The following is a 190,897-nucleotide window of genomic DNA, read 5'->3' as shown; positions in this document are numbered from 1 at the left end:
AATTTTAACAATTCACAGACCAATGGAGACGCCTGCAAGTCGTCTCTACGAAATGGTATTTTTATTATTTGTGAATATTTTAATGATAGAATTTTAGAGACTATTCCGTCTCTACACAGGCAATAATCCCCCTCCAAAACCTCCATAATTGTTGAAAACATTTTCCCTCATTTTATGGAACTATTCAGCCCTAAATTGCCTTTACCCATTATAGACCATGCTGTGGGTCTCAACTGTTTTCTTCCTAACATTCATTACGAATTAGTCATTTAAAAACGCTCTTGTAAGCGCTCATTGTCCCTAAAAAATACAATTAAAAAGGCTTTGGCCTTTAAAAGACATTACAGCCGTCTGCCATGCAGCTATCTGTGATAAGAATGTTCAATTTTATTTTTTTACTTAAATCCACATGACAATTAAAATGGAGGAAGAAGCAAGACCGGACACAACCCCGGTAAATGAGGTACAGGTGAAATCTGAAATCACCTTGGCCATGATTCAGGCAGAGGCAAAGGCCACGCTTGATGCACTCGAATCGAGTGCCGGAACCACCACCGGACTACTCAAACACAACACCGCCAACTACTGGATTGACAAGGCTAAAAAACAGCCGCGTCCACGGTATTTATTCGATGAGTTCTGGATTGAAGGTGAGATTTGTATTTTGTATGCTGATACCAATGTGGGCAAGTCGATTTTAGCTGTGCAGATTGGCGACAGCATTAGCAAGGGCATGGCTACTGACGGATTCAGGATGACGGCAGAGAAACAAAAGATTTTGTATTTCGATTTTGAGCTATCAGAAAAACAATTTGAAGAGCGTTATTCTGTTGATTTTCAGGAACATTATCAGTTCGATGATAATTTTATCCGGGTTGAAATAGACCCCGATGCAAGGATTCCTGATAACCAGACTTTTGAAGATTTTCTGGCTGATTCGATAGAAAAACTCATTAGTGATTCAGGTATTAAAATCCTGATTATTGATAACCTGACGTATCTGCGGAATGAAACCGAAAAGGCAGCCAGTGCCGCCCCGTTGATGCAACACCTCAATAACCTGAAAAAACGATACGGGTTGTCGTTATTGATACTGGCGCATACACCCAAGCGAGACCCTACCAGACCCATCACCCGAAATGATGCACAGGGAAGCAGCAGGCTGATGCAATTTACTGATGCGGCTTTTGCCATTGGACAAAGCCAGAAAGACAAGAATCTGCGCTATCTTAAACAGGTGAAAATACGGATTGCCCGGTTAGCCTATGATGGCGAAAATGTGGCTATTTGCCAGATAAACAAACCCAGTAATTTTGTAAGATTTGAATTGCTGGCATTTGAGCGGGAAAAAGACCATTTAAAGGAGATTACCGACCAAGACCGTGAACAGCGGATAGCAGATGCTTTAACCTTAAAAAAACAGGGGTTAAGCAATTGCCAGATTGCCAGTCAATTAGGTGTTACGGAAGGCTCTGTGAGAAAATGGCTAAAAAAACACAGTAATTAACCACAACACCTCGTACCAATCGTACAGGTCGTACTTAATGTTATTTACTTTGGTACGTACGAACGAATCAGGCTCAAGCAGCGATGTTTTTATCTTTTTTACTCCTATATATATTCTGATACTTATATATAGTCAGCGATAAGTAGATTAGATAGACACTCGTTCGTACGTACTAAAGTAAGTACGACCTGTACGATTGGTACGGATTTCACACAACCCAATGAATCATTTCAGATATACCTTAGAACCTTACAAGGGCATGAAAACACGCCATACCTGCCCCGGTTGCCAACACAAAAAGTGTTTTACACGTTACATTGAAACCCAAACAGGCGAGTATCTCGACTACCACGTAGGCCGATGCAGCCGTGAGGTGAAATGCGGGTATCATTATACACCCAAAGATTATTTTCAGGACAATCCCCGAGTGGATACTCCCCGAGTGGATACTCCCCGAGTGGATACTCCTAAATTATCTGTTTGCACCTTGCCTCCAAAGCCCCCTGTTGTCTCATTCATTCCGCAGGATATTTTTATGGCAAGCCTGAAACAGTATGAAAATAATCACCTGATTAGCTTTCTGACCAATCATTTTGGCAAGGTTATCACGCTTGCACTCATGGTGCGGTATTTTGTCGGTACCTCAAAGCATTGGCCGGGTGCTACGGTTTTCTGGCAGATAGACCTACTCGGCGGTATCCGAACAGGTAAAATTATGCTCTATAACCCTGCCAACGGCAAGCGGGTAAAAGAACCCTACAAGCACATCAACTGGGTGCATAGTGTATTAGGGCTTAAAGATTTCCATCTGGAACAATGCCTTTTCGGAGAACATCTGTTAAGTGTATCAGATGCGCCGGTTGCCCTTGTGGAGAGTGAAAAAACAGCCTTGATTGCAAGCGTATATCTACCGCAGTTTATCTGGCTGGCCGTAGGTAGCCTCAGTAATCTGACAGCCAACAAGTGTAAAGTCTTAAAGGGCAGAAAAGTAGTGCTTTTCCCCGACCTGAATGCCTACGACAAATGGATAGCCAAAGCCCGTGAACTACCCCCGTCTATCAAGGTAAGAGTTTCAGATTTTCTTGAACAACACGCCACCCCCGAAGACCGTGCCAAAGGTCTTGACATAGCCGATTATCTGATTTTGGTGGAGGGAATAATTAACAAATAATTATTCCGATTTGTAGAGACGTATTGCAATACGTCTCCAAAGGTCTGTGAATATCAACAAATATTTTATGAGGTTCAAAATCTACCTTCCAAAATAAATTCAATTGATTGGACAGACCCATGAGACGTATTGCAATACGTCTCTACAAATTGCAACTAATTCAATCAAAAAAACCTCTCATGAACACACGAGAGGCTTTCTAACAATCAGATATATCAGGAAGAACCATTAGTTCTTTCCTATCACTTCATCATTATATACTACAAATTGATTTAATACTTCTTTGATTTTTTTACGATTGGTTACTGAATCGTTTTTCTCTTTTTCGATAGCCGTGAAATATTCGCTCAACATTTTACTTCTCACAAATTGTTTGATAGTAATGTTTTTGTGCTGGTCAAATACCTGCGCCCATTCAGCACGCACATCAGCCCAGAAAGGAGCGTGTTCTGCCCACCATTTTTTGGTTACTTCACAAGCCTTCTCATCGCTTAGTTTTTTATAATCATTGATACCTTTTTCTTGTACAATCAATAAATCAGTACCCTCTTTTCTCAGGATTTTGTCGTTATCCTGCTCGTGTAAATAACCTGCATCTGTTACATAGATTCTGTTACCACGTTTCAATACGTTATAGTCTTTTCTTTTGGTGTACTCACGACGTGGAAGCGGAGCATCTACTTTGCTTTCCCATAGGTGTTTACCATTGGCGTGCGACCATTGGGCAAAGCCTTCATAACGTGGCGCATCGTCTACTTCATACACTTTTTGTGTCCAGCCTTTTTTCACAGCACCTTTTTCAAACTGGCTGTATTTCCAAACACCTTCTTTGTAGAAACTCAACAAATTCGGGTCTTCATAAGTCCAGTCTTCACGCCAGTGTTTTACCACCATTGTATCACCAATAGCTAACAAGTGCTGAATCACAATTTTGTCTTTCGATTCTTCTACCACAAATACATATTCAGTTCCTTTGGCGTGGTATTGGTCTTTGAGTTTATACTCTTTATTTGGTGTGAAAGTTTCGGCATAGTCAAACTTTACTTCATGACAGCCGCATTGTCCTTTAATAGCAGTAATATCTGCCGATTTCTGCGCAAATGCACCAAAGCTGGCCAATAAGAGAATAACTGTTTTTTTCATTTCTGTATTAATTTTTGATATTGATTTATGGATATTGAGTGATTGAGGGAATTGTCGAATGTCGAACGGTTCGCCGTTACGATGCAGATTGTCGAATTTAATTAATTTTTTCAATCGACAATCCGAAATCGAAAATCGACAATAATTTACTTCACCTCAATAGTAGTTTCAGTATGATAACGGATTGACTCATAAGGTTTATCTTTATAAGTTCCTGGTGTTTTATCAATCCATTCGGCTTCTATCAGATAAATACCTTTCACATTAGGCACAAAAGACGTACGGCCTCTTTCGCTGGTAACTTTTACTTTCTCCCATCCATCAGGGCTGATAATGGTTAGTTTTGCTTTATCAGCCGGGACATTGTTTTTAAAAGCGTTCAGATTAATTCCGTTGTCAGATTCAGTAGCGATAATATCCAAATAATTATTTGGTTTAGTCGCAGCAGTAGCTTTGCCAACCATATAGTTGGTACGTAGGTACTGCATGGGTCTTACAATACCTAAGTTATGTTTTGCCCAATCCTGCACTTCTCGGGTTTCGTTTACACCCAACACCTGATAATTCCCTTCGGTTTTAGGGGTGAATGTTCCTTCCCAATGAGTTTCGGTTTGCACAGTCGGCACATCCGTACGGTTACCGGCTTCGTCAACTACAAAGATTTTTATTTCATTCATTTTATCTAAAAACTTGCCTTTCATTCTTCCCTGGTTGTTGTATTCACCATAGAAAATCTGAATTTTGGCAGGCTCCCCTACTTTACCTGAGCCTTTTACTTCAAGCCAGTAGCCATGTGCTTCCGACAAAAAAGGCATCAGCATTAAGGCTAATAAGATGATTGTATTTTTCATAAAGTGTATTGTTAAAAGTGTATTTGCGACTAAGAGTATTTAGGTCTGAAAACCTGTGAATTGGAAGTAGCAGGCTTGGCAACTACTCTGGCTCTTTTCTTTCTCCTGCCCCACCAGATATAAACCCCCGTAATGGGCAATGAAGCGGCTATCAGACTGGCAAAAAAGGCTAATAGCTTACCTGCAAAACCAAAGATGGCCCCAACATGAATATCATAATTCATGCGCATAATTTTATCGGCAGTCGATAAGTCTGTCAAACGGCCATAAGTGCTGGTTACCGATACTTCTTTTAAAGTATATTGGTCAAAGTAGCGATAATCATGTTTCCAGTACACATCTGTATCGGTAGTAGTAGCTGTTACAATGGTTGATTTGTCTGTTTCAGGCGGATGAACCTCAATCGTTTTAGCACCCGGTGTTTCGGCAATCATCTTTTTCCAGATTAAGTCAATAGCAGGTGTCTTATCTGCGATTAAACTGGCCGATGGTTTACCTGATTCAGGTTCATAATAAATCTTCTCTTCCTTTCCACCCGAAAGTGTATAGTAATACGCTTTTGAGAACCATTGAAAACCCCATACCAACCCTGTTACGGCAATAATAATAACTACCCAGGTCATATAGAAGCCTAAAACATTGTGCAGGTCATAATTCACTCTACGCCATTGGGCATTCCACTTAATAGAGAATCTTTGTTTGGCAGCCGCTTTGTTTTTAGGCCACCAGAGTATTAATCCGCTAATCATCAGGAATACAAAAATCAGCGTAGCAGACGCTACCACAGGCTGACCGATTTTGTCAGGCAACCAGAGATAAAAATGTCCGTCAAGAATAAAGCGGAAGAAATCTTCATCCATATTCTTGGCTTTCAGTACCTCTCCGGTATAAGGATTTACATAAACCAGGTAATAATAGGTAGGTTCGTAATGATAGATGGTTGCTATGGCAGCTCTGCCCGGTCTTTCGTAAGTAACACTATGAACAACCTTGTTGGGTACTGCTTTTTCAACAATAGATTGAATGGTTGAAGGGGGTAACATCGGCTTGTTCTGAACCTCTACATAGCGATAAGACTGAACTAAGTCCTGAATTTCGACCTGAAAGGCATAGATGCACCCGGTAATACTTACAATAAATACCACCAGCCCGGATGCAAGGCCGAGCCAGAGGTGTATTTTACCAATAATCTTTTTAAAAGTCATTCCTCTTAAAATTTGTAATTAACTGATAGACGTAAATTTCTTTTGGCTTCTGTCTGGTAGTAAAAGAACTGGCTCCACTCATAATAACCACCCATGTATAAGTAGGCATTGGTCAGGTTATTCACATTAAGGGCTACTGCAAATTTGTTAGCCTGGTAAGAAACAGCCCCATCCATTCTGAAATAATTTGGTAAACCTTGTTTAGTACCATCAAACACATACCACGACGAACGACCTGCCTGATACTGACCTCCTAACGAGATACCAAAGCCTTGTAAAGCGCCATTGGTTGCTTTGTAGCTCAACCACGCATTAGCCACGTTTTTAGAAGTCCCCGGTATCTGTACACCTACTTTTTTCTCGTCGGTATCTTTGGTTACTTTACCATCAGTATAAGCGTAGTTCAAGGTTAAATCTAACCCATGAATGATTTGTCCACGTAAGTCAAACTCAATACCTTTTACCTGTGTTTGTCCTAACTGAATTGAAAAGAACTGGTTGTTAGGGTCGCTTGTGAGTACATTATTTTTAGTAATGTTGTAAGCAGAAACCGAAGTTGACCAAAGCCCACCTAACCATTCACGTTTAATACCAATCTCTTTGTTATCACCAGTAATAGGGTCAAATGCTTTACCTTTAGCATCGGCTCCTGCCTGTGGCACAAATGCCTGGTCGAATACGGCATATACACTCGTATTTTTGTTGATTGAGTAACTTAAACCTACACGTGGAGTAAATTTCTCAGCTTTAACAAAGCCAGAATAAGGGTCACTGTTCTGTGCTGTGGTGAAACGTCCGGCAAGAGTCAGTCTTAGTTTATCCTGCATGAAACGTAATTCGTCTTGTGCATAAAGAGCAGCATAACTTTGTGCATAATACACACCTCTCTGGCGTAGGCTCAGGCTACGGTCATATTCAGGAAATGCCGAAGAAGGAACAGTACCATAAACAGGGTTGTAGATATTGAAGCCGTTAGGGCCAGAGAAACCACCACCCTGATTCCAGTCATGGTAGAAATCTTTTTGTCCCATATCAAGACCTGCTAAAATACGGTGGTTAACAAAACCTGTTTTAGCATCACCATTGACGAAGAACTGACCAACTTTGGTAATGCCCATTACGTCCCAGATAGAAGCACCTCTGTAAAGTGTATCGCCATTGGCAGAGAAACCTGATGGCCATAACGATTGACCTTGCTGACTGTATTTCATATAAGCCAATTGTCCGGTCAGTTTCCAGTTGGTATTAAGGCTATGCGCTAATGTCAGGAAGAAAGTATTATCGTTGATATTCGATGGGTCCATGTTAGGCTCGGCCGTAGTAAAGTTTACGGGTAAATCGCCCATACCTTTTTTAGAGAACGCATAATTTGAACCAATCACCGACATCTGGTTAAACTGATAAGTGTATTCGGCAGTTAATGAAGTATTAGGCGTAAACTGGAATTTCACTACAGGTGCTACCGAAATTCTGTTATTGAATTCATAATCACGGTGAGAGCCTTTGGTTTGACCCATCAGGTTCAGGCGATACAATATTTTACCATCTTGTGTCAGTTTACCATCAAAATCAAGGGTCGAACGGTAAGTGTTAAAACTACCTACGGTCATGGTTGCCTCACCTTTGGTTAAGCCTGTAGGTTTTTTGGTTACAATGTTATAAAAGCCACTTGGTTCGCCATTGGCCAACATAAATCCTGCCGGACCTTTCACAAACTCAATACGCTCTACCATGCTCATGTCTTCAACCAAAGGCCCCCAGGTAGATTGTACGTTCATTCCATTTCTGAAACCTGCAATCTGTGAACCTCTCATATTGATTTGTGCATAAATATCCCAGTGTTCTACACGGGTAGCACCACTTACATTTCGGGTAACACCTTCCAGCATATCAAATATCTGTTGGTCCTGAATCACCTGTTTGGTAATCACCTGAATATTTTGTGGAACTTCCAACAGTGGCGTTTTCAGACGAAGAGAGATAGATGGGTAGTCAGTAACATATTTACTTGGGTTAGCTACTACAGCCACTTCCTGCAACTGATTGGCACTTACCTCCATTTCAAAATCAAGGGTTACTGTTTCATCTCCACTGATAGTAAATTTTTTATTTTCTGCTTTTAATCCTACAAAACTTGCCTGTGCTGTATAATCTCCTGGTTTTAAGTTAGCAATCTGATAATTTCCGTCAATGTCGGCGGTTACTCCTTTATTGGTTCCTTTAATAATTACATTGACAAATTCGGCTGGTTTGCCATCGTTAGTGGTAATCTTGCCTTTCAGGGTACCGTTTTGGGCAAACACCCATAGGCTGCTCATGCCTAATAGTACTGTAAAAATCGACTTCATTGTAAGGTGTTTTGGTTTACTCATTATTCAAAAAAATTTCTCGTGGTTTGATTGTGCTGCAAATGTATATGTTATTTAGACTAATTAAAAATAAAATGGGAAAATTATTTGGATTAATTCTAAATAAGCCTTTACCTTTGTACCACACTACCGGAAACAAGTTGGGTTAAAGCCGGATTCAAATAAAAAAACAGACCCCTGCATAGGGAATTTCTGGAAGGAGGTATAATGAAAGATATACATTACGAAAAAGCAGTGGCTAAGTTTCTGATTTTCCTGGAGGAAAAAGGGCTACGAAAAACCACTGAACGTATGATGATGCTTGAAGAGATTTATTCTCGACATGACCATTTTGATGCAGAAGACCTCTACAAAACTATGGTTGATAAAAAGCAGTATGTGAGCCGGGCTACTATCTATAATAACCTTGAAGTATTGCTTGAATGTGGATTGATACGGAAAAATCAGTTTGGCAATAATGTAACCAAATATGAAAAAGCTGCCAATTTTCGTCAACACGACCACCTGATTTGTCTTGATTGCCAACAGGTAAAAGAGTTTTGCGACCCTCGTTTACAACAGATTCAGAAAATGATTGGCGAAATGATGAAGTTTGAAATTACTCAACACGATTTATTATTATATGGCCATTGTGAGAAAGCAGATTGTGAGAACAAGAAGGTTTTAAACAATTGAGTGAATGAGTGATTGAGTGATTATAGTTTAAAATCCAAACTTAATTATGATAAAATATCAACTTTTGTTTTAATAAAATATTTACTCAATCACCCATTCACTCAATCACTCAATGGAAAAATCCCACACATCAACCGAAAAACAGTCATTAATGACTCAGGCAATGGAAATTATAGAAAGCATGAGTAACCAGCGGATTTTCCTGATAGGCAAACCCATGACCAACCTGTTTAATCACCTGATTTGCGGCTATACTGATGAAAACTATTCTGAATTATTAAAAAAGAAAATCAACAACGAAAAAAATGACTAATCACAAACTAATGATTCTCGCTTCATGTGCGTACGGATACATAGGTAAATGCCAATGTTGTGAAAAGTTCAATCTGGTTTTCAATAACCAGCTATTCATTTTTTCAGAAGATGATTTAAGACAATTCAGAAGAATGGTTGACGATGAAACCACCATTTTTGATGCTGGTGATTTATGTTGTAATGGCCGCACGATGGGTATGCGTACACCCATGAACAATTTTTATCTGATGTTTACGCCAAAAGAATTAGCGCATTTCAGAAATATGCTTGACGATACATTTGTGATGATAGAAGTCAATAAAGTATTGCAGTATTGACCTACAATCCACACAGTAAAATTTTATATTTAAGTCGTAAATAACTGTCGTAGTAAGCAATCTTGTCACCGCCTTGTGTGGCAAGATTTTTTTTGACACAAATATACCCAACACCTGTTAAAAAAGTATCAGAATAAGCCATTCAATAAATAATATAGAATTAATCTAAATTATAGTAGGCTTACCCATAACTTTGACCAATCTAAAAGCCGGTTGCTGTGCTTTAGACTAACACCAACGCTCAACTCCATGAAAATACTCTTACACTTAATTTCCTTATCTCTCCTTTCAGCTAATTGTCTTGCTCAACATCCGCAGATAGAATGGACAAAAACCTATGGCGGAAGTTTTTATGATAAAGCAGTATCAGTGGTGGAGACCCATGACGGGGGCTATTTTATCGGAGGTCATTCACAGTCTGATAACTTTGATTTAGCCAATCATTACGGTTTTTTTGATGGATGGGTCATAAAACTTGACCGTCATGGAGAATTACAATGGAAAACCTCATTGGGCGGTAGTGGTGAAGATTATATTAATTCGGTCATAGAAACCTTTGACAACAAATTTATAGTAGTTGGCCACAGTAATTCATTAAATTATGATATTACCGAAAATTATGGGCATAATGATTACTGGATTGTAAAATTTACTGAAGATGGTACTATTGAATGGAAAAAAAGTATAGGCGGCGAAAGTAACGAATATGCTTTCTCGATTTGCAAAGCCGATAATGATACCTACCTGATTGCTGGTTACTCTGAATCAAATGATACACTTGTTGTAGGAAATAGTGGTTTGTTTGATGCCTGGTTAATAAAGATTGATGGCGCAGGTAATATGCTATGGCAAAAGTCTCATGGGGGTTCTAAAAACGATCATGCCCATCAGGTAATAAAAACACGTGATAACGGTTTTATTTTTGTCGGCTATTCAAGTTCAGAAGATTTACCCGGACTTACCAACAAAGGTGGGCTTGATTTCTGGGTAGTAAAACTGAATAAAGATGGCATAATTCAATGGCAGAATACCTTTGGAGGGACCTTGGATGAGTATGCAAAATCGGTCATTCAGTGCAGTGACGGCAGTTATGTAATTGCCGGAGAAACTTACTCGCATGACTATGATGCCATTGAAAATCATTCAAATTACGATAACCCTAATAACAGAGATTACCTGATTGTAAAAATTGATAGTCTGGGGCAAAAAATCTGGAGTCGTTGCTATGGTGGCGTAAAAAATGAATATGCACGTTCGGTGCTGCAAATGGTAGATGGTGAATACCTCGTAGTTGGAGAATCTTATTCGGCCAATGGTGAAGGCGACCCTGTGGACAATCATGGCAGTGCCGACTTCTGGGTAATCAAACTAAATCCGGTTAACGGAGATATGCGTTGGCATAAGACCTATGGCGGTAGCGGACACGACGAACCCAATTGTATGGTAAGTACTTTTGATAACGGGTATCTGATAGTAGGTAATACTGCCTCACCTGCTAATGGTGATGTGCCAGGCTGGCATGGAGATGATGATTTCTGGATATTAAAACTCAGCAATAACGAATGTCAGTCTGAAATGACTCTGACTAAAGATATTCCGAGTGGTAATTATAATTATTCGGCATCAGAGGCCATTCATTACAACGGACAAGTATTAAATCAAAATTCTATTATAAAAATGCAGGCTGGCAAAAGTATTATGCTCATGAACGGATTCCAGACGCATACCGGAGCAACTTTTGAAGCAAAAATGGGCAATTGCAATTAGTGTGGCAAAAAAAAATAACGGGTTGTTGCCAACCCGTTAACTATCTATTAGCTTGAATGTGCAATGCTTTTACTGACGCAAAGAACGTGGAATAGTGATAACTGCTACAGGATTGCTTGCAGAGTCTAAAACTTTTACGCCTTCGATTTCTGCAATAGCCGAAACCTTGATAGATTTACCTAAATCCAGGTCTTTGATATCTACATTTACATAATCAGGAATATTTTTAGCAGGTCCTTGCAAACGTAGTTTTTGCATTTTCTGTACTAATTTACCCCCTTTCTTTTGTCCTTCTGACGGACCATGTAATTTAATTGGAACAGCTACTTTAATCACTTTATCCTCTGTGATTTCTAAGAAATCAGCATGGATAATCTGGTCATTTGTCGGATGGTATTGTGAATCCTGCAAAATACCAGTATAAATTTTACCTTCAATATTAAGTGTTACTTCATACACATCAGGAGTAAAAAGCAAATCACGGAACAAATAAGCCGGAGCGTAAAACGATACCTGATCTGTACCACCATACAATACACACGGAACCATTCCCTGCCCACGTAATTCCTGTGAAGCCTGGCGTCCGAGATTCGCTCTGTTATACCCTACAATCTCAGTTTTTTTCATTTTTGTAAAAATTTAATAATGAATCTCGGTTAAGACAGATACTCCATCAAAAACCCAAATTCTGTTGATAATTTATAAATAAAGTGCTAATAGACCCGTTATCTCTGATTCTTCCGATAGCCTTGCCAAATAACTCGGCTACTGATAATACCTTAATTTTAGGATTATCATATTTTAAAGGAATGGTATCAGTTACAATTAATTCTTCTAATACAGAATTAGAAATGTTTTCATGTGCTTTACCTGAAAGTACACCATGTGTACAAAAAGCCCTTACCGACTTCGCTCCTTTCGATAGAATCAGTTCTGCTGCCTTACATATAGTGCCCCCCGTATCAATCAGGTCATCAACCAGAATCACATCGGCACCCTCTACCTCTCCAATCAATTGCATAGACGCAATTTCGTTAGCTTTTTTACGGTGTTTGTCACAAATCACAATATCTGCATCAAAATACGAAGCAAACTTACGACAACGAGATACCCCACCAACGTCAGGAGAAGCAAACTTGAGGTTTTCAAGTTTCTGGGTTTTCAGATAAGGCACAAAAACAGAAGTACCCTCCAGATGGTCAACAGGAATATCAAAGAAACCCTGAATCTGGCCCGCATGCAAGTCCATTGTCATTACTCTGTCGGCTCCTGCGGCTGTAAGCATATTGGCAATCAGTTTGGCCGTAATACCTACTCTTGGTTTATCTTTACGGTCTTGTCTGGCATATCCGAAATAAGGAATAACTGCACAAACATAGTGAGCTGAGGCACGTCTGGCGGCGTCAATCATCATCAACAGCTCCATGATATTATCACTTGGTGGAAAAGTTGACTGAACCAGAAAAACATCGCACCCTCTTACTGACTCATCAAAACTTACTGAAATTTCGCTATCAGCAAAGTGATTGATGCTTACACCACCTAAGTCTTTGCCATAATAATCAGCAACCCGACTTGCTAAATACTTTGATGTAGTACCTGAAAAAATCTTAACTTCTGCCATTTTTTTTATACCTCAAAAAAAGATGCGCAAAGGTACGCTTTTTGCTTAAAAAAACATATACCCTTTTGTAATATTTTCTGGTTTTTGTATAGATTTGCAATATTCATGGATTAATACTGTAACCAACCATGACAAGTAAACGCCTAAAGCTGATGCAACTGTCGCTACTGGACGAAGTTCCGGAACTCAACAAAGTTTTTTTTCTCGATGTTTTTGCTGAGTCATATTATGATACCAGTAAAAAACGTATGCGACTGAGTACAATTAATGGTCAGCAGGTACCCTGCGACATAAAGGTGAGTTGCCCCTCTAAATTGGTAGCTTGCTACCCCGAGGGAACCATTTTTAAATTAGATGCAAGACTTGTACGAAAAGGCGAAGGCAAAAACCCTTATTTTATTGCCATTAACCGCAATAACCTGCAAAGGGCATTAGAGTTTTTTGATTATAACCTGAAAGTACAGAATGGCTTTGATTATGTTTTTCAAAAAAAAGCAGGAGCATTGGCCAGACCTTGACTTTCAGTTAAAATATACCGTAAATAATTAGCTTCTTCAGGGTATGAATCGGTATGAGTCTGCCCCATTTTTAAGGAAATTAATTATTTTACACAGCGTTTTGACTGGTTATTTACGTCTTAGAAAAAATAGTTTCACTATTCAATCGTAAATTTCCCGTGATAACACAAACAGCAGAAATTTACTTAAAAACCTTAACAAGAAAAAAGCTATTGACCTCAAATAGTTTGATGGAGGTTGTCGCAGACTGCCTGAAAGGCAATGAAAAAGCCATGAAAATGTTTTATGAGCATTTTTATGGGTTTGCTTTATCTACTTGTATGAGTTACTGTGAAAACAGAGACGATGCTTTGGAAATCATGAACGATGGTTTTCTGAAAGTATTCAGAAACCTCAACAAAATAGATAATATAGAAAGTATAAAACCGTGGCTTCGGAGAATTATGATTAACGGGGCCATAGACCATTATAGAAAAAATATTCATAAACAATCAGCAGAATTAAACGAGAATATTGCTGAACCCAATTATGGAGACGAATCTGTTTACGCTAAGCTCTCCTCTGAAGACATTATGCAGGCTATCCAAAGTTTACCAACCAACTATCGGGTAGTTTTCAGTCTGTACGCTATTGAAGGGTACTCTCACAAGGAAATTGCACAGATGTTAAATATTGCAGAAAGTACTTCAAGGGCAAATCTGTCCTTAGCAAATGGATTACTTCGTCAAAAATTAACAAAAAGATTGTAGTCATGTCAGAAGAAGAAAAATTTCACCGGATTATCAGGGAAAAACTAAACCATTTCCAACCTGAACATTCGCCAGATGACTGGAATAAGATGAAACGTAAAATTATGATTGATAATTTATTACGTTTTTCTATTCCAAGTGCCGTTGTTTTAATTTTAGGCTTGAGTTATTATTGGTTTGCAGGTTCTGACCCGCTTCCAATCAAATCTGAAGTGATTGCACAGAAAATCACGCCTACCGAAATAAAACCTAAACAAGAAGAAAGCATAGATGATAAGACGTTTACTAAAATAGAATTACCCAAAGAAAAAAAATCAGTTCCTGCACCAGTAGTTGTTAAAACCACCACACCAACAGAGCCTTTAAAGCCAGCCGAGAGTGCTGAAACTACCCCATTAACTAATTTTAAAGTCAATAAATTGGCCTCAAGAAAAGTTGCAGCACCTGCTGAAAAACACACTGACCTTGTTGACACAGAAATTCGTTTCCTTAATTCTTCTGCAGTTTCGATGAGTGATAAAATTATGAGAGTGCGTGAATTAGGAAAGACCTACGAACTGACATCTTATGAAGCACTTGACCGGAACGCAGATAAGTGGAAAAACATTGTGATTGTCTGCGATATGACATCAAGTATGTTTCCTTACACAACCCAGGTTTTTGACTGGATGATGGAAAATGTGGATAACAACAGTATCAAAGGTATTATATTCTTTACCGATTGTGATAGCTTAGGCAATGAAACCAGAGGGAAACTACCGGGTAAAATGTTTATGGTAAAGAAAAAAGATGAATTGCTGTTATGGGATACTATGTTTGCGGCCATTAGTAATACCGAAAACAATAAAAATAAAGCTGAAAATAATATTGAAGCTTTGCTATTTGCTCAAAAGAATTTCCCTGAAATTGATGATATTGTAATGATTGCAGACAACAGCAGTCCTGTAAAGGATATGAGAAATCTGTCGAAATTGAAGAAAAAAACGCATATCATTCTCTGTGGTGAAACCTATGAGAAAAATTTAGCCTTTCAGTCAGATTATGTGCAGATAGCTAAAAAGACTGATGGCAGTATTCATACGCTTGAAGACGACATTGTGAACCCTGCCAATATTAAAGAAATGACCGTTATACGGGTAGGAAAAATCTATTTCAGATTCCAGAAAGGCAAATTCTATACAACTAAAATGATATTCCGTCCTTAGTTGTTACCTCAGTTATTAATATAATGGCATCGTTCGACAGTGCTTCAAATTCTATTTGCAGGGCTTCGTTATTTTCATTCCACAAGGCTATACTATCTCTTGATTCAAGCAATCTGTTCTGAAACTCAAATGCCCCTTCTATTACCAATCCGAAAACACCCTTATTGGTACCGTCAATACTCAAAACTCCCTCTTCCCTACCCTCAAACTTCCCGATATAGCAATAGTCTCCAATAGCAGTTAACCGATTTTTATTTGTATCTATATCGAATGTGATAAGTTCATTAGATTGTTCTTTATCAATTTGTTCCCTCTCAAACCACACTTGCAAAAAATTCACTAATTCATCTTTAAAAGGATTCAAAATCTGGTAGTATTCCTCCATTTTCAATCTTAAAATGAATGCCTGTCCGGCTTCTAAGACTTGGCTTTTATCATGGTTATCTTTTACCTCAATACAACCCACCAATGGAATGATGATTAACTCCATATACTTATCCACGTTTGTGATAATCGAATTACCTGCTGCTAACGTGTCATCATTACAGGCAATCAGATTCCCGAATGGTGTTCGGGTTTTATCAAAGTAAGTCCCATGATTAAAAGTATGGAAACTTCTGAAGGTTTTACGATTGGTAACACCTCTTAAATGTGATAAATAAATCTGTCCTTCAGTTTGGGTAAGCATGGTGTTAAATATTTTGAAAAGAAGAAATACTTAAAAATGGTTGTAAAGCTATTAAATCCGTTGAAATTTCTTTTCCTGATTCTAATGCTTCTGTCTCGTTACCATAAGCTACCAATAGTTGATGGTCTATGGTATCAATCCAGATTATAGGTTCGCTGTAAAAATAAATAACTATCCTATGTTCTTCTTTTCGTTGAATATGCGACTGAACAATTTCGAATCTGAAATTGGTAAAAGGCATGCACAACTGCTGATGCGCATTGGTAATATCAGGCATAAGATTGTTTAATTGCCTGATATAATTAATAGCAGCCGTACTTACCAGATAGTGTAGTTTGTCGACAGCAGGAACATTCGCTATCAACTCCTGAAAAGTCTGATACTGTTCTTCCTGATTATAGAATTGCGATTGCATAAAAAACTCCATATAAGTATCCTCAAAAACATTTCTTTCCCATGTTTTTTGTGCATGCACATCTATAATCTTTTGATAACACAAGCGAATGATTCCTTTTGCCATTGTTCAGCTATCTATCTATTAAAACTCAATTAACCGTTTACAACTATGGTATGGGTCAGTACATAACCTGCTGAGGCACTTCCTGTTAAGGTTGACATTTCAGTTGATGTACCATCGCTGAATACATTATCTCTGGCATTAGTAGTATCGGCCTGTCCATGACTGGCATAAACGCCTTGTGCATACACCACTTTGCTCACATCTTCAGGAAACGCAATTTGCGTTACCAGCAAAGATTTACCACTGCTATTATACACATGGACATGAATATGTGTAGCCCTACCCGAATACCAACCCGGATATATACTGGTAAACGTTACTAAACCATTGGCATCAGTGGTTTGTCTCCCACGAAGAAAATGAACATTGGTATAATTGGTACTCTGCATACCTGTACCACCATATTCAGAATAATTTCCGGCAGCATCACAATGCCAGATGTCAACTAAAGCACCTGATAAAGCCGCGCAACTATTGTTTTTGTTCTGGATGGTTATTTTTACGGTAAGTTTTGTTCCTGTTCTGTCAGAGGCAATATCATTCGTAACCAGCGAACCCGGTGTTTTAGTCGGGAATGGTCCTTCAGTTTCAGTAGCAGTAGTAGTACATGACCCGGTAGTGGTTGAACCTGTATTAGTGCCAGTGGTGCCGGTTGTATCAGGGGTTACATCAGTTTCTTTGCAAGCCGCAAATAATGGGATAATGGCTAATGAGCCTAAGCCCTTTTTCAAAAAATCTTTTCTGTCCATAGTGTTCTTTTTCGTTTAATACTCTATAGACGCTGAAAAGAAAAATAAAATTGCGCTAAAATCTGATGTATCGGTCAATGCAAAGTATGTATCGGTAAACTGATTATTTTTTCTGCCAATCATCTACAAACTGCTGGTAGGTATTACTAATGGGCAGTTCGATACCCGAAGTAAGCTGAACATTTTTCTTTAAGACTGATTGAATTTTAGCGTGAGCCACAATATAGCTCCGATGAATACGACTGAACTGCCCCAAAGGTAATTGTTCCAAAATGCCTTTTAAAGACATCAGCGTAAGTATAGGATGGGCTAATCCGGTTACATGAATCTTGATATAATCTTCTAATCCTTCAATGTATTCAATAGCATTGAGGTCGATTTTAATCATTCTGTATTCAGCCCTAACAAATATGTGCTCAGGTGTTTCAGTAGGCTGATTATTTTTAAAGCTATAATAGTCGATTGCCTTTTTTACCGCTTTACTAAATCGCTCAAAGTCGATAGGTTTTAATAGATAATCAATTGCATCGAGGTTAAAGCCTTCAAGCGCAAATTTCCGGTGCGCAGTGGCAAAAATAACCATAGGCTTTTTTTCTAAAGACTCAACCAGTTCGAGCCCTGTTATATCAGGCATATTAATATCTATAAACAGTAAATCAATCTGATTATTTTTCAGAAACTCCTTTCCTGCTATTCCATCATCAAAAGCCTGAATAAGTTTCAGTTCAGGAAATCGTGAAATATATTCCTTCATTAACTCCAGCGCCAGCGGTTCATCATCAATCACAACACATCTGAGTTTCATTTTAATCTTCAATAATTAGTTCAACGAAATAAAAATCTGAATCCTCATTTATGACCAGTGAGTGTCTGTTTTTATATAAATGTGTTAATCTCTGACGGGTATTAGTCAGACCAATTCCTGTTCGCTCTATTTTTCTTGAAGTAGCAAATAATGTATTCTTACAAACAAACCTGATGGTATTTGCTACTACTTCAATCCTGATTTCAATAACAGCATTTTCATGGTTACTGATGCCATGCTTAAAAGCATTTTCAACAAAAGTCATCAATATTAAGGGTGAAATCTGTTTTGTGTCTGTATTACCGCTTACTTCAAAAATTACTTCTGTTTTTTTGCTTAATCTTAGTTTTTGCAGGTCAATATAATTGCTGATACATTCTATTTCACTTTGTAGTGGTACAAAATCTTCTGATACTTCGTCGGTTACATAACGCATTATTTGCGACAGTTTCATGATACTTACTGCCGTGTTTTTATTATTAGTTACGGCAAGCGAATAAATATTGTTGAGTGTATTGAACAAAAAATGCGGATTAATCTGTGCTTTCAGGAACGATAATTCGGCATTGGCTTTATCTGCCTCTGCCCGCACTGCCCTTTGTTCTGAATCACGCCATCGCTCACTAATTTTTAAGGCCATACCTAATGCCCATATCAACCCAAACAAAAATATACTGATTACATCAATTTGGTTACGCTCCTGCCTGGGTTCTCGCTCAAAATCACGGGGAGGCTCTCTACGTAGTTCTTTAAAATCCTGAGGTCTTTCTCCCGGTGGTGGAGGTTCACAAAAAGATGGCGTTGGCTTATCTACCTGACTTGGTCTGTTCCGTTCAAAAACCAACCTGTCAAAAGGCTTTACAATGGCAATACCCATTAATAGACAAAGAATAATTCCGAAGTAAAAAAGGTATTTTTTGGTAAAAAAGAGTTTAGGAATAAGCCAACCCGTATTGAGATAAAAAAGCGAAATATAAATCAGAAAAAAGACCCAGAAATTAGGTCGAAGGAAAATCTCGGAAGCGCTCCGGTTTTCTGATAAAAATAAAGAAGTGAGACTGAAAACTATGAGCCAGCCTACCAGATGCGCAATCAGGGAAAAATTTTTCAATTGAACCATCGCTAAAGATACTCATCATTCCACCATTTTTAATGATTTATCGGTTATCTGAAAGAATATATCGGTGTTTGCATGAAATAAGTTATCTCTTTTCTTAAAACATATCGGCTACTAAATAGTTATCATTTAAAATCCACGGAATGAAAATTTGCCACCTGATTAAACCCATGCAACATTTTTTAATCAAATGTTCGTCTATAAGATGACACGGCAAAATTTTTGCTTTTCCTTTTCTTACTAATATTAAAATGACGATAATTATGAAGACCACTGCATTTCTCAAAGATTCACAAGGAAGAGTCATTCAAAAACAAAATCTTCAGAATGGAAGCCAACAGGAATTTGATATAGAGAAACTTAAAGACGGCGTTTATTTTGTAGAATTACAAATGGCAAAAGGTAAATCTATTACTCATCAATTCTTTATCAATCATTAAACAGCTATAAAAAGATAGAGGCCTTACTCCGGTAAAGCCTCTATTATTATTTTATAGCCTTCGTTATTGCTTGGCAAATAGTTTCTGGCATTGCTACCCTTTCTATTATTGATAAATCTCTTTTCTGGCAGAAAGTAAGGTATTGTACATCAAAGCAGCTACGGTCATTAACCCTACTCCGCCGGGCACAGGCGTTATAAAACTGCTTTTAGGTGCTACTTCATCAAATTTCACATCACCTTTTAAGGCAAATCCGCTCTTTTTTGTTTCATCAACGATTCGTGTTAAACCAACATCAATTACTACCGCTCCCTCTTTTACCATATCAGCCGTAATAAATTCAGGCTTACCCAAAGCAGCAATCAGAATATCAGCCTGACGTGTAATTTCAGCTAAATTTTGTGTACGACTATGTACCAACGAAACCGTGCAGTTGCCCGGATAAGTATTTCTTTGCATGAGTATGCTCATAGGTAAGCCTACAATCTGGCTTCTGCCCACAACCACACAATGCTTACCCGCAGTTTCTATATTATACCTCTTAATAAGCTCTAACACTCCAAATGGTGTAGCCGAAATATAGGCAGGTAACCCTTTAGCCATTCTTCCGATATTGATTGGATGAAACCCATCTACGTCTTTTCTTGGCTCTATTGATTCGATTACCTTTTCGACATTGATTTGTGGAGGAAGCGGCAATTGAACAATAAAGCCATCAATATCATCATCTTCATTTAATTGCTGAATAACTTCTAATAATTCCTCTTCCGTAATACTGTCGTCTCTACGTATAAGGGTAGATTTAAAGCCTATTTCTTCGCAGGATCTGATTTTACTTGCCACATACGTTTCACTTGAACCATTGCTTCCTACTAATATTGCTGCCAGATGCGGAATTTTGCCGCCTTCGGCTATTTGCTTCTCTACTTCTATTTTTAGTTCTTGTTTGACCTGAGCCGAAATTAATTTTCCGTCTATAAGATTCATTGAGCTGATTTTTAATGAGAGTGCAAAGGTCTGTTAAATCATACAAATTCAAAAGTTAAACTTCGAAAAAATGCTTTTAGAGCAGCCATTCCAACATTTTATTTATCCAGGTATTTAATTACTTTTTCCATATCAAATTCATCTTCTCCACTTATGGTCATTATATTTTTTAATTCTGCCGATGGTCTGCCATACTTCTGAAACGAATGCCAAATATGGTCTATAAACCAGGTTGGCTCATACCCCCATCTGGTATCCATTGATTTTCTGATTAAAAAAGTTCTTTTCGAGATTTTCACAAATAGTTTTTTATCAAAAAGCCCGGTGGCAGATTCATCATAAAAAGCAAATAATCCTTCGGCAATTACTACATCAAATTTTTCCCTGAAAAGAATCAGCACCTCTTTAAACAACTCAAAATCAATAGAATGTGGCGACTCCCAATCGGTGCGGTTTTTTATTTTAGGAATCTGTGTTTCGGGGTAAACAAAATCGTCCTGATGGAAAATAATAGCCTTTTTTCCGTTTTTGCGGAAATAGGTTACCAAAAGATTAGCTAAGGTACTTTTGCCAGACCGACTGACACCTCCGATTGCAATAAGCATGATATAAATATTATTCTGTAAAAATGTAAATTTTAGATAAAAGAAATAAATAAAATTTTATTTTTGGATAAATTTCAATTTTATACCCTAACCTACCTATACATGGATAAAAACAAACTTACTGTCTATGCCAGCTATGTGGCTATTGCCTGTGGCATTATCATTCTTACCATTAGTCTTTTTTTCCCGGGAGTAACAACTTTTAAAATCGCTATGGGTCTTCTGTTTATAGTAGTGGGTATGATAGGTCTGAGATGGTTCCGGCGGTAGTTATCTAATGAGTCTGTGACTAAAAAATATGTTTAAAACAAAACACCAATTTCTATGAAAAAATCTATACTCATTACTATTCCTTTAATCTTTCTGCTATTTATCAATTCAATTGCCCAAAAAACTATTTATCTGAAACCTGCCAGCGTATTTGATGGAGAAAGAATACTCGAAAATTACGGGGTGCTTGTTAAAAACAATAAAATAGAACAGGTAGCTCTACAAACAGACATTGAAAAAAATCTTAACAAAGAGGTTAGCATTTTAGAATTTAAAAACTGCACGTTATTACCCGGAATGATTGAAGGGCATACGCATTTATTTCTTCACCCCTATAATGAAACCTCCTGGGATGACCAGGTTTTAAAAGAACCTCGTTCATACCGCACAGCCAGAGCCATAAAACATGCTGAAAGAACATTGAAAGCCGGATTTACCACGGCAAGAGACTTAGGTACTGAGGGCGCAGAATTCGATGACGTAGGATTAAAAATGGCTATAAGTGAGCAAGTCGTACAAGGCCCTCGTCTGTTAATTGCCACCAAAGCATTAGTAGCGACCGGTAGCTATGCTCCCAAAGGATTTGCCTCTGACATTTCGGTACCACAAGGTGCTGAGGAAGCTGACGGACACGATGATTTAATAAAAAAAGTAAGAAATCAGATTGGTAGAGGTGCTGACCTGATTAAAATCTATGCCGATTATCGATGGGGACTGAGAGGTGAAGCTGCGCCAACCTTTACACTTGATGAGATTAAACTGGTGGTAGCCACGGCTAAAAGTTCAGGCAGGCCAACGGTTGCCCATGCCTCTACAGCTGAAGGCATGAGAAGGGCTATATTGGGTGGTGTAGAAACTATAGAACACGGCGACGGTGGTACGCCTGAAATCTGGAAACTGATGGTAGAGAAAAATGTGTATCTCTGCCCTACTTTAGCCGCAGGTGATGCTTTGCTTCAATACCGTGGCTGGAAAAAGGGGATTGACCCTGACCCCGAAAGAATCAAACAGAAAAAAGAAGCCTTTAAAGAAATAATAAAGTCTGGTGTAAAAATATGTATGGGTGGTGATGTAGGTGTTTTTGCACATGGCGACAATGCCCGTGAAATAGAAATGTTAGTAGAGTATGGCATGAAACCCATTGAGGCGCTGAAATCTGCCACCAGTATCAATGCAGATGCGTTTCATATAGAAAAACAGGTAGGAAGAATTAAAGCCGGACTATTGGCTGATATAGTAATTGTAGAAGGAAATCCTGCCGATAATATCAAAGCAGTAAGGAATGTAAAAATGGTTATGAAAGACGGACAGGTGATAGAGTAAAACCAGCCTGCCGCAAATCCGAAATTTGCGGCAGGCTTTTAAAAGGCTATTATAATAACCTTACTACTGCTATGCCTGAATGTTTTTTGAATCGGTTGAGGTAATCTGCTAAAGGTTCAACAGAAATTATTATCTTTTTCATTTCCTGAGAGGCATGCAGTAAGTGAATTCTGCCGTTTTTTCTGAAAGCAAAACCTTCGTGATTAAAATCGAGCCCTTCTATATTTGAGGTGATAGCTATTATGTCGCCATCTTGAATCTGGCTTTCAATTTTCCTTACATTGGCTTTAGGTATGTAATAAAAATCGTATTTATTCAGATGATTTTCGTAGTTTGCCACGGCTGAAAAGGTTTCACTACTTTGCAGATGTGGGTACAAATCACGGTGTCTGGTCATAAAATTGATTTCTTTTTCAGCAGGAATGCCCCCTATCATTTCGCTCATATCCTGTACAATTTTATTCTCCTCGGCTCTTATTGCCCATTCTTTAAAATAATGCAACCGGGAAGCATACCCATCTATTTTACCATCACGATACCTCAATTTCTTTAAGTTATTCAGAAAAACGGCAAAATCGGGTTTAGAAGAATGTTTGGTAACAGCCATTGCTGAAACAGTTTCTACAAATGTCCAGCAATCAAAATCTTTCAGATTACAGACTAATTGCTCTTTTGTTGGTACATCAAGCGTGCCCGCTTTATAGGCTTGTCCGATAAAAGACTGAGCAATAGTTATGGCCGACTGAGCAGTGGTTTCACCCTTTGGTAATTCCATTTTTTGCTTAAAAACCAACTGGTCAGCACTCTGGGCTAATAATACATTCGAAATAAGAATTAATAAAGCTATGCAATAAAACCTCATCATTGGTTGCCCGGCGAATGGGTGCATGGTGGAAAACATCTTTTTATACATTAAATTATCAGCAAGGCAAAGATAGCCTAAAGTTTATTTTTAGTAAGTATCGTTTCTAATGATTCATTAACGCTTCTATCTCGTCAATTTCAATCGGAATATGTTCCATCAAATCTATATTTCCTCTTTGGGTAATCAGTATATCATTTTCTAAACGAATACCTAAATTTTCTTCAGGAATATAAATACCCGGTTCACAGGTAAAAACCATTCCCGGTTTAAACGTTTCATATCTGCTACCCACATCATGCACATCAAGCCCTAAGTGGTGTCCTATTCCATGTGGGAAATACTTTCGGTATAGAGGTGCTTCAGGGTCTTGTCTTTCTACTTCTGCTTTATTCAGAAGCCCTAACGCTATCAATTCGATTTCTACTACCTTGCCTACATCTTTTCGGAGTTTATCCAAGGTATTGCCTTTTACTATCATATTGCGGGCAATACGCATAATTCTTAATACCGACTCATATACCTGTCTCTGGCGTTGGGTAAATCGTCCGTTCACAGGTAAACAACGGGTAATGTCAGCATTATAGTTGGCATACTCCGCCCCGAAATCTAACAATATAACTTCTCCGTCTCTACAAATATTGTTGTTGGTGATATAATGTAAAACACAAGCATTTGCTCCTGAAGCCATAATAGGATGAAAAGCATGACCCCGTGAACGATTCATCAGAAACTCATGTGTTAGTTCGGCTTCCAGTTCAAACTCTCGTACATTCGGCTTTAAAAACCTGGCCATTCTTTTGAAACCTTTTGCGGATATATCAATAGCTTTTTTTAAAAGTTCAATCTCAATAGGCTGTTTTATTACCCTTAATTGTCGCATCAATGGAGCTAATCTTTCAAGGCGATGCAACGGGAATTTCTGCTGAAATTCCGTAATAAATCTTCTTTCCCGACTCTGAAATTTCCAGTCAGCGCCATCATGCTCATTCATATTTAGGTAAACCTGGTCTGCCTCAAAAACAAGTTTCCGAAGTATAGACTCAAAACTGCTTGTCCAGACAACTTTATTAATGTCCGAAATTGTAGTTGCTTTCGCTTTGGTCAGTTTTTCACCCTCCCACGTTTTTATATGTTCACTGGTTTCACGCAGTAATAATATCTCCCTGAAATTTTCATCAATAAAATCAGGAAACAAAATCAGAATACTTTCTTCCTGGTCAATACCTGTTAAATAGAAAAAATCGTTATTTTGCCTGAAACCTAATGTACCGTCGGCATTACTCGGAATCACATCGTTCGACAAAACAATTACCATCGATTTAGGTTTTAATAAAGAATTAAGGCGTTTGCGGTTGCTCAAAAACAAGGTTGAATCAATGGGTTCGTAACGCATATTGGGTGATTTTATAGGTAAGCTTAATCGCTTGGGTTATTATATCAGTATTTTTAGCTAAATTTATCAATCAAATTTAGTACTGTATTAAAATTTTAATGATATTCTGCTGAGATTCATCTCATAAAGCAGGTATCATATCTTCAATATTATGAATTATCGTTTGGGCATGACAAGGGTTGGACAATTTTTGATTAACTTTTTTTTATTCGTTTTTGTTTCTTTACAGGGCTATTCGCAGCAAAAATACTGGGTTCTTTTCAAAGATAAAGAATTAAATACAAAAGCTGCTATTTCAGAGAAATGTAAAGAAAACAGAAAAACGCTGGGTATTCCTGAAATTCAGGCAAGCGATTTTCCGGTCAATAAAACATATATCAGCCAACTGCAAGCCCAAGGTATATCAGTTATTAACCAAACCAGATGGCTGAATGGCATTTCTACTTATCTTACTCCCTCACAGTTACAATACACCAAAAGCCTTTTTTTTGTTCAGGAAATCGTTCCGATAGATAGCAAATTAATCTTAGCTAAGACCAGTCCTACGCTTGAACCTCTGAAATCAAAAGATGATTTGAGAGTTGATTTTGTGATGAAACAGGTAGGCATTGAGGGGTTTCTGCAAGCAGGACTAAACGGGAAAGGCGTTACGATTGGCGTAATAGATGCCGGATATTATGGTGTCAGCGAGTCTCCGGCTTTAGGTCACTTATTTACTGAAAACAGAATTTTAGGCATACATGATTACATTAATCCTAAAAAAACGAATCATTTTGATGAGAGAGAAACTTCTTCAGATTTTCATGGCACCGAGGTTCTGGCAGCTATTACTGGTAAGTCACAGGATAATAAATTACTATTAGGTCTGGCAACACAGGCAAATTTTTACCTGGCAAGAACCGATACCGGAGGCCGGGAGTTTAGAGGTGAAGAAGACAATTGGGTAGCCGCTATGGAATGGATGGATAGTTTGGGCGTTCGGCTCATAAACACCTCTTTGGGCTATGCCAAAGGTTTTTCTAATTCTAAAGAAGATTATAAACCTGAACAAATGAATGGCAGCACAAGTATCATAGCCCGTGCTGCCAAAATGGCCACGGAAGAAAAAGGAATGATTGTAGTTGTGTCAGCCGGAAATGAAGGCGATGACCGGGACTGGCGGATTATTTCAACTCCTGCCGATGTGGAAGGAACCATTGCCGTAGGAGCCACCAATGAAGCAGGTCTTAAAATGGGTTACAGTAGTATAGGCCCTGATTTTTTAGATTATGTAAAGCCCAATGTAGCTTGTTACTCACTCTATGGAACCTCTCTGGCGGCTCCGGTTATAACCGGATTTATTGCCTGTATGTTACAGGCCAATCCTAAACTGACCAATAAAGAAATTAAAGGCTATCTTCAAAAGTCTTCCAGTTTATATCCTTTTGGCAATAATTTTATAGGGTTTGGTATCCCTAATGCGTCAAAAGCTATAGACTTAATGCAAAATCCAGCAAGAGAGCCATTAGAAACACGAAATATAACCCGCACTATTTCAGTAGCTGAAAATGACCAACAGGTAGAAATTGCTGTAAAAGAAGGTGAAACGATTGCAGTTTTTTACAAGAAAACCCCTTTTCTTGTACTTTCGCAAGATGCCCAGAAAGTAAGACACAATTCTATTGTACTTAAACGCAATTCCAAGGTAAAACACACGACGGTGGTTACCAAAGAAGAAGTGATTGAAGTAATCTGGCTTTAAAGGATTATATCATTCTATATTTATTGCTTATTGATATAAGCGAAGGTTTTCTGATAAAAAATCTTATTTTTGTATCAGTGCGCTACATTTATGATACATGCCTGATACCTGTTATGAAAAAAACCTTCGTGTTCTTCACTTGTTTGTGCTTTAGCACCTCCTATCTGTCTTTTGCGCAATACCCCAAAACTATCGATTCTCTTACGGTCTTTTTAAAAACCGAAAAGCAGGATACCGTGTATGTGCAGGCACTCAGTGAATTTACTTTCCAGAAAATTCAGCATGGTAAATATGCCACAGCAGATTCAGGCATTACTGCCTTAGAAGCTTTAAGTAAAAAACTGAACTACGGAACAGGTTTTTACCGGGCAATGAACTCAAGAGGTTTTCTGGCGTATTCAAAACAGAATTATGATGTAGCACTTGATTATTTTCTGAAATGTGCTGAGATTATTGATACATATAAATTACCCAAAAGAACCTATCAGAACGCTCTAAACAATATCAGCATAGCGTATGGCGCTAATGGCGACCGTGAAAAAGCCACAAAATATGCGATGGATCTGATAGATTTTCAGGAAAAGAATAAGCTAAAACCACTTAAAAGTAGTCCATACGACCGCATTGCCAACAACCTGCAACACTATAAAAAATACGACGAGGCGCTTGTCTATTATAAAAAAGCACTACAGATAGAAATTGATAATAATAATAAGATATACATTGCTATTGCAGAAAACAGTATAGGGAATATTTATGAATTGATGAAGAAACCGGATGAAGCCATAGCCTGCTTTCTGAGAGGATTAAAAAGTGCCGAAGAAGCCGATTATACCCTATTACAAACCGATTTTCTGACTAATTTAGGTCGCCTGTATTTTGCAAAAAATGAGTTTGGAAAAGCAGAAGCTTACCTCAAAAAAAGTGAAAAATTAATTAAAGAATTAGAGGCAAATCAATCGTTAAAAATAGTTTATCAGAATCTGGGGGATTTATATGCTAAACAGCATAAGAATGAACTTGCCGAAAAATATTACTTAGAAGCGCTGGCATTAGCCAAAGAATCGAAAGATATATATATGTTTTATAGCATCAATGAAAATCTTTCCGTCTTCTATGCTGACACCAGGCAGTATGAAAAAGCCTATGAGTATAAATTAGCTTCTGAAACAGCGAAGGATTCCACCTTTAAATTAGAAACTGCTAAAAATACAGAAGAACTCCAAACCAAGTATGAAACCAAGCAAAAGGAACAGGAAATAGCACTGCTGAATGAAAAAAATGCCAATGCTTCATTACAGAATAAGGGTATAACTTTCGGGAGTGTCTTATTGTTATTGTTAGCAGGGGTCTTTACCATATTGATACTTAACCGGAATAAACTCAAACGTTTACAGGAGGCCGAAAAACTATGCAATAGAATAGCTTCTGACCTGCATGATGAAATCGGGAGTACGCTAAGTAGTATTTTATTGATAAGTGGAATGGCTAAAAACCAGCATATTATTCAAACGAACGAAGGAAGTAACCGAATGTTCTCAAAAATTCATTCGGACTCTCAGCACGTCATGGAATCGGTTGATGAAATCATCTGGTCGGTTAATCCGGTGCATGATTCATTACAAGGCATTTTACTGCGGCTGAGAGAATATGCTTTGCCTTTAGCTGAATCAAAAAATATTTCTTTTGATTTTAAGGTAGATGAGGACATTGAAAACCTGGCTTTGCCGATGGAAATCAGAAGAAACCTTTATCTGATTATCAAGGAAGCCATCAATAACCTCATTAAATATTCAGAGGCCAGTAAAGCAAACGTGCATTTTGTGAAAGACAAAAAAGACATTTCGGTTACGGTTGAAGACAATGGCAAAGGCTTTGATACATTAGCAAGCACCACCAGAAACGGACTTAAGAACATGAAATTGCGTGCTGCTGAAATGGGAGCTAAAATCGATATCCTTTCCAATCCACAATCCGGTTCTCTCATAAAACTCAGTTTTTCTATCACATAAATCCGTCATTTATCAGTAATACTAAATCCTTTATTTTTGCTAAAAAATAATTTAAGACCGCAGCTATGATAAGAGTTTCTATTTACGAAGATAATGCTCAATTGAACGAAACTTTGGTTTGGGTGATTGAATCATGTGAAGAAATGGTGCTGGTAGGTTCACATCAGGACCCGACCAATATATTAGAAGACATAAGCACAGAGCAACCCGACGTAATTATGATGGATATAGAAATGCCTTACATGACCGGAATAGAAGCCACAAGGCTGGTATCTAAAAAATTAACAAAAGTGCCTAAAATACTGATGCTCACTGTTTTTGAAGATACAAACCGGATTTTTGAAGCCATCAAAGCTGGAGCAGTAGGTTATTTACTAAAAAAAACCGCCGGAGATAAAATTATTCAAAGCATCAAAGAGGTGTATCAGGGAGGTAGTGCCATGAGCCCATCTATTGCACTGAAAGTTCTTTCCAGTTTTCAGGAACCAAAGGTCAACCCTTATGAATTAACCAATCGGGAAGTAGAGGTTCTGCAAAGGTTGGTAGAAGGCGACAGTTACAAACTCATCGCCTATCATTATGATATCAGCATCAATACCGTTGAAAAACATATTTTACATATTTATCAGAAATTGCATGTCAATTCAAAAGGTGAAGCCATCACCAAAGCTATCCGGGATAAATTGGTATAATAGTTTAAAAACTGTTTTTTGGCAATATCAACTCATTGCAACCCCCAAACCGATGGCTGCTGCTTTTCCACGTCTCCGCAAAAAATAGAAACCTATGAAAAACCCTGTTAAGGTTAACAACTCAGCATTTTCCTCCTGCTCTATAATACTGATTTTCCCTTCCTGATTCAGAAAATTTCTATTGCGGTCGTAATTGATAATCACAGGGTCATTATCAGTCAATGGCAGGTCATGAATAAGTTGCCATTCGCTCATAAAGAAATCTGCTCTTTTCCATACATATTTTTCACCATTAGCCAATTGCGCTTCAGCTTTACCTCTGAAACCCAGATTAATTTTAGCCACTTCCCGGTTAGTTTCATCGGTAACCGTTACTTCTTTATTGATGAAACCATATACATCGAACCTGAATTTTTTCCCATTCAGTTCGGCCTCTACATCTCTTTCAAACAGTTTAAAAGTAATGGTGCTTACTATATTTCCATTATCGTCTTTGAATTCAATATGCCTGTTAAATGCTTTTCTGGTCCAGTTCAATGATTTTGTCATAGTCAATGCTTAGTTTTGATTAGGTAAATGAGAGAATTTTTACGTTACACTTTACTCCAGTTAATAATACAGTTTTTCCTGAAATATTTATTCATTCATCTGCTTTAATTATTTTCTTTCTGCGCAAAATTTCTCCTCTTTTTAAAAGTAGTATTATTTTATCTATACAAAACTAAATTTTGTCTCATAAAAACTAAAAAGAATTAAATTTTAAAGTAAATTTATCCCACCAAATATTCTCCCTATGAACCGTCGTATTGCTATCAGAGACCTCACTCTGGCACTGGGTGGGCTTACCTCTCTTCCTGCCTGGGCTACCAATGGCTGGACCACCCATTCTTTTCAATTGAATCAGCGTTATTTCAAGGCCAATGAACAGCACCTGCTTGCTACCATAGTAGAAACCATCATACCCGAATCGGATACAAAGGGCGCAAAGTCTTTAGGAGTACCCGCTTTTTTACAGAAAATGTTACAGGATTGCTATGAGCCTACGGTATCAGAAAATATAAAGAATGGCCTGACTGCTACTGAAAAAGCGGCTCAGAAACAATTCGGAAAAAGTTTTGATGATTGCGATACGCAACAGAAGCAGCAAATTTTATTAGGATTCGAAAAAAACGAAGATACCAGACTAAAGGATTTTTATAGCCTCGTAAAAAATCTCACGATTCTGGGTTATACTACTTCTGAGTATGTACAAACCGGATTTCTGAAATACAATATGGCTCCAGGTCACTACTATGGTTGTGTACCCGTAAAAAAATAAACTATTCATCATTATCTATCATACCAACATGGCAAATCTTGCTTTAGATGCAAAAAAACAGAACACATATGATGCCATCGTAATCGGCTCTGGTATTAGTGGTGGCTGGGCTGCTAAAGAATTGTGTGAGAAAGGTTTAAAGACGATAGTATTAGAGCGTGGACGTGATATTAAACACATTGCCGACTATTCTACGGCCATGATGAATCCCTGGGATTTTGAGCATCGTGGACAAGTTCCTTTAGATATCAGAAGCCAATATCCAAAAGGCAGAGCAGCTTTTTTAAGAGAAGAAACCCTCCCATTTGCCTTAAAAGATGGTGTCCAGCCTTTTGTGGAAGAAAAACCATTTACCTGGACCCGTGGATACCATGTGGGTGGAAAATCGCTGATGTGGGCAAGACAAACCCAACGTTGGAGCGACCTGGATTTTGAAGGACCGAAGCGTGATGGTTTTGCAGTAGACTGGCCTATCCGTTATGCAGATATTGCTCCCTGGTATAGCCATGTCGAAAAATTTGCAGGAATTTCAGGAAATAAAGATGGTTTACAGGAATTACCCGATGGAGAATTTCTTACACCCATCGAACTCAATTGCGTAGAACAACATCTGAAAAAGGTCTTAATCAAAGAATACGACAATAAACGCCATGTGATTCAGGGGCGGTGTGCGCATGTAACCGACCCTAAGCCTATCCATACTCAGCAAGGCAGAGCCAAATGCCAGCATCGCAACCTTTGCAACCGTGGATGCCCGTATGGTGGTTATTTCAGCAGCAATGCTTCTACTCTGCCCTGGGCGGCTAAAACAGGTAACATGACTCTGAGACCTTTTTCAACGGTTCATTCCATTATTTTTGATGAAAAGCTCAACAAAGCCAGCGGGGTTAGGGTAGTTGATACCAATACCAAAGAAATGATTGAGTATTATGCCAGAATTATTTTTGTAAATGGTTCAGCACTCAACTCAAATTTAATTCTGCTCAATTCTATCTCTAATCGTTTTCCGAACGGATTAGGTAACGATAACGGGCTTTTAGGTAAATTTATAGCTTGGCACAACTATCGGGGCAAAATATCGGCAGAGTATGATGGCTTTTTAGATAAAACTACCGATGGAAAAAATCCAAGCAATGGCTATGTACCACGATTCCGAAACCTGTTTTCGCAGGAAACGGACTTTTTGAGAGGTTATGCCGCCGGAATAGGTGCAGGAAGAGGCTCCTCATCAAGTCGTGAAGGAATTGGTGAAGACCTGAAAAATAGCCTGCTTTTTCCTAAAATAAATAATCATTGGGGTGTAAGCTCGTGGATGATGGGCGAATGTATCCCTATCGAGAAAAACCATGTCAGACTGCACGAAACCCTGAAAGACCCTTATGGTATTCCGCAATTAGTTACATCTGCCGAGTGGACAGATAATGATGCCAAAATGGTGCAGGATTATATGGAACAATTTACAGAAATGTTTACCAAGGCAGGATTCAGAAACATTAAAGCTGTAGATACCAAATCAAATCCCGGTGCTGATATTCATGAAATGGGCGGAGTACGCATGGGAAATGACCCTAAAACATCTATGCTTAATAAGTGGAATGCGCTTCATCTGTGTAAAAACGTTTTTGTAACCGATGGAGCCTGTATGACCTCAACCGGAACACAAAATCCATCAATAACTTACATGGCATTCACCGCTCGTGCAGCCAATTATGCCGTAAGTGAAATGAAAAAGAAAAACCTTTAATAACTATAATTAACCTCGGCGTAAAACGCCTGTCTTTCTATGAAAAAAATCATTTTTTACAGTTTGTTAAGCCTGTTATTTACACAGGAAGTAAATGCCCAGAAGAAAAAGCCCTTATACACGGCTCCTTTTGCCATACAAACTTATACTTACCGCAACGTGATGCCCAAAGATGTTCCCGGAACATTAGACCTTATTAAATCTTTAGGAATTACAGAAATTGAAGGTGGTGGTGCCAAAGGCGTTACATTGGAAGAATTTAAAAAAATGTGTGATGACCGTGGAATCAAAATCCCATCAACCGGAATTAGTTACGAGCAACTAAGAACCCCCGAGGAAACGGTTAAAAGAGCCAAAACTTTAGGTTCAACCTATGTAATGTGTGCATGGATACCTCACAAAGGCGATAATTTTACGATAGAAGAAGCTAAAAAGGCTGTGGAAGACTTTAACTATGCCGGAAAAATTTTCAAAGAAAATGGCATTACCTTCGCTTATCATGACCACGGGTATGAGTTCAGACCTTATGAAGATGGCACAATGATGGATTATATCATTAAAAATACCAATCCGGAATATGTTTCTTTTGAAATGGACGTATTATGGACCATACATGGTGGTGGAGACCCTGTGGCTCTACTGAAAAAATATGGTAATCGTTGGAAGTTAATGCACGTAAAAGACTTGAAAAAAGGCATTAAAGGCGACTTTTCAGGTCATACACCTGCCGAAAATGATGTGGTTTTAGGTACAGGACAAGCAGACTGGCCGAATATTATTAAAGAGGCAAATAAAGTAGGTATCAAACATTTCTTCATTGAAGACGAAAGCAATAACGAATTAGTGAATGTTCCGAAAAGTATCGAGTACCTGAAGAGTTTGAAACAGTAATTGTTAAATAAACTTGTTTAATAGTAATTTTGACAGAGAAAATAACTTGACACTTTAGTCAAAATTTCAAAAATCATTTATACTGAATAATTTTTATGTTATGTGCAGACTTTAGTCTGCGCCTATAAGATGATAATTCCCGTGCGACGTCCGCTTTGTTATTTTAGGCGGCGAATTGGATTCGCCGTTACTCAAGAATTACAATAAATAATAAGGGGAGAGAATGAATGCGTTCTCTCTCCTTATTATTTATAAAGCAAGCTATTATTGCTTTTGAAGCCAATCTAAAATATAATCGGCATCTTCTTTCCAGGTTGGTTGACCCAACACGTAGTGGTTTCTCCCTTTAAATTCTTTGTAATCTAACACCGAACCTGAATTTTTATAGGCTTTAAAATTACGCATATTCAGGTGAGCAGGGATGATGGTATCTTTATCACCTGATGTAATCAGTAATGGCGCATGGGGTTTGGCAAAATCAACCTTGGCAGCGCTTGTCAATCCACCTCTTGCCACAGTTTTTGATTCAGGAATCGTATTTTTTTCATAGGCTTCTTTCTGTGCTTCCAAAGGCATTCCGTTCACAAACGCATATTGCCAGTCTTCAAACGACATCAGGTAAGTTTTTTTCAATGAGGTAAACAATCCTAATGCTTTCCAGCCTGCTTTCAGGAATGAGAACTCATAAGGAAAAACACCTTGCGGAGGAACGGGGTGAATAGCAATTCCGGCTGCGCCTAAACCTCTGTTTATTAAAATCTGAGTAATTAAACCTCCTAACGAGTGGCCAATAATAATTGGTTTTTCAGAAAACTGGCTTACAATTTTTGCGTAATGATTCACCAATTCATCTAAGGTTAAGGCTGCTAAATCAGTATCTTGTGGTTGTCTGTTTCTCAGGTCGGCAGCTGTTGGCGCATCTTTAAAAGGCCAGGCTGGGGCAATGGTATTATAGCCTTTGTTTTCAAAATATTTCTGCCACTCTTGCCATGAAGAATTGTGAACAAAAGCGCCTGTGATGAATACGATGTTTTTGGTGGTGATTGAATTTTTCATTGTAGTATTGAGTTTAATGTTTAAAATCTGTCTTGTTGCAATCGTTAATGATTACGATACAAATGTCATAGATGAGCCTGACAATAATTTTAACCTAAGTTAAAATCGAAGCTATCAACAGATTTTTTTATAAATTCAATACAGTGATGAAGAATGACTTAACCACGGGGTGTTACAAAGTAATACACAGAGTTTCACGGAGTATAATTGACCCATTAAATAATCACTTACCAATAATTCTTTTACGAATGCGGCTTAAAGATGGGCCTTGAATGCCTAAATAAGATGAAATCTGATACAGCGGAATGGTATTGAAAATATCGGGGTGGTCTGCAACTAATTGTAAATACCGTTGTTCAGGAGTTTGGAATAGAAAACTTTCAGTACGATTCATCGAAACATTAAAGGCTAATTCTGCAATGAGTCTTCCTAAGTGTTCCCATTTATGTGATTGCTGATACAAGCGGTTGAGGTCATCAATATGGATGTATAAAATCCTTGAATCAACCATTGATTGAGTAAAGTAGTTACAGGGGGTTTGGGTAATAAAACTTTTAAATGAAACCACTACCTGATTTTTTGAGAAAAAGAATACATTCTTTTCTTCACCGGTATTATCGTCTACATAATAGGTTCTGAATACCCCATCAATGATAAATCCCAGGTATTTACATACATTCCGGTACTCATTATAATACTCGCCTTTTTTGTAAGTGCGTTTTTGCCAATAAGCAGCCGAAATCTTAAAATCCTCTTCATCAATGTTGGCTAATGAATGTAAAGCGTGTGCCAGTATATCAAGATCGCTCATGTTTGTAATTAGTAGATTCAGGTTTTACCAAAGCTACTGATTCTTACACCAGATAGCAAGTTTTTAAAGAAAATGTATCTAACAAAAAAGACTGCCTTCTGAGCAGTCTTTCTTTCAATAATCTATATTCTAAAAATTATCCGACACTTCCTTCTAAAGAAATCTCCAATAATTTCTGTGCTTCTACCGCAAATTCCATCGGTAATTGATTCAATACTTCTTTTACATAACCGTTCACAATCAAAGCCACTGCTTTTTCAGTAGGAATACCTCTCTGGTTACAATAAAACAATTGGTCTTCACCAATTTTTGAAGTGGTGGCTTCATGTTCTACCGAGGCCGTAGAGTTATTTACTTCAATATACGGGAATGTATGTGCGCCACATCTATCTCCCAATAGCAATGAGTCACATTGAGAGAAGTTACGGGCGTTTTGTGCTCTCTTAGAAATATCAACCAAACCTCTGTATGAATTCTGGCTCTTCCCACCCGAAATACCTTTTGATACAATACGACTCTTGGTATTCTTACCTATATGAATCATTTTGGTCCCGGTATCAGCCTGTTGCATATTATTGGTTACAGCTACCGAATAAAACTCCCCGATTGAATTATCACCACGAAGAATTACAGATGGATATTTCCAGGTTATGGCCGAACCAGTCTCAACCTGTGTCCATGATATTTTAGAACCTTCACCAAAACATAAACCACGCTTGGTTACAAAGTTATAAATACCCCCTCTACCCTCTTTATCACCCGGATACCAGTTTTGAACCGTTGAGTACTTTACTTCACTATTTTTATGGGCATAAATTTCAACTACAGCGGCGTGCAATTGGTTTTCGTCACGTTGAGGTGCTGTACAGCCTTCCAGATAACTTACATAGGCGCCTTCATCAGCCACAATCAGCGTACGTTCAAACTGACCTGTTCCGGCCGCATTGATACGGAAATAGGTTGATAGCTCCATTGGGCAACGAACACCCTTTGGAATATAACAGAAAGAACCGTCAGAGAAAACAGCCGCATTTAGTGCCGAATAAAAATTATCTTTGACAGGCACAACTGACCCTAAGTATTTTTTTATCAAATCAGGGTGTTCCTGAATGGCATCAGACATTGAACAAAAAATGATTCCTAATTTTCTCAGGTCAGCTTTAAAAGTAGTAGCTACAGAAACTGAGTCAATTACGGCATCAACGGCAACTCCCGACAAAGGTTTTGGCGCAACTCCTGCTAAACGCTCCTGTTCCTTTAGCGAAATACCCAGACGTTCGAAAGTACGACGCAATTCAGGGTCAATTTCATCAAGGCTATTAATTTCTTTTTTCTGTTTAGGAGCAGAGTAATATTTAATTCCCTGAAAATCAATCGGGCTATATTTAATATTTGCCCACTTAGGTTCAGTCATGGTAAGCCATGTTCTGAAAGCATTCAGACGCCATTCCAACATCCATTCAGGCTCGTTTTTCTTTTCAGAAATCAAACGAACAACACTTTCGTCTAATCCTGCCGGAACCTCGTCAGCCTCAATATCTGTATAAAACCCGTATTTATATTCAGAGCTTGTTAATTCTTCTAATAATTCTAAGTCTTTACTCATGTATTTTTGCTTTAAGCGCTATATTAGGTTTAAAAAGCGAAATATTAGACGTGTTGAAGAGTTCAAAAACCACGAATTCACAATCCGCTCGACTTAATAAACACCAATAAAAAAATATTTGTTCGCAAATTTAGCCTTAATACCCATACAATTTGCTAATTTGTCAAATTTATTCTCTATCAGCTATCTATACTTTATTGCACAGGCTGAAATGTAGCCACAAACTGATAAGTAACCCCGTTTAAAGTAACCGTAGTTTTTCCCGTAAAAACATTATCGTTCAGTTCTACAATATCAAAAATCGTATCATTTAGCTCTCTTCCCAAAAACACAATTTTATCAATTTTAAACTTGGTTTCGTTGTCAAGAAAACTCCAGTTCGATTTCAGCAATAAATCAGGGTCACTACCATTACATTTGGTTGCTCCTTCCTTAAACTCGTAAGTTTGGTCAGGATAAAAAATCAATATATTGTCTTTGACACAATCAGGTTGAGTGTGTACCAGATCTATGGTTAGTTTACTTGGGTCAGTTGCTTCTGCTTTGGTATTACGCCATGTTTTAGAAACTGTTCCTGCCAGATATTCTGTTTTTGATTTCAACACCACCGGCTTTTCTTTACATGAAAACAGAATTAGTCCTGTAAAAGTTAAGATAATTAAGGTTTTACTAAATCTCATTTTAAACAATTTTAATGATACATCAATGATTCGCTAATCTACTATTATTTAATATTTCTACAATTCTTTTGCCCGTTGTAGCCGATGCTCCGGTGCTGCCAAGAATGCTTCTAATTCTTTGATATTCAGCTATTTGCTCTTTTCTTCTCTCCGAATTATTTAATACCATTTTAATTTCCAGGGCGATATTTTCGGGCGTCAGTTCATCTTGCAAAAGCTCTGTTACTACTTCTTTTTGCGCAATCAGATTTACCAGCGAAATAAAAGGCACTCTAATAACTATCTTGCCTATACTGTAGGTAATTGGGCTGGTCTTATAACAAACTACTTGTGGCACACCAAATAAGGCTGTCTCTAAAGTAGCTGTTCCACTCGTTACCATAGCAGCCTCGGCATGGCTCAGAAGGTCATAAGCCTGATCAAAAACAAGGCTGATATCATCTGTTAAAAACCGCTGATAAAACTCTTTTGACAGATTCCCGACTCCTGCAATAACGAATCTATACTCGGGAAATTGCTTTTTGGTGGCCACCATCAATTCAAGCATCTTCTCTACCTCCTGCTTTCTGCTACCCGGTAATAAGGCAATGATTTTCTTGTCATTGAGCTTATTCTGGCTTAAAAAATCAGGGTTTGGCCGAAAAGTGGCAATGGCATCAAACAACGGATTACCTACAAATTCAACCTCATAATCAAATTTTTTGAAGAAATCTACCTCGAACGGAAAGATAACAAAAAGCCTGTCGATATTCTGCTTCAATTTCAACGCCCTGTTCTGATTCCAGGCCCACACTTTAGGCGAAATATAGTAAAATACCTTAAAGCCCTGTGATTTAGCCCATTTGGCAAGGCGCATATTAAAACCACCGTAATCTATCAGTATGATGGCATCAGGCTTGTAGTCAAGTACCTGTTTTTTACAGACCTTAAAAAACCCAAGAATTTTCGACAAATTCATTAGCACTTCAAAGAACCCCATAAAGGCAAGGGCTTTATAATGCATCAGTATATTTACCCCTGCCGCTTCCATATAATCTCCCCCCCATCCTACTATCTCAGCTTCTTTATCTGCCATTTTTATAGCAGTAACCAGATTAGACCCATGTAAATCTCCTGACCTCTCGCCTGCTATAATAAAATATTTCATGCTGAACAACTTCGTAATTGACTGAATGATTGATTATACTGAACTTTAAAACAGATGCTCCTGAAATACATTTTATTCACCAAAGTACTCCACATAATGGTTTGGTGTTTCTATCAGTTTTACACAATGCAGTGTACTGTTATAATCATTTTTAATAATCGGAGCCAGTATCTTCCAGATTTCTACAGCAAAAACCTCTGTGCTTGGAAATTTTCCTTTCAGAAAAGGCACATCTTCGTTCAAAAAAGTGTGGTCAACTTTATCCACTACCTCTTGCTTCATCAACTTGCTGAGTGCTTTTAAGTCCATCACAAATCCTGTATCAGGGTCTATCTCACCTTTCACGGTTACAATCAGTTCCCAGTTATGACCGTGTATATTAGAACACAAACCAAAAACTTCTCTGTTTTTTTCTTCCGGCCATGTTGTATTCCATAACCTGTGCGCAGCATTGAATCGCTCACGTCTTGTTATATAAATCATAATATTTTAACTTGATTTTCTTTTTATACTCTCAAACAACGAAGTTTGTCTTAAAAATTTCACAAAATTACCATCAAAAAAGTATTAACTTACATCAGTAGAGGTTAATTGAAAGCACATTCTTTAAAAAGTGCAATTTAATCAAAGTTAAGTCTATGGATTTACGTTAATGAATGTACTAAATTTGCAATCTTATAACACTACGAAAGTTTTATGATAATTGTTACGGGTGCCGCCGGTTTTATTGGAAGCTGTTTGATACAACGCCTGAATCAAGACGGGTTTAATTTTATTATTGCTGTTGATGACTTTACTAATCCCTTGAAAATGAAGAATTTAGAGGGCAAAAAAATTCAGGAATTTGTAAACCGTGATGTATTTTTTGAATGGTTAGATAAAAATCAGGCAGAAGTTGAGTTTTGTTTTCATATTGGTGCACGTACAGATACTACAGAGTTTGACCAGGATATTTTCAACAAATTAAATCTTAACTACTCGAAGCAGATATGGAAAAAGTGCCATCTTTACCAGATTCCCTTGATATATGCTTCCTCGGCAGCTACCTATGGAAACGGTGAGTTGGGATATGACGACAACGAGTTGGTGATTCCGCAACTAAAGCCTTTAAACCCTTATGGTGAATCAAAAAATGATTTTGACAAATGGGCTTTGTTGCAAAAAGATACACCTTTTTTCTGGGCTGGTTTAAAATTCTTCAATGTGTTTGGACCTAACGAATATCACAAAGGCCGCATGGCTTCGGTTATTTTTCATGCCTACAATCAGATTAAATCAAGCGGTAGAATAAAACTTTTCAAATCACATCGGCCGGACTATAAAGATGGCGAACAAATGCGCGACTTCGTATATGTAAAAGATTTGATAGAAGTTTGTATTCACCTCATGCACTCACGCCGCAACTCAGGCATTTATAACCTCGGAACAGGCAAAGCCCGTACTTTTCTTGATTTAGCCAAAGCTACCTTTGCCGCTTTGAATCTGGAACCCCAGATAGATTTTATAGATACGCCTGAAGATATTCGTGACAAATACCAGTATTTTACTCAGGCCAATATGAGTAAACTCCGTCTGATAGGTTATAAAAAGCCTTTTACCTCCTTAGAAGATTCGGTGCAGGATTATGTGAGTAATTATTTAGTTGGAGATAATTATCTTTAAAATCTTCATTTTATCCTCCTTTTCTTACTATTTTTGCAAATAATTGATTTGTAATACAGTTTTTCTTTTAAAACACCCGTTTTAAAGTCAGTTTGTTGTTACAGACAAAGAGCAGATAGCCAAAAAATACGACTGCTATCTTATAATATCCGGAACTGAACATTAGATGAAAAATATTCGTAATTTCTGCATTATTGCACACATTGACCACGGCAAAAGTACCCTTGCCGACCGCCTCCTACAATTTACCAATACTATTTCGGACCGTGAAATGCAAGCACAAGTGCTTGACGATATGGATTTGGAGAGAGAAAGAGGAATTACGATAAAAAGCCATGCTATTCAGATGAATTATCATTTTGAAGGGCAGGAATATATATTAAATCTGATTGATACCCCCGGTCACGTCGATTTCAGTTATGAGGTTTCCCGTTCAATTGCCGCCTGTGAAGGTGCATTGCTGGTAGTTGACGCTTCGCAAGGAATTGAGGCACAAACCATCAGTAACCTTTTTTTAGCGTTAGATCATGACCTCGAAATCATTCCGGTATTAAATAAAATTGATTTACCCGGTGCGATGCCCGAAGAGGTAAAAGACCAGATTGTTGACCTGATTGGTTGTGACAGAGATTCAATTATTCCTGCCAGCGCCAAAGAAGGCATCGGTATCAATGAAATTCTGTCGGCTATTATCCATCGTATTCATCCACCAAAAGGTAATCCGAATGCAGAATTACAGGCATTAATTTTTGACTCAACCTTTAACTCTTATCGTGGTATTGAGGTAATTTTCCGGGTAAAAAACGGGCGTATCTCTAAGGGTGATAAAGTAAAATTTGTGGCTACAGGTAAAGAATACATTGCTGATGAAGTGGGTATTCTGCGCTTAACCAAAGAACCCCGTGACTATGTAGATTCCGGAGATGTGGGTTATATTATCTCAGGTATTAAAGTTGCCAAAGAGGTAAAAGTCGGTGATACCATTACCCACTCAGAAAACCCTACTAAAGAAGCCATTAAAGGTTTTGAGGAGGTAAAACCCATGGTATTCGCCGGAATTTATCCGGTTGATACCTCAGAGTTTGAAGATTTGAGAGAGGCTATGGAAAAACTGCAATTAAATGATGCAGCACTTATATGGGAACCTGAAACTTCTGCCGCCTTAGGCTTTGGTTTCAGATGTGGGTTCCTCGGAATGTTGCACATGGAAATTGTACAGGAGCGTCTGGAACGTGAGTTTGATATGACTGTACTGACCACAGTTCCATCAGTACGCTTTCATGTGATTGATAAAAAAGGCGAGATAATGGAAGTTTCTGCTCCGTCAGAAATGCCAGATCCTAACTATATCGACTGGATTGAAGAACCTTTTATCAATGCACAGATTATTACTGCCTCTGACTACGTTGGGCCTATTATGGGTTTGTGTATGGAAAAAAGAGGGATACTGAAAAATCAGGTGTACCTGACCTCAACCCGTGTGGAGCTGACTTTTGAAATGCCACTTTCGGAAGTAGTATTCGATTTCTTCGACAAACTAAAAACCATATCAAGAGGCTATGCCTCCTTAGACTATCACCTCATTGGCTACCGTGAGTCCAACCTCGTGAAATTAGATATTCTCTTAAATGGTGACCCGGTTGATGCCCTTTCGGCAATTGTACACCGTGATAAGGCCTATGACTGGGGAAAGAAGTTGTGTGAAAAACTAAGAGAACTTTTACCACGCCAGCAATTTGAGATTGCTATTCAGGCAGCTATTGGTGCCAAGATTATTGCCCGTGAAACAGTAAAAGCGCTACGAAAAGATGTAATTGCCAAGTGTTACGGGGGTGATATTTCGCGTAAACGTAAACTATTGGAGAAACAAAAGAAAGGTAAAAAGAGGATGCGCCAGATTGGAACAGTAGAAGTACCACAAGAAGCATTTATGGCTGTATTAAAGATTAGCTAAAAATAAATGCCCTTCCTGATTTACCAACGGAAGGGCTTTTTATTTATACCGGAATATATAATTGTATAAAGTTTTTGTTGGAATATGACTGACATTCACAGACTTTATTATAATTTTGGGCATCGAAGAAATTCGTTGAAACCGATTCTAAGTAAAATCAATAAATTGCTGAAAGCTACGTAACTTTTTATTCAGCTATGATGTTCTATTAAAAGTACACGAGCCTTTACAGCAAAATCATTAATCCAAAACCAAGCAAATTTTTAAAATGGCAGAAGTAATCCGAATGCCCAAGATGAGCGACACCATGGAAGAGGGTGTTATAGCAGCATGGCATAAAAAAGTTGGAGACACTGTAAAATCAGGCGATATTTTGGCAGAAGTAGAAACAGATAAGGCTACCATGGATATGGAGTCTTATTATGATGGTACTTTGCTATATATCGGCGTAGAAAAAGGGCAATCTGTTCCGGTTGATGCTATCATGGCAGTAATCGGTAAGCCCGGTGAAGATTATCAAAGCCTTTTAAGTGGAGGTGGCTCGGCTCAACATGCCGAAGCATCAAAGGAGTCAGCCCCTGCTGCCCAACCTGCAACACAACCTACAGCGCCTGCTGCTCCGGCAGTAGATACTTCAAATATCAAAGCTAAAACAGTTCAAATGCCACTTCTGAGCGATACCATGACAGAAGGGGTGATACACACCTGGTTGAAAAAAGTAGGTGATAAAGTAAAATCAGGTGATATTCTGGCTGAAATTGAGACAGATAAAGCTACGATGGAATTAGAAGCCTATGAAGACGGAACCTTATTATACATTGGTGTAGAAGCCGGAAAAGCCGCCAAAGTAAATGAGGTAATTGCTGTAATAGGTGAAGAAGGTGCCGACTACCAGGCTTTATTAAATGCCGGAAGTGCACCTGCTGCTCCGGCCAAACCCGAAGAAGCTGATAAACCTGCCGCTACACCAGCTGCGCCTCAAGCACAAGTATCAAGTACGCCGGAACCAACCACAGCAGCAGCTAATAATGGTCGTATTTTAGCCTCTCCATTAGCAAAACGATTGGCCGAAGAAAAAGGCATTAACTTATCAGACGTTAATGGCTCTGGCGAAGGCGGAAGAATTATCAAGAATGATGTGGACACCTTCCAGCCAAAAGCTAAACCTGCTACGCCTGCACCAAGTCAAACAACGGCTCCTGCGGTTGCCGCTGCTCCGGCTGGTCAGGAAAGTTACGAAGATGTACCGCTTTCGCAAATGCGTAAGACCATCGCTCGTCGCTTGTCAGAATCTAAATTCTCTGCTCCTGAGTTCTATCTGACGATGGAAATCACGATGGATAAAGCCATCAAGGCAAGAGAAGCCATGAATGAGATTTCTCCTGTAAAAATTTCATTCAATGATATGGTAATTAAAGCAGTTTCTGCGGCATTAACCAAACACCCAATGGTAAATGCTTCGTGGATGGGCGATAAGATTCGTAAAAATCACCATGTGCATATTGGTATGGCTGTAGCGGTTGAAGAAGGGCTTTTAGTTCCTGTTATCCGTTTTGCCAATACCAAAACCCTGTCACAGATTGCGGCTGAAACCAAAGATTTAGGTGGAAAAGCAAAAAACAAACAATTACAACCCAAAGACTGGGAAGGTAATACGTTTACCGTAAGTAACTTAGGTATGTTTGGCATTGAGCAATTTACCTCTATCATCAATCCACCGGAATCTTGTATTCTGGCGGTAGGTGCCATTAAAGAAACCGTAGGTGTAAAAGATGGCCAGTTCTTTGCAACTAATATCATGAAGTTAACCTTAACCTGCGACCACCGTGTAGTAGACGGTGCAACAGGTGCGGCCTTTATGGTTACCTTAAAACAATTGCTTGAAGAACCTTACAAGTTGTTGGTATAAATGTTAGCAAAAGAATATCGATTAAAACATCTGATAAATCCCTCATTGAAAATATGGGGGATTTATTGCTTTGTAGCATTTGCTATTCCATTACATGCACAGCAGACTCCTCAACAAAGACTTGGCAAATTCTTTAGTTGGTTAGGTAAACCTGCACAAGTGCCTGATGAAAACGAATGTTTTGAAGGTGAGGGCATGGATATTACTAAAATCAACCCTAAATGTTTGCAGAATTACCTATCAGTCATTGAGAAAACAGGCTTGTTTTCAAGCATTTATCTCAGAAATCTGAAAAATGAATTTAAAGTCAAACAGTCTGTTGTAGCCAAAAAGGAGATAGCCGAAAGACTTGATTACGACAGATATTTACTTTCGCAAGACCCGCCAACTATTGCGCAATTGTTGTATGCACTTAAAAATAGTTCATCAACTAAAATAGACAAAACAAAGGCTACGGTAACCGTAAATATAAAAAAGCCTTATATACACACATTGATTTATAAATTTGACCTGGAAGAAAACATCTGGAAGATTTCTTCCATAGAATCTAAAGAATAAAATGGAAAAAATACACGCAACAACTGTCCTTGGAATCATTCATGATGGAAAAGTAGCTTTAGGCGCTGACGGACAGGCAACTATGGGCAATACTATTGCCAAAAGCAATGTCAGAAAAGTAAGAAAACTCTATGGGGGTAAAATATTAGCTGGCTTTGCAGGCTCAACAGCCGACGCTTTCACGCTGATTGAACGCTTTGAAGAAAAACTCAATTCTTATGGTGGCAATATGAAACGTGCAGCTATTGAACTGGCTAAAGACTGGCGTATGGATAGATACTTGCGTAAATTAGAAGCCATGCTGATTATAGCCAATGAAACAGAACTTCTGGTTATTTCGGGTACAGGCGACGTATTAGAGCCGGATAATCAGATTGCAGCAATTGGTTCGGGAAGCATGTATGCCCAATCGGCAGCCATTGCATTAAAGAGACATGCCCCCAAATTAAGTGCACAAGAAATGGTACAGGAAGGCTTGAATATTGCAGCAGATATATGTATCTATACCAACCATAATATCATTATAGAAACTTTATAATTTCTGATTTTTTGTGATATACCACCTTATGACGCAATTCTAAGGTGGTTTTTTAATGTAGAATTGTTTTCAATAGCAGGTTTATTGGATTGGACTAAGTTTTTTTTCAGGGTATCTTTCAAAAATATAGTCTTCCTTATCGTAAAACTGGTCAGATAATACCAGTAAAACAGCATTCTCTGAAAAATCATACATTTCATGCCAGTCTTTTGGGTCAAGTAACAGACAAATATCAGGTGCATCAAGGTCATACACATGTTGTTCTTCGCCATCATCTACAAAAACTTTGCAACTCCCGCTAACACAAGTTAAAGCATTATTAGCTAATACGTGTCTATGACCACCTCTAATCTGATTCTCAGCATCATAAATATAAAAAATCCTCCTGATGCCTTCCGGTAATATTTTTTCAAAAACCGTAAGACTTCCCTTTTCTGACGAAAACGTTTGTAAATGAAATAGTTTTGCCATAAGGCTATCCGTATCTTTGTTATAATAATTAAAAATTGCGAGTCTAACGTAAAATAACGGCTTTTTTTTTTCATTTAAAAGCCTGAACCCTATAATTGAATGAAATTTATACTTTTCCTTCCTCAACAACCACAAGGAAACTTCATTCCTGCCGCTTTGTTTTTATCAGTCAGCTTACGCCAGGCATCTGGTTTTGGAATAAAAACCACCCTCCCAGCACCCGGAAATAGTGTACTTTGTGTCGGTTTTCCGATATTATCTACGATTTGTTTATACATTTTTTCATGTATCAAATCAACGCACAGGTTGATTCCCACAAAGTCGTTGTATTGTAAATACTTAATAAAGTAGGCCAGTTGCTCTTCCGAAAACTCGTTAATAACCATAGAAGCACTCCGCCAGTCAGTATAATTAGGTTTTGTCAGTTTCCCTACACCCATCTCAACAAAGCCTTTAATAGCTACAGGATTTATATGGCTATAATACCCACCTATCACCTTTTTATGATGGAATCTTCGCATGGCATATACATTACAGGTATAGACAAAAACCGGGCAAAGGTTTTCTTTCAGGCCTGTCCCATCTCCCCCCACTACACAAAACGGAAAATCAAGCACTGCTTCCCCTTTCTGCTTTTCTACCACAGCCATATAGTTAAAAAAATTACCATCAACTATATAAGGACTCTTTTTATATAAAAACTGATAAACAACTATGCCTTCTATCAGAAACAACACTACCAATACACCGGTAAGTATCTTATGTATCTTTAGCTTATACCAATCAAGCGGTAATATAAAGCAACAAAAGATAACAGGTAAAATAGAGGTGAATCTCGACGGTACACGGTTGAAAGTTCCCCACGGGAAAATTTTCAAAGTCGGCACTCTATTCGGATGATAAAAAGTTGAAATAATTAACAGTATTACCAGAGGCAAAAAAACCAGCCAGTATTTTTTCCAGTTTGAAATATACCCTATAATACCTAACCCCAAACAAAACCACCCGGGACTTCCTGAGCCTAACCCCTCTGGCATATCTTTTAATAAATTTGTCAGTGGATTTTCTGTAGCATTAAAAAAAGGAAAATACGGAAACATCATTCTTAATGGATGACTCCAGAGATGTGGTGATTCCGCATTATTAAAATGTAAAGTCTGCGATTCCTGGTAAATCTGCCACACAATGGGCAAATAAAAATACAGTAATAACAGTGGAGGTAACGAAAGGAAAACATACAAGGCCGGACTATTTTTTAATTCCTTACCCCAATTGCTTAAATAAAAAATCAGTTGATTTTCCTTTTTGCTATATCTTTTAATAATCACTACACCTACAACCATCAAACTTAGAACAAAACTTGTTAAAGCAAATCCACAGATATATCCTAAGTTCATTCCTAATGTAGCTATCAGTAAAAAAGCTTTTAAAAACACCCACTTAACCGAAATATGCTCTCTCAGAATTATTCTTTTGACTAAAATAAAATCAGAAAATATACTTAGTATAGTCCAATGTATGGTACTATGGTTAAAATGATGAGGATATTTGTTGAGCGCATAAAAATTAAAAAATGTAACAACAAAGCCTACAAAAAACGCTTTTTTCAGGCCAAATTCTTTTTTAAGTAACAAATAAGAGCCTAAAAAAGAGACCACAAGACTTAACACATAATAATAATTAAGCCAGGCACCATGCCCTTTGAGACGATAAAACAAGGCAAACCAGTAATTGCTTTCAAGTGACCAATCTGCAAACGCCTGAGTTGTTCCGAATGGATAAAACGTCTGATTCTGTTGTAAGATAACTTTCGGAAAAATATCAAAACGGAGATTCTGAGATAAATAATAACCAACATATTCCCATTCATCAACATCTCCTCCTCCGGTTAACGGCAACGTGAAATTTCGTATAAAGAAAATTCCGTAAATAACCGGAAGTAAAATTGCAATAAAAATAAATATCTGATTCTGCTTTGCTGCTCGAAAGTCCATTCAATATATCTCTTTCCTCAAAAGGGAATTATGCGTGCTTTAAAATTTGATAAACCGACCTGCAAAGGTACCCATTTGTTTAGATAAGCCGTTAAGGGAGTGTCAGAAAAACAAAATTAAAATTCCTCTCAGTCAAAAATCTATTGATTTGGCAAAGACCTCTCTGTATTTTAAGACTTGACTATTCTTTTATCTAAAAGGTTGTAAGGGTTTCCGGAATAATTTACAAAAGCGGAATGGGTCTCACCGTGCGTTCTTCTAATGAAATAAAAGTTTCAGTTCGCTGAATCCCTTGTACTTTTTGCACCTTATCATGAAGTACCTCACGCAGATGGGGTGTATCTCTACACACGATTTTGGCAAAAATACTATACATTCCGGTAGTGTAGTTAATACTAACTATTTCGGGTATCATTTCCAACTGGTCTGCCACCTCGTCATACAGAGAACTTTTATCTAAGTATATGCCGATAAATGCACTGATGTCCCACCCTAATCGAACCGGGTCAACAATCAGCTGTGAACCTTTTACAATACCCATCTGTTCCATTTTTGCCATTCTTACATGCACAGTTCCACCTGAAACGAAGATTTTTTCTCCTATGGCTGTATAAGGCATCTTGGCATCTTGCATTAATAATGATAAAATCTTCAGATCTGTTTTATCAATTTCTAAATTTTTGTCCATTCAAAGTATAAGTTTTTGCGAATTTATCAATATTTTAATTTAAATTTTAGCAATCATTTAAATTTTTGAGAAATTTTATAAAAAATTTGCAATTACATAGATTTATGTTGTAACTTTGTCATGTCAAAGCGAGAGAGAAACGGCCTTGACAATGATAATGTAAGGTGATGAAATTGGCAGCCATGCCCTCCTGTCTCGGGGGTGGTGATAATAGGACAAACGCAGCATAAAGCCGGACAATTTTAGTCGACTGGGATTGACCACCAAAATTTGTACTGTGGCTAACTACACCGTGGGCGGTTCGAGTCCCCCTCTTACAGCGTGAAGTATGAAAGATTTATGAATAAATTTCTTTCATACTTTTTTTTAAGTATGTTTGCTTAACAAAAACATTATTTGGTTTTTAGTTTGTTGATGAAGTGTAATTGCGACACGCAGTTCCGAATTGAGGATTGCGTGTTTTTTATTTAAGGCTATTTCGGCCTTTTTCTGCTGCTTTTCGCTGTATTTTAATACTTCTCACATTTGCGTAATCCATAAAAAATCTGTTTATTCAACAAAGCAAATCTAATCTCTTATTGATGAACCCGAACGCTCCTATATTTACAAACGATGCTATTGTATTAGGCATTCTGCTTGGTACTTTGGCGCTTATTTTTTATTCAACCAGACTTAAAACTTTTGAAGGGTTTTACAAAATCATTCCCCCGATTCTCTTGTGTTTTTTTATTCCCGGCCTGTTAAGTTCTTTCAATATTATATCGGCCACCCAATCGCAATTAGATGAAACAGCCTCCCGGTTTCTGCTACCTACCTGTCTTGTATTCTTTACCTTGGGAATCGATTTTCAGGCTATCAGGCGTTTAGGCGGTAAAGCCCTCTTTGTATTTCTGATTGGAGCCGTCGGGGTAATGGTTGGTGGGCCGTTAGCCTTATGGATTGGTAAAAGCATCGACCCGGGCTTTTTAAACCGGAATGGCGAAGAAGTATGGCGGGGGTTGGCTACCATTGCCGGAAGCTGGACAGGTGGAAATGCCAACCAGTTGGCTTTGAAAGAAATATTTCAGCCTTCTCCCAACGTTTTTGCGCAAACAAGTGTCATAGATATATTATTTGCTGAATTGTGGCTGGGTTTATTATTGTACTTCGTGGGAAAGGCTGACCAGATTGATAAGAAAATGAAAGCCGACTCATCAGTAATTGAAGAAATCAGAATCAAGGTTGAGCATAACAGTAAAAAAGAGAAAAATCCCGATTTTCAGGAGTTGATAATTTTATTAGCTGTAGGGTTTGGTATCACGGCTGTTTCACATTTACTTGCTGATTTGATTGCGCCTTTTATTGAAAAAAATTACCCTGTACTAAAAGCCTATAGTCTGGCATCAAAATCGTTCTGGATTGTAACTATCGCCTCCTCTTCGGGGCTTATACTTTCAACCACCACAGCTCGTAATTTAGAAAGGTTTGGTGCAACCAAATTCGGCACTTTGTTTCTGTATATTCTGATTGCAACCATTGGTATGCAGTTACATATTTTTGACGCTTTTCAGAATCCCACCCTTTTTGTGGTAGGATTAATCTGGATTCTGACACACGCAATTTTTACATTAATAGCAGCAAGAGTGGTACGAGCTCCCTTCTTTTTTACAGCTGTGGGTTCGCAGGCTAATGTCGGCGGTGTCGCTTCTGCCTCAGTAGTTGCGGCTGCTTTTCACCCCTCTCTGGCACCAATCGGTGTACTGCTGGCTATCTTAGGAAATGCTATTGGTACCTATTGCGGATACTTAACAGGGCTGATTATGCAATGGATTTCAAATTAGGCATTGTTTTTGTCTATTGTTTATCATTACGATGTAGCCCAAAAATATGCTGTAATGAAAAGTATTACTGCTTTAATCATCTTATTCGCCTTACCTGCGGTTTTTGCCCAGGAAACACAGCTAAAAAACAAATTCAATTATGAATTTGAAGTTGGAGGGTATTTTTCACTCACAAACAAATTGCCTTTCTGGCAAGCAAGTAACCAGTATGGAAGTATCCCCAAAGAACTCCCCTCTTTTCTCTGTCGGCAGATTTTAAGAACCAAAAAAGATACGCTCAATAAGTTTTTCAGGCTCGATTATGGTGCAGAATTAGTTACACTATTAGGTCGTCAGCCACAATTAATAATACCCGAAGGTTATATTTGTGCTAAAGTCGGAGCCTTTGAGATTTATGCAGGTCGAAAGAGAGAAATATTTGGTTTAGTTGATACTACCCTCAGTTCAGGTTCTATCTCGTGGTCTGGCAATGCGCTTCCACTGCCTAAACTTCAGGTGAGTATTCCTATTTATACTAAATTATTCTTCAAGTGGCTAAGTTTTAAGGGCACTTATGCACATGGGTGGTTTGGCGAACAGAATTATGCAAAAGGATATTACCTGCATCAGAAATCTCTTTTTTTCAGACTCGGCAAACCTACTGCCCAAATAAAACTCTTTGGTGGTATTGTACACAATGTACAATGGGGTGGCACACCTAAAGTAACCTTACCTGAAGGAGACGACAGATTATATAACGGAAAATTTCCGGAAGATTGGTTTGTTTATGGAAATGTAGTATTCCCACTCAAAAAAGTATGGGGAACAATACCCAAATATAAAGACTACAACAAATTTGAATTAGGCAATCGTTTTGGTAACCATTTAGGTTCATTAGATGCAGGTGCCGAGATAACGCTTAAAAAGGCTAAATTGCTTTTATATAAACAATTTGTTTTTGATGATGGCCAGCTTTTTGGCCTTACCAATACAGATGATGGCCTGTATGGCATCAGCCTCACTCCTTATAAATCTGCCTTTAAAAAAGTAGTTTTCGAATACCTTTACACCAAAAATCAGGGGCATTATGTTTCAGCTTTTGGCAGACTTTTAGGCTTGCCTGATAGGCACCCTAACGAAGAAAACTTCCTTTTTAACCATCAGCAATACCTTGATGGATGGTCGTACAACCGCTATACCATTGGCACGCCATTTCTGACCCCCGAAGAAAATTTAAGGTCTGAAAAACAGGTGGACAATAATTATATTTTTGTCAATAACAACCGTGTATGGGCTTTTTATTTAGCTACCATGAATCAGATTGGTACTGTCAGTTTTACCAATCGGATATCTTTCAGCAAAAATTTTGGCTCTTATGATGTGGTCGGCAAACCTATCTCACCTGTAACACAAATCTCCTATGGGGTCAATACAACTATTCCTCTCAGCCGATTAAAAGCTCATTTGAATGTAAGCATAGCCGTTGACCACGGGGACCTGATCAGAGACAATTTTGGTTCTTACGTGTCTATTATAAAAAAATGGTGATTGAGTAATTTTTGAACCCTGAAAAGCCTGAGTTTCTTACTATTTTGACAGTCTTTTTGCTTATGTTTACAGCAAAACCCTATACATGAAAAAAATTACCCTATTTACTTTCCTGTTAAGCCTTCCATTTCAGTTATTAGCCCAGAGTGGAAAAATTCAAATTGCTTTTCTTGGTGTCTTTCACATGGGGGAAACGCCCGATTATAAGCAAGGTTCACTTAGTGATTTACTATCTGCCAACCGACAAGCGCAGATTTCAGAAGTGGTTGATGCCTTAGCCAAATTTAAGCCGGATAAAATATTTGTAGAGAATACACCAGATACTCAACCTTTCTGGGACAATGTATATAAAAATTACCAGAACAACCTGAGACCTAAAGAGCGTAACATTGAATACAATGAAATTTACCAGTTAGGTATTAAACTGGCTTACAAACTCAATCATCCGGTTGGGGTTACCTGTGTAAACTATGTACAGCCTGAATTGGTGCCGGGGCTTAAACTCGCCAAAAATAAATTAGATACTTTGTTGAGTTTTTATTCGCATGAGTTAGAACGCAAACGCCCTTCTTACGATAACTATTTCAAGGCAAACCCAAGTGTCAATAAAGCTTTAAAAGATTATCTGGCAAGGTATGAAACCTGGAAAGATTTAAGTATCAAAGACCATCTGATTCAATTAAACTCAGAAGAGAGCATTTCTACTTTGCACTATTTTAATATAACGGGCTGGATGGATACCAATACTAATGGCTATGGGGCAGAGTTTACAGCCAAGGAGTATTTCAGAAACACCAAAATATTGCAGAATATTCTTCTCAAGGTAACTCCTTTCGACCGCAAATTATTGGTAATTATAGGGGGTGGGCATATACAGGTTTTAAGAGATATGCTGAAAACCCACCCCTATTTTGAAGTAGTAGATGCCACTACTTTATTGAAGCAATGAGGCTGCGGCTTTATCAATCCAGATATGGCCGTTGATATGTTTCTTGAAAACCGTAGCAGGTAAATTAATATTAGGGTCCTGAATAACCACTTCTCTTAATATCTCCGCCTTTTTCTCTCCTGTGGCAATCATAACCGCAGTTTTCGCTTCTAACAAGTGTTTTAAGCCAATGGTGATGCCCTGTGTAAGTTCGGTATTTTCATTAAAATATTTCTGACCTGTACTAATAGTAATTTCTGCCAGTTTAGAAACATGGCTATATAAATCAAAGCTGGTTCCGGGTTCATTCAACCCTATATGGCCGTTCAGACCAATACCTACCACAATAAAATCAACACCACCTTTCTCAAAAATCAATTGGTCTACCCTTTCACATTCCTGCTGTAAATCCTCCGTCATCGAATCAAAAAAGGTATATTGAGCAGGATTCACTCCCAATGGTTTCAATAAGTTTTCTTCTACAATATATCGGCAACTGCCTTCGCTGGTTGCAGGCACTCCTACCCATTCATCCAATCCAATTACTGTTACCTGAGCAAAATCTTCGGGTTCAGCTAATTCAACTATTTTATGATAGGTTTTTACCGGAGTATCGCCCGAGGTAAGAATAAGCGTAGCAGTGGGTTTATCTTTTACTAAATTAATAATAAATTTTGCCGTGTGATTTGCCAGTTCTTCTGAATCATTGAAAACTTGTATCTCCATTTTTTTGAATTTTAATTAAAAATCAATTAATTGATATGTCTAATATACAAACTGCTTTATCTTGAATCTGTTTAAAAAGGTTCGTTGTAAAATTATTAAATTTGATATCCCAAAATACTATTATTTATGAGAAAAATGTTTTTTTTTCTTATCGTACTATTGCTACCCTTTTTTGCCTTTACACAGGTCCCCAAATCCGAAGACTCTTTACTTACTTTTCTTAAAACCCGACCCAAAGACACCTTGTATATATGGGCTATGCGCCCCTATGCCCTGATTCAGATTTATCAGAAAGCAGACTTAAAAAAAGCAGATTCACTGGCAAATGCCATAAAAAACCTCTCAGAAAAAATTAATTATGGCCGGGGGATTTACTACCATTATCTACTAAAAGCCATTATCAACCAGCAGAAATCTGAACCCAAAGAGATGCTTGAAAACTTCAAAAAATGCTATGATTTAATAGTGCAATACAAACTTAATAAAAGTATGCAGGAGGCTGCCCTGAATAATATTGCGGTAGCTTATGATGATTTGGGAGACCGTGACAATGCCATGAAATATGCAATGAAAGCCATTGAGTTGCAAGAAAAAGCAAATTTTAAAAAATTAGACTCTTCACCATACAGCCTGGTAGGTGGGATTCTGAAATTTTATAAAAAACCAATGGAAGCCTTGAAATATTACCAAAGAGCACTCAAGGTAGATACAGATAAAGGAGATTTAAAAGGTATGGCAATTAATGAAAACCAAATCGGGAATTTATATGATGATTTGCAGAAACAGGACGAGGCACTCAGGCATTATAAAATTGGTTTAAAACATGCCGAAGAGGCAAAATATCTATTATTGAAAACCGATTTGCTGAGTAACCTCGGAAGGATGGAAATACACTTTAAAAGGTATAAGGAAGCTGAAAAATACCTGAAAGAAAACGAAACTTTATGCCGGAGCCTTGATTCAAGAACTGCGCTGGCTAATGGATGCGTACTTTTAGGCAATTTATATTTGTATCAGAAAAACTATTCATTAGCCGAGAAATATTTAAAAGAAGGATATGACCTCACCAAAGAGGCCGAAAATAGGGCAGAAACGCATGAGGCTGCGGAGGCAATTTCAAATTTCTACGCTAAAATCAACAATTTCAATAAGGCTTATGAATACCTGATCGAGGCCAATATTGCCAGAGACTCCTCATACAAAATAGAATCTGACGAACGTACACAGGAAATTTTGACCAGATACGAAACCGAGAAAAAAGAGCAACAAATAAAACTATTGGATGAAGAAACTAAAATTGCCAATTTTCAGCGAAATGCGCTTTTGATTGGTGGAATATTGGTAGCATTACTGGCAATCGTTCTGATTGTTTTTCTCGTAAATCGTAACAGATGGAAACGATTGGAAGAAACCCAGTTACTGAGAAATAAAATTGCCGCTGACTTACACGATGAAATAGGTAGTACACTCAGTAGTATTTCTATTTTATCTGAAATGGTTGCCGTTCAACAAAAGAAAAATGAATTTAAGCCAGAAATTATGCGTAGGGTAAGCGATGATGCCCGTGAAGTAATTGACAAAATGGATGACATTATCTGGACTATCAACCCTGAAAATGATTCTTTTCATAATTTCGAAATGAGGCTAAAAACTTATGCTGTGCCCTTATTTGAATCTAAAGATATTGCTTTCAAATTCAATTTTCCGGCAAACTCAGAAAATCTAAAAATTGATATGGGTAAACGCAGAGACGTTTACCTTATTCTGAAAGAAGCTATCAATAATATGGTTAAATATAGTCAGGCCAAACATGCACAAATTAATGGAAGTGTAGAACAAAAACGCCTGAAAATTGATATTATTGATGATGGAATTGGCTTTGATATGCAGCAGGAATCTACCAGAAATGGTTTGAAAAATATGCAGAAAAGGGCCGCTAAAATTGGTGGAGAGCTGGCAATTAAGAGTAAACCAGAGGCTGGAACCACAGTTTCATTAGTCATTGACCTGTAGGAAATCAAGTTTTTTTATCGCAAACCGCCTGTGTGAATCAAGACTATTGTACTATTATCTCTTATTTCATTTTTTACCAATTCATCAAAAGCATAAAACATTTTCCCCGAATAAACTGGTTCAACTGAAAATCCGTTTTTCTCATTAAACGCTTCAATAAAACTCATTAATTGAGGCGTTTTTTTTGCATAACCTCTGTGATGGAACTCCCAGAAAATCCGATAATTTTCAGAATAATTATCCGCACCGCTTTGTAGCAGAGTAGTAATTTCATTTTCAAGATAATTAGCATTTTTTAATACGCAAACGCCTACTACAGTTGTTTTGGCTGATACAGCCGACAAAATTCCTGCAATAGTTCCCCCTGTGCCAACAGGACAAATGATATAATCAGGGTCATATCCCAATTGTTGCCTTATTTCTTGCACCATCTCTCCTACTCCTGCTAACGATAATGTATTGGTTCCACCTTCGGGTAATACATACTGGTCATCTTTCCGATAAATTCCCAAAAGTTGGTTTTTATCTTTATAGGCTTGTCTCGAAACAAATTGCAATTGCATGCCACATTCATGCGCATATTGTAAAGTAATACTTGAATAGGAGTTTAATTCATCACCTCTGATAATTCCGGTTGTTTCAAATCCAAAATACCTGCCTATGGCTGCTACCGCATACAAATGATTAGAATGTGCACCACCAAAAGTTATGAGTTTATGATAGCCCTGTTTTTCTGCTTCAATCAGGTTAAACTTGAGTTTTCGCCATTTATTCCCTGAAATCTGTGGATGTATCAAATCATCTCTTTTTACAAAGACTTTCAGTGATTTTTCTACATACATTGGGTCAGAGAGAGGTTCTAATGGTGAGGGTAGATTTAGTATTTTTTCAAAATCAAGCATATCTTTGCACATTGAAACTGAGTTTCAACCATATTTGAGGTAAAATGTAAATTCTAAGATTTGCACCAAAATTAAGCAGAATGTCTGAAACACAAGAAAATATTGATAACGACGAGGAAGACGAACTCTACGAACACCAGAGAGTTGTGGTTGATAAAGGACAGGCACTGATGCGGCTTGACAAATATCTACCTCATTTTTCTAAAAACATTTCCCGCAATCGCATTCAGAATGCTATTGAGGCAGAAACCATTAAAGTAAATGGCCAGACAGCCAAAGCAAGCTATAAGGTAAAGCCCTTTGATGTTATCACCTATTCTTTACCTAAGCCACCCAGAAATACAGAGCTTATTCCTGAAAACATTCCGCTTAATATCGTTTTTGAAGACGAAGATATTCTCATCATCAACAAACCTGCCGGAATGGTAGTACATCCGGCTTTTGGCAACTGGACAGGCACCTTGGTCAATGGCCTGATTTACTATCTTCAAAACCTACCCACCCATCGCAACGGAGAAATTCGTCCGGGTTTGGTTCATAGAATCGACAAAGATACTTCCGGCTTATTGGTGGTTGCCAAGAATGACTATGCCATGACATTTCTGGCCAATCAGTTTTTTGAACATTCTATTGAACGAACTTACTTCGCCCTTGTATGGGGGGTACCAAAAGAAGAAACCGGTACTATCCATAATTTTATTGGTAGAAGTCTTAAAAATAGAAAAGTATCCGATGTATTTCCGGACGGTTCACAAGGTAAAGAGGCAATTACCCACTATAAAATTCTGAAAGATTTGCGCTATGTTTCACTCGTCCAATGCAATTTAGAAACCGGACGAACCCATCAGATAAGAATACACATGAAGCATCTGGGGCATCCTTTGTTTAATGATGCAGAGTATGGCGGAGATAAAATTCTCAGGGGGCAATTGTTTAATAAATACAGGCAATTTGTTGAAAACTGTTTTGAATTAATGCCTCGTCAGGCGCTTCATGCCAAGACCCTGGGATTTGTGCATCCACGCACCAAACAATGGCTTCAGTTTGATACAGAACTGCCCGATGATTTTAAAAGTGTGCTGACAAAATGGGAAAATTATGTTACTGAATAACCCAAACAGGCAGAAAATAAACAATTTGCAAACAGAAAAAATAAATCTGTAAAACCTACCCCAATTATGAAAATCAGAATCAGAAAAATAAAAAAAGAAGATGTTACACAGGTTTTTAATTTAGTCTATGAATTAGCTGTTTATGAAAAAGCCCCCGAGCAGGTAACCAATACAGTGGATATGATGCTGAAAGATGGCTTTGGCAAAAACAAAATCTTCGGCTGCTTTGTGGCAGAAGTAGATGGTGTAATTCAGGGTATTTCAATCTATTATTACCGCTACTCTACCTGGAAAGGTAAAAGATTATATCTGGAAGATATAGTAGTAACTGAAGCGATGCGTGGCAATGGATTGGGCAAACTATTGTTTGATAAGACCATAGAAGAAGCAAAAAAAACCGAGTGTACGGGCATGATGTGGCAGGTATTAGACTGGAACGAACCCGCCATAAATTTTTATCGTAAAAACTTTCCGACAAGATTTGATGGCGAGTGGATTAATTGCCACCTTGATTTCTGATTGCGTTTCAGAGTTTAGTTATTTTCAATCTCACGTCTTTGTTTTCTGATTTTTCTCTTGTTACTATCTGTAATCAGTTTTTCACCAACAAAGTGAACCCTTGTCTTCCATATTTTTTTGGGGGAGAAGGTTTTCTCTCCATGCCTGTGTTCCATCCAGACTTTACAAGACTTGATGGGGCAAGGTCGGTAGATGTAGCAACTCTGCATGATGAAGAGCAAAAAAAATATAGCAAGTATCTTTCTCATCAAGTATCAGAACGATAATCCGTTTCAGTTATTTTCTGTTTCAGGCAATAAATGTCATCATCTTTTAACTTCTACTATACGTCAACCCATTAGTTGCGTAAATTCCTCGTTTCAATCCACAAATTGGGGAAATCACACCACAATTCTGAATTATTGGCTAAGGTACATTTTTTTTGTCTGTATTGACATTAAATCTACAACCATGAAAAAATCAGAAAAAGTCGATCACCTTGACCACAACGAAGAGGAACAGGTGAAAGAGGAAAAGAATCTTAATTTTAAGAAAATGTTATTGTGGCTCTTTGGATTAGGAATCGTTTTTTCAATCATTGCGTATGTCGGAGGATTTATTACAGTAGGTGGTCCAAATGAAGGCGGCCGCTTCGGTGTTGTAAGTCCTGAAGACTCTACAGCAGTGGTAAAGGGCGATACTTTAAAAGCCGAATAACACATCACACAACTCAATTAAAACACACAACAAAACATGAAAACAGAAAGAGAAGAACTGCTTGATGAAGCAAAATCAAAAAAAGAATCCTTACAGGATAAAGCAGAAAACAAGTATGGTGAAGCCAAGGTTAAAGCCGAAGACTTAAAAGAAAAGGCTAACGACAAATGGGAAGAAACCAAAGAAAATGCCTCAGACGCCTGGGAAAAAACCAAAGATAAAGCCGAAGATTTAAAAGATAAGGCTAACGATAAATGGGAAGAAACCAAAGAAGATGCCTCGGACGCCTGGGAAAAAACAAAGGATAAAGCTGAAGAACTAAAAGATAAAGCAAGTGAGAAATGGGAAGAGGGAAAAGATAAAGTAAAAAGTTGGACAAAATAAGATATTAATCGTGGATTCTATAGTGGTTGTGAAAGTCAAACAGGGGTATAGTACTTTAATATACCCCTTGTTTTAAACCCAACCAGATAGATTTCAGCCAATAAAAATATTTTACTGATAAAGTAAAAAAGAGCGCAACTCAAATACACACAACTAAAAACATTTATAATTCCGGTTCAGACCGGGTTATGATAGTTACTCAAATTCGCACAACTAATAAAATTAAATGTACACGACTTTAAACGAATAGTAAAAATTCACACAAAAGGTTTAATTAGCTATTAGGTTCACACACACTTTAACATAACAGAACAGACTGAATCCGAAGAAGTTTAATACACGCAACGATATTCACTTGTATAGATTTACACACTTTTAAGTTTTTTAGGCCAAACCAATCATTACACACAATTAAGAATAATAGTTACTTAAATTCACACACTTTAACTTTTTAACAGAGGTATTTACTCATAGAGCGTATAACCCCCTCCATGAATTCACACAACTTTAGTTTTTAGACTAAAGTGCGGACGGCCAGTCATTGAAAAATACCTTTGACAATTTATGCTGCTTTTTCAGCTACAAAATCCAAAAGAAAAGGAGACATCAAAAGTGCCTCCTCTTTTTATGCCCAAGTTCCTGAAAATATGAACTAAGCGGCCAGATATTTTTTCGTTTGATATGTTTTGGTCAGCATCTGAGGCTTGATAATCTGGGTAAATCTTTCGCTGGCAAATCCATTTCTCAGATAAGCAGGCAACTCGTTTAATAAAGCCTGATAAGCCTCTATACCCAGTGCTTTTACGAGATACATTTCATGTACCAGATTAATGTAATAAACTATTCCTATCAGCGATTCGTGAAAGGCATCAAAAGCAATATTAGCATTCAGGTAACGTTCAATCTCCCGGTTGCTTTCCGAATACTTCAAACGGCCTAATAAATCAAAAACAGTAGTTATAGGCAGCTGTGAGGTAATTTTCTCCCAATCCTGTTTTGAAAATTTGAGAATCGGGTCGCCTGTTTTTTTATTTTTCAGGGCTGTATCTTCATTACTCTGTATTACCTCTCTTAATTTTCTGGCTTTGAGAGTTCGGGTGGTTTTTAAAAATTGTGCTACATGAGATACCACATCTTCTTCGCCCTTCAGATAATCCACACTTGGCTGAACTTCTGACTCAGGCAAGCGATGAATTTTGAAATCATTGTAATTACCCGAACTATAATAGCCTAAAGAAGACGGATAAAACCCTCTTTCAACCCATTTAGCCATGCGTTCAGATAAAACGCTTTCATCAGAGGTATAAACGCCCTGAGTACCCATAAGTGCCCTTGTCGAGTAAAATATACTGAAATAAGCCTGTGGGAATGTCCAGTGCAGAGAATGATTGACAAACTGGGTATCCGGTGATTTTGCAACATTTCTTAACGAAAACTCTGTATTCCAGGCATTCAGTAGCATGGCCTTTATATAATTTACCCTGTTATCGTTCATAAAAGGCTTGAATTTCTTCCAAAAAGGCAATGAGGACAGGTTATTCATTTGGTTGCCTTTATCAATATTACGATAAACGGCTTCGAAATGGTTAAAGAATACTTGCGCAGGGATGGACGACGCATCCATCATAGTTAATTTTCCTGACTGGTAATTTTTAATGACTGAATTTCTTTCAATATTTTCCATTATTGACAGCTTGATTTAAGTATGTAAAAGGTTTGGGAAACAGGAATATTTTTTTGATAGAAAACACCCCTATTTTATAACGAAAAATATTCAAAAAAAATTCGTTTGTACCTAAAAAAAATATCTCATAAATAACTTATAATCAAATACTTATAAAATATTCCTATCAATTATTTCAAATTTATATTGTAAGCCCGAAAAAACCATTTCAATAGACACTTTTTCATTAAAAAAAATGAGGATTCCTTACCTCTGAAAACTAAAATATTGAATGTTTTGAGGAGCATTTTTACCGCATTTTAAAGTTTAAGAATCTGACTATTTTAATGGAACAGATTTTTTATCATTTTATCAAAGTCGCAAGTACTTCTCTTATTTTTTATCAATTAAAATTCAGGGAATCATGAAAAATCCTAATCAGAATCTGAGTTCGAAATTTTCAGAACATGATGGTGAAAAACTAAAAACACTTTTTACAGATGGCTTGAAAGACCTTTACTGGGCCGAAAACCATTTAGTGAAAGCATTACCGAAAATGTCGAAGGCAGCAACGTCAGAAGCCCTCAAAATGGCTTTTGATAAACACCTGATTGAAACCGAAAAACATGTAAACCGTCTTGAGCGTGTTTTTGAGATAATCGGCGAAAAAATTCAATCAAAGGAGTGTCCTGCTATGGAAGGGCTATTGCAGGAAGGCGACGAAATTGTCCGCTCCACAGATACCCGAAGTTTTGTGAGAGATTGCGGTCTGATTATGGCAGCGCAAAAGGTTGAGCATTACGAAATAGCCTCTTATGGCACACTGCGTAATATTGCCCGTATTCTGGGTCATTTTGAGGTAGCAGAGATACTGCAAACCACTTTAGATGAAGAAGGTGAGGCAGACCATCAATTAACCGAACTGGCCGAAACCCACATTAACGAAGAAGCAGCCTTGGAATAATATTGTTTAAGCTCAGACATAGAAAAACGCCTTATGATTGGTTCATAAGGCGTTTTTCTATGATAAGCCTATCAATTATCCATTTACAGGCTCGCCGCCATTAATATGTATCACCTGACCGCTGATATAGCTGGCATCTTCTGAAGCCAGAAAAACATAAGCAGGAGCTACTTCAGCAGGCTGGCCGGGTCTTTTCATGGGTGTTTTTTTTCCAAACTTCCGTTGATGCTCTTTTGAGAAAGTGGAGACAATCAAAGGTGTCCAGATTGGCCCGGGTGCAACTGCATTTACTCTGATATGCTTTTCAGCCAACATGCCCGATAAAGTTCTTGTAAAGGCCACTATAGCCCCTTTAGAGGACGAATAATCCAAAAGTAAAGGATTTCCTCTGTAAGCAACTACCGAGGCTGTATTAATAATTGAACTGCCTTTTTTCAGATGAGGCAATGCTGCCTTCACCAGATAAAAATTTGAGAAGATATTAATCTCAAATGTTTGTTTCATTTGTTCTGAGCTTATGTCCTCCACCTCCTCCTGTGGAAACTGTACTCCCGCATTATTTACCAGAATATCTATCTTCCCCCACTCCTTCAACACCTTTTCTACTATATCAGTGCAATTGGTTTCTTTGCTGACGTCTGATTCAATCAATAGAGCCTTGGTTCCCTTCTCCTCAACCAGTTTTTTGGTCTCTTCTGCATCTTCGGTATGTTTCCTGTAAACAATGGCTACATTGGCTCCTTCCCTGGCAAATGCAATACATATGGCCCTCCCTATTCCGCTATCGCCACCTGTAATTATGGCTACTTTATTCAATAGCTTTTGAGGTTTTCTGTCGTAAGGTCTTTCAAATACAGGCTTATCTTTCATATTCTTCTCTTTCGAGACCGCCTGATTGATTTCTTTTTCATGTTGTTTCATAGCCATCAAGTTTATTCATATCCCCTAAAAAACTATACCTGTTTTTACCTGTCAAACCTGAAAATAGCCTCACCAGCATTTTTTTTCCCGACCAGAGCATCTCTGATAATTTCGGCCGCAATCTGACTGAAAACAATTCCATTACCACCAAACCCCAAGGCAAAATAAGTATCGGGATGTTCGTCTACTTTACCAATATAAGGTAATCCGTCTTTGGTTTCAGCAAAAGTACCTGCCCATCTGAAATCAGTTCTGAAATCTAAATCAGGGAATTTCTTTTCAAAGGCTTTTTCCAGTTGCAATGCCTTTTTCCCGGTAAGTTTATCTCTTTTATCGGGATTGTAGAATGGTTCGTCTTTGCCGCCGATTAGTATACGGTTATCGTCAGTAGTCCTTATGTATAAATACGGTCGGGCAGTTTCCCAGATCAGGCAATTCTGATACCACAAATTTTTAGTTTCAAGAGGTTCACTGACAATAGCAAAAGAAGAATTAAAATCCACAACTTTTTGAGAAAGATATTCCTGAGATTCGTATCCACAGGCAATAATCAGTTTTTTTGCCTTTACAGTGTCGCCAAAATTCGTATGAAGCTCTACCCCCGATTTATGCTGATTAATCTTCACTACTTCTGTTTTGTCAAAAACACATAAACCATTGTCCATCGCATGGTTCAATAGTTCATGGGTAAAAGAATAGGCATCAACTTGTGCGCCTGTTTCTGAAAGTAACGCTGCAGGTGCAGAAAATGGGAACAAACCCTTAATATCTTCCTCAGACAGCAATTCAAGTTCAATGCCGATGTTTTTCCTGAGTTGATATTCGGTTTTTATTTCTTTCACATCTTTTTTGGTGGAAGCATAATAAAAGCTTTTCTTCAACGAAAACCCGACATCTTTTTTTAGAGACTTAACAATCTTATGAATTTGCTGAATAGCTTCCACACACATCAGGTAACTCTGATTTGCGTTTTTTGACCCTACATATTTTGTAAGTTCACCTAAGGGCGTATCAATTTCATATTGCAGCAGTGAGGTACTGGCGCAGGTACTTCCCATACCAATTTTTCGCTTGTCTAATACGATGGCCGGGATACCGGCTTCTGTTAAATGGTAGGCTATCAGAGCACCTGTGATACCTCCGCCCATAATAGCCACATCAGTAGAATAAGATTGTTTAATTGAAGGGTATGAACGAACAATACCACTTCGCATTAACCAGAATGGCGATTCAGTTCTTAAATCCATGTAGTTGTGTGAATAATCAAATGCTTTGTTGTACTTTAATAAACCAATGCCAAATCAAATGCTTCCTGTGTTGATTCAAAAGATTTACGCAGACTTGAAATATGTTTTCCTAATAGTGTTAATAATTCGGGCAATGATAAAAACTGAATAGCAGTCAAAGCTGAAGCATAGGCTTTTTCGGCAAATTTATCGCCTAACTGGCAAGACAAAGCCACTGTTCGGGGATTAGTTGATGATGCCGCCATCGTGAAATAAAACTGAGATTGATGTATCTTTTCATGCTCAATTTTATTGGGTCTTGCTCTGTCTACATGAACTGCCGCTATCGAGCGATTGATACATTCAGTCAAATCGTTCGTTTCATTAATTTGTACTTGAAAATACTTTTTTGAATTGCCATTTTTTATCATGTCAACAGCTTTCTGGTAGCCTTTTACTCTCACTGCATTAATTTCACGGAGTAGTATCAAGCTCCTCATTGCCTCTTCATTAAACTTTTCCATGGGTGTAAAAGGATTTGATTCGGGAATAAAATTCGATGATTTTATACTATTTACTTTAGTAAAAAATCATTCCACAGCATGATTCTCCTCATATTTATATTCCTTGTGCATTTTATTACTCATCGTGCTGTTGTTATTCTTACCCAGCCTTTTTCTATCGATTAGGTTTCCATTAATTTCCATCATATGGAATACATTTTTCAGATTCTATCAGACGATACAAAACTTTGAATAACCATGAAAAAAGAAGAACAAAAAACGCAGGCAGATATTCGTGAAATGGTGAAAGACATCAGATTCGCTATGCTTTGTACCAATACCCAAAAAGGACATATTCATAGCCGTCCGATGGGAACGCAAGGAATGGACAATGAGGGAAATATCTGGTTTCTGACAGCAAAAGATTCTCAGAAATTAGCTGAAATAAAGGCTAATGCCAATGTGTGCGTTTGTTACGCTGCTCCTTCAGATAATACGTATGTCTGCATTATGGGTGAAGCCGAGGAAGTAGACGACCAAAGAAAAATAGATAAATACTGGAATCCTATGGCCAAAGTGTGGTTTCCTGAAGGGAAGGATGATCCAAACCTGACCTTAATAAAAGTTATTCCCCATGAAGCGGAGTATTGGGACAGTGATTCAAACAGGGTTGTAGCAGGTATAAAAATGCTGACTACACTTTTAATGGGAAAAGAATATGCCGAAGAAGGTGCTTATGGTACCGTGAAATTCTGATTACACAATCAAGTATAAACAAAGTGCCTGTAAAGCGGAATATTTCAACATAATCCGCCTTTTTTCGTCCGACTATTTGACTTTATCTCTTCTTTCTTTGAGTTCTCTCCAGGTTGTCATGATAATCCCATTATCCTGAATATATTTCTTTAAAGCAGGGTCTATCATGGCCAACAAATCACCTCTGCGGTTATTACCAGAATCAGAAATATGCTCAAAAACCTCGGTAGTTGCTGTACAGTGCATAATTACCATAGTTACGCCCGGCTGTAAATCTTTAAATGATTCAATATATTTTGCTGTTTTATATTTTTGCAGAACCTCGTCGCTTACTTTCTGATTTTTATACTGATTCCAGTCGTAACTGATATTATGCAAATCGTCTAATACAGGCAGACCAGCCTCCCATAGTTTCTTACCAATAGCTTGTGCCTGTTCTAATTTTAATCCGGTTGCACCAATGTCTTTCATTATCATGTGGTCGTGACCACCCGGAAACATCACAGGGATTTTTTGCTCCATGCCTACTTTCAGGTATCTTTCCAGATAATCGGCTCTTGCAAAAAGGGTACCCATGTGCGAGTCCATGTGTGTAGGCTCAAAACCCATCGTACGGGCACGGTCTAACTGACTTCTGATTTCTTTTTCAATATCATCGGCTGTGGCATGGGTAGCCGTTCCCTGAACATTTCTCCACATAGCTCCTTCTTCATCTACCAGATTGGGTACATTTGCTTTCCCTGCCAATGGTCCCCAACGATAATCCTTCCATTCAGAGGTGAGCGTCAGATGCAATCCGGCATCTGTTTCAGGGTGATTTTTTAAATAATGAACAAACCCTGGAACCCACGGGCAAGGCATCATGACACTTAATGAGTTAGCAACACCCTCTTCAATGGCTTTGATGGCTCCTATATTAGAATCGTAGGACATTCCCACATCATCAACATGCATAATGATTACTTTGGCTCCTTTCGGATAGCCTAATTTTTCGGCATAGGTGGTATTCTGGGCTGAGACATTGAGCGTAAGTAAAATTCCTGTGAGGATAGCTAAAGAGGTTTTCATTGTATTAGATTTGAGAGTAGGTGGTTGGTTCTAAAAAAACTCTGATAATTCGTGATACTGTATTAGCATATTCGGGTAAGGGAGAGATTCTTTTCCAGTCTGCATCAGCACTGAATGCTTTCCAGTTGGCATCTCTTTCTTCCATATTTTTAAAAGTAAGCATATAGGTCAGGCATGGCTGATGTTCACCAGCTATGACTTCTCCGAAAAATACAGGATTTAACTTTGTTTGATAAAAAATCTTAATTTCTTCCTCATTAAACATCTTTATCTTCCTTCGGGCGGCATCTTCAGAAAAACTTTCATAGGTTCTCATTTCAAAAAAACGTTGTTCAACATTAGGCTTAATCATTTGAGGAAGGCCATCAAATGCCATAAGAAGAGAGGTAGTATATCTGAAATAAGGTGCTTTATCCGGTAACAGACTATTGTATTCCTGACTTGCCTCCTTAAATTTATCATCAGATTTAATCTGTACACTTATGTTGGCATATTGCTCAATTGACGAATATGGAATTAAAACATAAATTTTTGCGGGTTCAGACTTCCCAATTTCTTTAAATACGCCAACATTTTTTACGCCCAATCTATTCAACGCAGGGATTAAAGCATTTTTAAAATAATTTTCAAGATTGGAAACCGGAGAGCCAAAACGAAGTTCATACTCACGAATTTCATAGAACTCTTTCCTTGGTGCTGCCATTTGTCCAAAAACACTAATACTCAGGAAAACGAAGAAGAAAGTTAAGAATGTTTGTTTCATTAAATTATTAATCATAGGTTGAAAATTTATTTATTAAAGGCTTCCAATACTCGTTTTACAAGTCCATCAGTATTACTATTCATAATCCAGCGACTCACAATCACTAATTCATGGTCGGGGTCAATAAAAACCATATTGGTACCATTGCCTATATGGCAATAAACATTGGCATTGGCACTTGGGAACAGTTTTTTGTCGGTATTCAGAAACCAGTTCATATAGCCATAAGTAGGTTCTGGTTCCGTAGGTGTTAAAGCTTGCTTTACCCAGTTTTCGGAGAGTAATTGTTGTCCGTTCCACCGTCCTCTGTGTAAGGTAAGTAATCCGAAACGAGCCATATCATAAGCATTAATAAACATGCCCCCACCCCAATGCCCGCCACCGCTGACAGACTGCACGGCTTGTCCGTCAAGCACTATCCATGCATTTCTGTAACCAGTCCAACGCCAGGTATTAGAGGCACCTATTTTGTCCATAATATGTTCTTTCAGCACTTGCGGTAGAGGTTTACGCCATACACTCAGGGCAGCCAGCGAAAGCACATTTACTCTAACATCATTATATTCATACACGGTTCCCTGCTTATTTCTTCGGCGATTCAACCATTGGCTTGCGTCTTTATCGGGTCTGTCGGCCCAGTCGGGTTTCCCCCACAAGGTTCCCTCCCAATCGCTGGTTTGTCTCAGTAGTGCGTCCCAGGTTATGGTTTTGTTATGAGGTGTGTTAAACAATTGCAGAAGTTCTGGTTTACCAAAATCATCTGCCGGACGATTCACAGGCTCGCCATATAGTTCGATTGGCGGAATATAATTGACTACGGTATCTGCTACATTTTTAATCAAGCCTTTATCTACCGCAAGACCTACTACGCTTGAAAGAAAACTTTTAGTAACACTATGAGTCATATCACATCTTTTAGGCTCACCCCATTGCGCTACAATATAACCCTTATAGATAATCAACCCGGTTGGTTCTCCCCTCTCGGCAAATGGTCCTATTCCGTTACCAAAGGGTTCTTTCCCAAAACTCTGATAGTGAGAAACCTCCATGTTTCTTGGGTTCTTCGCATCATTGGCAATGGCAAAATTGATGGCCTCTTCTATTTTTGCTGCATTCAAGCCTAACTCAGCAGGTTTTTTCTGCTGCCATTCGTTAGCGGGCGGGAAATACAAATCATTAGCTTTCTTTTGACCAAAACTCCTATGAATAAGGAGTAAACCTAAAGCGAGTATATAGTACTTTATCATTTATTTTAGTATTGGCTGACCTGCCATTTGATACAGAATTGCCAGTTTATTATCTTTTTTTCTTTACAATATTGTCTTTAAAATAGACCTTATTACTTCCCACTTCCTTATCAGCAAAGATATACTTCCCATTCTTTTCAATTTCAAAGTAATTATTTACTACTTTAATTCCTCTGAAATGTGTACCTGATAATCGTATGCCACAAGGTATCCCATTTACTATATTTCTGGCGTCAACATAGGATTTATTATTCTTCACTTCACAATTCACCACCTCGTTATCTGCATTATCTCCCCAGAAAGTAATACTTCCATAATTGTTTTTCAGACCATCATTACGGCTGATATTGTTCAGGATTTTGTTATTGCTGAATTTTACCGGACAATCAAACTGCGCCAGTAAATAGCCTGCGCCTTCATTATCATGCGAATAGCAATCTCTGATAATACAATTAGTTGACCCACCATCGATATCAAACCCTCCCCCATCTTTTGTTAATCCTGCATGGTTATGATGTGATTCACTTTTCTGTATAATACTGTTTTTACACATCCAAACCCAGATTCCTACAGGGCCGCCTCCGGTACATCGGTTATCTGCCCCATTTTCGTAGGCTTCACAATGTTCAATCAGCACATTATCAATACCGGCCATCACAATGCCATTGCCAGAATGGTTCTGCGTTTTAGCAAGTATGCCTCTGTTATTAAAAGTCTTGTTATAGGCCAAGTAAAAATTTTTATGAGGAATACTGGGGTATTTTGATAAAGACCCAATACCTGCTTCGCCGTTTTCATTTACCATTGTATGAGTAATGCTCACATTTCTATAGCCGGAAGTATCGCTTTTATCTCCCATAATCAGTATGCCGTATTTATGAAAACCTTTTACCTCACAGCTATCAATGGCAATAAAATTCAGCGATTTGGCAGGAAAATCTGTGTAAAATTCAATACCATTTTGCTTGTTTTTCCCAACACCATCACCTTGAAAAATTAGTTTTGACACTTTAATGCCTTCGCAATTATAGGCAAATAAGCCTCTCTCCTGCCCTGCTTCAATGATTGCTGATGTACCGCCATAACTACTGATAATAACCGGATTATTGGCAGTGCCACCATCAAGGCTATCTAATAGTAGGTTTCCTTTAAAAGACTTTCCTCCCTCAAAAAGCACCCTGTCTCCTGCTTTCAGAATCATATTGTTTACTTTTTCTATACTTAGCCAGGCAGTTTTTATGCTTAGCCCATCATTACTATCCTTTCCATTCGGGCTGATAAAATATGCTTTCTGTCTGTTTTGGTAACTAAATACTGAAAATAAAAGAACTATATACGCCAGTAACTTCATGAAGTTCTATTTTTTAATATGCGCTTGCTCATAATGCTTTTTAAGAATATCTTCTCCAAAGTCATTGGTTAAATCACGGGTTACCGTATGAATATGGTTGCCATTATTCTGTGTATTATCATATTCTATCAGAATTACATCATTCTGAATTCTGTAATAATGCCCGTTACTTTCACCATATTTTTTCCCACCTGCCCACACAAACCGTAGTTTGTTTAACCCGGCTTTCTCTATCTTTATCATTAATTCATTAGAGAATCCTAAAGGATAGTTTTTAATATATACACTTAGTAAACGTAGAAATAGTTTTTGTTGGGCAGGGGTCATTTCTTCAAAAGTAATACCCTCATTGGCAAGGGCGTTTACTTTGCGCTTATTACCGGTAATAATATCACCGGGTGCTGTTTCTGATAGGATTACTTTCTGAATTTGTTCGGGCGAAAAGGAATTTAACAGTTCAAATCCAAAATTTACTTCATCTTTCAATATCTGATAGCCTTTCTTTTCGCCACTCGGTACAATGCCCGGATTACTGCCAAAAAACAGAGGGGTAGCCGAAACTATCTTACCTGATTCAGAAGAAAAATTCAAGGAAAGATGATGCCCTTCTACCCGCCAACCCCAAAGTTTTTTCGCATCAGGCGTTCCGAAAATAGTAAAATAATATTTCACTGGGCTTCGGTAATCGCTTTCGGGTGGTGCTTTTTCAAGTTCTTTCAGAATAATCTCCAGTTGAATAATAGCAATGGCTTTTTCCTGTCCTTGCTGGCTTAAAGTAGCTTTCAACAAGTTCATGGCTGCTGCTTTTTGCTTGTCATCCATGTCTCTGAGCATCAGACCATTTCTGGCTTTTGGAACGAAATACCAGTTAAACCGTTCCTCAGAGTCATACCCATAATTAATTTTCTCCAATTGCGCTTTATCCAGCATCTTCAGTAAGTCAGAAGCAGCATTTACAATGAGTTTATTGTCTGTGGCATTTTGTGCAAACGTGTTTTGACAATAAACCCAGACTATACACAAGGCAAGTAGCGTTTTCATAGTAAATGTTCGGATGGTTGAATATTATTACCAAGTAAATTCTATTTGCCATAAAAAACAAATTAATTTGCAGAGATAATACTCATCTATCATGTTTACTATGAAGACCATTAGCCTATATCTGGCAGCATTGTTATTTATTATTGCAGGCATTTCTCATTTCAGAAAAGAGAGATTCTATCTGAAAGCCATGCCCCCTTACGTTCCATATCACCATGCTATGGTTCTGATAAGTGGAGTTGCAGAAATATTACTGGGAATTGGTTTATTATTTCCTTTAACAAGGGTATATGCTGCCTGGGGTTTAATACTGCTCTTAATAGCTGTTTTTCCGGCCAATATTTATATGGTTACCTCGGGCAAATTTCATCGGATACCCTCAGTTCTTTTATGGCTTAGGCTACCCTTACAAATCGTACTCATCTGGTGGATTTATCAATATACCCTATAATCTATTCGTTCATCATTTTTAGTAATACCCCATTTGTCCAACCAAAACCATCCTGATTTGGGTATTCTCCTCCTCCGGCTTCCAGATTATCATCGTACACGTTGTACTTTTCTGTCATTTTCCCGGTTTCTTTATATACTTTCAGGTTAAGGTCAACCCATCGGCTTTTAATTTTATCAGCCAGTTCATTCAGTCCATAGTTCTTTAAACCTTTATAGGCTATCCATTGCAAAGGTGCCCATCCATTAGGTGCATCCCATTGTTGGCCCGTAAATGCCAGTGTGGTTAATAATCCTCCTGTTTTCAAAAATTTCTCTTCTAAAATCTCGGCAACGCTTTTCGCCTGTTCAGCAGTGGCTATCGAAAAGAATAGCGGAAATGTTGCGGCTAATGTTTCAATTTCTTTTTGTTTCTTCTGGATAAAATCAAAATCGAAATAAAAACCCTTTTCTTCATTCCAGCAATATTTCTGAATCGCTTCTCTTCGGTTCTGCGCCAGTGTTTTATATCTCTTGGCGGTTATAGTACTTTTCTGTGAGGCATATACCTCTGCTATAGTTTCTTCCAGAAATACTAATAGACAATTCAAATCAACTGGAATAATATCAGTGGTATGTATGCTATGGAAAGCGTCAGGATTTTTAAACCAGCGGCTACTGAAATCCCAGCCTGATTCTGCGGCTGCTCTTAAATGCCTGTATAGTTCTTCCGGCTTTTGCTCACTATGCTGTGCCAGTTCAAAATCTTCTTTAAAAGCTTCGGGGCGAGGCGTACAATAATTATCCCAGTAGCGGTTCAGAACAGAGCCATCAGGCATCTTCACTACTCTTTTAACCGCGGTTGTTTCACCCTTTAGCAAGCGTTTCCCCTCTGTCCAGAACTCATGTTCCTTTTCCATATAGGGCAAATAATCTTTCAATACTTGCGGGCCTTTTTCTTCGCTCAACAATTTAAGCATTAAAGCATAAAAAGGTGGTTGCGAACGACCTATATAATAAATCCGATTAGCATTAGGAATATGGCCGACTTTATAAATCAGGTATGAAAAATTATCCACCATTGCCTGAATCATCTCCGTTTTTCCTGACTCCTGCAAGCCCAACATCGTAAAATAACTGTCCCAGTAATATACTTCTCCGAAACGGCCACCCGGTACTATATACGGATTAGGTAAGGGAATCAAAGAAGATTTTTCATTGTGAGGCTCACGTGTCAGTACACTCCATAGTTCTTCTATATGTTCTTTGGCTGATTCACTTTTATCAGAAATATAAGAAGTTTCATGCCCATGAGGCAAATCAAAATTATTGAGCACAAAAGTTGTTAAATCAAAATCTGACAAGTTTTTTTGTTCAGCATAGCGAATTTTTATTTCCTGTAAACTCTCCTGATTATTAATGCCTTTGGGCGTACAGTCCGGAAAAGTTTTATTATCAGGAAACACGTTTGCCAACTGCACATCTTCAAATAGTTCGCCTAACTCGTGTATATATTTAATAGGTTCTTGCATTTTCTTTTATCTCCAATCAATGCCCGCCTTTGGTATTGAATTCTATGTTTTTACCCGATTTTTTCTGAATATTATTTAATAAGAACAAGCAAATAATTAAAATACCCATAGGTATTAAAGAGAAATAAAAGGCTTTACTACCTCCTATTTCCTTAAAAAGATAACCCACCAGACGAGAGCCTAAAGTACCACCTATAGCAGAAAAGAAGGTGAGTAAAGACGCCATAGGGCTATGAAAGATTTTTTCAGTAGCACTTAATACGATAGAATTTACCAATGGATAAAGTGGTGCTAAAAAGAAGCCTATCAGCGGAAACACATAAGCAATTACGGGTACATCTGCCAGAGAGTTAATGGTCTTTACTTCTAAATTATTAGTTTGCGGTAAAACCAGAATAACCATCAAAGCTGCGCCTATCAGGCAAGTTAATAAAATGGTCAGCCAGTATATCTTTTTAATGAGTATGGAAGAAACAAACCTACCACCTGCTATTGAAAGCATAAGTATCACTGCCATAAATACACTGGTTCTTTCAGGTAAATGCAGTACTTTTTCATTAAAAGTTGGCAACCAACTCATAATCCCCTGCTCGGTCATTACATACATAAAAGCCGCTATCGCAAATACCAACACCATCGGGCGTTGCAACAGACTAATCATCTGTTTAAAATCATCTGCTATATTGCTCCCCGGAATCTCAAAATTAAGTGAATCAAAATCAGAAAAAAGCAGAAACAGAAAAGAGATAGCAACCAGCACCGCCACAACCAGATAAACCCTCAACCAGGCATCAGGATCAGTATCGCTATAAAACAAAGGAAAAGAAACAAAAGCTACCGCAATACCTACCATAAAAAAACTTTCGATAGAACTCAGCATACTTTTATGTGCTTTATCATCGGCTGCTAACAACCCAACTAATGAATAAACCGATACTTTTATAACCGCAAAAGAAATACCTACACAGGCAAATAAAATTCTTACTGCCGTAAACGAATTGCCGAAATACATACCAATACACCCAAAAAATACCAATGCCAAAGCCATTAACATTCCTTTTTTATAACCTAATCTTGGCAGAAAAGAACCCACAAAAAAAGAGACAAAGGCAATGGATAAATCTTTGAATGCTTCTAAAGAACTTGCCGCTAATTCATCAACATGGTAAGTATTGATTGATTTCTGAATCAGAATTCCTACGCTATTTAATAAAATGGCAAAAACAAAATAATTGAGGTAAAGAGACAGTTTGATTTTCCAGTTTTTCATAGATGTTATTCAGGATAGAGATAAGTTAAATAATCATGAACTAATGATTTTACCAGCTAAAATACTCATAAACCGATCTCTATTGAGACAGTTTTTATTCAAAAAAAAACGAGCATTCTGCTCGCTTTTTTATTCATCATACGTTGACGTATTTTCTAAAACAAAACTAAATGTATTATTTAACGTGGTACAAAATTCCTTTTTTTCAGAGATAAAAAATATGCTTACATTCATTAGTTTTAGTGCTATATTATTATTTTTATGAAAATTTTAATTATTCTTATCTTAATAGAACAAAAATTCTGTGAAAACCCCTTTTGAAAAGATTCAACCAGATGAAGGAAGTTCGTTCAGACTCTTACATTTAAAGATTTCTTCTAATATTTTTCCCTGGAACTACCATTACCATCCAGAATATGAAATGGTTTTTGTGCATTATGGCACAGGCAGAAGACACGTGGGTAATCATTTAAGCTATTATGAAGATGGAGACCTTGTATTAATTGGGGCAAATTTACCCCACGCAGGCTTTGGATATGATGCTTTAGATGAACATGAGGAAACAGTAATTCAGTTTAAAGAAGATTTTCTGGGTGAAAACTTTTTTGATAAACCCGAAATGGCGGCAATCAAAACACTTTTTGAACGGTCTCAGCATGGCATTCATTTTTTTGGACAGACAAAAAAAATGGTGGGCAATCGGTTAAAAAAAATGCCTCAACTCTCTCACTTCGGTAGAATGATTGAACTATTGTCAATTTTTCAGATGCTGGCTAATTCGGAAGAATATGTTCTTTTAAATGTAGCCGATACCCGCTATGATTTTAACCAGAAAGACCAGGCCCGAATCAAACGGATTTATGAATATGTAGAACAATCATATCACATACCTATCAATATCAAAGAGGTAGCAGATATTGCTCACCTCACTGTTCCGTCTTTCTGTAATTACTTTAAAAAAGTGATGAACATGACTTACACCGATTTTGTAAACGAATACCGTATCAATCAGGCCTGTAAACTGCTTATGTTGGAAAAAAGCATTACCGATGTATGTTTCGATTGCGGGTTTTCGAATGTGTCTTATTTTAGTAAGGTTTTTAAACAAATAAAAGGCAAAAGCCCCATGCAGTTTAAAAACCTTGTATTAAGAAGAAATGACAGTGTATTAAGAAAGAAATGACAGTGCTGAAATGTTTTCAGACTGTCATTTCTCCACAAATATCTCTTTCCAGATTAAATTTTACCCGTTCCGCAGAGATATCCTGCCCAAATTGAAACATCATTTTAGTGATAGCCGCTTCGGAAGTTATATCCGAGCCACTCACCACACCAATCTCCTGCAATTTCCTGCTTGTCTGATATGTTCCTTGCAGCACTCTCCCACCATCACATTGTGAAACATTATAAATAACAATTCCCTTATCAATGGCTTGTTTAAGTTCATCTAAAAACCAGCTTTCTGATGGAGCATTTCCTGCACCATAGGTTTCTAACACTACACCTTTAAGGTTATTGGTATCAAATATATTCCGAATCAGACTTTGCCTGATACCTGGAAAAAGCTTGAGTATCATCACATTTTCATCCAGATGCACGTGTAATTGTAATGGCAGGTCAGTTCTATAGGGTCGAATAAATGGAAAGTTATAATCAATAGTCACGCCTGCTTCAGCCAGATTGGGGTAATTTTCAGACCTGAATGCGTTAAACTGGCTGCTTTCTTTTTTCTTGGCTCTATTGCCACGCAACAAATAAGAATTGAAATAAATGGCTACTTCAGGAATAACAGGCCGACCATTGATTGTTGCAGAGGCAATCTCTAATGCTGTAAGCAGGTTTTCACGGGCATCAGTCCGGGCAATGCCAATGGGTAACTGAGCCCCGGTGAAAACAACAGGTTTACTTAAATTCTCTAACAGAAAACTTAAAGCAGAGGCTGTGTAGGCCATTGTATCGGTACCATGCAAAATGACAAAAGCATCAAATTCTTCGAAGTTATCATACACAATTCTGGCAATTTCTACCCAATTGTTCGGATTCATGTTCGAAGAATCTATCGGTTTCTCTAAGGTAAGAATAGTCAGTTCAAACTCTACCCTATGCAATTCTGGCACATTGGTTAAAATCTCACTGAAGTTAAAAGGCACTAAACTTTTGCTTTTGGAGTCATAAACCATGCCTAGTGTACCGCCTGTATAAATCATTAATACAGAGGTGGCACGATTATTTTTGATTGATGAAGTAGTAATTTTTGAGGTTTTATAAGACATAAAAAAATATTTTTGGCAAAAATACAAAGTTTCGTTTCAGCTTAATTATTGATTTTTTTAAAATAATCAGTCAAAGCTACCTAAATCGAAACGTGATTTTTATAAAAAAAACATTTTTTTGAGTAAAAATACTCAAAAATGAGGCAAATTTTCAGAATTTTTCAAATCAAAAATATTACTATTTCAAGATTTTTTTTCACTTTTTTTGAATTTTTTTGAAATATTACGTTATATTTGAAAAGCAACAAACAAAAACACAATAAAAAGGGCGGAGATATGAATTTGCAACCAACATTAAGAATAATAGCTGACGAAGTAGAAATAATCGATTGCTTAGTTGACAACAGAGAAATGTTCAAAACATTTGATACCAATAAAACTACTGCTTTTTTAGTCGGGGAAGATTTTCATCTGGTATTTTATTTAGCTGATAATGAACCAGACAATCGTTTTCTGATGTATATCGTAGAAGATTTTTCGGTAAATGAAGAGTGTATGGCATTTATTGTGAAACAGATAGAGGAACAAATACAACAAAACCACAATGTTTATATAATGAAACAGGCTCGTAATAAAGTATTAGATATGCTTTATATGACAGATACTTTCAGAGCCTTGTTCGGAAAAACGAATGTGAAAGAGGCAGATGAATATTATTACTAATCACTCAATCTCATCAAGAAACATTCTATAAGCTCGTTTTAGCTCATCATAAGCTTTTATATTCTGCTTTTGGTGAGCTATTTCTATTCCTTTTTTATACACTTCATCAGCTTTCTCAAACTGCTCCATTTCAAAATATAAGGCTGCCGCATGGTAGTAGGTCGGCACATAATCAGGATGGTCGTTCAGTAGCTTTTCAAGATAAAAAAGTGCTTTCTCAGGCTTTCTATCCAGATACTCCATAGCTACTCCGTAAATATTAAAAGGCTCATCAGGTTCCTCTTCCAGATACTGTAATAAAATTTTTAATCGTTCCTCTTGCATCGTATATTAGATTAATTTAGCTTTGCAATTGTTATGCGTGCATAACAATTTTCGTCTTATCATTTGCTTAGAGAGCAAAATTAGACAATAAAACTCTTAGGTTCATTATATTAATAATGCTTTTTAGAAAACCCCTGAAAGCATCTATTCTATAAAAAACTTCCCTTGAGGGGTAAGGGGCAAAATACTATGAAAATATTAGTCTGCATTTCGAGTGTGCCTGACACAACTTCAAAAATCAGTTTTACTGATGGAGACACTAAGTTGAATAAAGCAGGAGTACAATACATCATCGGACCCTACGATGATTATGCGCTGGCAAGAGCGGTTGAATTAAAAGAAAAATCCGGAGCAAGTATTACAGTATTAAATGTTGGTGAAGCCGATGCTGAACCGCAGATACGCAAGGCTTTGGCTATTGGGGCAGATGATGCCATCAGAGTAGATGCCGATCCTGTAGATTCTTACTTTGTGGCCGAACAGATTGCCACCGTCGCTAAAGAAGGCAACTATGACCTGATTTTGATGGGCCGCGAAACGAGTGATTACAACTCAGGTGTAGTACATGGTATTGTTGGTGAAATTCTTGGAATCCCGTCTTTTTCACCTGTGATGCAATTAGATATTGAAGGTGGAGTAGCAAAAATGACCCGTGAGATTGAAGGAGGTAAAGAAAAACTGGAAGCTCCACTCCCATTGGTTTTAGGTTGTCAGGAACCCATTGCCGAATGGAAAATTCCGAATATGCGTGGTATTATGACTGCCCGCACTAAACCTTTGAAAGTAATTCCGGCATCGGGCGAAGCCTTTACATCAACCGATAAATACAGTTTACCTCCGGCAAAAGGTGCCTGTAAAATGATTGCTGCCGACGAAGCAGACAAATTGATTGAATTACTTCGTAAAGAAGCAAAAGTACTTTAATCTTTATCAATTATTCCAAAAAAGACATTTATCATGGCTATATTAGTTTTTACAGAGATTGCCGATGGAGCAATCAAAAAATCATCGCTTGAAGCCATTTATTATGGTTCGCAAGTGGCCGAAAAAACAGGTACTTCTGTTACTGCACTTGCCATCGGCAAAGCAGATGGTGCTGAACTGGCAATTGCCGGAAATTATGGCGCAAGTAAAGTATTACATGCCAACGACACAAAATTAGAATTGCCAAACAGCATGGCTTATGCCAAAGTGCTGGTAGAAGCTGCCAATACTACCGGAGCGAAGGTAATTATTACAGCCAAATCTTCATTAGCTGATGCCGTAACTGCCCGTGCAGCAGGAACTTTAAAGGCTGCCGTAGTTGGTAACGTGGTAGAATTACCGGATTTATCTAATGGATTTAAAGTAAAAAGAAGCATTTTTACAGGCAAAGCTTTTGCAGATGTAAATGTTAAAAGCGATATAAAAGTATTAGCTATCAAAAAAAATGCGGTAAACCCGGTAGAAAGTAGCAATTCCGCAACCGTTGAAGCCTTTACTCCTGCGTTAAGCGACAATCTGTTTACTGCCAAAGTTACAGAAACTGTAAAAGCAACCGGAACGGTTTCTTTGCCTGAGGCAGACTTGGTAGTATCAGGCGGAAGAGGCATGAAAGGGCCTGAACACTGGCAACCATTATTAGACCTGGCAGATGCGCTGGGAGCAGCAACAGCCTGTTCTAAGCCTGTATCTGATTTAGACTGGAGACCTCACCATGAACACGTTGGACAAACCGGTGTAAAAGTCTCTCCGAATTTATACATTGCCTGCGGAATATCAGGGGCTATTCAGCACCTTGCCGGAGTTAACTCTTCTAAAATAATTGTCGTAATCAATAAAGATGCAGATGCGCCGTTTTTCAAAGCGGCCGATTATGGCATTGTAGGTGATGTTTTTGACGTACTGCCTAAACTGACAAAAGCAGTGAAAGAACTAAAATAAGCTGATATACCAGTAATACTAAGGCCTCAGAGATTCTATTCTTTGAGGCCTTTTTTTATGCAGCATTTCCAATCAATAAAATAAAGTACAACTAAATCAACCAACTTTTTGCTGGCGTCTGGGAATACCCGAAATTCGAATCAAAATTCTTTATTACTATTATTTACAAAACAAAAGATTAAAATTATGAAAAGGATATTACTGTTGCATTTTTTAATGCTTGCCACTGCGTTGGCTTTTGCTCAAAAACCTGTTCTTAAAGGTAAAGTGGTAGATGCTACAGGTCAACCAATGATTGGTGCAAGCATTGCCGAAAAAAGCACTAACAATGGTACCGTAGCCGATGTTGACGGCAATTTTCAGCTTTCACCCATCTCTGCAGAACCAATATTGGTTATCAGTTTTATAGGCTACAAAAAAATAGAAGTTACCCCACAGGATTTAGACAAGCCTATTGCGATGGAAGAGTCAAATATTCTTCAGCAGGTAGTAGTATTGGGTTCAAGAAGTTTAAACAGGTCGGTTACTGATACCCCTGCCCCTATTGATGTAATTGATATTAAAGAAGTAACTTCTAAAACCGGACAGTTAGATGTCAATCAGTTACTTCAGTTTGCTGCACCCTCATTCAACTCAAATAGACAAACTGGTTCAGACGGTACTGACCATGTTGACCCGGCTTCGCTCAGAGGTTTAGGGCCAGACCAGACATTAGTTCTGATTAATGGCAAACGCAGACATCAGTCTTCTTTGGTAAATATTTTTGGAACAAGAGGGAGAGGCAATACAGGTACCGACCTGAATGCTATTCCTGCTGCCGCTATTGAACGCATTGAAATTCTGAGAGATGGTGCAGCCGCACAATATGGTTCTGATGCCATTGCAGGGGTCATTAATATTATTCTTAAAACATCTACCAATACCTTAGACATAAATGCCAATTCAGGCGTTTATCAGGCAAAATACCGTTTTGATGATAAAAAATTTGATGGACTTAATTACAATTTTAATGCTAATTATGGAATCAAGGTTGGTAAAGAAGGATTTGTAAACCTGACAGGAGATTACAATTTCAGAGACCATACAAACAGAGCAAATACTAATCCTGATGAGCTCTCACGCCGCCAGTTTGGAGATCCAAAAATAGTAAATGCTTCTTTGTATCTCAACTCTCAGTTTCAGTTAGGAGCAAAATCTCAGTTTTACCTATTTGGTGGTACCAATAAACGTGATGGCGATGCGTATGCATGGACACGTTTTGCCGATGACGACAGAAATATTCCTGCCATCTATCCGAATGGTTTTGACCCTTTAATCAAGACCAAAATCAATGATAATTCGATTGCTATTGGCGTAAGAAGTTTATTAGGCTCTTGGGACTTTGATGTAAGTAATACCTTTGGAGCCAACAAATTTCATTATTTTGTCAAAAATACGCTTAATACCTCGCTGGGTGCGCAATCTCCAACCTCTTTTGATGCAGGCGGTTTTCAGTTAAGTCAGAATACAATAAATCTGGGCTTATCAAAATTCTATAAACAAACATTAGCAGGATTGAACATCGCTTTCGGTGCTGAGTACAGAATGGAAAACTATAAAATTTTTGCCGGAGAAGAAAAATCATGGAAAAGCTATGAAGCAGGTGTTCCCCCGGGTTCACAAGGATTCCCGGGATTTCAGCCTGGTGATGAAATTAAAGCCAAGCGTTCAAACATAGGGGCTTATTTCGATACTGAGGTAGATTTTACAAAGAAATTCATGATGGGTGCTGCTTTACGTTATGAAAATTATAGCGATTTTGGAGGAACGTTAAATGGTAAATTATCAGCCAGATTCAAAGCCTCAGAAGCATTTATGTTGAGAGGAACCCTAAGCACAGGTTTCAGAGCCCCATCTTTACCACAGATTAATTTTAATTCTACCATCACTAATTTCATAGGAGGACAACCAGTTGAAGTATTGATTGCACGCAATGGTAGTGCCGTAACAAAGGCATTGGGTATTCCTGCCTTGAAACAAGAGACCTCAAAAAATGCCAGTTTAGGCTTTACCATGAGACCTAACTCTACTTTTTCGCTAACAGTTGATGCTTATCTGGTAAAAGTTAAAGACAGAATTGTATTAACAGGACAATTTGCAGATGATGACGACCAGATAGGTGATATTCTGAAAGGCTTGAATGTAGGCAAAGCACAGTTTTTCACTAATGCCGTATCAACTACAACTAAAGGCTTAGACGTAATTATGACTAATAGAAATAACCTCGGTGGAGGATATTTAACCACCACCCTGGCAGCAAACTTCAATAAACTGACTATTGATGCCATAAACACGTCTGAAAAACTGGCAGGCAAAGAAGATACCTATTTCGATTTAAGAGAACAATATTTCTTGAGAGCCTCTGCCCCACCTTCAAAAATCAATTTAACTTTCGATTATCAGATAAAAAAATTCAGTACGGTCGTACGTTTTGTAAGATTTGGCAAAGTTGAACTGGCTGACTGGAATTATGATATGAAAGAAAATGATATATATACACCTAAAATTGTAACAGACCTTTCGTTTAATTATAGATTTGCCAAATCTTTAGGTTTAACACTGGGTGGTAATAACATTTTCAATGTTTATCCAGATAGATCATCACCATTCAATACTGAGTCAGGCGGAGCATGGGACCCCGTTCAGATGGGCTTTAATGGGGCATTTTGGTATGTTAAGTTAAACTTAAAGTTTTAAGTTTTTGCGAAATTTCTGAAACCAAAACCGTTAATTTAAAGTTAAGTCCTGTGTAGATTTACCTCACAGGACATTTTTATCGTTTACTTTGAAAGACAGATTAAGAAATTCTTATATTTGCAACGTGGAAAAAATAAAACTCGAAATATTAGGTCTGTCCCCCAGCCAGTCACAAACTGGCTCATTCGCATTGGTTTTAGCCGAAGAATTTGGTAATCGCCGGTTACCGATTATCATTGGGATGTTTGAAGCCCAGGCTATCGCCATTGAAATGGAACGTATTACCCCAAATCGTCCAATGACTCACGACTTGTTTAAATCATTTGCCCGGGCATTTGATTTCACAGTTGAAGAGATATTGATTTCAGATTTACGGGAAGGTATCTTCTATGCCAAAGTAGTTTGTACTGATGGTATCCGCCAAAAATCTATTGATGCCCGTCCGTCTGACGCAGTGGCTATAGGTTTGCGTTTTCAGGTACCTATTTATACAACTAATCAGATTTTATCTGATGCCGGTATTACCGCACAAGAAGCAACCTCAGCCGATGAACCACAGGAATTGGTATCTTCCTCAACCCGTCCGCAGAAAGTTTCTAAAGACTCGCTAAAAGACCTGAATCTGGAAGAACTCAATAATCTGCTGAACCAGGCATTGGCGAATGAAGAATACGAAAAAGCAGCCAAAATCAGAGACGAAATCAGCAAAAGAAATTAATTTATACCTGTATAAAAGTATTCAGCCATTTGTTTATTACAAATGGCTTTTTATTTTGCGCACTTTAGATAATATCGCTTTATTAAATCGTTAATTTTCTGCTAAAAACCTTACAAATAGCAAAATATCACTACTTTGCTGAATGGCTTTCAAAATAACCAATATCTTTGCAGTCAACTTTCTCTATATTTTCCAAACAATTAATCATTATAAATCTTATTTACTATGTTTTCTTATCTAAAAAGGAAATTTGAAAAGCATAAAATTAAAACAACTTTTAAAGAATATGGCCACCGGGTGGACGTGTATGATTTGCCTGAATTTGGAAAAGTGAGCTTTGCCAAGTGGGAGAATCCGCTCGAAGCAGAAAAACACCTCACACAAGGTCAGGTTGACTTTTATAAAAAAATATTAAAAAAGGGAGATTTCATTATAGATATTGGCGCACACATAGGCGACTCAACCATACCAATGGCATTGGCAGTAGGTAAAGAAGGTACTGTTTTAGGCTTTGACCCGAATCCGTATATCTACAAAATTTTAGAAAAAAATGCCTCGCTGAATAAAGAATTAACCAATATTATCCCCCTTCAATTTGCTATTACTACGCATGACGGAGATTTTTTTTATAGCTCGTCAGAAGCGACCTACAATAATGGCGGTATAGCAGAAACGCAACAAAACCGACACGGTAAATATGGCCTGAATGAAAAAGTACATGGGGTTAATTTAGAAGATTTTCTGAATAAAAATTTCAAAGAAAAAATTGATAAACTAACCTTAATCAAGATTGATACAGAGGGGTACGATATAGAGATTCTGAAATCTATTCTTCCATTTGTAAAAAAACATAAGCCCAATATTATATTCGAGTGTTTTCCAAAATTAAGCAAGGCAGAAAGGTACTCACTGTTTGATTTGGTTGCCGATTTGGGTTACGATTTATATTATGTAGAAGCCTTTGATGCCAATACCAAAAAGCAACTCATCAAAAGGGAAAATATGACTGACTGGAAACATTTTGATATACTGGCTATTCCTAAAAATTAATGTCATTCAGGTAGTTGGCTTATTGGCTTTGTAAGTTTTTTTTTCTATCTTACAACCTAAATAAACCCTAACTAACTATATAATACTACTAATGCTCCGAGTACTTCGTAACTTTTTGCCAATTCCAAACAATGACCCTAATCCATTTTTTAGGTACATTTCTTATATTGATATTTTTGGAATTTTTGAGCGTGACCCTTTTGGCAACTGGTTAATTCTAAAACGTCTGATAATCTTAATTGCAGGTTTTCCCACTTATTGGCGCATTGCGGTAGCTAACCAGTTAAAGGTAGAGGGGGCTGAAAAAATTGCACGTTTGCCTAACCAAAACGTGTATTTTATTTCTAATCACCAAACCTATTTTGCCGACGTAATTACGTTTTATCACATTTTTTGTTCAGTAAAATGGGGCTTTGGCAACAGAGTTATTCCGGTGGCGTTGTTTGCACCAAGAGCCAGAATATTTTATGTAGCTGCCAGTGAAACCATGAAAGAAGGGTGGATTCCACGCATTTTCAGTTTAGCCGGAGCTATTTTAGTAGAGCGTTCGTGGCGGGCAAAAGGCGAAAATGTAAAGAGAGAATTAGATACCTCTGCCGGAACAAACGTGGCCAAAGGATTAGACTTTGGTTGGGTAGTAAGCTTTCCACAGGGTACTACAAGTCCCTACGCTCCTATCCGCAAAGGAACCGCCCATATCATTAAGGAAACCAACCCTATTGTTGTTCCGGTAGTGATTGATGGATTCAGACGAGCCTTTAATAAAACAGGATTAGCTTACAAGAAAAGGAATACCGAATTGAGAGTGAAATTTAAAGACCCTATCCATTTTTCGCCGGAGGCTACTGTAGACGAAATTACTGAAGTGATAAAAAATATTATCGAACAGGATATGCCTGAAAGAATTGCCCGATGGAGAGGCGAAACTTCTGGCACTGTTAAAAATCATTAAAATAGTCTATATTTCTACTACATTTTCTATCTTTGCCCAAAATTACGAAGCCTTAAAGATTTGTTTTAAATAGATTTACAATGCCAAAACGAAAATTGGGTAGTTATCCGAGTCTCTTGATTATTATTAGTTTAACAACTGCTTTATTTCTGATTGCCTTTACAGGTTGGATTGCCCTGACCTCGAAACAATTGGTAAGCTACGTTAAACAAAATATCGAGGTTCAGGTCTATTTAGATAAAGCACTTACACAAATTCAACAAGATTCGGTTCGTAATATTATTGCCAAGAAAAGCTATGTAGCGGTTGCCGATAACGTACCCCAGATAAAATTTATCTCGAAAGAAAGCACCGCTAAAAGAGTATTCAAAGACATCAACGAAGATTTCAGTTCTGTTTTGGGTGAAAATCCTTACCGTGATGCCTTTAGCCTGAGAATCCGTGAAAGCTACTTAAGCGAATTGAATTTAGAAACTATCAAAACAGATTTAGAACAAATATCAGGTGTTTTTGAGGCCGACTACGCCAAAGACTTTGTGGATAGCATCAATAAAAATGCCTATAAAGCCTTTCTGATTATTGCGTCTGTGATTATTGTTTTATTAGTAGCTATTTTTCTCTTGATTAACAATACCATCAGATTGGCTCTTTATTCTCAAAGGCTGGTTATCAGAAGTATGCAGTTAGTAGGTGCTACAGACTGGTTTATTCAAAAACCATTTATCAGCCGTGGAATCTGGCAGGGCTTTTTATCGGGTGTGGTTGCAATAGGTTTGTTCTTTGCGGTACAACAAATAGCTGTGCATAAAATTGAAGATCTGATGATTCTTCAGGATTACATAAAAATCGGATTTCTTTGTGGCGGTGTGGTAGTTCTGGGCATCTTAATCATCGTTTTAAGTACTTTTCAGTCAATGCACCGATACCTAAGAACATCTCTTGAAAATTTGTATTAGGCTGTAATCAAAAATACAATTACCCGGATTTAAATTTATAACACAAACATCATGCAATGCATATCCCTTTTGCATGATTACACAATACAACTATCATCCTTGGGATAAGGAAACTTACGATTATGAAAAATATCACTCCTAAAACACAGGAAGTAAAAAGTGCCGATAACGATGGCAATAAAAGCGCACTTCCCTTCAGTCGTCAGAATTATATATTGATGCTGGTTGGTGTAGGGCTTATTCTGCTTGGCTTTTTTATTATGACCTTAGATAAAGAAGAATTTGGTTTCGGCTTTTTAGGCATAACTCTTGGTCCTGCCATTACTTTCATCGGCTTTTTGTTTGAGTTTTATGCTATTTTCAAAAAGAAATAATTCTTTTTAGCATACTACTATTCAGGCTTTTATTATAGATTCTATCCAGTAAATCTATAAGTATTTGCCTAATTTTTCAGTTAAAATCAATCGCATTTCCTAAATATTTACTCATAACACACTAATGAATCTCATTCAGGCTATCATCCTTGCTATCATTGAAGGCATCACCGAATATTTACCTATCAGTTCAACCGGGCACATGATTATCGGCTCATCTCTGATGGGTATCAGCGAATTAGATTTCACTAAGGTTTTTGAGGTAAATATTCAATTCGGAGCCATATTGTCTGTAATCGTTCTTTACTGGAAAAAATTCCTGCAATCTTTTGAGTTCTATGCTAAATTATTAGCGGCCTTTATTCCGGCTGCCATTATAGGATTTCTTTTAAACGATTTTATTGATAGTTTGCTTGAAAGTGTGGTGGTTGTAGCAGTTTCAATGGTTTTAGGAGGATTTATCTTAATTTTTATTGATAAATATTTCGAAAATAAAGCCACCAAAGCCAATATCAGTTATCCTGATGCGGTAAAAATTGGCTTGTTCCAATGTATTGCCATGATTCCCGGGGTATCACGTTCAGCAGCAAGTATCATTGGCGGTATGTTTCAGGGACTATCACGCAAAGATTCTGCTGAATTTTCATTTTTTCTGGCAGTGCCTACCATGTTTGCGGCTTCGGCTTATAAATTATTGAAAAGCTATAAAGCAGGTACGCTTACTTTCTCTTCTGACGAACTTCAATTACTAATAGTAGGGAATGTAGTTGCATTTATAGTAGCCATGATAGCTATTAAGTTCTTTATCAGTTACTTACAAAAATACGGCTTCAAGGTTTTCGGGTATTATCGTATTATTGTTGGCTTAATAATTCTTGGACTGATAGCCGCAGGCTACGAGTTAAAAATTGTTTAAGGCCCAAAGTTAAATTTCCATTTATGCAAACAGTGGTTGATGAAAGAAATGAGGTGCTTTTGATTGATAAACCTCTTAAATGGACTTCTTTCGATGTTGTCAATAAAGTCCGCTATGCGGGCAAATACAAAAAAGTCGGTCATGCCGGTACTTTAGATCCTTTGGCAACAGGTTTGCTGATACTCTGCACCAATAAGAAAACCAAAGAAATAGATACCTATCAGGCACAGGAAAAAGAATACACCGGAACCTTAGTGCTGGGTAAAACTACGCCATCAATTGACTTGGAAACAGAAGTTGATGCTGAGTTTCCGATTGACCATATTACACCTGAGGCAATTAATCAGGTAGTTGCACAATTGACAGGCTTAATTGAACAAATTCCCCCTGCGCACTCTGCCATTAAGGTAAATGGTAAAAGAGCTTATGAATCAGCCAGAAAAGGCGAAGAAGTGGTCATAAAATCAAGACAGGTTGAAATCAAAGAATTTGATATAGATACTACACATTTCCCCCAAATCTCGTTCAGAATTGTTTGCTCCAAAGGCACCTATATCAGAAGCCTTGTGCGAGATTTTGGTAAATTACTTCAATCAGGAGCCTATATGAGCTCACTCCGCAGAACCCGAATCGGTGAATTCCGCATTGAAAATGCACTAAGCCTCGAACAATTTTTAGAGAATATTCGTAATTTTGCGCCCAATCAACAATAGGCATTGTGCTGATTACACAATGCTTAAGTGCTTACAAAATACCTTTTACATTGAAAGTATATTATAATCTAACAGATTTTAAGCCATTAAACAATGCCATAGTAACCAGTGGTACATTTGATGGAGTTCATTTAGGTCATCAGAAAATCTTACAGATATTACGGGAAACGGCTGAAGCATCGATGGGTGAATCGGTAGTGCTTACTTTCTGGCCACACCCACGAATGGTAGTTTCTCAGGATAGCCAAAGCCTGAAATTACTCTCTACTGTCGATGAAAAAATTGAATTGCTCGAAAATCAGGGAGTCAATCATCTGTTGATTGTGCCTTTCACACGAGAGTTTTCAGAACTCAGTTCAGAAGAATATGTACAGAAGATACTTATCGATACTATTGGGACAAAAAAATTAGTGATTGGGTACGACCATCGCTTCGGAAGAAACCGTGAAGGCAGTTTTCAGTATTTAGAAAACAATTCAACCCGATTTGGCATAGAAATAGAAGAAATATCCCGTCAGGAAATAGAAAATCTGGTTATTAGTTCTACTAAAATTCGTCAGTCGTTAGTAGAGGGAAACGTTAAATCTGCCAATGACTTATTGGGCAGACATTACAGCTTTTCAGGCATTGTGGTAAAAGGACGCCAGTTAGGGCGAACTATTGGTTTCCCGACCGCTAATGTACAGGTTTCAGAGTCATACAAGCTCATTCCTGCCAATGGTGTTTATGCCGTCAGGACATGGGTAAGAGGTCAGTGGCTACAAGGCATTATGAATATTGGGAATCGTCCGACGGTTGATGGCATCGGCCGAACTCAGGAAGTTCATATTCTTAATTTCAATGATGAAATATATGGTGAACACCTCACTGTTGACCTGGTAGATTATATCAGACCTGAGCAAAAATTTAAAGGCATCGAAGAATTAAAAAATCAGATTCTTAAAGACAAGGAAAGAGCGTTAGAGATTTTATGAAAATAGATATAGTTGAGATTATAGGGTGGATTGGCGCCGTTTTAATAACGGGTTCTTATTTCCTGAATATCCAGGGTAAATTAGATGCTAAAGATACCCGATATGTATGGGCCAATGCCATTGGTGGAATATGTTTTATCATCAATACATATTTCCACCATGCTTATCCGTCAATGGCTGTCAATATCATCTGGGTACTGATTGCTCTCGCAGCATTACTCCGCAAAAAATAACATCAGGTATTTTTCACATAACTACCCAGCCATTTGATAGAATTTCTATGTTTTTTAAAGACTTTCTCCACGTTTTCGTCTCTAAAAAAGCCTTCTAATTCAATAAAAAACCAGAAATTAAAATCTTCACTACCTTTGTAGGGGCGACTCTCAATCTTGGTTAAATTGATGCCTGCCTTCTTGAAATCCTGCAAAAATCCGGCAAGAATTCCTGGTTTATCAGTGTCAGGCAACCGGGCAATAATGGTTGTTTTGTCGTTACCACTCTTCTGATTTTCAAAGCCCTTTGCCAGAATATAGAATCGGGTTCTATTCTGTCCGTTGTCTTCAATATTATTGAATAATACAGGCAGACTAAAGAGTTTTGCTGCAATTTCAGAGCAAATGGCCGCACTTTCAGGGTCTTCTGCGGCTAACTTGGCAGCCTTCGAGGTTGATTCTACCTGAATTTCTTCGGGGTGCGTTTGCTCAAAATATTTATTCAGAAATCCTCTACACTGTCTGAAAGCTATATCTTTAGAATAGATTCTTTTAATTTTTGACGGGTTTTCGGCCTCGGTTGCCAAGGCAAAATGAACCGGAATTTTCAATTCAGCAGCTACATTTACATTCATTTCATTCAGTAAATCAACTGTTTCATACACAATCCCTTCCTGATTATTTTCAATTGGAATTACCCCAAACTTAGCTCTGCCTGTATCCACCGCTTCAAATACCGACTTGATAGTGGGAAGAGTCATATATTCGCTCATGGCACCAAAACGGCTTTCCGCCGCCTGATGGGTAAAGCTACCTTCAGGTCCCAGAAATGCTACCCTTTCAGGTAGTTCTATGTTACGGGCAGCGGCAAAGATTTCTAAATAAATGGCCTCAATCGCCTCCTTATTCAGAGGGCCATCATTCTGTGCGTTCATCCGGTCTAAAATCTGCTTTTCCCGTTCAGGTCTGTAAATGAGTGCTTTGGTTGAGCGTTTAATTTCACCAACTTTATGCACCAGTTGCATACGTTTGTTAAGCAATACCAATAACTGGTCGTCAATTGAATCAATATCTTTTCTTACTTCTTCGAGTGTCACTTTTCTGGATAGGTGTTTAAATTTCTAATTAAATCTGAAAAGGTATAAATCAGGCAACTTCTTTTACATCAATAATCTTCGCTAATACTTCATCAACTTCATCTTTTTCAATTCTTAGATTATCAATGATGAACCGCTGACGTTCAGGTGTATTTTTACCCATATAATAACTCAGAATCTTGGCAATAGAAGATTCTTTCTCTAAAATTACTGGCTCTAATCTGATGTCTTCACCAATAAAACCCTCAAACTCATCGGGTGATATTTCACCCAGGCCTTTAAAGCGGGTAATTTCAGGTTTAGGAGATAACTTCTTGATAGCCTTTTCTTTCTCTTCGTCTGAGTAACAATAGATGGTTTCTTTTTTATTCCGTACCCTGAATAATGGCGTTTCAAGAATATACAAATGTCCCTCTCTTACCAAATCAGGAAAAAACTGTAAAAAGAAAGTCAACAAAAGCAAACGAATGTGCATGCCATCTACATCGGCATCAGTAGCCACTATGATTTTATTGTAACGAAGCCCGTCTAAACCATCTTCAATATTCAGGGCATGTTGCAAAAGATTAAACTCTTCATTTTCATAAACAATCTTTTTGGTCAGACCAAAACTATTCAGAGGTTTACCTCTCAAACTGAAAACGGCTTGCAGTTCAGGATTTCTTGCTTTGGTAATTGAACCACTGGCCGAATCTCCCTCTGTGATAAACATCACTGTTTCAAAACGTTTTTCGTTCTTCTCATCATCTAAATGAAAACGGCAGTCTCTCAGCTTGCGGTTGTGCAGATTAGCTTTTTTAGCCCGCTCATTCGCCAGTTTTTTAATACCTGCCAATTCTTTACGCTCTCTCTCCGACTGCTCAATGCGTTTTTTAAGAGCTTCCTTGATAGCCGGATTCATATGAAGGAAATTATCTAATTTTTCTTTCAGAAAATCTCCGATAAATACCCTGATAGTTGGCGAGTTTGGCTCGTGAGACATGGTAAGTGAACCTAACTTGGTTTTGGTCTGAGACTCAAAAACAGGTTCCTGTACACGCACCGATATAGCTCCGATAATTGACTGGCGAATATCTTCAGGTGCATAATCTTTTCCGAAATGTTCCCTCACGGTTCTTACAATCGCTTCTCTAAACCCGGTAAGATGAGTTCCTCCCTGAGTAGTATTCTGTCCGTTCACAAACGAATAGTACTCCTCACCATATTGGTTACCATGAGAAAGCGCTACTTCAATATCCTCCCCTTTCAGGTGGATAATGGGATAGCGTAATGAATCCTCATCGGTTTTCCGGCGAAGCAAATCTAACAAACCATTGTGAGAAATATATTTCTGCTTGTTAAAAACTATCGTCATTCCGGCATTCAGGTAGCAGTAATTCCATATCATAGCCTCCACAAACTGTGGGATGTAATGGTAATGCTTAAAAACAGTATCATCAGGCGTAAACGACACCAGCGTTCCGTTCTTTTGCTCAGAATCAATAATTTCTGACTCCCTGGTTAATTCTCCTTTAGAAAATTCAGCCCACTTAGATTTACCGTCTCTGAAGGCCTGTACCCGAAAATGCGAAGACAGGGCATTCACAGCTTTTGTACCCACACCATTGAGCCCCACTGCTTTCTGAAACGCCTTACTGTCATATTTTGCCCCTGTATTTATTTTTGATACCACATCAACTAATTTCCCTAAAGGAATCCCACGCCCGTAGTCTCTTACCTCTGCTACTCCTTCCTCCAGCTTAATTTCAATAGACCTGCCGTAACCCATCGCATATTCATCTATACAGTTGTCTAAAACCTCTTTCAGCAATACATATATCCCGTCGTCGGCTGCAGACCCGTCTCCCAATTTCCCAATATACATCCCGGGACGCAACCTTATGTGCTCCTTCCAATCGAGAGAACGTATACTATCTTCATTATAAGTTACTTCCTTATTTTCAGCCATTTTGAAAAAAAATTTTGATTTTATGGATTTTATATATTACTTTGTAATTCAAAGTTCTTTTTAACACATACTTAATATGAAACAGCAAAAATTTAAAAAAACTTCACTTACTTTGCAATGTTTTCAGTTATTGTTCATTAAATACTTAAACAGCAATTTGGCAAATAACGTTATAGATATGAAATTTAACAAAAATAATTTCTTACAAAGTTTCCTCAAAATTACGCTTTTTACACTAATAATCAGCAATTCTTTTGGACAAAATCCAGGTAATGCTCCCACAAATACTCCAACCAATGCACCGGTAATTCCAGCCAATCCGAATACCAATCCGGCAAACACTAATACACCAGCAGGGCGTAACGGGCAGCAGGCTCCGAATCAGCCATTGCCTAATCGTAATCGCACGACAAACCCCAATGACCCGAACGCTATCAGAAATCTCACGCTTAATCCTGCAGACCAGGCAGCTATGACGCGCGAAGACTCTTTAAGGGCTATTCGAGAGCAGGAAGAAGAGCAGGATGTGGCGAAAGTAACCCTAAGAAGAAGAATTTTTGGTTATAATCTGTTTAATACAATCAAGTTTGATCCAACTCCTGCCATTAATATTGCCACACCAAGCAATTATATCCTTGGGCCAAACGATCAACTAATCATTGATATTTACGGCTATTCTCAGGCTACCTATAAAGCAACTATCTCGCCTGACGGTTATATTACCTTAGACCGTGTTGGTCTTGTTTATCTGGCAGGTTCAACAATGGAACAGGCCCGTGAAAAAATACTGAACAAACTGGCGAAAGTTTATATCGGCTTACTCCCATTTGCAGGCAATCCGGCTAATACATACTTAGTTGTTGCTTTAGGCAATATCCGCAGTATCAAAGTTACCATTACCGGCGAAGTTATCGCTCCGGGTACTTATACTCTTTCATCCCTTTCAACCATCCTTAATGCCTTGTATGTATGCGGTGGCCCGAATGAGTTAGGTACTTATCGTAAAATTAATGTTATCCGTAACAACAGAATCGTTGCGACACTTGATTTATACGAAGTGCTGATGAGAGGTTATGCCAAAAACAACATCATCTTACAAGACCAGGACGTGGTGCAGGTTACCCCTTACATTGCCCGGGTGGCTGTACAAGGCAATACCAAACGCAATGGTTTATTTGAGTTAATTGAAAATGAAAAACTTCAGGATGCCATAGCTTACGCAGGTGGTTTTAACCAGTATGCCTATAAACATCGCTTAAAAGTTTACCGCAATACAAGCAGAGAGCGCAAAATTATTGATGTAATGGAATCAGAATTCCCGAACTTCAATGTGGTATCAGGCGACTCAATTGTTACTGAAAGGCTGTTGGAACGTTATGAAAACATGGTGAGTGTTGAAGGAGCTATTTTCCGCCCTGGTCAGTACTCGCTTGACAGCAACCCTACTTTAATGGAGTTAATCAAATCGGCAGAAGGTCTGAGAGGTGAGGCTTTGACAGGTAGAATTGCCATTGTGAGAACACGTGACGATATGATTATCGAAAACATTTCGGTGAATCTTGATGACATTATGAAAGGCAAAGCACCAGATACCCCACTTAAACGTGAAGATATAGTAACTATCCCTTCTATTTTTGACCTTACTGAGCCTGCCTATGTGCGTATTCAGGGAGCTATTAATAATCCTGAAGGCGCAGAAGGTATTGAACTACCTTTTGTAAGAAATCTGACTATTGAAGACGTACTGGTAAAAGTAGGTGGTTTGTCAGAATCAGCCTCTTTGTCAAGAGTAGAGGTGGTTCGCAGAAAAAGAAACGTTGATCCAACTTCGGCAAGTGCGCAGATTTCAGACACTTACGAGTTCAATATCAGACCTGATTTAAGTGTTGAACAAGCCGGAAATAATTTTGTATTATTCCCATTTGATGAGATTTTCATCAGAAAATCACCAAACTATGTAAAACAGGCTTTTGTGGAAGTAGAAGGTGAAGTAATTTTCCCTGATAAATATGGTATCAAAAGCAAGGATGAAAAGGTTTCTGATATTGTGAAGCGTGCCGGAGGTCTTACCCCTTATTCATACCTCGAAGGAGCTACTTTAATCAGAGAAATTCAGCTAAGTGATATTGAAATTGAACAACGCAGAAAAGCCATTACTGAAATTGCCAACAGTGTAAAAGGCAACCAGACTATTGAAGTTGAAGATGTTGATGCTACTAAAAAATCATCAATCGGTATTGATTTAAGAAGAATTCTTGAAAATCCCGGTTCGGTTGAAGATATGATTCTGCAAGATGGGGATATTATCCGTATTCCAAAGCGTTTAGAAACTGTTCGTGTGCAAGGAGAGGTATTATACCCGACTACCGTAAAATATTTTGACAGAGATAATTTTATGAATTATATCTCAAAAGCCGGAGGATTTACCAAGCGTTCGTTAAAAAGCAAATCGTACGTATTATATGCCAATGGCTCGGTTGATAGAACCAGAAGATTCTTATTTGTAAACATTTATCCTAAAGTAGCACCTGGTTCTGAAATCATCATTCCTCAGAAAACAACAACAGCGGTGCAACAATTGGCACAGGTTCAGAACTTGTTTGGTACTATTGCCGCAACCATGACCACCCTAATCGGTATCATTGGTCTATTACAACTTACCAAATAACCAGGCTGCAACACAACACTATTTTAATTAAACAAATGGCTGAAACACAAATCATACAAGAAGAGCAAATCAGTACAAAAGATTTATTTCAGAAAATAATAAATGTTTTTAAGCTGATTGGCAGTGAGTGGAAACTACTATTGATAGGTATTGCATTAGGTACTTTACTAAGTATCTTACTTGATATACAAAACTTCAAGGAGTCTCAGTACTATGGTGAAATTCAATTTAACCTTGAGTCTGGAAATCCTAACCAAGGGGGTATGGGCGGCTTTGCCGGCCTTGCTACTGCCTTTGGTGTTGGTGGAATGGGCGGTGGTGCGCAATCTACCGATTTATTTAGCGGTGGTAACTTCGGTCTGGTTATTTCATCAAAAACCTTGTACGAAAAGGCTTTGATGAAAGAGGTAGAAGTGGGAAACAGAAAGACATTGTTTATTAATTATTACAAAGACAGTAGTGATATAAGAACCAATGAATGGGGTGGCGATATGTTTCATGAGCCCAACAAAGCCGCTATTAATTTCAGATTTACCCCAAAAAGTCCCGAAAAATTCACAAAGGTTGAAAACGAACTGGTAGCTACCATTTATGAAAAACTACTGAAACAGACCGAATTAAAGCCTTTAGATAAAAATGGCTCAATTATGATTTTATCGGCAACCACCAACAACGAAATGCTGACAAAAATATGGTTGGAAACCCTGTTAAAGACTTTGGAGGAATTTTATAAAGAAGTGCGCACAAAAAAGACACAGGAAATTTTAGATATTCAGGTAGCCCGGTTAAATGATTTACAAAGCAAATTGAATTCAACAGACCGTCAGTTAGCTATTACTACCTTTCAGAACATGAATGCCGTTGACCCTACTGCACCCATGCGTCAGCAGCAGTTAAACAGAAATAATACTTATATTTCGAACCAGTTTTATACGCAAATGGCAACAGTTGAAAACCTGAGAATGCTATTGATACATCAGACACCCTTATTTACCTTGCTACAACCGGTTCGTTTACCTTTATTGCGTAAAGATTATACGGTTGGAGGAAGCACAAAAATTGGGGCTTTTCTGGGCTTTTTTGTTTGTCTGATATTCATCATTGTTCGTAAAACCTATCAGGAATTGGTGAGCTAAGTTAAAAGTTTTATTTTTGTTTGAAAGAATTAGATTTGTGAATGAAAAAATCGGAGAACGAAATAGTAATTAAAGCGGGGAAATCAGCACTACATTATTGGCAAGAAGTCTGGCGACAAAGAGAATTATTCTGGATATTAGGCAAGCGTGATGTAATGGTACGCTACAAACAAACTGTCTTAGGCATAGCCTGGGCAGTTTTTCGGCCTTTATTAACTGCCCTGGTCATGACATTTGCTTTTGGTAAAATAGCCAAGATGGAAGTCGATGCCTCTTTACCCTATATGATTATTGTAATACCAGGGGTAATAATCTGGTTGTTTTTTTCTCAGTGTCTGGCACAAATCAGTAATAGTATTGTCGGTAACAGCAATCTGGTTTCAAAGGTATATTTTCCTCGTATCATCATTCCTTTCAGTTCTCTTTTAGTAGGGCTTTTAGATGCATTGATAGCCTTTGCCATGTTTTTTGTCTTTTGCATCTATTATCATTTTGTTCCCAGCTGGCATATAGTATTTGCTCCTTTATTTATGCTTCTGGCCTATCTCGGAGCATTTGGTTTTGGCTTAATAGCTTCGGTTCTGAATGTTAAATACCGTGATATTGCTCAGATTATTCCTTTTGTGGTGCAGTTTGGCTACTTTATCTCTCCGGTTGGATATACCAGCGAACAACAAAAAGATGCGTGGTGGTATCCTTACTATAACCTTAATCCGGTAGTTGGTACCATTGATGGCCTCCGATGGTCTTTATTAGGCGACTACGCTCCTTTTAATTGGCAAAGTTTAATACCAACACTTGTATTTGTAACTATTTCAGTCATCTTTGCAATTTGGTTTTTCCGGAAGAACGAAAACTCTTTTGTCGATTACATCTAACATTGTACCCTTGAGTGGCATTTCGAATGAAAGCAATAACTATAAAAAATATATCGAAAAAATATATACTTAGTCATAAGAAGAAAAAGTATCAGAATTTAAAAGAAACACTTACAGGCTTTGTACAGGAGTTTTTTACAAGTAAAGACGAACAAGAAACAAGAGAAGTTTTCTGGGCACTTAAAGGTATAAGTTTTGATATAGAACAAGGTGATAGAGTCGGAATTGTAGGGTCAAACGGTGCCGGAAAATCGACTTTATTGAAAATATTGAGCAGAATTACTGAACCTACACACGGCGAGGTAAAAGTAAGAGGTAGAATGGCCAGTTTGCTGGAAGTTGGCACGGGCTTTCACCCAGAACTGACCGGAAGAGAGAACATTTTTCTGAATGGTGCCATTTTAGGTATGCGGCAAGATGAAATCAGAAAGCAGTTTGATGAAATTGTTGATTTTGCCGGAATCGAGAAATTCCTTGATACGCCTGTCAAACGTTATTCATCAGGTATGTATGTTCGCCTCGGTTTTGCCATTGCAGCGCATTTAGAGCCTGAAATTTTAATTGTAGATGAGGTACTGGCCGTTGGTGATTCTGAATTTCAGAAAAAGTGCCTTGGCAAAATGAAAGATGTATCGAATGGCGGTAGAACCGTTTTATTTGTGAGTCATAATGCTACAGCTATTCAGGGACTTTGCAATAAGGCAGCTTTTCTGCAAAAAGGCAATCTGGTAAAATACGGCGAAGTGGGTGAAGTACTACACGATTATATGAGTAGTATCTCAAAATTCCAGTTAAGCCAGAACTGGGAAACACCTGAAGATGCGCCGGGTAACGACCTTGTAAGAGTAAAAAATATAGAAGTATTGCCGGATTTAGTGAACGGAAGCAAAAATATTGATGTAAGAACTCCGCTGAAAATCAGTTTTGAATTCTGGAATATGCTTGAAAAAGCTGACCTGAATCTGAGTGTTTTTTTGTATAATATGACGGGTGAATGTATCTTCAATGTAGGTAGCCAGTCTAAAACTTTCTCAAAAGGGCTTATTAAAGGCTTATTGGAGATTCCGGGTAATTTTCTTAACGATGGTTCTTATTACATTTCGGTAATGATAGTAAAAGATACTTCAGACCCGGTTTTCTTTATGGAAGATGCCATCAGCTTTGATGTGGCAGATTTCAGAGAAGGTACCAGTTGGTACGGCAAATGGCCCGGTGCCATTCGTCCTGTACATATTCCGGTAAAGACCTGGAAAGTAGATGGATTGGTTTAGAAAATTAAAATGATAATAATCAGCCTAAAGGATTCTGAAAATCATCTCTATTATTTTCGAATAATAACTACATTTGCAAACTACTTTTTTTTGAACTAATTCAAAAATTATTTTTTACCTGAAAGATGCCCTTTTTCTGAGCAAAAAATAGTCGTTGCATTCGTTCAGCATCTTCGTCTGTCTAAACATTTGTTTCAACATAGTGATAAACGTAACAAAATCTTTTTTACCCCCATTTGAAGAATACCAGAATAAAATCAAGGGTATCTGGGAAAATACATGGTTAACTAATAATGGGCCACTGGTACGTGAATTAGAAGATAAACTGAAAGATTACCTTGGGGTAAAAAACCTCTTGTATGTTACCAACGGCACTATTGCGCTTCAGATTGCCATTAAGGCGCTTGACCTGAAAGGAGAAATAATTACAACCCCCTTTTCTTATTGCGCTACTACCACTTCTATTCTGTGGGAAAACGTAAAGCCTGTCTTTGTTGACATTGAAGCAGATACTTATAATATTGATGCCAATCTGATTGAGCAAGCCATTACCGATAAAACATCAGCCATTCTGGCAACTCATGTATATGGCCGACCTTGTGATGTTGAAAAAATTGAAAAGATTGCGCAAAAACACAACCTTAAAGTAATTTATGACGGCGCACATTGTTTCGGTGCAACCTATCATGGCAAATCTGTGCTTTCTTTTGGCGATATAGCTACCTGTAGTTTTCATGCTACCAAAGTATTTCATACCATTGAGGGTGGTTGTATTATTTGTAAAGACGACGAATTACTGACCAAACTGGCACATTACAGAAGTTTCGGGCATAAAAACGATGATTATTTTATGATTGGCATTAATGCCAAAAATTCAGAGTTTCATGCAGCTATGGGTTTATGCAACCTTCCGAGAGTGGCCGATATAATAGAAAAAAGAAAGATTATTTCTGAAAGATATGACTCTCTCTTAGATTGGAGTAAGCTAAAACAACCCAAACAAGACATTGAAGGGTTTGAATATAACTATGCTTACTATCCGGTTATGTTGTCGTCTGAGCAAAAACTACTGGAAGTAACCGAGGCACTGAAAAAAGAACACATTTTACCACGACGTTATTTTTATCCGTCATTAAATCAACTCCCCTATCTGGGTTTTTATAATCCTTGTCCGGTTTCTGAAGAAATGTCGGTTGCGGCATTATCACTACCTTTGTATTATGACCTGGATTTAAAAGACGTTGAGAAGATTTCCCGCATTGTTAATGCAACCCTTTAGGTAAATCCATTCATTCTTAAACCAAATTCGTCCATCAGTGATTGATGTATCTGTCATTATTGTAAACTACCGAACACCTGAGTTGATTGTTGATTGTCTGAAAACAATACAGCAGTTTACAACAAAAGTGAGTTATGAGGTAATTGTCGTAGATAATCAGTCAAAGGGTGATGATGAGGGCTATGTAAAGAAACTGTTTCCTGAGGTGAAATGGATTCCGATGGGTTATAATGCCGGATTCGGAAGAGCCAACAATCTGGGCATGAAAAATGCCAGAGGCAGATACTTTCTATTACTCAACTCTGACACCAAATTGTTTGAAGATGTAATTGACCAATGTGTGCAGAATCTGGACAAACGGCCTGATGCCATTGCCGGAGGAGCGTATCAGTTTTATCCTGACCTTACTCCACGTGCTTTTTATCATACCTTTACATTCAGAAGAGATTTCTGGATTACCCCTCCATCGCTCAGAAAATATTTAGATAAACTCATTCCTTATACCAGTTATGAAGACCCTGAACAGGTTGATTATATTGCAGCTGCCTTTCTGATGGTCAGGCGAGAAGGATTTGAAAAAACTGGCGGATTCGATGAGGAGTTTTTCTTATACGGAGAAGACACCGAATGGGGTTATAGATTAGGGAAACTGGGTAAATTACTGGTATTTAAAGATTGTAGAATTATTCATGAAGAATGGGGAAGTAAGCCTGAACGATATGAAGAGGCGCAGAACTATACCTATTTCAACCGATTTGATGAGCAGATTCAATTATCTAACTTAGTATGGATCCGCAAGCAATATGGTGCACTTCATTATTTTCTCATGATGTTACATTATTGGATATGGGTGCCAACCTTTTTTTTGATGAAAATTGTCTCTAACCTATTGAAACTCAAAAATCCATTCGATGATTTATATAATCAGAAAAGATTTGCCAATACAATTGGCGTTTTTTCTGGTTTTTTCTGGAAAATTATCCTAAAAAAACCAACTTTTTATAAAATTAAATGAAGCAGAAAACCATTCTTTTTATCACTCCCACCGGAGGGCGAACAGGCTCGGAAATGCTTATTTGGTATTTGCTTAAACATTTGTCAGGCAAAATTAAATCGGTCATTTATAGTTGCCAGAATGGTGAACTTTTTGCTAACCATTCAACCGCCGATTTGACTTTTATTAACCGCACCCAAAAGGGATTTCTCTATAAAATATACGAAGGGGTTTATTATCAGCTATTTAAACGAACACCGGAAGAATCAAGAGTTCTGAAGATTCAAAAGCAGTTAAAGGCAGATAAATGGTATTTGAATACACTTACCATGCCTCGATTTGCCAGATTAGCCAAAGGCCTGCAAGTGCCTTACTATGTACATGTGCATGAGTTGTTGAGTGTATATGATGAGATAGTCTATGATGATTTCAAATTTCAGTTTGATAATGCCGAAAAAATCATTTGCTGCTCGGCTATTGTCGAAAAAAGGATTAAGCAAATGGGATATAAAAACACCATCTTACTCCATGAATTTATTGATACAGAGCAGATAATTATTCAACAAACTCAGAAGGATTTGAGACAAAAATTAAATATTCCTGAGAATGCTTATATATGGGTAATGTCAGGTTCAATGAATCTGCGGAAGGGATATGATTTAGCCTTAGATTTGTTGGCAAACTTACCTGAAAACACTTATTTACTTTGGTTAGGAAATATCAAGAAAACGGGTGTTTTGCATTACTTAGAACAGCGAATGAAACAGGAGAAGCTGAATTTTATACAGGTAGGCGAAAAATCTGATGAATATTATGATTACCTTAATTTAGCCAATGGATTCGTTTTATTAGCCAGAGAAGACCCGTTTCCGTTAGTCATGATTGAGGCGGCATTTCTGCAAAAACCGATCGCCGGATTTAATTCGGGAGGAATTTCTGAGTTTTCATTACAAGGCATGGGTACTGTAATTGATAGTTTTAACCCGAAAGACCTGGCACAAGCCATGATTAAAATTCAACGAAAAGAAACAACCATTGATAAAGAATTATTGAAAAACCGGGCTTTAGATTTTGACATAAAAAATCAGATTGAAAAGTGGGTAAAATTTTTTAATGAAAATTAATACAAAGCGTATAAAATGAATAATCTGACTGATATTTTAAGTGAATTGAAAGAAGCACAAAGAGTGCTTGATAATTTTATTTCGTCGGAAGAAAATATTAAAAATATAGAAGCGGCCGCTATCTTGATGGCTAGTGCCTTAAAAGATGGAAAAAAAATTATTTCTTGTGGCAATGGTGGGTCGCATTGCGATGCTATGCACTTTGCAGAAGAGTTATCGGGCAGGTACAGAGAAAACCGTAGATCTTTAGCAGCCATTGCCATATCTGACCCCAGCCATATTTCCTGCACAGGCAATGATTTTGGTTTTGATTTTGTCTTTTCAAGATTTATAGAGGGATTAGGTAATTCGGGCGATGTTCTGTTAGGTATCAGTACAAGCGGCAATTCAAAAAACATCATGAATGCAGTAAACGCAGCTCGTGAAAAAGGTATGAAAGTAGTTATATTTTCAGGCAAAGATGGCGGCAAATTAAAAGGTACAGCCGATGTAGAAATTATTGTTCCGCATTTTGGTTATGCCGATCGCATTCAGGAAATTCATATTAAGGTCATTCATATTCTGATTCTCTTAATCGAGAAAATGGTTATAAGTAATAATTGAGTGATTGCGTGGATATATATATTTAAAACAATATTATCAATAATTCAACCCTAATCACTAAATCGCCAGGCGTCGGTCGCTCAATCATCAAATCACTCAATTTTAAACTCATGAAAATCCTTTTCATTAGTCATGATGCTAATCGTGCTGGGGCACAGATTTTTTTGTTAAATATTATGCAATATTTTCAAAAAAAGCAGATGCCTATGCACTTGCTACTATTGGGTGATGGTATGCTTGAAAAAGATTTTGAAGCAATATGTCCTGTTTCAAAATATCCACAGGAAAAAGCAAATGCCAATGGAGGTTTTCAGGACAGGCTATTGAAGAAGTTAGGACTGAAAGATAATAATCACTACCAGGAGGCAAAAAAGGCACTCAAAACAAAACTACTAAGCGAAAATTTTGACTGCATTTATGCCAATACTATTGCTACGGCGTTGGTAATGCCCGAATTACTCTCTTACCTGAAAATACCGCTTATTTCGCATATCCATGAATTAGAATTTTCTATTCAGATGTACTCCTCTGCCGAAAACAGAGATTTCCTTTTTAAAAACTCTACCCGCCTTATTGCTTGTTCAAAAGCAGTTGGAGAAAATCTGATTGAGCAGCACAGTGTTCCATCAGGGAAAATTGAAGTAATTCATTCTTTTGTGAATAACAAAGATGTCTTAAACCGTGCTGCTCTTAGCAGCCGTACTGATATACAGATTAAATATGGCATTTCTGAAAAATCATTTTTAATTGGCGGCTGTGGCAATGCCGAATGGAGAAAAGGATTAGACATATTTGCTTTGGTTGCTAAAAATGTATTGGGAATCTTAGAAGAAAACATTCATTTTGCATGGGTTGGTGTAAAAAAGGAAGGTGAGTATTATGAGCAGGTTATTTTTGATGCTACAAAAATGGGACTTGCCAATAAGATTACTTTTATTGAGCCTACACCAGAAGCCATTGAATTAATCAATTGCTTTGATGTATTCACGGTTACCTCAAGAGAAGACCCTTTTCCCTTAGTAATGCTTGAAGCTGCCTTATTAAGAGTACCCATATTTGGTTTTGAAAAAACAGGGGGCTGTTCTGAATTTGTTGAAGACGATGCCGGACACATAGTACCTTATCTTGATATTCCGGCAATGGCACAGGCAATTATTGATTATAAGAAAAACCGACAATTCAAATGGGGAGAAAGGGCCAGAGAAAAGGTGCTGACTCAGTATAGTTTTGAAAATTCTATTCTGAAAATTGAAAATCTATTAGAAACCCTGTCTTAAAAGATTCTATCTCGCATGACACTTGCTTTTACACTTTGTTCGGTCAATTATCTGGCACAGGCACATACTTTAGGAGACTCGCTAAAGCAACATAATCCACATATCAAATTTATCATTGGTTTGGTTGATAAACTTGAAACCAAGGATATAGACACTTCTAAACTACCTGAATATCCATTGCTTGAATTAGATAAGATTAATATTGCCGACTTAGCCGGTATGTGCGACCGCTATGATATTACAGAACTGAACACTGCCGTAAAACCTTTTTATATTGATTATTTTCTGAAAAATCATCCCGAAGCAGATAATATCATCTACTTTGACCCTGATATTATTGTTTTTGATAAATTGACTCATTTAGAAGAAAATTTAGAGAAATACAATACTGTGGTTACGCCACATATTACTACACCTTACAACGACAACAAGTGGCAGAACGAAGAAGATGTGGTAAATACGGGTATTTTTAATTTTGGTTTCGTGGCCATACATCGTTCAGAAACAGCACAGCAAATGATTGACTGGTGGTGTAAGAAATTAGAAAAGGAATGCCTGATTGACCTGTGCAACGGGTTATTTGTTGACCAGCACTGGGCTGATTTCTTCCCGGTTTATTTTGACAAAGTACTGATAAATAAGCATTTGGGCTACAACGTTGCCTATTGGAATTTGCATGAACGGTTTTGCTCACAAATTGATGGCCGATGGTTTATCAATGAAAATACGCCTTTACAGTTTTTCCATTATAGCGGTTATCTCATAGCCAAAGCTAACGAAGTATCGAAATACCAGAATCGTATTAATTTCGAAGAGCGCCCCGATATAGTTCCCTTATTTGAATTATACAGAAATGCTTTATTGAAAAACAATGAACTGTATTGGAAACATTTTCGGTGCGATTATATTAAACCTCCTAAAATAAAACGATATTTGCGGGTGAGAAAATATTTAAAAATGCCCTTAGAAAAATTAGCTCAATTGGTTGAGTCGTAATCCTATATGCAGAAATTTATTGCACTCTGGCAACATCGTTATCGAAAATATACTCATCTACTTAAAGTTTATCTGCATTTTTTAAAGGTCTATTGTAGAATCTTATTGTTAAAAATCAGGTTTTTAGGCAAACGAAAAATTGTTGGCATTATACTTACCCAACAATTCGGCGATATAGTGGCAGGCGAACCCATTTCGAGACAAATCAGAAATCAACACCCTGATGCTTATATACTTTGGATAGTCAAGCCTGTTTTCAGAGAATTATTAGAAAATAACCTGAGTTTAGATGGCATTGTAGAAGAATTTTGCGCAAATCAGCGTAGGTTACTCATTCATTCAGGTGTGTTTGATATACTCTATAATTTACAGTTCAGGAATAACAGTTATTGTCCGGTTTGCGAGGTGTATGTCGAAAATCCGGTAGCCGATGCCAAAGATATTACCATTCACAATTACTATTTTCAGGGAAATCTGCTTACAGTACAACAAAAAATAGCCGGATTACCTACTGAAGACCTGGCACCTAATTTGTTTATTACCGATAACCACCGTGCCAGAATTGATGGGTTACAACTCCCTGACAATTATATAGTAGTACATGGTCAGTCGGTACAGAATAGCAGAAACTGGGATAGTCAGAAATGGGAGCAACTGATTCAATATCTGATTGATAAAACAGATTTATCTATAGTAGAAGTGGGTCTTTCCAGTGATTTGACAGTTAAAAATAAACGATACATTAATCTTTGTGGGGAACTGAATCTTTTAGAAACCGCAGAGGTGATAAGGCGAGCAAAACTCTTTATCGGTATAGATAGTGGTCCTGCTCACCTTGCCAATGCTGTTGGTACTTTTGGTGTTATCATGATTGGAAAATTAAACGATTTCATCAATCATATCCCTTATTCGGGTAAATATAAATCAGGCGAAAACGCTTTGATTGTACGCAATACCCAAGGCCCGAGTTCAGAAATACCGATAGAAGAAGTAATTACAGCAATTCAGCAGAACCATTTAATTCCATTTATTCATCATTTAGGTTAAGAGCTAAACATAAATTTAGCTATTTTCAACATGCTTTTTTTTACACTTTGTCATATAAATCAATTACCCGAAGCCCATGTTTTAGGAGATTCTATAAAATCATACCATCAGGAGGCTGATTTTTATATCGGATTGATTGATAAAAAAGAGAGAATACCGGGCAACTTCAGAGCCAATTATCCCGTAATAGAAATAAGCGAGGTAAAGATTGCCAGTTTTGACGATATGGCAAAGCGTTATACATGGACAGAATTACAAGGCAATGTAAAACCTTTCTTTGCTGAGTTTTTTCTGAAACAAGCAGAGAAAGTAATCTATTTTGACTGTACAACTTTAGTCTATAATCCGCTTGATTTTATTGCAAAGAGTCTAAACAATTATACGATTATTATTGTACCGCAATTGCTTCATGCCGGAATACACCCCGACGAAAAACAGATATTGAATACGGGTATTTTTCACTCAGGTTTTATGGCCTGGAGAAAGTCAGATGAGGCAAAAAATTTTCTAAACTGGTGGGGGAATAATACTGCTACTAAAGGCTACATAGATTTGTGTAAAGGTATGAATGCCGACCAGTTGTGGTTGGAGCATGTACCCAATTTTTATACAAACGTATTGATTGAAAAACACGAGGGATTAAACATAGGTGCATGGAATTTACCTGAGCGATTAATTGATATATCTAAGAACACGGTTAATTCGCAGCCTCTTATTTCTGTTAATTTTAAGGGCATGAAATACTCGGCTGATTATAAGCAAAAAATCAAGAAATATTTAATTGCTCAAACTTTGCCCATGTATGGGCAACCTGACCCTCAAAACAAAAAAATCGGCAAGCAATTTGCTCGTAATATCCGAAAAATCAATAGTTTTATAGATAAATTGATAGACCTGATTTGAATCTATTGAGGTAAAATAAATTTTTCACTTAACTTTGCAACACACTTTCGCATTTTTTATATGAATTACAAAATTGATAAGACAGAGCAATATGCGCTTATTTCTTTAGATGAAACTACTTTTGGCGCCGAGATTGCTCCTCCATTCGAGAAACTGGTTGTTCAACTTTACCGTGAAGGTTACACCAATATGGTTGTTGACTTTACAAAAATAACTGAAGTGGATAATGATGGACTGACCTTAATCAGAAAGGCAACAAGAGTATGTAGGGCCGAACAAGGCCTTTTTGTGATTTGTACGAAAGAAGACGATGTCATTGATGAGATTGATTCAGCAAAAATTCCTGAATTAGTGATTCTTCCTACTGTAGATGAAGGTATTGATGCTGTTTTTATGAATGACTTAGAAAATGATTTTCGTGAAGAAAAAGATGACGAGTTTGATTTAGGAGAGGAAAATGGTTTTCAAGAAGAAAAATATTAATGCCTTAATTACCCAATTTTCTACTCAAAAGTTTAGAGAAACGAGCCAAATTTTATTTATTGTTATATTACCCCTTTAGGGGCAAGGGGTTATGAATTTTGAACTATTAGTACTTGGCACAGGCTCAGCAACTCCGGTTCTTGAGCACAATCCATCGGCCTATCTATTAACTATTGAGAACGAACATTTCTTGATTGATTGTGGCGAGGGCACACAATTTCGCCTGTTAGAGCATAAAGTACGTACTTACCGTATCAGACATATCTTTATCAGCCACTTGCACGGAGACCACTATTTTGGTTTAATCGGACTACTTTCAAGCTGGAACCTGAATCAGCGAAAAGATGATTTAACGATTTATGCCCCAAAAGAACTGGCCGAAATTCTGACCATTCAGTTCAAATATTCACATACGTTCCTTCATTTTAAAATCAATTTTGTAGAAACTGATACAACGGCTGCTAATGTAATTCTTGATAATTCTTTACTAAGTGTCGAAACCATTCCATTAATTCATCGGATTAACTGTTGCGGTTTCTTGTTTAAAACCAAAGAATCCAAAAGAAAACTTCTGGCAGATAAACTCCCTGAAAATTTTCCGATTCCTTATATCAAACAATTAAAAGAAGGTTTTGATGTAGAAGATGCACTTACCGGAAAAGTATATAAAAACGAAGATTATACAGCCGAAGGCGCACCACCAAAATCGTTTGCTTACTGCTCTGATACAGCTTATAATGAAGCCATTATCCCTCAGTTACAGCAGGTGAATACTATTTTTCATGAAGCTACCTTTCTGGAAACTGAATTAAAGCGTGCCATTCAGACCAACCATTCAACCGCACAACAAGCGGCTACTATTGCTCTGAAAGCCAATGCCAGACAATTGATTATCGGGCATTATTCGTCCAGATACAAGACTTTAGAAAATCATCTATCAGAAGCGAAAGCGGTTTTCGAAAACACACAATTAGCACAGGAGGGTTTAACCTTTAAACTATAAAGAAGCCTGTTTAAGCAGTAGCTCCTGCTTTACAGACTTTATCCGTTCATTAAAGCTGATTTCTTTAAACTTTACGTCTTTTTCGCAGGTAGCAGCTAAGTATTGCATAATATCTTTCTGATGAGGTACTCTCCTACCTGTTTCTACACTTACATACTTACTGGTAGTCCACATAAAATTCTTTAGTTCGCTCATACTCTCATCTGTCATAAAATATTCTGTAACCAGAGTATCGGCATCAAAATAAATAACCCTCGAAAAAATCTTCACCCATTCACTCACCACTGCCGGGCGAATATAGGCTATCTGGTGTTGATACACCACCCAGCTTGTTTTGTAATTCTTAAATACCTCCGAAAACTTGAAGCCATACAATTTGGCAACCTGGTCTTCGCGGGCATTGAAATAATAATCAAAATATTTAGAGTTATTCAGGTGTTGTAAGGGGTCACAGTCCTGAAAACGGATTATAGCTTTAGATTCAGTAACTTTAGGAAATTCCTTTGCGTTGATTTTTTCAAACATAGTAGGTTCAGCTAATTTTTTTCAAAAATAGGAATAGTTTTTAAATTCTGTAAAAATTAAACCGCTATCAATATTTTTCTGAAATTTATCTATATTGCAAAGCAAGTATATACCTTACACTACTTTTACAAAGTTTGATATGGACATTCAGGACGCCATACAATTGATTTCACATCCTCATTTTACGACAAAAAACAAAAACGTCTGGCTCGATTTAGGCTGTGGCACGGGTACTTTTACCTTAGCATTAGCTAATATTTTAGAAGCAGGCAGCACCATTCATGCCGTCGATTTCAATAGTTCAGCATTAGAAAAAATTCCGGATACTTACAAAGGCATTAGCATAACCAAACAAACGGCAGATTTCATCAAATCAGATTTATCTGTAACTAAGTTTGATGGTATACTTATGGCAAACTCGCTGCATTATGTAAAAGAAAAGGAGATATTTCTAAATAAACTGAAAAGCTATTTAGCCGATACTGCCTGTTTTCTGGTAATTGAATATGACTCTAATGCTTCTAATAGCTGGGTGCCTTACCCAATAGATTTTCAGTCGTTAAACAGATTATTTTCAGACTCAGGTTATAAAACCATTACCAAACTTCATACAAGACCCTCCATTTATGGTAAAAGGCAGATTTACGCTGCTTTAATTCAGTCATAACCCAAATATAGTTTTCAATTTAAAAACCAAAGAATATGAATGTCGGAAGAATATACCCGCTCAAAGAATTTCTATACTGGACACGCCGGGAGGTTTACCTCATTGCTGTTCTCACAATTATACCTACCGTTTTGTATGAATATTTCGACCTGAAATGGATAGCTATACCTTGGGTACCCATTGCTTTAGTGGGTACGGCTGCAGCTTTTATTGTTGGGTTTAAAAACACACAGACTTATAACAGAGCATGGGAAGCAAGGCAAATATGGGGGGCGATTGTGAATAGTAGCCGTGCATGGGGAATAATGGTCAAGGATTTTATAAAAGAAGAGATTAATGAAAATATTCATCAGCAATTGATATACAGGCATATTGGCTGGCTGACAGCCCTGCGTTATCAGTTAAGGGAGGCTCGCACTTGGGAAAACTCCAACAAAAGTTATAATAAAGAATATGCCAAATATTTTATAATACCAGAAAAAGTAGGCAAGCTGGAAGATGAGTTAGGACAATTTTTATCTGCTGAAGAAGAAGCCTATGTATTGAGCAAAAAAAACAGAGCAACCCATATTATTAGTTTACAATCGAAACATTTGCGGGAGTTGAAGGAAAAAGGATTAATTGAGCCATTAACCTATATTGAATTGGAGAATTTGTTAGTAAATCTTTACGAGCAACAAGGTAAATGCGAACGCATTAAAAATTTCCCATATCCAAGACAGTTCGCCTCAGTTAATCTATTTTTCGTCCGTCTGTTTATGATTCTTGTCCCATTCGGTATGCTTAAAGAATTTGAAAAATTAGGAGAGCATTTAGTATGGCTTACCATTCCTTTTGGTATTGTGGTTTCCTGGGTTTTTATGAGTATGGAAAAAGTGGGCGAAAGTACAGAAAACCCATTTGAAGGCGGTGCCAACGATATACCGATAACATCTATGAGCCGAACCATCGAAATTGACCTGAGAGAAATGCTTGATGAAACCGAGCTTCCTCCGCCTATTCAGCCGCTCCATAATATTTTAATGTAGTCTGATGAAACTAAATTTAAGCTCAACAGGTTAATTACAAAGGTAGATTCCTGACTTAAATTCACCCAAAAATCGTAATAAATTCATTATCAGTTAGTTAAGAAAGAATCTAAATTTTTTACCCATATAGTCTATAATTATTATAGGATTTATGTATATTTGCGATTTAAAATCAGAAGATTATGCAAAGTTTTCGTACCGAATTAGAAAATCCACTTGTTGAAAAGGATATTATTGATTTAGAGCGTAAAATCAGGCTCTTCCGTGAAGGTAAAATTCATGAAGAAAAATTCCGTAGCTTACGGTTAGCAAGAGGAGTTTATGGCCAGCGCCAACAAGGTGTACAAATGGTGAGAATCAAATTACCTTATGGTAAAATGACATTGAATCAGTGGAAACGTATTGCTGATATTTCTGACGAATACTCAACCGGTAATCTTCACCTCACCACCCGTCAGGATATTCAGGTTCACTTTGTGAGCCTTGACAGAACCCCTGAATTATGGGCTAAATTAGAGCAGGATAATGTTACGCTACGTGAAGCCTGTGGTAATACGGTAAGAAATATTACCGGCTCGCCTACTGCCGGAATTGACCCAAAAGAACCTTTTGATATTACCCCCTACACTCATGCCGCATTTGAGTATTTCTTAAGAAATCCTGTTTGTCAGGAAATGGGTCGTAAGTTCAAAATAGCATTCTCTAATACCGACGACGACACTGCGCTTACTTTCATGCACGATTTAGGATTTATTCCGAAAATCCAAGATGGTAAGAGAGGTTTCAAAGTGATGCTGGGCGGTGGTTTAGGGGCACAACCTCAACTGGCTCATGTAGCTTACGAGTTTTTAGAAGAAGATTTAATTATCCCCTTCATCGAAGCTGTTATCAGAGTTTTTGACAGATATGGCGAGAGAAACTCACGTCATAAAGCACGTATGAAGTTTTTGATAGCTAAATTAGGTTTTGAAGAGTTTATGAAATTAGTTGAGATAGAAAAAACTGCTTTGAAAGTTAAAACCTATCATGTAGATACCCAAAAACCGGAATTCAGCTATAGCTATGCAACTCCTGAGCCACAAGATGTACCTGAAAATACCACAGAAGCCTATAAAAACTGGTATAAAACCAATGTTTTTGCACAAAAGCAAGAAGGCTATTACGGTGTTTTTGTAAGAGTACCATTGGGTGATATTTCAAGTGTTGTATCAAGAAGTTTAATCGAAAAATTAAGACCTTATATTGCAGACGACGTAAGAGTAACTGTAAATCAGGGTTTATTATTCAGATTTGTACAGGCTAAAGACTTACCGTATATTTTTAGTGTATTAAGTGAATACAATTTAGCTGCTCCTGGTGCCAATAGTATTGCCAATATTACGGCTTGTCCGGGTACCGATACCTGTAATTTAGCTATTTCAGACAGCACCAAGATTACACTTGAATTTGAAAAAGTATTGCGTGAAGATTTTCCTGAATTGGTAGAGGAAAACAACATGCAGATAAAAATATCGGGCTGTATGAATGCCTGTGGTCAGCATAGCATGGCGCACATTGGTTTTCATGGAAGCTCATTAAAATCTGCCGGAAAAGTATTACCTGCTTTACAGGTATTGTTAGGCGGTGGAGTAAAAGGAAACGGGGAAGGAAGAATTTCGGATAAAGTAATCAAGATACCAAGCAAAAGAGGCCCTCAGGTTTTAAGAATTGTTTTGAATGACTATGAAACCAATGGCCTTGATGGTGAGTATTTCAATGATTACTACGATCGTCAGGGAGAAAAATATTTCTATACTTTATTAAAGCCATTGGCAGATTTAACTACCCTGATTGATACAGATTTTGTTGACTGGGGTCGTGATGAATTATTCCAGACAGAAATTGGTGTCGGTGAATGTGCCAGTGTAATTATTGACTTGGTTGCTACATTGTTCTACGAATCAGAAGAGAAAATTGCCTGGGCAAAAGCCGCTTTTAACGAAAACCGTTGGGCAGATGCTATTTACTATGCTTATCAGTCGCAGGTAAATACAGCCAAGGCGTTATTATTAGATAAAAACATTAACAGCAGTACACAACACGGGGTGATTTCTGAATTTGATAAAAACTTTGGCGAGGAGTTTGGCATTAATTTCAAAGAGCAGGTTTTACAAATCAATCAGAATGAGCCAAGCGAAATTTTTGCGGTTGATTACATTTCAGAATCAGAGAATTTTCTAAAAGAGGCGATGAGTTGGAGAGAAGCTAATAAAAATGTGGTTGTTGAAGCATGATAAACGATATTGACAGAAAACCTGACTTCACTCACCCGACTCCCAAACTAACAGTAGTTGGTGCCGGAACGGGCGACCCTGAACTGATAACGCTTAAGGCAATTAATGCTTTGCGCCAGGCCGATGTGGTGTTGTATGATGCGTTGATTAACGAAGATTTATTAGAATATTGTCACCCGGCTTGTCAGCGTATTTATGTAGGTAAACGTGGATACGAAAAAAGTGTAAGCCAGGATAGTATCAATTTTTTAATCGCTGAAAAGGCCTTTGAAAAAGGCCATGTGGTAAGGCTGAAAGGTGGAGACCCTTTTATTTTTGGTCGTGGGAATGAAGAAATAGCTTATGCCAAAGAGAGAGGAATCGAAACAAATTATATACCGGGCATATCAAGTATCATGTCCGGCGGGTTCTATGAAATTCCGCTCACAGCCCGGGGTGTTGCCGATGGTTTCTGGGTAATTACCGGAACAAAATCTGACAAGTCACTATCAAACGACATCAGACTGGCAGCCCATTCAAGTGCAACCATTGTCATATTAATGGGCATGAAAAAGTTAGGGCATATTTCACAGATTTTCAGAGAAGAGGGCTTCGGAGATACGCCTGCGGCCATCATTCAACAAGCCTCTACCCCAGAACAGAAAATTGGTATAGGACAAGTAAAAGACCTCGAAGCTATTGCCTCAAATCAGTCTCTACACAATCCTGCCATTATTATGATTGGTGAAGTAGTAAAGCAAAACAATATTGAGCATCTGTACCTGATAGGGCAACAATATTCTGGAAAAGATAAAACAAACTAAGACAAGAAATTAAAGGTAAATGGAAAGAATCGCCAATGCGCTAAGTGCCAGAATCGGACTAAAGTATATTGCTATTGCAATACTTACCTTAAAGATATTATTGATAGGCGTATTGGCCTACCGTATATTTGCCAGTATTCATTCTTTTCAATGGGGTGTTGATAATCTCTTTATCTATTACATAGGAGTTGGTTTTTTAGCCCAATTGGTTGACGGTGCGTTAGGTATGGCCTACGGTGCTACCTGTACCTCTATGCTCTTGGGTGTGGGTGTACCTCCTGCCTATGCTACAGCGAGTGTGCATACAGCCGAAGTATTCACCACCGGAGTATCAGGTCTTTCTCACTTATATTTTGGAAACATTGACAAAAAACTTTTTTTCAGAATTGTGATTACGGGCGTTATCGGCTCTATGATTGGTGCATACCTGATTTCAGAAGTTATTGATGGTAAGGTGATTCGTCCTTATATTTCATTATATCTGGTTGGACTTGGAATTATTATTATTATCAAGGCTTTCAAAAAAAGACCTACCACACCAACGAATAAAAATTTAGGTTTATTAGGCTTAATCGGTGGTTTCTTTGACTCAATTGGTGGGGGTGGCTGGGGGCCGCTCGTAACCTCTAATCTGATAAATAAAGGCAATGCGCCTAAAGAAGCCATAGGAACTGTAAATACTGCTGAATTTTTCGTAGCATTTTTCAGCACTGGTATCTTTATGCTTTTTATTGATATTCAGGCATGGCAACCTATTGCCGGGCTTATTTTAGGAGGTGTTTGTGCCGCACCACTTGGCGCATTTTTAGTAAAATTATTCCCCCCTAAAACTATTATGCTTATTGTTGGAACACTGGTCGTGTGTCTGAGCATTTACAATATTATTAAGGTTTGGTTTTAATTCATCGTACAATGGTCGATATAGATACATTAGAAAAACTTTCATTAGAAGAAGGTCTCAACTTTATAGCCAATCAATATCCGGGCAAAGTGGTTTTCTCAACTTCATTCGGGCAGGAAGACCAGGTAATTACCCATGCTATCTTTAAAAATAGTATTGCTCAAAGCCCTTTAAATATCAAAGTTTTCACTTTAGATACAGGCAGACTTTTTCAGGAAACATACGAGTTAATGGATAGAACAAGGGCTCGTTACAAACAGCCTGTTGAAACTTATTTTCCGGATAAAGAAAGCGTGCAACAACTGGTAACAGGCAAGGGCTTTAATAGTTTTTATGAGTCGGTTGAGAACAGAAAAGAGTGTTGCGGTATCAGAAAGATTGAACCATTGAAAAGAGCACTGGCAGGTGCAGAAGTATGGATAACAGGATTGAGAGCCGAGCAATCGGAAAACCGAAATGATATGAAAATCTGGGAATGGGATGGCGGCAACAATGTTTGGAAATTTAACCCATTGATACATTGGACTTACGACCAGATTCTTAATTACATTTCTGCGAACAGAATCCCGGATAATCCACTACATAAAAAAGGTTTTGTGAGTATTGGCTGCCTACCATGTACCCGTGCTATTGAACCAGGCGAACACCCGCGTGCCGGCCGTTGGTGGTGGGAAGAATCAAAAAAAGAGTGCGGTTTACACCAAGTTTCGTAACTTTGCATCAGAGTGCAAATCCAATAAATATGAGTAATTTTTTAAACAATTCTGAAATCGTTAATTCTTCTTCTGACATTAACGGAATTTTTCCGCGTGAATTAGAAGATGAAGCGATTTATATCCTGCGTGAAGTTGCTTCACAGTTCGAAAAACCAGCTATCCTGTTTTCGGGTGGTAAAGATTCTATCACAGTGGTAAGATTAGCTGAAAAAGCATTCTATCCAGGCAAAATTCCTTTTAAACTTCTTCATGTGGACACAGGTCACAATTTCCCTGAAACTATTGAATATCGTGACTGGCTCGTAAACAAATTAGGTTTGGAATTACACGTGCGTTATGTAGAAGATTCTATCAAACAAGGAAAAGTAAAAGAAGAAACCGGAAAATATGCCAGCCGTAATGCAGCACAAACCGTAACCTTGCTTGATGCCATTGAAGAATTCAAGTTTGATGCCTGCATAGGCGGTGCCAGACGTGACGAAGAAAAAGCACGTGCCAAAGAAAGAATCTTTTCGGTAAGAGACGATTTCGGACAATGGAATGCCAAAAAACAACGACCTGAGTTGTTTGACATGCTCAATGGTAAAATTGAAATCGGTGAAAACGTACGAGTATTCCCCATTTCGAACTGGACAGAATTAGACGTATGGAATTATATCAAAGAAGAAAAATTGCGTATTCCAAGTATATATTTTACGCATGACCGGATGGTATTTGACCGTGATGGATTGATTTGGGCTGATTCGGAATTTATCAATAAATCAGAAGATGAAATTCCTTATTCTACCAAGGTACGTTTCCGCACGGTGGGCGACATGACCTGTACTGCCGCTGTGGCATCAGAAGCGGATAACCTTGATGATGTTATCTCTGAAATATTATCGGCAAAAATCTCTGAAAGAGGAGCCCGAATTGACGACAAACGCTCGGAAGCAGCGATGGAGAAACGCAAACAAGCAGGGTATTTTTAATGATGGCGAATGAGCGATTAATTGTGGATGAGTGAATAGCGAATTAGCGAATAGTTTTTGAAAATATTATAATGGATATACTTAGAATAGCAACAGCAGGCTCGGTAGATGATGGTAAAAGTACCCTTATCGGGCGTTTGCTTTATGAAACGAACTCTATTACCGGCGATAAAATTGAAGCTTTAGAAGCAGCTTCAAAGCGTAAAGGACTTAACTTTTTAGATTTATCTCTTTTAACAGATGGCTTGATTGCCGAACGTGAACAGGGAATTACGATAGATGTGGCTCATATCTATTTTAGTACTCCCAAGCGTAAATACATCATCGCAGACACACCCGGACATTTTGAGTACACACGAAACATGGTTACGGGGGCTTCAAACACCTCCGTTTCTATTATTCTGATTGATGCCCGCAATGGCGTAGTTGAGCAAACCAAGCGCCACTTTTATATTTCTTCTATGCTTCGTGTAAAGAATATTATTGTGGCTGTAAATAAAATGGATTTGGTTAATTATAGCCAGGAACGTTTTGAGGAAATAAGAAATGACTTCTCTAAACTGGCCGAACAGGTAAGTTTTGAAGGACAAAAAATTGAGTTTATCCCGATTTCTTCTTTATATGGCGAAAATCTGGTAAAAAAATCAGAAGAAACTCCGTGGTATGAAGGTAATTCGCTTTTAGAAACGTTAGAAGAACTTGATAATCAGGTCAACCCTATTTCACACCTTCCTGCCCGTTTTCCTGTACAAGTAGTGATAAGACCGAAAACCGAAGAATTTCACGACTACCGAGGCTATGCAGGCAAAATAGCCAGCGGCAGTTTTCTGGTAGGTGATTTGGTAGAAGCCTTACCGAGTGGACAAATAAGCAAGATAAAAACGATTGAAAAATTTGGTAAAAATCTTGAAATTGCACACGCCCGTGAGTCAGTGGTAATTACACTCGAAAACGACATAGACATAAGCAGAGGTAATATGATTGTAAAGGTTGGTCAACAACCGGAAGCAAAAAAAGAATTAGAAGCTAAAGTGTGCTGGTTAGATAGCCACGCCTTGAAAATAGGCAAAACTTATTTACTGCAACATGGTATTAATCGGGTGAAAGCTAAGGTAACCAGCCTTAACTCGATGATTGATATTAAAAATATGACCTTAAATAACGAGCCATCGCACGAGGGCGGTCTGAAACTGAATGAAATCGGCTGGATTTCTATTAAAACGGCCAGTCCGATTTATGCCGATAAGTACAATGAAAATCCAACCAACGGTGCTTTTATTCTGATTGACGAAATGTCTAACAGTACTGTAGGTGTGGGATTTGTAGAGTAATTGCCATTACAAAAATATTCATCAACCAAACTTGAGACTTTGAATTAGTTTAGGGTTCGGTAAAAATGGACAGCAGATTTTGCTGTCTTTTTTTTGTAAAAAATTCTATGTTAATTAGGGCAAACAAATCATTCAACTATGACTTATAAGATTTTCACTGCATTCGCACTACTTCTACTTATACAAAATGCTTGTAGCAAAAAAGAAGACACCCAGGCTGATCTTGCTTTAGCAGAAAAACATTGCGGCAGTTGTCACCTCTCTCCTACTCCCAATATGCTTGATAAAAATAACTGGGAAAAAGTATTGCCTAAAATGGGTCTTCTGATGGGTGTAAACAGTGAAATAAAAAAACAAACAAAAATTGACCTTATTTTACAGAATAGTATCCCATCAAAGCCTTTAGTTTCGGAAGATGACTGGGAGCGACTCAAAAGTTATTATGTATCTAAAGCACCTTACAGTTTAAATTTTCCTTTAAGCAGTATTACCACAGGAGATGGTAAGTTATTTAAAGGGGTAACACGTATGCCTTACTCACAAAAAATGCCTAATATTACCTGTATCAAAATAGATACAGCTAAACACATGGTCTATGCGGCTGATGAAATTAATCAGGAGGTATGGGTATTAGATAAAGATGGCAATGCTGTCAGACAAATTCCGAATCATGTAGCCATTAGTGATATTCAGTTACTAAAAAATAATGCGGTTTTGTTCACTTATATGGGTACTTCAATAGACCCGTCACTCAAACATCACGGATACATTAAAACTATTTCTCCAGATAAAAATGAAATTCTTTTAACTAGTCTTTACCGACCTACCCAGACTTTATCTGTTAATCTGGATGAAAACTCCGATGAAGAATTAGTAATTAATGAGTTTGGTGTGCTAAAAGGTTCATTGTCAGTCTGGAAGAAACAAAAAGGAGGATTTGAAAAATATATCATTGAAAATAGTCCGGGCGCTATCAAAACCATTCCCATCGATTTTGATAAAGATGGAAAATTAGATTTAATTACACTTTTTGGGCAAGGCGATGAGCGCATTGTCTGGTATAAAAATAAGGGGAATCTGCAATTTACCGCTACTACCCTCCTACGTTTCCCTCCTGTCTATGGCTCATCGAGTTTCGATCTGGTCGATATGAATAAAGACGGGTTGTTGGATATTCTCTATACAGCCGGAGATAATTCTGATTACAGTGTCGAGCTAAAGCCGTATCATGGGCTATATATCTTTAGTAATCAGGGCAAAAACGCATTTAAACAAACCTATTTCTATCAGATGAACGGGGCTTACAAAGCGGTAGCAAAAGATTTTGATTTAGATGGCGACCTCGACCTTGCTACCATTGCTTTTTTTGTTGACTACTTTGAAAAGACGCCTAAAGACTTTGTTTTTTTTGAAAACAACACGCAAGGATTTACGCCAAAGGTACTAAATATCAAAAATTATGGCAGGTGGTTAGTGATGGATACCGGAGATATTGATGGAGATGGAGACGAAGATATTGTTTTAGGCAATCATCCGGTGGGTATCACTCCCGGCACTCTGTTAAAAGAATGGATAAAATCTAAAGGGGTGCTGTTATTGGTGAATCAGAGTGCAAAAAAGAAATAAATTAACAGGTATTTTGTGCGCAATTTACCTGATTTAAAAACCATAGAAATTTTTAACTATTTACGTATATATAGTATTTGTAAAATAAAAATCAATATCTTTGGGCACGCAACAAAGCTACGTGATTATAAGTTAAGCATTTTATTATCGTTTTGATAATCAATATTGTTCCCTCCCAGCATATTATCTGTTTATTGAAAGCACTAATGTGTTATCCCAAAAACTAAAAAATATTATACTCTTTTACAGGCTTGTTGATTGTTTCTGGTTACTTATTTGAGTGATTTATTCTATTTTTTTTGTTTAATGAAATACAATAGGGCAAACTTGCTACCCACTATAGGGATATGGGAACTGAATCTGAAAACCGGACTGCTGGAATGGGATTTTGTTACCAAGTCCATTTATGAAATCAAAGATAACTACTTCCCCGACCTTGATTCGGCCATTAATTTTTATGCCGTTCCTAAGTATCGGGAGCGAATAACGACTTTAACTCAGAATCTAATCACAACCGGAGATTCATTTGTAGAAAGATTTGAAATTTTGACTCCCAAAGGCAATACTAAATGGGTTGAAAGTAGTGCGCAGGCCGATTTTGAAAATGGCGAATGTGTACTGATTTATGGTACCTTTCAGGATATTACTACCCATCAAACGCTTTTAGAAACAGTTCAACTCAACGAAGAAAAATTTCAGAAAGCTTTCGAATTTGCGCCTATCGGCATGGCGCTCGTATCTACGGCGGGCAATTGGATTAAAGTCAACGAGCAGTTGTGTAAAATAACCGGATACTCTGAGGAAGAATTGATGGGATTGACTTTTCAGGATTTAACTCATCCCAATGATTTAGATAAAGATTTAGCATTGGTCAATCAGATGCTTAGTAAAGAGATTGACAATTACGAAATGCAGAAAAGGTATTTTCATAAAAAAGGGTATATTGTCTGGGTGCATCTGACGGTCTCTCTGGTCTGGAACAACGAAGGGGAACCTCTGTATTTTATCTCTCAGCTCAACGACATAACTGAACGGAAAAAAGCATCAGAAGAATTGCAAAGAGAGCAACAAAGGCTGTTTCAGACCATTGAAGGAACCAATATCGGAACATGGGAATGGCATATTCAGGAGAATGTGATTATTTATAACGAACGCTGGGCGGGCATCGTAGGCTACACTTTAGAAGAATTAAAACCAATTAGCAAACAAATATGGAATGATTTGGTACACCCCGATGATTTGGAGATGTCAAATATTGCTTTAGAAAAGTGTTTTTCACGCCAGACAGAATATTATGAATGTGAATACCGCATGAAACATAAAAATGGCGATTGGGTTTGGGTAAATGATAAAGGGAAAGTAATTGACTGGTCGTTTGACGGAAAACCAATTCTGATGTTAGGTACGCATGCAGATATTACTCATAGAAAAAACAGTGAGCAGGAATTAAAAAACACCTTGGATCTGGTAAGCGAGCAAAACAAACGCCTGATAAATTTTACTCATATTACTTCCCATAACCTGAGGTCTCACATTGGCAATTTCCAGATGCTGTTAAATTTATTGTTAGAAGAAACCGATGAACTGAAGAAAAAGGAATTAACAGAGTTTTTACTTACCATTGCCAATGATTTACAGGAAACAATTCATTACCTGAACGAGGTATTGCAGATACAGACGAACCTTAATCAACAGGTAAAAAAGATTAATCTTTTTAATGAAATTGAAAAAATATTAGTGAGTATTTCCGGTTTAATTATCGAATCATCTGCCATTATACATACAGATGTTCCACTAAATACTTATATCAATTATAGTCCCGAATACATAGAAAGTGTATTGCTCAACCTGCTTACCAATGCTATAAAATATCGTCATCCGGATAGAAATCCGGTTATATATATCCGAACTCAGGATAGTGAAAAATATATAATTCTGCAAATTGAAGACAATGGCATAGGAATTGATTTGAATTTACATGGTCAAAAACTCTTTGGCATGTACAAAACTTTCCATACAAACAAAGATGCCAGAGGACTTGGCCTGTTTATTATCAAAAATCAGATTGAAGCAATGGGAGGAAAAATTGAAGTAGAAAGTGAAGTTGATAAGGGTACTACCTTTAAGGTATATATCAAAAATCAATAAAAGCGGTAAACGTCAGTAAATTTTCATCCGGCATCTGATTTTATAACGATTATTAACCCATAAACTTTTGGTAGAAGGCTCAAACGATGAATAAAATAAATACAGCCTGGATTATAGACGATGACAAGATTCTGACCTATGTTTTACAGAGAATTATGGGTACAGTTGATTCTTTTGCAAATATAGAAATCTTTCCGAATGGCAAAGAAGCCATCAATCAATTAGCTGTTGCCAGAAAAAATCCTGAATCTCTCCCAGACATCATTCTTTTAGACCTGAATATGCCCGTAATGGACGGATGGCAGTTTTTAGATGAGTTTGAGAAAATTAACCTTGATAAAAAGATTTCTCTTTACATCGTAAGTTCTTCTATTGACACCCACGACCACAATAAAGCTAAGAAATACAAAACCGTAGCTGATTTTCTGATAAAACCTATTGGAAAAAAGCAAATAGAGCAAATGGTTGAATCGCATCAACCCTGATTTGCTCCCATTTTTATTTCAAAAAAATCAATCAAAAATTACTTCGCCTTTGGCAAAACAATATAATCTTCCATTACATTTTCTTCTGGCTCAACCTCTGGTTCTGGTTCAATATAAAATGATTTTGCTCTTTTAAACCAGCCTCTGTTCTTTTTAGCATCTTTTCTTGTTCTGTAATACCTTAAACGATAATCTACATAAGGGTTTACAATGTCCTCCGGTTTTTCAAACGAATTGGCCAGTGCAACGTCAGCAAGTGATAAAATACCATTTTCTTCAGCGCCGATAATTTTCTCAAACGCTTTTACATTTCTCTTTTTTTCCCCTTCACCTGCATTTATCAGATGGTCTATAAACACTTCTGCAACTGTCTGGTCTTTAAAATGATTACCTAAATACCGGTTCCAATAATAATGTCGGTGAATATACAGTGCTTCTTCTTTGGTAAACATTTTATCGCCCCAGATAGGCTTGTGAATACCATAACCATCACCTTCAAAACGTAGCAACTTTGGCGCATACTTATTAAAAGATGCACCATTGTTAATAAAAATCACGCAGACAAAAGATAGGCAAGTAATTGCCAATAAAGTAAAGATTACCTTTTTGGGATTCATGGGAATGTTTAAATTAATTCAACTAAATAGCTCAGTATAGACTTAAGAGCAAAAATTATACCGCTTAATCAGAAAATGTTAATTTTTGGGTAGAGTGTATAGCAATAGAGAGAGATTTTAGAATTTACAAATAAAATGTTTTTAACCTGACTTTTTAGAAACGATTACGATTGTGTAAAATTGTTTTTAGAGCAAAATATCTGGCAATAAAAATCCCCTCAAAAATCATACTAATTTTGAGGGGATTTACTAAAATGTGAATAATTAATTGATGAAGATGTCAATCAACCTTTGCGGCAAGTTCTTCAGTTGGTTCTTCCAGTTCTTCTTCCGGAGATTTACCAATCAATATGTCGGGCAAGACTAAGAAATCAGCCAACATATTGTTGTCTTCATCGAATATGCCAAAGGTTCTCGCTCTAATCGTCCAGCCAGGGTATTTTTTGGCGTTTTTTCTTGACCCGTAGAAATGTAAACGATAGTTAACATAAGGGTTAACTACATACTCACATTGTACGAACGAATTAGCGACTTGCACATCTTCTTTTGAGAGTTTACCATCTTGTGGAACACCGATGACAGCCTCAAAAGCCCGAATGTTTACACTGTTTCTGCCTTCGCCTGCATTAATAATATGGTCAATAAGGGTTTCAGCAACCTCCTGACTTCTAAATAAGTCGCCGTGGTATTTATTCCAATAGTATTTTTTATGGATTTTAAATGCCTCGGCTTTTGTGAAGTTTTTTTTGCCCCATATTTCCTGATTAATTCCGAATCCCTTGCCTTCAAATCTGATGAGTTTTACGAAGTACTTTTCAAAGGATGCTGCTTGTGAAGTAACAGACATAAAGCTGACCAGAAACCCGGCCAGAAACATGCGTTGCAGTTGTTTCATGTATTATTTCGATATGTGGAGTGCAAAGATACAAATTAATAGGTTGATTATCAAGCACTTATTAATTTCTTTATTAAACGGCGAATAAAAAAAGTACAATTTCCTGGTAACATCTGCTCAGATTTTTTGTTTTACCTGAATCAAATTTTCTTAGAATACTCCTAAGATAAATCTAAAAAAAGTACTATATTTCTTAAAAAAATACAAAATCAAAATATCCCGATTTCACAAACAATTTATTCTATTTTAATGTCATAGGCTGAACGAAATATTTTTAACTTAGTTGTATTAAAATTTCAGTTGGTGTAAACGTATAGACCATAAATTCATTAACTTTAAAGTATGTTATGGGGAGTAAGAAAATTTTTAGCCCGACTGCTGCATTATCTTTTTGTTAAACTAACCTAAATGGCTTAAAAAACGCTCAAAAAGCTGTTTTTTAAGCGAAAATTCGCTATATTCGTCTGTTAATTTTCCGTAGATAATTTATTGACCTTATTGGTTATTGCATTATTCTCATAACAACTATTGCAAAAACAAGTATTTTAAGACGATTAAATAAAATTTGGTTTCAAAGTTGTTATGCCAAATAAATTTGGTATTATATTGCATTTCAATTGCTGTATATACTTAATATATATAACAATTCAGAAGATTATTAGGCAATAAACTTCACGATTAAATCACAAATTATCTAATCAGAGTACAATTTAAAACCCTATAAATTTTATCGCACGATGACTGATACAGAACAAGCAATGGAACAAGGTCTCTATCGTTCGGAATTCGAGCATGATGCCTGTGGTATTGGCTTCAGAGCCCATCTAAAAGGTAGAAGATCTCATGGGATTGTTGCCGATGCTATAAAAATGCTTGAGCGCATGGATCACCGTGGTGCTTGTGGTTGCGACCCGAATACCGGTGATGGTGCAGGTATTTTATTGCAGATACCCCATGAATTCTTTTTAGATGAATGTAATAAATTGAATTTCCAGTTACCTTCAAGCGGTGAGTATGGCGTGGGTATGATTTTCTTTCCGATGAATGAAACCGAAAGAGAAGAGTGCAGAGAAATACTTAACCGAAAAATAGAGCATATTGGTTTACAACTGTTAGGCTACAGAGTTGTACCAACCAAAGGAGATTGTTTAGGTGAAGGCTCTGGCTCGGTTGAGCCACATGTTGAACAGGTCTTTATCAAACGCCCCTCTGATATTACCGAAGAAATAGATTTTGAAAGAAAGTTATACATTTTACGTCAGTATGCCTCACGTATTATACGTGAATCGGTAGCGGGAGCAAAAGAGCATTTTTATTTTTCATCGCTTTCTTGCCGCACCATTTCATACAAAGGGCAATTAACTACCGAACAGTTAAAATATTACTTCCCTGATTTATGGAATGAATCAGTAACCTCTGCCTTTGCAGTAATCCACTCCCGTTTCTCAACCAATACTTTCCCATCATGGAAACTGGCACAGCCTTTCCGCTTTATTGCGCACAACGGCGAAATCAATACTGTAAAAGGAAATGTGAACTGGATTAGAGCCGGAGAGAAATCTTTTGTGTCAGAGTTTTTCACCAAGGAAGAAATGGATATGATTCTTCCTATCTGTGATGCTGGTAACTCTGACTCTGCGCAATTAGATAATGTAATTGAACTACTATACCTTTCAGGCCGTTCATTGCCTCATGTAATGATGATGCTCGTGCCCGAAGCATGGGATGGCAACGATCATATGGATCCTGTTCGTAAAGCCTTTTATGAATACCATGCGGCCATTATGGAACCCTGGGACGGTCCAGCATCTATTTCATTTACCGATGGAAAAATGGTAGGTGCTACCCTTGACAGAAACGGCTTACGTCCTTCACGCTATTGGGTATTAGATGATGATACGGTAGTAATGGCATCTGAGGCTGGTGTGTTAGATATTGACCAGGCAAAAGTGGTATCAAAAGGTCGCCTCCAACCAGGCAAAATGTTCATTGTGGACATGGAGCAAGGCAGAATTATACCAGATGAAGAAGTAAAAGCTGACATTTGTTCACGTCAACCTTATCAGGACTGGTTAGATGAGTACAAAATTAAAACTTCAGAATTACCAAAATCTATACGCCCGTACCAGAATTACAGCGAAGAATCTTTATTGAAAAGACAGGTTACTTTTGGTTTTACTTCTGAAGATTTAAGAATGATTCTGGCACCTATGGCACAAACAGGCCAGGAGGCAGTCGGGTCAATGGGTGTAGATACCCCGTTGGCTATTTTATCAGACCAGAGCCAGCACCTTTCGTATTATTTCAAACAGTTATTTGCGCAGGTAACCAACCCTCCTATCGACTCCATCAGAGAGCGTGCTATCATGTCGTTAATTTCGTTTGTAGGTTCAAACGAAAATATTCTGACAGAGTCGCCTTTGCATTGTCGTTTGTTTGAATTAGAACAACCGGTATTAACCGTTGAAGAATTTGATAAACTACGTTTTGTTGATTATAAAGGCTTTCAGGCTAAAACAATCAACACTTATTTTAATGCCAAAGCCCCTGATACCGGAAAAGCATTAGAGTTTGCCTTGGATAGAATTTGCAGATATGCCGAAGATGCCATCGTTGACGGGTTTGAAATTCTGATTCTCTCAGACAGAGCCATCGATTCAGACCATGCGCCTATTCCTTCGCTATTGGCTACCGCAGCTATTCATCACCACCTGATTAAAAAAGGTATCAGAGGAAGAGCAGGAATTGTGGTTGAAGCAGGTGATATATGGGAAACACACCATTTTGCCACATTAATCGGCTATGGTTGTTCGGCTATTTGTCCTTACATGGCATTTGAGACCATTTCGTGGATGAATAAAAAAGGATTGATTGAAGGTACATTCGAAGATTATACCTTATATAAAAATTATATTAAGGCGGTAAATAAAGAATTATTGAAGATATTCTCTAAAATGGGTATCTCAACCTTGCAATCATACCAGGGTGCCCAGATTTTTGAATGTATTGGTTTGAATAAACAGGTGATTGATAAATATTTTACCGGAACCATCTCTCGTATTGGTGGAATGGGTATTGCAGAAATCGCCAAAGAAGCTATTGTACGCCACAAAGTAGCTTATCCTGATGTGCCACAGATTTCTGTGCAAAGATTAGAGGTAGGCGGTGTATATCAATGGAAACAACGTGGCGAACGCCATATGTTTAATCCGCAAAGCATCCATTTATTGCAACAATCAGGCAGAGTTGGTGAAAAAGATTTAGAAAAAGGCTATTCGATTTTCAAACAATACTCTAAACTGATTAATGACCAGAGTACAGATGCTTTAACCATCAGAGGTTTACTGCGTTTCAAGAAAGGTAATCCAATTCCGTTAGAAGAAGTAGAACCTGTTGAAAGTATCTTCAAACGCTTTGCCACAGGTGCTATGTCATTCGGCTCGATTTCGTGGGAAGCGCATACCACATTGGCAATAGCCATGAACCGAATCGGTGGACGCTCGAATTCAGGTGAGGGTGGTGAAGATGAAATCCGTTACGAATTAGATAAAAATGGTGATAATTTAAGTTCAAGCATCAAACAGGTGGCTTCGGGTCGTTTCGGCGTAACCAGTTATTACCTGAGCAATGCGAAAGAATTACAAATAAAAATGGCTCAGGGAGCTAAACCCGGCGAGGGTGGTCAGTTACCAGGTCATAAAGTAGATGATTGGATTGGTCGTGTTCGACACAGTACTCCGGGTGTAGGGTTAATCTCCCCTCCTCCTCACCATGACATCTATTCGATTGAGGATTTGGCTCAATTAATCTATGACCTGAAAAACTCAAACCGTGATGCCCGTATTTCGGTAAAATTAGTATCTGAAGCAGGGGTTGGTACAATTGCTACAGGTGTAGCTAAAGCACACTCTGATGTAATTCTGATTGCGGGACATGATGGAGGTACTGGAGCTTCTCCGCTTTCTTCTATCAGACATGCTGGTTTACCCTGGGAACTTGGATTAGCTGAAACACACCAGACATTAGTTAAAAACAAACTTCGTGGAAGAGTTGTGGTTCAGGCTGACGGTCAGATACGTACAGGTAAAGACCTTGTGATTGCAGCGTTATTAGGTGCCGAAGAGTTTGGTGTAGCCACTGCTGCTCTGGTTTCTGTAGGATGTATCATGATGCGTAAATGCCATCTGAACACCTGCCCGGTTGGTGTAGCTACCCAGAATAAAGAATTACGTGCCATGTTTAGCGGTAAACCGGAACACGTGGTAAATATGTTTACCTATCTGGCCAGAGAAATGCGTGAAATCATGGCAGAATTAGGCTTCCGTACGATTAACGAAATGATTGGACAGGTTCAGTTCCTTGAAAAACGTGATGATTTATCGCATTGGAAATACAAAAAAATCGATTTAAGCGGTATTCTTTACAAAGAACCAACTACGCTTGATGTAGCCCAGTACAAACAGGAAGAACAAGACCACGGTATTGCTAATGTGCTTGACTGGCAAATGATAAAAGATGCCCAACCTGCTATTAATAATAAACAGGAAGTAACCGCAGAATATACTGTCAATAACCTGAACAGAAGCATCGGAACGATGACTTCCAACGAAATCTCCAAGATTCATAAAGGAGAAGGGTTGCCTTATGGTACTATCCATTTTAAATACAGAGGTACATCAGGACAATCATTTGGCGCATTCTCTACAAAAGGCTTAAAATTAGAATTGGAAGGCGACTCAAATGACTACTTCGGTAAAGGCCTGTGTGGTGCTGAACTGATTGTATATCCTGACAGAAAAGCGAAGTTTAAGGCCGAAGAAAATATGGTAATCGGTAACGTGGCTTTTTATGGCGCAACGTCTGGTGAAGCCTATATCAGAGGGCTGGCAGGTGAGCGTTTCTGTGTAAGAAATTCAGGTGCCAGAGTAGTAGTGGAAGGTGTAGGCGACCACGGTTGCGAATATATGACAGGAGGTCTGGCTATTATTTTAGGGAAAACCGGAAGAAATTTTGCGGCCGGTATGAGTGGTGGTATTGCATATATCTACGACGTCGATGGCGATTTTGAATCGAAATGCAACAAAGAAATGGTTGGTTTAGAAAAACCAGACCAAGAAGATGCCGAAATGCTTAAAGCCTTTATAGAAAAGCATCAGGCTGTAACGGATAGTAGTGTTGCACAGGTTATCTTATCAGATTTTGAAACTGAAGTTTCTAAATTCGTAAAGGTAATTCCAACCGATTACAAACGTGTATTGCTTGAAAGAAAAAAGAAAGCAGAGCTTGAAAAAGTTTTAGCGTAAACGCTGCCATTCTGACAAGATAAAGCCTTGTGTTTTATCTTGTCTTAACTTAAACAACCTAAAGATATACACAAAATCATAATAAAGAAATGGGAAAACCAAGTGGTTTTTTAGAGTTTGAACGTCAGCCGTCTTTAAAACGTGATGTACTCGAAAGAAAAAAAGATTATAATGAGGTAGAAACCAGTTATGATACCCAGCAAACACGTGAACAAGCTGCACGCTGCATGGACTGTGGGGTTCCGTTTTGTCATAATGGTTGCCCTCTTGGCAATATTATTCCGGAGTTCAATGACGCGGTATGGGAAGAAAACTGGGAGTATGCTTATCAGATATTGAGTTCTACCAATAATTTCCCTGAATTTACGGGTAGAATATGCCCTGCTCCTTGCGAAGCCTCTTGCGTTTTGGGTATCAATAAACCTCCGGTAGCTATCGAATACATTGAGAAATCAATCATTGAAAAAGCCTACGAAAACGGCTGGGTAAAACCTAATATTCCAAGCAAAAGAACAGGCAAAAAAGTAGCAGTAGTAGGTTCCGGTCCGGCAGGATTAGCAGCTGCGTCACAATTAAATAAAGCGGGCCATTGGGTTACCGTTTTTGAAAGAGCCGACGAAGTGGGTGGTCTATTAAGATACGGTATTCCTGACTTTAAGTTAGATAAATCGGTTGTCAAACGTAGAGTAGCCGTCATGCAGGAAGAAGGCATTCTTTTCAAGACTAATGCCAATGTCGGAGAAAATATAAAAGCTGGTGATTTGGTACGTGATTTTGATGCTATTGTATTGGCTGGTGGTTCAACTATTCCAAGAATGATAGACATCAAGGGCAAAGAACTCAAAGGCATTTATCCGGCTATGGAGTTTCTGAGCCAACAAAATAAGCGTGTAGCCAATATTGACCGCATTACTGACCACAAAGGCGAGGCTTATGCCAACGGTGAGTTATTAGCTACAGGAAAAAATGTAATGGTAATCGGTGGTGGCGACACAGGTTCTGACTGTGTGGGTACATCAAATCGTCAAGGAGCTAAAAGTATTACACAAGTTGAGGTAATGCCTGAACCAAGTATCGACGATAAAAAACAACCATATTATAAATTCAGAGCAGAAACTACTCCATGGCCTAACTGGCCTTTAACCAAGCGTACCTCTACTTCGCACGAAGAGGGTTGCGAGCGTTTGTTCAGTATCAATGTAAAAGAATATATTGGTGATGCTGATGGCAATCTGAAAGGGATTTTAATTTCAGAAGCAGCCATGTTTAATGGTACAAGGGTAGAGATGAACGAAAGAGAAATTCCTTGCGAATTAGCTTTAATTGCGGCAGGTTTCACAAATCCTCAACAGGATTTATTGCAACAATTAGAAATTGAGGTTGATGAAAGAAAGAATGTAAAAGCGTTGGAATATCAGACCAATAAATCTAAAATCTTTGCCGCAGGCGATGTGCGTCGTGGACAATCTCTGGTAGTTTGGGCCATTTCAGAAGGCCGTGAATGTGCCAGAAAAGTTGATGAATATTTGATGGGAGAATCATTATTGGAAGCAAAATCTGTATCCATGATTTCTCCGGCTTATATTGGTATATGATTTTATCTTCAGAGAAAATATTGAGCCGCACCTTAGGTGTGGCTCAATTTGTTTAATACCTTGTCAGTTCAGGCTTTCAGATAATTTTTTATGTTATCTTCTATTCTCTGAATAATATCTTCACTATTTGACGGTTCAAAGATTTCTCCGGTTACTTTTTCATAAAGTTCGATGTAACGTTTTGAAATTTCTTCTACTTTTTCATCGGTCATTTCAGGGACTACCTGTCCATCTTTCCCTTGAAAATTATTGGCAATCAGCCATTCCCTTACAAACTCCTTAGATAATTGCTTTTGAGGCAAGCCTTTAGAAAGGTTTTCTTCATAGCCATCAGCATAAAAATACCTTGAAGAATCCGGTGTATGAATTTCATCTATCAGATAGATGGTTCCCTCATTTTCTCCAAATTCGTATTTTGTATCAGCCAATATCAAACCTTTTTCGGCTGCCATCTGTGTACCCTTTTCAAAAAGTGCTAAAGCATATTTTTCAAGTTGTGCATACTTCTCTTCTGCAACTAACCCTCTGCTGATGATTTCTTCACGAGATATATCTTCATCATGCCCTTCATGCGCTTTGGTTGAAGGTGTGATGATTGGCGTAGGAAACTTCTGATTCTCAACCATACCTTCAGGTAGTTTAACACCGCAGAGTGTTCTCAGACCACTTTTATAAGTACGCCAGCTATGACCTACCAGATAACCCCTTACTACCATTTCAACAGGAAAGGTTTCGCATTTAATGCCTACTGATACGTTAGGGTCTGGTGTTGCTAAAAGCCAGTTAGGAACTATATCTTTAGTGGCATTCAGAAATTTAGAGGCTATCTGATTTAATACCTGTCCTTTACACGGAATAGGTCTTGGTAAAATCACATCAAATGCTGAGATTCTATCAGAGGCTATCATCACTACTTTATCATTAAAATCATAAACATCACGAACTTTTCCACGATAAAAACCTGTCTGACCCTCGAAATTGAAATGCGTTTCCTTTACTACAGAATTTTTTTTCATACTTATTAAAATGATTATTTAAATCTTATGCGACCTTACCAGTCTTTTTCAATTTTACTATTCTTTGCATTAGTGGCCTTACGCCGGGGAGTATATTGTAGCTCATTACTTTTCATAGCATCTAATAGCTGCAATGCTTTTTCTCTGCTCATTTTCTCAGGGTCTGTCGATTGTAATTCATCTTTCTTCTCTTCTGATTGTCGGGTTTCTGCATTTTGAGAAGCATTTTCCTGGCTCTGAGGTGGAGGTGGTGGATTGTTATCGGGCAATCGCTTTTTTAATAATTCAAAATTATAACGAGCCGTCTGGTTATCAGGATTTTTCTGTAATGCCTCTTTAAACAATTGCATGGCTGTTATACTGTCTTTCTGCATGGCATTAATCACGGCTATCTGAATTAAAGCCCCTGTAAAAATCTGCTCATCGCTTACTTTCAGCAATCTTTTATACTCCATCAGCGCTCTTGTGGTATCTTTGGTATAAAAATACGCATGAGCCATATTCAGTCTTGCCTCGGGTTCCAAGTTAAAAGATACATTGGCCAAATTCTGATATTTATCTCTGGCCAGTGCATAGTTCTTTTTCATAAAAGCTGTTCCGGCTTCAATTTTCAGTCTGTTCCGTTCAGAAACATTGGTAAGCGAACGGAAATTGAGAAATAGCAGAATAATATAAAAGAACCAGGTATTCATTAATAAAAATTAAAGCACTTATGAGCTATAGCTTAATTGTACGAATGGTTATCAATATATCAATAATCATTAAAATCAACCCCAGAAAAACAAAATAGAAGTACTTATTATTGGCAACGGTCATTTTTCGTGTATCAACCCAGTTGTTTTCCAATTGTGAAACCTCCTTTAAAATAGCCGACACATCATTAACCTGATTGGATAGTTGAAAGTACTTTCCATTCAGAACTTTAGCAAGTTGCTTCAGGTAATCGGCATCTAATTTCGAAACAATTTCATTTCCTTTCTTATCCTTTTTAAAGCCATTTCCCTCTTTAATTTTACCTCCTTGTGGTGTACCCACGCCTAAAACCAGAAAACTTACCCGGTTTTTTCTCAAATCCAGAATAACCTCAGAGGCTAATTGTCCGAAGTCTTCACCATCGCTTACCATCACAATTACCTTGGCTCTATGACTGTTAGCATTAGCCGAGTTATACTTGCCCTGAATCAGTTTGAGCGCAGTATTGAGGTCTGTACCCGATTCTGTAAACAAGTCGCTGCTTAATTTCTGAATAAATAGTTTCAGGGCATCTTTATCATACGTAAGGGGTATATGGATATACGCACTTTGGGAAAAAACCACAATTCCCACTCTATCAGACTTTAGTGCATTCAGGTTTTTGATTAACTCAAACTTTACTTTTTCTAATCTTGTTGGCTCAATATCTATGGCATCCATCGACCTTGACACATCAAAAGCAAAATACACATCTTTACCTGTTGCCTGTGCTTCAATTTCGCTTACCCCAAAACTTGGTCCCAATAAACCAATGATACACAATCCTAAATAGCCCGTTCTGATAAAAAACTTGATTACTACCGAACGTGAAGTAGTACCTAAACGCTTGGCTATCAGGTAAGTTCGTATGAAATATACAATATATATTAAAAGAAACAGGCCAATGAAAACGTATTCAACAATGGTGAGAGGTTTTATCCAATTCATACTTTATACTGATATTTCATTAGTTTCCCCTCAGCAAAATTTTTATCTTTGCGAAAAGTACACAAAATTGCAAAAATTATTTCAATGTCTAAGTTGATTAAAAAAGTTTTTCCACTCATACTGACTTTTATTATTAGTATATCTGTTGCGCTACTTATTGGTGAATTTGCAATCAGGGTATTCTATCCTCAGGTTACTTCCCCTGTTCAGTTTTTTTATGATGAAAAATTAGGAGGTATGATACCTGTTCCTAATCAGAAAGGCTTCAAAGACCATCCGGACGTGTATTATTATGAATACCAGAACAACGACCTTGGTATGCGAGATACCCGACAGGTGGCCGATTATAAAAAATACTCCAACAAAATTCTATGTCTCGGCGATTCTTTCACCTATGGCTGGGGGGTAAATGATAAAGAAACATTTGCCAGTATTTTAGAAAAGAAAATCAATAAAGACTCGATTGCTGTGCTGAATGCCGGAGTGTCAGGGGCAGGTACAGATTATGCGCTGAAGTTTTTTCAGGTAAGAGGAAAAGAATTAGCTCCGAAAACAGTTATTTATTTTTATTTTGATAATGACATCAATGATAATAAAGCGAATGCTTATTTCCATATTGACAATGATTCTATTATTGTCAATGAACAAAATTCTTACGCTACAGTAAATGCCCTGAAGAAAAACAAATTAGTCGAAAATAAACTCTACAACTGGTTATCTTCAAACTCTCAATTGTTTGGGCTTATTCGCTATAATATTGGTCTGCTGTGGAATAAAAGGGTGAGTGATGCCAACAAAGCCAGTCAGGCTAATGCTGATTCTGTAAGTAATACCCAAAAACCAGAAACCGGAATAGCGCAGAAAGAAACAGATAAAGCTCCGAAACAGGATAAGAATACGGTAGCACCTCCAAAGCCAACCACTCAAATAGACACAAACGAGCCACTCTACCATACTTATAAATATCTTTCTGCTTTACAGGCTGCTACTAAAAAAGAAGGTGTGAATTTTCTGGTCTATTATATACCTGCCCACTCTTCCATTGAGGAATACCAGAAATCAGGCACCATAGGGGTAGAAAATGCTTTGAATAACTATTGTTCGCAAAACCAAATTAAATTCTTTACATTCAGAGAAGAATTGATGCGTGCAAAGAATCCAATAGAAACCTATTATTTACCCGTTGATTTCCATTGGAATCAGAAAGGCCATGCACTTGCGGCAGAATATCTTTATCAGACACTACAAAGAGAAAACATTGTTCCTTAATCAGAATTTTGCCCTTAGCGCCCTTTGTTCAATGAGTTTCCATGAGGTGTAGGCAATAATTGTTACTGCCATAGCCATTACTATCAAATCCCAGATACTACCAAAGAAACGCAGACTAATCATGATATTAATAACCGGCAAATGATAAATATAGATGCCGTAAGAAATATCGTTTTCCTGCAGGAGGTTCTTACTCAGGTTAACAAACGAAAAGGCAAACGAAAGGGTTAATAAGGATAATAAAGTATTAGCTATAATACCCAATATAGAAACCGTATAAGGGTCTATATAGAGTTTCAGCCATGTTTGAAATAGTAGTACATAAGCTGCATATATCAATAACCAAATAAATACCTTTCCTTTTAAATATTTTTCAATCCACCGGAAATTCTTATAAATAGCTATACCGGTCAGAAAAAAATACAGATAGTAGAATACGGTATTGCCCAAAACCTTTGACAAAAGTTCGTGGGCATGAATCCATGAACTGGTGTTAATAAAGTAAGTAGTCAGAACAGCTAATACAAACAAGACAGCAATTCTTATATTTTTATGCAGTAGCCTTTTAGGTTGGTTGATAAAATATAAAAGTATGGGCAAAATCAGATAAAACTGTAATTCAACCGCCACACTCCACAAACTCCCATTCGGATGCCCTGCTCCCCAGGCCTTTAAAGAGGTCGGCACATAAAACTGCAAAAAGGTAATCTGCGCTACAAACCAGATAAACAAATCTTTAATGACGATAGGTTGAATAAAATAAATCAATAATAGACCCGTGAGAATAGTACACATCCACAAGGCAGGATATATACGTAAAGCCCGGTTTCTGAAATATTTTTTCAGATTAAAATTATTCCGTTCTAAAGAATGACTGATTAAAAAGCCACTGATAGTAAAGAAGATAGGTACGCCCGGAAAATGAAAAAGTATTGACAGGAAAGGGTCATTCGCATCAAAAATATTCAAATGTTCAGCACCATGCCAGATTAATACCTGAAAAGCAGCCATTAATCTTATCAAATCAAAATTGTTAGTTCTATTTATGTTCATACAATACTTTTTTAAAACCACTATACATCTCCTGAGCAACTTGCCCGGGCGAGTATTTTTTTATTACTTCTTTAGAAACATCACCAAAACTATTAATTTTCTGAGGCTCGTTTACAAATTTCAACAAGATTTGAGCCAGTTCTTCGGTATCGTATGGGTTAAAAGTATAACCATTTTCACCATTTTTCACCAAATCGTGTGAGGAACCACATTTATTTGACACAACAACGGGCATGCCACACACCATAGCTTCGTTTACCACCAATCCCCAGGGTTCTGAGTAGCTTGGTAGTACAAACACATCACCAATAGCCATAAACTTAGGTACATTATACCAGGCTTGCCCTTCTATGAATTTTACACCTTCAATTTGGTTATCGGCCACATAATTTCTTAAATTTTCTCCCTCAGCCCCATCTCCTAAGATAATTAATCCCCAATCTTTATTTTTAACCTTTGAAAAGGCAATTACTAAATTTTTAACATTCTTAATGGCCATTAACCGACCTGTATAGATAAAATTATAAGGTCTTAAAGCAAACTTTTGCTTTTCATTGTCTCTGTTTGGGTAAGCCTCCTGATAAATAGAGGCAATTTTCTCATTATCAACGGCATTATTTTCTAACAGAATCTGCTCAGGTTTTGCACCGAATTTAAGCATATACTCACTTGCTTTAGAACCATAGCAGAAAAAACCCTGAGCTCGGTTTACAACAAAACGTTTAATGGTTTCTTTCCACCAGATATTCGGTTTATCTTCTTCGGTAGAATCAACAGAAATAATCACTTTAATGCCAACCATCCGGCAATAAAATATAACCATATTCATGGCAGGCTCATAATAACCTGAGACATTGACCACATCTGGCTTGAATTTGCGTACCCAATACAACATTTTTCGGGCTCTTGTCGTATTAGGTATATTCTCGTAATAGTCGTCTACTAATACCTGATAGTTATATTGATGAATGCTTCTGTCAACCGGCCCTAAATTAGCCCTTGTAATTTCGTTTAAAGAAGTCTGAAGAACTAATAATTCATCATTTTTATGCGTATTAACAATTTTCTGGAGTTCTGAATAAATTTTGCCTTTATAATGAGACCAAAGGTATTGATGAATGATAAGTATCCTCATTCGCTGCCGATTTTTTCTTTTAATAACACTGGCTCAAAATTACGAAATTTTGGCCTTATAATAGAAAATTAGCTGATAATAAATGACAATTAAGCTGAGGTAAAGTATATTTGTAAAAAAAATAAAGATGATAATCTACATAGACTTATTACTCAATAAATTATTAAAATATAGGCAGAGTCTGGGATTGAGTTTTTTCTTTTTTGGGGCTCCTATTATCTATTTCCTGAGAGATGGGCTAAAATTAGCGCCCAACAGCACTGCTTTTACGGCTGTTTTAACCATTGGCAGCCTGTTATTAGCTTTTCCGCTTACCATCAAAAAACTATATCAGACCAATACTTTAGGCTATTTACTTTGCATAGCCTATTCAATTATTGCTATATTCTACTTGGCCACTTATGCACCCAACCGGGGCTGGTTTACCAATACTACTGTTGAGGCAGTATATCAGGCATTGATTTTATTATCGATGTTTATTTTTGCGGGAACTTCAATTAATACTCTCAAAAATAATTTCCTCCTGTTTTCACTCATTATCTGTCTCATTGGCGGTTTAAGTTTGCTCTATTACATACTTCGTAACCCACTATATGTAATTGGTATGCGGGCTTCTATTAGTTTTGGAGGCGACGATGCCGTATCATCAATGGGAAACCCCCACATTTATGCCAAAAGTGCTTATTGTGGCGTTGTAGCGGGCATCATCTTGCTGAAAGATGAAAAACGGTTATTATGGCGTTTATTTTATATAGGTAGTGTTCTGCTTTTACTATTGGTAGTTGCCCTTTGCCAAGCAATGGCCATCATACTTATCACCGGCTTATTTTTCTTTTTCTATTACCTTACAAACATTAATGCGCACAATATTTATAAGGGTCTGAAGTGGGTGTTTGGGTGGCAGGGCATACTCCTTTTCTTTTTAGCTTGTGGTGGTATTTATTACCTATGGGAACATACAAGATTTAACGAGTACTTTATCAATGTATCAAGTATCATTACAGACCGTATTGAGCGGATTGTAACGTCTTTGACAGATACAAAAACTGCTTCAACCGTAAAACTGGCAGGTGACGATTCAGCCTCTACCCGTGTAACCAACATTACCAATTTATTTAAGAGTATTAACGAAAGACTTGAAGACGGTGATTGGCTGACCGTAATTTTTGGCAACGGTTATCACCATAAATACATAGACTCCCCTATTTTTCAGACGCTCAACGATTTAGGGATTATTGGTTTTGTAGTTTTTACGCTCATTCACATTATATTACTCATCTGGGTATTTAAAGAAATCTTTAACCCTACCTGTAACTTTACCTTATTTACGGCTTATGTATTTCTGGTTACGGTAATACAGAACTTTACAATGGGTATGCCTTACGATTATCAGCGCTGGACAGCCATTATTTTTGTGGCCCGATTTGCCTTAAATTATAAGCGGGTTCCTGTTATAAAAGCACCCAAAGCGGCTTTAACTACTTAAATTTTCTTTTTCTCCGGCATGAAGTATCCTGTAATTGTACTCTGTTTGTTGATGTTTTCGTGTGAAAAAAAAGTTGATTCATATCAATTTGCAGAGAATATTACTATCTATCAATCAGAGCCTGTTGAAAAATCAGTGGTTAATACTCCGCCACAGAATCTTCCGGCTGACATGGTCTATGTGCCAGGCGGGGTTACACAAATTGGTGCTATTGATGGGGTAGATTGGGAAAAACCTACTTTCTGGACTCAGGTAAAGCCTTTTCTGATAGATGCTCATGAAGTAACCGTAGGCGATTTCAGAAAATTTGTTTTAGCTACAAATTACAAAACCCAGGCAGAAGAATTTGGTGATGGTGGCATTCTGAATGAACAAACCAAACAATGGGTATTGGAAAAAGGGGCTAACTGGGAATATCCGTATGGTAAAAACGCCCCCAAAGCTCCTGATAACTTCCCGGTTACACAGGTATCGTGGAATGATGCCAAAGCCTATGCACAATGGGCAGGAAAAAGATTACCCTACGAAATTGAATGGGAACATGCCGCAAGAAATGGCATTAATTCCAAACTTATTTACCCCTTCGGCAATGAACTGGTAGCTAACGGTAAATATCTGGCCAATACCTGGAATGGCACTTTCCCGAACTTTGATAAAACGCTTGATGGATTTCATTTTGCTGCCCCGGTAGCCTCATTTACTCAATCTCCTTTAGGTATTTATGATATGTGTGGCAATGTATGGGAATGGTGCGAGGATTGGAAAACCAACTATGCTGATTTAATAACAGGCATTGAAAGAGAAAACAACGATAAAAAAGAAAAGGTACAAAGAGGCGGGTCTTTTTTGTGCGAGCCATCGTGGTGTCATGGCTACCGTGTATCAGGACGGTCTTTTACCACCCCTGAAACAAGCCTGATGCATGTGGGTTTTCGTTGTGTAAAAGACATCTAAAAAAAATTAGCCCCCGCCAGTGGCAGAGGCTAATCTGAGCTATTGAGTGAATCTATACTATTACAATTGTTTAATTTTCAGTACTACGCCTATCTTCACAATATTGCTGGACAAATTATTTAATCTTCTTAAATCGTCCAATGTTACATTGTAGTTGACTGAAATTCTGAATAAAGTATCATCTTTCCTGACCGTATGGTAAAAAAAATTTCCTTGCTCAGTGGTTTTATCTTTTAAGGTATTAGTGCTTTGAGGCGCTATTGAAGGTGTGGTTTTACTCTCTGTTTCGTCTTTTTTCAAGACCGGAGATGAAGTGTTATTACTATCAACACTTTTTGGCAAATTTAAGTTCTTTGTTTCTTCTTTCCTAATTTCCTGAGTCAAAGGTGAAGAATTTAATTCTTTTTCTTTAGTTGCCAAAACCACTTCGTTTCCAGTAGCTTTTACACTTGTGCTCTCTTTAATGGCTGTTTTCTCTTTATCAACCAATACAATCGTATCAACTTTCATTGGGGTATTATTAAACAAATCCTCATTGAGTTCCGGATCGCTCTCGGCTCTTACCATCTCGTCTATAGCTTCCAGTTCGTCCGGCATATTAATATATTCCACCGGCTTGTTCTTTGGCCTGACAGATTGCAACCAGATAATTCTACCCCTTTGTAATCGTTGTACAGTTTCAAATCTGTTATTTTTTAACAGATTTTCTAATTTAACTCCGTAAGTCTGGGAGATACTCCATAAAGTTTCTCCGTTTCTTACTACATGAAATGGGACACTCGCTCTGGCACTCTTACTCTCTAAATAATATACCTGCCCTATCTGCAACAGGTCGTTTTCTTTAATATCGTTATACTCTACAAATTTCTTAATCGGAATATCGGCTTTATAGGCAAGTGTTACAGCATTGTCGCACATTTCTGCTTGTATTCCAGCCAGATTATTAATCTGATAGAATATCCCGCCTTTACCCTTATTGCCAGCCTGCCCTGTTTCTCTTTTTAAAAGAGGAAAACCTAATTCTTTGGTAGGTACTCCCGATTTTTTTGATAATTCGCTTAAAACTCTTATCTCATTGAATCGGTTAGCAGGTATTACTACCAATACCTGACATTCTGTATCAGGTACATTTTTTACGAGCAACCAAGGATTATATTCATTCAATACAGCAAGGTCAACTTTTAGCTCTGCCGAAATACGGTTCAGGCTTTTACCCTTACTATACGGGTATTCATATACGATTTTAGGAGCTTGCGACTTGAAAGCCGGAAATTCTTCTTCAATGACAAGCTTATAGGCCAGAAATTGCAACAGCGCCATATAAGCAGGGCTATCTAAAGCAATATACTCGTTGTTTGTGCCTGATGTATTCGCCCACTTGCGGTTGATCTCTAACTGATTAACAATTTTCTTGTGGGCAATTAAGGAATACAAGGTGGCACCCCAGTTATTATACAATATATTATTTCTCTTTAAGCAAAGTGCTGCTCCATGAGTAGCTCTTATCAGATGTTTTCGTTCGTCAATTTGAGCGTTCATCAGCAAATCAACTTCTTCTGCTTTTTGTCTGTCTAAACACCAAAAGACACCTGCCTCAGAAATACCGTTTTTTTCAACAGATGACTGATATTTATGATAATTAACTAAAAACTTGAAGTCATCAGGTACTCCCTGCTCTCTAAGAATTGGCTCAACAATAGGAAAGAACAAAGTTGCTTTTTCTAATGTATTTAAAAGCACCTGCCTGTTAGATTGAATGTCTTTCATTTCATTTATTACGAGATACTTCGTAACATCGTTGAGCTGAAAGGTAACATTCGCAAATTTAACCTCGTTTGGAACTACCGGGCTGTATGGGTTTATGCCTGATGCAAAAGAATTACTGTTTAGCCAACAACCCAGTAGTAAATTCAAATAAACAATATTTCTAAAAGCACGTAAGTCCATTTTTAGATTCACTGTTACTGTAAATGGGAGACACAGATTGCATCTCCCATACAGTTGATAACTTTACGTTGGGTTTGAGTTTGAACTTGCGTTCTCGCCATGGCCTACCTTTGTGTGCGGTTTAACCATTTTTTAATTTAATTAGGAAAGCTTATTTTTTAATTCTGATGCTAAAGTAAAATACGCATTTGATATTTCCAAATGTAAACGCTATTTTTTTTTATAATTTCTATTAAAATTATTTTTTCAAAAAATAATGAAAATATAAAACAAAAATATAACCTATTGATTTACAATAGGTTACAACAAAATAGCTTATTTTCTCCACTTTTTATATTGGTTAATTAAGCCATTAGTTGAAGTATCATGCGATGTAACAGGGGTATCACCTTGCAATTCGGGATAAATTTTATTAGCTAATTGTTTACCAAGTTCAACACCCCACTGGTCAAAACTGAAGATATTCCAGATAACTCCCTGTACAAAAATCTTGTGCTCATAGAGAGCAATCAGACTTCCTAATGTTTTAGGAGTAATTTTCCTGAGAAGAATAGAATTGGTAGGCTTATTACCCAGGAAAACTTTATAGGGAGCAATTTTATCAATTTCCTCCTGCGATTTTCCGGCTAATTCTTTCGTAACTTCTTCTAATGATTTTCCATTCATTAAAGCTTCTGTTTGTGCAAAGAAGTTAGACAACAGCATTTTATGATGCTCACCCAGTGGGTTATGCGATATAGCCGGAGCAATAAAATCGGCAGGTATCAGTTTGGTTCCCTGGTGTATCAACTGATAAAACGCATGCTGACCATTAGTACCCGGTTCACCCCAGATAATTGGGCCTGTCTGATAATCAACCTGATTCCCTTTTCTGTCCACATATTTACCGTTCGACTCCATATCTCCCTGTTGGAAATAAGCGGCAAAACGGTGCATATACTGGTCGTAAGGTAAAATAGCGTGCGATTCGGCTCCATAAAAATTGTTATACCAAATACCCAGCAAAGCCAATATAACCGGCGCATTTTTCTGAAAAGGTGTATTTCGGAAATGTATATCCATTTCATGCGCACCCGTCAGCAATGCCTCAAAATTTTCAAAACCGATATAACATGCGATAGAAAGACCAATGGCCGACCATAAAGAGTATCTCCCTCCTACCCAATCCCAGAATCCGAACATATTAACCGGGTCTATACCAAATTTCTCTACTTCTTTCTGGTTGGTAGAAATAGCCACAAAATGTTTTTTCACAAATGCTTCATCACTAGCAGTTGTCAAAAACCAGCTACGAGCCGAATGAGCATTAGCCATCGTCTCTTGTGTAGTAAAAGTTTTTGAGGCAATCATAAATAAGGTAGTTTCCGGCGAAAGATTCTTCAGCGTTTCGGCAATATGAGTGCCATCCACATTTGAAACAAAATGCACTTTCAGTTTTTTGGCATAGGGTTTCAATGCTTCGGTTGCCATTACAGGGCCGAGGTCTGAGCCACCGATACCTATATTCACAATATCAGTAATATTCTTATTGGTATAGCCTTTCCAGGAGCCTTTATTCACTCTTTCAGAAAAATCTTTCATTTTAGCCAATACTTCATTTACTTCTGGCATTACATCATTCCCGTCAACCAATATCGCACTATTGCTTCGGTTACGAAGTGCGGTATGCAATACGGCACGGTTTTCTGTCTGATTAATTTTTGCCCCTGAAAACATCTGTGCGATGGCATTAGAAAGATTACATTCCTGCGCCAGTTCAATCAGATAGCCCATTGTGCGGCCATTGATATTGTTTTTTGAATAATCAATTAAAATATCATTGAATTTCAGTGAATACTTCTTAAAGCGATTTTTGTCCTCTGCAAAAAGGTCTTTCAACTGTTTTTTGCTAATGGTTTTATGATGACTCTTGAGTTTTTTAAATGCTGTAGTCTGAGTAAAATTTGTAGTAGGTAGCATAGCATGAATACCTCCGTCCCCAATGGAGGTCTTGATTTGATTAGTATATATTTCCCTGTTGGGGGTAGGAATAAGTCTTATTTAACACAAATATCGGCTAAATGGCTTTTAGAAGCTACAAAAACATTAAAATCTACGTCTCCACTGATACCATCAAGGCGTCCGTTAGTGCTATGTTGCCACAACATCAGGTTCGAATTTTCAAATCCCTCTAATTTTCTGCTGTCATAATCAGAAATCCAAAGCGGATAATGGTCGAAATTACCTTTAATGTATTGCCGATAAATATGTTTGTTGGTGTAAATAATAGGGTCAACGCCATAATGGTTTTTCAGATGCTCAATAAAAGTGTTTACATTGGCAACCAGATTCTGTCTTACTTTTTTATTGAGCCCCTGTACTTCAAAATCAACCACCGGAACAAAGTCTCCTTCACTAAGCGACACAGAAGCGATAAAGTTTTTCGCCTGAAGAACAGGGTCCGCCCAGGGTACATAAAAATGATAAGCACCCCGCATTAAACCAACCTTTTTCGCTTCTCGCCAGTTATTCTGAAAATCCTGGTCTTTCAAATCAGTTCCCTCCGTTGCCTTGATGAAGCAAAAACTTACCCCCACATTATCATTACTATTTTTTACTTTATGCCAGTCGATTTTTTTATTGTGGTGCGATACATCAATGCCATGAATGGTATAGCGCAAAGGCACTTTTATACCAAAGCTATCGACATAAGTCCATTTCTGACCATCGCTCACATAAACAGGATAAAGAATGATAAGCGCAATCATAATAAAGGCATATAAAGTCTTCAGATTGAATATCCGCTTTACCAATGGTTTTTGCTGATTGGTTGGCCGTGTCAGGTTCTTTTTCTTTTTTCTCATTAGACGCAATAGCGAAATCTTTTCGATTATTCTAATGCTACTTACAACGCAAATATTGTGCAAAAATAATCAAAAAATAAAAACCGGAGGTTTTTGCCTCCGGTTTTCTCTGAAAAATCTATTGTTACAAATCTTATTTATTAGGCTGTGGTGTATATCTCAGGTAAGGCTTTACCACATTTACACCTTTAGGAAACTTATTGATTGCGTCTTCTGTAGATACAGCAGGTACTACTATCGTATCATCGCCATCTTTCCAGTCGGCTGGAGTAGCAACCTGATAGTTAGCCGTTAATTGCAACGAGTCTATCACTCTCAAAATCTCCTGGAAATTACGACCTGTTGAAGCAGGATAAGTAAGAGTTAATTTTATTTTTTTATCCGGCCCTATTACAAATACTGATCTTACAGTTGCTTTTTCGGACGCATTCGGATGAATCATATCGTATAACGTAGCTACTGTACGGTCTCCATCTGCAATAATCGGGAAGTTTACTTCAACGCCATTTACTTCCTGAATATCCGGCACCCATCTGTTATGAGAATCTAAATCATCTACTGACACAGCGATAACTTTTACATTTCTTTTTTCAAATTCACCTTTCAAAAGCGCGGTCTTTCCTAATTCTGTTGTACAAACCGGAGTAAAGTCTGCGGGATGTGAAAATAATAAACCCCATGAATTTCCGAGCCACTCATGAAAATGGATAGTACCTTGTGTGGTTTCTGCTGTAAAGTCAGGTGCGATATCTCCTAATCTTAATGACATAAGCTTTATATTTTTAAGATGAATAATATTGAATAGCAATCAATAATCTACTGATTTAATAGACAATGTTTTTGATTTTGTTTTAGTTCCAGATTCAGAAAAAAAGTCTGTTGGCAAGCGTTTAGGTCTTTAAATGAAAAAGGCTCCTTCCGAAGCCTTTCTTACAAGTCAACTATCATTGATTCTGCGCTAACGGAATTTTATTTTTATAATTCCAGAAAGCTGAAACGTTTACAATTTTCCATTGACCGTTTATTTTTTCCATCAGCCTTACTTCTTTGCTTTGCAAAAAGTATTTCTGGTCACGGTCGCTGTTATACTGGTCCCATGTAAGATGTGCAGCATTATTGCCGTAGAATTTATAACGGATGTTTTCACGTTTAACTACGGGATGGCTATTGCCTGCCTCCTCTTTTTCAGTGGGGTTTTCCTTAATAAATTTACCCAGGTTCTTATTGATGTTTTCCCAGCCTACACTGGCATCAAAAGTTCCATCGGCGTTACTCCAGGCCTGATAAGCGTAATCAGAGTGAGAAAATTGGTTTTGCCAACAATTATAATCCCGCTTGAAAAAACAATCAGTTTCGGTTTGAATTACAGCCATGATTTCTTTTTTTTCTGTTTCGAGGTCATTGAACCCCGTTGGAGAGGAATTGGCTGTCTGGCAGGCATAAGCAATTGCTGAAAGCAGCATTAGCGATAACAAATTCGTTTTCATAATTAGAAAAATTTTAAGAGTCTAAAAAATTTTATCCGAGAAAACTTTCTTTTAGAACTTGTCTAACATTTCAATTTAAACCTTTAAGTATCAGCGACTGAAGTCGCCGTCTAAGATAACAAAGGTACTTTTTATTTATATAAGCGGACTTAAGTCCGCATTGCATACTAAAATTGTTCCTTTGTTATTTTAGACACCGACCGCGACGGCGGCCGTTTCATTCGGTGAAAATAATGATAGACGAGTTCTTACTGTATCACCATTTAATTATATGCAATAAATATAAAATATTAATATGACATTTCCAAGTTTTTTTTGATTTATTTTAATAAAACAAAAAGGAGGATTAGTAACCCTAATCCTCTTCTGAATACACCCAATTATTTAATCACTATTATCTTCTTTTCTAAAACACCCTCCTGCAGATATATTTTTACGAAATATGTCCCGCTTGGAATTAATCTTGGTACAAAAAAACTCAGGGTTGATTCATTAAGGTTATTTTCCTGTACCAGCACACGCCCCATTGAATCAATCATTTCAAACCGCCAGGTATGACTTACCTCTCCGTTCAATTTAATAGTAATTCCTGCTTCGGTAGGATTTGGCGAAATCGTTACCACAATTCTTTCATCGGCATTCAACTCTAATCCGGTAATAGAAGTACCTCCGCCCGGCTCAACGACGATATTTTTTTTTCCTACAATTTTATCTGATAATTCGTTCAGGTAACATTCAAGGTTTGTATAACCCTCTATACCTGTAAATTTCTTCGATAGCTGGGTACCATTGTGGTCTTGTACAGCAGGATTCAGACCATTGGCTGTTTCCCAATCGTTAGGCATGCCGTCATTGTCCGTATCAATAGGGGCACTTTGAGCCGCATCAACCTGAAAGGCATCATTATAATAATCTGTTCCGTTGATGGGGTTTGAATCAATAACATTGTTTTTGAGTGGTGTCATTAAGCGCCTGTCCATCGGGTCTCTTGGAAATGCTCCTACATTTTCAACGGCATAGGTTACTAACTCATTAGAAGCCGTATAGCTGATGGTAGGAAAGTTATGACGGGTCGTTAAACGGGTAGCTGAGCCCAGATTTGTATTAGGCGCATTGGTATTAAAATCATTGCAACAATAAAACAACTGATAATCTGCTAAAGTGGGGTACTGATTCATGGTATTGCCATTGGCAAATAGTCGGTTACTGGCATTACCTAATATCTCAGCCGAAGCTAATGGCCCCGTATAACTGTTTCGTGCGACTGTTCGGTTATTCACAAAATTAAGATTCAGGTGAAAATCCCGGCAACCATCACCACCAGCAGTACACGGATTGTACCAGGTCTGAATCTGCTGGTCCCAGAAAAGATTATCAGATACCTCAAAATTTAAAGTTCTGTTTCGGCAATGAGGCGATTCACAGGAGAACTCCGGCATTCTGCCCCCTATCCTGTTCCATACATTATGATGAATACTGATATTATCCTGCTCGTGTCCGGCTTCACTGTAATTCATCAACATTCCCCCCAAAGGATAATGTTCTCCCAATGTTTCAGCCAACTGGCAATTCTGAATAGTGATATTATGAGAATTTGAAATCTGTACCGACTCATCTACTGCATTGGCAAACGAACAATGGTCAACAATTACATTCGAAGCTCCATCCAATCGCAACGCATCATCTAATATATAACCCTGATTAGGCAGGTTTGTGCCTAATTTAGGTCTTGACCGCAAATGTCTGATAATGACATTTTTAGAGTTGGTATTGGTTTCATAGATTTCGTCTAAGATAATGCCACGCACAACCACACCACTGGGTGAGGTCTGACCTGCAATATACACATCGCCCCTGAATACCTCTGCCGCACAGGGTATTACGCCGCTTACCTTAAAGAGAATATATTTTTTGCCTACCACCTGCAATGCAGCCGCTAAAGAGCCGGGGCCACTACAATTAAGATTGGTTACATAAATAACCTGTCCACCCCGTCCGCCTGTAGCAGATGCCCCGAATCCCTCGGCACCCGGAAAAGCCGGAATGGTTTGTGCTGACAGAGAATAAGTGATTAAAAAGACCAGCAGTGTTAAGATTCCTGATTTCATATCATTTTTTTGCTTGTAGTGTATTTTCAGAAAGCAGTTTTTCAATTCTATTCAATTTTTGTTCCAATAAATCATTTCTTTCTTTCAGTTCCTTAATGGCCTCTACCAGAACAGGAGTCAGGCGAGCATAATCAACCGATTTATAACCTTTCGCATCGGTAGAAACCAATTCCGGAAAAAGCTGTTCAACTTCCTGTGCAATAAATCCTATCTGGCGGTCGGTAGTAAACCCTTTTTCTTTAAATTCATCGGTTTTCCAGAAATAGTAAAGCCCTTGCATACGGGAAACCTTATCAAGGCTATTGGTAAGATTTTTGAAATTCTTTTTGTAACGGATATCAGAAGTACAAGCCGCTCCGGTGGTAACCAGATTTCCATTCAAGCAAGCCGAACCATTTCCTCTAATCTGAAAAATATCTCCTCTCCCATTCAGGTAAAAATTCAACTGGTCTCCTGCTGTAGAAGCTGCAAGTTCATCAACGGTTGCTGCTATGTCCCAATGCTGATTAGTAGTACTTGAGTATATATTTTTGAATCTCAATCGGGCATAGTCAAATTCATCCTCAAAAAGCTGTAACTGCGCATCTGTTAAATCTGAATTGTATCTGATATCTAATCTCGAAGCCGGACTGAAAGTGCCGATTCCAATTTTACCATTACTACTGATGGTCATTCGTTGAAGCCCCTCTGTATAAAAATTCATATTTCCCCCGGTAATCTGATTAATAAGGTAAGTGTCATTATTAACCAGATTCAAGTAAAAGCCTCTGTCGATACTACTGTTATTAAATAATCTGAAAGAAGCACTGGCAGGCGTGATAACGTCTGAATGAATATCCAGATTACCTACGGGGGCAGTTGTATTTATACCTATTTTCCCTGCGGGAGTAAAGTGCATAACACTATGATTATTAGCCCCTAAACTTAAAAGCCCTAAAGGCTGACCATTGAGGATATAAGCATTCTGACCACTTAAATCCAGACTAAGCCCTGCTGTACTTGTTACCACAGAATTGGTAATTCTGAAAGTAGTTGATTCAGAAAAACTGGTAACATGCAGATTGGCTGTCGGAGAATCGGTATTAATCCCGACTGTTTTGTTGGCAAAACTTCCTGCAATCAACCCATAATTGCTATCTCTACCTCTGATAATTAACAGATCATTGGCAAAATAACTATGACCCGCATTGTATCCGATAAATACATTGCCATTACCAACAGAATTAAAGCCCGCATTAAACCCGATGGCAGTATTATAGTTGCCTGAATTATTGCCAAATAATGCCCCGGTTCCAATGGCGGTATTATGATTGGTTACCAATGAAGTACGGCTTGCCCGTATGCTCTTGGGCAAAATTGTGATGCTATTGGTTGAGTCGATTACGGTTAACTCCTGTGCGCAGATTGAAAGGGAACAAGTAAGTAATACAAAAAGTATCAATGGTTTTTTCATAGCAATAAATGTTTCATTTATGCTACAAAACTCATCGAAAAAACGGCAGAAGGCATGGAAAATTACGCCAAAGAGTAGTAAAAAAGCGACCATAGGAAAAAGAAAAGCAAAGGGTGATTCCGGGAAACCATGAAATGACTATATTTGAAATATATTCGTAAAAAATTAGACATTTCAAATATCAACGCTCTCATGATGAAATGGCGACTACTTTACTTGATATTCATTTTTTTACCACATTTAATCTTTGCACAAGATAACGCATGGCATATCAAAGGCAAGGTTTTAGAAATGAATAGAACTCCGCTTGAATTTGTGAATGTGTATGTAAATAATACTTCTATTGGCACCGCTACCAAAGCCGACGGTAGTTTTACCTTAAAGGTTTCTAAGAGTATTCAGAAGATTGAATTGGTAGTTTCATTTATTGGTTATAATACTGTTAAAAAAGTATTAGCACCCAATGAAATGAACAAAACCATTGTGTTTTTATTGGAGAGTTCTACCATGTTGAAAGAGGTAAAAATTACGGCTAAACGAGATAAAGACTGGAAGAAAAAATGGAGAATATTTAAAGATGGCTTATTAGGTAATTCGCAATTTACAGCAGATTGTGAGATAATGAATCCGGAAGCTATCAAGTTGGAGTACGATAAAGATAAAAATGTAGTGGCAACTGCTAATGAACCTATTTTTATTCAGAATAATGGTTTAGGTTATAAGATTATGTTTCAGATGGAAAATTTTATTTCAAATGGCCAACTGACTTTTTTTGCCGGAGATAAATTTTTTGAAAACCTTAAACCCAAAGATGAAAAGCAGGAAAACAGATGGAGGAAATTCAGGAAAAGAGCTTACCACGACTCATTCAGAAATTTTCTCGTTTCGCTTAGCCAAAGTAAATTAGGGCAGAACGGCTTTGAGGTATTCAAAGAAGCGCAAATAAAAGACTCATACTTAGGTAGAACAAGTGTGGCAAGAGAACTAAAAGAGGAGTTACTATTCAAATGTACGCAGGATGCCATTTGCAGCTATGACAGCCTTACCAAGCGATTCACTCTTTATCTGGATAAGCCATTAATCGTTTTCTTGCTTAATCAGTTTAACCAAAGACCTTTGTTTACTGACTACCCCTATAAATTTTCACAGATTGTTTTAGGAAATGGCCCGATAGAATTTACGCCTAATGGTTGGGTAACCAAACCTAATGGAATGATATTAAGAGATTATTGGGGAAATGAGGGCTTTTCAAGTATTTTACCAGATGATTATCAAGATGAAAGCACTCTATCAGAAAACCCATCGCAGGAAGCTATCGCAAGTCTCTATACCGAGAATGAATCTAAATTCTGGTTTATTTATGGCAAAGTAACTGATGCAAATGGATTTCAGGTTGAGGCCGCAGATGTATTCATCAATCAAACCGAAAATGGGGTAAAAACTAATAAAGAAGGAAGATTTACGTTAAAAGTGCCTATAACCTTACAGCACCTCGAATTATTAACCTATCATCCGAAATTTTATTTGGTCAAAGAGGCCATCAATGCCAAAGAGAATTTAAGTACACATGAAATCATTTTGAAACCTGATAACTATGCGGTATCCAACGAAAAAGATAAAGACTTTCAGAAAAACTGGAAAATCTTTTCTAAAGCTTTGTTAGGTGACCCAAATGAATTAATGGGCAAAACACAATTTCCTGATAATTGTGTAATTGCTAAGCCTGAAGTAGTCAGTTTTGACTATGACGAATCAAAAAAACTAACAGCAAAAGCCAATAAACCTCTAATTGTTACCAATAATGCTTTGGGTTATGTAATGACTTACCAATTGGATCAGTTTGAACACGACGGCAAAGAAAGTACAATTAAAGGAGATAGGTTTTTTGAAAAATTGACTCCAATCGACGAAAAACAACAATTGCTCTGGAAAAAGAACCAACTTAAAATCTATCAGGAAAGTTTAAAGTATTTTCTGATTTCATTAAGCCAGAATAAGTTAGAGGAAAATGGTTTTGTGGTATTTAAAATGAGAAAAATACTTGACATTTATGATGCTTACGTAACAGTAAAATCACAATTAGAGGATAGCTCATTAGTAGCCGTAAAAGCAGCTGAATTGTGTAAATTTGACGCAATAACTAATCATTTTTATTTACATTCAGAGTTTCCTTTATTAGTATTCTTAACCAAAAGAACCGAAGCTTTAAGGCTTACTTTTAAAGATTATCCTTATAAGCGTTCGCAAATTGTGCTGCCAAATTTTTATCTTGAATTTGCCAAAGATGGAACAATTACTAATTATCAGAACGCTGAATTGAGAGATTTCTGGGATAATGAAGGTATTTCAGGTAGCTTACCCAATGATTTTACGCTTGATAATGAAAGCCTCAATAGAATTAGTTTTGAGAATGTTGAAGCATTAACTATTAAACCTTTAGGCATTGACACCACCAATCGGTTTGTTAATACAGGCATTCAGTTTAATAAGGCACAGATTGAGGTGCCGGAAGAAAAACCCTCAGGAATTATCTCAAACGATTTTAATGTTAAAATCCATGAGTCAGATATGGGCCTGACCATATTCGATTTACTAAGACGGATTCCGGGTTTAACAGTAAAATCAGATTTTATAGGTTTCAGGAGTTCAACAAGTTTTCAGGGTGGTTTGCAACCGGCAGCCATTTCAATAGATGGCAATTTTACTGATGACCCTAATACAATCATGTCCTTACTCAATAATATAAACGTAAGAGAAATTGCTACATTAGGTGCTATTAAATATGGTAATGGGGCAGTTTATGGGGCAAGAGGCGGCAATGGCGTAATTGTGATTACCACCAAAAAGTAAAATTAAAAATAGCATACCCAATCAATTTGCATGGGTAGATAATTTTTGTTTTTACTCTTCTTTGCCGTAAGAGTATATTTAAAATTAATTTTGCTGACCGAATAAAAATAAACCAGACAATATGAGAAAAATACTCTTGGCTCTTTGCATTTTTATCGGGCTATTTGCCTGTCAGTCAGGCAAAATGGCAGGTAGTAAAACAGCTAAACACAAACAAACCTGGGTGTTTCTTATGGCTGGTCAATCGAATATGGCCGGACGAGGAATAGTTGAGGTAGGAGATACAGTAACCAATAAAAGAATCCTGACGATTGATAAAGATTATCATATTATTAAAGCCTCAGAGCCGATTCACTTCTATGAACCCAATCTGAAAGGGCTTGATTGTGGCTTATCATTTGCTGAAACGCTATTAGAAAAAATTGATAAATCAATTGATATTCTGATAATTCCAACAGCCGTTGGCGGCAGTTCAACCAGACAATGGCTTGGCGACTCCTTACATAGGAATGTACGCTTATTAACAAATTTCCGTCAGAAAATAGAGTTTGCGAAAACAAAAGGAGAAATAAAAGGAATTTTATGGCATCAGGGCGAAAGTGATGCCAATGCAAAAGCCATTCCTTTATATCATGAGAATCTGAAAAAGTTATTTGGCATTTTCAGACGCTATGCGGGTAACTATACACTACCGATTCTGATGGGCGAATTAGGCACTTACTCTAAATCTCCTGATGAATGGAACAAGGTTAACGAGATACTCAGACAGTATGTAGCATCAGACCCTCAAGCGTATTTAATCAGTACGGGTGATTTAAAACACAAGGGTGATTTTATACATTTTGATTCAGAGGGTCAACGCCTGATGGGACAAAGATTTGCTGAAACCTATTTACAACACGTGAAGTAAGTTAAATCGTGGCTTCGTTTATTTTCTCCATCGGGTTCATCAGATACGTCAGTACATCATTATTTTTTTTCAATTCAACTATCCTGAATCCTCTGTAAGCTGTACCCCAGCTACCCCCTATATGTGAATCGAACAAATATGGGATACCATCTTTCATTTTTACCCCTTCCTGGTCGTGGTCATGCCCATTAAATACCCCTCTTACATTCTTGTATTGCTTCAATAAATCACGAAACTCTATACAATCAATGCCATTATCAGTCCATTTTACAGGGGTAATATGAATAAAGATAAATACGTTCTTTTTATCCTTATGCTCTTCTAATTTATTTCTGAACCAACTCACATTCGGGCATAGATACTCACCTTTGATATTAGAAGTAGTGCCAAACAAAAAAGCATTATCTTTTACAATCACATCATAATCAAAGGGCATTTTCCATGTTTGCTCCCAAACCTCCGGCGAAACTCTGTCGTGGTTGCCCTGCGTTACATAATAAGGCATTTTAAGGTTATCTAATGCTTTTTTTGAGTCTAGCAGAAAGTCAGGATTATCATGAATAACATCTCCGTTAAAAATACATAAATCCAATTTTTCTTGCTCGTGCTGCCGATTAATCTGACTGACCGCTGTAGCAAAATATTGCTCAAATTCGGTTTTTGCCTGTCCGTAATGTCCATCAGAGGCCACTACAAATCTTAATCTCGTTTTTCTGGCAAATGATTCTGAGCCAAAAGCAGGTATTATACTGCCATCGGCCAATAAGAGGGTAGCTAAAGAAATGTTTTTCAGAAATTCGCTACGTTTCATAGGTAGGAGTGATTAGTTTTAGATTTTCAAAACTACATAAAATATTATTCTTAATTTGGCGGGCTGTATTATTATTCAGTAAAAATTTGGAACATAACTGATGACAGAACTCGAACAATATATTAATTCCTATTTTGGAGTTGAACAGGAAGACCTGCTGTTCATCAGTTCAATGTTTAAACCTCAGACTTTGAAAAAAGGAGATTTCTTTCTCCGAACGGGCAGGTATTGTGAGAAACTAAGTTTTATTAAGTCAGGTTTAATGCGGATTTATGTAAGTACTGCTGACAGAGAAATAACTCAATGGATTTCAACAAAAGGTTACTTCATTACTGACCTATCAAGCCTGATTTTTGATACTCCTGCCCGATGGACAATTCAGGCTCTGACAGATGTAGAACTTTATACCATTAAAAAAGAAGACTATAACAGATTGGGCAAGACCATTGTTAAGTGGCACCTGCTTGAAAAACTATTTCTTGCCCGATGCTTTACTATTTTAGAAGACCGCATTTTTAGTCATTTATCTATGACTGCTGAGGAGCGATACAATTTTTTCTTCCAGCAAAACAAAGAATTATTTAATCAGGTACCTCTCCAATACATTGCTTCTATGTTGGGTATGACACCCGAAACCTTCAGCCGGATAAGAAGGAAGGCAATTTCTTGATATTTATCAAGCGCATGAATGCTTTTGTTGCCGAATTTTGTAACATCAAAAACAAACAAAAGACAATCATGCAAACGATACTTGGAGCCAATGGTGCTATTGGCGTTGAACTCGCAAAAAACCTGATAAATTATACCAATGACATTCGTCTGGTAAGTAGAAATCCAAAAAAAATCAATGAAACTGATACACTTTTTCCGGCCGATTTAACCAATCGGGAAGAAGTTTTCAAAGCCATCAAAGGGTCAACCATTGTTTATCTTACCGTTGGGTTTGAGTACAGATTAAGTGTCTGGCAAAAACAGTGGCCTGCGCTGATGCAGAACGTAATTGATGCCTGTATTGAGAACAAAAGCAAGTTGGTATTTTTTGACAATGTGTACATGATAGGCGGAGATAATGTCAAACATATTACCGAAGAATCACCTTTCAGCCCGACTAGTAAAAAAGGAGAAATCAGAGCCACTCTCGATAAAATGCTATTAGATGCCATTAAGGAGAGAAAACTACAAGCCATCATTGCCCGTGCTGCTGATTTTTATGGAGCAGTAAAAGACAGAAGCATACTGATGGAACTGGTACACAAAAATATGGCAGAAGGCAAAAAAGCACAATGGTTCTTCAATGCCAAAGTAAAACATTCGTTTACTTATATTCCTGATGCAGGCAAAGCCACTGCCATGTTGGGTAATACTCCTGAAGCGTATAATCAAATCTGGAATCTGCCAACGCATCAGGATTCTCTGACAGGTGAAGAATGGATACAGTTATTCGCCAAAGAGATGGGTAAAAGCGAAAAATATCAGCTATTTCCGGCTTTTATGGTAAAACTGGCAGGGTTCTTTGTCCCTTTTCTGAAAGAAATCTACGAAATGCGTTATCAGTACGATAGAACTTATTTTTTTGATAGCAGTAAGTTCGAAAAGTATTTTAATTTTAAACCTACTACTTATCAGCAAGGCATAAAAGAGATATTAAGTAATTATTCAGTGAGGTAAAGTCGGGCTAACTCCTTCTGTTCTGTGCGATGAATGCCCTGAAAAAGATTATCGCACCAGACAGAATAATACCATAGAGTATCAGAACAATCTGTTCTGTAACTACATAGGATATTGCGGCTATCAGTATTCCGCCAAACATCATGATTGCCCCTGCCAATAAACCCAAAGGGGCATCTTTTTCTCTTTTCTTAGGGTTTCAGTCTGAAAAAACGCAAAATCATCTCTAAATTTTTCAGCAAACTCTTCCATTTCTTCAGCATTGCCTCCTGCCTCGGCAATCATCGTTTTTACTTCTGCCTGCCCTCCCCCATTTACATAGATTTGAAAAGCCCTTTGTTGCAAAAAACGAATATCTCTTTTAGTAATCATAATTTTTGTTCAGGTAAAAAACTGATGCCGAAATGCTAACCTTACAGCAATAAGCAATCGTACCACAATTAATCTGAATTGCAAAATTCGCAAATAAAATTCATAGCAAATTGACAGCTCAAATACTCAAAAACCTGTACGGTATCGGACAAGACAACTGTACGATATCGGACACGTAAAAACCTGAAAATCATTAAAACAAGTCGGTTTTTATGCGTTTTGTGGCTTGGCATATCATTTGTTCAACCTATGCTGACGTGAATCTTGTTTAAATTTGTTTCTTTCCTCCCACATCACTTATTTCGTCAATTATTTAAACCAGATTCATCATAAACTCTTATGCGAAGAACCTATTTAGGGGAATTTGAAGAAATTGTTTTATTGACAGTTGCCATCTTAGGCAATAATGCTTACGGGGTAGCTATCACTGAAGAAATTGAACAACAAACCGGCAGGTTACTAAGTATCAGTGCAGTACACGCAGCCTTGCATCGTTTAGAAGAAAAAAGTATGTTGAGTTCCTACATGGGCGATGCTACTGCTGAACGAGGCGGGCGACGCAAGCGTTTGTTTTCGGTAACCGCTTTAGGGAATCGGACCCTTGATGAGATTCGCCTTTTACGCAACCGGATGTGGGATTCGATTCCACCCCAAGCTGCTATCAGTATTTAAAGTCATGAATTGATTAGCCAATACATAAATACCTTTATAACCCAAACTAAGTCCTTTATCCCACTCAGAATTATGATACGCAATTACTTTACAATCGCCTTTAGAAACCTTTTCAAAAACCGGGTTTCTTCCCTCATCAATATTGGTGGTCTTGCTGTGGGTATGGCTGTAGCCGTACTAATGTTGCTTTGGGTTCAGAATGAACTAAGTTTTGATACTTTTCACGAAAAATCTGACAGAATCAGGCAAATCATCACGCATAACAAAGTAAATAAAGAAGAAACCTGGCACTGGTCAACTACACCTATGCTTCTGGCCGAACAACTAAATCAACTTCCCGAAATAGAGAAAGTTACACGCACAGTAAGCCCATTCTGGAACGGAGCTTCGATGAAAATAGGTGATAAACTATCTATTGAAAAGAAAGTAGCCTGTGTAGATAACAACTGGTTTGAGGTATTTGATTACCCATTGGTGGACGGTAATTTTAGTGAGTTCGTAAAAAATCCCAGAAGTTTAGCAATTACCGAGTCAAAAGCGCTACAATTGTTTGGCGAAGCCAACGTAAGTGGCCGGATTATCAGAATTGATACTTTAGATTATATGGTCAGGGCTGTTTATAAAGACACTCCTACCAATTCAAGTTTTCAGTTTGACTTTCTGTTGCCAATGGCCGCACATCTTTCAAACCCCAAAACCTTTGAAAATGACAGTAACTGGGGTAATTTCAATTACCAGACTTTTATTCTCGTAAAATCAAACACTAATCTCTCAAAATTAGACCAGAAAGTAACACTAATACTGCAATTGGCCCGCAGAGACGAAAAAACAGGCGAAATTAATGAGGACATTACCCTTGAAACCGAGTCTATTGCCGCAATACATACAGATGGGATTCAGCGCTCTAATGATACCCCAAGAGGTGATGCCCGAACTACCTATATCTTCCTGGTTTTAGCCTTTGTTATTTTAGTTACGGCTTGCATTAATTATGTAAATCTGGCTACAGCACGGGCAAGCCTACGAGCAAAAGAAGTAAGCGTAAAAAAGATTATCGGAGCAGAGTACTCGCAATTGTTTATTCAGTTTATGGTCGAGTCAGTGCTGATGTGTTTGTTAGCCTTGGGTATTGCCGTATGCCTGGCCTACGGTTTACTGCCGGTTTTCAATGATTTAGCCGATAAAAACTTTACCCTGAGCCTGACAAATGCTACGCTTTGGCAGGTATTGTCGGGTACAACGTTATTAGCTATTCTGCTAACCGGAATTTACCCTGCTATACTGCTTTCTTCTTTTCAACCAATCAGGGCTTTAAGAGGCTTGAATATCCTGAAATCAAACAATAGTTCTTTTCGTAAAACATTGGTAGTTGTGCAATTTGTGGTTTCTTCAGTTTTCCTGATTGCGACCTTAGTGGTTTTTCAGCAGATAAAATTTATCAGAAACATTAATCTGGGTTATGAAAAAGCCAATATGTTTGAATTTACGATTCCCTGGAATATTAAATCTAAAGTAGATATTAATACGATCAAAAGTCGTCTGTTAACTGAATCAAGTATAGAAGCCATTACCAATGCCAGTCAGAATATTGTTGATATTGGTAGCACACATAGTGGTAGTCTGGATTGGGATGGCCGTCCCGAAGATTTCCACCCGACTGTTGCACAATTGTCGGTTGAGCACAATTACCAGAAAGTTTTTGATTTAAAAATGACAGGTGGTCGCTGGTTTGAAGAAAATAATATTGCCGATAAGAATAATGTAGTACTCAATGAGGCCGCCGTTAAAAAATTCGGTATCAAAAAACCGTTGGGTCAGCGCTTTGATTTTCATGGGAGAAAAGGCGTTATTGTGGGTATCGTTCGAGATTTTCACTTTAAGAGCCTGCATGAGAAAATAGGCCCGCTTGTTCTTTTTAATGATGATGGCTGGCGCAGTGGCGTATATATAAAACCTGTAAAGGGCAAAGAAAAAGAAGCTGTCAGAGCCGCTGAAAAACTATGGATAGAAGTTATGCCAAGCCGCCCTTTAGAATACCATTTCTTAAATGAAACCTACGATAGACTTTATAAGAGCGAACAGCGTACCGCAACTTTGTTTAATGCCTTTGCTGTGGTTGCTATTTTTGTTTCATGTCTCGGTTTATTTGGTTTGGCAGCTTTTGCCGCAGAACAACGGACCAAAGAAATTGGCATTCGCAAAGTGTTAGGAGCTTCGGTAACCAGCATTACAGTCTTGCTTTCAGGCGATTTTCTGAAACTGGTAGGTATTGCTTTTATTGTAGCTATCCCACTCTCCTACTATTTAATGGAAAAATGGCTACAGGATTTTGCCTATCATATCAGCATCGAATGGTGGTTCTATGCCATCATTGGGGTACTAATTATAGCAGTAGCCCTTGCTACTGTAGGCTTCCAGTCAATTAAAGCCGCATTGACCAATCCGGTAAAATCGCTAAAAGCGGAATAGTTGCAAAAAGGAACAAGTAGAAAGGAACAAGGAAATACATATTCCTTTCTACGTGTTTTGTTAACAGATAAAATCTGGTAAAGTCTTTAAAAGCAGAGAAAGGAACACGAAGAATGGAGTAAGTAGGAGTAATTAACAATTTCAATTCTGTTTTCCTTGTTCCGTTCTCCTTGTTCCATTAACCAAAACCATTTATGCTCAGCAACTACTTTAAAATCGCATTCAGAAGTCTTTTAAAAAACAGATTATACAGCACTCTCAATATATTCGGTTTGAGTGTAGGACTTGCAGTATCTTTAATTATTGCCTTTTGGGTAAATAACCAATTGAAGTTTAATACCTATAACCGAAGTTATGAACAAATCGGGCTTCTATGGAAAAACCTGCTATATAACGGCAATATCAATACTACTGAGTCAAACCCTATCCCGTTGGCGGAGGCATTGCGGTCTGAATACGGGCAATATTTTGATGAAGTGGTAGTTTCTTCCTTTGGAGGCGAACAATCCATCCGGTACAAAGAAACCTCTGTTATTAAAAGAGGATATTTTATGCAGAAAGGTGGGAACAATATTCTTGACTTACAGATAGTAAAAGGTTCTCCTACATTTCCGCTCGACCCTACTTCGGTCATTATCAGTCAGAAAACAGCTTCTGCCCTGTTTGGCACAGAAAACCCCATTAATCAAATAGTCAATTTCAATAATAAAGGTAATCTGAAAGTGGTAGGTGTTTATAAAAACTTCCCTGAAAACTCTACTTTCAGAAATGTTGACTTTTATGCTGACTTTGAAGCCTTCGCTACTATGGAAGAATGGGTAAGAAATTCAAAATCTCTATGGTCTGAAAATTCTTTCCCGATTTATGTAAAATTAGCCCCGAATACTGATTTTACTACTGTATCTAATACAATAGCCAAAGTTTTACAACCACGTATCAACGACCAATCAAAGCCTGAAATATTTATTCACCCAATGTCAGACTGGAATCTTTATCCCAGTTTTGAAAATGGCAAACCAGTTGGTTCGGGGCTTACCAACTTAATTATATTTGCCACCATCGGAATTTTTATTCTGCTATTGGGCATTATCAATTTTGTCAATTTAGTAACGGCACGTGCCTCTATTAAAGCCAAAGAAATAGGTGTCAGAAAAGCCATTGGGTCAACCCGTAAAGGCATTCTTCAAATGGTTTATGCCGAGGTTGCCCTACTGGTAGTTATTTCGGGTATTGTGGGACTAATTCTAACCTGGTTCTTTATAACCTGGTTAAATAGTCTGACATCTGTCAAGATTAACCCCAACCTTACCGACCAGTTCTTTTTGTTAAAATTTATTGTTGTGCTAATTGTTATCACATTATTGGCTGGTATATATCCTGCATTATACTTGTCTTCATTCAGCCCAATAAAAATATTAAAAGGCTTAACTATTGGCTCAGGTAAGGAAATTTTCCTGCGGAAATCGCTGGTCGTATTTCAGTTTACCATTTCTATAGTAATGCTTGTGGCCATGATGGTAGTAAGCCGACAACTTAAATATGGTATGAACCGTCCGTTAGGTTATGATAAAAACCGCCTGATTCAAATTCAGAAAAATACACCCGGATTAAGAGGGCATTTCTGGGCTATGCGAGAGCAACTATTAGCCTCAGGGGCAGTAGAAGAAATGGCTGAAATGAATACACCTCTGGCCGAAAACTGGCATAATCAATCTGGCATCAGTTGGCGTGGTAAACCGCAGAATAGTTCTGAAAGTTTTGGTGAAGTAATTGTTACCCCGGAATTTGGGAAAACGGTAAACTGGAAAATCATAGAAGGCAGAGATTTCAGCCGGAAGTTTAAAACTGATACGGCGGCTGTCATTCTGAATAAATCTGCAGCTAAACTTATTGGCTTCAAAAACCCACTTACAGAATCCATAGAATATAGTAACAATAAATATGCAATTGTAGGTATTGCTGAAGACATCATTTTTGACTCTCCTTACGACAATGCCAAACCCACCGTATTTTTTATGCGCTTGGCCAATGCACCTTTTATTACTTTAAAACTATCCAAGGACTTATCGTCCAATGAAGCTGTAAACCGGATTGAGAAAGTGATAAAAAGCTTCGACCCCGAAGCAAAACTCAATATCAAATTTGCTGATTATGAATTGGAATTAAAATTCTGGCGTGAAAAGAGAGCCTTAGAAATGATAAGCATTTTCACTTCGGTTGCTCTATTTATTTGTTGCTTGGGGTTATTCGGGCTGGCTACATTTACCGCCGAGCGCAGAACCAAAGAAATTGGCATCAGAAAGGTATTAGGGGCTTCGGTTATAGGAATCACAGGTTTATTATCAAAAGATTTTCTGAAATTAGTATTCATTGCCTTGCTGATTGCTACACCTTTCTCCTACTATTTTATGAATAACTGGCTGAAAGGATTTGTGTATCGTACCGAACTCGACTGGTGGATATTTGCCATAGCAGGAGTTCTGTCTATACTCGTTGCTTTTTTAACCGTAAGTTACCAGAGTATAAGAGCGGCATTAATGAATCCGGTGAAATCTTTAAAAACGGAATAAAGGAAGAATGGAAAAAGGAGCAAGTAGCAATAAATTACAATTCAAATCTATTTCCGTGCTCCTTTTAATTTGTTCCATTAATCAATACAGAATAAAGGGAGAAAGGAAAACGAAGAACGGAAAAAGCAGAAAAAAATTATCCTCGCTTTCGCTTTCCGTGTTCCTTTATCCTTGTTCCATTAACCAACAATATTATGATAAGCAATTACTTTAAAATCGCATTCAGAAACCTTTTGAAATACAAAGGGTATTCCTTTATTAACATCTTTGGATTAGCTACCGGAATGGCTGTGGCTATCCTGATTGGTCTCTGGATTTATGATGAATTGTCGTACGACAAATACCATCAGAACTACGACCGTATTGCACAGGTAATGCAAAACCAGACCTATAACGGGCAGGTGGCCACGCATACCTCTATGCCGCATAAAATGGCAGAAGAAATACGGAACAATTATGGCAGTGATTTTAAATATGTGCTGCAATCCTCATGGACGTCAAGCCATATTCTGTCAGTAGGTGAAAAGAAGTTTTCAAAGAGTGGTAATTTCTTTGAACCACAGGTAACAGAAATGCTTTCTCTGAAAATGCTGAAAGGCACACGGGCGGCTTTGAATGAGCCAAACTCAATTATTCTGTCAGAGTCTTATGCCAAAGCCTTTTTTGGTAATGCCGACCCTATGGATAAAATAATGAGACTAGATAATAAAACCGATGTAAAAGTTACAGGTGTGTACGAAGACCTCCCCTATAACTCCAGTTTCAGAGAAATGTATTATATACTTCCCTGGCAATTATATTTGAGTACCAATCCCTGGATTAAAAATATGGACGACCCCTGGGATAGCAATTTTACACAAGCCTTTGCCCAGATTGGCGACAATGCCGATATGGAAGCGGTTTCGAAGAAAATTGTTAATGTAAAGCTGAATAAAGTACAACAGGATGACAGAAGATACAATCCGCAGGTTTTCTTACATCCTTTATCGAAATGGCATTTATTTCCTGAATTTAAAGATGGTAAAAATATTGGTGGCCGTGTAGAGTTTGTCTGGCTTTTTGGCATAATTGGCATATTTGTATTGCTTTTAGCCTGTATCAATTTCATGAACCTGAGTACTGCACGCAGTGAAAAAAGAGCCAAAGAAGTCGGTATCCGAAAATCAATCGGGTCAGTTCGCAGTCAACTGATTGTGCAGTTTTTTAGCGAGTCTTTGTTGGTAGTGGCTTTGGCTTTTATATTTTCCTTGGTCTTCGTACAAGTGGCATTACCCTACTTCAACGAACTGGCAGATAAAAAAATGACTATCCTCTGGACAAATCCCATATTCTGGATAGTCAGCATTGCCTTTAGTATCATTACTGGGCTCATCGCCGGAAGCTACCCTGCCTTATATTTATCATCATTTCAACCAGTGAAAGTGCTGAAAGGCACATTTCGGGTTGGCCGATTTGCCTCAGTTCCCCGTAAAGTATTGGTTGTACTGCAATTTACGGTTTCGGTAACCTTAATTATCGGAACAATCATTGTCTTCCGGCAGATACAATATGCCAAAGACCGCCCGATAGGCTACAACAGAAACGGACTGATTAATATTTTTATGATGACTTCTGACCTTCATAAACATTTTGATGTGGTAAGAAATGAATTAATCAATTCGGGTGCCATTATAGAAATGACTGAATCGGGTAGTCCGACCACACAGGTATGGAATACCAATGGTGGATTTAACTGGGAGGGCAAAGACCCCGGGTTAGCGGTTGACTTCCCCAATAATGGAGTTTCTCATGGGTATGGCAAAACAATCAACTGGGAGATTGTGTCTGGTCGTGATTTTTCAAAAGAATTTGCTACAGATTCTACTGCATTTGTAGTAAATGAATCAGCTGTTAAGTTTATTGGTTTCAAAGACCCTATTGGTAAAATTATCAAGTGGAATGACAAACCCTATACCATTATAGGTGTCATTAAAGACATGGTAGTGCAATCTCCGTATGCGCCTACCAGAGGTTCTTTATACCATCTTTCTAAGGATTCTGAAAATGTGATGATTCTGAAACTGAATCCGAATAAAAGTTCAAGAGAATCTATCAGTAAAATTGAGGCCATTTTCAAAAAATATGACCCTGCCTCTCCTTTTGAATACAAATTTGTAGATGAAGAGTATGCACAGAAATTCGGTGATGAAGAGCGGGTTGGAAAACTGGCCACATTTTTTGCTATTCTTGCCGTTTTTATCTCCTGCCTGGGCTTATTTGGTTTAGCTTCTTTTGTAGCCGAACAAAGAACCAAAGAAATTGGGGTGAGAAAAGTATTGGGTGCCTCAGTGATGAATCTATGGCAATTGCTTTCAAAAGACTTTGTAATATTGGTGCTTATTTCTTGTTTTATTTCTATTCCGATAGCCTATTTTTATCTTAATGGCTGGCTACAACGCTACGAATACCGAACAGGTATTTCATGGTGGGTTTTCATCGTATCGGTTGCAGGTGCCTTACTCATTACATTGCTAACGGTTAGCTTTCAGGCCATTAAAGCAGCTACGGCCAACCCGGTAAAATCATTAAAAACAGAATAAACAAGAGGTGAGTTTAGTGAAATGGATTAAGAAAAAGATAACAAAAATATATAATATAAAGCGTTCCATATAATTCAAAGGCAGATATGACAAATCTGCCCTTTTTTTGTAAAAATTTTGTCACACTCGTAATTATTTCGTGTCTTATAGCTATCTCTTATTTCTATTTAGGGAAAACATCTTTTAATAATCACAAAATAAATTCCCCTTTAGGGGTCAGGGGCAATATGATAAGCAATTACTTTAAAATCGCATTCAGAAACCTTTTAAAACACAAAGGGTATTCTTTTATTAACATTTTTGGATTGGCCACCGGTATGAGTGTGGCTATACTCATTGGTCTTTGGATATATGACGAATTATCTTTCGATAAATATCATAAGAACTATGCGCGTGTGGCACAGGTCATGCAACACCAGACAGCAAACGGGCAAGTCTGGTCGCAGAACTCAATCCCTTTTCCGTTAGCCAAAGAACTACGAACAAATTATGGCAGTAATTTTAAATATTTAGCCAATTCGTCGTGGGTAGGAGAACATATTCTGACAATGGGTGAAACAAAATTATCCAAGACCGGAGTATATATGGATGTTGATGCCCCCAAGATATTTTCATTAGAAATGCTTAAAGGCTCTCACGACGGACTAAAAGAACCAAACTCAATTTTGCTGGCCGAATCAACCGCCCTGGCTTTTTTTGGCAATACAAATCCTTTGAATAAAACCCTTAAAATAGATAGCAAATTAGACGTAAAAGTAACAGGTGTATTTAAGGATTTACCCTATAATACTCGTTTTAAAAATATCACTTTTATTGCTCCCTGGGACTTATACGTGAGTTCTGAAGACTGGATCAAAAGAGCCCGTGATGAAAGTCAATGGGGCAATAACTCTTTTCAGTTGTTTGCACAGATTGCAGATAATACCGATTTTGCCTCGGTTGATAAAAGTATTCTGCATGCCAAACTTAACCGAGTTCCAGCCGATGAGAAGAAATTTAACGCAGAGATATTTCTAAATCCAATGGCAGACTGGCATCTGCGCTCTAACTGGGAAAATGGCGTTAAATCAGGAGGGTTAATAGAGTATGTCTGGTTATTTGGTATTGTAGGTGTTTTTGTTCTGCTTTTAGCTTGCATCAATTTCATGAACCTGAGTACGGCACGCTCGGAGAAAAGAGCGAAAGAAGTGGGTATCCGAAAAGCCATAGGGTCACTACGTTCGCAGTTAATCAGTCAATTCTTTAGTGAATCACTATTGATTGTATTCTTTGCTTTTCTTGTATCCCTGCTATTAGTACTGGTAAGCATACCCTGGTTCAATACCATTGCCGATAAGAGAATTGGCATTCTATGGGACAATCCTTTTTTCTGGCTTACCAGTATCGGATTTATATTAATTACAGGACTTGTTGCCGGAAGTTACCCTGCACTTTATTTATCGTCTTTCCAACCAGTAAAAGTATTAAAAGGAACTTTTAAGGTCGGACGCTTTGCTTCTATTCCCCGCAAGGTTCTGGTAGTCATACAATTTACAGTTTCGATTACATTAATTATTGGAACCATTATTATTTATTCACAGATACAGTTCACCAAAAATCGCCCAATCGGATACAACAGAAGTGGTTTGATGATGATTCAAAAGAAATCACCTGATTTTTATGGCAAATTTGAAGTACTTCAAAGAGAATTAAAGAATTCAGGTGCTGTTGTAGAAATGGCAGAATCTTCAAGTCCATTAACAGGAGTGTGGTCAAATAATGGTGGTTTTGACTGGGAGGGTAAAGATCCGAATCTTACGCCAGATTTTGCTACAATCTGGGTTACACATGATTTTGGCAAAACAGTTGGCTGGCAATTTAAAGAAGGACGTGATTTATCGAGAAGTTTTTCTACTGATTCTTCCTCAATAGTCGTGAATGAATCTGCCATTAAATTTATGGGTATCAAAGATCCCATTGGAAAAATGGTTAAATGGGGAAGCGATGAAAAAGCTCCAAGTTATAAAATTATTGGTATCATAAAGGATATGATAATGGAATCACCATTTGAGCCCGTTAAGCAAACGATTTATTTTCTGAGCGACGAAAATTCCAGCTGGATAAATCTTAAATTAAACCCCAATAAAAGTGCCAGTGAGGCAATTGCTACTATTGAAAAAGTATTCAAAAAAATTGTCCCATCTGCACCGTTTGATTACAAATTTGCTGACCAGGAGTTTGCCGCCAAATTTGCTACTGAAGAGAGAATCGGAACATTAGCCGCTGTTTTTGCTTCATTAGCTGTCTTTATTTCATGCCTTGGCTTATTTGGTTTAGCTTCTTTTGTAGCCGAACAAAGAACCAAAGAAATCGGGGTAAGAAAAGTATTAGGTGCCTCAGTAATGAATCTCTGGCAATTGCTCTCAAAAGATTTTGTGGTACTTGTGCTTATTTCATGTTTTATTTCTATTCCGATAGCCTATTTTTATCTCAATGGCTGGCTACAGCGCTACGAATACCGCACCGGTATTTCATGGTGGGTTTTTATTGTATCAGTAGCAGGTGCTTTACTTATTACTTTATTAACAGTCAGTTTTCAAGCCATTAAAGCAGCTACTACTAATCCTGTGAAGTCTTTGAAAACTGAATAAATCGGAGCAAAAAGATACACCCCTAGCCCCTAAAGGGGAACTTTAAAAAGCTTTTAATTCCCCTTTAGGGGTTAGGGGTGTGTTTTTTCTGATATTCTTTCGGACTTATACCAAAGTACTTCTTAAAAACTTTGGTAAAGTAGGCCGGGTCTGAAAAACCCACAGTATAGGCTACTTCTGAAATATTTTTTCCTTCTGCCCGTAATAGCAAGGCGGCGGCTTCCATTTTCAGGGTAGTAATAAAAGTATTAGGCGTAATGTCAAGCTCTTCCTTGAAAGTTCGCTGTAACTGCCGCAGGCTGAGACCTAATTCAGTGGCTAAATCGGTGGGAGTAATATCATTATCCAATTGTTGAATAACATATTGTCTGGCGTTTTTAACAAAAGTTTTTTCTGAATTGAAATCCTGTGCTTTTCGTCTATCAGGTTCTGTAAAAATTAAGGCTAATTTTCGGTCAACCTCATCGGATTTAGGATGAATCTGGCGCAGTTTGTTGTTAATGATGGATAAGTAAACGATAACAGGAATTAAAAACAGAACGATTATTACTGACAGTATCCACCAATAATGGCCATAAGTTTCGTTAAGTTTTTTCCACCATGAGGCATGGCCCACCAAGACAGTTTTTGTCCATTTATCGGGGTAACCGAAATCAGTATTTCCGGTTATACTTTCATAACTATAATCAGGAATCGGGTCGCTTTCAGGCAATGGTTTTATATCCAGAAACCTATCTGCATCATTAAAACATATATCCATTTTAAAAAACTCGCCTTCAACAGGCACTATTCCCAACGATGCCCAAGGTAACCGAAATTCGATGACGTATTCACTGTCGTTGTCATTAATGTTATTCAGGCTCCCTTCTTTGGTTGTTTTTGCCTCAATCACAAAGTTGGTCGTAATAGTATCTTTAGGCACTAAGGCCTCCTCTATCTGTACCAGAAACCTGTCTCCTCCCCTGAATACCGTCATATTCCCGTTCAAATCAATGATAATCTGATAATCAGAACCATCCATTCTGTTCCGGCTATTATTTTTAGCATCAATATAGAGTTCAATCCCATCATTAAAGGTCAGTCTGGGACTTCCGTTTTTATCTAAAGCCAAGTCTGTCAGATGCTTATCAGAAACCCTGAATAATCCATATAAATTTTGTTCATCATAGCCCAAGACATATTTTACATGATTGACTGAGGGCATATTGGTAGCCTTTGAAGTAAAAGCATTCGCTTTTTCCATATTCCAATCGCTTGGCAGGCCATCAATGGTAGGTGCATTATTCAGATAATGAATGAGGAGTTGTGCTTGTACAGATAAAGCAAGCAGCAGAAAAAGCATGGAAAGTAATGGCGCTTTTTTCAATGGTAAGCAGTAAATTAGGCTTAGGAAATTACTTGCAAGTAAATTATTTTTTCATAAAATCTTTCTAAATTTTTCTGAAAACCCATGAGCTTTGTAGTTTTGAGTTAAATTTATATAAACGCCACAAGAAACATTTGTGCAATATGGTTGCAAATATGTATCTTTGAACAAAAATACCCTAAATGCTTACTGTCTCCAACCTCAGATTTGCTTACAATAACCATAAAAAATTCAGTTTTCCGTCTTTTTCATGCGCAGAGGGTGATGCCTTGCTGATACTCGGAAACTCAGGCAGTGGCAAAACCACCCTGTTACATATTCTGGCATTACTTCTTCAACCTGAAAGCGGTTCAATTCAGATAAATAAACAAGAGTTTGTGGGTCTTACGCCAAGAGAAACTGCCAAAATGCGTGCCAGACATTTAGGCATTATTTATCAGAAATCTCATTTTGTAAGTTCTCTGACAGTCTTAGACAATCTGATTTTAGCCAATTATTTAGCAGATAAAGAATTATCTAAACAAAGGGCTTCTCAACTGGCTGAAAGTCTGGGTTTTCATGAATTATTAGAGAAAAAAACTACGCTCCTGAGCGGTGGAGAACAACAGAGAGTGAGCATAGCAAGGGCATTGATGAATAATCCGGAGGTAATTCTGGCAGATGAACCTACCTCAAATCTGGATGATGAAAACTGTGAAAAAGTAATAAATCTACTGGAAAACCAGGCAAAAAATATTGGTGCTTCGCTGGTGATAGTTACACACGACCAACGCCTGAAAGACAAATTCAGCCATAAAATTATATTAAGCTAAGTTTGTAGCTACCCAAACCGAACCCTGTACTAAATACTGAAAATAAAAAACCGATGCTTCTAAAAATCAGTTGGAAAAATATATTAGACAAAAAACTCAATAGTTTTTTATGTGTCTTGCTTATGACCCTGGGTATTGCTATAATATCTTTATTACTGCTTTTAGGCAAGCAATTACAGGACAAGTTTACCAAAAATATCAGTGGAATTGATATGGTAGTGGGTGCCAAAGGCAGCCCGTTACAATTAATTTTATCCAGTGTTTATCAGATTGATAATCCGACAGGCAATGTATATCTGAGTGATGTGCAGGAAATTGCACAGAATCCGCTTGTAAAAGAAATGATTCCATTGTCAATGGGAGATAATTATCAGGGTTATCGGATAGTAGGTACCAACAAAAAATATTTCGAACATTTCAAGGTAAAAGTTACCTCAGGCGCCATGTTTAAAAATGACTTGGATGTGGTGCTGGGGGCGCAGGTAGCTTTGAATACAGGCTTAAAGGCAGGCGATACGTTTTCGAGTTCTCATGGATTAGATGCAGCCGGAGAGGTACATGGAGACACAAAATATAAAGTTGTGGGTATTTTAGCATTTAACAACTCGGTGATTGATAACCTGATTTTAACAAGCCTCAATAGTGTCTGGAATATTCATGAACATAAAGAAGAGGCACATACAGAAGAAGAAGAGGCACATACAGAAGAAGAAGATGCACATGCAGAAGAAGCAGATATGAGTAAGCGTGAAATTACAAGTGCGCTCATAAAATTCCGCTCACCAATGGGCCTGATGAGTATGCCCCGCAACATTAACCAGAACTCAAAATTACAGGCCGCTTTACCTTCAATTGAGGTCAACCGTTTGTTTGAATTATTAGGAATCGGCATTGATGGACTGCAAATACTGGCGGCTGTAATTATGCTTATTTCAGGTATCAGCGTATTCGTTTCACTTTATAATTCTCTGAAAGAACGCAAATATGAAATGGCATTAATGCTTTCGATGGGTGCAAGCCGAACTCGTTTGTTTCTCATGTTGTTATTAGAGGGCATATTATTAGCTTTATTCGGGTTTATAGCAGGCGTAATAGTAAGTAGGGTTGGCATCATTCTTATATCAAACCAGCTCAATAAAAGATTTCATTTTGATGTAAATCAGATGAGTTTACAGACGGGAGAAATCTATCTTTTTATAGGCGCATTAGCTATTGGAATTTTAGCCGCAGCACTGCCATCGATTAATATTTACAGGCTGAATATTTCAAGAACACTTGCTGAAGAATAATTTATCTTGTAATTTTATACAATATTTTCAAACACGATGTGTTTAAACGACGATAACATCTATAAACTAAACGTTCCTTTTCTTTGAAAGGGGTATGAAAAAATGAAAAAACTATCAAAATACTTCATCATCAATCTTGCCTTTTTAGGTGCCATATCTTTCGGTTTTGTAGAAGAACCCACGAAAATAACATGGGAAACTTTACGTGATGTTACTTTCAAAAAGAAATGGAGTGCAGAAGAATCAATGTTCATTCTCTACCCTACTTTCGGCCCTAAAGTTGCCGGCTTACAAGGGAAAGATGTTGTTCTGACAGGATACATGATTCCGGTAGATGTAGATGCTAATATGTATGTTCTTTCGGCTAACCCGTATAGCTCATGCTTCTTCTGTGGTCAGGCTGGCCCCGAATCAGTTGTGCAGGTAAAATTCAAGAAAACAACCAAACGTTTCAATACCGACGACAGAATAACTGTAAAAGGAACTTTGAAACTTAATGCCGACGATATTAACGAGCTGAATTATATTTTATCTAATGCTGATTTAGTTCAACAATAATTTTGTTACAAAAATCTTTTTTTGCGTCTGAAAATAAATTCAGGCGCTTTTTTATTGAAGTTGCTTAGGATTTTAATTATCGTTAAAAATCCTAAGCAACTTCATTGAATAAATAGAGGACTTTATTCGTTAGAAAGTCATTATATTTGTCTGAGTATCCTTTCCCAATCGCATAAAATTTAACGCATGAAAAAATTACTATTTTTGGTTATTCCTGTACTTATTCTATCATCAATTTCCAATGCACAAGCGCAATATGATTACAATTGGGCTGTGGGTTTCAGGGTTGGAGAACCAGTAGGGTTTAACCTGAGAAAATATTTTCAGAATGGTGATAGAGCTTTTGATGTAAACATTGGTACGTATGGCTTATTGTATAACAATGACCGCAGGTATAACAATGGGGAATACAAAACTGTAGGATTGATGATTCAGGGTATTTATTTATTTCATCACTCTCTTTTCGGTAAAGATTGGGGCCATGTCTATTATGGTTTCGGAGGTCAGGTTAATTCAAGAAAGCATTTTCCTGATGCCTGGCGGAATGAAAGTATTAAATCGGTAAGTAAAATTTCTTTGGGGCCTACCGGAACAGCCGGGATAGAATTTAAGTTACCCAATAATCTCGCTTTTTTTCTCGATGGCGGAGTTTACCTCGAAGCACTCCCCTCCCCTTTCTTCTTAAACGGGCAGGTAAGTGGCGGCATAAGAATTAATTTGGTAAAATAATACCGTCAAAAAGCGATAGATTGATAAAAAGTCGCATATTTTTTATTTCTTTACATTAGCAAACGTTTCACTAATCAATAAAACCAATTACAGATAACCCGAATCTGTAAATTCTTATGATTGCTTATCTTGACGGTAAACTGGCCTACAAAGACCCAACCTATGTAATTATTGATGTTTCTGGCGTAGGTTATCAGGTAAAAATTTCTCTTCAGACTTATGCCGCCCTTCATAATACAGGTGAGAGATGTAAGTTGCATACTTTACTGATAGTAAGGGAAGATTCTCATACGCTTTTTGGTTTTTTTGAAGGCGCTGAAAAAGAACTGTTTGAAGACTTAATCAGTGTGTCGGGTATAGGCCCGAGTACTGCTATGGTTATGCTTTCATCGTTGTCATCAGGCGAAATTAAACAGGCTATTGTTTCAGATGATGTACGCACTATTCAGAGTATTAAGGGCATCGGGCTTAAAACAGCACAGCGGGCTATTATTGAACTAAAGGACAAACTCAAAAAAGAATCTCTATTGGGTGGCGTTACTCCCAATATTTTTGCTCCGGCTAATGCTGCATTACGCAACGAGGCACTTACGGCTCTCGTTACCCTGGGTATTCAGCGGGTGGCAGCAGAGAAAAGTATAGATACCATTCTGAAACGTGAAGGCAATGAAATTACGCTTGAACAATTGATTAAACTGGCGTTGAGATAAATTGTAATTATTAAAGAAGCATAAACAGATTGTTGGATTTTAATTGCAAAAATCCAAGATTTGCCTTGGTATCAAATGAATACTTAATCAATCAGTTATTCGTATTAAACCATTAAATAAAAAGCATACAATTTTTCGTATTTCTTACAGACTATTGGCAAGATATTAGTCGTTAAGTGTTAAAGTACCTATTGATACTCCCTAAAATTTTATGTTCGGACAGCTATTTGTAAAAAATTATACATTATTTTTTATTTTAATTTTCAGCTTTGGATTGCTCAGTGAGAATGCGGACGCTCAATTATTAGGCAGAAAAAAGAACAACACAACTAAGGCTGATACTACCCGCACCGATTCTTTAGCAGTTCCGGAAAAAGATACTATCATTGCCCGCACAGGCCGTGAACCCTCCTACCGTTGGCAAGATCGTTATCTTAATCGATATGCCAACGCAGTGCCACAGTCTCCTTTTTATTTAAAAGACCCGAATGCTATTACTACCGACTTTAGTCTTTCTCCTACTTCAAGCGATATTTCAATTACAGAAAAGGCAGGTAAAACACTCGATTACAAAATACCTCAGGCTTTAACATTCAATGAATATTCAAGTATTCAGAGTGCGTATGTAAGAAAAAGCATTCTGAGGGAATATGAAGAATTACAGGATGGTAAGAGTGCCACTACAGAAAAAGGATTGAAACCTTTATTGCAGAAAAATCCGATTGTTGATAGAATTTTCGGAGGCAATATGATTGATAAACTGAAGCCCAATGGTTTTGTTACGCTTGATTTCAGGCTGATTCATCAGTTTATTGATAATCCTCTCTTACCTATCATTCAAAGGCGGCAGACATTGTTCAATTTTGACGAACAGATTAACATCAATTTCAACGGGCAGATTGGTGAGAAGTTGGGTATGCTGACTAATTTAGATACCAAAGCGGCTTTTAATTTTGAAAACCAGTTAAAACTGAATTTTAAAAATCAACCGGAAGACATTCTGCAAAAAGTTGAAGCGGGTAATATCAGTATGCCTGTTAAAAGCCAGTTGATACCAGGCGTACAAAACCTGTTTGGTTTAAAGGCCGGATTCAAATTAGGTAAATTAGATATTACGCAAGTAGTAGCTCAACAACGCTCCAAAACTGAGTCAATTGTACTGAATGGTGGTACACAAAGCCGTACTTTTGAAATCAGAGTTGATAATTATGAAGAAAACCGACATTTCTTTCTCGCTCAGTTTTTCAGAAGCAATTATGAAAGAGCCTTGCGAAATCTACCATTGGTATTATCGGGTGTAAAAATCACCCGTCTTGAGGTTTATGTAACCAATCGTACCAATACCGTAGAGTCTATGAGAAATCTCATCGCTTTTACTGATTTAGGTGATTTAAAAACAGGTAATACGTATGCTCCAGTAAGAAATGAAGCTACTACGCTCTATAGCAGTCTTAATAATAATCAGAGTTTCAGACGTATTGACTCTACCACCTCATCAGCCGCTTTGGCTTCATTAAATCTGAAAAAAGGGATTGATTATGAAATCCTGCGAGGTGCCAAACGTCTGACAGAACGTGAGTTTAAATTTAACTCCGAATTAGGTTATATCTCCTTAATTACCCCACTTCGTAACGATGAAATTCTGGCAGTTGCTTATGAATATACCTACAACGGGCAGAATTATAAAGTGGGTGAGCTAACAGAAGACTATTCAATTCGTCCGGAGAATGAAGCAATTATGCTGAAATTGCTTAAATCTTCTACTATCCGTAATCGTACCAATGCCCCTATGTGGGATTTGATGATGAAAAACATCTATTCGTTGGGCGTGCCGGGCGTAGGAAAACAAGGGTTTCAGTTAAGAGTTATTTATAAAGACGACCGTACAGGTATCGATAACCCCAACTTACAGGAAGGAAGAACCTTGAAAGATGTACCTTTGGTAAGGGTCATGAATCTCGATAATCTGAACCCGAATAATGACCCTCAACCCGGTGGCGATGGGAATTTTGACTTTATAGAAGACATCACCATCGATGCCAAACTCGGAAAACTTATTTTCCCGGTACTTGAACCATTCGGTTCCCATTTAGCTTCCAAATTTGGTACAGACGAGCAGATACTCAAAGATAAATACGTATTCAATGAATTATACCGGACTACCTTGGCAGATGCCCAACAGGTAACTACCAAAAATAAGTTTTTTATCAGAGGTAGTTTGCAAGCCAGTAATTCATCTGAAATTATGCTACCATTAGGCGCATCAGGCCAGTCAGTCAGAATTTTTGCAGGTGGAGTACAGTTATCGGAAGGAGCCGATTATATCATTGACACACAATTAGGGAAAATCAAAATTATTAATCAGAGTGTGCTTAACTCAGCCCGTCAGATTAGAATTGAGTGGGAACGCCCCGATTTGTTTAACACGCAAATCAGAATGATGTTGGGAACAAGGTTAGACTATAACCTGAGCAAAGATATTCATATTGGTGCTACTGCCATGACCCTGCGAGAAAGTACTCCGGCATTTATGACCCGTATTGCCATCGGGCAGGAGCCTGTTAATAATACGATTGTCGGGTTGGATGTAAACTACCGCAAAGATGCCAGATTCCTGACACGAATGTTAGATGCACTTCCGTTGCTACAAACCAAAGAAATGTCATCAATCCAGTTTACTGCCGAGTATGCCAAACTTTTTCCTTCGGTAAATAACAAGCGTATAAATGGCAATGCCATGATTGATGATTTTGAAGCTACCCGGAACATTAACGACCTTACCCGTCAGCCAAACAGATGGCGCCCGGGTAGTGCTCCTGAATCTTTCCGTGGAACGGGTATAGGATACGATTACAATTTCAGAAGAGCTAAAATGTCGGTTTATACGGTTGACCAGACTACTTACTTTGATGGTGGGTTCGGTGGTGGCGAAGGGAATGTATTACCGCCGGAAGTACAGGAAGCAGCCAATAATAACCTGTACGAAAGAGCATTCAGCCCATTACAGATATTTCCCGGTCGTTCGATTCCTACTTTCAGCGAATCAGTCCCTGTCAATGTATTAGATGTGTCTTACTTCCCATCAGAAAGAGGGATGTATAACTATAACCCTAACCTGACCAATGATGGATATTTGAATAATAACCCGAGGCAAAACTTTGGTTCGATTATGCGCGGTATTACAGCCGATAATGATTTTGATAATGCCAATACCGAATACCTTACTTTCTGGATGCTTGACCCGTTTAAAGACGTGGTAAGAGACGGCTCTCCAAATGGGAATAAAGCTAACACCACCGGTGGTAAACTAAGATTCCAGTTAGGTGATATTTCAGAAGATTTTATCCCTGATGGCAGAAATAGTTTTGAAAATGGTCTTCCTGCCAATGAAGCAGTATCTGACCAGTCGAAACCAGACCAGACACAGTGGGGTTTGGTACCCAAAATACAGTTCATGACCGATGCTTTTGATAACCAGCCGGGCTCAAGAGAAAAGCAAGATGTAGGTTTGGACGGATTGAACAACGAGCAGGAAAGAAATTTCCCACACATCAAAAGATTTCTTGAAACAATTAGCCCAGCTGCAAGAACAAATGCAGAAAGAGACCCATCAGCCGATGATTTTAAATTCTTTACAGACCCCAGTTTTACCTCATCACAATCATTAGTTGAGCGTTTTAAAAACTATCTCGGTGTCGAAAATAACTCTCCGCAAAGTAATACCAGTTCAACCACCAGCCCTACACTGGCTAACTCGGTAACGCCTGATAAAGAAGACATTAATGCTGATAATACTATTAACGATGTAGAGAACTATTATGAGTATGAAATAGATTTACAACCAAACCGACTGGGAGTCGGCAATGGTTTTATAGTTGACCAGGTTACAGTTCCCGGTACACAAGCTACGTGGTATTTATTCCGTGTGCCTGTCAAACAGTTTACCCGTAAATTCGGTGATATTAATGGTTTCAAATCCATTCGTTTCATGCGTATGGTGCTGACCGAGTTCCAGCAGCCGGTTGTTTTGCGTTTTGCTTCACTCCAATTAGAATCGAACCAATACCGTATTTATGACAAAAGCCTGACACAAACCGGACTAACCGAAGTACCTGAGCCGTATGATGCCAAATTCAAAATGGGTGTGGTGAGTATAGAAGAAAACGGTTGCGCAGACGACGGTCAGAACTGTAATATCAAAGAAGGCAAAACCCCTTATAAAGTCCCTCCGGGATTCATCAGAGATCAGGATATTACCCAACAGCAATTCAACGTAAAATTCAACGAGCAATCCATGTCATTGGCAGTTACTAACCTGCGTGATGGCGATTCAAGAGGTGTTTTCCGCAACACACGGGTAGATATGATCAATTACAAGCGATTAAGATTATTTATCCATGCCGAAAATGAAGCGAATGATGAGAGAACTGTAGGGGGTGCATTTATCAGAATCGGCACCGATTTGAGCCAGCACTACTATGAAATTGAAATTCCGCAGTTAAAACTTACGCCGAATGGCTCAATAGATGAAAATGTAATCTGGCCTAAAGAGAACTTTATAGATGTTGCCCTGCAAGACCTTGTGGCGCTGAAAGGCGAAAGGAATCGCAAGGCTGTGAATATAACAGTTCCTTATTCGGGTACTGCCGTTGGTACTATGGAAGACGGAACCGATGGAAACAACTATAAGATAACAGTATTGGGGAATCCTGATTTAAGTGCGGTACTTACCGTTATGTTAGGGCTACGAAATCCTAAATCTCCTGATGAGCAACCCAATACTTATACGGTTTGGTTAGACGAATTCAGAGCCTATGGATTTGACCAGACATCAGGCGATGCGGGGCTTTTGGCAGCCAATATCAAACTGGCAGATATTGCCACAGTAGCCATAAATGCCAACCTGAAAACTTTTGGCTTTGGCGGAGTTCAGGACAAAATATCTGAAAGAGCCCGTGAGACAGGCAAAGGAATCGGCGTAGCTTCTAATATTGAGTTAGACAAGTTTTTCCCTGAAAACTGGGGGCTGAAAATTCCTTTCTTTGTCAACTTTGACCAGCAGACAGTTACGCCACACTTTAATCCGCTTGACCCGGATATGCCGCTTGAAAATGCACTCAATAATATTGAAGACCCCATCAGGCGAGAGGCTTACAGGCGCATGGTAATTGATAACAGCATACGCAAAGGGTTCAACTTCTCCAATGTCAGAAAAATAAAAACCAAGGAAGGCGCATTGCCGCATTTTTATGATATTGAAAACTTTTCGTTTACTTATGCACAGAATAATGTAAACCGCAGTAATATATTGATTGATGATTATTCACTCAATCAGTATAAAGGTGGCTTTACGTATCAATATCAACCCAAGCAAGTTATCTGGGAACCATTCAAGAACAACAAAAGTCTGGAGCGGCCATTTTTATATTGGCTCAAAGACTTCAATCTGTCACCGATACCGACAGTAATGGCATTCAGAACCGACTTTGATAAAAGTTTTGCCCGAACATTGTTAAGAAATTCAGATTTAACCACCGAAGGAGTTCTCCCCTATTTTGAGAAATATTTCTTAATGAACCGTCAGTACGACTTGCAATGGAACCTGACAAAAAGCATTCTGTTCAATTATACTGCCACTATGAATGCCATAGTTGATGAGCCTTATGGCGATATTAATACAGAAGACAAAGCAAAAGACCTTCGGAGAAATATCCTTAGTCTGGGTAGAGCGAAGAACTTCAATCAGGAAATGCGCTTTACCTATCGTTTGCCTTTAGATAAGTTTTTCTTGCTCGACTGGATTACGGCTGATGCTAAATATAACAACAATTTTGGGTATCAGGCCATTGCGTTGAATATCATGGACGAAGACTCAATTCCGTTTGGTAATACCATCAGAAACGGAAGAGACAGAGGTATCAGAGGGAAAATTGACTTTATAAAGTTATACAATAAAGTAAAGTACCTGAAATTTGCCAATAGTCCGAACGCTGAAAAGAAGAGATTTACCCGTAATCCGGGCGATGATGAAAATATTGAAATTCCCCCAAGTAATATTGCCAAAGCATTTACGAGATTCCTGATGGCTGTTCGAGGTATAGATTATGATTATTCTATTGTAGAAACAACCATTCTGCCCGGCTTTATGCCCTCTCCTAAGTTTTTTGGTCTGAGTCCTGAAGGTGCACCCGGGCTGGGTTTTGTGTTGGGTAACCAATATACAACCGAGGGTGATTTTAAACGGGTCAATGGTAACTTTCAGGAATATGCAGCAGCCAAGGGCTGGTTATCCAAGACAAAGGTTCAGACACAGCCGTTTGTACAAACCAAACAGAAAAAATTCAGCTACCGGACAACTATTGAGCCATTCAAGGATTTCAGGATGCAGATCAGTGGTAACTTTAGCAGAGGCGATAGTTATCAGGAATATTATCTCGTTGATTCGCTCGGCAGATACACCAGTTCAAGCCCGGTCAGAAATGGTAATTTCAGTACTTCATTCTGGTCGTTCAGAACTTTCTTTGCCCGAATGGACAAAGAGGATATCAAGAACAATTATCATTATGATATTTTTGAGAAAATGCGTGAGTATCGTCAGTTTTTTGTCAATAAGCTCACGGCCATGAATCCGAATAAAGAAGGGGTATATGATAAAAATTCTCAGGATGTGCTTGTACCGGCTTTTATTGCAGCGTATAGCGGCAAAGGAACCAGTTTAGACCTGAATAAATTCCCATTTTCAAAGAGCTTCCGTTTCCCGATGCCTAACTGGCGGATAGATTACAGTGGATTAGCTAATTTAGCACCATTCAACAAGATGTTCAGTTCAATCTCTATCAGCCATAGTTATACTTCAACCTATAGCGTTGGTAATTTTACCTCGTCATTAGATTATGGTGAAGCAATGGTTAATCTGATGATGCAGGGCTATCCTATAGCCAATTTAAGAAATAACCAGGCGCAGTTTATTCCGGTATTTGTGATGAGTACCATCACCTTAGAAGAAAAGTTCCAGCCTTTTATTGGGGTTCAGTTTACGACCAAAAGCAAAATTACTGGTAGATTTGACTGGAACAGAGAGCGCAGAGCAGGCTTAAACTTATCTAACTCTCAGGTAGCCGAATATAGCAGTTCTGACTTTGTATTTAATTTTGGTTTTAAGAAAAGTGGCGTAAAACTCCCCTTAAGAGGTCGTGATGGTAAAGTAATTACGCTTAAAAATGATTTGAATTTACAGTTTGCCTTTACTATTCGTGATGTAAAAGCCATTCAGCGACGTCTGGATGGAGACCCACAACCCACACAAGGGAATTATAACCTGCAATGGGGGCCAAGAATTACCTATCAGGTCAACAAAAGAGTATTGTTGAATTTCTATGTTGACCACATGAACAATACACCGTTTGTAACCAACTTCTCGTATCCGAGAAAAACCACCACCGGAGGTATCAACGTAAGATTCAGTTTATCAGATCAATAAGGTTTAAATTATTCCTTATATTAGAGGGTTAATGCAACAATGTGTTAACCCTCTGTTTTTTATCTCATTCAACTGATGAAAATTATTATTATAGGCGCTACCACAGGTATTGGTAAAGCCCTGGCTGAACTATACATCAGCCAAGGCCACGAAGTAACTGTTACCGGTAGAAGAACTGAACTTTTAGGAGAAATACAAAGATTATATCCTGATAAGAAAATACATACGAGTGCAATGGACGTAGCCGATATTGACAATGCGAGAAGAATTATACAGGACTTGGCAGATAAAAACGGAGGTTTCGACAAAGTTATCATCAATGCGGGTGTTGGCTTCGGAAAAGCAAGTTTTGAAGAAGAAATAAAAACCATTGACATTAATGTAAGAGGGTTTGTAGCCATTGCTCAATGGGCTTATCAGTATTTTAAAAGCAAGGGCGGTGGGCATATCATAGGTATCTCATCATTAGCTGCTTTGAAAGGTAGCGCCTATGCACCCGAATATCATGCCTCAAAAGCCTTTATTTCCAACTATATGCAGGGGCTCAGATTAAGGTCTGCCAAATATATACATCACATTCCGATTACAGATATTCGCCCCGGCTTTGTGGACACCGAAATGACCAAACAAAATAAAGGAATGTTCTGGGTAGCGACACCTGAAAAAGCCGCACAACAGATTGCCGATGCCATTGAGGCTAAAAAAAATGTGGCGTATATTACGAAAAGGTATTTTTTATTGGCAATTTTGATGAAATTATCTCCCGAATGGGTTTTCAAAAAAATTTTCTGATATGAAAAGCAGACTATTACCGTTTATTCTTCTGATTATACTCTCTTCGTGTCGGAAAAATGAAGAGATAGACACTTGTCGGTTGGAGAAATTTGTTCAGGAAAACCCCCTCAGTAAGAGTTTTCATTATGATTATCTGACACTGAAAGACGGCAGAATAGAAAAACTATTTAGTTTTGATATTACTGTCAATAAAGACACGCTTAACAAAGCCATCGTTTTTTTTGAATACAACTCAAACGGTCAGGTAAAAGCCGCAAGAGATGAAGCCAATCCCGCAAGAATCAAAAGATACGATGCCAGTTTTGACAACAAAGGCAATGCTACGAGAATTGTGCAGACAGTCAATGGAGGTATCGAAGACGAAGTTGAAGTAAAATATGACGACAGAAACCGACCCATTGAGATTATAAGCCGATATTTGTTAGGGGTAAACAGAAGCATTGAGTATGACAAGCAGGGTAATCCTTCTTATATCTATAGGTCTGACTTAGGCACTAATCCAACTATAACTTTACATACTTTTGACGATAAACGCAATTTCTTTGAAGGCGTGCAAGCCATTAAATTTTACTGGATTATCCGCCCGCTTAATACATTCCTCCCTTATGGCGACCATAATATTGTTTCTTCTAAAATTTATCAATTTGACCGGACTGAATTTAAAGAAGCGGAGAATCTTAGAACCAGAAGAGAACTGACCTATAATGAAAAAGGATTCCCTGAAACAATAAAAATCTTGCGGGAAGATTTGTCAAGTACGGTTACCAATATTTCAACTTTCGCTTACAATTGCCAGTAAAGTCTATTTGTTTTTCAAGAGAGCTTCGGCTATAATGAGGTCTTCAGACGTAGTTACTTTTATATTTTCGTAAGACCCATCAATCAGATTGATGGTATATCCTGCAAATTCAAGTACGCTGGCACAGTCAGTAAAAAAACCTTGTTCTTCTACGTTAAACGCCTTTTTTATGATGTCTGAACGAAAGGTTTGAGGGGTTTGCATCAACCGGAATCTGGTTCTTTCCACCGCATGATTCTGCTGGTTCTCTCCTACCTCACGAATTGAATCTTTTAGCTGAACACTGGTTACGGCATTGCCCATTTGCTCTGCCACTTTATACGACCGCTCAATTATTTCTTTGCTCACCAGAGGTCTTACCCCATCATGCACGGCTACGAGGCTATTTTCTTCCACATGGGCAAGTCCGTTTTTTACAGACAGAAACCTGCTCTTCCCACCTGTAACAATTGTAATAGATTGATGATAAGCAGTAGCAACAGATTGATTTGCTCCGATTTCCTGCCAGTAGGCAATGTCTTTTTCGGGCAATACCAAAATAATCTGAATGTTATCAATTTTCAGAAATTGCTCAATGGTATGTAATAAAATAGGTTTACCTGCCAAAGGAAGAAACTGTTTTGGCACCTCGCTACCCATCCGGCTACCGCTACCACCTGCAACCAACACTGCATATTTCTGTACTTCCATAAAATTGAAACAAGATTAGATTATAAACAAAACCGAGAAATGAAAACATTCATTTCCCGGTTTCTGAATAAAGATGATGCTATTTATCAGAGAATCAGCATTACATCACCGTATGTAAAGAATTTATATTTTTCTTTAATGGCTTCGTTGTAAGCATTCATGATTAATTCATAACCACCAAAAGCACAGGCCATCATGATAAGAATAGATTCTGGCAAATGGAAATTAGTTAATAAAGCATTTGTAATCTTAAATTCGTAAGGAGGAAAAATAAATTTATCGGTCCAGCCATTATCAATCGGTTTCAGATGATTGCTTGCCGAAACCGAAGATTCCAATGCTTTCAGCACTGTTGTTCCGATAGCACAGATTTTTCCTTCTTTATCAATTGAACTATTAACAATATCACAGGTTTTGGCAGGAATAAAGAAGTTTTCTGAGTCTGTCTTATGTTTAGTTAAATCTTCTACATCAACCTGACGGAAGGTTCCGATACCAATATGTAAGGTAACCGGGCAGAAGTTTACACCATTAATTTCCATACGGCGTTGCACATTTCTGGTAAAGTGCATTCCTGCGGTTGGTGCTGCCACTGCACCTTCTTTATCGGCAAAAATAGTCTGATATCTTTCTCTGTCCTGATCGGTTACTTTTCTTTTAATTACATCAATCGGTAGTGGAGTTTCACCCAATTCATGGATGGCTTTCATCATTTCTTCATGTGAACCATCAAATAAGAACCTGATGGTACGTCCACGTGAAGTAGTATTATCTATTACCTCTGCTACCAGGTCACTATCTCCAAAATACAATTTATTACCTACTCTGATTTTTCTTGCCGGGTCAACCAACACATCCCATAAACGCATTTCACGGTTGAGTTCACGTAACAAAAAAACTTCAATTTTTGCACCGGTTTTTTCCTTAGAACCATACAAGCGGGCAGGAAAAACCTTGGTATCATTTACTACTAAAGTATCGTTTTCTCCAAAATAGTCAACGATATCTTTAAACATTTTGTGTTCTATTTTTTTTGTTTTTCTATTTACCACCATCATACGAGCTCCGTCACGTTGTTCGTGAGGATACATGGCTACCAAGCTGTGAGGCAAATCAAATTTAAATTCTGAAAGTTTCATTTTATAGACTCCCCATTTCTGCCATAATCAAAGCAGAAAATTTTTGTGGTTTTCTTCATGTCTGGGGATGTTGTTTTTCCGTCATGAAGAAATATAGGTAAAAAAATATTAATTACCCCGTTTTTTTAGGTCGCAAAGGTAATAAATCGGTATAGGGGGTGTCAAGTGTTTTAGGAGAAATGTTTGAAAATGAGCTTAAACTGTAATTTTGCCCTTCATATAAACCTTGCCTTGTCCGGCAATTAATACCCTGTTGCCAAGTAATTCGCAATGTACGCTACCTTTTCTGGCAGAAATCTGTTCGGCATCAAATTTATTTTTACCTAATTTCTCAGCCCAGAGCGGTGCTAATTTAGTAAAGGCTGAACCTGTAACAGGGTCTTCGTCGATACCTGCCGCAGGAGCAAAAAACCGACAAACGAAATCTAATTTTTTTGACCTGGCTTTTGAGGTAACAATAGCACCACGCATCTCCACCTTTTTTAAAACACCGAAATCAGGAGAAATGTTTTCAATGTCATTCTGAGAGTCATAAACCAATAAATAATCTTCTCCGGCCTGATATACTTCCAAAGGTTTTTTACCTATACCCTCAACAAGCTCGTCAGGTGGGTCAGTTAGTGAAACATTTTGTACCGGAAAATCTAACTCTAATAATTTATCATATTTTTTCACTTTCAGAATCCCGCTTTTCGAGTCGAAACTGATGGTATCTGAGGGGTATTTAAGCAGATTGAAAACAACATAAGCCGCAGCTAAAGTAGCATGACCGCAAAGTGCAACTTCAACCGTCGGGGTAAACCAACGGATATGAAACCCATCAGGTTTTGGCACAAAAAAGGCTGTTTCAGACAGATTATTCTCTAACGCAATTTTTTGCATCAGAGCATCTGACAACCACTCTCTCAATGGAACAACAGCGGCAGGGTTACCGCCAAAAAGATTATTTGTAAAAGCATCAATCTGATAAATAGACAATTGCATAAGCAGGATGAATTCTAATTTTTCTTGGTTGATACCTGTATTTTCGTCAGATAAAACATCATGATAATGACACTCATAAAATAGACTAATGTCCGTGAGTCGATTAATCCCCTACCGATGGACTCATAATGATAACTTAAACCTATATAGTCAATCAGGTATTGAGTGGTGCCATTGAATAACTGTGCCAGTTGATGAAAACCATCGTAAAAAATGAAACAAGCCAATGCACCGATAATAAACGCCACTACCTGATTATCGGTAAGCGAAGAAGCCCATATACCAATGGCAGCAAAAACACCCCCTAAAAAGAATAATCCCACATAAGAACCTATAATGGCTGAGGTATCTACATTTCCTTTCGGATTACCTAATTCATATACAGAATAATAATACAGGCATGTAGGTAACAGTGCCACGATAATGAGTATAAACGACGCAAAAAATTTACCCAGAATAATCTGCCAGTCAGTAAGCGGTTTTGTAAAAAGTAATTCAATAGTTCCGGATTTAAACTCTTCCGAAAACAATCGCATAGTGATTGAGGGTATCAGAAAAATGAAAATATAAGGAGCCAGTTGAAAAAAACTATTCAAATCGGCATAGCCGTAGTCAAGCACATTTCCTTCAAATACCCATGTAAATAAACCTGCCAGTACGAGAAAAACACCAATAACAATGTAGGCAACCAGTGAATGGAGAAAACTATTGAGTTCTTTTCTAAAAATTGTAAGCATGTATTAAAAATTCATTTCAGGTTTATCTTTCTTAAAAATCGCTGAAACTATTAACGACCAGATGAAGCCAAAAAATATATAACCTAATACTCCAAATATAAATATTAAACCGGGGCTTGCGAATTTACTTGCCATCTCCATAGCCTGTTCAACCTGTTCCGCTGTCATTCCCCTTGATTCCAGTTGCTCTCTTTGCATATCAGCTATCTGCTGAGGGATGGTTGTATCAATAAACATGATATAAACGAAAGAAAAAATAGAAGAGATTAATCCTGTTACAGCACTGGTTAAAGTACCTACACCTAAACCTTCGCCAAAGCTCAGAAAATTATTATTTAACGTTTTGTATTCTTTTATAGCAAAAACAATTGCCCCTAGCAAAAAAACGAAAGATATATACCCTAAAGTAGGGTTTTTATGTAAGCTTGTCATATATAATACTACCGTATAAATAATGACAACGACCGAGGCTATTACACCCCATTTAAGAGCAATACGAGCTGTTGACGGGTTTTCCATATTGTTGATTAGATTAAGGTAATTAAAGAGAAATAAATTTATCAAAATTTCATGAAACTGTATAGGTATGTCTTCTAAAAATCAGCGAAATGATAGTTACGGCAATGATACAAATCTGTTTTTTACCTAATTCGTCCAGAAATACATATCCTGGAGTAGGCACTTGCTTTGCCTGTTCAAGCAGGCTGGAGAACTCTTCCAGACCAAAATTTTTGATATGGCTATCTTTTATTTTCATAATCGCTTCCACATTCTCCTTTACCCAAAGCAGTATTGCTTCATTTCCGGCAAATTTCAGAAACACATAATAAAAGGTAGCTGTAATAAAAGCAGCAAAAAAATTAGTAAGAAACCCTACCGAAAAACCTTCAGTAAAAGTAAGCGTACCTAAGTTGGTTGCCCTGTAAGTCCAGATGGCAATTAAAATAAACAATATATTGATACCAAAGGCCGGTAGTTTATACCGACCAAAAGGACTTTTATGAATGCCATAAAACTGAATCAAGGCTACTATGATACAAATCAGCGCAGCAATGCTTCCGTAATATAGCGAATGTCTGACTATTTTATTTTTTAGCATACAATTCTTTTTTCAATCAATCTCAGGCTAAACTAACTGGTTTTTATTGATAACGCCAATTACCTTTCCTTTAAGTGTATGACCAATAAACGGGGTATTTTTAGACTTTGAGCGGATATGTTTTTCTGTAAATGTCCATTCTGTATCAGGATTAAACAGGGTCAGGTTCGCATTGGCTCCCTCCTGAATTGTTTCCTGCGGCAAGCGTAATAATCTGGCAGGATTTACTGTCAGTTTATTAATTAATGCTTCAATCGTTAGCTTGCTATAGGTATTGCCAACGGCAAAGGCAGTTTCCAGACCAATTATGCCAAAATCAGCCATATCAAACTCTAAATTTTTAGACTCCTCGTCCTGCGGATTATGGTCTGATACAATTACATCAATGGTACCATCTGCTAATCCCGCCTGTAAAGCATCTATATCTGCTTTTGTTCTGAAAGGCGGATTTACCTTCAGGTTTGTATCAAACTCCTTCAGGTCTGCATCGGTAAAGGCTAACTGATGGGCGGCTATATCACAGCTCACTGGCAATCCGTTAGCTTTGGCTTCTCTGATTAGTTCTACGGCTACTTTAGTAGAAATGGTAGAAAAATGCAGAGCCGAATCTCTGCTTTTGTCTGAAACCTGACTGAAAGCGTAAGCTAATAGTTTCAAATCACGCATGACCGTTAATTCTTCAGCCGTAGATGGCAAACCTTTCATCCCCAATAAGGTACTTTCAATCCCCTCATGCATCTGCCCGAAAAGCGTCAGGGTCGTTTCTTCCGGACGGTTCATCAGAAATCCATTGATTGGGTATAGGTATTGCAGGGTTTTCAATAAAATATCTGCATTCCATAACGGGTGTTCTCCATCTGTAAAAGCGATAGCTCCGGCATGGTGCAGGTCAAGCATTTCAGTAAAATCTTTGCCTTCGCCATTTTTGGTAACTGCTGCCGCAGGTAAAATATCAACTACCTGAGCTTTTGAGAAGATTTTAAAGTAAGCGATTGACTCTTTAGTTTGAACAATAGGCTTTGTATTAGGAAGTGTAACAATTCTGGTAAAACCACCTGCTGCTGCTGCCCTGCACAAAGAACTTAAATCTTCTTTCGATTCGTATCCGGGGTCTTTTGGCGATACCCGCATATCAATCCATCCCGTTGACACATGTAGGTTTTCACTATCTACTACTTTATCAGCCTTCACTTCTATTTTATCAGCTATCCGGCTGATTTTCCCCTCCTCTATCAATATATCTTTTATCTGACCATTATAATCAGATTTTTTGTCAATTATCTTTACAGATTTAAGCAAAATTTTCATTTTTCTATAAAAATTCAAAAAAAATGCCCTTCGCAGGGCATTTCTATTTAAAATATCTTCGATTCGAATATCATGACCTTATTGCTTAGATGATGTTCTGATACGCTGCTGCATCTAACAAGCTATCTATATCGCTTGGTTCAGCCACTTCCAATTTTATCAGCCAACCTTCGCCGTATGGGTCTGAATTCAATAATTCAGGATTATTGTTCAGTGCAGGATTAACTTCTATCACTTTCCCGGCTACAGGCAAAAACAAATCTGACACTGTTTTAACAGCCTCTACTGTTCCGAAAATATCATTTGCCCCAAGTGTTTGCCCTACTGTTTCTATTTCAACAAAAACAATATCGCCCAGTTCGCCTTGTGCAAAATCGGTAATTCCTACCAGCGCAATATTGCCACTTTCAATCTTAATCCATTCATGTTCGTTGGTATAGCGTAAATCCGAAGGAAAATTCATTTTTTGTGAAGGGGTTTATTATTTCGACCGCAAGTTAGTAGATTTGTTGGAAACTTGAAAAAATCCTAATGAAAAAATAAAATTACAGTCAGAGCCTGTTTAAATATTGTCTTTCTGACCGAAAAGAGCAGAATTTTCAGATAGACAAGAAGTATTTTGCAGACGTAGCCAGCAGCTACGACGAAAAAATACGACGCAGTATAGCTGAAAAAGATGCCTTTGCAGGTCGAAAGACAATATTTAAACAGGCTCTAATACTCATTTAAAATCGTTTATGCTTCTTACCCATTAAACTCACTCACCGTATAAAGGTAGCTCGTTAGTCGACAAATCTGGCATATCCATACATTTCTTCAAGGCTTTTCAGCAAAAAAAACTAATTTTGAAACTTCATTCCTACTAATAGTTAAACCCAAAGTATGTTCTGGTATAATATTTCGAAAATCATTTTAAAAAATCGTAGAAGCTGGCTTGTGTTTTTAACTTTCATGACAGTCTTAATGGGCTATATGGCATCAAAAATTCAGATGTCTTATGAACTGGCAAGAATCTTACCTCAAACAGATGAAAATTATAAGCTATACGAAGATTTTAAAAAACGTTTCGGAGAAGATGGTAACGTGATGGTAATTGCCATTGAATCAGATAAAATTTATGAGTTAACTGTTTTTAATCAATGGTACGACCTCGCCAAATCGGTAAAAGGCATTGAAGGCATAAAAAATGTGGTTTCAAATACCAATCTTTTTGAGATTGTCAGAAATGACAGCCTGATGAAATTTGACCTCAAGCCCATTGTCCCTCAAAAACCTACCAATCAGGCCGAAGTTGATTCAATCAGAAAAAAAATTGAGACTTTCCCATTTTACAGGGGTTTTGTTTATAGCAAAGAGGGCAATGCTCACCTTATGGCTGTTACCTTTGACCAGGCCAAGCTAAACAGCAAAGGCAGAATTACCATAACTAAAGAAATTGAAGCAGCAGCCCGTGCCTTTGGTCAGAAAAACGGTATTGACGTACACTTTTCAGGAATGCCTTTTATCCGGACTAATTTCATATCGAAAGTAACAGCCGAAATGGTAAAATTTATGATTTTAGCATTTTTGGTTACAATAGGCATTCTTTTTCTGTTTTTCCGCTCAATCCGTACGGCCTTGTTTACGGCACTTTTAGTGATGGTTTCGGTGGTATGGTCGGTAGGCATTATTGTTTTGTTAGGTTATAAAATCACTATCCTATTGGGTTTGATTCCCCCTTTAATAATAGTAATAGGCATACCTAATACCATTTTTCTGGTCAACAAATACCAGGAAGAGTTTCTGAAACATGGTGATAAAATGAGGGCTTTGTCGGTAGCTATAGAGAAAATCGGCAAAACTACTTTTTTAGCTAATGTTACTACTTCTATTGGTTTCTTTGTTTTTTACTTTACAGGAAGTCCATTGCTATTGGAGTTTGGTCTGGTGGCAGCTATCTGTATCATGGCAACCTGGGCAGTATCCTTAGCGCTGATTGCCATCTTATTAAGTTACAGTGCCCCACCAAGTGCCAAAAATGTGCGACATCTCGAAAATAAATATATTACCTCATTTCTATTGTTTGTCAATAATCTGGTACATACCCGCCGCACTGCCCTTTATATATTTATTGGTGTATTGGTAGCCATTTCTGCTTTTGGTATGGCAAGGCTGCATGCGATTGGTTATATAGTTGACGATTTACCGCAAAACGACCCTATTTATGCTGATTTGAAATTTATTGAAAAACATTTTCATGGCATTGTACCTTTTGAGGTTATAATTGATACCAAAAAAGAAAACGGCGTGCTGAATCCTCAGATTCTGAATAAAATTAAACTCATGCAAAGAGAATTTGCCAAATATAAAGAGTTTACGAATCCGGTTTCAGTGGTTGAGGCCATTAAGTTTGTTTATCAGGGTTATAGAGGAGGCGACGAAAAATACTATCAACTGCCCGGTGCATTGGAGTTGCAGAAATTAGCCAACTACGCCGGAAGCATCAGAGGCAACGAAAATTTGTTTGCCTCGTTTATTGATAGAACCAAACAATCTACCCGTATCAGTTTTCAATGTGCTGATGCCGGAACTGTCCGAATCAAAGAATTAGTAGATACGCTTCAACCTAAGATTGATACCATTTTTAACTATGACCGTGAAGCCGGAAAATGGCTACCTAAAGAAGCACAGATAGATGCCCGAATAACAGGCAATGGCGTGGTATTTATGAAGGGCAATAATTATCTGCTGAAAAATCTGGTCGAAAGCACGGCTTTAGCCATTTTGTTGGTTTGCGTGGTAATGGCAACCCAGTTTTTTGATGTAAGAATGATAGTAATATCAACGCTCCCAAGTATTATCCCACTAATTATTACTGCCGGAGTAATGGGCTATTTAGGTATTCCTTTAAAACCTACCACTACTTTGGTTTTCAGCATTGCGTTTGGTATATCCTCCGATGGCACCATTTACTTCCTGACTAAATATAAGGACGAAATTGTGAATAGAAACATGACCGTTTCACAAGCCATTACCGAAACTATCATGTACACAGGTATCAGTATGTTCTACACAGGCATCATTCTGTTTTTTGGTTTTGGAATCTTTATTGCTTCCAATTTTAAGGGTACTGTATTTTTAGGTACTTTAGTTTCCATTACGCTGCTCATGGGGATGATTTCAAATCTGGTATTGTTACCTGCCTTTCTGATGACCTTAGATAAGCGCAAACCGTTGATTAAAAGTTAATGATTTGAATAATCAGTAAAAAACACAGAAAATGATTAGTTTTCATTCGGAAGATATAGCCATAAAAATTCAACAAAAACTGAAGTTAAAAAACTGGCTTAAAAATGTAATTGCGCATGAGGGCTTTAGCTTAGGCGAAGTAAATTACATATTTTGTTCAGACGATTACCTGTTAAAAATCAATATTGAGTACCTCGACCACGATTACCTGACAGATATTATCACATTTGATAACTCGGAGGAAGAAAAACTGATTGAAGGAGACATTTTCATCAGCATAGACCGTGTTGCAGACAATGCCAGGACATTTGAGGTGAGTTTTGAGCATGAACTAAAACGTGTACTGGTACACGGCATACTCCACCTTTGCGGGTATTTTGATAAAACAGACGAACAGGAAAAACTCATGCGTTTCAAGGAAAACCATTACATCGCATTATTCAACTAAAAAATTTTCCTTTGGCTGTTTTCCTTTTATTTTACTTATTTTTTAATCCCCAAAATATAGGCGTTTCGTAACAAACTCTTATTTTTGAAATAATTTTAGTACCTATTATTAATCATAATTTAACCACTACTCTAAACTAAATGGAAAACAGAATCGGCGGCTACCGTGCCGGAGCAATACCTGCTCATGTAAAAAAGAAAAAAGCAGGCAAATTTGATAAACTCCCCTCTAAAGTTGATTTAAGAGACCACCTTACCGAAGTAGAAATGCAGGTAGGTAATAGCTGTGTAGCCAATGCTTTTGCAGGTGCGTATGAGTATCTTGCCAAAAGAACATTAGGAGACGCAAGCGATGTGAGTCGATTATATATTTATTACAATGCCCGCTATTTAGATGATTCACAAGACCAGGATTGTGGCTCAATTATGTACAATGCCATTGAAGGGTTGAAAGAATATGGTGCCTGTGCTGAGGATTTATGGCCTAATGATAAAACCATGATTTTGTATGAACCGGACCAATCTGCTTATGACCACGGAGCTAATTTTAAAATTGTAGATGCCGAATACATAGAATTAGACCTTAACCTCTGGAAAAACACTTTAGCCGAGGGTTACCCTATTGCCTTCTGTTTAAATACCTTCCAATCGTTTGATGAGGCCAACAGAAATAAAGGACGTGTGCCTATGCCACGCAAATCAGATAATGTAAGAGAAACTCACGGTTGGCATGCCATGTTATGCGTAGGCTACTCTGATCCTGACCGTATGTTTATTGTGCGTAATTCGTGGGGAAAAAACTGGGGCGACAAAGGCTATTGCTACATTCCATATGAGTATGTAATTCATAATCAATACAATGGCAACGATTCCTGGATTATCCAATCAGTAGAAAATCTGGATTTCAGTGATGGTGTCTGGGACGAGAGTGATGAATCAAATTTTGCAGTTGAGGGAATGACTTACATTAATGAATTCTGGATTAATGTAGAAGATACTGAAAAATTTGCCTTTAAATTAGAAAAACTCTGCCTTAAGTATGTAGAAAGTGAAGAAGATTTTTACTTCGATTACTATACAGAAGAGGACGAGGAAAGTGGCATTGAATATACATACATCAGTAATTTTGAGATTCTGACCGAAGATTCTGATGGGTTTGTAGAGGAACTTGACAAACTTTGCACCAAAAATGCCATAGACGAAGATTATAGCTTCACCTATGGAGATGAACCAGAGGAAGAGGAATCTGACGAGGAGGAGGAAGAAGAGGAAGAATATGACGAGGAGGAGGAAGAAGAAGAGGACGAGGAGGAAGAAGAAGAAGAAGAGTACGACGAGGAGGAGGAAGAAGAAGAGGACGAGGAGGAAGAAGAAGAAGA

General features: G+C 37.8%; 166 protein-coding genes. 98 read left to right on the top strand and 68 right to left on the bottom strand.

Annotation, left to right across the window (positions count from 1 at the left end; genetic code table 11):
* Window positions 1-409 precede the first annotated feature (409 nt).
* Window positions 410-1,507 (top strand): AAA family ATPase, encoded by a 1,098-nt coding sequence (locus EWM59_RS08545; protein ID WP_229239317.1) that lies wholly within the window; start codon window positions 410-412, stop codon window positions 1,505-1,507.
* A gap of 220 nt (window positions 1,508-1,727) precedes the next feature.
* Complete coding sequence (locus tag EWM59_RS08540; protein ID WP_130020539.1) at window positions 1,728-2,678, top strand: DUF6371 domain-containing protein; 951 nt, start codon at window positions 1,728-1,730, stop codon at window positions 2,676-2,678.
* Between the two features lie 228 nt (window positions 2,679-2,906).
* Here EWM59_RS08540 and EWM59_RS08535 read toward each other — a convergent pair whose 3' ends face one another.
* The 4 genes from EWM59_RS08535 to EWM59_RS08520 all read right to left on the bottom strand — a co-directional run bounded on the left by EWM59_RS08535 (window position 2,907) and on the right by EWM59_RS08520 (window position 8,225).
* Window positions 2,907-3,821: a DUF6607 family protein gene (locus EWM59_RS08535; RefSeq protein ID WP_130020538.1), complete on the bottom strand. Its 915-nt coding sequence runs from the start codon at window positions 3,819-3,821 to the stop codon at window positions 2,907-2,909.
* 146 nt (window positions 3,822-3,967) lie between these two features.
* Window positions 3,968-4,672, bottom strand: a complete 705-nt coding sequence (locus EWM59_RS08530) for a nickel transport complex, NikM subunit,transmembrane (protein WP_130020537.1) — start codon at window positions 4,670-4,672, stop codon at window positions 3,968-3,970.
* A 29-nt stretch (window positions 4,673-4,701) separates the two neighbouring features.
* Window positions 4,702-5,877, bottom strand: a complete 1,176-nt coding sequence (locus EWM59_RS08525) for a PepSY-associated TM helix domain-containing protein (RefSeq protein ID WP_130020536.1) — start codon at window positions 5,875-5,877, stop codon at window positions 4,702-4,704.
* Window positions 5,878-5,882: 5 nt separating this feature from the next.
* Window positions 5,883-8,225: a TonB-dependent receptor gene (locus tag EWM59_RS08520; RefSeq protein WP_130020535.1), complete on the bottom strand. Its 2,343-nt coding sequence runs from the start codon at window positions 8,223-8,225 to the stop codon at window positions 5,883-5,885.
* Between the two features lie 228 nt (window positions 8,226-8,453).
* Here EWM59_RS08520 and EWM59_RS08515 point away from each other — a divergent pair, with 228 nt between their 5' ends.
* The 4 genes from EWM59_RS08515 (at window position 8,454) to EWM59_RS08500 (ending at window position 11,320) form a co-directional block, all read left to right on the top strand.
* Window positions 8,454-8,921, top strand: a complete 468-nt coding sequence (locus EWM59_RS08515; protein ID WP_130020534.1) for a Fur family transcriptional regulator — start codon at window positions 8,454-8,456, stop codon at window positions 8,919-8,921.
* Window positions 8,922-9,033: 112 nt separating this feature from the next.
* On the top strand, window positions 9,034-9,234 hold the full coding sequence (locus EWM59_RS08510) for a hypothetical protein (protein WP_130020533.1): 201 nt from the start codon (window positions 9,034-9,036) through the stop codon (window positions 9,232-9,234).
* Window positions 9,227-9,553 carry a DUF6686 family protein gene (locus tag EWM59_RS08505; RefSeq protein ID WP_130020532.1) on the top strand — a complete coding sequence of 109 codons (327 nt, stop codon included), beginning with the start codon at window positions 9,227-9,229 and terminating at the stop codon, window positions 9,551-9,553. The genes EWM59_RS08510 and EWM59_RS08505 overlap by 8 nt, the downstream gene beginning before the upstream one ends.
* Window positions 9,554-9,802: 249 nt before the next feature.
* Complete coding sequence (locus EWM59_RS08500; RefSeq protein ID WP_130020531.1) at window positions 9,803-11,320, top strand: 3-coathanger stack domain-containing protein; 1,518 nt, start codon at window positions 9,803-9,805, stop codon at window positions 11,318-11,320.
* Window positions 11,321-11,389: 69 nt separating this feature from the next.
* Here EWM59_RS08500 and EWM59_RS08495 read toward each other — a convergent pair whose 3' ends face one another.
* Both EWM59_RS08495 and EWM59_RS08490 read right to left on the bottom strand, forming a co-directional pair.
* Window positions 11,390-11,947 carry a 50S ribosomal protein L25 gene (locus EWM59_RS08495; protein ID WP_130020530.1) on the bottom strand — a complete coding sequence of 186 codons (558 nt, stop codon included), beginning with the start codon at window positions 11,945-11,947 and terminating at the stop codon, window positions 11,390-11,392.
* Window positions 11,948-11,993: 46 nt separating this feature from the next.
* Complete coding sequence (locus tag EWM59_RS08490; RefSeq protein WP_130020529.1) at window positions 11,994-12,944, bottom strand: ribose-phosphate pyrophosphokinase; 951 nt, start codon at window positions 12,942-12,944, stop codon at window positions 11,994-11,996.
* Between the two features lie 128 nt (window positions 12,945-13,072).
* On the opposite strand from EWM59_RS08490, the gene EWM59_RS08485 reads away from it, so the two are divergent.
* From EWM59_RS08485 to EWM59_RS08475, 3 genes are all read left to right on the top strand, one after another.
* A complete protein-coding gene (locus EWM59_RS08485) occupies window positions 13,073-13,462 on the top strand; it encodes a hypothetical protein (protein ID WP_130020528.1) in 390 nt (129 codons plus the stop codon).
* A 230-nt stretch (window positions 13,463-13,692) separates the two neighbouring features.
* The gene (locus EWM59_RS08480) at window positions 13,693-14,211 is read left to right on the top strand and encodes an RNA polymerase sigma factor (RefSeq protein ID WP_130020527.1); all 519 of its coding nucleotides are present in this window, start codon (window positions 13,693-13,695) and stop codon (window positions 14,209-14,211) included.
* A 2-nt stretch (window positions 14,212-14,213) separates the two neighbouring features.
* Window positions 14,214-15,416, top strand: coding sequence for a hypothetical protein (locus tag EWM59_RS08475; RefSeq protein WP_130020526.1), 1,203 nt, complete (start codon window positions 14,214-14,216; stop codon window positions 15,414-15,416).
* On the opposite strand, the gene EWM59_RS08470 is transcribed toward EWM59_RS08475, so the two are convergent.
* The 5 genes from EWM59_RS08470 to EWM59_RS08450 form a co-directional block, all read right to left on the bottom strand.
* Complete coding sequence (locus tag EWM59_RS08470; protein ID WP_130020525.1) at window positions 15,394-16,104, bottom strand: pirin family protein; 711 nt, start codon at window positions 16,102-16,104, stop codon at window positions 15,394-15,396. The genes EWM59_RS08475 and EWM59_RS08470 overlap by 23 nt on opposite strands.
* Before the next feature lie 4 nt (window positions 16,105-16,108).
* Window positions 16,109-16,624 carry a hypothetical protein gene (locus tag EWM59_RS08465; RefSeq protein ID WP_130020524.1) on the bottom strand — a complete coding sequence of 172 codons (516 nt, stop codon included), beginning with the start codon at window positions 16,622-16,624 and terminating at the stop codon, window positions 16,109-16,111.
* Between the two features lie 29 nt (window positions 16,625-16,653).
* Entirely contained in the window at window positions 16,654-17,373 is a 720-nt protein-coding gene (locus EWM59_RS08460) for a dioxygenase family protein (RefSeq protein ID WP_130020523.1), read from the bottom strand.
* A gap of 103 nt (window positions 17,374-17,476) precedes the next feature.
* Entirely contained in the window at window positions 17,477-18,178 is a 702-nt protein-coding gene (locus tag EWM59_RS08455; protein WP_130020522.1) for a LytR/AlgR family response regulator transcription factor, read from the bottom strand.
* A 1-nt stretch (window position 18,179) separates the two neighbouring features.
* Window positions 18,180-19,289, bottom strand: coding sequence for a sensor histidine kinase (locus EWM59_RS08450; RefSeq protein WP_165372144.1), 1,110 nt, complete (start codon window positions 19,287-19,289; stop codon window positions 18,180-18,182).
* A 257-nt stretch (window positions 19,290-19,546) separates the two neighbouring features.
* Here EWM59_RS08450 and EWM59_RS08445 point away from each other — a divergent pair, with 257 nt between their 5' ends.
* A complete protein-coding gene (locus EWM59_RS08445) occupies window positions 19,547-19,735 on the top strand; it encodes a T9SS type A sorting domain-containing protein (protein ID WP_130020520.1) in 189 nt (62 codons plus the stop codon).
* Between the two features lie 105 nt (window positions 19,736-19,840).
* On the opposite strand, the gene EWM59_RS08440 is transcribed toward EWM59_RS08445, so the two are convergent.
* Entirely contained in the window at window positions 19,841-20,722 is an 882-nt protein-coding gene (locus EWM59_RS08440; protein ID WP_130020519.1) for a bifunctional 5,10-methylenetetrahydrofolate dehydrogenase/5,10-methenyltetrahydrofolate cyclohydrolase, read from the bottom strand.
* A 98-nt stretch (window positions 20,723-20,820) separates the two neighbouring features.
* Window positions 20,821-21,327 (bottom strand): uridine kinase family protein, encoded by a 507-nt coding sequence (locus EWM59_RS08435; protein WP_130020518.1) that lies wholly within the window; start codon window positions 21,325-21,327, stop codon window positions 20,821-20,823.
* Between the two features lie 102 nt (window positions 21,328-21,429).
* Here EWM59_RS08435 and EWM59_RS27595 point away from each other — a divergent pair, with 102 nt between their 5' ends.
* Both EWM59_RS27595 and EWM59_RS08430 read left to right on the top strand, forming a co-directional pair.
* Window positions 21,430-21,597 (top strand): hypothetical protein, encoded by a 168-nt coding sequence (locus EWM59_RS27595; protein ID WP_165372142.1) that lies wholly within the window; start codon window positions 21,430-21,432, stop codon window positions 21,595-21,597.
* Between the two features lie 54 nt (window positions 21,598-21,651).
* Window positions 21,652-22,920 (top strand): metal-dependent hydrolase family protein, encoded by a 1,269-nt coding sequence (locus tag EWM59_RS08430; protein ID WP_130020517.1) that lies wholly within the window; start codon window positions 21,652-21,654, stop codon window positions 22,918-22,920.
* Between the two features lie 49 nt (window positions 22,921-22,969).
* Here EWM59_RS08430 and EWM59_RS08425 read toward each other — a convergent pair whose 3' ends face one another.
* On the bottom strand, window positions 22,970-23,821 hold the full coding sequence (locus EWM59_RS08425; RefSeq protein WP_229239316.1) for an N-acetylmuramoyl-L-alanine amidase-like domain-containing protein: 852 nt from the start codon (window positions 23,819-23,821) through the stop codon (window positions 22,970-22,972).
* Window positions 23,822-23,888: 67 nt separating this feature from the next.
* Window positions 23,889-25,178: an aminopeptidase P N-terminal domain-containing protein gene (locus tag EWM59_RS08420; protein ID WP_130020516.1), complete on the bottom strand. Its 1,290-nt coding sequence runs from the start codon at window positions 25,176-25,178 to the stop codon at window positions 23,889-23,891.
* A gap of 151 nt (window positions 25,179-25,329) precedes the next feature.
* Between EWM59_RS08420 and EWM59_RS08415 the strand changes: the two genes are divergently transcribed.
* From EWM59_RS08415 to EWM59_RS08405, 3 genes are all read left to right on the top strand, one after another.
* The gene (locus EWM59_RS08415) at window positions 25,330-26,919 is read left to right on the top strand and encodes a S8 family serine peptidase (protein ID WP_229239315.1); all 1,590 of its coding nucleotides are present in this window, start codon (window positions 25,330-25,332) and stop codon (window positions 26,917-26,919) included.
* A 113-nt stretch (window positions 26,920-27,032) separates the two neighbouring features.
* Entirely contained in the window at window positions 27,033-28,931 is a 1,899-nt protein-coding gene (locus EWM59_RS08410) for a tetratricopeptide repeat-containing sensor histidine kinase (protein ID WP_130020515.1), read from the top strand.
* Window positions 28,932-28,996: 65 nt separating this feature from the next.
* On the top strand, window positions 28,997-29,623 hold the full coding sequence (locus EWM59_RS08405; RefSeq protein WP_130020514.1) for a response regulator transcription factor: 627 nt from the start codon (window positions 28,997-28,999) through the stop codon (window positions 29,621-29,623).
* 27 nt (window positions 29,624-29,650) lie between these two features.
* Here the strand turns inward: EWM59_RS08405 and EWM59_RS08400 are convergent, their stop codons facing one another.
* On the bottom strand, window positions 29,651-30,172 hold the full coding sequence (locus EWM59_RS08400; RefSeq protein ID WP_130020513.1) for a hypothetical protein: 522 nt from the start codon (window positions 30,170-30,172) through the stop codon (window positions 29,651-29,653).
* 244 nt (window positions 30,173-30,416) lie between these two features.
* On the opposite strand from EWM59_RS08400, the gene EWM59_RS08395 reads away from it, so the two are divergent.
* The 3 genes from EWM59_RS08395 to EWM59_RS08385 are packed head-to-tail and all read left to right on the top strand — an operon-like array spanning window position 30,417 to window position 33,576.
* The gene (locus EWM59_RS08395; RefSeq protein WP_130020512.1) at window positions 30,417-30,941 is read left to right on the top strand and encodes a gluconate 2-dehydrogenase subunit 3 family protein; all 525 of its coding nucleotides are present in this window, start codon (window positions 30,417-30,419) and stop codon (window positions 30,939-30,941) included.
* 28 nt (window positions 30,942-30,969) lie between these two features.
* The gene (locus EWM59_RS08390; RefSeq protein WP_130020511.1) at window positions 30,970-32,685 is read left to right on the top strand and encodes a GMC oxidoreductase; all 1,716 of its coding nucleotides are present in this window, start codon (window positions 30,970-30,972) and stop codon (window positions 32,683-32,685) included.
* Window positions 32,686-32,724: 39 nt separating this feature from the next.
* The gene (locus EWM59_RS08385; protein WP_130020510.1) at window positions 32,725-33,576 is read left to right on the top strand and encodes a sugar phosphate isomerase/epimerase family protein; all 852 of its coding nucleotides are present in this window, start codon (window positions 32,725-32,727) and stop codon (window positions 33,574-33,576) included.
* Window positions 33,577-33,840: 264 nt separating this feature from the next.
* Here the strand turns inward: EWM59_RS08385 and EWM59_RS08380 are convergent, their stop codons facing one another.
* From EWM59_RS08380 to EWM59_RS08355, 6 genes are all read right to left on the bottom strand, one after another.
* Window positions 33,841-34,632 carry an alpha/beta hydrolase gene (locus EWM59_RS08380; protein WP_130020509.1) on the bottom strand — a complete coding sequence of 264 codons (792 nt, stop codon included), beginning with the start codon at window positions 34,630-34,632 and terminating at the stop codon, window positions 33,841-33,843.
* A gap of 223 nt (window positions 34,633-34,855) precedes the next feature.
* The gene (locus tag EWM59_RS08375; protein WP_130020508.1) at window positions 34,856-35,443 is read right to left on the bottom strand and encodes a Crp/Fnr family transcriptional regulator; all 588 of its coding nucleotides are present in this window, start codon (window positions 35,441-35,443) and stop codon (window positions 34,856-34,858) included.
* A 136-nt stretch (window positions 35,444-35,579) separates the two neighbouring features.
* Window positions 35,580-37,049, bottom strand: coding sequence for a Fe-S cluster assembly protein SufB (gene sufB, locus EWM59_RS08370; RefSeq protein ID WP_130020507.1), 1,470 nt, complete (start codon window positions 37,047-37,049; stop codon window positions 35,580-35,582).
* Between the two features lie 194 nt (window positions 37,050-37,243).
* Complete coding sequence (locus EWM59_RS08365) at window positions 37,244-37,729, bottom strand: hypothetical protein (protein ID WP_130020506.1); 486 nt, start codon at window positions 37,727-37,729, stop codon at window positions 37,244-37,246.
* A gap of 22 nt (window positions 37,730-37,751) precedes the next feature.
* A complete protein-coding gene (gene lpxB, locus EWM59_RS08360; protein ID WP_130020505.1) occupies window positions 37,752-38,876 on the bottom strand; it encodes a lipid-A-disaccharide synthase in 1,125 nt (374 codons plus the stop codon).
* Between the two features lie 72 nt (window positions 38,877-38,948).
* Window positions 38,949-39,359: a 6-pyruvoyl trahydropterin synthase family protein gene (locus EWM59_RS08355; protein WP_130020504.1), complete on the bottom strand. Its 411-nt coding sequence runs from the start codon at window positions 39,357-39,359 to the stop codon at window positions 38,949-38,951.
* A gap of 213 nt (window positions 39,360-39,572) precedes the next feature.
* On the opposite strand from EWM59_RS08355, the gene rfaD reads away from it, so the two are divergent.
* The 5 genes from rfaD (at window position 39,573) to hslV (ending at window position 45,497) form a co-directional block, all read left to right on the top strand.
* Window positions 39,573-40,538, top strand: coding sequence for an ADP-glyceromanno-heptose 6-epimerase (rfaD, locus tag EWM59_RS08350; RefSeq protein WP_130020503.1), 966 nt, complete (start codon window positions 39,573-39,575; stop codon window positions 40,536-40,538).
* Window positions 40,539-40,704: 166 nt separating this feature from the next.
* On the top strand, window positions 40,705-42,492 hold the full coding sequence (gene lepA, locus EWM59_RS08345; protein ID WP_130020502.1) for a translation elongation factor 4: 1,788 nt from the start codon (window positions 40,705-40,707) through the stop codon (window positions 42,490-42,492).
* 268 nt (window positions 42,493-42,760) lie between these two features.
* The gene (locus EWM59_RS08340; protein WP_130020501.1) at window positions 42,761-44,401 is read left to right on the top strand and encodes a pyruvate dehydrogenase complex dihydrolipoamide acetyltransferase; all 1,641 of its coding nucleotides are present in this window, start codon (window positions 42,761-42,763) and stop codon (window positions 44,399-44,401) included.
* Window positions 44,402-44,959: a hypothetical protein gene (locus EWM59_RS08335; RefSeq protein ID WP_130020500.1), complete on the top strand. Its 558-nt coding sequence runs from the start codon at window positions 44,402-44,404 to the stop codon at window positions 44,957-44,959.
* 1 nt (window position 44,960) lies between these two features.
* Window positions 44,961-45,497, top strand: a complete 537-nt coding sequence (gene hslV / locus EWM59_RS08330; protein WP_130020499.1) for an ATP-dependent protease subunit HslV — start codon at window positions 44,961-44,963, stop codon at window positions 45,495-45,497.
* An 81-nt stretch (window positions 45,498-45,578) separates the two neighbouring features.
* Here hslV and EWM59_RS08325 read toward each other — a convergent pair whose 3' ends face one another.
* From EWM59_RS08325 to EWM59_RS08315, 3 genes are all read right to left on the bottom strand, one after another.
* On the bottom strand, window positions 45,579-45,968 hold the full coding sequence (locus EWM59_RS08325) for a sugar 3,4-ketoisomerase (RefSeq protein WP_130020498.1): 390 nt from the start codon (window positions 45,966-45,968) through the stop codon (window positions 45,579-45,581).
* Window positions 45,969-46,090: 122 nt separating this feature from the next.
* On the bottom strand, window positions 46,091-47,962 hold the full coding sequence (locus EWM59_RS08320; RefSeq protein WP_130020497.1) for a hypothetical protein: 1,872 nt from the start codon (window positions 47,960-47,962) through the stop codon (window positions 46,091-46,093).
* Window positions 47,963-48,185: 223 nt separating this feature from the next.
* Window positions 48,186-48,650 (bottom strand): Lrp/AsnC ligand binding domain-containing protein, encoded by a 465-nt coding sequence (locus EWM59_RS08315; protein WP_130020496.1) that lies wholly within the window; start codon window positions 48,648-48,650, stop codon window positions 48,186-48,188.
* A gap of 581 nt (window positions 48,651-49,231) precedes the next feature.
* Between EWM59_RS08315 and EWM59_RS08310 the strand changes: the two genes are divergently transcribed.
* The 3 genes from EWM59_RS08310 (at window position 49,232) to EWM59_RS08300 (ending at window position 52,946) form a co-directional block, all read left to right on the top strand.
* The gene (locus tag EWM59_RS08310; RefSeq protein WP_130020495.1) at window positions 49,232-50,470 is read left to right on the top strand and encodes a DUF819 family protein; all 1,239 of its coding nucleotides are present in this window, start codon (window positions 49,232-49,234) and stop codon (window positions 50,468-50,470) included.
* A gap of 54 nt (window positions 50,471-50,524) precedes the next feature.
* Window positions 50,525-51,997, top strand: coding sequence for a capsule assembly Wzi family protein (locus tag EWM59_RS08305; protein WP_130020494.1), 1,473 nt, complete (start codon window positions 50,525-50,527; stop codon window positions 51,995-51,997).
* Between the two features lie 85 nt (window positions 51,998-52,082).
* On the top strand, window positions 52,083-52,946 hold the full coding sequence (locus tag EWM59_RS08300) for a DUF5694 domain-containing protein (protein ID WP_130020493.1): 864 nt from the start codon (window positions 52,083-52,085) through the stop codon (window positions 52,944-52,946).
* On the opposite strand, the gene EWM59_RS08295 is transcribed toward EWM59_RS08300, so the two are convergent.
* Window positions 52,932-53,651, bottom strand: a complete 720-nt coding sequence (locus EWM59_RS08295; RefSeq protein ID WP_130020492.1) for a 6-phosphogluconolactonase — start codon at window positions 53,649-53,651, stop codon at window positions 52,932-52,934. The genes EWM59_RS08300 and EWM59_RS08295 overlap by 15 nt on opposite strands.
* A 126-nt stretch (window positions 53,652-53,777) precedes the next feature.
* Between EWM59_RS08295 and EWM59_RS08290 the strand changes: the two genes are divergently transcribed.
* Window positions 53,778-55,664 carry a tetratricopeptide repeat-containing sensor histidine kinase gene (locus EWM59_RS08290; RefSeq protein ID WP_130020491.1) on the top strand — a complete coding sequence of 629 codons (1,887 nt, stop codon included), beginning with the start codon at window positions 53,778-53,780 and terminating at the stop codon, window positions 55,662-55,664.
* A 14-nt stretch (window positions 55,665-55,678) separates the two neighbouring features.
* On the opposite strand, the gene EWM59_RS08285 is transcribed toward EWM59_RS08290, so the two are convergent.
* Window positions 55,679-56,566, bottom strand: a complete 888-nt coding sequence (locus EWM59_RS08285) for a 1-aminocyclopropane-1-carboxylate deaminase/D-cysteine desulfhydrase (RefSeq protein ID WP_165372141.1) — start codon at window positions 56,564-56,566, stop codon at window positions 55,679-55,681.
* Window positions 56,567-56,646: 80 nt separating this feature from the next.
* Here EWM59_RS08285 and EWM59_RS08280 point away from each other — a divergent pair, with 80 nt between their 5' ends.
* From EWM59_RS08280 to EWM59_RS08265, 4 genes are all read left to right on the top strand, one after another.
* The gene (locus tag EWM59_RS08280) at window positions 56,647-57,678 is read left to right on the top strand and encodes an RluA family pseudouridine synthase (RefSeq protein WP_130020489.1); all 1,032 of its coding nucleotides are present in this window, start codon (window positions 56,647-56,649) and stop codon (window positions 57,676-57,678) included.
* A gap of 66 nt (window positions 57,679-57,744) precedes the next feature.
* Entirely contained in the window at window positions 57,745-58,197 is a 453-nt protein-coding gene (locus tag EWM59_RS08275) for a GNAT family N-acetyltransferase (protein WP_130020488.1), read from the top strand.
* A gap of 450 nt (window positions 58,198-58,647) precedes the next feature.
* Entirely contained in the window at window positions 58,648-58,893 is a 246-nt protein-coding gene (locus EWM59_RS08270; protein ID WP_130020487.1) for a hypothetical protein, read from the top strand.
* A 36-nt stretch (window positions 58,894-58,929) separates the two neighbouring features.
* A complete protein-coding gene (locus EWM59_RS08265; protein ID WP_130020486.1) occupies window positions 58,930-59,277 on the top strand; it encodes a YtxH domain-containing protein in 348 nt (115 codons plus the stop codon).
* A 652-nt stretch (window positions 59,278-59,929) separates the two neighbouring features.
* On the opposite strand, the gene EWM59_RS08260 is transcribed toward EWM59_RS08265, so the two are convergent.
* Complete coding sequence (locus EWM59_RS08260; RefSeq protein WP_130020485.1) at window positions 59,930-60,961, bottom strand: hypothetical protein; 1,032 nt, start codon at window positions 60,959-60,961, stop codon at window positions 59,930-59,932.
* A gap of 403 nt (window positions 60,962-61,364) precedes the next feature.
* On the opposite strand from EWM59_RS08260, the gene EWM59_RS08255 reads away from it, so the two are divergent.
* On the top strand, window positions 61,365-61,904 hold the full coding sequence (locus tag EWM59_RS08255; protein WP_130020484.1) for a YciE/YciF ferroxidase family protein: 540 nt from the start codon (window positions 61,365-61,367) through the stop codon (window positions 61,902-61,904).
* 75 nt (window positions 61,905-61,979) lie between these two features.
* Here EWM59_RS08255 and EWM59_RS08250 read toward each other — a convergent pair whose 3' ends face one another.
* The 3 genes from EWM59_RS08250 to EWM59_RS08240 are packed head-to-tail and all read right to left on the bottom strand — an operon-like array spanning window position 61,980 to window position 64,575.
* Window positions 61,980-62,825, bottom strand: coding sequence for an SDR family oxidoreductase (locus EWM59_RS08250; RefSeq protein ID WP_229239314.1), 846 nt, complete (start codon window positions 62,823-62,825; stop codon window positions 61,980-61,982).
* 44 nt (window positions 62,826-62,869) lie between these two features.
* Entirely contained in the window at window positions 62,870-64,072 is a 1,203-nt protein-coding gene (locus EWM59_RS08245; RefSeq protein WP_130020482.1) for an NAD(P)/FAD-dependent oxidoreductase, read from the bottom strand.
* 35 nt (window positions 64,073-64,107) lie between these two features.
* Entirely contained in the window at window positions 64,108-64,575 is a 468-nt protein-coding gene (locus tag EWM59_RS08240; RefSeq protein WP_130020481.1) for a hypothetical protein, read from the bottom strand.
* A gap of 237 nt (window positions 64,576-64,812) precedes the next feature.
* On the opposite strand from EWM59_RS08240, the gene EWM59_RS08235 reads away from it, so the two are divergent.
* Window positions 64,813-65,310, top strand: a complete 498-nt coding sequence (locus EWM59_RS08235; RefSeq protein ID WP_130020480.1) for a pyridoxamine 5'-phosphate oxidase family protein — start codon at window positions 64,813-64,815, stop codon at window positions 65,308-65,310.
* 72 nt (window positions 65,311-65,382) lie between these two features.
* Here EWM59_RS08235 and EWM59_RS08230 read toward each other — a convergent pair whose 3' ends face one another.
* Genes EWM59_RS08230 through EWM59_RS08210 form a run of 5 tightly spaced genes read right to left on the bottom strand, consistent with a single transcriptional unit; the run spans window position 65,383 to window position 70,780 of the window.
* Window positions 65,383-66,378 carry a polysaccharide deacetylase family protein gene (locus EWM59_RS08230; protein ID WP_130020479.1) on the bottom strand — a complete coding sequence of 332 codons (996 nt, stop codon included), beginning with the start codon at window positions 66,376-66,378 and terminating at the stop codon, window positions 65,383-65,385.
* Window positions 66,379-66,382: 4 nt separating this feature from the next.
* Window positions 66,383-67,141: an NIPSNAP family protein gene (locus tag EWM59_RS08225; protein ID WP_130020478.1), complete on the bottom strand. Its 759-nt coding sequence runs from the start codon at window positions 67,139-67,141 to the stop codon at window positions 66,383-66,385.
* Between the two features lie 26 nt (window positions 67,142-67,167).
* Window positions 67,168-68,388 carry a serine hydrolase domain-containing protein gene (locus EWM59_RS08220; RefSeq protein WP_130020477.1) on the bottom strand — a complete coding sequence of 407 codons (1,221 nt, stop codon included), beginning with the start codon at window positions 68,386-68,388 and terminating at the stop codon, window positions 67,168-67,170.
* 49 nt (window positions 68,389-68,437) lie between these two features.
* The gene (locus EWM59_RS08215; protein ID WP_130020476.1) at window positions 68,438-69,739 is read right to left on the bottom strand and encodes a right-handed parallel beta-helix repeat-containing protein; all 1,302 of its coding nucleotides are present in this window, start codon (window positions 69,737-69,739) and stop codon (window positions 68,438-68,440) included.
* Window positions 69,740-69,745: 6 nt separating this feature from the next.
* A complete protein-coding gene (locus EWM59_RS08210; RefSeq protein ID WP_130020475.1) occupies window positions 69,746-70,780 on the bottom strand; it encodes a DUF3500 domain-containing protein in 1,035 nt (344 codons plus the stop codon).
* A 100-nt stretch (window positions 70,781-70,880) separates the two neighbouring features.
* On the opposite strand from EWM59_RS08210, the gene EWM59_RS08205 reads away from it, so the two are divergent.
* Entirely contained in the window at window positions 70,881-71,231 is a 351-nt protein-coding gene (locus tag EWM59_RS08205) for a DoxX family protein (protein WP_130020474.1), read from the top strand.
* A 1-nt stretch (window position 71,232) separates the two neighbouring features.
* Here EWM59_RS08205 and treF read toward each other — a convergent pair whose 3' ends face one another.
* A complete protein-coding gene (gene treF, locus EWM59_RS08200) occupies window positions 71,233-72,741 on the bottom strand; it encodes an alpha,alpha-trehalase TreF (RefSeq protein WP_130020473.1) in 1,509 nt (502 codons plus the stop codon).
* Between the two features lie 16 nt (window positions 72,742-72,757).
* Complete coding sequence (locus EWM59_RS08195; protein WP_130020472.1) at window positions 72,758-74,011, bottom strand: MFS transporter; 1,254 nt, start codon at window positions 74,009-74,011, stop codon at window positions 72,758-72,760.
* 304 nt (window positions 74,012-74,315) lie between these two features.
* On the opposite strand from EWM59_RS08195, the gene EWM59_RS08190 reads away from it, so the two are divergent.
* Window positions 74,316-75,194, top strand: a complete 879-nt coding sequence (locus tag EWM59_RS08190) for an AraC family transcriptional regulator (protein WP_130020471.1) — start codon at window positions 74,316-74,318, stop codon at window positions 75,192-75,194.
* Window positions 75,195-75,210: 16 nt separating this feature from the next.
* Here the strand turns inward: EWM59_RS08190 and EWM59_RS08185 are convergent, their stop codons facing one another.
* Window positions 75,211-76,284: an asparaginase gene (locus EWM59_RS08185; protein ID WP_130020470.1), complete on the bottom strand. Its 1,074-nt coding sequence runs from the start codon at window positions 76,282-76,284 to the stop codon at window positions 75,211-75,213.
* 276 nt (window positions 76,285-76,560) lie between these two features.
* On the opposite strand from EWM59_RS08185, the gene EWM59_RS08180 reads away from it, so the two are divergent.
* A complete protein-coding gene (locus tag EWM59_RS08180) occupies window positions 76,561-76,947 on the top strand; it encodes a hypothetical protein (protein ID WP_130020469.1) in 387 nt (128 codons plus the stop codon).
* Here EWM59_RS08180 and EWM59_RS08175 read toward each other — a convergent pair whose 3' ends face one another.
* Complete coding sequence (locus tag EWM59_RS08175; protein WP_130020468.1) at window positions 76,948-77,271, bottom strand: tetratricopeptide repeat protein; 324 nt, start codon at window positions 77,269-77,271, stop codon at window positions 76,948-76,950.
* Window positions 77,272-77,460: 189 nt separating this feature from the next.
* Here EWM59_RS08175 and EWM59_RS08170 point away from each other — a divergent pair, with 189 nt between their 5' ends.
* From EWM59_RS08170 to EWM59_RS08115, 12 genes are all read left to right on the top strand, one after another.
* On the top strand, window positions 77,461-78,195 hold the full coding sequence (locus EWM59_RS08170) for an electron transfer flavoprotein subunit beta/FixA family protein (RefSeq protein ID WP_130020467.1): 735 nt from the start codon (window positions 77,461-77,463) through the stop codon (window positions 78,193-78,195).
* A 33-nt stretch (window positions 78,196-78,228) separates the two neighbouring features.
* Window positions 78,229-79,194: an electron transfer flavoprotein subunit alpha/FixB family protein gene (locus EWM59_RS08165; RefSeq protein ID WP_130020466.1), complete on the top strand. Its 966-nt coding sequence runs from the start codon at window positions 78,229-78,231 to the stop codon at window positions 79,192-79,194.
* Between the two features lie 186 nt (window positions 79,195-79,380).
* Window positions 79,381-81,930, top strand: a complete 2,550-nt coding sequence (locus EWM59_RS08160; protein ID WP_130020465.1) for a TonB-dependent receptor — start codon at window positions 79,381-79,383, stop codon at window positions 81,928-81,930.
* Window positions 81,931-82,054: 124 nt separating this feature from the next.
* Complete coding sequence (locus EWM59_RS08155) at window positions 82,055-82,648, top strand: bifunctional nuclease family protein (RefSeq protein ID WP_130020464.1); 594 nt, start codon at window positions 82,055-82,057, stop codon at window positions 82,646-82,648.
* Between the two features lie 225 nt (window positions 82,649-82,873).
* On the top strand, window positions 82,874-83,698 hold the full coding sequence (locus EWM59_RS08150) for an FkbM family methyltransferase (RefSeq protein WP_130020463.1): 825 nt from the start codon (window positions 82,874-82,876) through the stop codon (window positions 83,696-83,698).
* A 91-nt stretch (window positions 83,699-83,789) separates the two neighbouring features.
* The gene (locus tag EWM59_RS08145) at window positions 83,790-84,650 is read left to right on the top strand and encodes a lysophospholipid acyltransferase family protein (protein ID WP_130020462.1); all 861 of its coding nucleotides are present in this window, start codon (window positions 83,790-83,792) and stop codon (window positions 84,648-84,650) included.
* Between the two features lie 80 nt (window positions 84,651-84,730).
* Window positions 84,731-85,606, top strand: a complete 876-nt coding sequence (locus EWM59_RS08140; RefSeq protein WP_130020461.1) for a cell division protein FtsX — start codon at window positions 84,731-84,733, stop codon at window positions 85,604-85,606.
* A 122-nt stretch (window positions 85,607-85,728) separates the two neighbouring features.
* Window positions 85,729-85,980 (top strand): DUF3098 domain-containing protein, encoded by a 252-nt coding sequence (locus tag EWM59_RS08135; protein WP_130020460.1) that lies wholly within the window; start codon window positions 85,729-85,731, stop codon window positions 85,978-85,980.
* 124 nt (window positions 85,981-86,104) lie between these two features.
* A complete protein-coding gene (locus EWM59_RS08130) occupies window positions 86,105-86,896 on the top strand; it encodes an undecaprenyl-diphosphate phosphatase (RefSeq protein WP_130020459.1) in 792 nt (263 codons plus the stop codon).
* Window positions 86,897-86,919: 23 nt separating this feature from the next.
* A complete protein-coding gene (truB, locus tag EWM59_RS08125; protein WP_130020458.1) occupies window positions 86,920-87,609 on the top strand; it encodes a tRNA pseudouridine(55) synthase TruB in 690 nt (229 codons plus the stop codon).
* Window positions 87,610-87,659: 50 nt separating this feature from the next.
* Window positions 87,660-88,583 carry a bifunctional riboflavin kinase/FAD synthetase gene (locus tag EWM59_RS08120; protein WP_130020457.1) on the top strand — a complete coding sequence of 308 codons (924 nt, stop codon included), beginning with the start codon at window positions 87,660-87,662 and terminating at the stop codon, window positions 88,581-88,583.
* On the top strand, window positions 88,580-88,816 hold the full coding sequence (locus EWM59_RS08115; protein ID WP_130020456.1) for a CBU_0592 family membrane protein: 237 nt from the start codon (window positions 88,580-88,582) through the stop codon (window positions 88,814-88,816). The genes EWM59_RS08120 and EWM59_RS08115 overlap by 4 nt, the downstream gene beginning before the upstream one ends.
* A gap of 2 nt (window positions 88,817-88,818) precedes the next feature.
* Here EWM59_RS08115 and pheA read toward each other — a convergent pair whose 3' ends face one another.
* Entirely contained in the window at window positions 88,819-89,892 is a 1,074-nt protein-coding gene (gene pheA, locus EWM59_RS08110) for a chorismate mutase (RefSeq protein WP_130020455.1), read from the bottom strand.
* A 49-nt stretch (window positions 89,893-89,941) separates the two neighbouring features.
* Window positions 89,942-91,840, bottom strand: a complete 1,899-nt coding sequence (locus EWM59_RS08105; protein WP_130020454.1) for a DNA topoisomerase IV subunit B — start codon at window positions 91,838-91,840, stop codon at window positions 89,942-89,944.
* A gap of 178 nt (window positions 91,841-92,018) precedes the next feature.
* Between EWM59_RS08105 and EWM59_RS08100 the strand changes: the two genes are divergently transcribed.
* The 14 genes from EWM59_RS08100 (at window position 92,019) to EWM59_RS08035 (ending at window position 107,502) form a co-directional block, all read left to right on the top strand.
* A complete protein-coding gene (locus EWM59_RS08100) occupies window positions 92,019-94,508 on the top strand; it encodes a polysaccharide biosynthesis/export family protein (RefSeq protein ID WP_165372140.1) in 2,490 nt (829 codons plus the stop codon).
* 35 nt (window positions 94,509-94,543) lie between these two features.
* Window positions 94,544-95,644 carry a hypothetical protein gene (locus EWM59_RS08095; protein WP_130020452.1) on the top strand — a complete coding sequence of 367 codons (1,101 nt, stop codon included), beginning with the start codon at window positions 94,544-94,546 and terminating at the stop codon, window positions 95,642-95,644.
* A gap of 41 nt (window positions 95,645-95,685) precedes the next feature.
* Window positions 95,686-96,522: an ABC transporter permease gene (locus tag EWM59_RS08090; RefSeq protein ID WP_130020451.1), complete on the top strand. Its 837-nt coding sequence runs from the start codon at window positions 95,686-95,688 to the stop codon at window positions 96,520-96,522.
* Between the two features lie 26 nt (window positions 96,523-96,548).
* Window positions 96,549-97,793, top strand: coding sequence for an ABC transporter ATP-binding protein (locus EWM59_RS08085; protein ID WP_130020450.1), 1,245 nt, complete (start codon window positions 96,549-96,551; stop codon window positions 97,791-97,793).
* A gap of 202 nt (window positions 97,794-97,995) precedes the next feature.
* Window positions 97,996-99,072, top strand: coding sequence for a DegT/DnrJ/EryC1/StrS family aminotransferase (locus EWM59_RS08080; protein WP_165372139.1), 1,077 nt, complete (start codon window positions 97,996-97,998; stop codon window positions 99,070-99,072).
* Window positions 99,073-99,109: 37 nt separating this feature from the next.
* Window positions 99,110-100,087 carry a glycosyltransferase family 2 protein gene (locus tag EWM59_RS08075; protein ID WP_229239313.1) on the top strand — a complete coding sequence of 326 codons (978 nt, stop codon included), beginning with the start codon at window positions 99,110-99,112 and terminating at the stop codon, window positions 100,085-100,087.
* Entirely contained in the window at window positions 100,084-101,190 is a 1,107-nt protein-coding gene (locus EWM59_RS08070) for a glycosyltransferase family 4 protein (protein ID WP_130020449.1), read from the top strand. The genes EWM59_RS08075 and EWM59_RS08070 overlap by 4 nt, the downstream gene beginning before the upstream one ends.
* Before the next feature lie 15 nt (window positions 101,191-101,205).
* The gene (gene lpcA, locus EWM59_RS08065; RefSeq protein ID WP_130020448.1) at window positions 101,206-101,793 is read left to right on the top strand and encodes a D-sedoheptulose 7-phosphate isomerase; all 588 of its coding nucleotides are present in this window, start codon (window positions 101,206-101,208) and stop codon (window positions 101,791-101,793) included.
* A gap of 110 nt (window positions 101,794-101,903) precedes the next feature.
* Window positions 101,904-103,070, top strand: coding sequence for a glycosyltransferase family 4 protein (locus EWM59_RS08060; protein ID WP_130020447.1), 1,167 nt, complete (start codon window positions 101,904-101,906; stop codon window positions 103,068-103,070).
* Window positions 103,071-103,085: 15 nt separating this feature from the next.
* The gene (locus tag EWM59_RS08055) at window positions 103,086-104,066 is read left to right on the top strand and encodes a glycosyltransferase (RefSeq protein WP_130020446.1); all 981 of its coding nucleotides are present in this window, start codon (window positions 103,086-103,088) and stop codon (window positions 104,064-104,066) included.
* 6 nt (window positions 104,067-104,072) lie between these two features.
* Entirely contained in the window at window positions 104,073-105,113 is a 1,041-nt protein-coding gene (locus EWM59_RS08050; RefSeq protein ID WP_130020445.1) for a glycosyltransferase family 9 protein, read from the top strand.
* A 30-nt stretch (window positions 105,114-105,143) separates the two neighbouring features.
* Window positions 105,144-106,016 (top strand): hypothetical protein, encoded by an 873-nt coding sequence (locus EWM59_RS08045; protein ID WP_130020444.1) that lies wholly within the window; start codon window positions 105,144-105,146, stop codon window positions 106,014-106,016.
* Window positions 106,017-106,076: 60 nt separating this feature from the next.
* On the top strand, window positions 106,077-106,499 hold the full coding sequence (locus EWM59_RS08040) for an STAS domain-containing protein (RefSeq protein WP_130020443.1): 423 nt from the start codon (window positions 106,077-106,079) through the stop codon (window positions 106,497-106,499).
* 91 nt (window positions 106,500-106,590) lie between these two features.
* Entirely contained in the window at window positions 106,591-107,502 is a 912-nt protein-coding gene (locus EWM59_RS08035; protein ID WP_130020442.1) for a ribonuclease Z, read from the top strand.
* On the opposite strand, the gene EWM59_RS08030 is transcribed toward EWM59_RS08035, so the two are convergent.
* Complete coding sequence (locus tag EWM59_RS08030) at window positions 107,497-108,027, bottom strand: acyl-CoA thioesterase (protein WP_130020441.1); 531 nt, start codon at window positions 108,025-108,027, stop codon at window positions 107,497-107,499. The genes EWM59_RS08035 and EWM59_RS08030 overlap by 6 nt on opposite strands.
* Before the next feature lie 139 nt (window positions 108,028-108,166).
* Between EWM59_RS08030 and EWM59_RS08025 the strand changes: the two genes are divergently transcribed.
* The 11 genes from EWM59_RS08025 to EWM59_RS07975 all read left to right on the top strand — a co-directional run bounded on the left by EWM59_RS08025 (window position 108,167) and on the right by EWM59_RS07975 (window position 120,976).
* On the top strand, window positions 108,167-108,694 hold the full coding sequence (locus EWM59_RS08025; protein ID WP_130020440.1) for a class I SAM-dependent methyltransferase: 528 nt from the start codon (window positions 108,167-108,169) through the stop codon (window positions 108,692-108,694).
* A 35-nt stretch (window positions 108,695-108,729) separates the two neighbouring features.
* The gene (locus EWM59_RS08020; protein ID WP_130020439.1) at window positions 108,730-109,722 is read left to right on the top strand and encodes a bestrophin family protein; all 993 of its coding nucleotides are present in this window, start codon (window positions 108,730-108,732) and stop codon (window positions 109,720-109,722) included.
* Between the two features lie 182 nt (window positions 109,723-109,904).
* Complete coding sequence (locus EWM59_RS08015; protein ID WP_130020438.1) at window positions 109,905-111,995, top strand: ferredoxin-like domain-containing protein; 2,091 nt, start codon at window positions 109,905-109,907, stop codon at window positions 111,993-111,995.
* Window positions 111,992-112,798 carry a uroporphyrinogen-III C-methyltransferase gene (gene cobA / locus EWM59_RS08010; RefSeq protein WP_130020437.1) on the top strand — a complete coding sequence of 269 codons (807 nt, stop codon included), beginning with the start codon at window positions 111,992-111,994 and terminating at the stop codon, window positions 112,796-112,798. Before EWM59_RS08015 ends, cobA begins: the two co-directional genes overlap by 4 nt.
* 19 nt (window positions 112,799-112,817) lie before the next feature.
* Window positions 112,818-113,699, top strand: coding sequence for a sulfite exporter TauE/SafE family protein (locus EWM59_RS08005; protein WP_130020436.1), 882 nt, complete (start codon window positions 112,818-112,820; stop codon window positions 113,697-113,699).
* An 11-nt stretch (window positions 113,700-113,710) separates the two neighbouring features.
* Window positions 113,711-114,412 (top strand): phosphoadenylyl-sulfate reductase, encoded by a 702-nt coding sequence (locus EWM59_RS08000; protein ID WP_130020435.1) that lies wholly within the window; start codon window positions 113,711-113,713, stop codon window positions 114,410-114,412.
* Window positions 114,413-114,441: 29 nt separating this feature from the next.
* A complete protein-coding gene (gene cysD / locus EWM59_RS07995; protein WP_229239312.1) occupies window positions 114,442-115,386 on the top strand; it encodes a sulfate adenylyltransferase subunit CysD in 945 nt (314 codons plus the stop codon).
* A 71-nt stretch (window positions 115,387-115,457) separates the two neighbouring features.
* Window positions 115,458-116,717: a sulfate adenylyltransferase subunit 1 gene (locus EWM59_RS07990; protein WP_130020434.1), complete on the top strand. Its 1,260-nt coding sequence runs from the start codon at window positions 115,458-115,460 to the stop codon at window positions 116,715-116,717.
* A 138-nt stretch (window positions 116,718-116,855) separates the two neighbouring features.
* Window positions 116,856-118,343, top strand: a complete 1,488-nt coding sequence (locus tag EWM59_RS07985; RefSeq protein ID WP_130020433.1) for an FG-GAP repeat domain-containing protein — start codon at window positions 116,856-116,858, stop codon at window positions 118,341-118,343.
* A 327-nt stretch (window positions 118,344-118,670) separates the two neighbouring features.
* Entirely contained in the window at window positions 118,671-120,491 is a 1,821-nt protein-coding gene (locus EWM59_RS07980) for a sensor histidine kinase (protein ID WP_207219956.1), read from the top strand.
* 86 nt (window positions 120,492-120,577) lie between these two features.
* The gene (locus tag EWM59_RS07975; RefSeq protein WP_130020431.1) at window positions 120,578-120,976 is read left to right on the top strand and encodes a response regulator; all 399 of its coding nucleotides are present in this window, start codon (window positions 120,578-120,580) and stop codon (window positions 120,974-120,976) included.
* Between the two features lie 38 nt (window positions 120,977-121,014).
* Here the strand turns inward: EWM59_RS07975 and EWM59_RS07970 are convergent, their stop codons facing one another.
* Window positions 121,015-121,593, bottom strand: a complete 579-nt coding sequence (locus tag EWM59_RS07970; RefSeq protein ID WP_130020430.1) for a lysozyme family protein — start codon at window positions 121,591-121,593, stop codon at window positions 121,015-121,017.
* 280 nt (window positions 121,594-121,873) lie between these two features.
* Window positions 121,874-122,488, bottom strand: coding sequence for a glycosyl hydrolase 108 family protein (locus tag EWM59_RS07965; RefSeq protein WP_130020429.1), 615 nt, complete (start codon window positions 122,486-122,488; stop codon window positions 121,874-121,876).
* Between the two features lie 737 nt (window positions 122,489-123,225).
* On the opposite strand from EWM59_RS07965, the gene gltB reads away from it, so the two are divergent.
* Complete coding sequence (gltB, locus tag EWM59_RS07960; protein WP_130020428.1) at window positions 123,226-127,791, top strand: glutamate synthase large subunit; 4,566 nt, start codon at window positions 123,226-123,228, stop codon at window positions 127,789-127,791.
* An 89-nt stretch (window positions 127,792-127,880) separates the two neighbouring features.
* Window positions 127,881-129,386 carry a glutamate synthase subunit beta gene (locus tag EWM59_RS07955; RefSeq protein ID WP_130020427.1) on the top strand — a complete coding sequence of 502 codons (1,506 nt, stop codon included), beginning with the start codon at window positions 127,881-127,883 and terminating at the stop codon, window positions 129,384-129,386.
* 68 nt (window positions 129,387-129,454) lie between these two features.
* Here the strand turns inward: EWM59_RS07955 and EWM59_RS07950 are convergent, their stop codons facing one another.
* The 3 genes from EWM59_RS07950 to EWM59_RS07940 are packed head-to-tail and all read right to left on the bottom strand — an operon-like array spanning window position 129,455 to window position 132,082.
* Entirely contained in the window at window positions 129,455-130,402 is a 948-nt protein-coding gene (locus EWM59_RS07950; RefSeq protein ID WP_130020426.1) for a phosphoribosylaminoimidazolesuccinocarboxamide synthase, read from the bottom strand.
* A gap of 35 nt (window positions 130,403-130,437) precedes the next feature.
* On the bottom strand, window positions 130,438-131,094 hold the full coding sequence (locus tag EWM59_RS07945; RefSeq protein ID WP_130020425.1) for a tetratricopeptide repeat protein: 657 nt from the start codon (window positions 131,092-131,094) through the stop codon (window positions 130,438-130,440).
* A gap of 25 nt (window positions 131,095-131,119) precedes the next feature.
* Window positions 131,120-132,082 carry a vWA domain-containing protein gene (locus EWM59_RS07940; protein WP_130020424.1) on the bottom strand — a complete coding sequence of 321 codons (963 nt, stop codon included), beginning with the start codon at window positions 132,080-132,082 and terminating at the stop codon, window positions 131,120-131,122.
* A gap of 84 nt (window positions 132,083-132,166) precedes the next feature.
* On the opposite strand from EWM59_RS07940, the gene EWM59_RS07935 reads away from it, so the two are divergent.
* Window positions 132,167-133,351, top strand: a complete 1,185-nt coding sequence (locus tag EWM59_RS07935) for an SGNH/GDSL hydrolase family protein (RefSeq protein WP_130020423.1) — start codon at window positions 132,167-132,169, stop codon at window positions 133,349-133,351.
* Here the strand turns inward: EWM59_RS07935 and EWM59_RS07930 are convergent, their stop codons facing one another.
* Together EWM59_RS07930 and EWM59_RS07925 are read right to left on the bottom strand one after the other, a co-directional pair.
* Window positions 133,352-134,404, bottom strand: coding sequence for an acyltransferase family protein (locus tag EWM59_RS07930; RefSeq protein ID WP_130020422.1), 1,053 nt, complete (start codon window positions 134,402-134,404; stop codon window positions 133,352-133,354).
* Complete coding sequence (locus EWM59_RS07925; protein WP_130020421.1) at window positions 134,391-135,539, bottom strand: glycosyltransferase family 4 protein; 1,149 nt, start codon at window positions 135,537-135,539, stop codon at window positions 134,391-134,393. Before EWM59_RS07925 ends, EWM59_RS07930 begins: the two co-directional genes overlap by 14 nt.
* 127 nt (window positions 135,540-135,666) lie before the next feature.
* On the opposite strand from EWM59_RS07925, the gene EWM59_RS07920 reads away from it, so the two are divergent.
* Window positions 135,667-137,025: a hypothetical protein gene (locus tag EWM59_RS07920; protein ID WP_130020420.1), complete on the top strand. Its 1,359-nt coding sequence runs from the start codon at window positions 135,667-135,669 to the stop codon at window positions 137,023-137,025.
* A gap of 18 nt (window positions 137,026-137,043) precedes the next feature.
* Complete coding sequence (locus EWM59_RS07915) at window positions 137,044-137,979, top strand: formylglycine-generating enzyme family protein (protein ID WP_130020419.1); 936 nt, start codon at window positions 137,044-137,046, stop codon at window positions 137,977-137,979.
* A gap of 60 nt (window positions 137,980-138,039) precedes the next feature.
* On the opposite strand, the gene EWM59_RS07910 is transcribed toward EWM59_RS07915, so the two are convergent.
* The 7 genes from EWM59_RS07910 to EWM59_RS07880 all read right to left on the bottom strand — a co-directional run bounded on the left by EWM59_RS07910 (window position 138,040) and on the right by EWM59_RS07880 (window position 147,817).
* On the bottom strand, window positions 138,040-139,746 hold the full coding sequence (locus tag EWM59_RS07910; RefSeq protein ID WP_165372138.1) for a LysM peptidoglycan-binding domain-containing protein: 1,707 nt from the start codon (window positions 139,744-139,746) through the stop codon (window positions 138,040-138,042).
* A gap of 495 nt (window positions 139,747-140,241) precedes the next feature.
* The gene (gene pgi / locus EWM59_RS07905; RefSeq protein WP_130020417.1) at window positions 140,242-141,885 is read right to left on the bottom strand and encodes a glucose-6-phosphate isomerase; all 1,644 of its coding nucleotides are present in this window, start codon (window positions 141,883-141,885) and stop codon (window positions 140,242-140,244) included.
* A gap of 77 nt (window positions 141,886-141,962) precedes the next feature.
* Window positions 141,963-142,769 (bottom strand): glycoside hydrolase family 25 protein, encoded by an 807-nt coding sequence (locus tag EWM59_RS07900; protein WP_130020416.1) that lies wholly within the window; start codon window positions 142,767-142,769, stop codon window positions 141,963-141,965.
* 133 nt (window positions 142,770-142,902) lie between these two features.
* Window positions 142,903-143,538 (bottom strand): peroxiredoxin, encoded by a 636-nt coding sequence (locus EWM59_RS07895; protein ID WP_130020415.1) that lies wholly within the window; start codon window positions 143,536-143,538, stop codon window positions 142,903-142,905.
* A 175-nt stretch (window positions 143,539-143,713) separates the two neighbouring features.
* Window positions 143,714-144,256, bottom strand: a complete 543-nt coding sequence (locus EWM59_RS07890) for a hypothetical protein (RefSeq protein WP_130020414.1) — start codon at window positions 144,254-144,256, stop codon at window positions 143,714-143,716.
* Window positions 144,257-144,636: 380 nt separating this feature from the next.
* Window positions 144,637-146,364 carry a T9SS type A sorting domain-containing protein gene (locus tag EWM59_RS07885; protein WP_130020413.1) on the bottom strand — a complete coding sequence of 576 codons (1,728 nt, stop codon included), beginning with the start codon at window positions 146,362-146,364 and terminating at the stop codon, window positions 144,637-144,639.
* Between the two features lies 1 nt (window position 146,365).
* Complete coding sequence (locus EWM59_RS07880) at window positions 146,366-147,817, bottom strand: tail fiber domain-containing protein (RefSeq protein WP_165372137.1); 1,452 nt, start codon at window positions 147,815-147,817, stop codon at window positions 146,366-146,368.
* A gap of 192 nt (window positions 147,818-148,009) precedes the next feature.
* On the opposite strand from EWM59_RS07880, the gene EWM59_RS07875 reads away from it, so the two are divergent.
* Both EWM59_RS07875 and EWM59_RS07870 read left to right on the top strand, forming a co-directional pair.
* Entirely contained in the window at window positions 148,010-150,667 is a 2,658-nt protein-coding gene (locus EWM59_RS07875; RefSeq protein WP_130020411.1) for a carboxypeptidase-like regulatory domain-containing protein, read from the top strand.
* A 121-nt stretch (window positions 150,668-150,788) separates the two neighbouring features.
* Window positions 150,789-151,577, top strand: a complete 789-nt coding sequence (locus tag EWM59_RS07870; protein ID WP_130020410.1) for a sialate O-acetylesterase — start codon at window positions 150,789-150,791, stop codon at window positions 151,575-151,577.
* A 1-nt stretch (window position 151,578) separates the two neighbouring features.
* Here the strand turns inward: EWM59_RS07870 and EWM59_RS07865 are convergent, their stop codons facing one another.
* A complete protein-coding gene (locus EWM59_RS07865; RefSeq protein WP_130020409.1) occupies window positions 151,579-152,388 on the bottom strand; it encodes a metallophosphoesterase family protein in 810 nt (269 codons plus the stop codon).
* 100 nt (window positions 152,389-152,488) lie between these two features.
* On the opposite strand from EWM59_RS07865, the gene EWM59_RS07860 reads away from it, so the two are divergent.
* Both EWM59_RS07860 and EWM59_RS07855 read left to right on the top strand, forming a co-directional pair.
* Window positions 152,489-153,058 (top strand): Crp/Fnr family transcriptional regulator, encoded by a 570-nt coding sequence (locus EWM59_RS07860; protein ID WP_130020408.1) that lies wholly within the window; start codon window positions 152,489-152,491, stop codon window positions 153,056-153,058.
* 68 nt (window positions 153,059-153,126) lie between these two features.
* Window positions 153,127-154,056, top strand: coding sequence for an NAD-dependent epimerase/dehydratase family protein (locus EWM59_RS07855; RefSeq protein WP_130020407.1), 930 nt, complete (start codon window positions 153,127-153,129; stop codon window positions 154,054-154,056).
* Between the two features lie 141 nt (window positions 154,057-154,197).
* Here the strand turns inward: EWM59_RS07855 and EWM59_RS07850 are convergent, their stop codons facing one another.
* Entirely contained in the window at window positions 154,198-154,428 is a 231-nt protein-coding gene (locus tag EWM59_RS07850; protein ID WP_130020406.1) for a hypothetical protein, read from the bottom strand.
* A gap of 339 nt (window positions 154,429-154,767) precedes the next feature.
* Here EWM59_RS07850 and EWM59_RS07845 point away from each other — a divergent pair, with 339 nt between their 5' ends.
* The 5 genes from EWM59_RS07845 (at window position 154,768) to EWM59_RS07825 (ending at window position 165,348) form a co-directional block, all read left to right on the top strand.
* Entirely contained in the window at window positions 154,768-155,100 is a 333-nt protein-coding gene (locus tag EWM59_RS07845; protein WP_130020405.1) for a PadR family transcriptional regulator, read from the top strand.
* 72 nt (window positions 155,101-155,172) lie between these two features.
* Entirely contained in the window at window positions 155,173-157,569 is a 2,397-nt protein-coding gene (locus EWM59_RS07840; RefSeq protein WP_130020404.1) for an ABC transporter permease, read from the top strand.
* 194 nt (window positions 157,570-157,763) lie between these two features.
* Window positions 157,764-160,139, top strand: a complete 2,376-nt coding sequence (locus EWM59_RS07835; RefSeq protein ID WP_130020403.1) for an ABC transporter permease — start codon at window positions 157,764-157,766, stop codon at window positions 160,137-160,139.
* A 194-nt stretch (window positions 160,140-160,333) separates the two neighbouring features.
* Entirely contained in the window at window positions 160,334-162,718 is a 2,385-nt protein-coding gene (locus EWM59_RS07830) for an ABC transporter permease (protein ID WP_130020402.1), read from the top strand.
* Window positions 162,719-162,945: 227 nt separating this feature from the next.
* Window positions 162,946-165,348 (top strand): ABC transporter permease, encoded by a 2,403-nt coding sequence (locus tag EWM59_RS07825; protein ID WP_130020401.1) that lies wholly within the window; start codon window positions 162,946-162,948, stop codon window positions 165,346-165,348.
* A gap of 64 nt (window positions 165,349-165,412) precedes the next feature.
* Here the strand turns inward: EWM59_RS07825 and EWM59_RS07820 are convergent, their stop codons facing one another.
* Entirely contained in the window at window positions 165,413-166,714 is a 1,302-nt protein-coding gene (locus EWM59_RS07820) for a helix-turn-helix domain-containing protein (protein WP_130020400.1), read from the bottom strand.
* Between the two features lie 182 nt (window positions 166,715-166,896).
* Here EWM59_RS07820 and EWM59_RS07815 point away from each other — a divergent pair, with 182 nt between their 5' ends.
* The 8 genes from EWM59_RS07815 (at window position 166,897) to EWM59_RS07780 (ending at window position 179,886) form a co-directional block, all read left to right on the top strand.
* Window positions 166,897-167,526, top strand: a complete 630-nt coding sequence (locus EWM59_RS07815) for an ABC transporter ATP-binding protein (RefSeq protein WP_130020399.1) — start codon at window positions 166,897-166,899, stop codon at window positions 167,524-167,526.
* Window positions 167,527-167,579: 53 nt separating this feature from the next.
* The gene (locus tag EWM59_RS07810; protein WP_130020398.1) at window positions 167,580-168,815 is read left to right on the top strand and encodes an ABC transporter permease; all 1,236 of its coding nucleotides are present in this window, start codon (window positions 167,580-167,582) and stop codon (window positions 168,813-168,815) included.
* A 102-nt stretch (window positions 168,816-168,917) separates the two neighbouring features.
* Window positions 168,918-169,373 (top strand): DUF3299 domain-containing protein, encoded by a 456-nt coding sequence (locus tag EWM59_RS07805; protein ID WP_130020397.1) that lies wholly within the window; start codon window positions 168,918-168,920, stop codon window positions 169,371-169,373.
* Window positions 169,374-169,559: 186 nt separating this feature from the next.
* Entirely contained in the window at window positions 169,560-170,102 is a 543-nt protein-coding gene (locus EWM59_RS07800; RefSeq protein ID WP_130020396.1) for a hypothetical protein, read from the top strand.
* A 116-nt stretch (window positions 170,103-170,218) separates the two neighbouring features.
* Window positions 170,219-170,812, top strand: a complete 594-nt coding sequence (ruvA, locus tag EWM59_RS07795; RefSeq protein ID WP_130020395.1) for a Holliday junction branch migration protein RuvA — start codon at window positions 170,219-170,221, stop codon at window positions 170,810-170,812.
* Between the two features lie 211 nt (window positions 170,813-171,023).
* Window positions 171,024-178,292: a T9SS outer membrane translocon Sov/SprA gene (sov, locus tag EWM59_RS07790; RefSeq protein WP_130020394.1), complete on the top strand. Its 7,269-nt coding sequence runs from the start codon at window positions 171,024-171,026 to the stop codon at window positions 178,290-178,292.
* Between the two features lie 75 nt (window positions 178,293-178,367).
* On the top strand, window positions 178,368-179,084 hold the full coding sequence (locus EWM59_RS07785; RefSeq protein ID WP_207219955.1) for an SDR family NAD(P)-dependent oxidoreductase: 717 nt from the start codon (window positions 178,368-178,370) through the stop codon (window positions 179,082-179,084).
* A gap of 1 nt (window position 179,085) precedes the next feature.
* On the top strand, window positions 179,086-179,886 hold the full coding sequence (locus EWM59_RS07780; RefSeq protein WP_130020392.1) for a hypothetical protein: 801 nt from the start codon (window positions 179,086-179,088) through the stop codon (window positions 179,884-179,886).
* A 3-nt stretch (window positions 179,887-179,889) separates the two neighbouring features.
* Here the strand turns inward: EWM59_RS07780 and EWM59_RS07775 are convergent, their stop codons facing one another.
* The 8 genes from EWM59_RS07775 to gcvH form a co-directional block, all read right to left on the bottom strand.
* Window positions 179,890-180,576: a 2-C-methyl-D-erythritol 4-phosphate cytidylyltransferase gene (locus EWM59_RS07775; protein ID WP_130020391.1), complete on the bottom strand. Its 687-nt coding sequence runs from the start codon at window positions 180,574-180,576 to the stop codon at window positions 179,890-179,892.
* An 86-nt stretch (window positions 180,577-180,662) separates the two neighbouring features.
* Window positions 180,663-181,715: a tRNA preQ1(34) S-adenosylmethionine ribosyltransferase-isomerase QueA gene (queA, locus tag EWM59_RS07770; protein WP_130020390.1), complete on the bottom strand. Its 1,053-nt coding sequence runs from the start codon at window positions 181,713-181,715 to the stop codon at window positions 180,663-180,665.
* 195 nt (window positions 181,716-181,910) lie between these two features.
* Complete coding sequence (locus EWM59_RS07765) at window positions 181,911-182,699, bottom strand: PhzF family protein (RefSeq protein WP_130020389.1); 789 nt, start codon at window positions 182,697-182,699, stop codon at window positions 181,911-181,913.
* 14 nt (window positions 182,700-182,713) lie between these two features.
* Window positions 182,714-183,436 (bottom strand): gliding motility-associated ABC transporter permease subunit GldF, encoded by a 723-nt coding sequence (gldF, locus tag EWM59_RS07760; protein ID WP_130020388.1) that lies wholly within the window; start codon window positions 183,434-183,436, stop codon window positions 182,714-182,716.
* 3 nt (window positions 183,437-183,439) lie between these two features.
* The gene (locus tag EWM59_RS07755) at window positions 183,440-183,955 is read right to left on the bottom strand and encodes a DUF4199 domain-containing protein (RefSeq protein ID WP_130020387.1); all 516 of its coding nucleotides are present in this window, start codon (window positions 183,953-183,955) and stop codon (window positions 183,440-183,442) included.
* 49 nt (window positions 183,956-184,004) lie between these two features.
* Complete coding sequence (locus tag EWM59_RS07750) at window positions 184,005-184,535, bottom strand: DUF4199 domain-containing protein (protein WP_130020386.1); 531 nt, start codon at window positions 184,533-184,535, stop codon at window positions 184,005-184,007.
* A 27-nt stretch (window positions 184,536-184,562) separates the two neighbouring features.
* Window positions 184,563-185,843: a dihydroorotase gene (locus EWM59_RS07745; RefSeq protein WP_130020385.1), complete on the bottom strand. Its 1,281-nt coding sequence runs from the start codon at window positions 185,841-185,843 to the stop codon at window positions 184,563-184,565.
* A gap of 85 nt (window positions 185,844-185,928) precedes the next feature.
* The gene (gcvH, locus tag EWM59_RS07740) at window positions 185,929-186,306 is read right to left on the bottom strand and encodes a glycine cleavage system protein GcvH (RefSeq protein WP_130020384.1); all 378 of its coding nucleotides are present in this window, start codon (window positions 186,304-186,306) and stop codon (window positions 185,929-185,931) included.
* Between the two features lie 488 nt (window positions 186,307-186,794).
* On the opposite strand from gcvH, the gene EWM59_RS07735 reads away from it, so the two are divergent.
* The 3 genes from EWM59_RS07735 to EWM59_RS07725 form a co-directional block, all read left to right on the top strand.
* The gene (locus tag EWM59_RS07735; RefSeq protein WP_229239311.1) at window positions 186,795-189,071 is read left to right on the top strand and encodes an efflux RND transporter permease subunit; all 2,277 of its coding nucleotides are present in this window, start codon (window positions 186,795-186,797) and stop codon (window positions 189,069-189,071) included.
* Between the two features lie 31 nt (window positions 189,072-189,102).
* Window positions 189,103-189,519, top strand: a complete 417-nt coding sequence (gene ybeY / locus EWM59_RS07730) for an rRNA maturation RNase YbeY (protein ID WP_130020382.1) — start codon at window positions 189,103-189,105, stop codon at window positions 189,517-189,519.
* A 140-nt stretch (window positions 189,520-189,659) separates the two neighbouring features.
* The coding region (locus EWM59_RS07725; protein WP_130020381.1) for a C1 family peptidase at window positions 189,660-190,897 on the top strand (1,238 nt) is incomplete at its 3' end.

This window comes from Emticicia agri, from assembly GCF_004168285.1.
GTDB classification, from domain to species: domain Bacteria; phylum Bacteroidota; class Bacteroidia; order Cytophagales; family Spirosomataceae; genus Emticicia; species Emticicia agri.
The sequence above is the reverse complement of the archived record's forward strand: the minus strand, read 5'-3'. Positions and strand labels throughout refer to the sequence as shown.

Excerpts from the sequence above, each read along its gene's own strand:
- EWM59_RS08545 (WP_229239317.1), top strand. The coding sequence starts at position 410 with ATGACAATTAAAATGGAGGAAGAAGCAAGACCGGACACAACCCCGGTA.
- EWM59_RS08540 (WP_130020539.1), top strand. The coding sequence starts at position 1,728 with ATGAATCATTTCAGATATACCTTAGAACCTTACAAGGGCATGAAAACA.
- EWM59_RS08535 (WP_130020538.1), bottom strand. The coding sequence starts at position 3,821 with ATGAAAAAAACAGTTATTCTCTTATTGGCCAGCTTTGGTGCATTTGCG.
- EWM59_RS08530 (WP_130020537.1), bottom strand. The coding sequence starts at position 4,672 with ATGAAAAATACAATCATCTTATTAGCCTTAATGCTGATGCCTTTTTTG.
- EWM59_RS08525 (WP_130020536.1), bottom strand. The coding sequence starts at position 5,877 with ATGACTTTTAAAAAGATTATTGGTAAAATACACCTCTGGCTCGGCCTT.
- EWM59_RS08520 (WP_130020535.1), bottom strand. The coding sequence starts at position 8,225 with ATGAAGTCGATTTTTACAGTACTATTAGGCATGAGCAGCCTATGGGTG.
- EWM59_RS08515 (WP_130020534.1), top strand. The coding sequence starts at position 8,454 with ATGAAAGATATACATTACGAAAAAGCAGTGGCTAAGTTTCTGATTTTC.
- EWM59_RS08510 (WP_130020533.1), top strand. The coding sequence starts at position 9,034 with ATGGAAAAATCCCACACATCAACCGAAAAACAGTCATTAATGACTCAG.
- EWM59_RS08505 (WP_130020532.1), top strand. The coding sequence starts at position 9,227 with ATGACTAATCACAAACTAATGATTCTCGCTTCATGTGCGTACGGATAC.
- EWM59_RS08500 (WP_130020531.1), top strand. The coding sequence starts at position 9,803 with ATGAAAATACTCTTACACTTAATTTCCTTATCTCTCCTTTCAGCTAAT.
- EWM59_RS08495 (WP_130020530.1), bottom strand. The coding sequence starts at position 11,947 with ATGAAAAAAACTGAGATTGTAGGGTATAACAGAGCGAATCTCGGACGC.
- EWM59_RS08490 (WP_130020529.1), bottom strand. The coding sequence starts at position 12,944 with ATGGCAGAAGTTAAGATTTTTTCAGGTACTACATCAAAGTATTTAGCA.
- EWM59_RS08485 (WP_130020528.1), top strand. The coding sequence starts at position 13,073 with ATGACAAGTAAACGCCTAAAGCTGATGCAACTGTCGCTACTGGACGAA.
- EWM59_RS08480 (WP_130020527.1), top strand. The coding sequence starts at position 13,693 with ATGGAGGTTGTCGCAGACTGCCTGAAAGGCAATGAAAAAGCCATGAAA.
- EWM59_RS08475 (WP_130020526.1), top strand. The coding sequence starts at position 14,214 with ATGTCAGAAGAAGAAAAATTTCACCGGATTATCAGGGAAAAACTAAAC.
- EWM59_RS08470 (WP_130020525.1), bottom strand. The coding sequence starts at position 16,104 with ATGCTTACCCAAACTGAAGGACAGATTTATTTATCACATTTAAGAGGT.
- EWM59_RS08465 (WP_130020524.1), bottom strand. The coding sequence starts at position 16,624 with ATGGCAAAAGGAATCATTCGCTTGTGTTATCAAAAGATTATAGATGTG.
- EWM59_RS08460 (WP_130020523.1), bottom strand. The coding sequence starts at position 17,373 with ATGGACAGAAAAGATTTTTTGAAAAAGGGCTTAGGCTCATTAGCCATT.
- EWM59_RS08455 (WP_130020522.1), bottom strand. The coding sequence starts at position 18,178 with ATGAAACTCAGATGTGTTGTGATTGATGATGAACCGCTGGCGCTGGAG.
- EWM59_RS08445 (WP_130020520.1), top strand. The coding sequence starts at position 19,547 with ATGACGATAATTATGAAGACCACTGCATTTCTCAAAGATTCACAAGGA.
- EWM59_RS08440 (WP_130020519.1), bottom strand. The coding sequence starts at position 20,722 with ATGAATCTTATAGACGGAAAATTAATTTCGGCTCAGGTCAAACAAGAA.
- EWM59_RS08435 (WP_130020518.1), bottom strand. The coding sequence starts at position 21,327 with ATGCTTATTGCAATCGGAGGTGTCAGTCGGTCTGGCAAAAGTACCTTA.
- EWM59_RS27595 (WP_165372142.1), top strand. The coding sequence starts at position 21,430 with ATGGATAAAAACAAACTTACTGTCTATGCCAGCTATGTGGCTATTGCC.
- EWM59_RS08430 (WP_130020517.1), top strand. The coding sequence starts at position 21,652 with ATGAAAAAATCTATACTCATTACTATTCCTTTAATCTTTCTGCTATTT.
- EWM59_RS08425 (WP_229239316.1), bottom strand. The coding sequence starts at position 23,821 with ATGTTTTCCACCATGCACCCATTCGCCGGGCAACCAATGATGAGGTTT.
- EWM59_RS08420 (WP_130020516.1), bottom strand. The coding sequence starts at position 25,178 with ATGCGTTACGAACCCATTGATTCAACCTTGTTTTTGAGCAACCGCAAA.
- EWM59_RS08415 (WP_229239315.1), top strand. The coding sequence starts at position 25,330 with ATGAATTATCGTTTGGGCATGACAAGGGTTGGACAATTTTTGATTAAC.
- EWM59_RS08410 (WP_130020515.1), top strand. The coding sequence starts at position 27,033 with ATGAAAAAAACCTTCGTGTTCTTCACTTGTTTGTGCTTTAGCACCTCC.
- EWM59_RS08405 (WP_130020514.1), top strand. The coding sequence starts at position 28,997 with ATGATAAGAGTTTCTATTTACGAAGATAATGCTCAATTGAACGAAACT.
- EWM59_RS08400 (WP_130020513.1), bottom strand. The coding sequence starts at position 30,172 with ATGACAAAATCATTGAACTGGACCAGAAAAGCATTTAACAGGCATATT.
- EWM59_RS08395 (WP_130020512.1), top strand. The coding sequence starts at position 30,417 with ATGAACCGTCGTATTGCTATCAGAGACCTCACTCTGGCACTGGGTGGG.
- EWM59_RS08390 (WP_130020511.1), top strand. The coding sequence starts at position 30,970 with ATGGCAAATCTTGCTTTAGATGCAAAAAAACAGAACACATATGATGCC.
- EWM59_RS08385 (WP_130020510.1), top strand. The coding sequence starts at position 32,725 with ATGAAAAAAATCATTTTTTACAGTTTGTTAAGCCTGTTATTTACACAG.
- EWM59_RS08380 (WP_130020509.1), bottom strand. The coding sequence starts at position 34,632 with ATGAAAAATTCAATCACCACCAAAAACATCGTATTCATCACAGGCGCT.
- EWM59_RS08375 (WP_130020508.1), bottom strand. The coding sequence starts at position 35,443 with ATGAGCGATCTTGATATACTGGCACACGCTTTACATTCATTAGCCAAC.
- sufB (WP_130020507.1), bottom strand. The coding sequence starts at position 37,049 with ATGAGTAAAGACTTAGAATTATTAGAAGAATTAACAAGCTCTGAATAT.
- EWM59_RS08365 (WP_130020506.1), bottom strand. The coding sequence starts at position 37,729 with ATGAGATTTAGTAAAACCTTAATTATCTTAACTTTTACAGGACTAATT.
- lpxB (WP_130020505.1), bottom strand. The coding sequence starts at position 38,876 with ATGAAATATTTTATTATAGCAGGCGAGAGGTCAGGAGATTTACATGGG.
- EWM59_RS08355 (WP_130020504.1), bottom strand. The coding sequence starts at position 39,359 with ATGATTTATATAACAAGACGTGAGCGATTCAATGCTGCGCACAGGTTA.
- rfaD (WP_130020503.1), top strand. The coding sequence starts at position 39,573 with ATGATAATTGTTACGGGTGCCGCCGGTTTTATTGGAAGCTGTTTGATA.
- lepA (WP_130020502.1), top strand. The coding sequence starts at position 40,705 with ATGAAAAATATTCGTAATTTCTGCATTATTGCACACATTGACCACGGC.
- EWM59_RS08340 (WP_130020501.1), top strand. The coding sequence starts at position 42,761 with ATGGCAGAAGTAATCCGAATGCCCAAGATGAGCGACACCATGGAAGAG.
- EWM59_RS08335 (WP_130020500.1), top strand. The coding sequence starts at position 44,402 with ATGTTAGCAAAAGAATATCGATTAAAACATCTGATAAATCCCTCATTG.
- hslV (WP_130020499.1), top strand. The coding sequence starts at position 44,961 with ATGGAAAAAATACACGCAACAACTGTCCTTGGAATCATTCATGATGGA.
- EWM59_RS08325 (WP_130020498.1), bottom strand. The coding sequence starts at position 45,968 with ATGGCAAAACTATTTCATTTACAAACGTTTTCGTCAGAAAAGGGAAGT.
- EWM59_RS08320 (WP_130020497.1), bottom strand. The coding sequence starts at position 47,962 with ATGGACTTTCGAGCAGCAAAGCAGAATCAGATATTTATTTTTATTGCA.
- EWM59_RS08315 (WP_130020496.1), bottom strand. The coding sequence starts at position 48,650 with ATGGACAAAAATTTAGAAATTGATAAAACAGATCTGAAGATTTTATCA.
- EWM59_RS08310 (WP_130020495.1), top strand. The coding sequence starts at position 49,232 with ATGAACCCGAACGCTCCTATATTTACAAACGATGCTATTGTATTAGGC.
- EWM59_RS08305 (WP_130020494.1), top strand. The coding sequence starts at position 50,525 with ATGAAAAGTATTACTGCTTTAATCATCTTATTCGCCTTACCTGCGGTT.
- EWM59_RS08300 (WP_130020493.1), top strand. The coding sequence starts at position 52,083 with ATGAAAAAAATTACCCTATTTACTTTCCTGTTAAGCCTTCCATTTCAG.
- EWM59_RS08295 (WP_130020492.1), bottom strand. The coding sequence starts at position 53,651 with ATGGAGATACAAGTTTTCAATGATTCAGAAGAACTGGCAAATCACACG.
- EWM59_RS08290 (WP_130020491.1), top strand. The coding sequence starts at position 53,778 with ATGAGAAAAATGTTTTTTTTTCTTATCGTACTATTGCTACCCTTTTTT.
- EWM59_RS08285 (WP_165372141.1), bottom strand. The coding sequence starts at position 56,566 with ATGCTTGATTTTGAAAAAATACTAAATCTACCCTCACCATTAGAACCT.
- EWM59_RS08280 (WP_130020489.1), top strand. The coding sequence starts at position 56,647 with ATGTCTGAAACACAAGAAAATATTGATAACGACGAGGAAGACGAACTC.
- EWM59_RS08275 (WP_130020488.1), top strand. The coding sequence starts at position 57,745 with ATGAAAATCAGAATCAGAAAAATAAAAAAAGAAGATGTTACACAGGTT.
- EWM59_RS08270 (WP_130020487.1), top strand. The coding sequence starts at position 58,648 with ATGAAAAAATCAGAAAAAGTCGATCACCTTGACCACAACGAAGAGGAA.
- EWM59_RS08265 (WP_130020486.1), top strand. The coding sequence starts at position 58,930 with ATGAAAACAGAAAGAGAAGAACTGCTTGATGAAGCAAAATCAAAAAAA.
- EWM59_RS08260 (WP_130020485.1), bottom strand. The coding sequence starts at position 60,961 with ATGGAAAATATTGAAAGAAATTCAGTCATTAAAAATTACCAGTCAGGA.
- EWM59_RS08255 (WP_130020484.1), top strand. The coding sequence starts at position 61,365 with ATGAAAAATCCTAATCAGAATCTGAGTTCGAAATTTTCAGAACATGAT.
- EWM59_RS08250 (WP_229239314.1), bottom strand. The coding sequence starts at position 62,825 with ATGAAACAACATGAAAAAGAAATCAATCAGGCGGTCTCGAAAGAGAAG.
- EWM59_RS08245 (WP_130020482.1), bottom strand. The coding sequence starts at position 64,072 with ATGGATTTAAGAACTGAATCGCCATTCTGGTTAATGCGAAGTGGTATT.
- EWM59_RS08240 (WP_130020481.1), bottom strand. The coding sequence starts at position 64,575 with ATGGAAAAGTTTAATGAAGAGGCAATGAGGAGCTTGATACTACTCCGT.
- EWM59_RS08235 (WP_130020480.1), top strand. The coding sequence starts at position 64,813 with ATGAAAAAAGAAGAACAAAAAACGCAGGCAGATATTCGTGAAATGGTG.
- EWM59_RS08230 (WP_130020479.1), bottom strand. The coding sequence starts at position 66,378 with ATGAAAACCTCTTTAGCTATCCTCACAGGAATTTTACTTACGCTCAAT.
- EWM59_RS08225 (WP_130020478.1), bottom strand. The coding sequence starts at position 67,141 with ATGAAACAAACATTCTTAACTTTCTTCTTCGTTTTCCTGAGTATTAGT.
- EWM59_RS08220 (WP_130020477.1), bottom strand. The coding sequence starts at position 68,388 with ATGATAAAGTACTATATACTCGCTTTAGGTTTACTCCTTATTCATAGG.
- EWM59_RS08215 (WP_130020476.1), bottom strand. The coding sequence starts at position 69,739 with ATGAAGTTACTGGCGTATATAGTTCTTTTATTTTCAGTATTTAGTTAC.
- EWM59_RS08210 (WP_130020475.1), bottom strand. The coding sequence starts at position 70,780 with ATGAAAACGCTACTTGCCTTGTGTATAGTCTGGGTTTATTGTCAAAAC.
- EWM59_RS08205 (WP_130020474.1), top strand. The coding sequence starts at position 70,881 with ATGAAGACCATTAGCCTATATCTGGCAGCATTGTTATTTATTATTGCA.
- treF (WP_130020473.1), bottom strand. The coding sequence starts at position 72,741 with ATGCAAGAACCTATTAAATATATACACGAGTTAGGCGAACTATTTGAA.
- EWM59_RS08195 (WP_130020472.1), bottom strand. The coding sequence starts at position 74,011 with ATGAAAAACTGGAAAATCAAACTGTCTCTTTACCTCAATTATTTTGTT.
- EWM59_RS08185 (WP_130020470.1), bottom strand. The coding sequence starts at position 76,284 with ATGTCTTATAAAACCTCAAAAATTACTACTTCATCAATCAAAAATAAT.
- EWM59_RS08180 (WP_130020469.1), top strand. The coding sequence starts at position 76,561 with ATGAATTTGCAACCAACATTAAGAATAATAGCTGACGAAGTAGAAATA.
- EWM59_RS08175 (WP_130020468.1), bottom strand. The coding sequence starts at position 77,271 with ATGCAAGAGGAACGATTAAAAATTTTATTACAGTATCTGGAAGAGGAA.
- EWM59_RS08170 (WP_130020467.1), top strand. The coding sequence starts at position 77,461 with ATGAAAATATTAGTCTGCATTTCGAGTGTGCCTGACACAACTTCAAAA.
- EWM59_RS08165 (WP_130020466.1), top strand. The coding sequence starts at position 78,229 with ATGGCTATATTAGTTTTTACAGAGATTGCCGATGGAGCAATCAAAAAA.
- EWM59_RS08160 (WP_130020465.1), top strand. The coding sequence starts at position 79,381 with ATGAAAAGGATATTACTGTTGCATTTTTTAATGCTTGCCACTGCGTTG.
- EWM59_RS08150 (WP_130020463.1), top strand. The coding sequence starts at position 82,874 with ATGTTTTCTTATCTAAAAAGGAAATTTGAAAAGCATAAAATTAAAACA.
- EWM59_RS08145 (WP_130020462.1), top strand. The coding sequence starts at position 83,790 with ATGCTCCGAGTACTTCGTAACTTTTTGCCAATTCCAAACAATGACCCT.
- EWM59_RS08140 (WP_130020461.1), top strand. The coding sequence starts at position 84,731 with ATGCCAAAACGAAAATTGGGTAGTTATCCGAGTCTCTTGATTATTATT.
- EWM59_RS08135 (WP_130020460.1), top strand. The coding sequence starts at position 85,729 with ATGAAAAATATCACTCCTAAAACACAGGAAGTAAAAAGTGCCGATAAC.
- EWM59_RS08130 (WP_130020459.1), top strand. The coding sequence starts at position 86,105 with ATGAATCTCATTCAGGCTATCATCCTTGCTATCATTGAAGGCATCACC.
- truB (WP_130020458.1), top strand. The coding sequence starts at position 86,920 with ATGCAAACAGTGGTTGATGAAAGAAATGAGGTGCTTTTGATTGATAAA.
- EWM59_RS08115 (WP_130020456.1), top strand. The coding sequence starts at position 88,580 with ATGAAAATAGATATAGTTGAGATTATAGGGTGGATTGGCGCCGTTTTA.
- EWM59_RS08105 (WP_130020454.1), bottom strand. The coding sequence starts at position 91,840 with ATGGCTGAAAATAAGGAAGTAACTTATAATGAAGATAGTATACGTTCT.
- EWM59_RS08100 (WP_165372140.1), top strand. The coding sequence starts at position 92,019 with ATGAAATTTAACAAAAATAATTTCTTACAAAGTTTCCTCAAAATTACG.
- EWM59_RS08095 (WP_130020452.1), top strand. The coding sequence starts at position 94,544 with ATGGCTGAAACACAAATCATACAAGAAGAGCAAATCAGTACAAAAGAT.
- EWM59_RS08090 (WP_130020451.1), top strand. The coding sequence starts at position 95,686 with ATGAAAAAATCGGAGAACGAAATAGTAATTAAAGCGGGGAAATCAGCA.
- EWM59_RS08085 (WP_130020450.1), top strand. The coding sequence starts at position 96,549 with ATGAAAGCAATAACTATAAAAAATATATCGAAAAAATATATACTTAGT.
- EWM59_RS08070 (WP_130020449.1), top strand. The coding sequence starts at position 100,084 with ATGAAGCAGAAAACCATTCTTTTTATCACTCCCACCGGAGGGCGAACA.
- lpcA (WP_130020448.1), top strand. The coding sequence starts at position 101,206 with ATGAATAATCTGACTGATATTTTAAGTGAATTGAAAGAAGCACAAAGA.
- EWM59_RS08060 (WP_130020447.1), top strand. The coding sequence starts at position 101,904 with ATGAAAATCCTTTTCATTAGTCATGATGCTAATCGTGCTGGGGCACAG.
- EWM59_RS08055 (WP_130020446.1), top strand. The coding sequence starts at position 103,086 with ATGACACTTGCTTTTACACTTTGTTCGGTCAATTATCTGGCACAGGCA.
- EWM59_RS08050 (WP_130020445.1), top strand. The coding sequence starts at position 104,073 with ATGCAGAAATTTATTGCACTCTGGCAACATCGTTATCGAAAATATACT.
- EWM59_RS08045 (WP_130020444.1), top strand. The coding sequence starts at position 105,144 with ATGCTTTTTTTTACACTTTGTCATATAAATCAATTACCCGAAGCCCAT.
- EWM59_RS08040 (WP_130020443.1), top strand. The coding sequence starts at position 106,077 with ATGAATTACAAAATTGATAAGACAGAGCAATATGCGCTTATTTCTTTA.
- EWM59_RS08035 (WP_130020442.1), top strand. The coding sequence starts at position 106,591 with ATGAATTTTGAACTATTAGTACTTGGCACAGGCTCAGCAACTCCGGTT.
- EWM59_RS08030 (WP_130020441.1), bottom strand. The coding sequence starts at position 108,027 with ATGTTTGAAAAAATCAACGCAAAGGAATTTCCTAAAGTTACTGAATCT.
- EWM59_RS08025 (WP_130020440.1), top strand. The coding sequence starts at position 108,167 with ATGGACATTCAGGACGCCATACAATTGATTTCACATCCTCATTTTACG.
- EWM59_RS08020 (WP_130020439.1), top strand. The coding sequence starts at position 108,730 with ATGAATGTCGGAAGAATATACCCGCTCAAAGAATTTCTATACTGGACA.
- EWM59_RS08015 (WP_130020438.1), top strand. The coding sequence starts at position 109,905 with ATGCAAAGTTTTCGTACCGAATTAGAAAATCCACTTGTTGAAAAGGAT.
- cobA (WP_130020437.1), top strand. The coding sequence starts at position 111,992 with ATGATAAACGATATTGACAGAAAACCTGACTTCACTCACCCGACTCCC.
- EWM59_RS08005 (WP_130020436.1), top strand. The coding sequence starts at position 112,818 with ATGGAAAGAATCGCCAATGCGCTAAGTGCCAGAATCGGACTAAAGTAT.
- EWM59_RS08000 (WP_130020435.1), top strand. The coding sequence starts at position 113,711 with ATGGTCGATATAGATACATTAGAAAAACTTTCATTAGAAGAAGGTCTC.
- cysD (WP_229239312.1), top strand. The coding sequence starts at position 114,442 with ATGAGTAATTTTTTAAACAATTCTGAAATCGTTAATTCTTCTTCTGAC.
- EWM59_RS07990 (WP_130020434.1), top strand. The coding sequence starts at position 115,458 with ATGGATATACTTAGAATAGCAACAGCAGGCTCGGTAGATGATGGTAAA.
- EWM59_RS07985 (WP_130020433.1), top strand. The coding sequence starts at position 116,856 with ATGACTTATAAGATTTTCACTGCATTCGCACTACTTCTACTTATACAA.
- EWM59_RS07975 (WP_130020431.1), top strand. The coding sequence starts at position 120,578 with ATGAATAAAATAAATACAGCCTGGATTATAGACGATGACAAGATTCTG.
- EWM59_RS07970 (WP_130020430.1), bottom strand. The coding sequence starts at position 121,593 with ATGAATCCCAAAAAGGTAATCTTTACTTTATTGGCAATTACTTGCCTA.
- EWM59_RS07965 (WP_130020429.1), bottom strand. The coding sequence starts at position 122,488 with ATGAAACAACTGCAACGCATGTTTCTGGCCGGGTTTCTGGTCAGCTTT.
- gltB (WP_130020428.1), top strand. The coding sequence starts at position 123,226 with ATGACTGATACAGAACAAGCAATGGAACAAGGTCTCTATCGTTCGGAA.
- EWM59_RS07955 (WP_130020427.1), top strand. The coding sequence starts at position 127,881 with ATGGGAAAACCAAGTGGTTTTTTAGAGTTTGAACGTCAGCCGTCTTTA.
- EWM59_RS07950 (WP_130020426.1), bottom strand. The coding sequence starts at position 130,402 with ATGAAAAAAAATTCTGTAGTAAAGGAAACGCATTTCAATTTCGAGGGT.
- EWM59_RS07945 (WP_130020425.1), bottom strand. The coding sequence starts at position 131,094 with ATGAATACCTGGTTCTTTTATATTATTCTGCTATTTCTCAATTTCCGT.
- EWM59_RS07940 (WP_130020424.1), bottom strand. The coding sequence starts at position 132,082 with ATGAATTGGATAAAACCTCTCACCATTGTTGAATACGTTTTCATTGGC.
- EWM59_RS07935 (WP_130020423.1), top strand. The coding sequence starts at position 132,167 with ATGTCTAAGTTGATTAAAAAAGTTTTTCCACTCATACTGACTTTTATT.
- EWM59_RS07930 (WP_130020422.1), bottom strand. The coding sequence starts at position 134,404 with ATGAACATAAATAGAACTAACAATTTTGATTTGATAAGATTAATGGCT.
- EWM59_RS07925 (WP_130020421.1), bottom strand. The coding sequence starts at position 135,539 with ATGAGGATACTTATCATTCATCAATACCTTTGGTCTCATTATAAAGGC.
- EWM59_RS07920 (WP_130020420.1), top strand. The coding sequence starts at position 135,667 with ATGATAATCTACATAGACTTATTACTCAATAAATTATTAAAATATAGG.
- EWM59_RS07915 (WP_130020419.1), top strand. The coding sequence starts at position 137,044 with ATGAAGTATCCTGTAATTGTACTCTGTTTGTTGATGTTTTCGTGTGAA.
- EWM59_RS07910 (WP_165372138.1), bottom strand. The coding sequence starts at position 139,746 with ATGAAAGACATTCAATCTAACAGGCAGGTGCTTTTAAATACATTAGAA.
- pgi (WP_130020417.1), bottom strand. The coding sequence starts at position 141,885 with ATGCTACCTACTACAAATTTTACTCAGACTACAGCATTTAAAAAACTC.
- EWM59_RS07900 (WP_130020416.1), bottom strand. The coding sequence starts at position 142,769 with ATGAGAAAAAAGAAAAAGAACCTGACACGGCCAACCAATCAGCAAAAA.
- EWM59_RS07895 (WP_130020415.1), bottom strand. The coding sequence starts at position 143,538 with ATGTCATTAAGATTAGGAGATATCGCACCTGACTTTACAGCAGAAACC.
- EWM59_RS07890 (WP_130020414.1), bottom strand. The coding sequence starts at position 144,256 with ATGAAAACGAATTTGTTATCGCTAATGCTGCTTTCAGCAATTGCTTAT.
- EWM59_RS07885 (WP_130020413.1), bottom strand. The coding sequence starts at position 146,364 with ATGAAATCAGGAATCTTAACACTGCTGGTCTTTTTAATCACTTATTCT.
- EWM59_RS07880 (WP_165372137.1), bottom strand. The coding sequence starts at position 147,817 with ATGAAAAAACCATTGATACTTTTTGTATTACTTACTTGTTCCCTTTCA.
- EWM59_RS07875 (WP_130020411.1), top strand. The coding sequence starts at position 148,010 with ATGATGAAATGGCGACTACTTTACTTGATATTCATTTTTTTACCACAT.
- EWM59_RS07870 (WP_130020410.1), top strand. The coding sequence starts at position 150,789 with ATGAGAAAAATACTCTTGGCTCTTTGCATTTTTATCGGGCTATTTGCC.
- EWM59_RS07865 (WP_130020409.1), bottom strand. The coding sequence starts at position 152,388 with ATGAAACGTAGCGAATTTCTGAAAAACATTTCTTTAGCTACCCTCTTA.
- EWM59_RS07860 (WP_130020408.1), top strand. The coding sequence starts at position 152,489 with ATGACAGAACTCGAACAATATATTAATTCCTATTTTGGAGTTGAACAG.
- EWM59_RS07855 (WP_130020407.1), top strand. The coding sequence starts at position 153,127 with ATGCAAACGATACTTGGAGCCAATGGTGCTATTGGCGTTGAACTCGCA.
- EWM59_RS07850 (WP_130020406.1), bottom strand. The coding sequence starts at position 154,428 with ATGATTACTAAAAGAGATATTCGTTTTTTGCAACAAAGGGCTTTTCAA.
- EWM59_RS07845 (WP_130020405.1), top strand. The coding sequence starts at position 154,768 with ATGCGAAGAACCTATTTAGGGGAATTTGAAGAAATTGTTTTATTGACA.
- EWM59_RS07840 (WP_130020404.1), top strand. The coding sequence starts at position 155,173 with ATGATACGCAATTACTTTACAATCGCCTTTAGAAACCTTTTCAAAAAC.
- EWM59_RS07835 (WP_130020403.1), top strand. The coding sequence starts at position 157,764 with ATGCTCAGCAACTACTTTAAAATCGCATTCAGAAGTCTTTTAAAAAAC.
- EWM59_RS07830 (WP_130020402.1), top strand. The coding sequence starts at position 160,334 with ATGATAAGCAATTACTTTAAAATCGCATTCAGAAACCTTTTGAAATAC.
- EWM59_RS07825 (WP_130020401.1), top strand. The coding sequence starts at position 162,946 with ATGATAAGCAATTACTTTAAAATCGCATTCAGAAACCTTTTAAAACAC.
- EWM59_RS07815 (WP_130020399.1), top strand. The coding sequence starts at position 166,897 with ATGCTTACTGTCTCCAACCTCAGATTTGCTTACAATAACCATAAAAAA.
- EWM59_RS07810 (WP_130020398.1), top strand. The coding sequence starts at position 167,580 with ATGCTTCTAAAAATCAGTTGGAAAAATATATTAGACAAAAAACTCAAT.
- EWM59_RS07805 (WP_130020397.1), top strand. The coding sequence starts at position 168,918 with ATGAAAAAACTATCAAAATACTTCATCATCAATCTTGCCTTTTTAGGT.
- EWM59_RS07800 (WP_130020396.1), top strand. The coding sequence starts at position 169,560 with ATGAAAAAATTACTATTTTTGGTTATTCCTGTACTTATTCTATCATCA.
- ruvA (WP_130020395.1), top strand. The coding sequence starts at position 170,219 with ATGATTGCTTATCTTGACGGTAAACTGGCCTACAAAGACCCAACCTAT.
- sov (WP_130020394.1), top strand. The coding sequence starts at position 171,024 with ATGTTCGGACAGCTATTTGTAAAAAATTATACATTATTTTTTATTTTA.
- EWM59_RS07785 (WP_207219955.1), top strand. The coding sequence starts at position 178,368 with ATGAAAATTATTATTATAGGCGCTACCACAGGTATTGGTAAAGCCCTG.
- EWM59_RS07780 (WP_130020392.1), top strand. The coding sequence starts at position 179,086 with ATGAAAAGCAGACTATTACCGTTTATTCTTCTGATTATACTCTCTTCG.
- EWM59_RS07775 (WP_130020391.1), bottom strand. The coding sequence starts at position 180,576 with ATGGAAGTACAGAAATATGCAGTGTTGGTTGCAGGTGGTAGCGGTAGC.
- queA (WP_130020390.1), bottom strand. The coding sequence starts at position 181,715 with ATGAAACTTTCAGAATTTAAATTTGATTTGCCTCACAGCTTGGTAGCC.
- EWM59_RS07765 (WP_130020389.1), bottom strand. The coding sequence starts at position 182,699 with ATGCAATTGTCTATTTATCAGATTGATGCTTTTACAAATAATCTTTTT.
- gldF (WP_130020388.1), bottom strand. The coding sequence starts at position 183,436 with ATGCTTACAATTTTTAGAAAAGAACTCAATAGTTTTCTCCATTCACTG.
- EWM59_RS07755 (WP_130020387.1), bottom strand. The coding sequence starts at position 183,955 with ATGGAAAACCCGTCAACAGCTCGTATTGCTCTTAAATGGGGTGTAATA.
- EWM59_RS07750 (WP_130020386.1), bottom strand. The coding sequence starts at position 184,535 with ATGCTAAAAAATAAAATAGTCAGACATTCGCTATATTACGGAAGCATT.
- EWM59_RS07745 (WP_130020385.1), bottom strand. The coding sequence starts at position 185,843 with ATGAAAATTTTGCTTAAATCTGTAAAGATAATTGACAAAAAATCTGAT.
- gcvH (WP_130020384.1), bottom strand. The coding sequence starts at position 186,306 with ATGAATTTTCCTTCGGATTTACGCTATACCAACGAACATGAATGGATT.
- EWM59_RS07735 (WP_229239311.1), top strand. The coding sequence starts at position 186,795 with ATGACAGTCTTAATGGGCTATATGGCATCAAAAATTCAGATGTCTTAT.
- ybeY (WP_130020382.1), top strand. The coding sequence starts at position 189,103 with ATGATTAGTTTTCATTCGGAAGATATAGCCATAAAAATTCAACAAAAA.